This is a genomic window from Arthrobacter sp. PAMC25564 (genome assembly GCF_004798705.1).
In the GTDB taxonomy this organism is placed as follows: Bacteria; Actinomycetota; Actinomycetes; order Actinomycetales; family Micrococcaceae; genus Arthrobacter.
This window is the reverse complement of sequence record NZ_CP039290.1, coordinates 1,095,205-1,320,045: the sequence shown is the minus strand read 5'-3', so window position 1 is coordinate 1,320,045 and position 224,841 is coordinate 1,095,205. Positions and strand designations below refer to the sequence as shown.

At 67.6% G+C, this 224,841-nt stretch carries 216 protein-coding genes, 1 tRNA gene and 5 pseudogenes (1 of these 222 only partly in view); 101 read left to right on the top strand and 121 right to left on the bottom strand.

From position 1 onward, the window contains the following. On the bottom strand, positions 1-807 hold the 5' end (the start) of the coding sequence (locus E5206_RS06005) for an NAD(P)/FAD-dependent oxidoreductase (protein WP_136321698.1). Its footprint begins 864 nt before the window's first position; only the first 807 of its 1,671 coding nucleotides appear in the window; its start codon is at positions 805-807; its stop codon lies beyond the left edge, outside the window. A 196-nt stretch (positions 808-1,003) separates the two neighbouring features. Here E5206_RS06005 and E5206_RS06000 point away from each other — a divergent pair, with 196 nt between their 5' ends. Beyond that, positions 1,004-3,346, top strand: coding sequence for a LuxR C-terminal-related transcriptional regulator (locus E5206_RS06000; protein ID WP_205760016.1), 2,343 nt, complete (start codon positions 1,004-1,006; stop codon positions 3,344-3,346). Positions 3,347-3,434: 88 nt separating this feature from the next. On the opposite strand, the gene E5206_RS19190 is transcribed toward E5206_RS06000, so the two are convergent. The 4 genes from E5206_RS19190 to pta all read right to left on the bottom strand — a co-directional run bounded on the left by E5206_RS19190 (position 3,435) and on the right by pta (position 7,990). Further along, the gene (locus E5206_RS19190; protein ID WP_168709271.1) at positions 3,435-3,578 is read right to left on the bottom strand and encodes a hypothetical protein; all 144 of its coding nucleotides are present in this window, start codon (positions 3,576-3,578) and stop codon (positions 3,435-3,437) included. A gap of 423 nt (positions 3,579-4,001) precedes the next feature. Beyond that, the gene (locus E5206_RS05995) at positions 4,002-4,574 is read right to left on the bottom strand and encodes a GNAT family protein (RefSeq protein WP_136321697.1); all 573 of its coding nucleotides are present in this window, start codon (positions 4,572-4,574) and stop codon (positions 4,002-4,004) included. A gap of 90 nt (positions 4,575-4,664) precedes the next feature. Continuing rightward, complete coding sequence (locus E5206_RS05990; RefSeq protein ID WP_136321696.1) at positions 4,665-5,837, bottom strand: acetate kinase; 1,173 nt, start codon at positions 5,835-5,837, stop codon at positions 4,665-4,667. Positions 5,838-5,845: 8 nt separating this feature from the next. Next, complete coding sequence (pta, locus tag E5206_RS05985) at positions 5,846-7,990, bottom strand: phosphate acetyltransferase (RefSeq protein ID WP_136321695.1); 2,145 nt, start codon at positions 7,988-7,990, stop codon at positions 5,846-5,848. A 191-nt stretch (positions 7,991-8,181) separates the two neighbouring features. Between pta and E5206_RS05980 the strand changes: the two genes are divergently transcribed. The 4 genes from E5206_RS05980 (at position 8,182) to E5206_RS05965 (ending at position 11,867) form a co-directional block, all read left to right on the top strand. Further along, positions 8,182-8,715 (top strand): hotdog fold thioesterase, encoded by a 534-nt coding sequence (locus tag E5206_RS05980; RefSeq protein WP_136321694.1) that lies wholly within the window; start codon positions 8,182-8,184, stop codon positions 8,713-8,715. A 15-nt stretch (positions 8,716-8,730) separates the two neighbouring features. Then, a complete protein-coding gene (gene paaK, locus E5206_RS05975) occupies positions 8,731-10,059 on the top strand; it encodes a phenylacetate--CoA ligase PaaK (protein ID WP_136321693.1) in 1,329 nt (442 codons plus the stop codon). An 84-nt stretch (positions 10,060-10,143) separates the two neighbouring features. Further along, positions 10,144-10,749, top strand: a complete 606-nt coding sequence (locus E5206_RS05970; RefSeq protein ID WP_136321692.1) for a TetR/AcrR family transcriptional regulator — start codon at positions 10,144-10,146, stop codon at positions 10,747-10,749. Positions 10,750-10,949: 200 nt separating this feature from the next. Next, positions 10,950-11,867 carry a DUF427 domain-containing protein gene (locus E5206_RS05965; RefSeq protein WP_136321691.1) on the top strand — a complete coding sequence of 306 codons (918 nt, stop codon included), beginning with the start codon at positions 10,950-10,952 and terminating at the stop codon, positions 11,865-11,867. Between the two features lie 60 nt (positions 11,868-11,927). Here the strand turns inward: E5206_RS05965 and E5206_RS05960 are convergent, their stop codons facing one another. Continuing rightward, the gene (locus E5206_RS05960; protein WP_136321690.1) at positions 11,928-12,335 is read right to left on the bottom strand and encodes a VOC family protein; all 408 of its coding nucleotides are present in this window, start codon (positions 12,333-12,335) and stop codon (positions 11,928-11,930) included. A 221-nt stretch (positions 12,336-12,556) separates the two neighbouring features. After that, positions 12,557-14,668 (bottom strand): phenylacetic acid degradation bifunctional protein PaaZ, encoded by a 2,112-nt coding sequence (gene paaZ / locus E5206_RS05955; RefSeq protein WP_136321689.1) that lies wholly within the window; start codon positions 14,666-14,668, stop codon positions 12,557-12,559. 161 nt (positions 14,669-14,829) lie between these two features. Here paaZ and E5206_RS05950 point away from each other — a divergent pair, with 161 nt between their 5' ends. Then, positions 14,830-15,246: a hotdog fold thioesterase gene (locus E5206_RS05950; RefSeq protein WP_136321688.1), complete on the top strand. Its 417-nt coding sequence runs from the start codon at positions 14,830-14,832 to the stop codon at positions 15,244-15,246. A 143-nt stretch (positions 15,247-15,389) separates the two neighbouring features. After that, positions 15,390-16,598, top strand: a complete 1,209-nt coding sequence (locus tag E5206_RS05945) for a globin domain-containing protein (protein ID WP_136321687.1) — start codon at positions 15,390-15,392, stop codon at positions 16,596-16,598. A gap of 47 nt (positions 16,599-16,645) precedes the next feature. Here E5206_RS05945 and E5206_RS05940 read toward each other — a convergent pair whose 3' ends face one another. Further along, positions 16,646-19,261: a S1 family peptidase gene (locus E5206_RS05940; RefSeq protein WP_136321686.1), complete on the bottom strand. Its 2,616-nt coding sequence runs from the start codon at positions 19,259-19,261 to the stop codon at positions 16,646-16,648. Positions 19,262-19,265: 4 nt separating this feature from the next. After that, a complete protein-coding gene (locus E5206_RS05935; protein ID WP_240689990.1) occupies positions 19,266-19,973 on the bottom strand; it encodes a tyrosine-protein phosphatase in 708 nt (235 codons plus the stop codon). 269 nt (positions 19,974-20,242) lie between these two features. Between E5206_RS05935 and E5206_RS05930 the strand changes: the two genes are divergently transcribed. From E5206_RS05930 to E5206_RS05915, 4 genes are all read left to right on the top strand, one after another. Continuing rightward, positions 20,243-20,977 (top strand): DUF5058 family protein, encoded by a 735-nt coding sequence (locus tag E5206_RS05930; RefSeq protein ID WP_136321685.1) that lies wholly within the window; start codon positions 20,243-20,245, stop codon positions 20,975-20,977. A gap of 22 nt (positions 20,978-20,999) precedes the next feature. Further along, positions 21,000-21,731: a hypothetical protein gene (locus tag E5206_RS05925; RefSeq protein WP_136321684.1), complete on the top strand. Its 732-nt coding sequence runs from the start codon at positions 21,000-21,002 to the stop codon at positions 21,729-21,731. A 118-nt stretch (positions 21,732-21,849) separates the two neighbouring features. Continuing rightward, positions 21,850-23,019, top strand: coding sequence for an amidohydrolase (locus tag E5206_RS05920; RefSeq protein WP_240690137.1), 1,170 nt, complete (start codon positions 21,850-21,852; stop codon positions 23,017-23,019). 85 nt (positions 23,020-23,104) lie between these two features. Further along, a complete protein-coding gene (locus E5206_RS05915; protein ID WP_168709270.1) occupies positions 23,105-24,136 on the top strand; it encodes an Lrp/AsnC family transcriptional regulator in 1,032 nt (343 codons plus the stop codon). A 26-nt stretch (positions 24,137-24,162) separates the two neighbouring features. Here E5206_RS05915 and E5206_RS05910 read toward each other — a convergent pair whose 3' ends face one another. From E5206_RS05910 to E5206_RS05890, 5 genes are all read right to left on the bottom strand, one after another. Next, complete coding sequence (locus E5206_RS05910; protein WP_136321681.1) at positions 24,163-25,035, bottom strand: 3-hydroxyacyl-CoA dehydrogenase family protein; 873 nt, start codon at positions 25,033-25,035, stop codon at positions 24,163-24,165. 2 nt (positions 25,036-25,037) lie between these two features. Continuing rightward, positions 25,038-25,859 (bottom strand): enoyl-CoA hydratase/isomerase family protein, encoded by an 822-nt coding sequence (locus tag E5206_RS05905; RefSeq protein ID WP_136321680.1) that lies wholly within the window; start codon positions 25,857-25,859, stop codon positions 25,038-25,040. Further along, positions 25,859-27,088 (bottom strand): thiolase family protein, encoded by a 1,230-nt coding sequence (locus E5206_RS05900; RefSeq protein WP_136321679.1) that lies wholly within the window; start codon positions 27,086-27,088, stop codon positions 25,859-25,861. The genes E5206_RS05905 and E5206_RS05900 overlap by 1 nt, the downstream gene beginning before the upstream one ends. A 140-nt stretch (positions 27,089-27,228) precedes the next feature. Next, positions 27,229-27,915 (bottom strand): pentapeptide repeat-containing protein, encoded by a 687-nt coding sequence (locus E5206_RS05895; protein ID WP_136321678.1) that lies wholly within the window; start codon positions 27,913-27,915, stop codon positions 27,229-27,231. Then, the gene (locus E5206_RS05890; RefSeq protein ID WP_136321677.1) at positions 27,915-28,415 is read right to left on the bottom strand and encodes an SRPBCC family protein; all 501 of its coding nucleotides are present in this window, start codon (positions 28,413-28,415) and stop codon (positions 27,915-27,917) included. Before E5206_RS05890 ends, E5206_RS05895 begins: the two co-directional genes overlap by 1 nt. 174 nt (positions 28,416-28,589) lie before the next feature. Between E5206_RS05890 and E5206_RS05885 the strand changes: the two genes are divergently transcribed. After that, on the top strand, positions 28,590-28,766 hold the full coding sequence (locus E5206_RS05885) for a CsbD family protein (protein WP_136321676.1): 177 nt from the start codon (positions 28,590-28,592) through the stop codon (positions 28,764-28,766). A 372-nt stretch (positions 28,767-29,138) separates the two neighbouring features. After that, positions 29,139-29,855 (top strand): dienelactone hydrolase family protein, encoded by a 717-nt coding sequence (locus tag E5206_RS05880; RefSeq protein WP_136321675.1) that lies wholly within the window; start codon positions 29,139-29,141, stop codon positions 29,853-29,855. Positions 29,856-29,939: 84 nt separating this feature from the next. On the opposite strand, the gene E5206_RS05875 is transcribed toward E5206_RS05880, so the two are convergent. Further along, positions 29,940-31,406 carry an amino acid permease gene (locus E5206_RS05875; RefSeq protein ID WP_136321674.1) on the bottom strand — a complete coding sequence of 489 codons (1,467 nt, stop codon included), beginning with the start codon at positions 31,404-31,406 and terminating at the stop codon, positions 29,940-29,942. 251 nt (positions 31,407-31,657) lie between these two features. Here E5206_RS05875 and E5206_RS05870 point away from each other — a divergent pair, with 251 nt between their 5' ends. The 5 genes from E5206_RS05870 (at position 31,658) to E5206_RS05850 (ending at position 36,132) form a co-directional block, all read left to right on the top strand. Further along, the gene (locus tag E5206_RS05870; RefSeq protein WP_136321673.1) at positions 31,658-32,419 is read left to right on the top strand and encodes a CPBP family intramembrane glutamic endopeptidase; all 762 of its coding nucleotides are present in this window, start codon (positions 31,658-31,660) and stop codon (positions 32,417-32,419) included. 173 nt (positions 32,420-32,592) lie between these two features. After that, a complete protein-coding gene (locus tag E5206_RS05865) occupies positions 32,593-33,033 on the top strand; it encodes a VOC family protein (RefSeq protein WP_136321672.1) in 441 nt (146 codons plus the stop codon). A gap of 21 nt (positions 33,034-33,054) precedes the next feature. After that, on the top strand, positions 33,055-34,008 hold the full coding sequence (locus E5206_RS05860; protein WP_136321671.1) for a 1,4-dihydroxy-2-naphthoyl-CoA synthase: 954 nt from the start codon (positions 33,055-33,057) through the stop codon (positions 34,006-34,008). Positions 34,009-34,033: 25 nt separating this feature from the next. Continuing rightward, on the top strand, positions 34,034-35,200 hold the full coding sequence (locus E5206_RS05855; protein WP_240689988.1) for an AMP-binding protein: 1,167 nt from the start codon (positions 34,034-34,036) through the stop codon (positions 35,198-35,200). Positions 35,201-35,250: 50 nt separating this feature from the next. Beyond that, positions 35,251-36,132: a 1,4-dihydroxy-2-naphthoate polyprenyltransferase gene (locus E5206_RS05850; RefSeq protein ID WP_136321670.1), complete on the top strand. Its 882-nt coding sequence runs from the start codon at positions 35,251-35,253 to the stop codon at positions 36,130-36,132. Between the two features lie 60 nt (positions 36,133-36,192). Here the strand turns inward: E5206_RS05850 and E5206_RS05845 are convergent, their stop codons facing one another. Next, a complete protein-coding gene (locus E5206_RS05845; RefSeq protein ID WP_136321669.1) occupies positions 36,193-36,501 on the bottom strand; it encodes a DUF4229 domain-containing protein in 309 nt (102 codons plus the stop codon). Positions 36,502-36,640: 139 nt separating this feature from the next. Here E5206_RS05845 and E5206_RS05840 point away from each other — a divergent pair, with 139 nt between their 5' ends. Then, positions 36,641-37,066, top strand: coding sequence for a PLD nuclease N-terminal domain-containing protein (locus E5206_RS05840; RefSeq protein WP_136321668.1), 426 nt, complete (start codon positions 36,641-36,643; stop codon positions 37,064-37,066). 859 nt (positions 37,067-37,925) lie between these two features. Beyond that, complete coding sequence (locus tag E5206_RS05835) at positions 37,926-38,477, top strand: endonuclease domain-containing protein (protein ID WP_240689986.1); 552 nt, start codon at positions 37,926-37,928, stop codon at positions 38,475-38,477. Between the two features lie 61 nt (positions 38,478-38,538). Here E5206_RS05835 and ccsB read toward each other — a convergent pair whose 3' ends face one another. From ccsB to E5206_RS05810, 5 genes are read right to left on the bottom strand one after another with little or no spacing between them, the layout of a single operon-like run. After that, complete coding sequence (gene ccsB, locus E5206_RS05830; protein ID WP_136321667.1) at positions 38,539-39,660, bottom strand: c-type cytochrome biogenesis protein CcsB; 1,122 nt, start codon at positions 39,658-39,660, stop codon at positions 38,539-38,541. After that, entirely contained in the window at positions 39,660-41,510 is a 1,851-nt protein-coding gene (locus E5206_RS05825; RefSeq protein WP_240689984.1) for a cytochrome c biogenesis protein ResB, read from the bottom strand. The genes ccsB and E5206_RS05825 overlap by 1 nt, the downstream gene beginning before the upstream one ends. Continuing rightward, complete coding sequence (locus E5206_RS05820; protein ID WP_136321666.1) at positions 41,510-42,265, bottom strand: cytochrome c biogenesis protein CcdA; 756 nt, start codon at positions 42,263-42,265, stop codon at positions 41,510-41,512. The genes E5206_RS05825 and E5206_RS05820 overlap by 1 nt, the downstream gene beginning before the upstream one ends. Positions 42,266-42,278: 13 nt before the next feature. After that, positions 42,279-42,899, bottom strand: coding sequence for a TlpA disulfide reductase family protein (locus tag E5206_RS05815; RefSeq protein WP_136321665.1), 621 nt, complete (start codon positions 42,897-42,899; stop codon positions 42,279-42,281). Positions 42,900-42,901: 2 nt separating this feature from the next. Next, a complete protein-coding gene (locus E5206_RS05810) occupies positions 42,902-43,567 on the bottom strand; it encodes a histidine phosphatase family protein (RefSeq protein WP_136321664.1) in 666 nt (221 codons plus the stop codon). A 213-nt stretch (positions 43,568-43,780) separates the two neighbouring features. On the opposite strand from E5206_RS05810, the gene E5206_RS05805 reads away from it, so the two are divergent. The 3 genes from E5206_RS05805 to E5206_RS05795 all read left to right on the top strand — a co-directional run bounded on the left by E5206_RS05805 (position 43,781) and on the right by E5206_RS05795 (position 45,927). Next, on the top strand, positions 43,781-44,329 hold the full coding sequence (locus E5206_RS05805) for a YceI family protein (RefSeq protein ID WP_136321663.1): 549 nt from the start codon (positions 43,781-43,783) through the stop codon (positions 44,327-44,329). A gap of 192 nt (positions 44,330-44,521) precedes the next feature. Next, entirely contained in the window at positions 44,522-45,082 is a 561-nt protein-coding gene (locus E5206_RS05800) for a hypothetical protein (RefSeq protein WP_240689982.1), read from the top strand. 95 nt (positions 45,083-45,177) lie between these two features. Next, positions 45,178-45,927, top strand: a complete 750-nt coding sequence (locus E5206_RS05795; protein ID WP_136321662.1) for a hypothetical protein — start codon at positions 45,178-45,180, stop codon at positions 45,925-45,927. A gap of 49 nt (positions 45,928-45,976) precedes the next feature. Here the strand turns inward: E5206_RS05795 and E5206_RS05790 are convergent, their stop codons facing one another. Beyond that, a complete protein-coding gene (locus E5206_RS05790) occupies positions 45,977-46,672 on the bottom strand; it encodes a redox-sensing transcriptional repressor Rex (RefSeq protein ID WP_136321661.1) in 696 nt (231 codons plus the stop codon). 75 nt (positions 46,673-46,747) lie between these two features. Then, a complete protein-coding gene (locus tag E5206_RS05785) occupies positions 46,748-47,020 on the bottom strand; it encodes a glutaredoxin family protein (protein ID WP_136321660.1) in 273 nt (90 codons plus the stop codon). Between the two features lie 120 nt (positions 47,021-47,140). Between E5206_RS05785 and E5206_RS05780 the strand changes: the two genes are divergently transcribed. Next, entirely contained in the window at positions 47,141-47,959 is an 819-nt protein-coding gene (locus E5206_RS05780; protein ID WP_136321659.1) for an HAD-IB family hydrolase, read from the top strand. Between the two features lie 227 nt (positions 47,960-48,186). Here the strand turns inward: E5206_RS05780 and E5206_RS05775 are convergent, their stop codons facing one another. From E5206_RS05775 to E5206_RS05765, 3 genes are all read right to left on the bottom strand, one after another. Further along, positions 48,187-48,285, bottom strand: a complete 99-nt coding sequence (locus E5206_RS05775; protein WP_003792170.1) for an AURKAIP1/COX24 domain-containing protein — start codon at positions 48,283-48,285, stop codon at positions 48,187-48,189. Between the two features lie 217 nt (positions 48,286-48,502). After that, positions 48,503-48,715 (bottom strand): helix-turn-helix domain-containing protein, encoded by a 213-nt coding sequence (locus E5206_RS05770; RefSeq protein ID WP_136321658.1) that lies wholly within the window; start codon positions 48,713-48,715, stop codon positions 48,503-48,505. A 240-nt stretch (positions 48,716-48,955) separates the two neighbouring features. Beyond that, a complete protein-coding gene (locus tag E5206_RS05765; RefSeq protein ID WP_136321657.1) occupies positions 48,956-50,068 on the bottom strand; it encodes a 3-deoxy-7-phosphoheptulonate synthase in 1,113 nt (370 codons plus the stop codon). Positions 50,069-50,447: 379 nt separating this feature from the next. Here E5206_RS05765 and E5206_RS05760 point away from each other — a divergent pair, with 379 nt between their 5' ends. Beyond that, a complete protein-coding gene (locus tag E5206_RS05760) occupies positions 50,448-51,773 on the top strand; it encodes an alpha-hydroxy acid oxidase (RefSeq protein WP_136321656.1) in 1,326 nt (441 codons plus the stop codon). 31 nt (positions 51,774-51,804) lie between these two features. Here the strand turns inward: E5206_RS05760 and gdhA are convergent, their stop codons facing one another. The 3 genes from gdhA to E5206_RS05745 form a co-directional block, all read right to left on the bottom strand. Continuing rightward, a complete protein-coding gene (gdhA, locus tag E5206_RS05755) occupies positions 51,805-53,142 on the bottom strand; it encodes an NADP-specific glutamate dehydrogenase (RefSeq protein WP_136321655.1) in 1,338 nt (445 codons plus the stop codon). Between the two features lie 149 nt (positions 53,143-53,291). Further along, complete coding sequence (locus E5206_RS05750) at positions 53,292-53,846, bottom strand: metalloregulator ArsR/SmtB family transcription factor (protein ID WP_136323981.1); 555 nt, start codon at positions 53,844-53,846, stop codon at positions 53,292-53,294. Positions 53,847-53,893: 47 nt separating this feature from the next. Beyond that, on the bottom strand, positions 53,894-55,117 hold the full coding sequence (locus E5206_RS05745; protein WP_136321654.1) for an acetoin utilization protein AcuC: 1,224 nt from the start codon (positions 55,115-55,117) through the stop codon (positions 53,894-53,896). Between the two features lie 102 nt (positions 55,118-55,219). Here E5206_RS05745 and E5206_RS05740 point away from each other — a divergent pair, with 102 nt between their 5' ends. Further along, on the top strand, positions 55,220-56,653 hold the full coding sequence (locus E5206_RS05740) for a potassium transporter TrkG (protein ID WP_136321653.1): 1,434 nt from the start codon (positions 55,220-55,222) through the stop codon (positions 56,651-56,653). Beyond that, on the top strand, positions 56,646-57,332 hold the full coding sequence (locus tag E5206_RS05735) for a TrkA family potassium uptake protein (RefSeq protein WP_136321652.1): 687 nt from the start codon (positions 56,646-56,648) through the stop codon (positions 57,330-57,332). Before E5206_RS05740 ends, E5206_RS05735 begins: the two co-directional genes overlap by 8 nt. A gap of 37 nt (positions 57,333-57,369) precedes the next feature. Here E5206_RS05735 and proC read toward each other — a convergent pair whose 3' ends face one another. The 8 genes from proC to E5206_RS05695 all read right to left on the bottom strand — a co-directional run bounded on the left by proC (position 57,370) and on the right by E5206_RS05695 (position 66,913). After that, the gene (gene proC, locus E5206_RS05730; RefSeq protein WP_136321651.1) at positions 57,370-58,203 is read right to left on the bottom strand and encodes a pyrroline-5-carboxylate reductase; all 834 of its coding nucleotides are present in this window, start codon (positions 58,201-58,203) and stop codon (positions 57,370-57,372) included. Positions 58,204-58,628: 425 nt separating this feature from the next. Continuing rightward, positions 58,629-58,988: a YciI family protein gene (locus E5206_RS05725; RefSeq protein ID WP_136321650.1), complete on the bottom strand. Its 360-nt coding sequence runs from the start codon at positions 58,986-58,988 to the stop codon at positions 58,629-58,631. Beyond that, the gene (locus E5206_RS05720) at positions 58,969-60,075 is read right to left on the bottom strand and encodes a Ppx/GppA family phosphatase (protein WP_240689980.1); all 1,107 of its coding nucleotides are present in this window, start codon (positions 60,073-60,075) and stop codon (positions 58,969-58,971) included. Before E5206_RS05720 ends, E5206_RS05725 begins: the two co-directional genes overlap by 20 nt. A gap of 87 nt (positions 60,076-60,162) precedes the next feature. After that, the gene (locus tag E5206_RS05715) at positions 60,163-60,627 is read right to left on the bottom strand and encodes an SseB family protein (protein WP_136321649.1); all 465 of its coding nucleotides are present in this window, start codon (positions 60,625-60,627) and stop codon (positions 60,163-60,165) included. A gap of 118 nt (positions 60,628-60,745) precedes the next feature. Beyond that, complete coding sequence (gene topA / locus E5206_RS05710; RefSeq protein ID WP_136321648.1) at positions 60,746-63,484, bottom strand: type I DNA topoisomerase; 2,739 nt, start codon at positions 63,482-63,484, stop codon at positions 60,746-60,748. Positions 63,485-63,643: 159 nt separating this feature from the next. Further along, on the bottom strand, positions 63,644-64,339 hold the full coding sequence (locus E5206_RS05705) for a winged helix-turn-helix domain-containing protein (protein WP_136321647.1): 696 nt from the start codon (positions 64,337-64,339) through the stop codon (positions 63,644-63,646). Between the two features lie 130 nt (positions 64,340-64,469). After that, a complete protein-coding gene (locus tag E5206_RS05700) occupies positions 64,470-66,107 on the bottom strand; it encodes a methyltransferase (protein WP_136321646.1) in 1,638 nt (545 codons plus the stop codon). After that, complete coding sequence (locus tag E5206_RS05695) at positions 66,104-66,913, bottom strand: MerR family transcriptional regulator (RefSeq protein WP_136321645.1); 810 nt, start codon at positions 66,911-66,913, stop codon at positions 66,104-66,106. Before E5206_RS05695 ends, E5206_RS05700 begins: the two co-directional genes overlap by 4 nt. Positions 66,914-67,094: 181 nt before the next feature. Here E5206_RS05695 and E5206_RS05690 point away from each other — a divergent pair, with 181 nt between their 5' ends. Then, complete coding sequence (locus tag E5206_RS05690) at positions 67,095-67,553, top strand: hypothetical protein (protein WP_136321644.1); 459 nt, start codon at positions 67,095-67,097, stop codon at positions 67,551-67,553. An 87-nt stretch (positions 67,554-67,640) separates the two neighbouring features. Continuing rightward, on the top strand, positions 67,641-68,186 hold the full coding sequence (locus E5206_RS05685) for a hypothetical protein (protein WP_136321643.1): 546 nt from the start codon (positions 67,641-67,643) through the stop codon (positions 68,184-68,186). Between the two features lie 61 nt (positions 68,187-68,247). On the opposite strand, the gene E5206_RS05680 is transcribed toward E5206_RS05685, so the two are convergent. Continuing rightward, positions 68,248-69,141, bottom strand: coding sequence for a rhodanese-related sulfurtransferase (locus E5206_RS05680; protein WP_136321642.1), 894 nt, complete (start codon positions 69,139-69,141; stop codon positions 68,248-68,250). Positions 69,142-69,327: 186 nt separating this feature from the next. On the opposite strand from E5206_RS05680, the gene E5206_RS05675 reads away from it, so the two are divergent. Beyond that, complete coding sequence (locus E5206_RS05675) at positions 69,328-70,020, top strand: GNAT family N-acetyltransferase (protein ID WP_136321641.1); 693 nt, start codon at positions 69,328-69,330, stop codon at positions 70,018-70,020. Between the two features lie 119 nt (positions 70,021-70,139). Then, the gene (locus E5206_RS05670) at positions 70,140-72,563 is read left to right on the top strand and encodes a DEAD/DEAH box helicase (protein ID WP_240689978.1); all 2,424 of its coding nucleotides are present in this window, start codon (positions 70,140-70,142) and stop codon (positions 72,561-72,563) included. A gap of 74 nt (positions 72,564-72,637) precedes the next feature. Here E5206_RS05670 and E5206_RS05665 read toward each other — a convergent pair whose 3' ends face one another. The 7 genes from E5206_RS05665 to ssd form a co-directional block, all read right to left on the bottom strand. Continuing rightward, on the bottom strand, positions 72,638-72,967 hold the full coding sequence (locus E5206_RS05665) for an Rv3654c family TadE-like protein (RefSeq protein WP_240689976.1): 330 nt from the start codon (positions 72,965-72,967) through the stop codon (positions 72,638-72,640). A gap of 50 nt (positions 72,968-73,017) precedes the next feature. After that, on the bottom strand, positions 73,018-73,431 hold the full coding sequence (locus E5206_RS05660; protein ID WP_136321639.1) for a TadE family type IV pilus minor pilin: 414 nt from the start codon (positions 73,429-73,431) through the stop codon (positions 73,018-73,020). A gap of 164 nt (positions 73,432-73,595) precedes the next feature. Then, positions 73,596-73,880: a DUF4244 domain-containing protein gene (locus tag E5206_RS05655; RefSeq protein WP_136321638.1), complete on the bottom strand. Its 285-nt coding sequence runs from the start codon at positions 73,878-73,880 to the stop codon at positions 73,596-73,598. A gap of 232 nt (positions 73,881-74,112) precedes the next feature. Beyond that, entirely contained in the window at positions 74,113-74,724 is a 612-nt protein-coding gene (locus E5206_RS05650) for a type II secretion system F family protein (protein ID WP_240689974.1), read from the bottom strand. After that, positions 74,721-75,584 (bottom strand): hypothetical protein, encoded by an 864-nt coding sequence (locus E5206_RS05645; RefSeq protein WP_136321637.1) that lies wholly within the window; start codon positions 75,582-75,584, stop codon positions 74,721-74,723. The genes E5206_RS05650 and E5206_RS05645 overlap by 4 nt, the downstream gene beginning before the upstream one ends. Continuing rightward, the gene (locus E5206_RS05640; RefSeq protein WP_136321636.1) at positions 75,581-76,891 is read right to left on the bottom strand and encodes a TadA family conjugal transfer-associated ATPase; all 1,311 of its coding nucleotides are present in this window, start codon (positions 76,889-76,891) and stop codon (positions 75,581-75,583) included. Before E5206_RS05640 ends, E5206_RS05645 begins: the two co-directional genes overlap by 4 nt. Next, the gene (ssd, locus tag E5206_RS05635) at positions 76,891-77,877 is read right to left on the bottom strand and encodes a septum site-determining protein Ssd (protein WP_240689972.1); all 987 of its coding nucleotides are present in this window, start codon (positions 77,875-77,877) and stop codon (positions 76,891-76,893) included. Before ssd ends, E5206_RS05640 begins: the two co-directional genes overlap by 1 nt. Positions 77,878-78,166: 289 nt before the next feature. Between ssd and E5206_RS05630 the strand changes: the two genes are divergently transcribed. Together E5206_RS05630 and E5206_RS05625 are read left to right on the top strand one after the other, a co-directional pair. Then, positions 78,167-79,891, top strand: a complete 1,725-nt coding sequence (locus E5206_RS05630) for a bifunctional 3'-5' exonuclease/DNA polymerase (RefSeq protein WP_136321634.1) — start codon at positions 78,167-78,169, stop codon at positions 79,889-79,891. 140 nt (positions 79,892-80,031) lie between these two features. Then, positions 80,032-80,292 (top strand): YegP family protein, encoded by a 261-nt coding sequence (locus E5206_RS05625; RefSeq protein WP_136321633.1) that lies wholly within the window; start codon positions 80,032-80,034, stop codon positions 80,290-80,292. Positions 80,293-80,298: 6 nt separating this feature from the next. Here E5206_RS05625 and E5206_RS05620 read toward each other — a convergent pair whose 3' ends face one another. The 3 genes from E5206_RS05620 to E5206_RS05610 form a co-directional block, all read right to left on the bottom strand. Further along, on the bottom strand, positions 80,299-80,979 hold the full coding sequence (locus E5206_RS05620) for a CoA pyrophosphatase (RefSeq protein ID WP_136321632.1): 681 nt from the start codon (positions 80,977-80,979) through the stop codon (positions 80,299-80,301). Further along, complete coding sequence (gene nth, locus E5206_RS05615; RefSeq protein ID WP_136323978.1) at positions 80,976-81,746, bottom strand: endonuclease III; 771 nt, start codon at positions 81,744-81,746, stop codon at positions 80,976-80,978. Before nth ends, E5206_RS05620 begins: the two co-directional genes overlap by 4 nt. Before the next feature lie 127 nt (positions 81,747-81,873). Further along, on the bottom strand, positions 81,874-83,262 hold the full coding sequence (locus E5206_RS05610; RefSeq protein WP_136321631.1) for a hypothetical protein: 1,389 nt from the start codon (positions 83,260-83,262) through the stop codon (positions 81,874-81,876). 480 nt (positions 83,263-83,742) lie between these two features. On the opposite strand from E5206_RS05610, the gene acs reads away from it, so the two are divergent. Continuing rightward, positions 83,743-85,788, top strand: coding sequence for an acetate--CoA ligase (acs, locus tag E5206_RS05605; RefSeq protein WP_136321630.1), 2,046 nt, complete (start codon positions 83,743-83,745; stop codon positions 85,786-85,788). Between the two features lie 127 nt (positions 85,789-85,915). Here the strand turns inward: acs and E5206_RS05600 are convergent, their stop codons facing one another. After that, positions 85,916-86,893 (bottom strand): SMP-30/gluconolactonase/LRE family protein, encoded by a 978-nt coding sequence (locus tag E5206_RS05600; protein WP_136321629.1) that lies wholly within the window; start codon positions 86,891-86,893, stop codon positions 85,916-85,918. Positions 86,894-87,055: 162 nt separating this feature from the next. Here E5206_RS05600 and aroQ point away from each other — a divergent pair, with 162 nt between their 5' ends. Continuing rightward, positions 87,056-87,514: a type II 3-dehydroquinate dehydratase gene (aroQ, locus tag E5206_RS05595; RefSeq protein ID WP_136321628.1), complete on the top strand. Its 459-nt coding sequence runs from the start codon at positions 87,056-87,058 to the stop codon at positions 87,512-87,514. 63 nt (positions 87,515-87,577) lie between these two features. Here aroQ and E5206_RS05590 read toward each other — a convergent pair whose 3' ends face one another. Further along, positions 87,578-88,762: a MarP family serine protease gene (locus E5206_RS05590; protein WP_136321627.1), complete on the bottom strand. Its 1,185-nt coding sequence runs from the start codon at positions 88,760-88,762 to the stop codon at positions 87,578-87,580. A 203-nt stretch (positions 88,763-88,965) separates the two neighbouring features. Between E5206_RS05590 and E5206_RS05585 the strand changes: the two genes are divergently transcribed. Beyond that, on the top strand, positions 88,966-89,643 hold the full coding sequence (locus E5206_RS05585; protein ID WP_011693220.1) for a Crp/Fnr family transcriptional regulator: 678 nt from the start codon (positions 88,966-88,968) through the stop codon (positions 89,641-89,643). 141 nt (positions 89,644-89,784) lie between these two features. On the opposite strand, the gene E5206_RS05580 is transcribed toward E5206_RS05585, so the two are convergent. From E5206_RS05580 to E5206_RS05570, 3 genes are read right to left on the bottom strand one after another with little or no spacing between them, the layout of a single operon-like run. Beyond that, on the bottom strand, positions 89,785-90,696 hold the full coding sequence (locus E5206_RS05580) for an NUDIX hydrolase (protein WP_136321626.1): 912 nt from the start codon (positions 90,694-90,696) through the stop codon (positions 89,785-89,787). A gap of 17 nt (positions 90,697-90,713) precedes the next feature. Beyond that, positions 90,714-91,283: a RidA family protein gene (locus E5206_RS05575; RefSeq protein WP_136321625.1), complete on the bottom strand. Its 570-nt coding sequence runs from the start codon at positions 91,281-91,283 to the stop codon at positions 90,714-90,716. A 2-nt stretch (positions 91,284-91,285) separates the two neighbouring features. Then, positions 91,286-91,441 (bottom strand): DUF4177 domain-containing protein, encoded by a 156-nt coding sequence (locus tag E5206_RS05570; protein ID WP_009359196.1) that lies wholly within the window; start codon positions 91,439-91,441, stop codon positions 91,286-91,288. Between the two features lie 37 nt (positions 91,442-91,478). Here E5206_RS05570 and E5206_RS05565 point away from each other — a divergent pair, with 37 nt between their 5' ends. The 5 genes from E5206_RS05565 to E5206_RS05545 all read left to right on the top strand — a co-directional run bounded on the left by E5206_RS05565 (position 91,479) and on the right by E5206_RS05545 (position 98,632). Next, positions 91,479-93,773, top strand: a complete 2,295-nt coding sequence (locus tag E5206_RS05565; RefSeq protein ID WP_136321624.1) for a transglycosylase domain-containing protein — start codon at positions 91,479-91,481, stop codon at positions 93,771-93,773. Positions 93,774-93,776: 3 nt separating this feature from the next. Beyond that, positions 93,777-94,724, top strand: coding sequence for a metallophosphoesterase (locus E5206_RS05560; protein ID WP_136321623.1), 948 nt, complete (start codon positions 93,777-93,779; stop codon positions 94,722-94,724). A 90-nt stretch (positions 94,725-94,814) separates the two neighbouring features. Beyond that, complete coding sequence (locus E5206_RS05555; protein WP_136321622.1) at positions 94,815-96,632, top strand: ABC transporter ATP-binding protein; 1,818 nt, start codon at positions 94,815-94,817, stop codon at positions 96,630-96,632. Then, a complete protein-coding gene (locus E5206_RS05550) occupies positions 96,629-98,461 on the top strand; it encodes an ABC transporter ATP-binding protein (RefSeq protein ID WP_136321621.1) in 1,833 nt (610 codons plus the stop codon). The genes E5206_RS05555 and E5206_RS05550 overlap by 4 nt, the downstream gene beginning before the upstream one ends. Before the next feature lie 94 nt (positions 98,462-98,555). After that, positions 98,556-98,632, top strand: a tRNA-Pro gene (locus tag E5206_RS05545). 153 nt (positions 98,633-98,785) lie between these two features. On the opposite strand, the gene E5206_RS05540 is transcribed toward E5206_RS05545, so the two are convergent. Then, complete coding sequence (locus tag E5206_RS05540; protein ID WP_136321620.1) at positions 98,786-98,995, bottom strand: hypothetical protein; 210 nt, start codon at positions 98,993-98,995, stop codon at positions 98,786-98,788. A 130-nt stretch (positions 98,996-99,125) separates the two neighbouring features. Here E5206_RS05540 and E5206_RS05535 point away from each other — a divergent pair, with 130 nt between their 5' ends. After that, positions 99,126-100,394 (top strand): helix-turn-helix transcriptional regulator, encoded by a 1,269-nt coding sequence (locus tag E5206_RS05535; RefSeq protein ID WP_136321619.1) that lies wholly within the window; start codon positions 99,126-99,128, stop codon positions 100,392-100,394. Between the two features lie 12 nt (positions 100,395-100,406). On the opposite strand, the gene E5206_RS05530 is transcribed toward E5206_RS05535, so the two are convergent. Continuing rightward, on the bottom strand, positions 100,407-101,354 hold the full coding sequence (locus E5206_RS05530) for a phosphoribosylaminoimidazolesuccinocarboxamide synthase (protein WP_136321618.1): 948 nt from the start codon (positions 101,352-101,354) through the stop codon (positions 100,407-100,409). Between the two features lie 2 nt (positions 101,355-101,356). Beyond that, positions 101,357-102,667 carry a phosphoribosylamine--glycine ligase gene (gene purD, locus E5206_RS05525; protein WP_136323977.1) on the bottom strand — a complete coding sequence of 437 codons (1,311 nt, stop codon included), beginning with the start codon at positions 102,665-102,667 and terminating at the stop codon, positions 101,357-101,359. Positions 102,668-102,849: 182 nt separating this feature from the next. Between purD and E5206_RS05520 the strand changes: the two genes are divergently transcribed. The 4 genes and pseudogenes from E5206_RS05520 to E5206_RS05505 all read left to right on the top strand — a co-directional run bounded on the left by E5206_RS05520 (position 102,850) and on the right by E5206_RS05505 (position 106,881). Then, positions 102,850-104,448, top strand: coding sequence for a molybdopterin-dependent oxidoreductase (locus E5206_RS05520; protein ID WP_136321617.1), 1,599 nt, complete (start codon positions 102,850-102,852; stop codon positions 104,446-104,448). A gap of 54 nt (positions 104,449-104,502) precedes the next feature. Further along, positions 104,503-105,534: an asparaginase gene (locus E5206_RS05515; RefSeq protein WP_136321616.1), complete on the top strand. Its 1,032-nt coding sequence runs from the start codon at positions 104,503-104,505 to the stop codon at positions 105,532-105,534. 21 nt (positions 105,535-105,555) lie between these two features. Next, positions 105,556-105,960 carry a sterol carrier family protein gene (locus tag E5206_RS05510; protein WP_136321615.1) on the top strand — a complete coding sequence of 135 codons (405 nt, stop codon included), beginning with the start codon at positions 105,556-105,558 and terminating at the stop codon, positions 105,958-105,960. Between the two features lie 55 nt (positions 105,961-106,015). After that, positions 106,016-106,881: pseudogene (locus E5206_RS05505) on the top strand (IS5 family transposase). Between the two features lie 45 nt (positions 106,882-106,926). Here E5206_RS05505 and E5206_RS05500 read toward each other — a convergent pair. From E5206_RS05500 to E5206_RS05490, 3 genes are all read right to left on the bottom strand, one after another. Next, a complete protein-coding gene (locus tag E5206_RS05500) occupies positions 106,927-107,688 on the bottom strand; it encodes an SDR family oxidoreductase (protein WP_136321614.1) in 762 nt (253 codons plus the stop codon). A 95-nt stretch (positions 107,689-107,783) separates the two neighbouring features. Continuing rightward, a complete protein-coding gene (locus E5206_RS05495) occupies positions 107,784-108,092 on the bottom strand; it encodes a hypothetical protein (RefSeq protein ID WP_136321613.1) in 309 nt (102 codons plus the stop codon). Positions 108,093-108,213: 121 nt separating this feature from the next. Next, positions 108,214-110,007, bottom strand: coding sequence for a glycoside hydrolase family 15 protein (locus E5206_RS05490; protein WP_136321612.1), 1,794 nt, complete (start codon positions 110,005-110,007; stop codon positions 108,214-108,216). An 89-nt stretch (positions 110,008-110,096) separates the two neighbouring features. Between E5206_RS05490 and E5206_RS05485 the strand changes: the two genes are divergently transcribed. Together E5206_RS05485 and E5206_RS05480 are read left to right on the top strand one after the other, a co-directional pair. Continuing rightward, positions 110,097-110,834, top strand: coding sequence for a DUF72 domain-containing protein (locus tag E5206_RS05485; RefSeq protein WP_136321611.1), 738 nt, complete (start codon positions 110,097-110,099; stop codon positions 110,832-110,834). Positions 110,835-110,893: 59 nt separating this feature from the next. Next, positions 110,894-111,964, top strand: a complete 1,071-nt coding sequence (locus E5206_RS05480) for a phosphatase domain-containing protein (protein WP_136321610.1) — start codon at positions 110,894-110,896, stop codon at positions 111,962-111,964. A 27-nt stretch (positions 111,965-111,991) separates the two neighbouring features. On the opposite strand, the gene E5206_RS05475 is transcribed toward E5206_RS05480, so the two are convergent. The 4 genes from E5206_RS05475 to E5206_RS05460 all read right to left on the bottom strand — a co-directional run bounded on the left by E5206_RS05475 (position 111,992) and on the right by E5206_RS05460 (position 115,013). Further along, positions 111,992-113,539 carry a family 1 glycosylhydrolase gene (locus E5206_RS05475; protein ID WP_136321609.1) on the bottom strand — a complete coding sequence of 516 codons (1,548 nt, stop codon included), beginning with the start codon at positions 113,537-113,539 and terminating at the stop codon, positions 111,992-111,994. A gap of 105 nt (positions 113,540-113,644) precedes the next feature. Beyond that, positions 113,645-114,025: a hypothetical protein gene (locus E5206_RS05470; RefSeq protein ID WP_136321608.1), complete on the bottom strand. Its 381-nt coding sequence runs from the start codon at positions 114,023-114,025 to the stop codon at positions 113,645-113,647. An 82-nt stretch (positions 114,026-114,107) separates the two neighbouring features. Beyond that, positions 114,108-114,452, bottom strand: coding sequence for a J domain-containing protein (locus E5206_RS05465; protein WP_136321607.1), 345 nt, complete (start codon positions 114,450-114,452; stop codon positions 114,108-114,110). 135 nt (positions 114,453-114,587) lie between these two features. After that, positions 114,588-115,013: an Hsp20 family protein gene (locus E5206_RS05460; protein WP_136323976.1), complete on the bottom strand. Its 426-nt coding sequence runs from the start codon at positions 115,011-115,013 to the stop codon at positions 114,588-114,590. Positions 115,014-115,156: 143 nt separating this feature from the next. Between E5206_RS05460 and E5206_RS05455 the strand changes: the two genes are divergently transcribed. Next, a complete protein-coding gene (locus E5206_RS05455; RefSeq protein WP_136321606.1) occupies positions 115,157-115,444 on the top strand; it encodes a MerR family transcriptional regulator in 288 nt (95 codons plus the stop codon). 31 nt (positions 115,445-115,475) lie between these two features. Here E5206_RS05455 and E5206_RS05450 read toward each other — a convergent pair whose 3' ends face one another. Next, a complete protein-coding gene (locus E5206_RS05450) occupies positions 115,476-116,258 on the bottom strand; it encodes a phosphatase PAP2 family protein (RefSeq protein WP_136321605.1) in 783 nt (260 codons plus the stop codon). A gap of 141 nt (positions 116,259-116,399) precedes the next feature. On the opposite strand from E5206_RS05450, the gene E5206_RS05445 reads away from it, so the two are divergent. Both E5206_RS05445 and E5206_RS05440 read left to right on the top strand, forming a co-directional pair. Continuing rightward, positions 116,400-117,497, top strand: coding sequence for a DNA alkylation repair protein (locus E5206_RS05445; RefSeq protein ID WP_136321604.1), 1,098 nt, complete (start codon positions 116,400-116,402; stop codon positions 117,495-117,497). Positions 117,498-117,589: 92 nt separating this feature from the next. Further along, positions 117,590-117,799 carry a hypothetical protein gene (locus E5206_RS05440; protein ID WP_136321603.1) on the top strand — a complete coding sequence of 70 codons (210 nt, stop codon included), beginning with the start codon at positions 117,590-117,592 and terminating at the stop codon, positions 117,797-117,799. An 81-nt stretch (positions 117,800-117,880) separates the two neighbouring features. Here the strand turns inward: E5206_RS05440 and E5206_RS05435 are convergent, their stop codons facing one another. Continuing rightward, positions 117,881-118,753 carry an NAD(P)-dependent oxidoreductase gene (locus E5206_RS05435; RefSeq protein ID WP_136321602.1) on the bottom strand — a complete coding sequence of 291 codons (873 nt, stop codon included), beginning with the start codon at positions 118,751-118,753 and terminating at the stop codon, positions 117,881-117,883. Between the two features lie 118 nt (positions 118,754-118,871). On the opposite strand from E5206_RS05435, the gene E5206_RS05430 reads away from it, so the two are divergent. The 4 genes from E5206_RS05430 to E5206_RS05415 are packed head-to-tail and all read left to right on the top strand — an operon-like array spanning position 118,872 to position 121,706. Continuing rightward, the gene (locus tag E5206_RS05430; RefSeq protein WP_136321601.1) at positions 118,872-119,345 is read left to right on the top strand and encodes a universal stress protein; all 474 of its coding nucleotides are present in this window, start codon (positions 118,872-118,874) and stop codon (positions 119,343-119,345) included. Beyond that, positions 119,342-120,190, top strand: coding sequence for a hypothetical protein (locus E5206_RS05425; protein ID WP_205760015.1), 849 nt, complete (start codon positions 119,342-119,344; stop codon positions 120,188-120,190). Before E5206_RS05430 ends, E5206_RS05425 begins: the two co-directional genes overlap by 4 nt. 5 nt (positions 120,191-120,195) lie before the next feature. Next, positions 120,196-120,918 carry an SRPBCC family protein gene (locus E5206_RS05420; RefSeq protein WP_240689969.1) on the top strand — a complete coding sequence of 241 codons (723 nt, stop codon included), beginning with the start codon at positions 120,196-120,198 and terminating at the stop codon, positions 120,916-120,918. Then, positions 120,915-121,706 carry a hypothetical protein gene (locus tag E5206_RS05415; RefSeq protein WP_136321600.1) on the top strand — a complete coding sequence of 264 codons (792 nt, stop codon included), beginning with the start codon at positions 120,915-120,917 and terminating at the stop codon, positions 121,704-121,706. Before E5206_RS05420 ends, E5206_RS05415 begins: the two co-directional genes overlap by 4 nt. 350 nt (positions 121,707-122,056) lie before the next feature. Here the strand turns inward: E5206_RS05415 and E5206_RS05410 are convergent, their stop codons facing one another. The 3 genes from E5206_RS05410 to mgtA all read right to left on the bottom strand — a co-directional run bounded on the left by E5206_RS05410 (position 122,057) and on the right by mgtA (position 126,682). Beyond that, positions 122,057-122,479, bottom strand: coding sequence for a DUF302 domain-containing protein (locus tag E5206_RS05410; RefSeq protein ID WP_136321599.1), 423 nt, complete (start codon positions 122,477-122,479; stop codon positions 122,057-122,059). Positions 122,480-122,482: 3 nt separating this feature from the next. Continuing rightward, entirely contained in the window at positions 122,483-123,838 is a 1,356-nt protein-coding gene (locus E5206_RS05405) for a phosphoribosyltransferase (RefSeq protein WP_136321598.1), read from the bottom strand. Between the two features lie 108 nt (positions 123,839-123,946). Further along, the gene (gene mgtA / locus E5206_RS05400; RefSeq protein WP_136321597.1) at positions 123,947-126,682 is read right to left on the bottom strand and encodes a magnesium-translocating P-type ATPase; all 2,736 of its coding nucleotides are present in this window, start codon (positions 126,680-126,682) and stop codon (positions 123,947-123,949) included. 132 nt (positions 126,683-126,814) lie between these two features. On the opposite strand from mgtA, the gene E5206_RS05395 reads away from it, so the two are divergent. Beyond that, a complete protein-coding gene (locus E5206_RS05395) occupies positions 126,815-129,295 on the top strand; it encodes an HAD-IC family P-type ATPase (protein WP_136321596.1) in 2,481 nt (826 codons plus the stop codon). A gap of 36 nt (positions 129,296-129,331) precedes the next feature. On the opposite strand, the gene E5206_RS05390 is transcribed toward E5206_RS05395, so the two are convergent. The 10 genes from E5206_RS05390 to E5206_RS05345 all read right to left on the bottom strand — a co-directional run bounded on the left by E5206_RS05390 (position 129,332) and on the right by E5206_RS05345 (position 140,440). After that, positions 129,332-130,171 (bottom strand): alpha/beta fold hydrolase, encoded by an 840-nt coding sequence (locus E5206_RS05390; RefSeq protein ID WP_136321595.1) that lies wholly within the window; start codon positions 130,169-130,171, stop codon positions 129,332-129,334. 117 nt (positions 130,172-130,288) lie between these two features. Beyond that, positions 130,289-130,498: a hypothetical protein gene (locus E5206_RS05385; protein WP_136321594.1), complete on the bottom strand. Its 210-nt coding sequence runs from the start codon at positions 130,496-130,498 to the stop codon at positions 130,289-130,291. A gap of 153 nt (positions 130,499-130,651) precedes the next feature. Further along, on the bottom strand, positions 130,652-131,065 hold the full coding sequence (locus E5206_RS05380; protein WP_136321593.1) for a VOC family protein: 414 nt from the start codon (positions 131,063-131,065) through the stop codon (positions 130,652-130,654). 96 nt (positions 131,066-131,161) lie between these two features. Next, positions 131,162-132,964 (bottom strand): FAD-dependent oxidoreductase, encoded by a 1,803-nt coding sequence (locus E5206_RS05375; RefSeq protein ID WP_240689967.1) that lies wholly within the window; start codon positions 132,962-132,964, stop codon positions 131,162-131,164. A 65-nt stretch (positions 132,965-133,029) separates the two neighbouring features. Beyond that, positions 133,030-133,872, bottom strand: a complete 843-nt coding sequence (locus E5206_RS05370) for an aldo/keto reductase (RefSeq protein ID WP_136321592.1) — start codon at positions 133,870-133,872, stop codon at positions 133,030-133,032. Further along, positions 133,869-134,702, bottom strand: coding sequence for a TIM barrel protein (locus tag E5206_RS05365; RefSeq protein ID WP_136321591.1), 834 nt, complete (start codon positions 134,700-134,702; stop codon positions 133,869-133,871). The genes E5206_RS05370 and E5206_RS05365 overlap by 4 nt, the downstream gene beginning before the upstream one ends. Continuing rightward, positions 134,699-136,780 carry an FAD-dependent oxidoreductase gene (locus E5206_RS05360; RefSeq protein ID WP_136321590.1) on the bottom strand — a complete coding sequence of 694 codons (2,082 nt, stop codon included), beginning with the start codon at positions 136,778-136,780 and terminating at the stop codon, positions 134,699-134,701. Before E5206_RS05360 ends, E5206_RS05365 begins: the two co-directional genes overlap by 4 nt. 11 nt (positions 136,781-136,791) lie before the next feature. Next, a complete protein-coding gene (locus E5206_RS05355; RefSeq protein WP_240689966.1) occupies positions 136,792-137,973 on the bottom strand; it encodes a Gfo/Idh/MocA family oxidoreductase in 1,182 nt (393 codons plus the stop codon). A 46-nt stretch (positions 137,974-138,019) separates the two neighbouring features. After that, complete coding sequence (locus E5206_RS05350; RefSeq protein ID WP_136321589.1) at positions 138,020-139,414, bottom strand: MFS transporter; 1,395 nt, start codon at positions 139,412-139,414, stop codon at positions 138,020-138,022. A 213-nt stretch (positions 139,415-139,627) separates the two neighbouring features. After that, positions 139,628-140,440 (bottom strand): IclR family transcriptional regulator, encoded by an 813-nt coding sequence (locus E5206_RS05345; RefSeq protein ID WP_136321588.1) that lies wholly within the window; start codon positions 140,438-140,440, stop codon positions 139,628-139,630. Between the two features lie 113 nt (positions 140,441-140,553). Between E5206_RS05345 and E5206_RS19425 the strand changes: the two genes are divergently transcribed. The 5 genes from E5206_RS19425 to E5206_RS05325 all read left to right on the top strand — a co-directional run bounded on the left by E5206_RS19425 (position 140,554) and on the right by E5206_RS05325 (position 144,669). Then, positions 140,554-140,856 carry a LysR family transcriptional regulator gene (locus tag E5206_RS19425; RefSeq protein ID WP_205760014.1) on the top strand — a complete coding sequence of 101 codons (303 nt, stop codon included), beginning with the start codon at positions 140,554-140,556 and terminating at the stop codon, positions 140,854-140,856. A gap of 32 nt (positions 140,857-140,888) precedes the next feature. Further along, a complete protein-coding gene (locus E5206_RS19420; RefSeq protein ID WP_205760013.1) occupies positions 140,889-141,449 on the top strand; it encodes a LysR family substrate-binding domain-containing protein in 561 nt (186 codons plus the stop codon). 158 nt (positions 141,450-141,607) lie between these two features. Then, positions 141,608-141,898 carry a YciI family protein gene (locus E5206_RS05335; protein WP_136321587.1) on the top strand — a complete coding sequence of 97 codons (291 nt, stop codon included), beginning with the start codon at positions 141,608-141,610 and terminating at the stop codon, positions 141,896-141,898. A 12-nt stretch (positions 141,899-141,910) separates the two neighbouring features. After that, positions 141,911-143,005, top strand: coding sequence for an alcohol dehydrogenase catalytic domain-containing protein (locus tag E5206_RS05330; protein ID WP_136321586.1), 1,095 nt, complete (start codon positions 141,911-141,913; stop codon positions 143,003-143,005). Continuing rightward, positions 143,002-144,669, top strand: a complete 1,668-nt coding sequence (locus tag E5206_RS05325) for an FAD-dependent oxidoreductase (RefSeq protein ID WP_136321585.1) — start codon at positions 143,002-143,004, stop codon at positions 144,667-144,669. The genes E5206_RS05330 and E5206_RS05325 overlap by 4 nt, the downstream gene beginning before the upstream one ends. Here E5206_RS05325 and E5206_RS05320 read toward each other — a convergent pair. From E5206_RS05320 to mdlC, 3 genes are all read right to left on the bottom strand, one after another. Beyond that, positions 144,666-145,232, bottom strand: a complete 567-nt coding sequence (locus E5206_RS05320; RefSeq protein ID WP_136321584.1) for a type 1 glutamine amidotransferase domain-containing protein — start codon at positions 145,230-145,232, stop codon at positions 144,666-144,668. The genes E5206_RS05325 and E5206_RS05320 overlap by 4 nt on opposite strands. A gap of 190 nt (positions 145,233-145,422) precedes the next feature. Beyond that, positions 145,423-146,904, bottom strand: coding sequence for a benzaldehyde dehydrogenase (locus tag E5206_RS05315; RefSeq protein WP_136321583.1), 1,482 nt, complete (start codon positions 146,902-146,904; stop codon positions 145,423-145,425). 23 nt (positions 146,905-146,927) lie between these two features. After that, on the bottom strand, positions 146,928-148,526 hold the full coding sequence (mdlC, locus tag E5206_RS05310; RefSeq protein ID WP_136321582.1) for a benzoylformate decarboxylase: 1,599 nt from the start codon (positions 148,524-148,526) through the stop codon (positions 146,928-146,930). A gap of 113 nt (positions 148,527-148,639) precedes the next feature. Here mdlC and E5206_RS05305 point away from each other — a divergent pair, with 113 nt between their 5' ends. Then, entirely contained in the window at positions 148,640-149,536 is an 897-nt protein-coding gene (locus tag E5206_RS05305; RefSeq protein ID WP_136321581.1) for a LysR family transcriptional regulator, read from the top strand. An 89-nt stretch (positions 149,537-149,625) separates the two neighbouring features. Here the strand turns inward: E5206_RS05305 and E5206_RS05300 are convergent, their stop codons facing one another. After that, positions 149,626-150,882, bottom strand: coding sequence for an aromatic acid/H+ symport family MFS transporter (locus E5206_RS05300; protein WP_136321580.1), 1,257 nt, complete (start codon positions 150,880-150,882; stop codon positions 149,626-149,628). A gap of 229 nt (positions 150,883-151,111) precedes the next feature. Between E5206_RS05300 and E5206_RS05295 the strand changes: the two genes are divergently transcribed. The 4 genes from E5206_RS05295 to E5206_RS05280 all read left to right on the top strand — a co-directional run bounded on the left by E5206_RS05295 (position 151,112) and on the right by E5206_RS05280 (position 154,745). Then, positions 151,112-152,986 (top strand): Na+/H+ antiporter, encoded by a 1,875-nt coding sequence (locus E5206_RS05295; protein ID WP_136321579.1) that lies wholly within the window; start codon positions 151,112-151,114, stop codon positions 152,984-152,986. Positions 152,987-153,074: 88 nt separating this feature from the next. Beyond that, complete coding sequence (locus tag E5206_RS05290) at positions 153,075-153,329, top strand: DUF2630 family protein (RefSeq protein ID WP_136321578.1); 255 nt, start codon at positions 153,075-153,077, stop codon at positions 153,327-153,329. Positions 153,330-153,475: 146 nt separating this feature from the next. Continuing rightward, complete coding sequence (locus E5206_RS05285; protein ID WP_240689965.1) at positions 153,476-153,712, top strand: hypothetical protein; 237 nt, start codon at positions 153,476-153,478, stop codon at positions 153,710-153,712. A gap of 55 nt (positions 153,713-153,767) precedes the next feature. Then, positions 153,768-154,745 carry a CapA family protein gene (locus E5206_RS05280; RefSeq protein WP_136321577.1) on the top strand — a complete coding sequence of 326 codons (978 nt, stop codon included), beginning with the start codon at positions 153,768-153,770 and terminating at the stop codon, positions 154,743-154,745. Here E5206_RS05280 and E5206_RS05275 read toward each other — a convergent pair. The 3 genes from E5206_RS05275 to E5206_RS05265 all read right to left on the bottom strand — a co-directional run bounded on the left by E5206_RS05275 (position 154,742) and on the right by E5206_RS05265 (position 157,967). Continuing rightward, on the bottom strand, positions 154,742-155,782 hold the full coding sequence (locus E5206_RS05275) for an LLM class flavin-dependent oxidoreductase (RefSeq protein WP_136321576.1): 1,041 nt from the start codon (positions 155,780-155,782) through the stop codon (positions 154,742-154,744). The two genes, E5206_RS05280 and E5206_RS05275, sit on opposite strands and share 4 nt — an antisense overlap. Positions 155,783-155,946: 164 nt before the next feature. Then, positions 155,947-157,629, bottom strand: a complete 1,683-nt coding sequence (locus tag E5206_RS05270; protein ID WP_276605956.1) for a sodium:solute symporter — start codon at positions 157,627-157,629, stop codon at positions 155,947-155,949. A gap of 23 nt (positions 157,630-157,652) precedes the next feature. Further along, on the bottom strand, positions 157,653-157,967 hold the full coding sequence (locus E5206_RS05265) for a DUF3311 domain-containing protein (protein WP_240689963.1): 315 nt from the start codon (positions 157,965-157,967) through the stop codon (positions 157,653-157,655). A gap of 418 nt (positions 157,968-158,385) precedes the next feature. Between E5206_RS05265 and E5206_RS05260 the strand changes: the two genes are divergently transcribed. Next, entirely contained in the window at positions 158,386-159,705 is a 1,320-nt protein-coding gene (locus E5206_RS05260) for an ammonium transporter (protein WP_240689961.1), read from the top strand. Positions 159,706-159,764: 59 nt separating this feature from the next. On the opposite strand, the gene E5206_RS05255 is transcribed toward E5206_RS05260, so the two are convergent. The 4 genes from E5206_RS05255 to E5206_RS05240 form a co-directional block, all read right to left on the bottom strand. Beyond that, complete coding sequence (locus E5206_RS05255; protein WP_240689960.1) at positions 159,765-160,217, bottom strand: VOC family protein; 453 nt, start codon at positions 160,215-160,217, stop codon at positions 159,765-159,767. Positions 160,218-160,310: 93 nt separating this feature from the next. Further along, complete coding sequence (locus E5206_RS05250) at positions 160,311-161,234, bottom strand: DUF6282 family protein (protein WP_136321571.1); 924 nt, start codon at positions 161,232-161,234, stop codon at positions 160,311-160,313. Between the two features lie 35 nt (positions 161,235-161,269). After that, positions 161,270-162,658, bottom strand: coding sequence for an MFS transporter (locus tag E5206_RS05245; protein ID WP_136321570.1), 1,389 nt, complete (start codon positions 162,656-162,658; stop codon positions 161,270-161,272). 50 nt (positions 162,659-162,708) lie between these two features. Beyond that, complete coding sequence (locus E5206_RS05240) at positions 162,709-163,524, bottom strand: helix-turn-helix domain-containing protein (RefSeq protein ID WP_136321569.1); 816 nt, start codon at positions 163,522-163,524, stop codon at positions 162,709-162,711. A gap of 217 nt (positions 163,525-163,741) precedes the next feature. On the opposite strand from E5206_RS05240, the gene E5206_RS05235 reads away from it, so the two are divergent. The 3 genes from E5206_RS05235 (at position 163,742) to E5206_RS05225 (ending at position 165,850) form a co-directional block, all read left to right on the top strand. Further along, positions 163,742-164,644: a hypothetical protein gene (locus tag E5206_RS05235; protein WP_136321568.1), complete on the top strand. Its 903-nt coding sequence runs from the start codon at positions 163,742-163,744 to the stop codon at positions 164,642-164,644. A 62-nt stretch (positions 164,645-164,706) separates the two neighbouring features. Further along, entirely contained in the window at positions 164,707-165,456 is a 750-nt protein-coding gene (locus E5206_RS05230; RefSeq protein ID WP_136321567.1) for an aldolase/citrate lyase family protein, read from the top strand. A 79-nt stretch (positions 165,457-165,535) separates the two neighbouring features. Then, the gene (locus tag E5206_RS05225) at positions 165,536-165,850 is read left to right on the top strand and encodes a DUF6221 family protein (protein WP_136321566.1); all 315 of its coding nucleotides are present in this window, start codon (positions 165,536-165,538) and stop codon (positions 165,848-165,850) included. Between the two features lie 45 nt (positions 165,851-165,895). Here the strand turns inward: E5206_RS05225 and E5206_RS05220 are convergent, their stop codons facing one another. Then, complete coding sequence (locus E5206_RS05220) at positions 165,896-166,246, bottom strand: DUF3846 domain-containing protein (protein ID WP_136321565.1); 351 nt, start codon at positions 166,244-166,246, stop codon at positions 165,896-165,898. Between the two features lie 150 nt (positions 166,247-166,396). Here E5206_RS05220 and E5206_RS05215 point away from each other — a divergent pair, with 150 nt between their 5' ends. The 4 genes from E5206_RS05215 to E5206_RS05200 all read left to right on the top strand — a co-directional run bounded on the left by E5206_RS05215 (position 166,397) and on the right by E5206_RS05200 (position 170,554). After that, entirely contained in the window at positions 166,397-167,038 is a 642-nt protein-coding gene (locus E5206_RS05215) for an NAD(P)-binding domain-containing protein (protein ID WP_136321564.1), read from the top strand. Between the two features lie 110 nt (positions 167,039-167,148). After that, on the top strand, positions 167,149-168,600 hold the full coding sequence (locus E5206_RS05210; protein WP_240689959.1) for a S8 family serine peptidase: 1,452 nt from the start codon (positions 167,149-167,151) through the stop codon (positions 168,598-168,600). Between the two features lie 90 nt (positions 168,601-168,690). Then, the gene (locus E5206_RS05205; protein WP_205760012.1) at positions 168,691-169,131 is read left to right on the top strand and encodes a MarR family transcriptional regulator; all 441 of its coding nucleotides are present in this window, start codon (positions 168,691-168,693) and stop codon (positions 169,129-169,131) included. After that, the gene (locus E5206_RS05200) at positions 169,124-170,554 is read left to right on the top strand and encodes an MFS transporter (RefSeq protein WP_240689956.1); all 1,431 of its coding nucleotides are present in this window, start codon (positions 169,124-169,126) and stop codon (positions 170,552-170,554) included. The genes E5206_RS05205 and E5206_RS05200 overlap by 8 nt, the downstream gene beginning before the upstream one ends. A 62-nt stretch (positions 170,555-170,616) precedes the next feature. Here E5206_RS05200 and E5206_RS05195 read toward each other — a convergent pair whose 3' ends face one another. The 3 genes from E5206_RS05195 to E5206_RS05185 form a co-directional block, all read right to left on the bottom strand. After that, positions 170,617-172,305 (bottom strand): long-chain-fatty-acid--CoA ligase, encoded by a 1,689-nt coding sequence (locus tag E5206_RS05195; protein ID WP_136321563.1) that lies wholly within the window; start codon positions 172,303-172,305, stop codon positions 170,617-170,619. 80 nt (positions 172,306-172,385) lie between these two features. Next, positions 172,386-172,631, bottom strand: a complete 246-nt coding sequence (locus E5206_RS05190; RefSeq protein WP_205760011.1) for a hypothetical protein — start codon at positions 172,629-172,631, stop codon at positions 172,386-172,388. Between the two features lie 191 nt (positions 172,632-172,822). Further along, entirely contained in the window at positions 172,823-173,290 is a 468-nt protein-coding gene (locus E5206_RS05185) for a MarR family transcriptional regulator (RefSeq protein ID WP_136321562.1), read from the bottom strand. Positions 173,291-173,380: 90 nt separating this feature from the next. Between E5206_RS05185 and E5206_RS05180 the strand changes: the two genes are divergently transcribed. Both E5206_RS05180 and E5206_RS19535 read left to right on the top strand, forming a co-directional pair. Then, positions 173,381-174,646, top strand: a complete 1,266-nt coding sequence (locus E5206_RS05180; RefSeq protein WP_136321561.1) for a multidrug effflux MFS transporter — start codon at positions 173,381-173,383, stop codon at positions 174,644-174,646. Positions 174,647-174,652: 6 nt separating this feature from the next. Beyond that, a pseudogene (locus tag E5206_RS19535) lies at positions 174,653-174,853 on the top strand (hypothetical protein); the annotation flags it as partial. Here the strand turns inward: E5206_RS19535 and E5206_RS05170 are convergent. Together E5206_RS05170 and E5206_RS05165 are read right to left on the bottom strand one after the other, a co-directional pair. Further along, positions 174,804-176,762: an ATP-binding protein gene (locus E5206_RS05170; protein ID WP_136321560.1), complete on the bottom strand. Its 1,959-nt coding sequence runs from the start codon at positions 176,760-176,762 to the stop codon at positions 174,804-174,806. The pseudogene E5206_RS19535 and the gene E5206_RS05170 sit on opposite strands and share 50 nt — an antisense overlap. Positions 176,763-176,921: 159 nt before the next feature. After that, the gene (locus E5206_RS05165) at positions 176,922-177,638 is read right to left on the bottom strand and encodes an SDR family NAD(P)-dependent oxidoreductase (protein WP_136321559.1); all 717 of its coding nucleotides are present in this window, start codon (positions 177,636-177,638) and stop codon (positions 176,922-176,924) included. Between the two features lie 29 nt (positions 177,639-177,667). Between E5206_RS05165 and E5206_RS05160 the strand changes: the two genes are divergently transcribed. Then, positions 177,668-178,222: a TetR/AcrR family transcriptional regulator gene (locus E5206_RS05160; protein ID WP_136321558.1), complete on the top strand. Its 555-nt coding sequence runs from the start codon at positions 177,668-177,670 to the stop codon at positions 178,220-178,222. Positions 178,223-178,237: 15 nt separating this feature from the next. Here the strand turns inward: E5206_RS05160 and galT are convergent, their stop codons facing one another. Then, positions 178,238-179,344 (bottom strand): galactose-1-phosphate uridylyltransferase, encoded by a 1,107-nt coding sequence (gene galT / locus E5206_RS05155; RefSeq protein ID WP_136321557.1) that lies wholly within the window; start codon positions 179,342-179,344, stop codon positions 178,238-178,240. A 141-nt stretch (positions 179,345-179,485) separates the two neighbouring features. Between galT and E5206_RS05150 the strand changes: the two genes are divergently transcribed. Together E5206_RS05150 and E5206_RS05145 are read left to right on the top strand one after the other, a co-directional pair. Further along, positions 179,486-180,709: an amidohydrolase gene (locus E5206_RS05150; RefSeq protein ID WP_136321556.1), complete on the top strand. Its 1,224-nt coding sequence runs from the start codon at positions 179,486-179,488 to the stop codon at positions 180,707-180,709. A gap of 115 nt (positions 180,710-180,824) precedes the next feature. Then, the gene (locus tag E5206_RS05145) at positions 180,825-181,817 is read left to right on the top strand and encodes an Lrp/AsnC family transcriptional regulator (RefSeq protein ID WP_136321555.1); all 993 of its coding nucleotides are present in this window, start codon (positions 180,825-180,827) and stop codon (positions 181,815-181,817) included. A gap of 8 nt (positions 181,818-181,825) precedes the next feature. Here E5206_RS05145 and E5206_RS19185 read toward each other — a convergent pair whose 3' ends face one another. Further along, positions 181,826-181,999, bottom strand: a complete 174-nt coding sequence (locus E5206_RS19185) for a hypothetical protein (protein WP_168709269.1) — start codon at positions 181,997-181,999, stop codon at positions 181,826-181,828. Positions 182,000-182,083: 84 nt separating this feature from the next. On the opposite strand from E5206_RS19185, the pseudogene E5206_RS05140 reads away from it, so the two are divergent. Both E5206_RS05140 and E5206_RS05135 read left to right on the top strand, forming a co-directional pair. Then, positions 182,084-182,187 (top strand): annotated as a pseudogene (locus E5206_RS05140) (GntR family transcriptional regulator); the annotation flags it as partial. Positions 182,188-182,554: 367 nt separating this feature from the next. After that, positions 182,555-182,758 carry a hypothetical protein gene (locus E5206_RS05135; RefSeq protein ID WP_136321554.1) on the top strand — a complete coding sequence of 68 codons (204 nt, stop codon included), beginning with the start codon at positions 182,555-182,557 and terminating at the stop codon, positions 182,756-182,758. Positions 182,759-182,821: 63 nt separating this feature from the next. On the opposite strand, the gene E5206_RS05130 is transcribed toward E5206_RS05135, so the two are convergent. From E5206_RS05130 to E5206_RS05110, 5 genes are read right to left on the bottom strand one after another with little or no spacing between them, the layout of a single operon-like run. Beyond that, entirely contained in the window at positions 182,822-183,820 is a 999-nt protein-coding gene (locus E5206_RS05130; protein WP_136321553.1) for a carbohydrate kinase, read from the bottom strand. A gap of 54 nt (positions 183,821-183,874) precedes the next feature. Further along, positions 183,875-184,933 (bottom strand): NAD(P)-dependent alcohol dehydrogenase, encoded by a 1,059-nt coding sequence (locus E5206_RS05125; RefSeq protein WP_136321552.1) that lies wholly within the window; start codon positions 184,931-184,933, stop codon positions 183,875-183,877. Between the two features lie 47 nt (positions 184,934-184,980). Beyond that, positions 184,981-185,898 carry a carbohydrate ABC transporter permease gene (locus tag E5206_RS05120; protein WP_136321551.1) on the bottom strand — a complete coding sequence of 306 codons (918 nt, stop codon included), beginning with the start codon at positions 185,896-185,898 and terminating at the stop codon, positions 184,981-184,983. Beyond that, positions 185,895-186,863 carry a sugar ABC transporter permease gene (locus E5206_RS05115; RefSeq protein ID WP_136321550.1) on the bottom strand — a complete coding sequence of 323 codons (969 nt, stop codon included), beginning with the start codon at positions 186,861-186,863 and terminating at the stop codon, positions 185,895-185,897. The genes E5206_RS05120 and E5206_RS05115 overlap by 4 nt, the downstream gene beginning before the upstream one ends. A gap of 23 nt (positions 186,864-186,886) precedes the next feature. After that, positions 186,887-188,236 carry a sugar ABC transporter substrate-binding protein gene (locus E5206_RS05110; protein WP_136321549.1) on the bottom strand — a complete coding sequence of 450 codons (1,350 nt, stop codon included), beginning with the start codon at positions 188,234-188,236 and terminating at the stop codon, positions 186,887-186,889. Positions 188,237-188,583: 347 nt separating this feature from the next. Here E5206_RS05110 and E5206_RS05105 point away from each other — a divergent pair, with 347 nt between their 5' ends. After that, positions 188,584-189,447, top strand: a complete 864-nt coding sequence (locus E5206_RS05105) for an AraC family transcriptional regulator (protein ID WP_240689954.1) — start codon at positions 188,584-188,586, stop codon at positions 189,445-189,447. Positions 189,448-189,549: 102 nt separating this feature from the next. Here E5206_RS05105 and arfB read toward each other — a convergent pair whose 3' ends face one another. Continuing rightward, entirely contained in the window at positions 189,550-189,972 is a 423-nt protein-coding gene (gene arfB / locus E5206_RS05100; protein ID WP_136321547.1) for an alternative ribosome rescue aminoacyl-tRNA hydrolase ArfB, read from the bottom strand. Between the two features lie 90 nt (positions 189,973-190,062). Here arfB and E5206_RS05095 point away from each other — a divergent pair, with 90 nt between their 5' ends. From E5206_RS05095 to E5206_RS05080, 4 genes are all read left to right on the top strand, one after another. Then, positions 190,063-190,467 carry a VOC family protein gene (locus tag E5206_RS05095; RefSeq protein ID WP_136321546.1) on the top strand — a complete coding sequence of 135 codons (405 nt, stop codon included), beginning with the start codon at positions 190,063-190,065 and terminating at the stop codon, positions 190,465-190,467. Between the two features lie 116 nt (positions 190,468-190,583). Continuing rightward, positions 190,584-191,843 carry an NYN domain-containing protein gene (locus tag E5206_RS05090; protein WP_136321545.1) on the top strand — a complete coding sequence of 420 codons (1,260 nt, stop codon included), beginning with the start codon at positions 190,584-190,586 and terminating at the stop codon, positions 191,841-191,843. 352 nt (positions 191,844-192,195) lie between these two features. Beyond that, complete coding sequence (locus tag E5206_RS05085; RefSeq protein WP_136321544.1) at positions 192,196-192,420, top strand: hypothetical protein; 225 nt, start codon at positions 192,196-192,198, stop codon at positions 192,418-192,420. Positions 192,421-192,513: 93 nt separating this feature from the next. Beyond that, positions 192,514-193,086: an MOSC domain-containing protein gene (locus E5206_RS05080; RefSeq protein WP_136321543.1), complete on the top strand. Its 573-nt coding sequence runs from the start codon at positions 192,514-192,516 to the stop codon at positions 193,084-193,086. Positions 193,087-193,131: 45 nt separating this feature from the next. On the opposite strand, the gene E5206_RS19415 is transcribed toward E5206_RS05080, so the two are convergent. Together E5206_RS19415 and E5206_RS05075 are read right to left on the bottom strand one after the other, a co-directional pair. Continuing rightward, a complete protein-coding gene (locus E5206_RS19415) occupies positions 193,132-193,305 on the bottom strand; it encodes a UTRA domain-containing protein (RefSeq protein ID WP_205760010.1) in 174 nt (57 codons plus the stop codon). Beyond that, positions 193,277-193,573 (bottom strand): GntR family transcriptional regulator, encoded by a 297-nt coding sequence (locus E5206_RS05075; protein ID WP_205760009.1) that lies wholly within the window; start codon positions 193,571-193,573, stop codon positions 193,277-193,279. Before E5206_RS05075 ends, E5206_RS19415 begins: the two co-directional genes overlap by 29 nt. 155 nt (positions 193,574-193,728) lie before the next feature. On the opposite strand from E5206_RS05075, the gene E5206_RS05070 reads away from it, so the two are divergent. Continuing rightward, positions 193,729-194,199: a hypothetical protein gene (locus tag E5206_RS05070; protein WP_136321542.1), complete on the top strand. Its 471-nt coding sequence runs from the start codon at positions 193,729-193,731 to the stop codon at positions 194,197-194,199. Positions 194,200-194,810: 611 nt separating this feature from the next. After that, positions 194,811-195,338, top strand: a pseudogene (locus E5206_RS05065) (restriction endonuclease); the annotation flags it as partial. Between the two features lie 135 nt (positions 195,339-195,473). Here the strand turns inward: E5206_RS05065 and E5206_RS05060 are convergent. Both E5206_RS05060 and E5206_RS05055 read right to left on the bottom strand, forming a co-directional pair. Further along, the gene (locus E5206_RS05060; RefSeq protein ID WP_136321541.1) at positions 195,474-197,495 is read right to left on the bottom strand and encodes an ABC transporter ATP-binding protein; all 2,022 of its coding nucleotides are present in this window, start codon (positions 197,493-197,495) and stop codon (positions 195,474-195,476) included. Next, complete coding sequence (locus E5206_RS05055; RefSeq protein ID WP_136321540.1) at positions 197,492-199,234, bottom strand: ABC transporter ATP-binding protein; 1,743 nt, start codon at positions 199,232-199,234, stop codon at positions 197,492-197,494. Before E5206_RS05055 ends, E5206_RS05060 begins: the two co-directional genes overlap by 4 nt. Before the next feature lie 229 nt (positions 199,235-199,463). On the opposite strand from E5206_RS05055, the gene E5206_RS05050 reads away from it, so the two are divergent. Together E5206_RS05050 and E5206_RS05045 are read left to right on the top strand one after the other, a co-directional pair. Continuing rightward, positions 199,464-200,381, top strand: a complete 918-nt coding sequence (locus E5206_RS05050; protein WP_136321539.1) for a serine hydrolase — start codon at positions 199,464-199,466, stop codon at positions 200,379-200,381. 110 nt (positions 200,382-200,491) lie between these two features. Next, positions 200,492-201,328: an alpha/beta hydrolase gene (locus tag E5206_RS05045; protein WP_136321538.1), complete on the top strand. Its 837-nt coding sequence runs from the start codon at positions 200,492-200,494 to the stop codon at positions 201,326-201,328. Between the two features lie 16 nt (positions 201,329-201,344). Here the strand turns inward: E5206_RS05045 and E5206_RS05040 are convergent, their stop codons facing one another. Further along, positions 201,345-202,205: a serine hydrolase gene (locus E5206_RS05040; RefSeq protein WP_276605955.1), complete on the bottom strand. Its 861-nt coding sequence runs from the start codon at positions 202,203-202,205 to the stop codon at positions 201,345-201,347. A gap of 212 nt (positions 202,206-202,417) precedes the next feature. Here E5206_RS05040 and E5206_RS05035 point away from each other — a divergent pair, with 212 nt between their 5' ends. Then, positions 202,418-203,209: a TIM barrel protein gene (locus E5206_RS05035; RefSeq protein ID WP_136321536.1), complete on the top strand. Its 792-nt coding sequence runs from the start codon at positions 202,418-202,420 to the stop codon at positions 203,207-203,209. A 114-nt stretch (positions 203,210-203,323) separates the two neighbouring features. Then, positions 203,324-203,803, top strand: a complete 480-nt coding sequence (bcp, locus tag E5206_RS05030; protein ID WP_136321535.1) for a thioredoxin-dependent thiol peroxidase — start codon at positions 203,324-203,326, stop codon at positions 203,801-203,803. 18 nt (positions 203,804-203,821) lie between these two features. Here the strand turns inward: bcp and E5206_RS05025 are convergent, their stop codons facing one another. Next, positions 203,822-204,670: a methyltransferase domain-containing protein gene (locus tag E5206_RS05025; RefSeq protein ID WP_136321534.1), complete on the bottom strand. Its 849-nt coding sequence runs from the start codon at positions 204,668-204,670 to the stop codon at positions 203,822-203,824. A gap of 138 nt (positions 204,671-204,808) precedes the next feature. On the opposite strand from E5206_RS05025, the gene E5206_RS05020 reads away from it, so the two are divergent. The 3 genes from E5206_RS05020 to purM all read left to right on the top strand — a co-directional run bounded on the left by E5206_RS05020 (position 204,809) and on the right by purM (position 208,104). Beyond that, complete coding sequence (locus E5206_RS05020) at positions 204,809-205,186, top strand: hypothetical protein (RefSeq protein ID WP_240689950.1); 378 nt, start codon at positions 204,809-204,811, stop codon at positions 205,184-205,186. Positions 205,187-205,252: 66 nt separating this feature from the next. Beyond that, positions 205,253-206,935 (top strand): amidophosphoribosyltransferase, encoded by a 1,683-nt coding sequence (purF, locus tag E5206_RS05015; protein ID WP_136321533.1) that lies wholly within the window; start codon positions 205,253-205,255, stop codon positions 206,933-206,935. After that, the gene (purM, locus tag E5206_RS05010) at positions 206,932-208,104 is read left to right on the top strand and encodes a phosphoribosylformylglycinamidine cyclo-ligase (protein WP_136321532.1); all 1,173 of its coding nucleotides are present in this window, start codon (positions 206,932-206,934) and stop codon (positions 208,102-208,104) included. Before purF ends, purM begins: the two co-directional genes overlap by 4 nt. An 88-nt stretch (positions 208,105-208,192) precedes the next feature. Here the strand turns inward: purM and E5206_RS05005 are convergent, their stop codons facing one another. Next, positions 208,193-208,969, bottom strand: coding sequence for a VOC family protein (locus tag E5206_RS05005; protein WP_136321531.1), 777 nt, complete (start codon positions 208,967-208,969; stop codon positions 208,193-208,195). Between the two features lie 148 nt (positions 208,970-209,117). Continuing rightward, on the bottom strand, positions 209,118-209,351 hold the full coding sequence (locus tag E5206_RS05000) for a DUF3073 domain-containing protein (protein WP_136323968.1): 234 nt from the start codon (positions 209,349-209,351) through the stop codon (positions 209,118-209,120). Positions 209,352-209,639: 288 nt separating this feature from the next. Between E5206_RS05000 and E5206_RS04995 the strand changes: the two genes are divergently transcribed. Then, positions 209,640-210,278, top strand: coding sequence for a septum formation family protein (locus E5206_RS04995; protein ID WP_136321530.1), 639 nt, complete (start codon positions 209,640-209,642; stop codon positions 210,276-210,278). A 70-nt stretch (positions 210,279-210,348) separates the two neighbouring features. On the opposite strand, the gene clpB is transcribed toward E5206_RS04995, so the two are convergent. Beyond that, entirely contained in the window at positions 210,349-213,018 is a 2,670-nt protein-coding gene (gene clpB / locus E5206_RS04990) for an ATP-dependent chaperone ClpB (RefSeq protein WP_136321529.1), read from the bottom strand. Between the two features lie 413 nt (positions 213,019-213,431). Here clpB and E5206_RS04985 point away from each other — a divergent pair, with 413 nt between their 5' ends. Continuing rightward, positions 213,432-213,923, top strand: a complete 492-nt coding sequence (locus E5206_RS04985) for a carboxymuconolactone decarboxylase family protein (protein WP_136321528.1) — start codon at positions 213,432-213,434, stop codon at positions 213,921-213,923. A 10-nt stretch (positions 213,924-213,933) separates the two neighbouring features. Here the strand turns inward: E5206_RS04985 and E5206_RS04980 are convergent, their stop codons facing one another. The 4 genes from E5206_RS04980 to E5206_RS04965 all read right to left on the bottom strand — a co-directional run bounded on the left by E5206_RS04980 (position 213,934) and on the right by E5206_RS04965 (position 217,091). Then, complete coding sequence (locus tag E5206_RS04980; RefSeq protein WP_136321527.1) at positions 213,934-214,983, bottom strand: ABC transporter ATP-binding protein; 1,050 nt, start codon at positions 214,981-214,983, stop codon at positions 213,934-213,936. Next, entirely contained in the window at positions 214,980-215,765 is a 786-nt protein-coding gene (locus tag E5206_RS04975) for an ABC transporter permease (RefSeq protein WP_240690129.1), read from the bottom strand. Before E5206_RS04975 ends, E5206_RS04980 begins: the two co-directional genes overlap by 4 nt. A gap of 97 nt (positions 215,766-215,862) precedes the next feature. Then, the gene (gene modA, locus E5206_RS04970) at positions 215,863-216,684 is read right to left on the bottom strand and encodes a molybdate ABC transporter substrate-binding protein (RefSeq protein ID WP_136321525.1); all 822 of its coding nucleotides are present in this window, start codon (positions 216,682-216,684) and stop codon (positions 215,863-215,865) included. Further along, positions 216,681-217,091, bottom strand: a complete 411-nt coding sequence (locus E5206_RS04965; protein ID WP_136321524.1) for a TOBE domain-containing protein — start codon at positions 217,089-217,091, stop codon at positions 216,681-216,683. Before E5206_RS04965 ends, modA begins: the two co-directional genes overlap by 4 nt. A gap of 114 nt (positions 217,092-217,205) precedes the next feature. Between E5206_RS04965 and E5206_RS04960 the strand changes: the two genes are divergently transcribed. After that, complete coding sequence (locus E5206_RS04960) at positions 217,206-218,075, top strand: DUF4031 domain-containing protein (protein ID WP_136321523.1); 870 nt, start codon at positions 217,206-217,208, stop codon at positions 218,073-218,075. A gap of 9 nt (positions 218,076-218,084) precedes the next feature. Here the strand turns inward: E5206_RS04960 and E5206_RS04955 are convergent, their stop codons facing one another. The 4 genes from E5206_RS04955 to E5206_RS04940 all read right to left on the bottom strand — a co-directional run bounded on the left by E5206_RS04955 (position 218,085) and on the right by E5206_RS04940 (position 220,316). After that, positions 218,085-218,558, bottom strand: coding sequence for an SRPBCC domain-containing protein (locus E5206_RS04955; RefSeq protein WP_136321522.1), 474 nt, complete (start codon positions 218,556-218,558; stop codon positions 218,085-218,087). Between the two features lie 11 nt (positions 218,559-218,569). After that, positions 218,570-218,977 carry a YccF domain-containing protein gene (locus tag E5206_RS04950; protein WP_136321521.1) on the bottom strand — a complete coding sequence of 136 codons (408 nt, stop codon included), beginning with the start codon at positions 218,975-218,977 and terminating at the stop codon, positions 218,570-218,572. Positions 218,978-219,051: 74 nt separating this feature from the next. Beyond that, on the bottom strand, positions 219,052-219,600 hold the full coding sequence (locus E5206_RS04945; protein WP_136321520.1) for a YceI family protein: 549 nt from the start codon (positions 219,598-219,600) through the stop codon (positions 219,052-219,054). A 116-nt stretch (positions 219,601-219,716) separates the two neighbouring features. After that, positions 219,717-220,316, bottom strand: a complete 600-nt coding sequence (locus tag E5206_RS04940; protein ID WP_136321519.1) for a phosphoribosylanthranilate isomerase — start codon at positions 220,314-220,316, stop codon at positions 219,717-219,719. A gap of 95 nt (positions 220,317-220,411) precedes the next feature. On the opposite strand from E5206_RS04940, the gene E5206_RS04935 reads away from it, so the two are divergent. The 3 genes and pseudogenes from E5206_RS04935 to E5206_RS04925 all read left to right on the top strand — a co-directional run bounded on the left by E5206_RS04935 (position 220,412) and on the right by E5206_RS04925 (position 222,534). Further along, positions 220,412-220,999, top strand: coding sequence for a HutD family protein (locus E5206_RS04935; protein ID WP_136321518.1), 588 nt, complete (start codon positions 220,412-220,414; stop codon positions 220,997-220,999). Between the two features lie 151 nt (positions 221,000-221,150). Further along, positions 221,151-221,851: pseudogene (locus E5206_RS04930) on the top strand (aldo/keto reductase); the annotation flags it as partial. A gap of 32 nt (positions 221,852-221,883) precedes the next feature. Beyond that, positions 221,884-222,534 carry an MBL fold metallo-hydrolase gene (locus E5206_RS04925; RefSeq protein WP_136321517.1) on the top strand — a complete coding sequence of 217 codons (651 nt, stop codon included), beginning with the start codon at positions 221,884-221,886 and terminating at the stop codon, positions 222,532-222,534. Positions 222,535-222,623: 89 nt separating this feature from the next. On the opposite strand, the gene E5206_RS04920 is transcribed toward E5206_RS04925, so the two are convergent. Continuing rightward, positions 222,624-224,564 carry a DEAD/DEAH box helicase gene (locus tag E5206_RS04920; RefSeq protein ID WP_136321516.1) on the bottom strand — a complete coding sequence of 647 codons (1,941 nt, stop codon included), beginning with the start codon at positions 224,562-224,564 and terminating at the stop codon, positions 222,624-222,626. Positions 224,565-224,841: the final 277 nt, after the last annotated feature.

The following is a 224,841-nucleotide window of genomic DNA, read 5'->3' as shown; positions in this document are numbered from 1 at the left end:
GGCGGAGGGCTGGACATCGGTGTAGGGAACGCCGAGGAAGTGGTTGCGGCAGGCGTCGCGGATAGACCTGTAGTTGGCCTTGACGTCGCTGACCTCCGCCGGAACGGCCGGGCCGTTGCCGATGGGGGTGGCGTAGTTCGGCGTGCGCTGGAAAACGGTGAGCTGCGCGGCGTCCTTCGCGATCTCGGAGATCGCCTGGATGCCGGTGGAGCCGGTTCCGATGATGCCGACCCGTTTGCCCGTGAAGTCCACGGTCCCGTGCGGCCAGTTGCCGGTCAGGTAGACCTCGCCCTTGAAGTCTTCGACGCCGGGGAAATCAGGCTCCTTCGGCACGGACAAGTTGCCGGCCCCCGAGATGATGAACGAGGCCTTGACGGTGCTGCCGTCGGCGAAGCCCACGTTCCACTGCGACGCCTGGCCGTCCCACACCATGGAGGTGATGCGGGTGTTGAACTGGATGTCCTTGCGGAGGTCGAACCGGTCCGAGACATGGTTCAGGTAGCGCAGGATTTCAGGCTGGGCGGCGAACTTTTCGCTCCACTCCCATTCCTGCTGCAGCTCGTCGGAGAAGGAATATGAGTAGTGGATGCTTTCGATGTCACAGCGTGCGCCCGGGTAGCGGTTCCAGTACCAGGTGCCGCCGACGTCGGAAGCGACATCGAATGCGCGGGCACTCAGGCCCATTTGGTCACGTACCTTGTGCAGCGCATAGAGGCCGGCGAAACCTGCGCCGACAATGAGGACGTCAAGGACGAGGTCCCCGGTCTGACCGGCAGTGGTTCCGTCGGTTTTTGTTTGATTCTTCATTGAATCCGCCATGGAGTGCTCCTGCTGTAACTTGCTGGAATCTGGTTTCTGGTGCTGATTCAGCATGGTCCGGGGTGCGGGACAGGACATGGGGGAGATCACCCCCTTAGCTACCTGTATTGTGTTTTGTGTCACGCACAGCCGCGTTTTTCCGGCACTGTCATGACGGGCCGACTGATGAAGTGGATGCTGTTGAATGACTAAGGGCTTGATGAGACGCGGCGCCGGCGGCGCGTCGGCCATGACGAGCTTCGTGGGCAGGCGACGGGAGCTTTCCGAGGCGAAGACGCGGATGGCCGAGTCCCGGCTCGTCACGCTGACCGGCCCCGGCGGAGTGGGAAAAACCCGACTGTCCCTGGAACTGGCCGACCGGTCCCGCAAGGCGTTCCGCGACGGCGTTTGGGTCGTTGAGCTGGCCAGCCTGGAGGAAGAAATCAGCCTGCCGTCGGCCGTGCTGTCGGCGCTTTCCGTGCCCGATCAGTCGACCCGTCCGGCGATGGAAAAACTGGTGGACTATCTCCGCGAGCGGCAAATCCTGGTTGTCCTGGACAACTGCGAGCATCTGCTTCAGGCCGTGGCAGTGCTGGCTGCGGAACTACTTCAGGAGGCCCCCGGGCTACGGATCCTCGCCACCAGCAGGGAACCACTCGGAATCGCCGGCGAGCGCAGCTGCCTGATCCCTCCGCTGGCGACCCCGTCCCCGCTTGAGCCCCACACCGCAGAGAGCCTGGGCCAGTTTGAGGCGGTGAGCCTGCTCATTGACCGGGCGCGGAGCATCGTCCCTGATTTCGCGGTCACGGCAGAAAACAGCGAGGCCGTTGTGCAGCTGTGCAACAGCCTCGACGGGATACCGCTGGCCATTGAACTGGCGGCGGTCAGGCTGCGCTCCCTGTCCGTGACACAGATCGTGGAACGCCTGGAAAGACGGTTCCAGCTGCTCACGGGCGGCGACCGCACCGGGCTGCCCCGGCAGCAGACCCTGCGCGCGCTCATCGACTGGAGCTGCGAACTCTGCACGCCCGCCGAGCAGCTGCTCTGGGCACGGCTCTCCGTGTTTCCCGGAACCTTGGACCTCGAAAGCGCCGAGAATGTCTGCGGCTTCGGGGGCCTGGACCCCCTGCAGATCATCGACCTGATGGACCGGCTGGTGGCGAAGTCTGTCATCTTCACCGAACGCTCCGGGGAGCAGGTCCGGTACCGGCAGCTGATGACCATGCGTGAGTATGGGGCCGAGCTGTTGTCCGCACACGACGACGGATACGCCACGCTCAAGCGCCGGCAGCGCGACCACTATCTCCGGCGGGCCGCGGACATGGTCGCCAACTGGTGCGGCCCGGGTCAAACCGAGGCCCTCACCGCGATGAAGAACGACCATTCCAACCTGGTCTCCGCCCTGGAGTGGTCCCTTCACACCCCCGGGGAGCTGCGCGCGGCGGCCGAACTGGCTTCCCTGCTGCGCTACCACTGGATTTCCGGAGGCTTCCTCAGCGCCGGACGCCGTCGGCTGGACCGCATCCTTGAACAGCCCGGCGAACCCAGCCGCGAGCGGGGGGACGCCCTGTGGGTGGCTGCCTGGGTGTCGCTGATCCAGGGCGACCGGGAGGCTGCCGCCCGGTACCTTGACGAATGCCAGGAGACCGCCAATGTGCTCAACGACCCCCTGCTGGCGGCCCACGCCTCGCACTGGCGCGGCCTGCACCAGTTCTTCAGCGGCAATCTCAGCGAGGCGATCACCCTGTATGAGTCCGCGATCGCCGCCCACAAGAAAGCCGGAGACACCGCTTCCGCCCTCACGGCGCTCTTTCAGTTGGCCCTTGCACAGAGCTGCAACGGTGACGTCAACCTGGCGCTCAGCACCTGCCGGGAGTCCCTGGAGCTCAGCAGCCGGCATGGTGAACGCTGGACCCATGCCTTTTCGCTGTGGGTCTCGGCGCTGTGCCACTGGCGCTTGGGCGACAACGCCCAAGCCAGGCAGGCAGCAATGGCAGCCCTCGAAATCCAGCAGGAATTCAAAGACGCCATTTGCGCGGCCCTGACCATCGAACTGCTGTCATGGATCGCGGCCTCCGAGTCCCGGTTCGAAACTGCCGCGGAACTGGCCAATGCGGCCACCTCCGTATGGAAAGGCCTCGGAACCACAATCGACGCCTTCGGGCCGCATCTGAAGGCCGACTCGGCGCAATCCGCCGAGACCGTTCTGAATCACCTGAGCCCCCGGCGGATGGCGGAGTTGTCGGCCAAGCAGCCGCGACTCACCAAGGAGGAGGCCATCGCGATGGCACTCGGCGTCACGTCTCCGGTTCCGCCTGTGTCTGCTGTGGGCGGCGCCAGCGCGGCGAAGTCGCCGCTGACGCCCCGGGAACGTGAGATAGCGCGGCTCGTGGCCGAGGGGCTCAGCAACCGCTCCATAGCCCAGACTTTGGTGATCTCGCCCCGGACAGTGGATGGTCACGTCGAAAATATCCTGGGCAAACTGGGCTTCGGGTCACGGGCCCAAATTGCCGCCTGGGTGGCCCAGCAGGCCATCCCGGCTCCGTGAAGTGGCTGCGCGGGGCCGCGTTTCGATGAAGTGGCTGCGCGGGGCGCCCTGACGGCAATCCTCGCCGATCCGGCCGTGCTTGTTTCCCCTAGGCGGCGGAGACCGCACCTTCCAGCGCGGGCTCTTCGTAGTACCACCCGGCCCATGCCGTATGGACCAGCACTGTCAAGCGGCCCTCCGGTGATGGCGATGTGGCGTGGTCTGGGAGGTCGTTGTGGCTGGCTGCCGTCATGATGCGTCCTTCAGAGGGGCCCGGACCGGCTTCCCCAAATAAGGCGGCACGGGCAGATGGTGGTGGGTTAGTTGCGTTTGAGGATCCGGCCGACGTCGTCGTTGCTCATGACGTCCGCGGCGACCTGGCCGTCGAGGGCGTAATCCGCCAGGCGCCGGTCCGAGTAGCGGATGGTGTCCTACACAAGCTGCTTACGGTGTGTTGAACATCACAAAATGGTGTTGTTTCAACGGTAGGGTCCCCATTGCCCGATGGGAAATACCTATTTCGGGCTCATTGAATAGCTTTTGCATATCAGTGTCGCGGTCTCCCCGACAACGCAAGGGTGTTTGGCCAGCCGGGCGCCGGATTGCGGGCACCGTTTGCCAAAGATGGCCGCTATGGAACCTCCCATGGCGGCCATCTTTGGCGAACCGCTGAGTCCTAAACGGGCTGCCGGGACTTCCATTCCTCGGCAAGGAGGGCGTAGACGACTTCCGTGGCCCACCGTCCCTTGTAGTGCCACTTGTCCACCTGCGTTGACTCCAGCCGCATGCCGAGGCGTTCACACAGCGCGGCGGAGGCCGTGTTCAGCGCGTCCAGCTTGGCGTCGATCCGGTGGAAGCCGAGTTCCTCGAAGCCCAGCTTCAACATGACTCCGGCGGCCTCAGCCGCGATGCCCTTTCCGCGGGCTGCCGGGGCGAGGCTCCAGCCGATCTCGGCCTGCCCGCGGCCCGGCAGCCACTTCAGCACCACTTCGCCGAGCAGCCCGGGTGCGTCCGCGGCCTCGATGGCCAGGCAGATCCAGTCGCCCTCCTTGTCGAAGGCGAAGTTGGCGTAGCGGCCCACCATCGCCATGGACTGCGTGTAGCTCTTCGCCTCCCCGGGCAGGAACCGGGCAGTCTCCGGCAGGGATTGGTACGCGTGGTAGGCGGCCAGGTCCCCGGCCTCGAAACGGCGCAGCACAAGCCGGTCCGTGCGGATGGGCAGCGGAGGGAGGGGCGTGGGTTCCGTCATGCCCCCAACGCTACCCTTGGCCCAACTGACTCGCAGTTGGGGCCGTTCTGGGCGCTCAAAACGACAACAACTGCGAGCTAGTTGGGGCCGCTACGGCGCAACCGCTGACCGATTGACCGCTGAACGATTGACCGCTGAACGGCTGACGACGTCGGCGGTGGCCTCCGCGATGGCGCGCTCCTCGTCGGTGGGCACCACCAGGACGGGGATGGCCGAATCCGCGGTGGAAATCACCCGCGGCTCCGAAGACCGCACGCGGTTCAGACGGGCGTCGAGCCCGACGCCCAGGGCGCCCAGCCGGTCCACCACGAGGGCGCGGAAGGCCTGGGAGTTCTCGCCGATGCCGCCCGTGAACGCGATGGCCTTCGCCCCGTTGACGGCCACGTGATAGCCGCCGATGTATTTGGCCAGCCGGTAGGAGGCCACATCCAGCGCCATCGCGGCCCGTTCGTTCCCGGCCTCGGCGGCTTCCACCACGGAGCGCATGTCATTGTTGCCGGCCAGGGCCTTGAGCCCGGATTTGCGGTTGAGCATGTCATCCAGCCGGTCCGTCGACCAGCCCGCCCGGCCCAGGAACACCAGGATGGACGGATCCAGGTCCCCCGAGCGGGTCCCCATCACCAGGCCCTCCAGGGGGGTGAAGCCCATGGAGGTGTCCACGGACCTGCCGCCCTGGATGGCCGTGACGGAGGCGCCGTTGCCCAGGTGGGCGATCACGCCGTCGAACTCCTCCAGCGGCAGATCCAGCAGCGCCGCCGTGCGGTGCGCCACGTACTCGTGCGAGGTGCCGTGGAAGCCGTAGCGGCGGATCCCGTGGCGCGCGTACAGCTCGTGCGGGACGGCGTACCGCCAGGCACGCTCGGGCATGGTGCGGTGGAAGGCGGTGTCGAACACGGCCACCTGCGGCAGCTCCGGCCACTTCTTGAGGATCGCCCGGATGCCCAGCACGTGTGCCGGGTTGTGCAGCGGCGCGAGCGGGCTGAGCTGCTCGATGGCGCGGGTGATCTCGAAGTCCACCAGGATCGGCTCGCCGAAGCGCTCGCCGCCGTGCACCACCCGGTGTCCGACGGCGTCGAGCTTCCGCGCCCCCAGCACCTCGTGGATGGCGGCGGCCACCAGCTCCAGCGCCTCGGCATGGTCTGCGGGCCCTCCCCCGGTGCCGATCTTCTCGATCAGCCCCCCGGTGAGCACGTTTCCGGCCGCGACGTCGCGGACCTGGTACTTGAGCGAGGATGAACCGGAATTGATCACGAGCACGAGCATGGGGCCTCCTATGCCTTGGCTTCTGCGGCCCGCGCCGCCGCTGCGGCCGGTACAGCCTGAATTTCCAGCGACTCCGACGCCGGCGTCGTCTGCGCCTGGATGGCGGTGATCGCCACCGTGTTCACGATGTCCTCCACCGTGCAGCCCCGGGAGAGGTCGTTGACGGGCTTGCGCAGGCCCTGCAGCACGGGCCCGACGGCGACCGCGCCGGAGGACTGCTGGACCGCCTTGTAGGTGTTGTTGCCGGTGTTCAGGTCGGGGAAGATGAACACCGTCGCCTGCCCGGCCACGGACGAGCCGGGCATCTTGGACTCGGCGATGGCGGCGTCGACGGCGGCGTCGTACTGGATGGGGCCCTCCACCGCGAGGTCCGGGCGCCGGGCCCGCACCAGCTCGGTCGCCTGCCGGACCGCGTCCACGGCCTCGCCGGAGCCGGAGCCGCCGGTCGAGTAGGAGAGCATCGCAACCCGCGGCTCCACGCCGAACTGCACCGCTGTTTCGGCCGAGGCGAGGGCGATGTCCGCCAGCTGCTCCACGTTGGGCTCGGGGTTGACTGCGCAATCGCCGTAGACCAGCACCCGGTCCGGCATCAGCATGAGGAACACGGAGGAAACGATCTTGACGCCCGGCCGGGTCTTCACGAACTCCAGCGCCGGCCGGATCGTGTGGGCCGTGGTGTGGGCGGCGCCGGAGACCATTCCGTCCACGACGCCGAGCTGGACCATCATGGTGCCGAAGTAGCTCTCGTCCTGCATCACCTCGAGGGCCTTGGCCAGGTCCACCCCCTTGTGCGCCCGCAGCTCCGCGTACTTCTGCGCGAAGCCCATGCGCAGCTCCGAGGTGGCCGGGTCCACGATGTTGATGCCGGACAGGTCGATCCCCTGGGTGGACGCGGCCTCGCGGACGTCGGCCTCGCGGCCCAGCAGCGTGAGCTCGCAGACGTCGCGGCGGTGCAGGATTTCCGCGGCCCGCAGGATCCGGATGTCCTTGCCCTCCGGGAGCACGATGTGCCGGCGCTGCGAGCGGGCCCGCTCGATCAGGTCATGCAGGAAGCGCAGCGGCGTCATCCGTTCCGGCAGCGGCAGGTGCAGCCGTTCCAGCAGCTCCGCCTCGTCCACCCGCTTGGACCACAGGCCCAGGGCCGAGGCCACCTTCCGCCGGTGCCCGGACCAGATCTCGCTGCGTACCTCGGAGACGCGCTTGGCCGTGACGTAGGTGTCGTCCGGGGACGTGAAGACCGGGAAGGGTGCCTGGGCCAGCAGCGAATAGATGTTGGCTTCGGGGGCGAGGCCGCCGGTGAGGATCAGCGCCGAGGGCACCGGGAACTCCGGCGACCATGATGAGGCCAGGCAGGCGACCAGCACGTCCGCACGGTCACCGGGGACTATCACGAGCGCGCCGTCGTCGAGCACGCGCAGGAAGTTGGCGACGCTCATGGCGGCCACCCTGACGGAGCGCACGTCACGTTCCAGGTCCGGCAGGCCGGCCACCAGGCCCAGGCCGAGGGCCGCGGCCACCTCCCCGGTGGTGGGCCGCGCGATCTCCTCCAGCTCCGGGAAAACGTAGACCGGCCGGTTCGTCGCGCCGGGCCGGATGGCCGCGGCGATGCCCTCAAGGTCCTCCGGGTCGGCACGGTTGACCATCATGGCCAGGAGCGTGCAGCGTTCGGCGAGGAGCTCCTTGCGGGCCACCTCGACGGCGTCGGCGGCCTCCGCGACGGTCCGCCCCCTCGCCCCGACGACGGCGATGACGGGCACCGCCAGGTTGTTCGCCAGCCGGGCGTTGAGGTCGAACTCGACGGCGGCGTCCTGGCCGGTGAGGTCGGTCCCCTCAACGATCACGACGTCGCAGTTCCTGGCGATGTCGGCGAAGATCTCCACGCAGCGGGAGTCGATTTCCTCGCGCTTTCCCTCGGCCAGCAGCCCGCGGACCTCGGCATAGGTCAGCCCGCCGCGGCAGCGGTCGTCGTCGAGGCCGAAGCGCGCCTTCATCACGGCCACCATGGGGTCCGAGGCGGCATCGTGGCCGGCCACCACCGGCTTGAAGAAGCCGATCCGGTCCGCGTGCCGGTGGAGCATGTCCGCCAGGCCCAAGGCGATCAGCGACTTGCCGGAGCCCGGCGTCGTCGCGCTGACATAAATTCCCATGGCCATAGTTCGCCCTTTGCTGTGCAGTGCATCCGCTGGTGGTGAAACCGACGAGCCGCAGATCGTTGTTTTACCGCCAGATATCCGGCCGGACAGGTCCGGTCCTGTGTCCCACCATACTTTCTCCCCTTGACAGAAGGCACCTAAATGGGATTACCTAATGAACATTCGGTAAATAAAGCTGGAGGCAACGACGCATGGCTGAAGTGAGCATTTCCGGTGACACCCATCCCATCCTGCAGGACGACTATGCCTCCGAATGGATGGGCATCGAAGTGCTGGCACTGGACGACGGGCACGCCACGATCCGTATGACGCTCCGGCAGGAAATGCTGAACGGCTTCGGCATGGCGCACGGCGGCATGATCTTCGCCTTCGGTGACACGGCCTTCGCCCTTGCCTGCAACCCGGCGGACCCACAAGCCGGCGCGGCCGATTCCATCACCGTCGCGTCCGGCGTCGACATCAACTTCCTGAAGCCGGCTTTCCGCGGCCAGGTGCTGACCGCCGTCGCCAACCGCCGCGCGAGCACGGGGCGCAGCGGGCTGTACGACGTCCAGATCTACGCCGCCGATCCCGGCGCCGTGCCGGACTCCACGGCATCCCCCGCGGGCGGGGCTCCGACGGAAACCATCCCCGGCCAACTCCCCGCAGACATCGCCGGAACTCCCCTTCAGGGTGAACTCATCGCCGAGTTCCGCGGCCGCAGCCGAACCATCTCCAAGAAATAGAAACAGGGAACCCAGATGACGCAAGAAACCGTCGCCGCCACCACTGATGCAGTCCTGGACCGCGAGGAAACCATGTCCCGCGACGAGCTGGAGGCGCTGCAGCTCAGCCGCCTGCAGCACACCGTGGCCTACGCCTATGACCGAGTTCCCCTGTACAAGCGCAAGTTTGACGAGACCGGGGTGCACCCCACGGACCTCCGCGAGCTCTCCGACCTTGGCAAGTTCCCCTTCACCACCAAGGAAGACCTCCGCCTGGAGTACCCCTTCGGCATGTTCGCCGTGCCCCAGCACGAGGTGGCCCGCATCCACGCCAGCTCCGGCACCACCGGCCGCGCCACCGTGGTGGGCTACACCAAGAAGGACCTCGCCGACTGGGCCAAGCTCGTGGCACGCTGCCTGCGCATGGCCGGCGTCCGCCCGGGCATGAAGGTCCACAACGCCTACGGCTACGGTCTGTTCACCGGCGGCATGGGCGCCCACGCCGGCGCGGAGGCCCTGGGCTGCACCGTCATCCCGATCTCCGGCGGCCAGACCGAACGCCAGATCACGCTGATCCAGGACTTCAAGCCCGACGCCATCCTGGCCACCCCCACCTACCTGCTGACCATCGCCGACGCCATGGCCAAGCAGGGCATCGACCCGGCCTCCACCTCGCTGAAGTACGCCGTCCTGGGTGCCGAGCCGTGGACCGAGGAAATGCGCCACGAGCTCGAAGTGATGATGAACATCAAGGCGTGTGACATCTACGGGCTCTCCGAGGTCATGGGCCCGGGCGTGGCCGGCGAAGCCGTGGAAACGCAGGACGGCAGCCACATCTGGGAGGACCACTTCCGCCCCGAGATCATCGACGCCTTCGACTCCTCCATCGTCCTGGGCGACGGCGAACCCGGCGAACTGGTCTTCACCTCCCTCACCAAGGAGGCGCTGCCGATCATCCGGTACCGCACCAAGGACCTGAGCCGGCTGCTGCCCGGCACCGCACGCCCCGCGCACCGCCGGATGGGCCGCATCACCGGCCGCAGCGATGACATGATCATCCTGCGCGGCGTGAACCTGTTCCCCTCCCAGATCGAGGAAATCGCGCTGCGCATCCCGGAGCTGAGCCCGCACTTCCAGCTCGAGCTTTCCCGCCCTGAGGGCCAGCGGATGGACCAGTTGACGGTCAAGATCGAGCGCCGCGAGTCCGTCACCGTCGAGGGAAGCGCGGCGGCAGCCCGGACCCTGCAGCAGCAGATCAAGATCCACGTCGGGTCCTCCTGCACGGTCGACGTCGTCGATCCGGGGTCGCTCGAGCGGTCCAACGGCAAGCTGCGCCGGATCTACGACATGCGTCCCAAGGCCTAGGCCGTTTTCCCGGTCGGCCCGGCCGCTGCCCTTAACAGGGCAGGCTGGCCGGGCTGACCGGCCGTTCATGAGAAACTAGCGAGCATGCCCAGCACAGCAATCCCCACCAAGCGCGGCCGTCCAGGCTATGACCAGGAGTCCGTGCTGAACATCGCCGTCGACGTCTTCAACCGGCACGGCTATGACGCCACGTCGATGGGCATCCTTGCCGAGCACCTGGGCATCTCCAAATCCGCCATCTACCACCATGTTCCGTCAAAGGGCGATCTCCTGCGGCTTGCCCTGGAACAGGCCCTCGGCGGCCTGGAGGCCGTCCTGGAGCAGCCCCAGGCCCTCACCGGAACCGCCGAAGCCCGGCTGGAGTTCGTGCTCCGTCAAACCATCGCGGTCCTGGTCGAGCGGCTGCCGTTCGTGACGCTGCTGCTGCGCCTGCGCGGCAATACGGAGATCGAGCGAAACGCGATGGAGCGCCGGCGCACCTTCGACCACAAGGTCGCGGCGCTGATCTCCGCGGCCCGCGATGAGGGCTCGCTGCGCCAGGACATCGACCCCCGCACCGTCACGCGGCTGCTGTTCGGCACCATCAACTCGATCGTGGAGTGGTACAAGCCCGGCGGTTCGCTGTCCCCGGAGAAGCTGGCCGACGACGTCATCACCATGGCGTTCAACGGCCTGCACATCCCCCGCTGACCGCCCTCACCGACGCTCCCTCACATCCCTGCGCATCCCCTCCTCCCCCACGGGACATGCCCTCCGGTTCCCCCGACCGATGGGCATGATGGTGATATGTCCCCTCGCCACGGCCAGCGTTGGACATGTCCCGCGGATCCAGGGACCGCCCGGGCAGGGAGGTCATTGACGTCGCACGGGCGGGCGCCCACCCTTGGGATATGGCCACGAAACTATCCAAGGTGATCCTCGGAGCCTTTCCCCAGCTGCGCTACGAACCCACGGCCAAACGGGTCCGGGCGAGCCTTGGCGGGAACGCCGTCGTCGACACCCTGCACGCGTACCTGGTCTGGGAGCCGCGGCGCATCACCCCCATCTATGCCGTGCCGGAAACGGAACTGCTCGCCGGGCTCAGCACACCGGCCGGCTCGGGCGCCGACGTCTCCGAACATGGGTTCACGCTGTCCTCCGATGCGCCGCCGTTGCTGGATCCCCGGACGGGATTCGGCCGGCACACCGCCCCCGGCGAACAGCTCGACGTCGTGACGGCAACCGCGACGGCGCCCGGCGCCGCGTTCCGTCCGGACGATCCTGACCTGGCCGGGTTTGTGGTCCTGGATTTCGGTGCCTTCGACTGGCGGGAAGATGACGAGGAGATCATCGGCCACCCCCGCGACCCGTTCCACCGCGTGGACATCCGGGCCTCCTCCGTCAAGGTGGAGCTGGCTCTCGACGGCGTCACGCTCGCCAGCACGAACGGCGCCCAGCTCCTGTACGAGACGTTGCTCCCGGTCCGCTACTACATCCCGCCCGGGGACGTGCGCCTGGATCTGATGCAGGAGAGTCCCAAACGGACTGTCTGCCCGTACAAGGGCGAAGCCAGCTACTGGACGTACCCCGGCCCGGAGAGCGGGAGGGACGTCGCCTGGAGCTATGACCGGCGCTTCCGGGACGCCGCCCAGATCCACGGCCTCATCAGCTTCTTCAATGAGCGGGCCGACCTGACGGTCGGCGGCGTGCTCCAGCCCCGGCCCGTGACGCCCTGGTCCCGGCCACAAGACTCCCGGCCGGGGAGCCCTTCAGTGGCCACTCCTTCAGCGGACAGCCCTGCGCCGGACAGCGGGAAGGCGCCCCGCTGAGCCGGGACGCCTCAATACGGCTAATATTTCCCGCCGACCAGGTTCCGGAACAGATCCGGATCAGAGCTGATAGTCAGCCGGCGAGGTGATGTTCTCATGGACGCACAGGACGTTGTGCTCCGAATCCATGAACCAGGCGCACTTCTCCGAATCCGTAGTACAGATGTGGTTCTCCGTCTTGAGATCCGGGAGGTCGTAGTCCTGAAACGTGACGCCCCTGGCCTCCATCTCCTTGACGGTCTCTTCCAATCCGCTGACCTCGAAACTCAGGGCCGTGTGGTCGGAATGCTTCCCGTCTGTGACCGGCATGAGCTGCAGCATAGGGCCGCCGTCGCTGCCGAATAAATCGCTTCCATCACTTGCTGTTCCACGGTGTGGGAGCCCCAACATGTCCGCATAGAAGCTGTGGGCACGCGCTACATCATCGACTGGCAGGACGGTTGTGGCTTTGTTCAGTACTAGTGTCATCTTGCCACCTCCTACGATGACGATTTTACGCCGGTGCCGGGCAGAAAGAGCCTGCGATTTGGTTGCCGACGGCGCTGCCGCGGCGGGCCGCGGCCCCCGACGCTCCCTCAGCTTCCGCGCTTAAACCGCGGACGCTCCCCCACCAGGTGAGGGAGCGTCCGCGCGAAACGTACGGACCTGAGGGAGGATCCGGCTGGAACGTGCGGAACGTGCGGGAGGGTCTACTTTTCGACGAGGGTGAGGACGTCGTAGGTGGCCACGATTTCGTCGTTCTGGTTGGTCAGGACGGCATCCCAGGCAACCTCGCCGTACTCGTCGGTCTCGCGCGGGGTGATCTTCTTGGCCGTCAGCGTGACCCGGATGGAGTCGCCTGCGGCCACGGGGGTGATGAAGCGCAGGCTCTCCAGGCCGTAGTTGGCCAGTACCGGGCCCGGAGCGGGCTCCACGAACAGGCCCGCGCCCCAGGCCAGCAGCAGGTAGCCGTGGGCCACGATACCCGGGAAGAACGGGTTGGCCGCAGCGGCCTCCTGATTGGTGTGCGCGTAGAAGGTGTCACCGGTGGAGTTGGCGAACTTGGTGATCTCCTCCAGCGTCACTTCGCGGAGCCCGGAGCGGATGGCGTCGCCGATGTGCAGCGTGCTCAGGTGCTTCCGGAACGGGTGCTGGCCCTCGGTGTCCAGCGTGAAGTTGCGGTCGGCCCCGGTGTGCCAGATGCCCGTGACCGCGGTCAGCATGTTGGGTGAGCCCTGGATGGCGGTGCGCTGCATGTGGTGCATGACCGAGCGGATGCCGCCGAGTTCCTCGCCGCCGCCGGCGCGGCCGGGTCCGCCGTGGACCAGGTGCGGGACCGGCGAGCCGTGGCCGGTGGAGCTGCGGGCATCCTCGCGGTTGAGCATCAGGACACGGCCGTGGTGGGCCGCGATGCCGGTGACCAGCTCGCGGGCCACGGCAGGATCGTTGGTGCAGACCGTGGCCACGAGCGAGCCGCCACCGCGGGCGGCGAGGCGGACGGCGTCGGCCAGGTCCGTGTAGCCAATCACCGAGGACACCGGGCCGAACGCCTCGAGCGAGTGGACTTCCTCGGCTTCCGGATCGGCCCAGCTCAGCAGCACGGGGGACATAAAGGCGCCCTCTTCGACGACGCCGACGGTCCCGTCCGCGCTGGTCACCCGGGGCGAATCGAGGGTTCCGTAGGCGAGCTCGCCGCCGGCGTCGAGCATGGTCTGGACGGCGGCGCGGACGTCGGCGAGCTGCTCCCGGGAGGCCAGGGCGCCCATGTTGACGCCCTCGGCGCGGGGGTCACCGAGCACGATGCGCTCCTTGATCCGGTCCCCCACGGCGGTCACGACGTCGGACACCAGCGTCTGCGGCACGATCGCGCGGCGGATCGAGGTGCACTTCTGGCCGGCCTTGGCGGTCATTTCGGTGACGACGGACTTGATGAAGGCGTCGAACTCCGGCGTGCCCTTGACGGCGTCCGGGCCCAGGATCGCGGCGTTGAGGGAGTCGGTTTCCGAGGTAAAGCGGACGCCGCCCTCGACCACGTTGCGGTGGGACTTCAGGGTGTTGGCCGTCGAGGCGGATCCGGTGAAGGACACGAAGTCGCGGTAGTCGAGGTGGTCCAGCAGGGTGCGGACCGAGCCGGAAATCAGCTGCAGCGAGCCCTTGGGCAGGATGCCGGATTCGATGATCGCCTTGACCACGGCCGCCGCCACATAGCCGGTGGGCGTGGCGGGCTTGACGATGGTGGGGACGCCGGCAATGAAGGCCGGGGCGAGCTTCTCGAGCATGCCCCATACCGGGAAGTTGAAGGCGTTGATCTGCACGGCCACGCCGGGGATGCGGGTGAAGATGTGTTCACCGGCGAACGAGCCGTCCTTGGACAGCACCTCCATGGGTCCGTCGACGACCACCTGGGAGTTGGGAAGTTCGCGGCGGCCCTTGGAACCGAAGGTGAAAAGCACGCCGATGCCGCCGTCGATGTCGATCATCGAGTCGATCTTGGTGGCGCCGGTCTGCGCCGAGACGGCGTAGAACTCGTCGCGGCGGCCGTTGAGGTACTGCGCCAGCTCCTTGAGCTTGAGGGCTCGCTGGTGGAAGGTCAGCTTGCCCAGTTCCGCCTGCCCGGTGGTGCGCCCGTAATCCACGACGGCGCCGAGGTCCAGGCCCGCGGTGCTCACCCTGGCCAGGAGCTCGCCGGTGCTGGCATCGAGGACGGGGACCGCGCCGGCTGCGGAGCCGGCCTCGGGGGTCCACCAGGAATCCCGGATGAAGCTGGGAACGATCCCTACAGTGTCTACTGTGGGTTCCGGAGCTGTTGCAGTGGTGGTCATCGTTGACGGGTCCTTCCAACGGGGGCAAGATCAACACGGCCAGCGCATTACTGACCGTCCGTTCGGTAATATGTCTACAGTACATGAATGATGCCTGCCGCACACTAGCCGCGGCACCGATCGGCCTGAGCCCCTGAATTTCCGGCCACAGAGGAGACGCTATGACGCCAGAGCCCGGCAGTACAGAACTGTGGAAAATCACGCTTGGCGAGCTTGACGAAAAGATGGGCGTGAAAATCGTCGAGGAATCCGTGGAGCGCGTTGTGGCGACCATGCCGGTGGAAGGCAACCGGCAGTCCTTCGGGCTGCTGCACGGCGGCGCGTCGCTCGCCGTCGGCGAGGCCGTGGGCTCCTGGGCCGCCGTGATCCATGCCAGCACCCTGGGGAAGACGGCGGTGGGCGTTGACGTGTCCGCGACCCATCACAAGTCGGCCCGCGAGGGGACCATCACGATCACGGCCACCCCCATCCACCTCGGCGGGACGCTCACGACCCACGAGGTCCTGATCACCAACGACGCCGGCCAGCGGCTGTGCACCCTGCGGATCACCAACCTGCTGCTGGACCGCAAGGCCTGACAGGGCGGGAGCCCCCTACACCGATCTGCCCCGGTGATCTAGGGCCGACGGACCCGGAAGGCCCATGCCCCGGACTGTTAGATTGGCAGTGCTGCGCCACCTGAACCGCTGGGTATGACCGGTCACACCGGAAGGGATCCACCATGCTCTCAGACACCTCGCTTCCTGTCATCAAGGCAACGCTGCCCGTCGTGGGCGAGCATATCCAGGAGATCGCCAAGCGTTTCTACCAACATATGTTCGAGGCCCGGCCGGACCTCCTTGACGGGCTCTTCAACCGGGGGAACCAGGCCGACGGCCGCCAGCAGCAGGCACTCGCCGGATCCATCGCGGCGTTCGCCGGCATGCTGGTGGACCACCCGGACCAGGTGCCGGACCATCTCCTCTCCCGGGTGGCGCACAAACACGTCTCGCTGGGGCTGAGCCCGGACCAGTACCAGATTGTCCATGACCACCTGATGTGGGCCATCGTGGACGTGCTCGGGGACGCCGTCACTCCCGAGGTCGCCGCAGCCTGGGACGAGGTCTACTGGCTGATGGGGAACATGCTCATCAACAAGGAACGCGGGCTGTACACCGCCGTGCACCTCGCCCCCGACACGATCTGGCGGACGTGGCGGGTGGTCCAGCGGATCCAGGAGACCGACGACGTCGTCACGTTCGTCGTCGAACGGACCGACGAACGCGACGTCAAGCCTTCCCTGCCTGGCCAGTATGTGACCATCAAGATGACCATGGCCGACGGCGTGCACCAGCCCAGGCAATACAGCCTGACCAAGGCCGACGACGGGCAGCACCGGCAGTTCGCGGTGAAGCGGGTCCATGGGCTGGCTACTCCCGACGGCGAGATGTCCACGCTGCTCCACAACAATGTCCAGGTGGGCGACGAGGTGGTGCTCTCGGCGCCCTTCGGCGACGTGGTGCTGGAGTACACCGACCGCCCCTTGGTCCTGGCCAGCGCCGGAATCGGCATCACCCCGATGGCCGGGATGATTTCGCACCTGGTCAAGTCCGGCTCCCAGCGCCGGGTGATGCTCCTGCATGCCGATGACAGCGAGGCGTCGTTCCCGCTCCGGGCGCAGGTCAGGGAGGACCTCGCAAAGCTGGCGGACGGCACCCTGACCACGTGGTTCCTCAATCCGGCCGAGGGCGCAGAGACGTCCGGATCCGGGTTCTCGGGTTTCATGGACGTCGGCGCGGTGGAACTCCCGGACGACGCCGAGTACTACCTCTGCGGTCCGCTGCCGTTCCTGAAGTCGGTCCGGGGCGCCCTGATTTCCGCCGGCGTCCCAGGCAAGGACATCCAGTATGAAGTCTTCGGCCCGGACCTCTGGCTGGCGGACTTCCAGTAACCGCGGCGCTCAAGGGTGGGGCTCCCCGAGGGAGCCCCACCCTGCTGTCAGCTTCGGACCCGGCGCCGGCCCAGGAGCAGCAGGGCTGCGCCGAGCGCCAGGGCTCCCGCTGCCAGTCCGGCTGCGGGCTGCAGGGCTCCGGCCCCGGTGTTGGGTAACTGCCCGGAACCGCTGCCGGTGTCGCCCGCTGGATGCGCTGTGGCCGGAGGTGCGTCCGCCGGGTGGACTGCCGCCGGGTCGATGGTGAACGTCGAGTCAAGCGGGGCGGATTCAACGCCGTCGACCGATTGGGTGACCGTGAGCCTATGCGGGCCTAAGGCCAGGCCCGCCGGGAACGGCAGGCTCCAGCGTCCGCCGGCCACGAGGACCTGCGGCATCAGCGCGCGCACCACGGCCCGGGCCCCGACGCCGGCTCCGCCACCGGGCTGCGTGACACGGGCCGGCACCCCATCGATCAATACCGTCACCTCGGCGCCCTCGACGCCGTTTCCGGAGATCGTCGAGGGAAGTGCGTCCTGGTTGAAGTGCAGCCCGTCCGGAATCGTTGTTTCTCCCGGGGCTGGCGGAATGACCGTGAAGGTACCGGTGGCGGAGGGGCTGTCCGCAATGCCGGGGGACGAAAGCGTGGCAGTCACCGTCACTTTGCCGAAGGCCGCCCGGCCGTCCACCGGAACCGCCCAATGTCCATCCAATGCCACCGTCCCGGTCCCGGAAACGTCACCGGACAGCGTCACGACGGCGCCGGGCATTCCGGTGCCATCGATGCTGCCCACGGCCGGCAGGGAGGCGTCCGTCGGCGTCGTCATCCCGGGCACCGGCAGCGCCGACGGCGCGACGTCCACGGTGAAGGTCTCCGCACCGGAATGGCTGAATCCGTTTACGGTCTCGGCCGTAAAGGTCAACGGGCCGGCGGGCAGCGGGGCCCGGAAAGACCAGTTCCCGGTGGAGTCCACCGGTACGTCGAGTTTTTGAGTCCCGACGGTGATGCGGACCTTGGAATTCGCTGCCACCGCTGAAGCAGGAGCCGCCAGAACGCGTCCTGTGATGGGCTCCCCAGCCGTTACCGGAGTCCCGTTCGCGGGGGCCGCGAGTTCGGGCTTGTTCAGGAAGAGCTGCAGCTGAACGCCGCCGGGGATGTGGGTGATGGAGTCCTCGAGCGTCGTGGCGATGGCAAAATTCTGGGCGGATCCCGCGGCGTCCCCGGCACTGTGGGTGCCGACTGCGTAGTTGCCGCTGACCCAGGGCCCACCTGAGTCCCCGCCGCTGGATTGGACGTCGTAGGAGAGGAAGCCGCGGAATGCCCGGAGATCGGCAACGTTGGTAGTAGCGCCGCCCACCACGTAGATCCCCAGCTCGTTCACCGTGCCGCAGGACCAGCCGGTAGTCCGCCCGGACCGGCAGACCGCCTGGCCCTGAAACGGTGAAACCATACCGATGATCTTCACGGCCGTCGCACCCGGGGTGGCGACGTTGTCCCACTTTGTCGCGGCAGGCTGGATGTTGACTCCGGACCGGAGGAGCTCGATGACGGCGATGTCGGTGCCCACGTTGCCGGGGCTGGCCTCGGTACCCGTAATCCATGAGTTGTTCAGGCCACCGAACTGGCTGAACCCGAAGGTTCCCAGCGGCGCGAGCGGGCGCGCCAGCGGTGTTATCGCTCCGCCTGCGGTGGAGGCAGTGGGAGGCTCGAGGTCGGCGGCCTTCTTGGCCGGTCCGTCTCCGGCGCAGTGTCCGGCTGTCAGCACCTCGGGCAGGCCGGCGGGGCTGAAGGCGCCGAAGCCGGCCGAGCAGATGGCCATCTGGTCGATGACGTAGCCCTGCCCGCCGTACAGGTCCTCTTCCGTCTTGATCGGATCACCTTTTTCCAAATGGACGTTGGCATAGCGGGCCACGAATTCCGCGGGCGAGATCTTGCCCGGCAGAGTGGGTGTGGCAGCCGCCGGGGGCGTTGGAGGCGCCGCCGCTGGCGTCGGCGGATGCCGCGGGTCCAGCACCGCCGGAAGCCCTGTCTCCGCCCTATTGATTCCGCCGGTGCGGATGACGAAGTGGCCGTCGGCGTAGGCAACGGCCTGCAGCCCGGCGGGGCCTACGTCCCGGACGTAGGCCTGGAACAACTGCTCCGTGCTGGAGGCCACCAGCTCGGCAGCCGTGGGAGCCGCCGAGGCTGCCGCCGAGGGCACGGCCGAAGCTGCCGGCGCGGAGGGAGCTGAGGGCGCGGCGGCAGGGGGCACCAGCACGAAATCAGCCGGATTGGCCTGGTTCAGTTGATCCACGCGCGCCTGCAGTTCGGTGCCGCTGCCGGTGACAACGATCTTGCCACCCTTCAAGGTGATCCCCCCATAGCCGGGGAGGACACGCAGGGAGGGCACGGCGTCGGCGGCGCGCTTGGCCTGCTCGCCTGCTGCGTCGAATTCCTCCAGTGTCATGCCCAGGTCCCGCCGGATGGCCTCCGCCAGCCCGGCGTCGCTGACCGCGGGCGCGGCGGGCGCAGGGTCCGGCGCGACGGGCGACGCTGAGGCGGTGGGAGTCGCTGAGGCGGTGGGCGACGGCGTGGGGCCCGCCGCGGCCTCGGCCAGCGCGGGAACCGAGGAGAACGAACCGGCAAGCGCAATGGCTGCGGCCGCGGCACCCCGCACCACAAGCTGGAACTTCGAAGTCTTCACCCGGCTACTGTAGCCGCCCCAGTTTGCCGAGGATGGCAGTGAGCTCCGGGTCCGTCACCCCGTGGCGTCGGAGGTAATCCCGGGTCTTCAGCGAGCGGACGAACTTCAGCAGGCTTCCGCCGCGGAATTCCAGCAGCGGAAGCAGGACGTCGTCGGGCAGGTACCGCTCATGCGGATGCGGGACCGTCGCGAGCCGTCGGTACTCGTTGATGCCCCGCATCGAGCGCTGGTAGCCCTGCACTATGGCGTCGTCGGTGTCTCCGGCGAGGTCCTGGAGCATCGCCGCCACCATTCCGCTGCGGTCCCGGCCGGCGGAGCAATGGATCACGACGCCGCCCCGCGCCGCCGCAACCGCCTTGAAGACGGCGGCGAGCTTCTCCGGGAAGATCCGGGCGTTGTCCGCGTAGGACGCCGGGTTGTTCAGGTATGGCCGGCAGAGGGCGCGGAACTCGCTGTTGCCGGGGTCTTCCGTGGGCGCCAGCACGACGTCGAACGCCGCCATCACCTCGGCGCCCACCGCCGGGTCGGTCTCCCGGCGCTGCCGCTCGTCATCGTTGCGCAGGTCGACGACGGTCCGGATGCCGCTGGCGTAGGCCTGCTTCCAGCCGGCCGCGGTGAGCCATTCCCGGCGTCCCATCCGGTAGACGTCGCCGGCGACTTGCCAGGCGTTGACCGCCCCGTCCCAGCCCACGGCTTTCCCCTGCTCGTCCACTCCGCCAGCTAAGCACACGCCCGCGCCGCGCGCACCCGAAACCCCGCAAAGTCGGGGCCATGGGCCCGGGGCCCGCCCAATACATTGGTGTGATGGTGGCCTTCGCCGAGCACAGGGCTCATTCGTCGTTATCGACAGAAACGCGGCAAACCACTTGACTTTTGGACATCCTATGCCGTTCCATGGTGGAAATAGGTAATGATGTAGATCACAGCCATGTTAGATCGGCATCACACCTGAGCCACCACATGAAACCCAAAGGAGTGCGGATGCACCGCTTCGCCGTCGACCCGGGTTCGACCGACATCAGCCCCGTGTCTTTCCACCCCGTCCTCTGGATCTGCGCGGCAGCCGTGTTCGCGGTCATCGTGCTCCAGTCCGTCATCTACCTGCGTGCGATCCGCAAGGCCGCCGGCTCGGCCAACCTCACCGACAAGCAGGTCATGGGCTCGGTCCGTCGCGGCGGCATCGCCGCGATCGGCCCCTCGCTCGCCGTCGCCCTCGTCGCGATCTCGCTCCTGCCGCTCTTCAGCACGCCGGCTGTGCTGACCCGCATCGGCCTTGTCGGTTCCGCGGCGTTCGACGTCGCCGCGGCGGGCCTCGCGGCCCAGTCGCAGGGTGCGCAGCTCGGCGGCCCCACCTACACCCAGAAGGTCTTTGCGATCGGCTTCGCCGCGATGACCCTCGGTGGCCTCGTGTGGATGCTCACGGCGCTCATCCTCACCCCCATCCTGTCCAAGGGCGACAAGACGCTGCGCAAGGTCAACCCGGCCGTCATGACCGTGGTCCCGGCGGCCGCGATCCTCGCCGCGTTCATCACGCTCGCCTTCACCGAGACCACCAAATCGGGGGTCCACGTCCTCACGTTGGTCGTTTCCGCGGCCGTGATGGGCCTGTGCATCGCCGGCGCGAAGTACCTCAAGAAGCCCTGGCTGCGTGAGTGGGGCCTCGGCATCGCGATCTTCGTGGCCCTCGCCGCCGCCTTCCTTGTCACCGCCAAGTAGCACGAGCCCAGGAGAACCGCTCATGTCCTCTAAGACTGCATCCCTCGACGGGCTCGCCCAGTTCGACCGCACCACGTCCATCTGGGGCCCCATCACCCTTGGCCTCGGCTTCCTCGTCTCCCTCGGCGCCGCGCTCTTCGCGGCGTTCGGCACGGGCCTGGGCATCACGGGCCAGGAGGTGTGGACCGCGTTCGGCATCGTCTTCGCGACGTTCGGCATCATCGCCGTCGTCGAGCCGATCTCGTACTACCCGATCCTCGGACGCTCCGCGATGTACCAGGCGTTCATGATCGGCAACATCGCCAACAAGCTGCTCCCGTCCGCGCTCATCGCCCAGACCGATCTCGGCGAGAAGCCGGGCACGCGCAGGGCCGAACTCATCGCGGGCGCCGCGATCATCGGTGCGGCGTCCGTCCACATCCTCACGCTAATCATCCTCGTGGGCTTCCTCGGCACGTGGCTCCTGGGCCTCCTGCCGGCGGGACTCGTCGCGGTGGCCCGCCTCTACATCCTCTCGGCCGTCTTCGGCGCCGTGACGGTCCAGGCCGTCGTGTCGATGAGGAACGTGCGGACCACGATCATCGCCGCGGTGGTCTCGGCCATCGTCGTGTACGGCGTGATCCGGCTCGCGCCGGCGCTCACCAACTACGCGACGGCGATCTCGGTCGTCGCCGTAATCATCGTTGCGTGGTTTGCGCGGAAGCGCACCGACGAGCCTGCGGCCACCGACGCCCCGTCATCCATCGGACACTGAGCTCCGCGACCAGAACCGAACCTGACACACACGAAAGGCCCCCATGACTGACACCACCACCGTAGCCCTCGCCACGGGCATCGAGGTCCCCGCGGACTTCGTCGCCGAGCACGTCGAGATGTACAAGGGCTACCACCGCGCCCCGGAGCTGTCCTCGGTCGAGCACCGGACCGCCGAATCGATCGAGGCCCGGCTGGCCGGGCTGGGCATCGAGCACTTCCGCTCGGGCGGTACCGGCGTCGTCGGTCTCCTGACCAACGGCGAGGGCCCCGTGGTCGGCTTCCGCGCGGACACGGACGGCCTGCCCATCGCGGAGTCAACCGGTCTCGACTACGCGAGCACCGCAACCGGCACACTGCCCGACGGCAGCGAGGCGCCAACGATGCACGGCTGCGGCCACGACACCCACATCACCGCTGCCCTCGCCGCCGCGGGGTACCTCACGGCCAACCGCGACGCATGGCACGGGACCGTCGTGTTCCTCTTCCAGCCGGGAGAGGAGACGGCGTGGGGCGCCAAGGCGATGGTCGACGACGGACTGTGGGACCGCGCGCCGCGCCCCGAGGTGGTCCTCGCGCAGCACGTCATGCCCATCGAAGCAGGGAAGTTCTGGCTGCGCGCCGGGAACATGGCGAGCCTCGCCGACTCGTGGCGGATCACCGTCCGTGGCCGCCAGGCCCACGGGTCCCAGCCGGAGAAGTCCCTTGACCCGATCGTTGCAGCGGCCTCGATGGTCCTGCGCCTCCAGACGATCGTCTCGCGCGAACTCGCCCCGATCACCCCCGCCGTCGTGACGGTCGGCACGTTCCACGCGGGGCTGAAGGAGAACATCATCCCGGAGACCGCCGAGTTCTCCGTCAACGTACGCACGCCCGACGAGGACGTCCGCACCCACGTCCTGGGCTCGATCCGCCGCATCGTCGCCGCCGAGGCCGCCGCCTCCGGCATCGAGGAGCCCGCGATCGTGGAGATCAACAGGTTCCCGCGCCTCTTCAACGACGCCGAGCACACGTCGCGCGCCACGGCGGCACTTAAGGCCGGCTTCGGCCCCGACGCCGTCATCGAGGCGCCGCTCGGCATGGGATCGGAGGACGCCGGCTGGCTCGGCGACTCGATCGGCGTCCCGGTGGTCTTCTGGGCCTTCGGCGCGTTCCCCGCCGCTGCGTTCGCCGACGGCAAGGCCCCGGCCGGCAACCACTCGCCGTACTTCGCGCCCGACGCCGAGCTCGCTGTGGTCAACGGCACCGGCGCCGCGCTGACGGTGCTGCTCGAGTACCTGGGCAAATAGCCGAGGAACGACGGCGGGTTCCCACCCGCCGTCGTGACTCCGCCCTTAGGCGGGGAAGGGCGCCGGGAATGGAAGGATGATACGCATGCTCGACGACCTCGACCGCCAGATCGTGGCAGCCCTGATCCGCAATGGCCGGGCGCCGTGGAGGCTCATTGCCGCGGTGCTTGGGCAGCAGGAGCGCACCGTGGCCCGCCGGGGCAACAGGCTCCTCGCCTCCGGGGCGGTGCGGGTGCAGTCGTTCCCGAGCCCCGCGGCGCTCGCGCCAGTGGACCTCTACATGCTCCGCGTCACCGCCGCGCCTTCCTCCGTCACGGCGGTGGGGACGTGGCTCGCCGAGCGGCCCGAAACGCACTGGATCTGCGCGCTGTCCGGGGCGAGCGAGTGCATCGTTGAGCTCTTCCTCGAACGGGACGCTGTCGGCCCGTTCCTGTACGGCGAGCTCGCCGCGCTCGATGGCGTGCGGGACCTCTCGCTCGAGCCGATCTTCGAGTACTACCGCACGGTCTCGGGCTGGCGGCCGGACCTCCTCACCCTGGAGCAGTATGAGGCGCTCAGCCCCTCCGAGCTCCCGCATTTCGCCACGCGGTACGCGGAATTCGGGATGCCGCGCCTCGACGAGCCAAACCGCGCCCTCGCGGAGCTCCTGCGCGCCAACGGCCGCATCACAGTCGAGGAGCTGGCCACCGGCCTGGGAGTGTCCAAAGCGACCGCGAGCCGGAGGCTCGAGACACTCATCGCCAACGGTGCCGTGTACGTGCGCGCGGTCCTCGACCCGGCTTCGATCGGGTATCCCGTCGAGGGCCTCCTGACCGTACGCGCGCAGGCCCCCGCGCTGGACGCCGCCGGACGGTACATTGCGGACCTGCCGGCGACGCGCTGGGCCGCCAACATCGCGGGCCGCATCCTCGTCCAGACCGCGACCCGGAGCCTCGCGGAGCTGCGCGGGGTGATGGAGGGAATCGCGGCGCATCCCGGCGTGACCGGTGTGGACGTTTCGCTCTTCGCCGGGATCTTCAAACGCAGCACGGTTGCCTACCGCGACGGGAAGCTCCCGCATACTGGAGACGAAGATAGCAAGGAAGGGAAGCCACCAGTACGATCCCGGAAGGAGTGACGGATTCTGGCGCGATCGCTAGGGCGTCAGTCGGTCCAGTCGAAGAAGCCCTTGCCGGTCTTACGGCCCAGTTCGCCGCGGGCGACCTTGTCGCGCAGGATCTGCGGCGGGGCGAAGCGCTCGCCCAGGGTGGAGGCGAGGTACTCGGCGATGCCCAGGCGCACGTCCAGGCCGACGATGTCGGTGGTCCGCAGCGGGCCGGTCGGGTGCTTGTAGCCAAGCACCATGGCGTTGTCGATGTCCGCGGCGGAGGCCACGCCCTCTTCCACCATGCGCATCGCCTCGAGGGCGATCGCCACGCCGAGGCGTGAGGACGCGAACCCGGGGGCGTCGTTGACGACGACGGCGGTCTTGCCGAGCGCCTCGACCCAGCCGCGGGCGGCCTGGACCAGTGGTTCGGAGGACTGCTCGCCGACGACGACCTCGATCAGGGTGGACGCGGGTACCGGGTTGAAGAAGTGCAGGCCCAGGAAGTTCTGCGGGCGCTTCAGCTCGCGGGCCAGGGCGTTGACGGAGATGGAGGAAGTGTTGGAGGCGAGGTAGGCGTCGGCCGCGAGGCGGTCCTCGATCCCCTTCAGCGAGGCCACCTTCAGGTCCCAGTCTTCCGGGACGGCCTCGATGACCAGCTGGCGGTCCTTGAAGTCGTCGTAATCCACCGTGACCGAGAGCCGGGACACCATCTCGTCCAAGTTGCCGTCGATGGCGCCGCGCTCGATGCTTTTGGCGGCCGCGGACTCGACCCGTTCGCGCGCGGCCTCGGCCGATTCCTCGTCACGCTCGACGACGAGGACATCTGCGCCGTTGATCAGGAAGGCGTGCGCGATACCGGCGCCCATGCGCCCGCCGCCGAGAACCCCGACGGTGGCCGGAAGATTGGTGGGGAGTACGGAGTTGCTCATGTCTACTTCTTCTTCCGGTCTGATTGCTTGTCCGATTTCTTGTCTGACTTCCTGTCAAGGAAGGCCTGCATGCGGTCGAACTTGGCCTGGGATTCAAAAAGGATTCCCTGCGCCAGCTGGTCGATCAGGGGGTGCGCCTCGGCCGGGGCGTGGAACACGGACTTGGTGATCCGCACGGCCAGGGGATCCTGGCGCCCGATCCGGTCCGCCAGCGCATGGGCCGCGTCCATCAGTTCGTCGGCCTCGTGGATCTCGGTGATGAGGTGGATGGCGAGGGCCTGGTCGGCACGGAGCACGAGCCCGGCGAGCAGGATTTCCTTCGCCACCGGCTCCCCCACCAGCTCCTTGAGGCGCCAGCTGGCGCCGGCCGCGGCGAGGATGCCCAGGCCGGTCTCCGGGTTGCCGATCCGCACGCCGGGCGTGCCGATCCGGAAGTCGGCGGCGTACGCCAGTTCGGCGCCGCCGCCCAGGCAAAAGCCGTCCAGGGCGGCGATGACCGGCATCGGCAGCTTGGCGATCCGGACGAAGATGCCGGAGTTGATGCCCGCCAGGGCGTCGTCGCGGCGGCGTTCGCGCAGCTGGGCGATGTCCGCGCCGGAGGCGAAGACCCCCTCGGTTCCGGCGATGATGAGCACCTTGGGGTTCTGTTCCAGGGCGGCGCAGACCAGGTGGAGCTCGTCCACCATCTGCTGGTCGATGGCGTTGCGGACCTCGGGGCGGTTCAGCAGCACCACCACCCGGTCCCCGCGCTCCTCGATTTTCAGCGTGCTGAAATCCTCCGGGTTAAGCGTTGCGGTGTTGGCTCCCGACGCTGCGGCGGCCACTAGACACGCTCCAGCAGCATCGCGGTGCCCTGGCCGACGCCGATGCACATGGTGGCGAGGCCGATCGACGCGTCTTCGCGCTCCATCCGGCCCAACAGGGTGATCGCGAGCCGTGAGCCGGACGACCCCAGCGGGTGGCCCAGGGAGATCGCGCCGCCGTCGCGGTTGACGATCTCCGGATCCAGGCCGAGCCGGCGCATGCAGGCGAGGGACTGGGTGGCGAACGCTTCGTTAAGTTCGACGGCGCCGAGGTCACCGACACTAATGCCGGTCCGGGACAGCACCTTCTGGGTTGCGGGGACCGGGCCGATGCCCATGATCTCGGGCTCGCAACCGGCGGAGGCGCCGTCGATGATGCGGGCGCGCGGGGTCAGGCCGAGCCTCTTGATCGCGGCTTCGGAGGCCACGATGATCGCGGACGCGCCGTCGTTGAGGGTGGAGGAGTTGCCCGCGGTGACCACCGAGCCGCCGGCGACGACGGGGCGGAGCCCGGCGAGCACGTCCATGGTGGTGCCGGCGCGGGGGCCCTCGTCGGTGTCCACGACCGTCTCGCCCTTGCGGGATTTGACGGTCACGGGGACGATTTCATCGGCGAAGCGGCCGGCGGCGATGGCCGCGAGGGAACGCGCGTGCGAGCGGACGGCGAACGCGTCGGCGTCCTCGCGGGAGATGCCGTCCACGCGGGCGACTTCCTCGGCCGTTTCCGGCATGGAGTACGTCATTTTGCCGTCCCGGGACAGCGCACCCTTCGTGAACAGCGGGTTGGCGAAGCGCCAGCCGATGGAGGTATCGAAGATTTCGCCCGGCTTGGCGAACGCGGTCCGGGGCTTTTCCTGCACCCAGGGGGCGCGGCTCATGGATTCGACGCCGCCGGCGATCACGATGTCCGCCGCACCGGACTTGATCATCTGGCTGGCCATGATGATGGCGCTCAGGCCGGAGGCGCAGAGCCGGTTCACGGTGATGCCGGGGATGTGGAGGGGAAGGCCGGCCAGGATCGTGGCCATCCGGGCAACGTTGCGGTTCTCCTCGCCGGCGCCGTTGGCGTTGCCCAGGATCACCTCATCGATGCTGTCCGGATCCAGGCCGGCGCGGGCCACGGCTTCGCGGACCACCAGGGCGGCCAGGTCATCAGGACGGACTGCGGAGAGGGCACCGCCGTAACGGCCCACCGCGGTCCGGGCACCGCCTACGAGAAATGCCTGTGGTCCTGCAACTGCTGATGCCATGGGTACACCCTTCACGCGATAAACGGCACTGTTGTCCGCGTCGGCAACGAAATTTGGCCAGAAAACGCCAATTTATTACCGACCGTTCGTTCTATAAAGATTACACGCCAGGGCAAGCGGGTCAACCGGTTCCCGCAGGATTACGCGACCACAATACCGAGCTGGGCCGCCAGCAGCGGTGCCAGCAGGGTGAGCTGGTAGTCGTCGATCACGAGGCCTGACAGGCTGTCGAGTCCACTGATCGTGCGGAAATCGGTGCCGCGGAGATCAAAATCCAACAGCCTGGCGCCGCTGAGGTCCAGCGCGCCGATGGTGCAGTTCTTGAGCGCCACCCGGGTTGCCGTGCAGGAACCGAGGTCCAGCTCGCCGATAATGCAGTCGCTGATCTGCACATCCGTCAGCTTGGAGCCGCGCAGGTTGAGGTAGTCCAGCTTGCCGCCGTCGATCCGCACCGACTGCCAGCCGCTCTCGTAGAGCTCAGCGGATCCCAGCCGCGGATTGCCGAGCTCCACGTCCCGCAGGGCCGTCCGGGCCGCCATGAACACGGGGGCATACAGCTCCGAGATGATGCAGTCGCGGAACGTGGCGCCCCGCAGCTGCGTCTCGTTGAAGGAGACGCCGGCGAACTCACACTCGGCGAAGTCCGTGGCGCTGAGGTCCAGCCCGTCGGCGGAGGCGCGGCTGTACCGGACGCCGTCGTACCGCTCGCCGCGCTGGAAATCCGGGAACGGATCATCCCGCAGCTCCTCCAACCGGACGGCGGCCAGCCGAGGGGGCGTGACCTTGGGGGCCTTGTCTGCCCTGATGGGATGCCCGCCTCGTGCCATCAGAGGGACTCGGCCTTGGCCGCGATCTCTGCCAGGTCCTTGGCCAGGGCCTTGCGGGTGATGCGCATCCCGATCGGGCCGAACATGGCCATCATGATCTTGCTGAGCCGGGTGGGGTTGACCAGCTCGGCGCCGAAGGTGAGGGTCAGGTCCGTCCCGCCGTCGCGCTCTGCGAGGGCGAAGCGCGAGGTGTAGTCGGCGCCGCCCTGGAGGGCCTTGACCGTGGTGCTGCCGCCACGCGCGCCGCCGCCGGCACTGCCGCCGTGTGCCGGGACGGGCGGCTCGCACTGGGTGACCCACATCTCCACCGTTTCGGACCGCCCCATCATGGTGCGGCTCTCCTTCCAGCGGGTGCCCTCGCCGTACGGTCCCTGGGTGAGCATCTGGATGGAATCGACGCCGGAGAGTGTTGCGGCCGAACCCGGGATGTCCGAGATGACCGCCCACACCTTGTCCGCCGGGGCCTTGATGTGCTGCGTGAGGCTGGTTTTGTGGTCCATGGCTTCGAGCCTAGCCCGGCACAGCGGAATTTTTCATCCTCCCGTCGGGCCTGCAACACGCAAGGCCTGCCACCCGCAGGATTAATTCCCGCAGACCCTTGAAATAGTAAGCATGCTTTGTGTTATCGTGAATGTGCGTTGAATTACAACCGGAAACGAAAGGTGGTTCCCACCATGGGTATCGGAGACAAGATTCAGAACGAAGCGGAGCACCTGGGCGGCAAAGCCAAGGAAGCCACCGGAAATGCGACGGGCAATGACAGCCTCAAGGCCGAGGGCCAGAAGGACCAGGTCGTAGCGGACGCCAAGAAGGTCGGCGAAAACGTCAAGGATGCCTTCAAGAAGGATTGATCCTTCCCTATCTTCACCCGCGTGCTTCATCCGCGTGCGGCGTCGGACTTTCTTTTGGGGGGTGTCCGGCGCCGCATTTTTATGCCCGGTCTTGTGCCCGGGATTCTTGTGCCCGGGCGGACACATCCTCCCAAGCGCGGGGGCGCTTGCCGCCGTCGTGCCGCCGATTCGCCACAGATGGCCGCTATCCCACCCCGGATAGCGGCCATCTTCGCCCATTGGATGCGACCTTGGCGCATCGAGGGCACCCGGGGCACGTCCGGCGCCGGGCAATGGGTCCGCCGCACGGGACATCGCGGCGGGCCGCCCTTGGTGCCCGCCGCGTTTGTGAGACGCTCGGGTGAAAGCATCCGCCGACGGAAGGTCCGCACCATGACGTTCATCGACCTCACTGCGGCCGGCACCGGATCGCCAAACCTGCGCGGCTACCTCGCGGAACCGGAGGGACCGGGGCCGTTTCCCGCGGTCCTGATGATCCACGAGATGTTCGGCGTCAACGACATCACGGTCCGCCAGGCGGACCGGATGGCCGCTGCGGGATACCTGACCCTGGCGGTGGACCTGTTCAGCGACGGCGGAGCCCGCCGCTGCCTCGTCTCGACGATGCGCTCACTCGTGTCCGGCTCGGGCAAGGCCTTCACAGATCTGGCCGTTGCACAGGCCTGGCTGGAGCAGTCCGGGCGTAGCAACGGCAAGATCGGCGTCATCGGCTTTTGCATGGGCGGCGGCTTCGCCCTGCTGATCGCCAGGGACGGCTTCGATGCGGCGGCCGTGAACTACGGCAGGCTGCCCAAGAACCCGGATGAAGCCCTGTTGGGCGCGTGTCCTGTGGTGGGCAACTTCGGCAAGGCGGACCGCACCCTGCCCGGAGCCGCGGCGAAACTCGAAGCTGCCCTGGACAGGCTGGGCATCGAGAACGACATCAAGGAATTCGACGGTGCCGGCCATGCCTTCATGGACGACGCCGAGGCAGGCCCGCGTCCGCTCCGGCCCCTCTTCCGTGTGATGGGCATCAAGCCGGACCCCGACGCGGCAGCCGAAGCCTGGCAGCGGATCGAAGACCACTTCGCCAAGCACCTTAAGGCTTAAGCCCCATCGATTGCTCCGCAACGGCCCTTTTGCGGCCCCATAACGGCGGTTACGGAGCAATCGACGTGGATTTTGCGAAGGCGGCTAGCTGAAGAGCTCGCTCTTGGGTTCGTTGTTCCTGACCTTCTGCCAGCCGAGCCACAGCACGAGGGCGAAGAACGGGATGGTGGCGAGGGTCCAGAGACCCAGCAGGAAGACTTCGCCGGTCGCCTTGTCGGTCATGGTGTCGAAACCGATCAGCACGGTGATGGCCAGCAGCGCGAGCAGGCCGGCCCAGCTGGTCCACGGCGCCCCCGGCATGGGCAGCGAGGAGACCTTGCCCTTCTTCTTCCGCAGCGCGATCTGGCTGGCGAAGATGGAGCCCCAGGTGAAGATCACGCCGATGGACGCGGAGTTCAGCGCCAGGTCGAAGGCGTGCGAACCGCCCAGCCAGACGTTCAGCAGGATTCCCACGAGGTAGACGCTGGCGATCGCCAGGATGGCCGCGTACGGCACGTAGCGGCTGGACATCCGGGTGAGCCACTGCGGGGCATGCCCGTTGTTGGCCATGGTGCGGAAGATCCGGCCGATCGAGTAGAGCCCCGAATTGCTGGAGGACAGGGCTGCGGTGATGACGATCATGTTCATCACGTCGCCCATCCAGGGCAGGCCCATCTGGCCGAACACGGTGACGAACGGCGACTCGCCGGCCCTGTACTGGTCCGAGGGCAGCAGCATGGCGAGCAGCATGACGGAGCCGACATAGAACACCACGATGCGGAACACAACGGCGCGGATCGCCTTGGGGACTTCCCGCTCCGGGTTCTCCATTTCGCCGGCGGTGATGCCGACGAGCTCGATCGCGTTGTAGGCGAAGATCACCGCGTTCAGCACGAGGATCATGACCAGCGCGCCCTTGGGGAACATGCCGCCGTCCGCGGCGAAGAGGTTGCCGACGGAGGCATGGCCGGCGCCGACCTTGGCGTTGGTGACCACCATGAAGGTGCCCACGGCCAGGAAGATCACAATCGCGGCGACCTTCAGGCAGGAGGCCCAGAATTCGAATTCGCCGAAGGCCTTCACGCTCAGCAGGTTCACGGCAACCAGCAGCACGAGCGCGGCGATGGCGGAAAGTTCCACGGGGACGTTGGGGAAGAAGAACTGGAAGTACAGGCCGATCGCGATCAGCTCGGCGATTCCGGTCATGGCCCAGTTGATGAAGTACATCCAGCCGGAGATGTAGGCGCCCTTCTTGCCGAACATCTCGCCGGCGTAGCTGACGAAGGAGCCGGAGGTCTGGCGGTACATGATGAGCTCGCCGAGGGCCCGCATCAGCAGGTAGGCGATGACTCCGGCAATGGCGTAGGAGAAGACCAGCGCCGGCCCGGTCGAGGCCAGGCGGCCGCCGGCACCCATGAAGAGGCCGACGCCGATTGCGCCACCCATCGAGATCATGGTGACGTGGCGGCGCCCGAGGGTCTTCTTGTAGCCCTCGGCGCTGAGGGTCGGGTCGACGACGACGGCGGGTTGCGCCGGCGCGCTCTTAAGATCGGTGGAAGTAATTTGTGGCACAACTGTTCCTTGTGGGTCGGGGAATGGCCGGGACCTGACACGGAGTCCAGATACACATAATTCGGGTTTATCCCGCGTATGGGGGAATTATCTGTACCGAAACGACCAAGGTGTCGAAGGTTCGCGCGGCTTTTTTATCTTACTAGCTTTTCCGGCCGGACCGTGACGCGGACAACATCCAAGGCCCTGGATGGTCCCTCCGGGGGCCGCCGGTCATCCCTCCGGGGGCTCCACAACGCTAGGCTGGTGGCATGGGCACAGCTCTCCGCACTCCACCCGCGCCGCGGCCGGAACTCTACCGGTTCTCCGGGCTCGATCTCACCACCGCCGGGCTCTATCTGGCCGTGGCCGCATTCATTACCGTGGCCGGCGACCTGCTGGCGCCGTTGCTGCTGCAGCTGTCGCCGAACCCGGCCGTGGCGTCCTACTCCGTAAACCTCATCTTCTACGGGACCATCGGCCTGCTGGCCCTGGCCGCCGCCCGGCACGTCGCCGCGCGCGACCTCCGGGTCCTGGCCACCCGGCCATGGTTCACCTTGCTTATGGTCCCGCTGGCGGTGGTGGTGATGATGATCCTCACCGCGATCCTGGTGGCACTCAGCGGCCCGGTGCAGACATCCGCCAACCAGGCCGGCCTGCAGGCGCTCATGCAGCAGGTCCCGGCCTGGCTGATGGTGCCCCTGCTGGTGATCGTGGGCCCCTTCGTGGAGGAGTACATCTTCCGCCACCTGCTGATCGGCAAGCTGGGCCGCCGGGTCAACATCTGGGTCTGCTGCGCATTGTCCGTGGTGCTGTTCGCGGCGCTGCACATTGTGGGCCAGGAGCAAATGACCCTGCAGGTGCTGATGCCCTACCTCGCCATGGGTGCCGTCCTGGTGTTCGTCTATGTCTGGACCGGCAGGAACGTGATGTTCTCCTACTTCGTCCATGCCTCGAAGAACCTGCTGGCGGTCATCTTCATCTATGCGATCCCGCCCGAAGTCCTCGAACAGCTGCAGCGGCTCCAGGGCTAGAAGCAACGCGGGGTCAGCTACGGCCCATCCCGGGGCCCCGGATGGGCGCCAAGTGACCCCGCGTTGCATGAGGGCGTTGCATGAGGGCGTTGCATGAGGGCGTTGCAGGAGGGCGGAGGGGATCTCTCCGGATGCCCCTTCCGGGCGGGACCCCGACGTCGTAGTTTCATTCCATGACACTGACCATCCAGATCGCCGTCGACTGCCGGGACCCGCATGAGCTCGCCGACTGGTGGGCCGAAACGCTGGACTGGGCCGTGGAGCCGCAGGACGAGGGCTTCATCCGGTCCATGATCGGGCAGGGCTTCGCGACGGAGTCGGAAACGAAGCTGCACCACGGCAGGCTCGTGTGGCGCGAGGGCGCCGCGATCCGGCCGCCCGAGGAGCTCGACGCCAGGACGCCCGCCCGCCGCATCCTCTTCCAGTCCGTGCCGGAGGAAAAGACCGTCAAGAACCGGGTCCACTGGGACGTGAGGCTGGACGGCCGGGACAAGGACGAGGTCCGCGCGGCCCTCGAAGCCCGGGGCGCCACGCTCCTCTGGACGGCCAGCCAGGGGCCCCATTCCTGGCACACCATGGCGGACCCGGAGGGCAACGAGTTCTGCATCGGCTGACGCGATTACTAGACTCGGACTGTGAGCAACGAAATCCCCGCCAAGGTATCCGACGTCTTTGACCCCACCCGCTGGCGCACCGTGTCCGGTTTTGACGACTTCCAGGACATGACCTACCACCGGCAGGTGGAGCGCTCCGCGGACGGCTCGTTCGTCCGGGACCTGCCCACGGTGCGGATCGCCTTCAACCGGCCCGAGGTCCGCAACGCCTTCCGCCCCGGCACCGTGGACGAGTTGTACCGCGCCATGGACCACGCCCGGATGACCCCGGATGTGGCCACCGTGCTCCTCACGGGCAACGGCCCCTCCCCCAAGGACGGCGGCCACTCATTCTGCTCGGGCGGGGACCAGCGGATCCGTGGACGCGACGGCTACCGCTACGCCGAAGGGGAAACCCCGGAAACCATCGATCCCGCCCGGGCCGGCCGGCTGCACATCCTGGAAGTCCAGCGGCTGATGCGCACGATGCCCAAGGTGGTCATCGCCGTCGTCAACGGCTGGGCGGCCGGCGGCGGGCACTCCCTGCACGTCGTCTCGGACCTCACCATCGCCTCCCGGCAGCACGGCAAGTTCAAGCAGACCGATGCCACGGTGGGCAGTTTCGACGCCGGCTACGGCTCCGCGCTGCTGGCCCGCCAGATCGGGCAGAAGGCCGCCCGTGAAATCTTCTTCCTGGCCCGCGAATACTCGGCCGAGGACATGGTCCGGCTGGGCGCCGTCAACGAGGCCGTGGACCACGACCGGCTCGAGGACGTGGCGCTGGAGTACGCCGCGGACATCGCCCGGCAGTCCCCGCAGGCCATCCGCATGCTCAAGTTCGCCTTCAACCTGGCCGACGACGGCCTGGCCGGCCAGCAGGTGTTCGCCGGCGAGGCCACCCGGCTGGCCTACATGACGGACGAGGCCGTGGAGGGCAAGGAAGCCTTCCTCGAGAAGCGAGACCCGGACTGGTCCAAGTTTCCGTACTACTTCTGATCCGTTGACTTCGAAGGCAGGACCTGTGACTTCCGGAGCTGTGAACATCGAGCCCGCCAACCTCGACTTTGCCCTGCGGGCCCTGGCCGCCGCCCTCCACGGCGAGGGCCCCGCCGTCGAACTTTCCGCCGGGACGGACGGCACGATTGTGGTGTCCGCCGTCGACACCGGGGTTGCGGACGCCGCCGCCGTGGTGCGGACGTCCGGCTCCACCGGGACGCCCAAGGCCACGGTCCTGACCGTGGACGCGCTGGCCGCCTCCTCGATGGCCACCGCCCTGGCGCTGAAGGGCGAAGGGCAGTGGCTGCTGGCGCTGCCCGTACAGTTCGTTGCCGGGCTGCAGGTGCTGGTCCGCTCGCTCTTCGCGGGCACCCGGCCGTGGGCCATGGACCTCAGCGTCGGTTTCACGCCCGAAGCCTTCACCGCCGCGGCCCGCGAGCTCACGGACAAGCTCCGCTTCACCTCGCTCGTCCCCACGCAGCTGCAGCGGCTGCTGGACTCCCCCTCCGCGGACACCCTCGCGGTGCTCCGGCGCTTCGACGCGATCCTCCTCGGTGGCGCCCCGGCCTCGCCGGAACTCCTCGCCGCGGCGCGCGCGGCCGGGATCCGGGTGGTGACCACCTACGGCTCTGCCGAGACCTGCGGCGGCTGCGTCTACGACGGCGTTCCGCTGGACGAAGTCGAGGTGAAACTGGGCGACGACGGGCGCATCCTGCTGGGCGGGTCCACCATAGCCGCGGGGTATCTGGACGCACCCCGGCTCACGGACAGGACGTTCGTCAAGGAGGGCGGCGTCCGCTGGTACCGCACCAACGATCTCGGCGAACTGGACCAGGACGGGCGGCTCACCGTGCTGGGCCGCGCGGACGACGTCATCATCACCGGAGGCGTCAAGGTCTCCGCCGCGCATGTGCAGTCAGAGCTGGAGAAGCTCGACGGCGTGCTGGCCGCTTTCGTCGCCGGCGTCCCCTCCGCGGAGTGGGGCCAGGCCCTCGCCGCCTTCGTGGCCGTCGCCGACAGCTCCCCGGAAGGGATCGCCGGTTTCACTGCTGGCACTTCCTGGGCGCCGGTCCTGGGCAAGCTGGCGCCGAAGACTGTCCTGGCCGCCGCTGAACTGCTGATGCTGCCCAACGGCAAACCGGACCGGCTGGGCATGACCGTCCGGCTGGACGCCCTGCATCAGGGAAAATAGACACTGCTGTTCCAAACCAAGCTTCACCGAATCAACACGAGGTACTACACGTGGCCACTGCCGCACAATGGATTCAAGGCGCCCGACTGCGCACCCTGCCGGCCGCGATCGCGCCGGTCCTGATCGGCACCGCGGCCGCCTACGAGATGGACGCGTTCCGCCCCGTCAACGCCCTCCTCGCCGCGTTGGTCGCCCTCCTGCTGCAGATCGGGGTGAACTACGCCAACGACTATTCGGACGGCATCCGCGGCACTGACGAGGACCGTGTGGGTCCGCTGCGGCTCGTCGGATCCGGTGCGGCGCGGCCCGACCACGTCAAATGGGCCGCCTTCGCCGCCTTCGGGACCGCAATGGTCTTCGGCCTGGCCCTCGTGATCCTGACGCAGGCATGGTGGCTCATCCTCGTCGGCATCGGCTGTGTCCTGGCGGCGTGGGGCTACACGGGAGGCAAGAACCCGTACGGATACCTGGGCCTGGGCGACGTGTTCGTGTTCGTCTTCTTCGGGCTCGTGGCCACCCTCGGCACCACGTATACCCAGGCCGGGCAGCTCAGCCTCGCCGCCATCATCGGCGCGATCGGCACGGGCCTGATTGCCTGCGCCCTGCTCATGGCCAACAATGTCCGCGATATCCCCACCGACCGGGCGGCCGGGAAGAAGACACTGGCCGTGCGGCTCGGGGACAAACACGCCCGCGAAAGCTACGTGCTGATGCTCGCCGTCGCGATCCTGCTGGTGATTGTGCTCGCGCCGGGGCGGCCCTGGATGCTCATTGTCCTGCTGCTGATTCCCGCGAGCCTGATGCCGTCCTGGCTGATGATCGCCGGCCGGCGGCGCAAGAGCCTGATCCCGGTGCTCAAGCAGACCGGGCTGATCAACCTCGGTTACGCCGTGTTGTTCTCACTCGGCCTGGCGCTGAGCCACGGGTTCTGAGGGCGCGGGTGCGGCGTTGTGGGTGCGGCGTTGTGGGTGCGGGCCCGGAACACCGGGTTTCTAGGAGTCCTTGGGCCGGCTGTCCGTGCGGACAACGACGTCCGGGTGTTCGTCCACCAGACGGTCTTCGGCGTCGGCGTCTTCCACCTCCCCGGCGCTGCGCAATGGCTTGGCCTTGCCCGAGAAGCGCTGGTGGAGGCTGGCGGTAGCCGCGTCCCGCTGCTTCTGGAAGAAGAGGAAGCTGATGGCGAAGGACATCATGCCGGCGCAGAGGATGGCGAGCAGCCATCCCAGCTGCAGGTAGAGGAACAGCGCGAATAATGGCGCGAAGAGCGCCAGCCGGATCAGGGTGTATTTCAGGAATGCCACACTCCAAGTTTAGCCGTCGGGCGGCGCCTTCGGCTCTCAGGCATTGTCCGGGGCCCGGCCGTGCCTGCCGGGGGCGGCCGCCGGGGCCGTGGGAGAACCCAGCCAACGCCGGGACGGGCCCGAAGGCTAGACTGAAGGTATGCTTCGTGTCGTGGTCCCAATCGTCGTTCTCGTCGTGTTTGTCTACGGACTGGTCGATGTGATCCGCACCGACGCACGCCTGACCAAGGGCATTTCCAAGCCGGCATGGATCGTCGTGCAGATCGTGCTTCCGGTGGTCGGCGCCGTCCTCTGGTTCATCATCGGCCGCCCTCGCGGCACAGTTGCCGCCCCGGCCAGCTACAGCCACCCCATCGCACCGGACGATGACCCGGAATTCCTCCGTAACCTCGAAATCCGCCGCCGCCAACAAGCCGAAGCTGAGCGGCTCAGGAAGCTGAAGGAAGATCTGGACGCCAAGGAACGCAAGCTCGACGGCGGCCGCGGCGAAGCCCACGGCACCGGTTCCGGTGATCCCCATGGCTCCGGCGATGCCGGCGCCCAGGGCACCGACGAGGTTAAGTAAGCCCGGCCCACGGGAGTGGGCTCGTCCCTTGGCGGCCACTCCCGTGAGGGCATTGCGTGGCGGCCACCCGCCGGACCTGCAGTGAACGTGGGGCCCGCCCGTTTGCCCCATTTGACCGGAATACCAGGCTCATAGCGGCCATCTTCGGCAAATCGCCGCCGTGCGCTGTCCTCGACCGTGCCCGCAGCGCCCACTGCGGCCCTGGGTCAGGCCGCGAACGGCCGCGCCTGTGGTCCACGGAGCCACATCTGACGCCCGTTTGCCACAGATGGCCGGAATCCCACGCTCATAGCGGCCATCTTCGGCGAACCGATCCCCGCGAACGGCCCTATTCGCGTCTAGAATCCCCGCGCACTACTCCCCCACATCCGGCTCCTGCTGTGGATAACAGTCCCACGCCCTCCCAGCGGCCGCACAATGCACTTATGCGCCGACCGAGCGAGCTGCGATGGCATCTCCGGAAACAACCCTTTACCGTGGCCGAGGCCCGCACTGCGGGGGTGAGCCGGCGTCGGGTCCGGGCCGGTGATCTGGTCAGTCCGTGCCACGGGGTGCGGACCGCGGCAGCAACCGAGGACAGCCTGCACGAACGACTCCGCGCCCTGGCGGCTGTCACCGGTGCTATCGTGAGCCACACTTCGGCTGCTGTGCTGTGGGGATTCCCGCTGCCGGCTGCCCTTGAACGTCTGGCCATCCATCTGACGAGCCCGCCGGGCACACGGTCCGTGCGTCGCAAGGGGTCGTCGGCCACCAGCAGGCCCTGGAGCCGGAGGAGATCACCGCCGGGCGCCGGCTGGTCTGCACCTCGCCGCTGCGGACGTGGTTCGACCTTGCCGGGATTCTTGGCCTCGACGACCTGGTGATTGCCGGCGACTTCCTGCTCCGGCGGAGGAACCCGCTGGCCACGATCGACGCACTGGACGCATTCCTCACCGGAAAACGAGGCAAACCGGGCTACCGGCGCGCTACGTGTGCCCGGAGACTGATGCGCGCCAACACCGATTCCCCCAAGGAGACCGAGCTCCGGCTGCTCCTGCTCCGCCATGGCCTCCCCGAACCCGGAATCAACGTCCCGATATTCGACGAGACGGGCGGCTGGATCCAGGACCCGGACATGTCCTACGAGGAGCAGAAGATCGCGATCCAGTACGACGGCGCGCATCATGCCGATCCGGTGCAGCGTCGCAACGACATCTTCCGGGATGAGAGTGCCCGGGACGCCGGGTGGCGCGTGGTCGTCTTGACCCAGCGGGATCTGACGCCGACCGGCCCTGGAATGGAGCCGGCTGCAGTTACCCGCGTGCGCGCTGCGCTGACTCAGCGCGGCTGGAGTCCTGCCTCCGGATTGCGGCTGCGGCAACGTCAAAGAACCCGCCCCACTGCCCACCCATCCGACGCAAAGGGCCGCTAAGCGGGGCGGCTTAGCGGCCATCTGTGCCGAATCGATGGAGCCAGGGCCAGCGGGTGCGTGCCTACAGCCCCGAGTAGGAGTGCAAGCCGTTGAAGAACTGGTTCACGATCGTGAAGTTGAAGACCACGCACAGGTAGCCCACGATGGACAGCCAGGCGGCGCGGGTCCCGGTCCAGCCGCGGGTGGCGCGGGCGTGCAGGTAGCCGGCGTAGACCACCCAGATCACGAAGGTCCACACTTCCTTGGTGTCCCAGCCCCAGAACCGGCCCCAGGCCTTCTCGGCCCAGATGGCGCCGAACATGAGCGTGAAGGTCCAGCCGATGAAAGCGATCGCGTTGATCCGGTAGGACAGGTTTTCCAGGCTGAGGGCCGACGGCACCAGGCGCATGAAGCCCAGCTTGTCGCCGCCGCCGGCAGCCACGACCCTCTGCCGGTGGGACTGCAGCAGCTGCAGCGCCGACATGGCGAAGGTCAGGGTGAACAGCGCGGAGGACATCACGGCGATGGACACGTGGATGATCAGCCAGTAGCTCTGCAGGGCAGGCACCAGATGGCCGACCGGCGTCCAGAACGCCACGGACGCCGCCACCAGCATGATGATGGCCAGGCCGATCACGAAGGTGCCCAGGAAGCGCAGGTCGCGGCGGATCAGCACCAGCAGGAACACCGCGACGGCCACAAACGCACCCGTGGTGAGGAATTCGTACATGTTGCCCCATGGCACCCGGCCTGCGCCGAGGGCCCGCGTGATGACGCCGGCCGCATGGATCGCGGCGCCCAGCACGGTCAGGGCTACGGCGACCCGGGCAGGGACGCGGCGCTCGGCACCGTAGCGCATGCCGCCGTCGGCCGTCTGGCCGATGCCGGCGCTGCTGCCCGGCGCGCTGCCCGAGACCGACGACGTCGGGCGCTCGGCCCGGCCGACCGGTCCTGCCACGTCCGAGTCGGCGCGGTCAACGGTTCCGGCGGCAGAGCCCGCTCCAACGCCGGCCCCGACGGGCACCTTCACGCTCCCGGCCGTGGTCCCGGCGACGGCTGCCGCCTTGAGGTCCACGGCGCGCAGCATCTTGCTGCTCTTGGCCAGGTCCCAGGCGAACGCGATGAACGCCACCGTGTAGGTGCCGGCCGCGAGCAACATGAACAGCTCGCTGTACTGGCCCATGGTTTCGTTGATGGGGAACATTACTGATCCTTCTCTGACTCAGGCGAGCCGGCTGTTGACTGGATGAAGTCTGTTTCGGGATGTTCCGGGGATGCCTGCCCGGCACCGGGCGCGTCGGCATCCGCCCGGTCATTATCCGTTGTCCTGCTGGGAGCGGGCTGGGAAATGGACGTGCCCTCCTCGCCGAGCAGCCATTGGCCGGCCAGCAGGGATCGGATGGCCTTGGCCTCGCCGGCGAGCCGGTGGTCTTCGCCGCGGGCCAGGAGCCCGTATTCCACCATGGTCCGGCCGTCCTCATGGGTTCCGGTCCGGACCCATACCCGGCGGCGGTTCACGTACAGCGAGGTGACCAGGCCGGCGACGGCCAGGAGCGCGAAGATCAGCGCGTAGAGCTGGCCCGGGTTGTGGTGGATATCCACTCCGACGTAGCGCTTCACACCGTCGAAGCTGATGGAGCCCTTGCCGTCCGGCAGGGTGTAGCTGGCGCCGGGCGTCAGGACGATGCCCTTGGTCGGAAGGTTGCGTGCGTTGAGCGGCGTCAGCTTCTTCACGTCGAGTTCGAAAACGTTCTGCGGGGTGCCGCTGTCCAGTCCGAGGTCGCCGTAGTACGAGTTCAGGGTCAGCTGGGGGTTGATCAGCTCGGGATCGCCGCTGAAGGACACGCCCTGGTCGGTGACGAAGGCCGTCGGCAGGAAGAAGCCGGCGAAGGCAAGCTGCTCGGGCTTGGCATCGGGGACCTTGATGACGACCGAGGAGTAGTAGTTCTCGCCCTGCAGTTTGGCCACAACAGGACCCTGCATCGCGACGTTGCCGTTGGCGTCGCGGACGGTGACCATGGGGGCATAGCCGTTGCCGGTGAGGTAGATGCTGGTGCCGCCCAGGCTCAGCGGGTCATTGACCTTGAGCACGTCTTTCCTGGCGGGGGCGTCCGGGGATTCCTTGGTGGTCACGTCTGCTGTGAAGTCGATGGGCTGGCCGAACTTGCCCTTGGATTCGCGGTCGAAGGTGATCTGGAACTTGTCCAGCTGGACCGAGTACGGCTGGAGCTGGCTGCTCTGGAAGTTGGTTCCCGGGGTGAACTGGTCGTAGCCGACGAGGGTGTTGACGAAGGTGTCACCCTCCACCAGGATCCGCTGTCCGCTGTAGCCGAACAGGCCGCCGCCCGCCACAGAGATCAGGACACCGATCAGGGCGGTGTGGAAGAGGAGGTTGCCGACTTCGCGCAGGAAGCCGCGCTCCGCCCCCAGGGACGGCCGCGCGCCGTCGCGGTCCCGGATGTCCACGCGGTAGCCGCGCTTCTTCAGCAGGCCGGCGGCGTCGGTGATGGCCGCCGACGCCGGGATCCCGGCGTCGGCGGGGATCACGAGCGTGCCGTATTCGGGCAGCCGGGACAGGCGGGCCGGGGTGCGCGGCGGCTGGGAGCGCATCGCCTTGTAGTGCGCGATGGCCCGGGGTATCACGCAGCCGATCAGCGAGATGAACAGCAGGATGTAGATGGCCGAGAACCACGCTGAGGAATACACGTCGTAGAGCTGCACCGAGTCCAGCAGCTTGCCGTAGTCCGGGTGGTCCTTGATGTACTGCGTGACGATCGAGGGATTGGCCGGGCGCTGCGGGAACAACGAGCCCGGCACCGCTGCCACCGCGAGCATCAGCAGCAGGAACAGCGCCGTGCGCATGCTGGTCAGCTGCGTCCAGGCCCAGCGGAGCATGCCCAGCGGTCCGAGCGTCGGCAGGACAACCTCAGCCTTTACGGCCGCAACCGGATTGGCATCCGGATTGGCGCCCGGCGTGGTGCCGTCAGGCTTGGGGGCACCCGGTGTGGAGCCGGGGGCCGGGGATTTCTTCTTTACGTTCACTCGCTCGCTCATCAGATCGGCAATTTCACATCGGTTTGGAACCAGTACTGCAACCCGGAGACCCAGGTCCCCCACACCCCGCTGGCCATCAGCAGCCCAAGAACTATCAGGATGCCGCCGCCGGTGCGCTGGATGGCGAGCCGGTGCTTGCGGAAGAAGGACATCACGCCGATGCCGCGGCGCACGGCCAGGGCGATCAGCAGGAACGGTATACCCAGGCCAAGGCTATACACGAATGCGAGGAAAGCCCCTTTGGCCGCCGATGATCCGCCGGAGAGGCTCAGGAGCTGCACGGCGGAATAGGTGGGTCCGATACACGGTGCCCAGCCCAGGCCGAAGGTGATGCCCAGCAGCGGCGCGCCCCACAGCCCGGCGGGCGGCTTGGCGTGGATTTTGGCGTCGCGCTGCAGCCAGCCGAAGCCGCCCATGAAGACGACGCCCATAATGATCACCAGGATGCCCAGCAGCTGGGTGATCCATTTGTTCTGCGAGCCGGTGATCAGGGTCCCGAGCTGGCCGAATGCCCCGCCCAGCAGCACGAAGATGACCGAGAAGCCCAGGACGAAGAGCCCGATGCCGGCCAGCATGCGGCCGCGCTTCTGCTTCTGGAGGTCGACGCCGGTCAGCCCGGTCACGTACCCCAGGTAGCCGGGCACGAGCGGCAGCACGCAGGGTGAGAGGAAGGAGACGACGCCGGCCAGCAGCGCCACGGGCACGGCCAGCAGGAGCGATCCGTTCAGGATGGCTTCAGCGAAGGGGCTGTTCACGATGGCGCCGCCGCTACTCGGCCACTGCTGCGGCGATGAGGGTCTTAAGGGTGCCCTTCTGGATCTCGCCGAGGACCCGGGACGCGACGCGGCCCTGCTTGTCCAGCACGAGCGTGGTGGGGACGGCTCCCGGCGGCACCAGGCCGGAGACGGCCAGCAGCACGGCACCGTCCTTGTCATTGAAGCTCGGGTACGTCAGGTTAAACGTTTTGTCGAACGCGTCGGCGGTGGCCTTCTCGTCGCGGAGGTTCACGCCGAAGAACTGCACGCCCTGGCTCTTGAAGTCCTGGTTCAGGGCTTCCAGGGAGGGCGCCTCGACCCGGCAGGGGGCACAGGCGGCAAACCAGAAGTTGAGCACCGTGACCTTCCCGAGGAAGTCCGCGGGGGCCACGACGGTGCCGTCGAACAGCGTCCCCTTGATATCAACCGGGGTCTTGCGGTCCGCGACGGCGAACTCGGTCACCGAGCCGTCACCGGCGACGTAGTTCTTGTTGTCCCCGGCCTTGGCCTGCTTGGCCAGCGGATCCTCCTGCGCGCAGCCGGAGAGACCCAGTACGACGGCGAGGGCCGCGCCACCCGCCGTCAGGACGCTGCGGCGGGACAGCGGCGCCGGCTTTCCCTTGTTGCCGTTCATGCTCAGGCCCCCGGGGTGCTGGAGGCACCCGGCAGGAGGGCGGCCGCAGGCTCGCTGTACTCGACCCGCAGGAGGTTCCCGGCGTCGTCGAACACCAGGGATGTCAGGGACGTCAGCGTGCACTCGCGCTTGCGCGGATCATGCCATAACGGCTTGCCCTCGGCGCTGAGCCTCGTCGCCCAGATGGGCAGCTGGTGGCTGACGAGGATGGCCTCCGCGCCGTCGCCGCCGAGTTCGACGGCGCGCACCCGGGCATCCCGGACGGCCGCGATGACGCGGGCCGCCTGGTCTTTATAGGGCTCGCCCCAGGAGGGACGGAACGGGTTGATCAGCATGGGCCAGTGCTTCGGCTTGAGGAGCTCGGCCTTCGAGACCTGGATCCCCTCGAAGTAGTTGGCGGCCTCGATGATCCGCGCGTCCGTGGTGATCTCGAGGTTGAGCGCCTCGGCGATGGGCAGGGCCGTCTCCTGGGCGCGGGTCAGCGGGGATGCGGCGAGATGGACGATTTTCGCCCCCTGGGCGGCACGTTCACTGAAGTGGTCCGCCAGCACCCGGGCCATCTGCCGGCCGAGCTCGGAGAGGTGGAACTCCGGCAGCCTGCCGTAGAGGACACCATCGGGATTGTGGACCTCGCCGTGGCGGAGCAAATGAACAGTGGCTTGGGGCATGTGTACCAGTTTCTCAAAGGGCAGGGTCAATGACGAAATCTTCTACGGGAGGTAGAACTGAAGAGTTTGGCGAAATGTTCCCCGGAGTTGGAATAAAAGATGCAAATGCATGTTTATACTGGGTGAAGCAGTTGGTTGAGACTTCAATGAATGAGGATTCAACTGACGATCAGACGAACTGAAGCACGACCACCCGACTCAAGGAGAACCACCATGGCACTTCCCGCCAACGTCACCACCGGCATCTGGACCCTCGACAACTCGCACAGCGAAATCGGCTTCACCGTGCGCCACGCAGGCATCAGCAAGGTCCGTGGCCAGTTCAAGGACGCCGAAGCCACCCTGGACCTGGCCGAGAATGTCGCGGACTCCAAGGTCAACGCCACCATCAAGACCGCCAGCTTCGACTCCGGCGACGCCAACCGCGACGGCCACGTCCGCGGCGAAGACTTCTTCGACGTCGAGAAGTTCCCGGAAATCTCCTTCGTCTCCAACACCATCGTCCCCAAGGGCGACGCCTACGAGCTCCAGGGCGAGCTGACCATCAAGGGTGTTACCCGCCCGGTGGCACTGGAGACCGAGTTCAATGGCGTTGCCGTTGACCCGTTCGGCAACACGCGCGCCGGCCTGACCGCCGAAACCACCATCAGCCGCAAGGACTTCGGCCTGACCTGGAACGCAATCCTGGACGCCGGTGGAGTGCTCGTCAGCGACAAGGTTGCCGTCAACCTCGAACTGGCCTTCATCGCCCCCGCAGCCTAGCCACCACCCGTCAGGACGGCCCGGCCTGGCGCCGGCGCCCGCCCGCAGGGCTTAAACACGGCACCCCGCTCCATCCACGAGATGGAGCGGGGTGCCGTGTTTAAATCCGGGGCCGGGCTTTTCAAGCGGCGGCGGCGTGACAGGCGGCAGCTTGCCTAGATAACGGCGGAAGCGCCGTCTACAGTGAGAGCCATGAGCAACCCCAGTGATGTGCCGCCGCAGCAGCCGGGTGCCCAACCCCCGCAGACCAAAAATTTCCCGCCGGCAAAGTTCAGGATGCCAAGCGACCGCCCCAGGAACTTCAACGATGTACTGCCCCAGGGCGGCTTCTCCGGCATGTTCACCGCCACCGGGATGCCGACCGAGCTGACGGTCTCCTATTGGATCTGGCTCATCACCGGCCTGCTGGGCCTGCTCGGCGGGGTCATCGGCCTCTTCGGATCCTTTGTCTTCCTGGCCATCCTTCCGGGCCTTGGCATCGTGGTGCTGCTGTTGGTGCTCGTGGCGCTTGTCCTGGCCGCAGCCCAGGTCATCCTGGCAATGAAGATGAAGGAGGGCCGCGAATGGGCCCGCTACGCCCTGACGATTGTTGCCGGCATCTCCTTGCTCCTGGCGCTCATCAATGCCGGTGCCGTTGACGGCCGGGGCGGCGGCAACTTTCCCAGCTTCGTCGTCAGCCTCGCGGCCACCGTGCTCATGTGGCTGCCCAACCCGCAGGCCTGGTTTGCCGGGTTCCGGGGCAGCGGCCAGTAGCCGCCCACGGTACGGTGGAGCTTAACCATGCTGGGGGCAGGGCAGGATCACTGGTCCCGGAATCCGAGCCGAAATCGACACGCAAAGGACCGCCCATGAGCAATCCGCCAGTCCCCCCTTCAAACCCGGAAGGCTCCGAGCCGGGCCGGCCGGCGCCCCAGCCTCCGGTCTACGGCCAGCAGCCGCCGTCGGCCCCGCAATACGGCCAGAACGCCCCCCAGGTGCCGCAGTACGGCCAGCAGCCGCCGTCGGCCCCGCAATACGGCCAGAACGCGCCGCAGGTTCCGCAGTACGGCCAGGTATCCCCCCAGTTCGGGAATCCTCCTTACGGACAGTCCCCGTACGCCCAGTATCCGTCCGAACAGCCCCAAGGCCAGGGACCCGCAGCAGTGCCCAGGCTCGTCACCATTGGCTTCTGGCTGATTGTCGGCTCGGGTGTGGTGTGGCTGCTCTCCGTCCTGCTCACGCTCGGCCTCCTGGACACGCCCGAGCTCCGGCGGCAGTTCGAAGACCAGATGGCCGCCAGCGGCACCCGGGTTGACTTCAACTCAATCAAGGGCGTCATCGCCGGGACCATTGTGGTGGTCGCGGTGATCGGTGCCGTCCTCTACGCCCTCGTCGCCTTCAACGTCCGCAAGGGCAAGAACTGGGCACGGATCCTCGGCACGGTCTTCGCCGCGCTTTCGGTCTTCAGCCTCATTCCGCTGGGCGCCGGAACCCTCGCGGCCCTCGCCGGCATTGCGGGAATCGTCCTTCTGTACCTGCCGGAGGCAGCGCCGTACTTCCAGAAGCGGCAGCAGTTCGCCAACCCGTACGGGCGGCCGGGCGCGCCCTTCGGAAAGTAGTCCACAGCCGCACCCGCCCAGGGCGCGGGACCGGACGGGCCGACTGAACCTAGTCGGCGCCCTCCGGGTCCTGCGCCCTTTGTGCGTGGTAGGCCAGGATCTGCAGTTCGGTCGCCATGTCCACCTTGCGGAGGTTGACCCCCGGCGGCACCTGCAGCACGACCGGCGCGAAACTGAGGATGCTCCGCACGCCGGCGGCAACAACCCGGTCGCAGACGCTTTGTGCCACCGCGGCCGGCAGGGCCAGGACCACCATGTTCGCGCCGGTGCGTTGCAGCACGGGTTCGAGGTCTGCCGCGTCGCTGACCCGCAACCAGCCCACTTCGCTGCCCACCACCATCTGGTCGGCGTCGAAGATCGCGACGATGTCGAAGCCCCGGGATTCAAACCCGCCATACCGGGCCAGGGCCTTGCCCAGGTTGCCGGCACCGACGATGGCGACCTTCCAGTCGTGGGTCAGGCCGAGGGCAGCGGCAATGTTCCGGGTAAGGTACTGCACTTCGTAGCCCACGCCGCGCGTTCCGTAGGAGCCGACATGGGACAGATCCTTGCGGAGGGTGGACGAGCTGACGCCCGAGGCCTCGGCGAGTGATTCAGAGGAGACCCGGTCCACGCCTTGGGCCCGCAACGCGGTCAGGGCACGCAAGTAGATGGTCAGCCGGGCCACGGCCGCAGGCGGAATCTGTTTGGCGGCGGTCCCGGATCCTCCGGGCACAGCCTCGGGAGATGAATCCAGCGAAGTCACTATCTGCTCCATTGCGTCGCGTTGTGCCTTCCACTCTAGATCCCCGGCGGTTCACGCCACAAAAGCGGGCACCCTTCAGGGTTGCTGGTCCAGGGCCCGCCGCAGGGTCCGCGCCAGCCGGGTTTCGTCAATTTTCCAGAAATCCCGCTGGACTCCGTCCACCAGCACCACGGGGATCTCCTCGGCGAAGCGCTCGCGTAACACGGCGTCGTCGTCGACCGACCGCTCCGTCCAGGCGATCCCGAGAGCCGCCGTGACACGTCCGACGGCGGCGCGCGCCTCGGCGCAGAGGTGGCAGTCAGCCTTGGTGATCAAAACGACATCGGGGAGGGGTGCGGGCTCGGGCATGGTTCCACGGTAGCCCGGCGGCGCGTCCGCCGTCGACGTGGGGCAGGCCCAGGGAGCCTCGGGCGGCCACGGACGGGCCACGGAACGGGGGCAAGGCCGCGCATTGACTAGACTCGAGGCATGCCTGAGGAGAAGCACGTCGCCGTGGCCAATGCGCCTGTTGCAGCATCGCAGCACGGCGAGGCCGCGTTCTTCGACGTCGACAACACCCTCATGAAGGGCGCCAGCCTGTTCCATGTGGCCCGCAAATTGCACCAGCGGGGAGCCTTCACCATCCGCCAGGCCGCCGGGTTCGCCTGGAAGCAGTTCATGTTCGTGCTGCGCGGGGAAAATATGGATGACGTCCATGCCGTCCGCGATTCCGCCCTCACCCTCGCCGCCGGCATTACGGTGGAAGACGTCGAGGCGCTCGGCGAAGAAGTCTACGACGAAATGATCGAATCCCGGATCTGGCCCGGGGCCAAGGCCTTGGCCGAGCAGCATCTCCGGGTGGGCCGCAAGGTCTGGCTCGTGACCGCGACGCCGATCGAGGTGGCCACCGTGATTTCAACCCGGCTGGGCCTCACCGGCGCCCTCGGCACGGTGGGCGAGATCCTCGACGGGTCCTACACGGGCCGGCTCGTTGGCGACATCCTGCACGGGCCTGCCAAGGCCATAGCCGTCCGTGGGATCGCCGAGGCCGAGGGCCTGGACCTCAGCCGATGCTGGGCCTACAGCGACTCACACAACGACATCCCGCTGCTGAGCATGGTGGGCCACCCCGTGGCCATCAACCCGGACGCCAGGCTCCGCCGCCACGCCCGCGAAAACAACTGGCCGGTCTACGACTTCCGGTCCGGACGCCGCGCGGCCACCCTGGGCCTGAAGGCAGCGACGGCCGGAGGGGTCATCTACGGCCTCTGGCGGGGCTTTTCCCGCTTCCGCAGCCCCACGTCCTAGGCACCCGCACGCACCCTGCGACACTTCCTGGCGACACGGTTTTTTCCCCGCGCCCAGGGTCGTTCCGCACGATTCGGGCATTCCCGCATCGAGCGGCCATTCGCGCGTCGCCAGCCCACCGTTCCCGCGTGCCGGCGTCCGACGCCGCGCACTCCGGAGGAGCCGCCGCAAAGAAAATGCCCGCTGTCTGGAAGGACAACGGGCATTTCACGCAGTGCGAAGTATTACTACTTCTTGTTGCGGCGCTGGTGGCGCGTCTTACGAAGCAACTTGCGGTGCTTCTTCTTGGCCATACGCTTGCGACGCTTCTTAATAACTGAACCCACGAAAGATCCTTACCGGCTAGATGCAGTGCCTGCCCGTTGGAAAGCGTCCGCGGGCTAAGCAGCAGACTATACAACTGACAGGTTCTTACAATGACGTAAAACGTTCCTTAACAGGGTACCGCCTAACGGGGGCACCCCATGACCGCTGGCCCTCCCCCTGGGCCGCGGCTGCTGAGTCCGTCCGCAAAAAGACTCCGACCGGGAGGCGGCGGACGGCTCAGCCTGTTTCGGTATGGCCGTCAACGACAGCACCCTTGAGGTACTGTTCTACGGCGTTTTCCGGCACGCGGTAGGAACGTCCGAAGCGCACAGCCGGCATCTCGCCGGAGTGCACCAGACGGTAAACGGTCATCTTTGACACCCGCATGACCTCCGCGACTTCAGCCACGGTCAAAAAGCGTGCGCTGGAGAAATTGGCCTCCGAAGACATTTCCTTATGTTCCTTTGCTCAACCCAACGGCAGCCACATCTGAATGACATGGCGGTGTGCCGATGCTGAGCCATCAGACAACCACGTGTTAGTAACTCTAGTGGCTCATGGTGCCTATGTGAATGGTTTCGTCCCGAATCACTCCACACCTTCCGGAGGAATCCGGAAATAGGCCCGGCCCCGCGGATCCCCGGCCCGGGCGCACAGCTGTGGGCCCGGCCCGGACCCCCGGCCCGCGGCTCAGCCGCGCGTCCGGCGCGTGCGGGCGGAGGCCGCAAGCTGGCCCAGCACCGCCGCGGTCACGTCCCAGTCCATGCACGCGTCGGTGACACTCTGTCCGTACACGAGTTCCTCCGTGCCGGCGGCGTGTTCGGAGACGTCCAGGTTCTGGGCCCCGCCCACCAGGAAGCTCTCCAGCATGACGCCGGCGATGGCACCGGCTGCGGCTCCGCCATCTTCAAGCTGGGCACCGATTTCGAGTGCCACTTCGGCCTGCCGGTGGTGGCTCTTGCCGCTGTTGGCGTGGCTGGCGTCCACGATCAGCCGCGGGTTCAGCCCTTTGACGGCCAGCTTGGCTGAGGTGGCCTGGACGTCGGCTGCCGAGTAGTTGGGGCCCTTGCGGCCGCCACGAAGGATGATGTGGGTGTCCGGGTTGCCGGCGGTGGCTACCAGCGCGGCCCGGCCCTCGCCGTCGATCCCGAGGAATGCCTGGGCCGCTGCGGCGGCGCTGCACGCGTCGAGCGCGACCTGGAGGTCGCCGTCGGTCCCGTTCTTGAATCCAATCGGCATCGACAGCCCGGACGCCAACTGGCGGTGGATCTGGCTTTCGGTGGTGCGGGCCCCGATGGCACCCCAGGAGACCAGGTCCGCCATGTACTGGGGGCTGATCGGTTCGAGGAATTCGGTGGCCGCGGGCAGCCCCAGCGCGGTGACCTGGCGCAGGAACTGGCGGGCAGCGCGCAGCCCGGCCGCGATATCGTGGCTGCCGTCAAGCCGGGGGTCGTTGATGAGGCCCTTCCAGCCCACCGTGGTGCGCGGCTTCTCGAAGTACGTCCGCATCACGATCAGCAGGTCTTCGCGGTGCTTCTCGGCCTGGCTGACCAGCCGGCGGGCGTATTCCAGCCCCGCCTTGGGATCGTGGATGGAGCAGGGGCCCACGATCACCAGGAGGCGGTCGTCGACGCCGTCCATGATGGCGCGCACCTCGTCCCGACCACGCCCGACGACGTCGGCCATCCGGGGGTCCAGCGGCAGTTCCGCGATCATGTCCTGCGGGGTGGGCAACGCGGTGAACTCGCTGACGCGCAGGTTCGAGGTGGACTGCCGGGATTCGGGGGCTGCTTCGATGCTCATGTGTGGGGTCCTGTTCCGGTGCGGAGCGGGCCCTGGTCAGAACCCGCCGGGAAATGGCGAAGGGCAGAGAATGGTCTCTGCCCTGTTGGCTCTGAAGGAAAGTTGGATGCGTGTCAGTTCGACGCGGGCCCCTCCAGAGCCAACGAAAAATACGCATACCAACGGTTAGTCATATTGGGACCATAGCCCCGGGGCGGCTTTCGGGCAAAACCTGGTGCGTAACATTTCCTGCCCCGGCGGGATGGCAGGTCGCGGCAATGATTCATGCCAACACTGCCGTTAGCTGCCGTCCCGGGGCCGGCGGAACCCGCAGTGCACCGCCCCCCGCTACAGTGTTGTGGAACACACGCGCTGAAAACGAGCAGACCCGGAGGCAGCCATGACGCAAACTTTTCCGCCCGTGAACCCGGAGGCCGCCCGGGCGCCGGCGGACACCGGGGGCGGGCGCTCCGCCGCCGGCACGCCGGCGGCGGGTCCCGCCGCGCTCCGGCGCAGGGTGCCGAAGTATTCGGACCTCGCCCCGCTGATGCAGTTCAAGAAACCCGAATTCAACCGCGGCGCCAGGCTCAAGCGGGCCAGCACCATCTGGGAGCTGCGGGACCTGGCCAGGCGCCGCACACCCCGCGCTCCGTTCGACTACACCGACGGCGCGGCAGAAGCCGAGATCACGCTGCGCCGGGCCCGGCAGGCGTTCCTGGACATCGAGTTCCGTCCCGGCATCCTGCGGGACGTCTCCAGCATCGACCTCAGCACCGATATTCTGGGCAAAACGTCAAGCCTCCCGGTGGGCATCGCTCCCACAGGCTTCACCCGGATGATGCAGTCCGAGGGCGAGTACGCCGGGTCCCAGGCGGCCGCGGCCGCCGGCATCCCGTACACGCTCTCCACCATGGGCACGGCCTCCATCGAAGACGTGGCCGCCTCCGCGCCCGACGGCCGGAACTGGTTCCAGCTGTACCTCTGGACAGACCGGGACCGCTCGCTGGAACTCATCGAACGCGCGGCCAAGGCAGGGAATGACACGCTCATGGTCACGGTGGACACCGCCGTCGCCGGGGCCCGCCTGCGGGATGTCCGCAACGGCATGACCATCCCGCCGGCCCTGACGCTCAAGACCGTGCTGGACGCGTCCTACCGCCCGGCGTGGTGGTTCAACTTCCTCACGCACGAGCCACTGACGTTCGCCTCGCTCTCGCGCTACTCGGGCACCGTTGCGGAGCTGATCAACTCGATGTTCGACCCCACCCTGACGTTCGAGGACCTCGACTGGCTGCGCCAAACCTGGAAGGGCAAGCTGGTGGTCAAGGGCATCCAGACCGTCGCGGACGCCCGCAGGGCCGTCGACCACGGTGCCGATGGCATCGTGGTGTCCAACCACGGCGGACGCCAGCTCGACCGGGCTCCGATCCCGTTCCATCTGCTCCCCGAGGTCTCTGCCGCCCTGAAAGCGGACAACAGCGACGCCGCCGTCATCCTGGACACCGGGATCATGAGCGGCGCGGACATCATCGCCGCCCTGGCCAGTGGCGCGGACTTCACGCTGATCGGCCGCGCCTACCTTTACGGGCTGATGGCGGGCGGACGGGCGGGTGTGGACCGGGCACTCGAGATCCTGGCCACGGATATGCGGCGCACCATGGCCCTGCTCGGAGTCAGCCGGATCTCCGAGCTGAGCCCGGACCATGTGCGTATCCTGTCCCGGTAGCCCGGAGCGGGGCGCCCACGCCATCCAACGCCTAGATGAGGCCCTGGGCGAGCATCGCGTCGGCCACCTTGACGAAGCCCCCGATGTTGGCGCCCAGGACGTAGTTGCCAGGGTCCCCATACTCGTCGGCGGTGGCTGCGCAGCGGTCGTGGATTCCGACCATGATCTCGGTGAGCCGCTGTTCGGTGTGCGCGAAGGACCAGGAGTCCCGGCTCGCGTTCTGCTGCATCTCCAGCGCCGACGTCGCGACACCGCCGGCGTTGGCCGCCTTGCCCGGGCCGAACAGCACCCGGGCGTCCTGGAACACCGCGACGGCGTCGCGGGTGGAGGGCATATTGGCGCCTTCACCGATGGCGAGCAGTCCGTTGCGGACCAGCCGGGCGGCAGCGTCGCCGTCGAGTTCGTTCTGCGTGGCGCAGGGCAAGGCCACGGTGGCGTTGACGTCCCAGACGGAGCCGCCGTCCACGTAGGAGACGGCGGAGCGGCGGGCCTCGTAGTCCTTGAGCCGTCCGCGCTCGACTTCCTTGATCTGGCGCAGCAGGCCGACGTCGATCCCGGCCTCGTCCACGATGTAGCCGGAGGAATCCGAGCAGGCCACCACGGTGGCCCCGAGCGACTGGGCCTTGGCGATCGCGTTGATGGCGACGTTGCCGGACCCGGAGACCACCACGCGCTGGCCGTCGAAGGATGCGCCGCGGGTCTTGAGCATTTCCTGGGTGAAGATCACGGTGCCGTAGCCGGTCGCTTCGGGCCGGACGAGGGAACCGCCCCATGAGATGCCCTTGCCGGTGAGGACGCCGGATTCGTAGCGGTTGGTGATGCGCTTGTACTGGCCGAAGAGGTAGCCGATTTCGCGCCCACCGACGCCGATGTCGCCGGCCGGGACGTCGGTGTATTCGCCGATGTGGCGGTACAGCTCGGTCATGAAGGACTGGCAGAAGCGCATCACCTCGGCGTCCGAGCGGCCCCGCGGGTCGAAGTCGGAACCGCCCTTGCCGCCGCCGATCGGCATGCCGGTCAGGGCATTCTTGAAGATCTGCTCGAAGCCCAGGAACTTCACGATGCCCAGGTACACCGAGGGGTGGAACCGCAGGCCGCCCTTGTACGGGCCGAGGGCCGAGTTGAACTCGACCCGGAAGCCGCGGTTAATCCGGACACGCCCGGCGTCGTCCGTCCAGGGCACGCGGAAGATGATCTGCCGCTCCGGCTCGCAGAGCCGTTCCAGGATGGCGGCTTCGAGGAATTCGGGGTGGCGGTCGTGCACCGGCCCCAGGCTGTCAAAGACTTCGGTCACCGCCTGGTGGAATTCGCCTTCACCGGGATTCCGCGCCAGGACCGTGTCCCGGATGGCCTCAAGCCGTGCGTCCATTGCAACTCCCTAAACCTTGGCGCCTGTCTTTGGGCGCAACAACCAAACCTTTCCATACTGGCACCGGGCCGGAAGCGATCTCTACTTGAGTGCGGCAGGCCACACCTGGGTGATGCCGGCGGGATGCGCCGGGACCCGGCAGGGCCGGGCTACTTCTTGCGGCCGAATTTCGGCAGGTTGGCCAGCAGGTCGGCAGCCTTGGTGGCGGCCCGGCCGACCGTCCGGCCGATCTGCTGCGGCCGCTTGCCCTCGCCTGCCGGTCCCAGCGGGATGACGACGGCGGGGCTCAGCGGGCCGCCAGCCGGGCGGTCGGCGAGCCCTGCGGCCGGACGTTGTGAAGCGGCCGGGACAGGATCCGTGGCAGCGGCGGCCAGGGTGTCCGGGGTGGCCTGGGGCCGGGTGTCCGGCAGCCGCGCCGGCGACGCCTCGGCCCGGGCCGCCGGGCCGACGTCGAACGTCTCCAGCCAGCTGGCGATCCCGGCCAGCGGCTTGGGATTCAGCGCGTAGTAGCGCTTCTGGCCCTGGGCGCGCATACTCACGAGGTCCGCTTCCCGGAGCACCTTGAGATGTTTGGAAATGGTGGGCTGGCTTGCCTCAAGCTCCTGGACCAGTTCCCCCACTGCCTTGTCCCCCTTGCGGAGGGACACCAGAATGTCACGCCGGGTTGCCTCAGCAATGACGGCAAATACGTCGTCTGTCACCATGCCCTCCACACTATCGACATATACGCCGGATGGCATCCACTATTTCCTCAGTCGAACCAGGGGTCCAGGCCGTAAAGCGGGAAGACTTCCTTGCGCGTTGCCATCACCGTACGGTCCACTTCGTCGTTGGGATCGAAGCCCACTTCCCAGGAACGCCACCACAGGTCCACGTCGTCCCCCATGAAGTGCGGCGCCTCGACACCGTACTTGGCAAAATAGTGTTCCTTGACATACGTGCGCCAGTCTTCCGGGACCGGGGTGCGGAGCGGGACCGGCCGTCCGGCCGCGATCCCGATCAGGTGGGACCACGAGCGCGGCACCACGGTGATGACGTTGTACCCGCCGCCGCCGGTGGAGATCCAGCGGTTGTCACAGTAGCGCGCGGCGAGGTTGCCGATCGCGGTGGCGGCCTCGCGCTGGCCGTCCACGCTGATGTTCAGGTGCGTGAGCGGATCCAGCCGGTGCGAGTCGCAGCCGTGCTGGCTGACAATGACCTCCGGCTCGAAGGCGCCGATGAGCTGCGGCACGACGGCGTGGAACGCCCGGAGCCAGCCGGAATCCCCCGTGCCGGCGGGGAGCGCCACGTTCACGGCGGTACCCTGAGCGTTCGGGCCGCCGATCTCGTTGGCGTACCCGGTACCGGGGAACAGGGTCAGCCCGGTCTCATGCAGCGAAATCGTCAGCACCCGCGGATCGTCCCAGAAGATGCTTTGTGTGCCGTCGCCGTGGTGGGCGTCGACGTCGACATACGCCACGCGCTGCAGGCCACCGTCGAGCAGCTTCTGGATGGCCAGGGCGGCGTCGTTGTAGATGCAGAAGCCGCTCGCGCGCTCGCGCGCGGCGTGGTGCATGCCTCCGCCGAAGTTCACCGCGCGGACCGCGCTGCCGTCCAGGATTGCGGCGGCCGCCAGCAGGGAGCCGCCGGCCAGCCGGGCGCTGGCCTCGTGCATGCCGGCGAAGGCCGGGTCGTCCTCGGTCCCCAGCCCGCGCTTCAAGTCGGGGGTGTCCGGGTCCGCGCTGACGCGGCGGACTGCAGCGACATATTCCACGCTGTGCACAGTACCCAGTTCCTCGTCGCTGGCCACTTCGGGGGCCGCCACCGTGACGTGGTCCAGATCCAGCAGTCCCAGGCTCCGTGCCAGCCGGGCCGTGAGCTCCATGCGCTCCGGTGCCATCGGGTGGGAGTGGCCGAAGTTGTACGCGGTCATGGCCGGATCCCACACCACCATCGTTGGCAATGCGGTCTGAGCGGGTCCGGGCAGGAATGTCATCCATCACAGGCTACCCGAGCGTGGTGCACCGATCCCCGTCATTGCACGGGGTTTAGTGGTTTACTACTGAAGGAAGCAGTTTCAACCGAGGATAAGCCACACATGACGCAAAGCCAGTCGAGGTCCAAGAGCCCCTCCAGCTGGCACCCCGGCATGCCGGAGCAGGGCGACCTGTGGATTTTCACACGCCTGCGAGACTTCATTGACAACATCGCGAACACCTCGCCGGCCCGCCTCGCGCTGACGACGTTCGGTGTCGTGATCCTGATCTTCACAACCCTCCTCTCGCTCCCGGCGGCCTCCGCGACCGGCCAGCCGACGCCGCTGCACCAGGCCCTGTTCACGGCTGTGTCCGCAGTCTGCGTCACCGGCCTGACCGTCGTCTCCACCGCCGTGTACTGGTCCTTCTTCGGCCAGCTCGTCATCCTGGTCGGCATCTTCGTCGGCGGCCTGGGCACCCTGACCCTGGCGTCGCTGCTGGCCCTGATGGTCAGCAAGAAACTGGGTGTCCGCGGCAAGCTGATCGCCCAGGAGGCCATGAACAATGCCGGGCGGCTGGGCGAGGTGGGTACCCTGCTGCGGATTGTCATCGTCACGTCCGTTGTCATCGAGGGCGTCCTTGCCCTAGCCCTGGTCTCCCGGTTCCTGACGCTTGGGGAAAGCTTCGGCCAGTCCGTATGGCACGGTGTTTTCTACGCGATTTCGGCGTTCAACAACGCCGGTTTCACGCCCCATTCGGACGGCATCGTCCCGTACGAGACGGACCTGTGGATCCTCATCCCCCTGATGGTCGGCGTCTTCCTCGGCAGCCTGGGCTTCCCCGTGGTCATGGTGCTGCAGCAGAACGGCCTCCGGTGGAAGAAATGGAACCTGCACACCAAGCTGACCATCCAGGTTTCCCTCATCCTCCTCGCCGCCGGCGCGGTGCTCTGGGGCCTGATGGAGTGGGAGAACACACGCACCATCGGCACCATGAGCCTCGGCGACAAGATCGTCCACTCGCTTTTCGCCTCGGTGATGACCCGGTCCGGCGGCTTCAACCTGGTGGACCAGAACCATATGGATTCCACCACCATGCTGCTCTCCGACGCCCTCATGTTTGCCGGCGGCGGTTCGGCGTCCACGGCCGGCGGCATCAAGGTGACAACCATCGCCGTGATGTTCCTCGCGATCGTGGCCGAAGCCCGCGGCGACTCCGATGTGAAGATCTACGGGCGCACCATCCCCGAGGGGACCATGCGGGTGGCCATCTCGGTAATCGTTGCCGGTGCCACGCTCGTCTCCGTCTCGGCCTTCCTGCTCCTGCAGATCAGCGGGGCGTCCCTGGACCGGGTCCTCTTTGAAACCATTTCAGCCTTCGCCACGGTGGGCCTCAGCACCAACCTCAGTGCCGAGCTGCCGCCGTCGGGGGTCTATGTCCTCACCGTCCTGATGTTCGCCGGGCGCGTCGGGACCGTCACCCTTGCCGCCGCCCTGGCCCTGCGCCAGCGCAGCCAGCTGTACCACTACCCGGAAGAGAGACCGATCATTGGCTAGTTCCTCAGGCGCCGTCAACCGGCCCGCCCACAACGCCCCCGTGCTGGTGATCGGGCTGGGCCGCTTTGGCGCGTCCACCGCCGAACAGCTGGTCAAGCAGGGCCGCGAAGTGCTCGCCATCGAACGCGACCGGAGCCTGGTGCAGAAATGGGCCAGCGTCCTGACGCACGTCGTGGAGGCGGACGCCACCAACATCGATGCCCTCCGCCAGCTCGGCGCCCAGGAGTTCAGCTCCGCCGTCTGCGGGGTGGGCACCTCGATCGAGTCCTCCGTCCTGATCACGGTGAACCTCGTGGACCTCGGGATCGAACACCTCTGGGTCAAGGCCATCACGCCCTCGCACGGCAAGATCCTGACCCGGATCGGCGCCAACCATGTGATCTACCCGGAGGCCGACGCCGGCGTCCGCGCCGCCCACCTCGTGTCCGGGCGGATGCTGGACTTCATCGAGTTCGACGACGACTTCGCGATCGTCAAGATGTACCCGCCGCGCGAGACCGTGGGCTTCACCCTGGAGGAGTCCAAGGTCCGTTCCAAGTACGGGGTCACGATCGTGGGCGTGAAGTCCCCGGGCGAGGATTTCACCTACGCCCGGCCCGAGACCAAGGTCTCCGCACGGGACATGCTCATCGTTTCGGGCCACGTGGACCTGCTGGAGCGGTTCGCCGCCCGGCCGTAGCGCCCCCGGCACAGTCCCGGGCGTCTCCCCCGCTCCGCTACGCGAGCTGCGTCGTGATCTCCGCGGCGCGGGCCGCGGCGGCGCGGGCGCCGTCGGCGATGATCGCCGGCAGGCCGCGCTCATCGAAGGTGGCAATCGCGCGTTCGGTGGTGCCGTTCGGGCTCGTGACCGCCTTGCGCAGCGCGGCCGGGTCCGCGCCGGGCTCGGTCAGCATGAGGCCGGCTCCGGCGACGGTTTCGCGGGCCAGCAGCATCGACAGCTCCGGGTCCAGGCCCAGTTCGACGCCGGCGGCCGCCATCGCCTCGGCCAGGTAGAACGTGTATGCCGGGCCCGAGCCGCTGATGGCGGACAGCGCGTCCACCTGGGCTTCGGGGACTTCAACGACAGTGCCGACGGCGGACAGGATGTCCTTGGCACGCTGCAGCTGCGCGGCCGAGCAGCTGGTCCCGGGCGAAACTGAGACGACGCCGCGGCCGAGCCTGGCCGGGGTGTTGGGCATGGTGCGGATCACTGGCTGGCCGGCCGGAAGTGCCGCCTCGAGCTGCGCCAGCGACACGGCCGCGGCAACGCTGATGACGATCGTGTCCGGCGAGAGCGAACCGCTGATTTCGCGGGCAAGGTCCGCGATTCCGACGGGCTTGACGCCCAGGATCACGACGTTGGCGCCGGTGGCTGCGTCCTTATTGTTTTCCGGCTCTTCGGCGCCGGCGATGGCGGTGATGCCGTGGTGCCGCTGGGCAAGCTCGGCGGCCCGTTCGGCGCGGCGGACGGTGGCGACAATATCCGCCGGATCGGTGCCCCCGGCGATCAGGCCGCCCAGAATTGCCTCGTTCATTGACCCACAGCCCAGGAATGCGATTCGGTTGCTCATGCCCCCATCATTGCAGTCCGGCCCGATTCACAGCCAGTTCCCATCCTCAGCGCAGCTTCCTCACAAGCTCCGTGGCTAACTTGGAGTTACCTCATTGAGGGTGCGAGTGATACGGCAGTCATGCGGATGGCTGCCCGGCACCGGTGGTCTGCAGCGGGTTTCCCCCCATTTTCCCGCAGCGGGCCGCCGGTGCCTTTGCCGTTTAACGACACACCCGGCGGGAGCGGGCGGGCCGACAGACAGCTTGCCCAAGCCATTGCCAGCCTATGCACAGAAAAAACTCCCCGTATCCCCAAGCCCGGCGTCTAGTTTTGGAAGTGCCTCAACTGGGTGCGAGTGATGAGGGCCGGTTCTTGCGGACCGGCGTGGCGCCGGGCGGTTGCGGAAGGAATTCCCCCAATTCCCTCCGCGGGGCCGCCCGGCGCTTACCCGTTCGAAGCCTCCGTGCCCTGGAGGGGGCGCACCTCGACGGGAAGGGTGGTGGCCCGGGCCAGCTTTCCGGCCCAGGCGAGCGCGGCGTCGAGGTCCTCCGCGTTGATGACGGTGAAGCCACCGAGGTGCTCCTTGCCCTCCGCGAACGGGCCGTCCGTGACCAATACCCCGGTTCCCTGCGGCCGCACGACGGTGGCGGAGTCCGTGGGGTGGAGCCCGGCCGTAAACACCCACGCCCCTGCGGCCTTCATTTCGCGGTTCACGGCATCGACGTCACGCATGATGGGTTCCAGGACTTCCGGAGCGGGGGCGGGACCGGCCGGCTGGTAGATGCTAAGCAGGTACTGCGCCATTCTGGTTTCCTCCTTGGGGATCCGGCCACGGCGCCGGGGTGGCGGAGTGGCCGCGGGACGGGGCAACCCGCGGCCGCACACCGGGCGCCGGGCTTCCGGGTGACTGCAGCTCCGGCGGAGGGGCCTGGAGCACGTGCGGCGCCGGCTCCAGCGGGCCGTCGAAGACCAGTTGGTCCAGCCGGCGGAGAATAAGCCCCTCACGCAGGGCCCAGGGGCAGATTTCCAGGCTCGGGAACCCGAACAGCTCCAGCGCGGCCTCCGCCACCAGGGCTCCTGCCAACAGCTGGGGTCCGCGGGCCTCCGAGACGCCGGGAAGGTGCAGCCGGTCCTCGACCTCCATGGCCGAGATGCGCTGGGCCCATAGCCCCAGGTCAGTGGCGAAGAGCTCCCGCTTGACGTACGGGCCGGCGCCGCTGGGGGCTGCGCCGGCAATCCGGGCCAGCGAGCGGAACGTCTTGGATGTGCCCGCGACGAGGTTGGCCCGGCCGAGCTTCTCGAAGCTGCGTACGGCGGGCTTGAGCGTCGCCCGGATGTAGCGGCGCAGCTCCTTCACGCTTCGGGCCGAGGGCGGATCCTGGGGAAGCCAGTCCCGGGTCAGCCGGCTCGCTCCGAGCGGGACGGACATCGCGAGTTCGGGGAGTTCGTCGTGTCCGTAGGCCATCTCGAAGGAGCCGCCGCCGATGTCGAGGTCCAGAATGGGCCCGGCGCCCCAGCCGTACCAGCGGCGGACGGCGAAGAACGTCATCGATGCCTCTTCGCTGCCGGTGAGCTCCCGGAGCGTGACGGTGGTTTCATGCTTCACCCGGGCGAGCACCGCCGGGCCGTTGGTGGCCTCACGGATGGCCGAGGTACAGAAGGCCAGGAGGTCATCGGCCTTGTGCTTGGCCGCGAATTCCCACGCCTCGAGGACGAATTCGATCAGCTCATGCTGGCCGGCGTCGTTGATGTTGCCGTCCGCGTCGAGGAACTGCACAAGGGACAGCGGGCGTTTGTGCGAGGCGAACGGCACCGGGCGCGCGCCGGGATGGGCGTCGACCAGCAGGAGGTGGACGGTGTTGGAACCGATGTCGAGGACGCCTAGACGCATGCTGTCATTATTCCCCTCAGGGAAGCGGCTGGCCTAACTGCGACGGCAGCCCGGCCCAGTTACGCGGCGGCCGGGCCGGGGCGTGACTCAGGCCTGGCCGCCGTCGTCCGCGGACGGCCCGCCCGGCAGCCCGGCGGAGTCTTCGGTCGGGTGGAAGTCCCGGCGGATGTTGGCTACGCCTTCCGGATCAATTTCGAAGCCGAAGGCGGCACCCGGGTTGATGACCATCCCCAGTTCATCCCCGAGGCTGCCGATGATCGCGGCACCCTGGGTGCCCAGCACGTTGGGGGCGGTCGCCAGGTACTGCCCGGCGACGCGGCTCGGGTGCGAGAACACCGCCAGGACCGGCTGTCCGGAGGAGTTCGCGAGCACCAGCGGTTCGACCTGGGCGTCGGGGCCTTCGAGCACATCGGAGCTGAGCACGTAGACCTCGTTGTTGAGGAAGGCGAGGATGACATCCACCGGGTTGGCATCCGGCTGCTCACCCCGGGCGAGCTTCTCTTCGAGGTCGTTCAGCGGCTGGAGGTCCTTGGGAGCGGGCTGTTCAGTCATGGTCCTACTCGATCACGACCCTGCCCGGGTCCGCAAACGCGAAGTCGCCGGAAGCGTGCGAAGTCGCCGGAAACTCCCGGCGAACCCGCACTCTCCCGGCGACTTCGGTGTGGCTGGACTACTTCTTGGCGGCGGCTTTGCGGACCGGGGCCTTGCGGGCCGTCGTGGTGCGCTTGACCGGGCCCCTCGCGCGCTTCTCGGCGAGGAGTTCGACGGCCTGTTCGCGGGTCAGCTCCTCCAGGGCGGTGCTGCGGGGCACGGTGATGTTGGTGATGCCGTCGGTGATGTACGGGCCGAAGCGGCCTTCCTTCACCACGATGTTCTTCTCCGAGACCGGGTCCGGACCGAACTCGGCCAGCGGCGGCACCGCTGCCCGGGCCCCGCGCTGCTTGGGCTGGGAGTAGATCTCCAGCGCCGCCTCCAGCGTGATGGTGAAGATTTCCTCTTCCGAGCCGATGGACCGGGAATCCGTGCCCTTCTTCAGGTACGGGCCGAACCGGCCGTTCTGTACCGTGATGGGGTTGCCTTCAGCGTCCTGGCCGAGGACCCGGGGCAGGCTCATCAGCTGCAGCGCTTCGTCCAGGGTGATGGTCTCCACGCTCATCGAGGCGAACAGGGACCCGGTCCGCGGCTTGGCTTTGACTGGTTTTTTCGGCGGCTTGGGCTTGCCGTTCTTGTAGTACTCGACCGGCTGGTTGGCGAGCTGTTCCTCGGTCATCTCGGGGATGACCTCGGTGACATAGGCGCCATAGCGGCCGTTCTTGGCGACGACCGTGTGCCCGGTGTGCGGATCGGCGCCGAGCACACGCTCCTCGGGGGCCGCGGTTTCCATCAGCTCGACCGCCTTGGCCGCGGTGAGCTCGTCCGGGGCCAGGTCCTCGGGAACGTTGGCGCGGGCGGATTCAACGAGCTCGCCGGTCTTGGGATCCACCGTCGGGACGGAGCTTTCCAGGTACGGCCCGAATTTGCCGACGCGCAGCGTGATGCCCTCGGTGATGGGAATCGAGTTGATTTCTCGGGCGTCGATCTCGCCAAGGTTGTTGACGATGCTCAGCAGGCCGGGCTCGGAATCCCCGCCGAAGTAGAAGTGCTTGAGCCAGGCGGGTCCGGCAGCCTGGCCGTTGGCGATCTTGTCCAGGTCCGCTTCCATGTCGGCCGTGAACTCATAGTCCACGTAGTCCTTGAAGTGCTGCTCGAGCAGCCGGACCACGGAGAACGCGATCCAGCTGGGGACCAGCGCGGAGCCCTGCTTCCGGACGTAGCCGCGGTCCTGGATCGTGGAGATGGTGGAGGCGTAGGTCGACGGGCGGCCGATGCCCTTCTTTTCGAGTTCCGCGGTCAGCGAGGCTTCGGTGAAGCGCGGCGGCGGGGAGGTCTCGTGCCCGACGGCGACGATCTCCGAGGCGGTCAGCGCGTCGTCCTTGGCGACGTTCGGGAGCCGGCGTGCTTCCTCGGACTCGTCGTCGCCCCGGCTCTCGTCCTTGCCTTCTTCGTAGGCGGCGAGGAAGCCGGGGAAGGTGATGACGGTGCCGGAGGCCGAGAATTCGGCGTCCCGGCCATCGGCCGCCCCGCCTGCGGCCACGGCGCCGAGGCGGATGGTGGCGGTGGATCCCTTGGCATCGGCCATCTGCGAGGCGACGGTCCGCTTCCAGATCAGCTCGTAGAGCCGGAATTCGTCGCCGGAGAGCTGCTTGGCCACCTGGGCCGGGGTGCGGAAGGAGTCACCGGCGGGGCGGATGGCCTCGTGGGCTTCCTGCGCGTTGGCCGCCTTGCCGGTGTAAACCCGCGGCGACGCCGGGACGTACTCGGGGCCGTACAGCTCGGAGGCCTGGCGGCGCGCGGCCGTCACGGCTTCGTTGCTCAGCGCGGAGGAGTCCGTACGCATATAGGTGATGTAGCCGTTTTCGTAGAGCCGCTGGGCCACCTGCATCGTGCTCTTGGAGGTGAAGCGCAGCTTGCGGCCTGCCTCCTGCTGCAGCGTGGAGGTCGTGAACGGTGCTGCCGGGCGGCGGGTGTACGGCTTGGTGTCAACCGAGCGGACGCGGAAATCGGCGTCCTGCAGCCCTGCCGCCAGTGCAGTGGCGAGTTCCTCGTTGACGTGCACAACATTGCGTGAGGTGAGCTCGCCGTTGTCATTGAAGTCGCGGCCGCTGGCCACCTTGGCGCCGTCGACGGCCGCGAGCTTGGCTTTGAAGGAAGCAGTGCCGGCGCCGAACTGGCCCGTGAGGTCCCAGTAGGAGGCGGCCTTGAACGCCATGCGCTCACGCTCGCGGTCGACCACCATGCGGGTCACGACGGACTGGACGCGGCCGGCGGACAGGCCGCGTGCCACCTTGCGCCAGAGCACCGGGGAAATCTCGTAGCCATAGAGCCGGTCCAGCACGCGGCGGGTTTCCTGCGCGTCGACGAGGTCCTGGTCCACATCGCGCAGGTTGTCCATGGCGCGGTGGATGGCTTCCTTGGTGATTTCGCCGAAGGTCATCCGGTAGACCGGGACCTTGGGCTTGAGGACCTCCAGCAGGTGCCACGCGATGGCCTCGCCCTCGCGGTCCCCATCGGTTGCGAGGTAAAGAGCGTCAGCATCCTTGAGCTGGGCCTTGAGCTCGGCGACCTTCTTCTTCTTGTCCGCGGACACCACGTAATAGGGCTTGAAGTCGTTGTCGATGTCGACGGCGAACTTGCCGACCGAGGACTTCTTCAGTTCCGCGGGGAGCTCCGAGGGCTGCGGCAGGTCGCGGATGTGACCGATGGAGGCCTCGACGATGAAGCCCTCGCCGAGGTACTTGGCGATGGTCTTGCTCTTGGCGGGAGACTCTACGATCACGAGTTTCTTGCCGGTTTTGGCCTTGCTTGGCACGGTGCTCCTACAGAAAAAGGTTGCTCGGGCAGATGCGCCCATACCCGCCTAGTTCACCATATTTTGCGGGCTCCCGCGTATTCGGGTGGAAAACCCGCCCCCGCCGCCGTGACGCCCGGAGGTAATGAAACGGGGCATCCTGAGGTCCCGGGGGACGTTTCAGGTGCTGCCGCCGTCGCTCCCCGAAGGGCCGGAAGAGGGGCCGGCGGAGGTGTTGCCGCGGTCATCCGGAATCATCGACCACATGGTCGCCATGCGCTGCGCACCCTCGGGAATGTGGCCGGGGTCCTCGAGCTCATACCCGCGCAACAGCGCGAACAGTTTCTCCGTCAGCTCGGCCCGCTGCTCCGCTGTCAGGTACAGCAGATTGCTGGCCAGCACCACGGAGGACGGGTCCGCCGGTTCACCGCGCTGGCGCCGCCCGCGCTGTTCATCGCGGGACCTGGCGTAGGCCTTGACGCGGCGGCGGAAGGCGTCGAGTTCAAGATCGAGGACCGCGAATTCCGGGCTGGCCACTCCCCCGCCGGAGTTAATGCTGAAGTCCGTGCCGGCGGCTTTCCAGCGCCGTTCGCGGGCGTCCCCCGCGGTGGCCGCGGGCACCACGATGCCCCATTTCTGCAGGGCCCTCAGGTGGTAGCTCATGGCACTGGGAGTCAGCCCGGTCTGGGCGGCGAGTTCGGTGGCGGTCCGGCTGGCCTGGGTGGAATACAGCTCGGAGATGACCTCCAGCCGGGCGGCGTGGGCCAGCGCCCGGATCGCCTTCGGGTCGGTGATTTCCACTTTTTCTTCCGGGCGCTGCCTGCGTTTGGCGGCCGGGGGAACCGGGGGCTCCGCCAGTGGGGATTCTGCATTCACCCCAACAGTCTACCGAGCCGCGCCATACTCTGAAAGAAATGCTTGATACCTGGGATCCGGCTGGCTCTCGGCAGCGCGTGCTGCCGGCCCGGGGGCGGAAGTCAGGGGGCGGAAGTCAGGCGGGCAGCAGTCAGGCGGGCAGCAGGAAGCCGTCGCGGACCAGGTTCCCCACCGCACGCAGGAGCGTGCCCCGGAAAGCCTCCCCGTCGAAGTCCTCGCCGCCGCCGAGCAGCGACTCGAGGGCACCGATGATCTGCCCGGCGGACAGCTCGCCGTCGCACGCCGAGACAAAGCCGGCCAGTTCGGTGCTCAGCAGGTTGGTGCGGCGCAGCCCGGCGCCCTGGCGCAGCAGTATGACGCCGGGGTGCTCGGCTCCGGGCCGCTGGTGCCGCTCCTCGGTAACATCGTCGGCGACGAGCAGGTGCGTGGCCTCGAGATCGTGGCCGGCCAGCCAGTCGGCGCGTTCGACGGCGGCCCCCAGATGCGGTCCCACGGGCTGCTCGATCGGATACGTGATCTCCTCGAAGCGGGAGATCACCGGGCCCTTTCCTGATATTGGGCGCCGCAGCCAGATCATGCCGAAGCCGATGGCCTCGACACCCCGGGAGGCGAAGTCGTCCAGGTAGGCGGCGTAGGAGTCCTGGTAGAGACGGCGGTCGCGGGCCTCGGAGGCGTCCTGCAGCCAGGTCTCGGCGTATTGTTCCGGCCCTACCTGCTCGCGCTGGATGAACCACACATCGATGTCGGGACCCACCCAGCTTTGCGGCCGTTCGGCCCAGCCCGCCCCCGCCGGGATCTCCCAGTTGCCCAGGAGCTGTGCTGTTCCGCCCGGGGCCAGGACCGAGGGCAGCGCCCGGACCAGCGAGGCGACAATGTCGTCCCCCGGGAGGCCGCCGTCGCGGTAGGTGAACTGGTCCGTGGCTGCCTCGCCGGCGCTGCGGGGCGTGATCACGAACGGCGGGTTGGAAACGACGAGTTCGAACTCCTCGCCCGCGACCGGTTCCAGCAGGGACCCCAGCCGCAGGCTCACCCGGCTGTCCAGGTCGGCCGGGTCCAGGTCCAGGGCGGCGGCGTTGAGGGCCAGGTTGAACCGGGTGAAGGCCAGTGCGCGTTCGGAGATGTCCGTTGCCGTCACGTGGTCGGCATGGTGCAGCAGGTGGAAGGTCTGGATGCCGCAGCCGGTGCCTAGATCGAGGGCCCGGGCCACGTGCCGGCGGGCGGTGACCTGCACCAGGGTGGTGGACGCCTGCCCGATGCCCAGCACGTGGTCGTGGCGGAGGACGCCGGGGCGCTGGTGGGCGGCGAGATCGCTGGCCACCCACAGATCCGCGCCGCCGCTGCCGGCTCCGGCTTCCCCTGCGGCCTCTTCCCAGCCGTACGGCCGTAGGTCCGCCTTCGCCTGGACCAGGCCCTCCCCGGCCGGCTCCACGAGGCCCAGGTCCAGCAGGCCTTCGGTGCGGATGCCTGGCAGGGCGGCGTCGAGAGTCTCGTCCCGCTGCGGTTCGGCCAGCAGCCACAGGCGTACGACGGCGGCGAGCGCCGCCGTCGCCGCCTCACCCTTTCGGGCATGCCCGGTGACTATCAGCGCGGGGATGAGCTGGTCCCGGCTGAGGGCGGAGTGGGCGGCGTCACCGAGCAGCTCCGCTACTCCGTCCACCGTGTAGCCGATGGCGTGCAGGTCCGTGGCCAGTGCCCCGAGCAGCCCGGGAAGGTCGCTGCGGGGAGCGTCGGGGGTGTTGCCGGCCGTGAAGTGCGTTGAGGGAGTCACCGGGTAAGTTTAGTCTCCGCATGCTCAGGGTCCGGCTGGAGGTGCTTCTCCGCGTAGATCCGAAGGGCATCGCGGACGAAGGCAGCCCCGGCCTCGCCGCCGTAGTTCGCGCTGAAGCGGGGATCGGCCACGTACATCTCGCCGAGGCCGGTCACGTACCCTTTGATATCGCTGTTGCTGCCTGTGGCGTGGGCCGCGGCCGGAGTCCCCGGAATGCCGGTGAGCCATTCGACCTGCCGCCTGGCCAGCTCCTGTGCCTCGTCGCTGTCCGCCGCGGCGCCGGATTCGGCCGCCGCGGTCCAGTCGCTCCCCAGCTGCCGGCTGCGCTGCTTCCAGGCGTCTTTCTCCCCGGGGCCCATTCCACGCCACCAGGCGTCACTCCTGGCATACGCGTCCTTGCCCCAGCGGCCCTCCACCTCCGCCCGGTAGCGGGTGTGGTCAAAGCCATCAAACATCTTCTCCGCCATGATTCCTCCGCCTTCTTTCACTGCCTCAAGGGTCCGCCGGACCGAGTCGATCTGCCGGGCCAGCCGGTCCTGTTCCTGCCTCAGCCACTCGAGGTGGCGGCCCAGCGCCTTTGCCGCATCCGGTTCGTCGCCGAGGGCCCGGGCGATGGCCGGCAAGCCCAGCCCGAGTTCACGAAGGAGCAGGATCCGCTGCAAACGCACCAAGGCTGCCTGGTCGTAGTGGCGGTAGCCGTTGTCACCGGTGCGGCTAGGCTTGAGCAGCCCAATGTCGTCATAGTGGCGCAGGGTCCGGCTCGTGGTGCCGGCGATCTTCGCGATCTGCTGCACGGACCAGTCCACGGTTCCTCCCTCACGTCTTGCTTGCCGGGGTCTGCCATTGCCTGCCCCGTACTCCGACTTTAAAGGTTGACGCCGCGTCAAGGTCAAGGGATGCCGGATACCGGGTCCCCCGGGCCGGCGGTCCCGTCCGTACGTGCCCCGGCGGGGCCGGCGGTCTCTCCTGACGCGGTAAGTTGGAGGAATGCTTCTTCTTTCCTCCGGTCCGCTGGGCCCACGTGCTCTGCGGCGGCTTCTCGCCGGCGCGACGGCCGGTGCCGCCGTCATCCTGGCCGCAACGGCGTGTTCTCCGGCAGGGTCCATTGAATCCGCCGACGTCCCGGCCTGGAAGGCCACCGCGCTGCCCTCCGCGAGCGGCGTTGTGCTGGAGGATGCTGGCAGGATCCTCAACCGGGATCCGATCGTCAAGGACGCGTCCGGCGTGCCGGCCGGCAGTTACACCCTGACCGTAAGCTGTGACGGCGGCGGCAAGATGTTCTTCACCGTCTCCCTTGACGGCCGGCGGCTGACCGAGGCTGGGGCGGCCTGCAACAGCAGCCGCGAAACGGCCAGGGTCACCGTTCCCACGACGGGCACGGTCCGGATCAGCGCCGAGAGCGTGGACCCGCCGCTGATCTACGCCTACCATCTGGCCTCCCAATAGTGCTGTCCCCATTCCTGCTTGGCGCCCGGGCCGTCGCCCGGATCCGGGCCTCTGGCCTTTCGCACGGGGCGGGCTTAAAGTCGGGGTATGCCCCCTGGGCCGGTAACGAAGGTGCCGCGGCAACGCACCGCGGCGTCCGCCGTCGTGCTTTCCGTTGCACTGTTTCTGGCCTCGGTCCTGAGCGGCTGCGAGTATCAGTACCCGGACGGCCACTGGAACGATGACACGCCGACTGCGTCGGTGCCGCCTGCCACGGATGCGGCCCTGCCGCAGGATCCCGGGCTGCGCCGGCCCGTTACCGGAGCGGAGCTGGACGCATGGGCCAGGCAGGTCCTGCCCGAGGCCCAGGGGCAGGTGTTCCACACGGGCTACGGCTCACTGGATCCCGGCGTCCCCCGGAGCGAGACCACCACCCCGCTGCCCCAGGGCAGCTATTCCCTGACACTGGCGTGCCGGAGCAGCACGAGCGTGTCCTTCATCGTCAGCGACATCGAGAACGATCTGGTGGACCTGAGCCTGCGGTGCGGGACTTCGCGGGTGAACGTGATCTATCTGTCCGCCGATGCGGTCCTCACCGTCACGGTCAACGCGGATGCGCCGGCAAACTTCGCCTACCGGGTGACCCGGATCTGACACCGGTCCGGCCAGGCTGGCGCCGCGGTTCAGGCCGTGGCGGTTTAGCCAGCGACGGGAATCAGGCCGCGCAGCCTTCCGGGCAGCGCAGCGTCTCCGGGCTGGCGGCGCACTCCGCGCAGTAGAGCGTCAGGGTCCGGCAGCTGGGGTTGGAGCAGTTCTCGAACTTGCTGGTGGGGGCCGTGCAGCGGACGCATTCGCCGATGGTCCTTGCGTCCTCGCTGAATTCGAGGTGCATGCGCTTGTCGAAGACGTAGAGCGACCCCTCCCACAGCCCCTGGTCCTTGAAGGCCTCGCCGTAGCGGACAATGCCGCCGTCGAGCTGGTAGACCTCCTTGAAGCCGCGGTTCACCATCAGGCTGGAGAGCACTTCGCAGCGGATGCCGCCGGTGCAGTACGTGACAACCGGCTTGTCTTTGAGCGAGTCGTACTTGCCGGAGTCGAGCTCCTTGATGAAGTCGTGGGTGGTGGCGACGTCGGGGACGATCGCGTCCTTGAACTTCCCGATCTGGGCCTCGAAGCCGTTGCGTCCGTCGAAGAACACGACCTCGTCGCCGGCTTCCCTTTTGGCCTCCACGAGGCGGTGAAGTTCCTCGGGCTTGAGATGCGTGCCGCCGCCCACGACACCGTTGCCGTCCACCCTGAGCTCGCCCGGGGCGCCGAAGGACACGATCTCGTCGCGGACCTTGACACTCAGCCGGGGGAAGTCCTCCGCACCGCCGTCGGACCACTTCACGTCGATGCCGTGGAAGCCCTTGTATTCACGTGTGGTCTTGACGTACTGCTTGACGGCCTTGATCTCGCCGCCGACGGTCGCGTTGATGCCGTCCTTGGAGATGAGGATGCGGCCGGTCAGCCCGAGTTTCTCGCACAGGGCGCGCTGCCAGAGCCGGACGGCGTCCGGGTCCGGGAGAGGAGTAAAGCCGTAGAAGAGCACAATCCGATTCAAAGCCACGTATTTAAGGGTACTTGGTGCAGCGGCGACGGGCTTCTTCCGGGTGCGTCGCCCAGCACCGACCGGTCCTGGCTGGCTTCCCGGGCCTCGGGGCCGGCCGGCCGCAACAGTCACAATTCCGTAAGCAAGCAAGGATCCCGGACCCGCCCCCTGTTGCTTGTGGCGGGGCTGGAATACGCTCATCACATGAGTCTTGAGGCCATGGTTGAGGACACCGCCCACCTGCTGGAAGTCTGGGTTGCCGGCTGGGCCGGTTGCCGGGGCTATGAGACGCGCAAGGAGGGCCGATTCCCTGCGGCGCTGCGCGCAGACACAACCCATGACTGGGAATATTTCGCCCATGACCCCTCCGATGCCGAGTTTGCGGAGCTGGCGGCGAAGACGGCCGAGGTGCCGGCCAGGATCCTCACGGTCCTCACCAACGACGTGGCGCGATACACGTTCCTGGCGCAGAAACACGGGCTGAACGTCACCTCGGCGTCCCAGACCATGATGATCGTGGACATGGAGACCCAGGATTCCGAAGACCCCTGGCTTTCCGATGAGAGCCTGAACCTGGTGACCTCCAAAGTCAACGGCGTCCACCACGCCGTCGTCCAGGCCGGCGAGGAGCTGGCCGCCAGCGGCCAGGTTTTTGTGGCGGACCACACGGCCATCTTTGACAAGATCGTGACGGAGCCCGACTACCAGCGCCGCGGACTGGGCAGCTTCATCATGAAGGCACTCGCGGCCCTGGCCTTCGAGCACGACGTCGAAACCGGGCTGCTGCTGGCCTCGCTGGACGGTCAGAAGCTGTACTCGCATCTGGGTTGGAGCACGGTGTGCCATGTGCTGATGCTGACCGCCTCGGACGAAGGCACCGATCTGTCGGTGGGCTGACGTCTGCCCCGCTCCGGGACTCTGTTGCACGGGCAGCGCTTGCATGGGCCGTGCCCGGACGGTGTTTGCCCTGTCCCTGTTTGCCCGGGCGGTTTGGGGCCGGGTGAAACAATGTACAAGTGAACCCACATGAATCCCTGATTCCGTTGCTGGGCCGCGGCCCGGACCCGGAACAGCTGCGACATGTGCGCACCATCCCGGCCCGGGAGGCCCTGCACGCGCCGTGGCCCGAGTGGGCCCACCCCGATCTGGTGAACGCTTACGGCTCGCTCGGCATCCACGAGCCGTACCGACACCAGATCCGGGCCGCCGAGCTGGCCCACGCCGGGGAGAACGTGGTGATCGCCACCGGGACTGCCTCCGGCAAGTCACTGGCCTACCAGCTGCCCGCGCTGGATGCGATCCACCGTTCCGAACTCCGGGTCCTGGCCGAGCCGGGCAAGATCCACGACGACGGTGCCGTGACCCTCTACTTGTCCCCCACCAAGGCTCTGGCGGCCGACCAGCTGGCCGCCATCCGGGCGCTCAAGCTGCCCACCGTCCGGGCCGAAACCTACGATGGCGATACCGACCCCGCATCCCGCCGCTGGATCCGGGATCACGCGAACTTCATCCTGGCCAACCCTGACATGCTGCACTTTGGGATCCTCCCCAACCACGCCTGGTGGGCCCGGTTCTTCCGGCGGCTCCGCTATGTGATCGTGGACGAAGCCCACAGTTATCGTGGCGTTTTCGGATCCCATGTGGCGAACCTGATGCGCCGGCTGCGCCGGATCTGCGCCTACTACAGCCCCGGCACCTCCCATCCCGGGCCCGTGTTCATCGCGGCGTCCGCCACGGCATCCGAGCCGGGGGCCTCTTTCGGCCGGCTCATCGGGGCCCCGGTCCGTGCGGTGTCCGAGGATTCCTCGCCGCACGGCTCCACGACGGTCGCCTTCTGGGAGCCGGCGCTGACGGAGCTGCGGGGTGAGAACGGCGCCAGAGAGCGCCGGACCGCCGTGGCCGAAACAGCGGACCTGCTGGCCAATCTGGTGTCCTCTCGGGTCCGGACCATAGCCTTCATCAAATCCCGCCGCGGGGCCGAGACGATTTCTTCCATCGCCAAGCGCCTCCTGGACGAAGTGGACCCGAGCCTGCCCCAGCGCGTGGCGGCCTACCGCTCCGGCTACCTGCCGGAGGAGCGGCGGGCTTTGGAGAAATCGTTGCGCTCCGGCGAACTGCTGGGCGTGTCCAGCACCTCCGCCCTGGAACTCGGCATCGATATCTCCGGGCTGGACGCCGTGCTGGTCGCCGGCTGGCCGGGCACCCGCGCATCGTTGTTCCAGCAGATCGGCCGCGCGGGCCGCGCCGGCCAGGATGCCATCGCCGCCTTCGTGGCGAGCGATGACCCGTTGGACACCTACCTGGTGAACCACCCGGAGGCCATCTTCGATGTCTCAGTGGAGGCCACGGTCTTCGATCCCTCCAATCCCTATGTGCTGGGCCCGCACCTCTGCGCCGCCGCCGCGGAACTGCCGCTGGGGTACGCGGAACTTGGGCTGTTCGGCGGCACTGCCGAGAAGCTGCTGGGCCAACTGGTGGCGCAGGGCTACCTCCGAAAGCGTCCAGCCGGGTGGTTCTGGACGCACCCGCAAAGCGCCGCAGCCATGGTGAACCTGAGGGCCGACGGCGGCGGCCCGGTGAGCATCGTCGATGCCGACACCGGCTCCCTGCTCGGCACCATGGATTCGCCCCAGACGCACTATCAGGCCCACACCGGCGCCATCTATGTCCATCAAGGGGACAGCTACGTCGTGGAGGATCTGAACGAGGATGACCACTGCGTCGTGGTGCGCCGGGCCAATCCGGATTACTACACGACCGCCCGGGACGTGACCCAGATCGAGGTGCTGGACACCCAGCGCACCACCCGGTGGGGCGACGTCGCCGTGCATTTCGGGGACGTGAAGGTGACGACACAGGTGGTCTCCTTCCAGCGCAAGGCACTGATCTCAAATGAGATTCTGGGAGAAGAACCGCTGCAACTGGGAGCCAGGGAGCTGTTCACCAAGGCCGTCTGGTTCGTGATGGACAACCGTACGCTGACGGGCGCCGGGCTGATCGAGGCGCAGTTCCCCGGCGCCCTGCACGCGGCCGAGCACGCGGCCATCGGTCTGCTGCCGCTCGTGGCCTCCAGCGACCGCTGGGACATCGGCGGAGTATCCACGGCCATCCACGCCGACACCGGAGTGCCGACCATCTTCGTGTACGACGGCCATCCCGGCGGCGCCGGCTTCGCCGAACGAGGCTATGACAAGGCCCGGGTCTGGCTGTCCGCCACCCGCGACGCGATCAAGGCCTGCGAATGCGAGTCCGGCTGCCCATCCTGTGTGCAGTCACCCAAGTGCGGCAACAAGAACAACCCGCTGGACAAGGGCGCCGCCGTCACTCTGATCGACGTGCTGCTCAGGGATGCCACCGAACTGATGGGTGCCGGCCCGGGTGAGGCCGGGCCGAACGACCTGGACCACCCCGCTCACGCCCGCCCCACGCTCCAGGCCTGAGCCGGCACCCAACTAAGGCACTCAGGACCAGGAAATCAATGCCAGGAATGTGGGGCCGGACAGACGTGGCGCGCCTACGGGTACGGCCCCGTGGCTTGGTCCGGCGGGGGGCCTGCCCTCGCCTGCCCCGTGGCCGTCCCGAGGATGGTCCCCGCGCTGAGTTCGGTACGGACCAGTACCGTGCCGTCTGGACCTTCCACGCAGCTCAGGATCCGCGCGGCGTTCCGGCGCGCAACCTCCTCCGCAACGACGCACGGCTCGCCTACGGTGATTCCCCGGGCCGCGTCCGCAGCCGCCAGCGCTGCCAGATCAGCGGCTGCCGCTGCCCGGGATGCCATCACGGCAGATTGCGACAGGAGTACGGTCGCTGCCGTCGCCATGAGGACAACCAGGCCAAGCGCCATAGCCAGCACTGTGCCCGATCCGAGCTCTGAGCCGCGCCGCGGCCGAAGGTTCATGCGGGCCACCCCAGAGTTCGCGAGTAAAACCCGTCTATGAGGACGAGCGCGGGCGAGTCAGACGACTCTCCGCGCGCCCATGCCCGGGCGGACAAGGTCCAGGGAATCAGCGAACCCACAGCCCCGGCCACCCTGCCGGAGACCCTGACGGCGAGCCATTCCCCATCGGATTCCACAGCCGACGTGGCCGACCCGCCGGCGAGCCGCCGGACAATCCCGTCAACGGCGGCAGCGTCGTCGCCCCTGGCCAAGGCCCTCGCACCTGCCCGGGCCGCCTCCTCCAGGCGGAGCTGCGTCACGCCCGCTGCCGAGCCCGCGAGCAACAGTGCAAGCAGCAACAGCACAGCAGGTAACGCCACGGCGAACTCGGCCGTTACCGCGCCTCGGCATGATTCGTTTCGATGGCACATCCGGGCCCAGGCACGGGTGGGCACCGGTGGGGCTGCCGATCCGGGGGAGGCCCGTCGGGTAGCCCCAAGGCTCCGGCCGGAAATGGTCTCAGCCGCGGCGCATCGGAGGAAGTGCCCTTTGCGTGGCCCGCGGCCTCCACCCTCTGCTTCCCTCCACCCGCACCTCACGGCAATGCCAGCGCCGCGCGGATGAGGTTCAGCAGGAATCCGCGGACCTCGTCACTGCGCAGGATGAATACGAGGATTCCGGCGAAGCCGACGGCGGCCAGCGTAGCTATCGCGTACTCTGCGGTCGCCATCCCCGTCTCGGAACCATGGCGTCTTTTCCGGCTGAGGGGCTGGATGGGGCCGGCAGCGGAAGCGCCGGGATAGATTTCGCGGACCTCCGCGGATCCGGAGAATTCCGGCGCCACGCGGGCTTTGCCGGATACGTCCTGATCGATTGACATGTGCTTTCCTTTCACGATGATCCGGCGGAATTGCCGGCTGCTTTGACTCTCCCGGTTCCCGCAGGGGGAGGTAAGCACTCAAAGCGGCCAAGTGGATAACGCCTTGTCCCGCAAGGGTGTGGAGGAGCACTCAAACATCGTCATCGCCGCGACGCGGGAGGGCCGGCTGAGGGTGGTCCGGTCCCGGCAGGGCCCCGCATGAGCCCGCTGCGCCACCCCCGGGCCGGCATGATCAGGCCGGCAGCATGGCCAGCAGCACCGGAACGACGCCAAGGCATACGAAGGCTGGCAAGGAACAGAGGCCCAAGGGGATCACCAGCTTCACGCCCAGGGCTGCGGCCCGTTTCTCGGCGGTCCTGAACCGCGCGCGCCGCATGCGTGCTGCCTGCGCGTACAGGATGGCCGCGGACGGCGCCCCGGTCAGGGCGGCGAACCCGAGGGCATCCCGCAGGGCACAGAGTTCCGGCGACCGGACTTCGGAACTGCGCCAGGCCGTGTCCCAGTCGGCGCCGATGGCAAGCGCTGACACAACGGGCCTCAACGGACGGCTGAGCTCGGGCGAGGCGAGCGTAGCAACCAACTCCAAGGATCGGCCGAGCCCGGCTCCGGCATCGAGCATTGCTCCGATCAGTTCCAGCATCATGGCAGTGTCCCGAAGACCGCCTTGATCTGTCCTCCGGTCCCCCTCGGCCTCTGCCCCGGAGAGCCGGCGCTCCGCCCCCTCCTGCCGGCCCGGGCTTCGGCGCCTGAGCCACCGTCCTATCCTGCCGCCATCGGCGAGCGCCAGAACGGCTGCGCCGGCCAGGCAAACCGCGACCACCACGCTGGTCAGCACTCCGTTCACGGCGGCCCTGCCGCCGCCCGGACAAGCCTGGCTGACCAGATCCGCCCGACCATGGTGAGGGCACTGCCCGTGGCGAGCGCCGCCATCCCGAACGGGGTCCCGAGCAGGATCCTGACCGGGTCCACGCCCAGTATCATGCCCAGTCCGAGTCCCAGCAAAGGCAGCCAGCCCAGCAGCCGGACCGTTGCCCTCGGACCGGCCAGTGCCGTCTGGCGGGCGGCTTCGGAGTCATCCTCCGCTTCGAGTTGCGCGGCGAACCGCGTCAGCACGTCCGCCAGCGGGCAGCCGCTGGCCTCCGCGATGTCGAAGCACGCGGCGAGTTCGCCCCATACCCTCTGCTCCCGGCCCACCGCCGGGTTGGCCGCGCGGCCGATCGCGCTGGCGGCCCTTCCGGCGCCGCTGGCACTCCCAGCGAGGAACGCGCCCGCCGCAGTACTGCGGATGGCTGCCGCCACAGGCGACCCGCGCAGCGCTGCCGCCCGGGCCGCCGCCAGCATGGCCCCGGATACCGGGGCCAGCTGGGGCCCCCGGCCCTGGCCCCACCGTCCGTCCGGCGAGGTGCTCCCGGCATAGAGCAGCCAAAGTTCATCCCACAGCCGGGCGGGCGCACGGCCCCCCGTTAGCAGCGCCGCCAGTTGCTGGACCACCACGGTCATCGGGACGTACGCGGCTTCTCCTCGCGCAGGTCCGGGCAGGATTCTGCCGAGTAGGGCCCGGCCAGGGAACGGTCCTGCCGGAGCCTGGCTTGCCCCCACCACAGTCCCGGGGAGCACCGTCCGCCTGCGGTGTGCCGGGGAATCCGGCGGCGCGAACACCAGCCATGAAGCGATCGCCAGCACGCCGAGCAGGATGGGACTCATTGCGGGATCCTGCCGGCCGCGGGGCTGCCCTCTCCGAATGGAAATAAAGTCCCGGGAGGAAGAGACGGGCCGGGAGCGTCGGAGCGATCCAGGCCGAGGCGGGCGGCCAGTTGCGGCCAGGCGGGCCCGGGGCTCACGTGGTCCTCAACGACGTCCAGTGCGACGCTGACGGCGAGGCCTGTGTGGTCTTCTTCCATCACGCCGATGCAGGCCACCCGTCGCCCGTGCCGGGACCGTGCCACGTGGACGACCGCGTCGATGGCACTGGCCACCTGCAGGCGCACGGCGTCCTGGCCCATCCCAGCGAGGGACCCCAGGGCCGTCAACCGTGCCGGTACCGCCGCCGCGGTGTTGGCATGGATTGTTCCTCCGCCACCGGTGTGGCCCGTGTTCATGGCGGTCAGCAGTTCCCGGACCTCCCCTCCCCGGCATTCGCCCACAATGAGACGGTCCGGGCGCATCCTCAGGGACTGGCGGACGAGTTCTGCCAGGTCTACGGCGCCGCCTCCCTCGAGGTTGCCGTGCCGGGATTCCAGCGAGACGACGTGCGGATGGACGGGGTTTAGCTCCGAGGCGTCTTCAATCAGGACGAGCCTTTCTCCCGGATGGCACAGGCCCAGAAGTGTGGCGAGCAGGGTCGTCTTCCCCGAGCCGGTGGCACCGCTGATCAGGAAACTCAACCGGCGCTCCACCAGCCGTTCCAAGACCTCCTGGACCAAGCTGCCGAACATGCCGTTCTCCCGCAGCTCGGCCATCGTGAAGACGGTTTCATGCCGGATCCTCACGCTCAGGAGAGTCCCGGCCGTTGAAATCGGGGGCAGCACCGCGTGGACCCGGTAGCCGCCGTCGAGCCGGACATCCACGCACGGTGAGCTGTCATCAAGCCGGCGGCCGCCGGCTGCCACCAACCGCGCCGCGAGGGCACGGATCTGCGCCTCGCCGGAGAAGACGACTGGCGTCTTTTCCAGCCCGTTGCCGCGGTCCAGCCAGACCGAATCCGGCCCGTTGACGAAGATATCCGTCACGGACGGATCCCGGGCGAGCGTCTGCAGCGGGCCTAGTCCGTTCAGCTCTGCACTGATGCTTTCGACGGCGGCCAGCGCACCGGCGGTGCCGAGCAGCTTCCCGGTGGCCTGAACGGCGGCGGCAACCCGGGAGGGCGTCACCGGCCCGGCATCAGCCATGATGCTCTCGCGCACCGATTCCAGCAGACGCTGGTCCACGACGCTGCGCCCGGCCCGGTTCCCCGGACCGAGCGGGCTTCTCCGGCCCAGCACCGGTGGCCCCGCGGCCGAGTGGGCGCTCATCAGCGGTCTTTCCTGCTCAGGTCCAGGACTTCGGCGGCGAACCGGCGGACGTTGCGTTGCCGGCCGGTTTCCAGGAGGCGCCCGTTTTCCGTCGCAACGGTGACACCTCTGATCTCCGGCATGATCCCTTGCAAGGGCAGCCCTATCGATTCCGCGATGAGGGATCCGTCCAATCCGGCTCCGGTTTTTCCCCGGATCACCAAGGCGGTTTCCACCGGGGGGAGCTCGTGCAGCAGCCGGGCCGAGGCCACGGCCGCGCGCAGCTGGGCGGGCGCAACGACGGCGATCCTGTCACAGTCCCAGGCAAAGGTCCGCAAGGGCTCGCGTCCCCGTCCGATGTCCAGCACCACCAGCTCGTAGCCGCGCCGGGCTGCATCGAGAACCCCGGCCACGGCCGCCGCATCCACGGCCGCCGGCCGGTCCCGGCTGCCGGGCCAGGACAGGAAGGAGAATCCGCCGGCCACCGGCAGGGCATCGAGGAGCTGGCCCGGGTCGATGCTGCCGCTCGCTTCGGCGAGGTCGGGCCAGCGCAGTCCCGGTGCATCCTCCGCGGCGAGGGCCAGTTCCAGCCCGCCGCCCCAGGGATCGCCGTCCACCAGGAGGACCCGCGCGCCAAGCCGCGCCGCGGCCTGGGCAATCCACGCGGAAGCCGTGCTGGCGCCCGCGCCGCCACATCCACCGGTGATGCCGAGCACGAGTCCCCCGGCCTCCGGCGCGCGGGAGCGGTTCAGGTATTCGGCAAGCCATGACGCGGCATCGGGCAGCACGGCCACCCGCTCCGCTCCGATGGCCGCAGCGAGGTGCCAGAGGCTGTCCCCGTCACCGTCCAGGCCGACCAATACCGCCGGCGCCCGTCTCCGGGGTGGCAGCTCGCGGATGTCGCTGCCGAGCAGTACGACTGCGGCCGCGTCCCAGAAGGGTGCGGCCTCCACAATGTCCGGCACGGTCCGGAGCTGGCCCCCGGCCGCCGCGACGATGCGCTCCACTTCCCCACGGACAAGCTCGGACCCGGTGACCAGCAGCGTCTCCGGCGACTCATCGGGAACCCACGGCCCCGCTGCCCGCGGAGAATCTGCCCGCCGAGCATCTGACCGCGCAGAATCTGACCGCGCAGGATCTGACCGCGGACTGGATCGCTGATGCCTGCTCATGGTGTCACTGTGCCCGACACCGGGACGCGCCGTAACGTCCGGCCTGCGCTATGTGGACAAGCCGCGGGCAATCAGTGGACAAGCCGCGGGCAACCCGCCCCGCCAGGCAGGGCAGAATTGAGCTATGTATCTGCTGCTCGCCGCCCATGCCGACGGGGCAGCCCTCCAGGAGCTCACCGCGGCCGGCGCCCCGGGCCCGGCCGGCCCGGAACCGCGCGTGATCAGCGCCGCCGAGCTGCCCGGCGTCGTCCTCGATCTCGAGAAGCGGCGTCCGCGCTGGATCTGGCACCGCACCCAGGACTGGTACCCGGCCCTGCTGGCTGCCGGGGTGGAGCTGGAACGCTGTTACGACCTCACGCTGTGCGGCGCCATCCTGGCGCACTCGGAGTTCACCGCCCATACCGCGTATGCCCTCAGTGCGGAAAAGCTGACACAGGACGATGACATCGTGCAGCCGCCGCGGGCCCTGCAGCCGCCTCCCCCGCCGGCTGAGCAGGGCGCGCTGTTTGACGATCCCGGCCTGCGGCGGGCGCCGCGGCATTCGCCCGAGGACCTCCGCGCCGAATATGCCGCCCAGCAGGAAGCGCTCAGCCAAGCGGGAGGGCCCGGCGTCGGACGCGACAGCGACAACCGAAGGCAGCGCCTCCAACTGCTGCTCGCCGCCGAATCCGCGGGCGCCATGATCGCCGCGGAAATGCAGCACACCGGAGTCCCCTGGCGCGAGGAACTGCATGAGCAGATCCTGGCCGGCTTCCTCGGCCCGCGCCCGTCACCGGGGCACCGGCCGGCAAAACTTGAGGCCCTCACCGCCGAGCTGCGGCAGCTGCTGAATTCCCCCGCACTGAACCCGGACTCCCCACAGGAGCTCATGCGTGCCCTGCACCGGAACGGCATCGAGGTGAAGACCACCCGGCAGTGGGAGCTGAAGGAATCCGCCCACCCGGCGATAGAGCCGCTGCTGGCCTTCAAGAAGCTCTCCCGGCTGCACACCGCCAACGGCTGGACCTGGCTTGACGCCTGGGTGAAGAACGGCCGCTTCCAGCCCGAATATGTGGTGGGCGGCGTGGTCTCCGGCCGCTGGGCCTCGCGCGGCGGCGGGGCGCTGCAGATCCCACGCCAGATCCGCGGCGCGGTGCATGCCGATCCCGGCCACAAGCTGATCGTCGCCGACGCCTCGCAGCTTGAGCCGCGGGTGCTGGTGGCGCTAGCCCAGGACACCCGGATGGCCGACGCCGCACGGGACAAGGACCTCTACGCGGGGATCGCAGCGCAGGGATTCGGCGGCGACCGGGCCAAGGCAAAGGTGGCGCTGCTCGGCGCGATCTACGGCGCCACGACGGGCGAGTCCGGGCGACTGATGCCCCAACTGGCCCGCACGTATCCCCGCGCCGTCGGATTTGTCGAGCAGGCGGCCCGCGAGGGCGAGGCAGGCAGGACCGTCACGTCGCGCCTCGGCCGCAGCAGCCCGCCGCCGTCGGACCGCTGGCTGCAAAGCCAGCAATCCACGACAGCCGAGGAACAGCGCCGGGCGGATTCCCTCGCCCGCTCGCGCGGCAGGTTCACCCGGAACTTCGTCGTGCAGGGTTCGGCGGCCGACTGGGCGGCCTGCTGGCTGGCGGAACTACGACGCCGGCTGCGCACCCTGCGGGCGGACGGCGCCCCAGCCGGGGAACTCGTCTTCTTCCTGCACGATGAGGTGATGGTCCACTGCCCTGATGCGGCCGTCCCGGACTGCGTCCGGGCCATCGAGGAGGCCGCGAATGCTGCCAAGGAGCTGCTGTTCGGCAGGATTCCGGTGGAATTCCCGGTGAGCGTCGCCGTCGTGGACTCCTATGACAAGGCCAAATAGGAGCCTTTCTGAAACTCCGGGTAACGTACCCGCCGGTACGTTTTGCCCTGTCGGTTCCCCCCGCTAGGGTTGGACAGGCCGGTGATCAACAACACACCACCGGCCAATGCAATGAGGCATGGATATTGGGGAGGCACAGTTTGGCTGGAGTTTTTGAGATCGCCGAAGCTGGAGAAGAGGCGTACTTCTTCAAGCTGACGGCAGCGGATGGAACGGTACTTGCCGTTTCACCATTGTTTAGCACCATCAAGGGCGCAGCTGCGGGCATCCACGCCGTACGCGAGAACGCCGCGACCGGCCTGGTCGTGGACCACTCCCGCCGCGGGAGCCGTCCTTCCACCAGCGCGCCGACGGCGCGGCCGCACATTCCCCGGGCCGCCAAACAGCTGACATCCGGCTAGCCGTCCTCAGACCTCGAGCACGTGGCGGCGGGTGCGGTCCCAGGGAACTGCCCAGCCCAGCTGGTCAAAGAGCTGGCTGAGGATCATCCCGGTAAAGCCCCACACCACCAGCCCGTTCACGGTGAAGGCGGGGCTTTCGAAAGTCTCTCCGGCGCGGCTTACGGTAGCCGTGACCCGGTTGTCCGGGTCCAGCAGGTCCCGGACCGGGACCCGGAAGACCTGGGCGGATTCGCCGTAGTCCACGACTCGGACCGGTGACTGGGCGGCCCACCAGGCCAGGACGGGCTTGACCAGGAAGTTGCCGCGCGGCAGCGCCAGTTCCGGCATGATGCCGAGGACCTCGACGCCGGCGGGATTCAGCCCGGTTTCCTCTTCCCCCTCGCGCAGCGCTGCTTCGATGACGGATTCACCCGGGTCGATCCCTCCGCCGGGGAATGCAACCAGTCCGGGGTGGTCATCCAGGGTCTGCGCGCGCTGCAGCAGGAGAACGTCCAGATCGGCCGGCGCCAGCAGCTTGACGGAGGCGGCCGGAACGTTGTCGAGCGCCCCGAAGAGCATCAGAATGGCTGCCCTGCGGATGCGTTCGCCGGGCGCGACGTCGAGCTCGCGCCAGCGCGGATCCGGTGCGGGCGCCGTACCCGCTTCCATGGCGGCCACGAGGTCAATCAGGTCCTGGCGTGCAGTCATCGGTGCTTCCTCTGCGATTCCATCCGGATTTCGGCGGCCCGGTGCGTTTCAGCCAGCAATTGCGCCAGCAGCGCCTCCTGTCCCGGGGCCAGCTCATACTTCAGCAGTTTCTTCGCCTTCTCCGGGTCCGTCTCGCCGGCACCATAACTCGGGCACCAGTTGGCCACCGCGCAGGCCCCGCAGGCCGGCTTGCGCGAATGGCAGACCCGGCGTCCGTGGAACACGACGCGGTGCGAGAGCATGGTCCAGTCTTTCGGTGCGAACAATTCGGCGACGTCGGCCTCGATGCGCACCGGATCGTCCGAACCGGTCCACCCGAAGCGCCTGGCCAGCCGGCCGAAGTGGGTGTCCACCGTGATGCCGGGGATGCCAAAGGCATTTCCCAACACAACGTTGGCGGTCTTCCGTCCGACGCCGGGCAGGGTCACCAGGTCTTCCAGCCGTCCCGGCACCTCGCCGTCGTACTCGTCCACGAGCCGGTTGCACAGCGCCATCAGGTTCCTGGCCTTGGCGCGGAAGAACCCGGTGGGTTTGATGATCGCTTCCAGCTCGGCCGGGTCTGCCTCGGCCATGCTCCGCGCGTCCGGATAGCGGGCGAACAGCAAGGGCGTGATCTGGTTGACCAGCACATCCGTGGTCTGGGCCGAGAGCACGGTGGCCACCACCAGTTCGAACGGGCTGCGGAAATCCAGCTCCGCATGAGCGTACGGATACTGTTCGGCGAGCGCCTTGTTGATCCTGCGGGCACGGCGCTTGAGCCCCAGCAACGACTCCCCCGATGCCCGGACCGTGACAGGCTTCCGGGCGGCGGGCTTCCGGGTAACAGGCTTCCGGGCGGCGGGGTTGACGATGCCGGATTCAGGGGTGCCGGGCTGGGTGGCCACCGGGGTCAGGCTAACCGCGTTCGATGCTGCTGAGGTCGCGCAGCACGCCCACGCGGCCGTCGGTGTGCTGGACCAGGAATTCGTGGCCACGGTCCTCAAGCGCAAGCACCCAGCCGCCGGGCTCAATGACGAAAGCCGGTACGCCGGTGTGCTCGTCGACGGCTGTGCGGGGCTGGGCCACGGCGAACCAGAAGGCCTCGTGGACCGGCTGGACCTCGTCGGCCACGGGCCGGCTCGCCGGGTCGACGGTGGCGCCGATCGGCTCCTGCAAGCGCACCTGCGGGTTGACGGTCGTGGGAGCGTAGCTGCCGGAACCGGACGGAAGATCCGCAGCACGGGTTTCTTCAACCGCGGAAGGCACCGCTGGCGCTTCCGGTGCTGAAGTGGCGCCGGCTGCGGAAGCAGAAGGCACCTCGACGCCGGCAGCCAGGGTCGGCGCTTCGGCGGACGGGGTGCCGGACGGGACCGTCGACGGCGTCGCGGACGGCTCGGCAGCAAGGGTCGGCTCGACAGGAGCATGCGCGGCAGCAGCAAGCGGGGTGGCAGACGCAGCGCCCGTTACGACGTCGGAAGCATGGGTTTCCGGCGCACTGGAGGCCGGCACGGAAGTCTGTTCTTCGCCCGCTGCCGCAGCCGGGACTGCCGCAGCCGGGACCGCGCCACTGGGCGCGCTGCCGTTGGACCCGTATCCGCGCGGGGCCGCTCCGGGGGCAGCCGCCGGGCTGCCCGGCTTGAGCCGCTTGGCCCAGCCCGCAATCGGGCTCGATGCCGCGTCCTTGGGCCCGGCTTCCGTGCCGGCCGCCGGAGCCTTGGGTGCTCGAGGTTTGCGGACCGGCACGGCAGCCTCACGCGCCACCACATGGGCCGGGGTTTCCCCGCGGCCCAGGAAATCGCCGGCGAAGTACGGAATCAGGCGAGCCAGCACGGTGGCGGCGAAGAGTCCCAATGCGCCGACGAGTGCCACCAGCATGCTCGGCGCGAACGCACCGGCGACTGCCAGGAAGAAGAAGGCGAGGGAGAAGGCAGCCACCACGGAAGCGAACTGGTCCACGGACAGCGAACCGATCCGGATCCTTGTTCCCGGGCTGACCCGGCGCGCCACGAAAAGCGCGGAAACGATCAGTGGCAGCACGATCCCCAGGCCCAGGAAGAAGAGGCTGCCCAGGTTCCACAGGTTGTAACGGACGCCAAACATCGGAATCAGCGAGGCAACAAAAAGAATCAGCGTGGAGCCGAACACGGTGAGGTCGCGGATCGTGAAGGGTCCCAGAACGGCCTCGTTCTTCTTGCCGGACTGCCGGTCCACCGTGAAACGCGGCTCTTCGCCAAACCCGGCCGGACCGATGTTTCCCTGCTTCTGGACGGGCGGGTGCAGTTGCCCGTTTGCTGGCTGGTTCATTCTGGTTCTCCTTAGCGTGGCGGCGCCCTGGACAGCACCGCCTAACGGCAGGCAGGATCAAGACCGCAAGCGGTCCCGGCGCCTCCATTGGTTGTCACAACTTCATCTCAGCCTAGCCAAGTGCATGGCCGATCACTAGCTGACAAGCCGTGGGCAGACGCGCAAAATACTTGCCGGCACGAGCCGCCGCCGGTCCTCGCAGGGCCGTCCCATGGGCCGCCGGCCCGGACATCCGGCCGGGGCCGCGGCTGTTCCGGGGAGTCCCGCCAGGGCCATACCACTCGGCGCTTAACACACACCGCTCACGGCACCCTTTGTGACGGGGGACACGTCGGACCCGGCCGAGGTATTAGTGTTTAGTGCGGAACAGCTCTTTGCGGTACGTCCGTGATCAGCCGCTGCCCGACGTCGCGCCTGCGGCCCGGCGTGGCGGAGATCCGGGGCCCGCGCAGCACGGATCGATGAATGATGAGGTTCACCATGTCCCAGCAGACACCCGGCTCTACGGCCACGCAGCCGTCCGGCACCCAGCCCACCGACCCGCAGCATCAGGGCGACGCCTTTGAAAACCTCTCCCAGGAGGACCGCAAGTTCGCCCCCTCGGCAGAGTTTGCCGCCAACGCCGTGGTCACTGCCGCAGATTACGCCGAGGCCGACGCCGACCGGCCCGCGTTCTGGGCGAAGCAGGCCCGCGGGCTGCTGACCTGGAGCAAGGACTTCGACCAGGCCCTGGACTGGTCCAAGCCGCCGTTCGCCAAATGGTTCGTCGGGGGCGAGATCAACGCGTCCTACAACGCCCTGGACCGGCACGTTGAGGCCGGCAACGGTGACCGGGTCGCCATCTATTTCGAGGGCGAACCGGGCGACACCCGCACCTACACCTACGCGCAGCTCACCGAAGAGGTCAAGAAGGCCGCCAACGCCTTCGAATCCCTCGGCGTGGCCAAGGGCGACCGGGTCGCCGTCTACCTCCCCATGATTCCCGAGGCCGTCATCACCCTGCTGGCCTGCGCCCGGATCGGCGCCATCCACTCGGTGGTCTTCGGCGGCTTCTCCGCCGAGGCGCTCCGGTCCCGGATCGACGACGCCGAAGCCAAGCTCGTGGTCACCGCCGACGGCACCTACCGCCGCGGCAAGCCCAGCTCGCTCAAACACGCCGTCGACGAGGCCCTGGCCCACGACGGGCACACTGTCCAGAACGTCGTGGTGGTCAAGCGCAACGGGGCGGAGGTCGACTGGCACGAGGGCCGGGACCACTGGTGGGCCGACACCGTCGGGGCCGCGTCCGCCGAGCACACCGCCGTCGGCCACGACTCCGAGCACCCGCTGTTCATCCTCTACACCTCCGGCACCACGGGCAAGCCCAAGGGCATCCTGCACACCACCGGCGGCTACCTCACCCAGGGCGCCTACACCCACAAGGCCGTCTTCGACCTGCACCCGGAGACGGATGTCTACTGGTGCACGGCCGACGTCGGCTGGATCACCGGGCACTCCTACGTCGCCTACGCGCCGCTGATCAACGGCGCCACCCAGGTCATCTACGAGGGCACCCCGGATTCCCCGCACCAGGGCCGCTGGTGGGAGATCGTGGAGAAGTACAAGGTCTCCATCCTCTACACCGCCCCCACCGCGATCCGGACCTTCATGAAGTGGGGCAAGGAGATCCCGGCCAAATCCGACCTCTCCTCGATCCGGGTCCTGGGCTCCGTGGGCGAACCCATCAACCCGGAAGCATGGATGTGGTACCGGGACGTCATCGGCGCCAACGCCGGCAAGAACGGCGAGAAGAAGGAACACCCGGCACCGATCGTGGACACCTGGTGGCAGACCGAGACCGGCGCGCAGATGATCGCCCCGCTGCCCGGGGTGACCGCCACGAAGCCCGGCTCCGCCCAGGTCCCGCTGCCGGGCATCGCCGTGGACGTCGTGGACGAGGCCGGCGAGTCCGTGCCCAACGGCTCCGGCGGCTACCTCGTGATCCGCGAGCCGTGGCCGGCGATGCTGCGCGGCATCTGGGGCGACCCGGAACGGTTCAAGGAAACCTACTGGTCCCGCTTCGAGACCATGTACTTCGCCGGCGACGGCGCCAAGAAGGACGAGGACGGCGACATCTGGCTGCTGGGCCGGGTCGATGACGTCATGAACATCTCCGGCCACCGGCTCTCCACCGCGGAAATCGAATCGGCCCTCGTCTCCCACCCCGCGGTCGCCGAGGCCGCCGTGGTCGGCGCCGCGGATGCGACCACCGGCCAGGCCATCGTCGCGTTCGTGATCCTCCGCGGGGACGCCGTGGATTCCGGCGACGCCATCGTCCAGGAACTCCGGAACCATGTGGGCAAGGAGATCGGCCCGATCGCCAAACCAAAGACCATCCTCGTGGTCCCGGAACTGCCCAAGACCCGCTCCGGCAAGATCATGCGCCGCCTGCTCAAGGACGTCGCCGAAGGCCGCGAAGTCGGCGACTCCACCACCCTGGCGGACAACACCGTCATGGCCCAGATCGCCCAGTCCCTGAAGAAGTAACTGCTCCCGCAGGTTCGGCCCGCACGGGGTGAACCTGCCGGGTCGACGGCGGCGCTGCCCACTTTGGGGCGGCGCCGCCGCCGTTTGCGGTCCACTGCGGCGTGGACCCCGCCGGGCAGCCCCAGGGTCAGTGCCCCGGGCGGGCGTCAACGAGGACCGCCTCAAACGTCGTGGCGGCGGGGTTCGTGAACTTGGAGTTGACCAGGATGAGGGTGCCACCGAAGAGCGCCGCCGTCGTCGGGACATCGAAGTGCGGGCTCGTGATGACCTCCTGCACCTCGCCGGCGGACAGCCCCCGGTCCAGCCGGATGCGGCTGACCTGGTTGGACACGTTCTGGACCGCCCAGAGGGTGTCTCCCCTGACGATGATGCCGTCGACGTTCGGCACGCCAAGGGCTGCCCCGGCATGGTCGGTGAGGGTGATCGGTGCGCTGGATCCGGTGTCCGGGTCCACGGTGTACAGGGCGCCCCGGACGGTGTGCGCGACGATCAGCGTGTCTCCGTCCCGCACGGCCGCGATCCCGTTGAGGTTGAACCCCTGTTCAAGTTCTCCGGCCGGTCCCTTCAGGGGCAGCATCCGGGCGTCCCCCGGATCACCGTGGCGGTCCACCGGGACAAAATACAGTTCACCGGCCTGCGAGTTGGTGAACCAGGCACCGTCCTCGGTCAGCGTGACATCGTTGATGAAACTTGTGCCGGCCGCGGCCAGCTGGTAGACGGCCACCGTTTCCCTCGTTTCGAGGCTGTAGACGTAGGCCTGCCCGGTGGCGCCTCCGGCCACGAACAGCAGCCCGTTGTCCAGATCGGCCTTCATGCCGAGGGCTGCCCTGCCGCCCGGGGCCTCGATGAACCGTTTGGCGGTGCCTTTGTCGACGTCGCCGCGGTAGATGTCCCCGTTGAGCCGGTCCCCAGCGAAGAACGTGGTGCCTTCTCCCGCGGCGATGCCCTCGGCGCCGGTGGCACCGGGGAGGGTGATCACGGACGGCCCGTCGGTTCCTGCCGGGCCCGCGGCGGCCAAGGGCGCCGGCAGGGAGAATGCCGCCAAGGCGAACAGGGCGACAACTGCCCGACGGATGATCGTTCCTGAAACGTATATGTTGCGCATGATGACGCTCCCAGATCGGGCTTTTCCGCGCGATGGTCCCTCCAGTCTAGGCAGCAGGGCGGGGGCGGGCCAGAGCCGCAGCCTTTCCCACCGCCCGTGCCCGCGGCATTCCCGGTGCGGAGGAGCGCGCGGTCGGGCACGCAACGCGATACATTGGCAGGCATGAGCGAAGCCATCCCCGCCGGCCGCGGCACCGTCCTGGTCCTCAACGGACCCAACCTGAACCTGCTCGGCACCCGTGAACCCGAGAAATACGGCACCGCAACGCTGGCCGACGTCGAACGGCTCGCCCAAGATGCCGGCGCCGCCCACGGGCTGGACGTCGAGTGCTTCCAGTCCAATCATGAGGGCGCCCTCGTCGACGCCATCCATGCCGCCCGCGGCAAGGCGGTCGGCATCGTCATCAACGCCGGAGCCTACACACACACCTCGGTCGCAATCCGGGATGCCATCTCCGCGGTGCAGCTGCCAGCCGTCGAAGTCCACATCACCAATGTCCATGCCCGGGAGGAATTCCGGCACCACTCGTATCTTTCCGACATCAGCAAGGCCGTGATTGCCGGCGCCGGGATCATGGGTTACCGCTTCGCCGTGGAGTACCTCGCGGGTCTGCAGGACTGAACCTGCCGCCCGTGGACCCGCCGCGGCGGCGGCAATGTCCGGGGCAACGGCGGCTCCGGCCGGCTATTTCTTGATGCACTGCCCCGGTGAGACGTCGTTGCTCAGGCCGGCCGCCTGCCCGACGACCGGGCCCAGATCAGTCATGGTGATCGCGAACCCCAGGCCGGACTCGGTCGTGGCCTTGGCAAAGACCACCCCGGCCACCTGGCCGTCGGTGGTCAGCAAGGGCCCGCCGGAGTTGCCCGGCTGGACGTCACCGGCGAGGCGGTAGACGTCTTCGGGTGCGGGGTTGTTGCCGTAAATATCCGGGACCAGCACCGTGGCGATGCCCTGCACCGTGGCCGGCTTGGACTGGAACGGGCCGCCGTGCGGATAGCCGGCGAACGCGGCGGGGCTGCCGGCCGGAAGGCCGGAGCTGAGCGGAACCGGGGCGGCACGCAGCCCGTCCACGGCCAGGACGGCAAGGTCGTGCTGGTTGTCGAAGTACACGATGCGTCCGGGCAGGACGCCCCCGCCGGGAATCTCCACCACCGGTTCCGGCACGCCGGCGACCACGTGGGCGTTGGTCACGACGCGCCCCGGCGACACCACAAAGCCGGTCCCGGTCTGGTTCTGCCCGCACTGGTATGCGGTTCCGGCGATCTTCAGCACCGAGGCGGCGGCCTTGTTCAAGGCGGGGGTATCCGTGCTGGTGTCGGGCACGGCAACGGGCTGGTTCTGGCCGAGGCCGTCCAGCAGGGTCGGGATGCCCTCGCCGATCACGGCGGACCGCAGCTGCGCCATGGATGTCTTCACCGGGGTGGGCGTCATGCCGTCGATGAACCGGATCACCCTGGACTCGGCAATCTGCTGGGACACAAAGGGCACGCCCAGCGCCCCGACGCTAAAGGCCAACATCGACATCACGAGGGCGGACACCACCACGTTCACGCCGCCGCCGACCGCACGGTCTGCCGCCCGGAGCGGGCGGATCCGCACCACACCACGGATTTTCCGCCCGATCATGGTACCGAGCCCGTGGCCCAGAATCATCAGGAGGACGGCTGTGGCCACGATTGCCGTGAGCCGCCAGCCGCTGTCTTTCACCAGGTCGTTGACAATGGGCACGGAGACGAACGCGGCCACGGCGCCCGCCGCGAAGCCGGCGATGCCGCCGAGCGTCACCAGGAAGCCGTTGCGCAGGCCTTGGATCAGGTAGGACAGGAGCGTCAGAACCAACGCCAGGTCCAGGATGGTCAAGCCGAACACCGGTGCTCCTCACAGACAGGTAAGCCCCAATTCTACCGGCGAAGGCTGACAGTTTGCCGACCTCCTGACGCCGCCCGCAGGCTGGCCCGGGTCTCCCTGTGCCGCCGCGTCGGGCGTTTCGGTGCCAACTACGTCACAGGGACGCCAAAATTCTGAAACAATGGCTGAAGCGTCCCAGCCGACACAGTTAGTCAGGAGATTTCATGGATATCGAGGTATTGCGCCGCGCACCCCTTTTCGCCACGCTCGACGACGAGGCGTTCCGCCTGTTGACGGACGAACTCACCGAGGTGGACCTCTCACGCGGAGCCTCGGTATTCCGGGAAGGCGACCAGGGTGACCAGCTGTACTTCATCGTCTCCGGCAAGGTGAAGCTCGGCCGCACGTCACCGGACGGCCGCGAGTCACTGCTGGCCATCCTCGGCCCGGGCGAGCTCTTCGGCGAGATGGCCCTGTTCGACCCGAGCCCGCGCACCGCTACGGCAACCGCCGTCTCGGAAACCCGCCTGGCCGGGCTGAAGAACGAGAGCCTCAATGCCCTGCTGCGGACCCGTCCCGAGGTGTCCGCGCAGCTGCTGCAGGCGCTCGCCCGCCGCCTGCGCCGCACCAACGATTCCCTCTCCGACCTCGTCTTCTCCGACGTCCCGGGCCGTGTGGCCAAGGCGCTGCTGGATCTGGCCGACCGTTTTGGCCGACCCGCGACCGACGGTGTCCTCGTGGCCCATGAGCTGACCCAGGAAGAACTGGCCCAGCTGGTCGGCGCTTCCCGCGAAACCGTCAACAAGGCCCTCGCCGAGTTCGTCCAGCGCGGCTGGCTGCGCCTGGAAGCCCGCGCCGTCGTCATCCTCGACATGCAGCGGCTCCGCCAGCGCTCACGCTAGGCGTCACAACACCCTTACAGCGCATGAAGAAGGCCGGCCCGTATGAACGGAGCCGGCCTTCTGCACGCTCACGGACCGGGGTGTGGCATCCGGCAGCGTGCGTCTAAGCGAGCACGCAGGGGATGTCAGACCCCGGGACGGCTACCGTTCGCGCTGGGGTTCGCCGGCTACCGTTTTCGCCGCCTCGACTTCGAGCATGAGCCTGCCCTCTTCCTCCACGAGCTTGGGCTGGTAGACGTGCGCCTTGCGCTTGTAGCTGAGGTACGCGATGCAGCCGTTGGCGGCGGCCATCTTCTCGAGCATGATCTCCGAGCCGGGCACCAGGAGCTCGCCGAGGGTCCGGCCGACGGTGTTCGGCTGGCCCACCTCGTCGCCGAGCGCCGTGGTGTCGCGCTCGCCGACTACCTTGCGCACGCAGACCCAACGCCCCCATACACCCTTGCTGGCCAGCAACGAGGGCTGCTGGTTCACGGGCACGGTGGCGGCGAAGTAGCGGGTGTTGAACCGCCGGTGCGCGAAGTCGGGGCTGAGCCAGTTGACCAGGGGTTTCAGCAGGTCCGTCCGCACCGAAAGCCCGCGTTTGGCGAGCACATCCGTGAAGGACTTCTCCTGGTCCGCCACCGCCTCGCGGGCGCGCATCCATTCTGCCTTCGATATGCCCTCCACTGTCGTGGACAGGTCCGTCCCGGCGAGCAGGATGCCGGTCTCCTCGAACAGTTCGCGGATGGCGCCCACCACATGGCGGCGCGCCAGCCCGACGTCGGAGGTTCCCATCTGCTCGGCCCAATGCTGGGGCGGCGGCCCCAGCCAGCCGACGGCGTCGTCGTCAGAGGCCTCCAGCGAGCCACCGGGGAAGGCGAGCACGCCCAGCGGCGAAGAGCCGGGCCGGTAACCCAGCCAGGTCTCCAGGCCCGTGGGCGAATCGCGCAGCAGGATAACGGATGAGGCGAAGCGGGCCGCACGGGGCGTCCGTTCGCCGTGTTCAAGCCAGCTGCGGGCTGCCCCCTCAAGATCCGGGGGAAGGGCAAACAGGCGTCGGGCTAAGTGAGGCAAGGGAAGTGACCGGCCCTCTAGACGAATTCGGCGATGAGTTCGACCTCAACCGGAGAGTCGAGCGGCAGGACGGCTACGCCTACGGCGGAACGCGCATGCTGGCCGGCGTCGCCGAGGACCCTGCCGAGGAGCTCGGAGGCGCCGTTGACGACACCGGGCTGACCGGTGAAGGACGGATCGGAGGAGACGAAGCCGACCACCTTGACGATCCTGGTGATGCGGTCCAGATCGCCGATGACGCTCTTGACCGCGGCCAGGGCGTTGACGGCGCAGACGGCAGCGTAGTGCTTCGCGGCTTCCGGGGACACCGTGGACTCATCCGCGGCGCCCTCCGTGCCAGCGGACACCTTGCCCGTGGCCTCGAGCTTGCCGTTGATGAACGGCAGCTGCCCGGAGGTGTAGACGTGGTTGCCCGAAATCACGGCGGGGACGTAGGCGGCCACGGGTGCCGCAACGTCCGGAAGGGTCAGGCCGAGCTCGGCCAGACGCTGTTCGACGGCGGACGGCGCGCCCGCACCTGCGGTGTTGCCTGCCGTGTTGGCGCCTGCGGCGGAGGCTGCCGGCGTGGCTGCTGCTGGGGTGCTCATGGCTACTGCTTCTCCCTCTTCAGGTAGGCGACCAGTCCGTTTCCGTCAGGGCCCGGAACAACCTGGACAAGCTCCCAGCCGTCCTCGCCCCACTGGTCCAGGATCTGCTTGGTGGCATGGATGATGAGCGGAATCGTGGCGTACTCCCATTTGGTCATGAGGGAAAGCCTAGCCGTTGCCGCTAAAGTGGAAAACATGGCGACTGGTAAGAACCCTTTATTCGACACGGCCACCACCCTCGGAAAGATCTTTCTTTTCCTGGGCGTGAGCGCCATTTGTGGTGTCCTGGTGGCGGGGCTCCTGGTCCCCGCGGCCGCTGTTTCCGGCAGCGCCGCCAGCGGGTCGATCCAGTTCTTCGACACCCTCCCCGCCGAGCTCAAGGTGGATCCGCCGAGCCAGTCGACGACCGTCCTCGCCTCGGACGGCAGCGTGATCGCCACCCTTTACGCGGAAAACCGCACGCGTGTCTCGCTGGACCAGATGTCCCCCTATATCAAGGACGCGGTCATCGCGATCGAGGACAGCCGGTTCTATGAGCACGGCGGCGTGGACACCACAGGCATCCTGCGCGCGCTCGTCAGCACCGCGCGCGGCAACAAGCAGGGCGCGTCGACTATCACGCAGCAGTACGTCAACAACGTCATCAACTCCTCCCTTGAGGCCGAGGGCAAGGGCGACCAGGTCCTGCTCAACGGCGTTAACAAGGGCGTGGGAGACAAGCTCCGCGAGATGAAGCTGGCCATCGCACTGGAGAAGAAGTTCACCAAGGAGCAGATCCTTGAGGGCTACCTGAACATTGTGTTCTTCAACCGGGACGCCTACGGCATCGAAGCCGCCGCCAAGTTCTTCTTCAGCACCAGCGCTAAGGACTTGACCCTTCCGCAGGCCGCCCTGCTGGCCGGCGTCGTGAACAGCCCGTCCTTCTACGACCCGACCATCCACCCGGACAACGCCAAAGTCCGCCGCGATCTGGTGCTGCATGCCATGCTCAGCCAGGGCAAGATCAAGCAGGCCGACTACGACGCCGCCGTGGCGACGCCGGTGACAACCAAGGTCACCCAGCCCCGCCAGGGCTGCGCGTACGCGACGACGGCACCGTACTTCTGCGACTACGTGCTCCACCTGCTGCTGAACAACCCGGCCTACGGTGCCGACACGGCAGAGCGTGAACGCAAGATCTTCCGCGGCGGCCTGACCATCAAGACCACCCTGGACCCGAAAGCCCAGGCCGTTGCCCAGGCCCAGGTTGATGCCTCAGCCGGCGCGAACCCCGACAAGTGGGGCGCCGCGCTGGTGTCGGTGCAGCCCGGATCGGGCAAGATCGTTTCCATGGCCCAGAACACCGTCTGGTTCCCCGCCGACGGCAAGTTCGACCAGACCCAGAACTTCAACGTGGACAGCCAGGACGCGAAAGGCCAGGACCTGAACGGGCTGGGCGGTTTCCAGCCCGGCTCCACGATGAAACCCTTCACGTTCGCGGAGTGGCTGAACGAGGGCAAGTCCATGAGCACCCAGCTCAACGGTGCCGTGCGGCGCTACCCGCAGAACTTCCCCTGGCGGAACACCTGCCCGGCGCCCACGGTGGGCTGGTATGACAGCACCAACGGCACCAAGGACCTGCAGAACGCCGAAGACGGCTACTACAGGTACATGTCCGTGCTGGACGGTCTGGCGAACTCCATCAACACGATGACCTTCGCCTCGGCGTCCCAGGTGGACCTGTGCGGCATCCAGAAGATCGTCGACGCCGTGGGCATCCACGGCGGCCTGCCGACAGCCGACGATCCTAACCCCAAGGTGCCGATGACCACGCTGGGCAACCTGATCGGTTCCACCCAGACGGCGCCCCTGACCATGGCCAGCGCCTTCGCCACCTTCGCGAACGACGGCAAGTACTGCGAGCCGATCGCAATCGCCTCGGTGACGGACCAGAGCGGCGCCCAGTTGCCCGCCCAGGCCACCAACTGCCGTGATGCCATCAAGCCGGAGGTGGCCCGCGGCGTCGCGTACGCCATGCAGGAAGTGCTCAACCGTGGCTCCGGCTCGCTCATCCAGCCAAGGATTTCCACCCGGACCAGCTTCCCGGTTGCCGCCAAGACCGGTACGAATGACACGAACGGTTCCACCTGGGTGGTGGGCTACACCACCGGCCTGGCGACGGCCACGTGGTTCGGCGATCCCTTGGGCAACCAGGGCCGGCCCGGGCAGAACCTCACGATCAACGGCAAGTTCTACAAGGGCATCGACGGCTACATGATCGCCGGTCCGCAGTTCTCCAACTACATGGCCCAGGTGGCGCCGGCCTACGGCACCAACCCGTTCCCGGCCCCGCCGTCGAGCATGCTGGGCACCACGGTGGTGCCGCGCCCGACGGTCCCGTCCGCCCCTGCTTCGGCGCCCGCGCCGGCTCCGACGACGCAAGGCTCGAGCCCGGCAGCGGCCCCGGCCGCCGCCGCGTCGCCGGCACCATCGACTGCCGCCGCGCCCTAGCCGATGACCGCCACGAACGCACTGGCAAGCCGCGCCCGAAGCCTCGGCCGCGGCTTTGCCGTCACGGCCGCGCTCGGCGCCGCGGCGGGATCCGCCCTGGCGGGCTACGGCCTGTGGGAGAAGAACCAGTTCGTCCTGCGCGAGGAAACCCTGCCCATCCTGCCGCCCGGCTTCGGCCCGCTGCGGGTGCTGCACCTGTCCGACATCCACTTCGTGCCGGGCCAGCGCCGGAAGGCCGAGTGGCTGGCCTCGCTGGCGGAGCTGAAACCGGACCTCGTAGTGAACACCGGGGACAACCTCAGCCACGCCAAGGCGGTGGATCCCCTGCTCAGGGCGCTTGGCCCCCTGCTGGAGTTCCCCGGGGTCTTTGTCCCCGGCTCCAACGATTATTTCGGCCCCCGGTTCAAGAACCCGGCCTCGTATTTCCTCGGGCCCTCTTCCCGGCCGAAGGTCCAGGAGAAACTGGACTGGCCGCGGCTGCGTTCCGGCTTCGGCATGTCAGGCTGGGTGGACCTGACCAACCGCTGCCAGTCGCTCGTGATCAAGGGACTGCGCCTTGACTTCTCCGGCGTGGACGACCCGCATCTGGGCCTCGAGCGGTATGCCGGCTGGCCCCGCGGCACGAGGGGCCGGGACACCGACCCGCACCTGCGCGTCGCCGTGGCGCATGCCCCGTACCAGCGCGTGCTCGACCACTTCACCGGGGACGGCGCCGAACTGCTGCTCGCCGGGCACACCCACGGCGGCCAGATCTGCCTCCCGGGCTACGGCGCCCTCGTCGCCAACTGCGACCTCCCCACCTGGCGCGCCAAGGGCCTGAACACCTGGGACAGCAACGGGCACACGACGCCGGTGAACGTCTCCGCCGGGATCGGCACCTCACGCTTTGCCCCGGTCCGCATCGCCTGCAAACCCGAGGCCGTACTGCTTACGCTCACCGCCCGCAACTGAGCCTGTGAACCGGGTCACCCCGTGGCCTAGGGTAGTTGCTACAGGAAACTACATCCGGTGCGTCCCAAGAATGCGCCTTAAGAAGCAGGCATGGCCAAGCAGACTCCGTTTTTCTCTTCAATCAGCCGCCTCTATCCCCATGTGAAGCCGATCTTGCCGCGGCTCTTTATGGGGCTGCTCTGTGCCTTGCTGGCGAGCATGGTCGCCCTGGCGATCCCCCAGGTGCTGCGCGTGCTCATCAACGGGTCCCTGCAGCCCGGCGGAAGCACCCAGGCGCTGTGGACCGCGTCGCTGGTGATCCTGGGCCTGGGCGCCGCCGAGGCCGGCCTCGTGGCGCTGCGCCGCCAGTTCGTCATCAACCCCGCCACCACCGTGGAGACCCGGATGCGGGTCTCGCTCTACGGCCATCTGCAGGACCTCACGGTCTCCTTCCACGACCGCTGGGGCTCCGGGCAGCTGCTCTCGCGCGCCATGACGGACCTGAACTTCCTCCGCCGCTGGATGGCGTTCGGCGCGATCATGCTCGTGGTCACCACCCTGACCGTGGCGATCGGCGTCGTCGTGATGTTCTCGATGAGCTGGCAGCTGGCCCTGATCTTCCTGGCCGCGGCCGTGCCGATCATGGTCTACGGCTTCCGGTTCCGGACCCGCTACAGCAAGGTGGCCCGGCGCAGCCAGGACCAGGCCGGAGACCTTGCCACCACGGTCGAGGAGTCGGTCCACGGCATCCGCGTGCTCAAGGCCTTCGGCCGCAGCCGGGAGGCCCTGGCGAACTTCAACGAACAAGCCGAGGAGCTCCGGCAGACCGAGATCGCCAAGGCCAGGCACCTGGCCACCTTCAGCCTGGTCGTGACGCTGCTGCCCGAACTCGCCCTCGGCGCCGGGCTCGTCGTCGGCGTCGTACTGGCTTCCCGCGGCGAGCTGAGCATCGGCTCCCTGGTCGCATTCTTCGCCACCGCAGCCGTCATTGCTGCCCCGGTGGAGTTCAGCGGCACCCTGCTGGCCATGGCCCTCACCGCGAAGACCGCCGTGGACCGGCACTTCGAGGTCATGGACTCGGTCAACACCATCACCAGCCCGGAGAACCCGCGCCGGCCCGAAGAACTCAAGGGCGCGCTCAGCTTCAACCACGCCGGCTTCGCCTTCGAAGACGCCCCGGACAAGCCGGTCCTCCAGGACATCACGCTGGAGATCCGGCCCGGCGAAACCATGGCCCTGGTCGGCATCACCGGAAGCGGCAAAAGCACCCTGCTCCAGCTGGTCCCGCGCCTCTATGAGGTCACGGCGGGATCCATCACCATCGACGGCGTGGACCTGCGCGACTTCGGCGTCGAGGAGCTCCGCACGGTCGTCGCTGTCGCCTTCGAGGACACCACGCTGTTCTCCAGTTCGGTGCGGGACAACGTCCTGCTCGGCGCGCCCGACGCCGGATCGGAGGAAGACCGCGACGCGGCCCTGGCGGAAGCCCTTGAAGTCGCCCAGGCGCACTTCGCCTACTCCCTGCCCGACGGCGTGGACACCCTCATCGGCGAGGAGGGCCTGAGCCTGTCCGGCGGGCAGCGGCAGCGGATCGCGCTGGCCCGTGCCATCGCCGCCAGGCCCCGGGTGCTGGTCCTCGATGACCCGCTCTCGGCGCTGGACGTCAACACCGAGGAACGCGTCGAAGCCCGGCTGCGCGAGGTCCTCACCGACACCACCACCCTCATTGTGGCCCACCGGCCGTCCACGGTGGCCCTGGCGGACCGGGTGGCGCTGCTGGAGGACGGCCGGATCACGGCCGTCGGAACGCACGCCCGGCTGCTCGCGGAGAACAGCCACTACCGCTACGTGATCGCGAGCCTGTCGAAGGAACCACGGGACCTGGACTCGGAACTGTCAGCCTTCGAGGCCGAGGAGATCTCCCGATGAGCAGCACCACCTTCGGCACCGCCAACGAGGACAACGCGCACCTCACCAGGAGCGAGAGCAAAACCGTGCAGCGGCGTTCCCTGGCGCTGCTGGGCTCCCTGATCCGCCCCGTCCGGCGCCGGTTCTGGCTGACCATCGCCGCCGTCGTCCTCTCCCAGGCCGCGCGGGTGGCCGGGCCGGCGCTCATCGCCTTCGGGATCGACCGCGCACTGCCGGCGCTGCGCGCGGGCGACAACCTGCCGCTGGTCCTGACCGGCGCCGCGTACCTCGTCGCGGCCCTCGCCACGGCGGGCCTGACGGCCCTCTACGTGACCTCGACGGCGAAACTCAGCCAGGCGATGCTGCTGGACCTCCGCGTCCGGGTTTTCCGGCACACCCAGCGGCTGAGCCTGGAATTCCACGAAAAGTACACCTCCGGGCGCATCATCGCCCGGCAGACCTCGGACCTGGAGGCCCTGCGTGAACTCCTCGACTCCGGCGTGAGCTCGCTGGCCTCCGGGATGCTGTTCATGGCATTCACGGCAGCCACGGTGTTCGCCCTCGACTGGCGGAGCGGGCTGCTGGTGCTGGGCGCCGGCGTGCCGATGTTCTTCCTGGCCCGCTGGTACCAGAAACACTCGCAGATCGCCTTCCGGCAGTCCCGCGTCGTCTCGGCCCGGCTGATCGTGCACTTCGTGGAGACCATGACGGGCATCCGCGCGGTCAAGGCCTTCCGCAAGGAACGCGGGAACGCCGCCCGCTATGGTGGACTTTCGGAGGACTACCGCAGGGCGACCGTGCGGTCGATCAACCTCAACGGAATCTTCCAGCCCGGCCTGGTGCTGATCGGGAACGTCTGCGTCGCCGTCGTCCTGCTGTCCGGCGGCTTCCGCGTGCTCAGCGGGGAACTCGCGGTGGGGGTGCTGCTCGCCCTGATCCTCTCCACCAAGCGCTTCTTCCAGCCGGTGGACCAGATGGCCATGTTCTACAACTCGTTCCAGAGCGCGCAGGCGGCGCTGGAGAAGGTTTCCGGCCTGTTGGAGGAGGTGCCGACCGTCCGCCCGCCGGTGGACCCCGTGCCCCTGCACGATGCGAAGGGCAGCATCGACTTCAACGGCGTCGAGTTCCGCTACGGCGACGGGCCGGTCATTATCCCCGCGATGGACCTGCACATCCCCGCCGGCCAGACCGTGGCGCTGGTGGGCCAGACCGGCGCGGGCAAGTCCACACTGGCCAAGCTGATCGCCCGCTTCTACGATGCCACCTCCGGCTCGATCACCCTCGACGGCGTGGACCTGCGGGAGCTCACGACGGCGGACCTGCGGCGGAACGTCGTTATGGTCACCCAGGAAGCCTTCCTGTTCAGCGGGTCCGTGGCGGACAACATCGCGCTGGGGCGTCCGGAAGCCTCCCGGCAGGAAATCGAGGACGCGGCCAGGGCGGTGGGTGCCCACGGGTTCATCATGGCCCTCCCGGAAGGCTACGACACCGACGTCAACAAGCGCGGTGGACGCGTCTCCGCCGGGCAGCGGCAGCTCATCAGCTTCGCCCGCGCCTTCCTGGCCCGGCCGGCGGTCCTGATCCTGGACGAGGCGACATCCTCGCTGGACGTCCCATCCGAGCGGCTCGTGCAGGCCGGCCTCGCGGGGCTGCTGCAGGGCGGCCGGGAGAACGGCGCCGGCCGCACCGCGCTGATCATTGCGCACCGGCTGTCCACGGTGGAGACGGCGGACCGGGTCCTGGTGGTCCACGACGGACGCATCGTCGAGGACGGCACCCCGGACCAGCTGATCGGCGGCGGCGGGCGCTTCGCGCAACTGCACGGCGCCTGGAAAGACTCGCTGGCCTGAGACTGCCCGGCGCGGCCGGCAGGCGTGCCCGCACCCCGATTTCACATCCGGGCCGTTCATCAGCTATCCTTGTGAAGTTGCTTTTGCAGCGGATCGGGATGTGGCGCAGCTTGGTAGCGCGCGTCGTTCGGGACGACGAGGTCGCAGGTTCAAATCCTGTCATCCCGACCAATCGAAAGAGGGTCTTCCATTTGGGAGGCCCTCTTTTTGTGTCTGCCGTGTGACAGCCGGGGGCACCGCGGGTCCAAGGCACCACAGGCATAAAAAAGCTCCGGGACATGGTTCGCGCACGTCCCGGAGCGGTGAGGCGGAAGCCTGGTGTGGCTACATCGGGTCGGGCCAGTTGCCGACGAATGCCATCGGATCGGGCCAGTTCCCGACCGCGTTGGGCGCGCCCATCGGATCAGGCCAGTTCCCGACCGCAGTGACGCTCGGGGTGTCAGTGTTTGAACTGGCGGACAGGACGGCTGGGGCCGCGGCGGAGAATGCCAGTGCGGCCGCCAGAGCGGCGCCAGCTGCGATCTTCTTCAACATGGAGATCCTCAATATGGGTCGGGGTCCTGATCCAAGTCAGCATTACTCTTGTTGACATACATTGTAAAATGGTTTCCACAGAGCCTGTCAAGCATTTAGTACAAGGATTGTCCGGAATCAGGAGGCATCCGTGGGGAACGGATTCGGGGAAAAGCTCCGCGCGGAACGGCTTGAACGCGGCCTGACACAGGCGGAGCTGGGCCGGGACCTGTACTCCCCCAGCTATATCTCGCTGCTCGAAACCGGCCGCCGCGAACCGACCGCTGATGTCATCGAAGAACTGGCCCGGCGGCTGGAGCTGGCCCCCAAAGCACTGGAGGCCTGGAGCCAGCCGGTCTCCGTCAGCGACGCCGAATATGTGCTCGCCGGACTCTACGCCCGCCAGGCCTGGGATCTGCGGGACTACCCGGTGGCCGCCACCCACGCCGCCACCGCAGCCCGGATTGCCCTGGAGGCGAAGAACACCTCGGCCTGGTGGAACATGACCTATATGCAGGCCGAATGCCTGATCAAACAGGGCCTGTGGCAGGAGTGCAAGGACATCGTCCAGCACCTGCTCGAACACCCCATGGCCGCCGAGTCGGCCGGCCTGGGCGTAAGGGCCCGCCAGATGCTGGCGGCCGCGTCCCAGGGCCAGGGTCAGCTGACCGCCGCCGTCGACCAGGCACAGGAGGCGGTGAAGCTGTGCGCTGAACTGCCGCAGGGCTCCACCCTGGTCATCGGCGCGCTGCGGGCGCTGATCGGGGCGCTGGCCGAAAGCGGGCGGCTGGACGAGGCCTGGGAGTACTGCCAGGCCATGAACGGGCAGATGGATGACCATTCCATGTCCCAGCTCGCCGGCGAGGTCGCCTGGGTCATCGGCAATGTCGCCTTCATGCGCCATGACTACCCGGAGGGGATCAAGTACCACGAGCGCGCCGCCAAGCTGCTCTCCCCCGCGAATGACATCGACCTCTGGGCCCGTTTCAACAAGGCCTCCGCCGCCGTCCGGCTCTCCTCCGGGATCGTGGAACCTGAGACCCTCTCCTCGATCGAACGCGCCGAACTGGCCCTCTCGATCGTGGGCGGGAACAAGACGGACGAGCTCGAGGTCGCCTTCATCAGGGCACGGTGGCTCTACCTCACCGGGGACATCGTGGCGGCGGTCCAGAAGCTGCGCGAGATCCACGCCGACAAGGATTCCCTGGCCCGGCACACGGCCGGCGAAGTATCCCTGCTGCTCGGGAAGGCACTCAAGGCCGCCGGGCAGGCCGACGAGGCCCTGGTGTACCTCGAGGAGGCCCAGAAGGAATTCACCGCGGCAGGCGCCTCGGACCGGGTCCAGCAGGCCATGGATGCCGTGCTGGAGATCCGGCTGGCCCAGCGCCGCGCCGAGGCCGCTGCCTCGGCGGAGAGCTAGGCCGGCGGAGAGCTACGCGAACGTCCTGCCGGTGAGCTTTTCGTAGGCCTCCACATAGCGGCTGCGGGTGCGGTCCACGACGTCGGCCGGCAGGGCCGGCGGCGGCGCGTCGGAGGACTTGTCCCAGCCCGACTCGGCCGAGGTCAGCCAGTCGCGGACGTACTGCTTGTCATAGGAGGGCTGGGCCTGGCCCGGCTTGTAGGTCGTGGCGTCCCAGAACCGTGAGGAGTCCGGCGTCAGGACCTCATCGCCCAGCGTGATGACGCCGGTGGCGGCGTCGACGCCGAACTCCACCTTGGTGTCGGCCAGGATGATGCCGCGGCCGCGGGCGATGCCCTCGGCCTTGGTGTAGATCTCGAGGGTCAGCTCGCGCAGCCGGTGGGCCACATCGGCGCCCACCAGGCCGACGACGGCGTCATAGGTAATGTTCTCGTCGTGTTCGCCCACCTCGGCCTTGGCCGACGGCGTGAAGATGGCCTCGTCAAGGCGGGATCCGTCCACGAGCCCGTCCGGGAGCGGGATGCTGCACACGGTGCGGGACTGTTTGTACTCGGCCAGCCCGGACCCCGTGAGGTAGCCGCGGGCGATGCATTCCACCGGAAACATGTCCAGTTTCTTGCAGATCATGGCGCGGCCTTCCACCGCGGCGGGAACACCGCCGTCGACGGTGGACGAGAGCACGTGGTGCTGGACCCCGAGCTGCTCGAACCACCATAGGCTCAGCTGGGTCAGGATGCGTCCCTTGTCCGGGATCTCGCTGGCCAGGACGTGGTCGTAGGCGCTGATCCGGTCGCTGGCCACGACCAGGACGCAGTCCTGGCCGACGCGCTCCGTGATGGACCCGTCCGCGGGGACATAAAGGTCGCGGACCTTGCCGGAATAGATATGCTGCCAGCCCGGCAGTTCCAGCGTTTCCGTGTCCAGGCCGCCCTTGGGGCTGGCGGAATTATTCTCGGCCATGGTCACGCCTTCGCTTTCGTGGCGGCAGGGGCGCCGGGCGTCGTGACATGGATTTCGCCGCGGGCCGCCTTGCGTCCGATGTCGGTGCGGAACTGGCCGCCGTCCAGCTGGACCAGCCCGACGGCGTCGTACGCCCGTTCACGGGCCTCCACCAGGTCGATTCCCAGGGCCACGACGGCGAGGACGCGTCCGCCGGCGGACACCACCTTGCCCTCGTGGTCGAACTTCGTGCCCGCGTGGATCACGTGGACCCCTTCGAGGGCTTCGGCCTTCCGGAGACCTCGGATCCGGTCCCCCGTCCGCGGAGTGCCGGGGTAGTTGTCGGCGGCCACGACGACGGCGACGGCGGTCTCCCGGGACCAGCGCAGCGGCTGGACCTTGTCCAGTCCGCCCTTGGCTGCCGCCATCAGCAGGCCGCCGAGTGGCGTCTTGAGCCGGGCGAGGACGGCCTGGGTTTCCGGGTCGCCGAAGCGGACGTTGAATTCGATCACGCGGGTGCCGCGGGAGGTCAGGGCCAGGCCGACGAACAATACGCCGACGAACGGCGTGCCACGGTGCGCCATCTGGTTGACCGTGGGCTGGGCGACCCTGTCAATGACTTCCTGGACGAGGCCTTCGGGGGCCCATTCCAGCGGGGTGTAGGCGCCCATGCCGCCGGTGTTGGGGCCTTCGTCGTTGTCGAAGATCCGCTTGAAGTCCTGGGCCGGGGAGAGCGCCACGGTGTTGCGGCCGTCGCAGAGGACGAACACGGAGACCTCGGGGCCATCCAGGAATTCCTCGATCACCACGGTGCCGCCGGCGTCGAAACAGCTCTGCGCGTGCGCGAGGGCCTCGTCGCGGTCATTGGTGACCACGACGCCCTTGCCGGCCGCCAGGCCGTCGTCCTTCACCACGTACGGGGCGCCGAATGCGTCGAGCGCGTCGGCGGCTTCCTCGGCGTTGCCGGCCACCCGGGCCATCGCTGTGGGCACGCCGGCCTCAGCCATGACCTCCTTCGCGAAGGCCTTGGAGGCCTCGAGTTGGGCAGCAGCCTTGCTGGGGCCGAAGACCGCGATGCCGGCGGCGCGGACGGCGTCGGACACACCCGCGGCGAGGGGCGCCTCGGGACCGACCACCACCAGATCGACCGACAGCTTCGTGGCCAGTGCCGCGACGGCGTCGGGGTCGTTCGCGTCGATGGCGTAGGTGGGGACCAGCTTGCTGATGCCGGCGTTGCCCGGGGCCGCGTGGACCTCGGAAACGTTGGGGTCTGCGAGCAAGGATCGGACAATGGCGTGTTCGCGGCCGCCGGGGCCGATGACAAGTACCTTCACAGTTTCCAAGGGTACTTTGTGCACGCCGCTGGCTCCTAAGCTGTGTCTGCCACTGGACATGCCCAGTCCTGGCCGCGGCCAAGGGACACAACGCCACCATGTCCATCCCTTGCCGCTCGCGGAGGGCATGTCCCGTGGGGCGGGCGGACAATCCGCGGGCTGGCCGGCTACGAATTGCCGGTATGGACAATCCCAGCGCCCAGAAGCCCAGCACGCAGCAGCCCTCGAGGCGGCTGACCGGCCCCGCAGCCCTGGCCGGGGTGGCCGCGGCCGCCGTCGTCCTGTCCGTCGCGGAACTGACCGGGGCCTTCTTCACGGCGCGGGCGACGCCGGTGATCGCCCTCGGCTCGACATTCATCGACTTCACCCCGCCCTGGATGAAGGACTTCGCGGTCACCGCCTTCGGCACCAATGACAAGGCCGCACTGTTCGTGGGCATGGGGGTGACCATCCTGGTCCTCGCCTGTGTGCTGGGTGTGGTGGCCTACCGGAAATGGCTGCTCGGCGTGGCCGGGGTGCTGCTGATGGGCGCCGTGATCGTCGCCTGCGTCGTGACCCGCGCCGGCGTGAAACCTCTGGATGCGATTCCTTCACTGATCGGCACCGTGGCCGGGCTCGCGGTGCTGCGGCTCCTGGTCACGCGGCTGTGGCGGATGCGGGAATGGCCGGAGGTGGCGTCGGACCTCGGCGCCGAGGAGCCGGACCGCCCCGCCACCAGCCGCCGCGCCTTCTTCACCACGACCGGTCTCACCGCGGTGTCCGCCGCCGCCGCCGCAACGGGCGGCCGGCTGCTTAGCGCCGCCCGCAGCAACGTGGCGCAGGCCCGCGAAGCCCTGAAGCTGCCCGCCCCCGTCAAAGCTGCCGCCGCCGTGCCGGCCGGCGTCCAGTCCAGGGCGCCGGGGGTCACCCCGTGGCTGACGCCGAACAAGGACTTCTACCGGATCGACACCGCCCTCAGCGTGCCGGAAATCAACGCCCAGGACTGGGAACTCCGGGTCCACGGCCTCGTCGAGCAGGAAGTGCGCCTCAGCTTCCAGGACCTGCTGGACGCCCGGCTCATCGAATCCCATGTCTCCCTGACGTGCGTCTCCAACCCGGTGGGCGGAAACCTGGCCGGCAACGCCAAGTGGCTGGGCATGCCCATCCGTGACGTGCTCAAGATGGCCCGGCCCAGGGACGGCGCCGACATGGTGCTCTCCACCTCCGTGGACGGCTTCAGCGCCTCCACGCCACTGGAGGTCCTGCAGGATGGCCGCGACGCGATGCTGGCGATCGGCATGAACGGTGAAGCGCTGCCGCTGGAACACGGTTACCCGGTGCGCATGGTGGTCCCCGGGCTGTACGGCTTCGTCTCGGCCACCAAATGGGTGGTCGACCTCGAAGTGACGCGATTTGCAGACAACAAGGCCTACTGGACGCAGCGCGGCTGGTCCGAACGCGGCCCGATCAAGACCATGGCCCGGGTGGAGGTCCCCAAGTCCTTCGCCAGGGTCGCTGCCGGCAGGATGGCCATCGGCGGCACGGCCTGGGCCCAGACCCGGGGTATCACCAAGGTCGAGGTGCAGATCGACAATGGCCCCTGGACCGAGGCGGTGCTCTCCGCCGAAGCCTCCGTCGCCACCTGGCGCCAGTGGTCCTTCGACTGGGACGCCACCCCGGGACCGCACTACATCAAGGCCCGGGCCACCGACGGGACGGGCGAGCTGCAGACGGAGAAGCGGGCCGACCCGGTGCCCGACGGTGCCTCCGGCTGGCAGTCGGTCATGGTCACGGTCGAATAAACGGTGATCGTGGAATAACCGGTGTACGGCACCCGGGCACCATACACTTGCACCATGCCCCTGAATTTGCATGCCACCTTCACCGTCGACGCCGCCGTCGAACTGGCAGTTATCGAGCGCAGCGGCTTCGTCGAATCCCGTCACATCGGATCCGCCGTTGTGATGGCGGCGGACGGCACGGTGGTCACCGAACTCGGCGACATCACCACCCCGATCCTCGCCCGGTCGACCCTCAAGCCGCTGCAGGCGCTCGCCTCCATGCAGTCAGGCGTCCCCCTGCGCGGAGCCCAGGTGGCGATCGCGTGCGGCAGCCATGTCGCCTCGCTCGATCACATGGACGTCGTCGAGGGCATGCTCAAGGCCGCCGGGGTCACCGAAGAACAGCTGCAGTGCCCGCCCGATTGGCCCCAGGACGAGACGGCCCGGAACTGGCTGGTCCGCTCGGGGCGTGGCAAGTCAAAGCTGGCCTTCAACTGCTCGGGCAAGCATGCCGCGTTCCTCTGGGCCTGCACCGAGAACGGCTGGGACACCCGCAGCTACCTTGAACCCAACCACCCCCTGCAGCAGCGCATCCGCTCCGTGATCGAGGAATACTGCGGCGAGGGCATCGCCCACCTCGGGATCGACGGCTGCGGCGCCCCCGTCGCCGCCGTCTCGCTGACGGGCCTGGCCCGGGCGTATTCAAAGCTGGCCAAGGCCCCCGGGGACAAGAACTCCAACGCCCGCGCGGCCACGGTAGCCACGTCCATGTTGGACTATCCGTGGGCCGTGCAGGGCCGCGGCGAGTCCAACACGATCGTCATGGATGAACTGGGCATCCTGGCCAAGGTCGGCGCCGAAGGCGTGCTGGTGATGGCCACCCGCCAGGGTGCGTCCGTTGCCGTCAAGGTCCTCGACGGCAACGTCCGGGCCACGACGCTGGTCGGGCTGACCATGCTTGCAGCCGCGGGCGCCGTCGAGGTTCCCGAGGTGTCCAGTGTGCTGGAGAAGGTCGTCGATTCCGTCCTGGGCGGCGGCCGGCCGGTGGGCAAGATCCGGCTCGGCCGCGCCGTATCGGCGCTCCTGGACCAGACCCTCGCAAAGTAGGCATCGGCAGGAGGCAGGCTGATGGTTGTTCCGCGACGCCGGATCGCTCCCGACGAAGGCCGTGCGGCGCTGGCCGCATGGCTTGAGGCCACCGCCCCGGCAGGGAAGGAACCGGCGTCCTTCCCCGGCGGGGTTCCCGCCGTGTCCCGCAACGCGCTCGCGACGGCGGTGCGCTACACCCTGGAGGAAGTCACCGCGCGGGCACCGGGAAACTCCGTGGAGGTGCGTGTCCCGCCGTTCGGCGTGACACAGTGCGTGGAAGGCCCGCGCCATACCCGCGGCACTCCCCCGAACGTCATAGAGTGCGACGCCGCCACCTGGCTGGCAATGGTCAGCGGCCGGTTAAGCTGGGCCGACGCCGTCGCCGCCGGCAAGGTGGCCGCCTCCGGGCTGCGCGCGGACCTGTCCGGGCTGCTGCCGCTCTAGGGCCTGTCCTGCGAATCATTTGAGCCGCCGGGCGGGGTTGTGTTAATCCTGTTGTGTGGTTGGCAGAGGTGAACTGACTGATAAGGCGTGGGCGAGGATCGAGCCGTTGCTGCCGGCGTCCGGGCGCGGCGGGCAGTGGCGGGACCACCGGCAGGTGATCAACGCGATCCTGTTCAAATTGCGTACCGGCGCGCCGTGGCGGGACTTGCCGGAGCGGTACGGGCCGTGGAAGACCGCGCACGAGAGGCTGCGGAGGTGGACGATGGATGGCACCTGGGAGAAGATCCTGGAGGAGGCGGTCGTGAAGGACGATGCCGTCGGGGAGGTCGAGTGGATCATCAGTGTCGATTCGACCGTTGTCCGGGCCCACCAGCATGCTGCCGGGGCCCGGAAAAAGGGGGCTGTCAGCCCGCGATCGAGGCCATCGCAGTGGACGGAGAAGGGATTGGGCGCTCCCGGGGCGGGTTGAGCAGCAAGATCCATCTGGCGGTGGACGGGAGGGGAATGCCGATGAGTATCATCCTTACTCCCGGCCAGGACGGGGACAATCCCCAGCTGCTGCCCCTGCTGGACGGGATCAGTGTCCGCCGGGAACAGGGCGGACGGCCGCGCTCCCGGCCCTAAGCGGTTCTGGCCGACAAGGCCTACTCCCATCCTTCGACCCGGCAGGCCCTGCGGAAACGCAGGATCCGCTTCACCAGCCCCGAACGGTCCGACCAGAAATCCCGCCGGAATGCCAAAGGCAGCAACGGAGGCCGGCCTCCGGCGTTCGATCCTGAGGAATACAAGAGGCGCAACGTCGTCGAGCGTTGCTTCAACCGGCTCAAGCAGTTCCGTGACCTCGCCACCCGCTACGCCAAACGCGCCGCCTATTACCGTTCCGAACTGATCATCGCAGCCACCATCCTGTGGCTGCGATGATTCACAGGACAGGCCCTAGGCCGGCCGGCCAGGCGGCTGCCCGGGCTACCCTCGTCCGATGAACGGCATCCCGGCGGCGATGATCATGAGGGACCCGACGCTGGCGGAGGCCGGCATCCCGGCCATGAGCAGCACGGCACGGGCGGCGTCGTCGACCGGGAACGTCGGCTCGACCTTGCGGCTGCCGTCGGCCTGGACCGCGCCGGAGCCGGCGCCGATCGTGTCCATCAGTTCCGTGGCCGTGTTGCCGATGTCGATCTGCCCGCAGGTGATGCCGAAGCCGCGCCCGTCCAGCTCGATGCTCTTGGTCAGCCCGGTCATGGCGTGCTTGGTGACCGTGTAGGCCACCGTCCGGGGCCGGGGCGAATGTGCGGCGATGGAGCCGTTGTTGATGATCCTGCCGCCCTGCGGCTGCTGGGCCTTCATGGCCCGGACCGCGGCCGCGGCGCACAGCATGGAGCCGGTCAGGTTCACGGCCAGCGTCGCATCCCAGTCCGCCAGGCTGATCTCGTCCACCGAGGCGGCGGGGCCAAAGACGCCGGCGTTGTTGAACAACACGTCCACCCGGCCCCAGCGGCGGACCACCGCGGCGAAGAGCCGCTCGACGTCGTCGGGCACGGTGACGTCGCACGGTACGGCGAGCGCCTGCGCATGGCCGGCCGCGGTCTCCAGCAGCTGCGTTTCGCGACGGCCGGCCAGCGCCACCCGGTACCCGTCGGCCAGCATTAGCCGGGCAACGGCCCGGCCGATCCCGGAGCCTGCGCCGGTGACGACGGCGACGCGGCCGGGCTGGTGCTGTCGTGTCATGCGGTGCTCCTCGACGGTTCGGTGATGCCGGATTCCAGCCAAGCGTATGCCCGGCAGGGACCTCGCGTCAGTGTCCCGCGCCCGGACTGCCCGACTCAGTGGTGTGCACGCGCTCTCTTTCCCGTTGCGGACGAGCCTCCGGTCAGCGCGGTGCCGCGGCCGGCGCCACCCACTGTCCTCCGGACCGTTCGGGGGAGCTGCCCCGCCAGCGCGGACTGGCCGTCGGCGCTGCGGTCCCGGATCAGGCCGGTTCCGGCAATTTCCCGGGCCTGGGCCACGCCCGCCACCGCGGCCCTCTTGGTGGGGAACGTGACTGAAACCGCCATCAGGCTTCCTGCTCCGTCCAGCATCCGAATGCGGTAGCCGCCGTCGGCCGCGTCAACGAGCTCGAAATATCCAGCCATTGCACACTCCTTCTATCCTTATTACCCACACCGGGATATTAGTAAGTGTACTTACTTATCCTCCGGCTGGCACCCCTCAATAGATCCACCGACCGGGCAGCCGGTTCCCGAAAACCCCGGGTCAGCTCCCCAGGAGCGGAGTGTCGCTGCGGTGCACGGCATCTTCAGACAGTTCCAGGGCACTCAACACCAGGGCGAAGTGGCTGAACGCCTGTGGCGTATTGCCCAACTGCCGGCCGGTCTCCACGTCCCATTCCTCGCTGAGGAGCCCGACGTCGTTGCGCAGCGACAGCAGGCGCTCGAACAGTTCCTTGGCTTCATGACGGCGGCCGGCCCCCAGCAGGGCTTGGACCAGCCAGAAGGAGCAGGCCAGGAAGACGCCCTCCCCGCCGGGCAGTCCATCATCGCTTTCCGCCGGCTTGTACCGGAGGAGGAAGCCGTCATGCGTCAGTTCGCGCTGGACTGCGTCAATGGTTCCGACCACCCGCGGGTCGTCCGACGGCAGGAAGCCAACCCGCGGGATCAGCAGCAGGCTCGCATCCAGCTCGGGCCGCCCGTAGGACTGTACGAAGGTGTTGCGTTCGGCGTCGAAGCCCTTCGCCATGACCTCGGCGTGGATGGTGTCCCGGAGTTCCTCCCAGCGGTCCGCGGGACCCGTCAGCCCGAAGTCCCGCACCCCTTTGACCATGCGGTCCGCCGCCACCCAGGCCATCACCTTCGAGTGGGTGAAGTGGCGTTGCGGTCCCCGCATTTCCCAGAGCCCGTTGTCCGGTTGGCGCCACGCCGTCTCAAGATGTTCCATCAAGGCCACCTGGACGTCCCAGGCGTCGTCGGTGTGCTTCAGGAGGGAGTTCCGCGTCAGGGACAGGCAGTCGAGCACCTCGCCCCAGACGTCGAGCTGCAACTGCCCCGCCGCGCCGTTCCCGGTCCGCACCGGCGCGGACTTCTCATAACCCCGCAGCCAGGGCAGCTCCAGCTCCGGCAGCCGGCGTTCGCCATGAAGCCCGTACATGATCTGCAGGTCCGCGGGGTCGCCGGCGACGGCACGCAGCAGCCAGTCCCGCCACGCACCTGCCTCCTCCGTGTAGCCCGCGGCGAGCATCGCCTGGAGGGTCAGGGTCGCGTCGCGGAGCCAGCAGAACCGGTAGTCCCAGTTCCGGGTGCCGCCGATTTCCTCGGGCAGCGACGTGGTCACCGCGGCGACGATGCCGCCGGTGGGGCCGTAGGTCAGGGCTTTCAGGGTAATGAGGGACCGCTCGACCGCGTCACGGTACGGGCCGGTGATCCTGCATTTGGCGGTCCAGTTCTGCCAGAAGTGCTCGGTGGACACCAGGACCGCCTCCGGATCCACGGACCGCGGCCGGTAGAGATGGCTGGGAGACCAGGTCAGCACGAAGGGCACACGCTCGCCGGCGGTGACGGTGAAATCACTGATCGTCTGCATCCGCTCCCCGCGCAGGGGCGCCTTCGTCACCAGGTAGGCCGCGTCCGGACCGGCAACCGCGTGGATCCCGTGCTCGTCATGGCGGACCCAGGGAACGATATGGCCGTAGTCGAACCGCAAGGCCAGCTCGCCGCGCATCCTGACCGTGCCGCGCACCCCCACGACGATCCGCACGATGTCCGCCACGCTATCCCGGGGCGGCATGAAGTCGATGATCCTGACCGCGCCCTCCGCCGTTTCCCATTCGCTTTCCAGGATGAGCGTCCCGCGCCGGTACTGCCGCCGCGTGCATTCGCCGCCACCCGCCGGCGCCAGCAGCCAGCGGCCGGCCTGCGGCGTATCCAGCAGGGCACCGAAACAGGCCGGCGAGTCGAAGCGCGGCAGGCAGAGCCAGTCGATGGAGCCTTCGGTGCTGATCAGGGCGGCGGTGTGCAGGTCACCGACCATTGCGTAATCCTCGATGCGTGCCATGTCCCTTACAGTGCCACACCCCGATGGCCTGTACGAGGTCCGGGGGCATTGCTTGCGGCACTCCCTCTCCCCGGGAATAGGATCCATCCATGCTGACCACGCTGCATATCGGAACTTCGGGATGGAGCTATGACCACTGGGACAACGTGTTCTACCCGCCCGGGCTGCCGGCACGCCGCCGGCTGGAATACTATGCTGCCCACTTCGGCACTGTGGAACTCAACGCCAGCTTCTACCACTGGCCCAGGGAAACAAGCTTCGCGGACTGGCGCCGCCGCCTGCCGGAGGGATTTCTCCTCTCCGCCAAGGCCCCGCGGGGCTTGACCCACGCCAAGTTGCTCTACGCGCCGGAGGCCTGGGCGGAGAGGATTGCCCGGTGCTGGCATGAGCTCGGGGACAAACGCGGCGTACTCCTGGTGCAGCTGCCGCCGGGCTTCGGCCGCGACGATGCCCGGCTGGACTACTTCCTGGCCGCGTTGCCGGAGTGGATCAGGGTCAGCGTTGAGTTGCGCCACCCCAGCTGGGACCATCCTGAGGTCTACGCGCTGCTGGAGCGGCATGGGACCGCGTACTGCGTCATGAGCGGCGCAGGGCTCCCCTGTGTCCTGCGCGCGACGGCCGGGTTCGTCTACGTCAGGCTGCACGGACCGGACAATGAGCACTTGTATGGCGGCTCCTATTCGGATCAGGAGCTGGGCTGGTGGGCGGACCGGTTCCGCGAATGGGAGGCGGCCGGCAAGGAGGTCTTCGCGTATTTCAACAACGACGGCGGCGGCAACGCCGTGCGGAACGCCGCCACGCTGCGCCGGCTGGTGGGTGACGCCTGATCTTCCGCAGTACTTCGGCCCGATCCGGGGTGGGCGGGCCGCTGTGGGAGAGTGGAGGCATGGAATTGGCGTCGCAGCAATCACCGCAGCACCGGCCGGTGTCCGGGAACCGGGTGTTCCGGTTTGCCCATTGGACCTCGGACACGGTCAACCGCCTTCGGATGAAGACTGCCAGGCGCTCGAAGTTCGTCCCGCAGATCATCGCTTACCAGGGATACGGCTCCACCGAATGGGTCCGCGTGCTCGGCCGCGTGCTGCTCACGAGCAAGCTGGTTCCGGGCAGCCAGGCGGAACAGGCCGCCCAGAACGGCAACCAGAACGTCCGCGGCTGGCGCGCGTTCACTTCCGTGCCGATCCAGTTCGTTGACGTCGACATAGAGATCGGCGGCGTGACGACGCGGGTGCAGGCTGACCGCGGCGGCCTGGTGGACGTCGTCGTGCCGGTCTCGCTCACGCCAGGCTGGCACAAGGCCGTACTGCGGGCCGAGGGCACGGAGCCTGCCGAGGCCGCCATCTTCGTCATTTCCCCGGACACCCGGATGGGGATCGTTTCCGACATTGACGACACGATCATGGTGACGGCGCTCCCCCGGCCGTTCCTTGCCCTGTGGAACACCTTCGTGCTGAACGAACGCGCCCGGATGGCGACCCCCGGCATGGCCGTCCTGATGGACCGGCTGCTGGTGGAGCATCCGGACGCGCCGGTGATCTACCTGTCCACCGGCCCGTGGAATGCCGCCCCCACGCTGGCGCGCTTCCTGAGCCGCAATATGTACCCGTCCGGCGCCCTGCTGCTGACGGACTGGGGTTTGACCCCCGACCGCTGGTTCCGCAGCGGCCAGGAACACAAGCACCGGAACCTGGAACTGCTGGCCAGGGAGTTCCCGGACATGCGCTGGCTGCTGTTTGGGGACAACGGCCAGCACGATGAAGCGATCTACTCCGGGTTCACCAAGCAGTATGGTGACCGCGTGGCGGCCATCGGCATCCGGCAGCTCTCTGCCGGCGAGGCTGTGCTGGCCGGCGGCCATTCGGAAAACGGTGACCACACCGGCTCCGCCGTCCCGTGGATCTATTCGCCGGACGGCGCCGGGATGGCAAAAAGCCTGAAGGACCTCGGCCTCCTCTGATCCCTCCCCCGGACCCTTAGCCCGGATTCACCGGTCCGCCGTGGCGGGAGGTTCGACGTCGGCGTCCTCCACCGGTTCTCCGGTGCCGGGGACTTGGGCGCCGGGGGCGTGCGCGCCGGGAGCCTGCGGTGCCCGGCCGGTCCGGGCCGCGAGCAGTTCCTGGAGCCAGTAGTAGGAGGCTTTCGGCGTCCGCACCATGGTGCCACGGTCAACGTGCAACAGGCCGAACTGCTGCTTGTAGCCGGCGGACCACTCAAAATTGTCCATCAGTGACCAGATGTAGTAGCCGCGCAATTCAATCCCCTCGGCGGCACCCCCGGGCGACGTCGCTGCGATGGCGCTCTCGATGTGGTCCGCCAGGTACTGAACGCGGCGCTCATCCGGGATGATGAGCCGGTCCGCCGCCGGGTCCCGGATCTCCAGGTCCTCGAAGCTGGCTCCGCCTTCGGTGATGTAGACCGGCGGCAGGTCCGGGTACCGGTCGGCCATCTCGGCCAGGGCCACGGCCATGTAGTCCGGCTTGATCGGCCAGCCGTAGGCGGTCGTCTCGGTGTCGGGGAAGGCTTCAATGTGGAACGGCGCACCGGGAGTGCCGCCCAGGTCATCACCCATCGCCTCGGCCATACCCTCCGGCACGGCACCCTCGCCCGGGCCGGACGCCACCCTGGTGGGCATGTAGTAGTTCAGGCCGTAGAAGTCCAGCGGCTGCGAGATCAGCTCCATGTCCTCGCTGGACGGACTGAATGACGAGAAGAACGTGGCCGCGCGGATCACATCCGGGTACTTTCCCAGGAGGACCGGGTCGGCATAGAGCCGGTTCTGCGCCACGTCCATGAGCCCGGCACTGACCTTGTCCAGCGGGTTGGCGGAGGCCGGGACCATCGGGGAGTAGACATTGGTGATGCCGATCCCGCCGGCCACCTTCGCCGCCCGGAGCGCCTGCGTGGCCAGCCCATGGCCCAGCAACTGGTGGTGCACACTCGGCAGTGCCTTGAGCATAAGTGATTCACCCGGCGCGTGGACGCCCAGGACATAGCCGTTCGTGGTGACGGTGGCCGGTTCGTTGACGGTGACCCACCGGGCCACCCGGTCGCCGTAGGCGGCCGCCGCAATGGCGGCGAATTCCCCAAGCCGGTAGGCCGTGTCCCGGTTCATCCAGCCGCCGGCCTCGTCGAGGGGCAGCGGTGTCTCCCAGTGGTACAGCGTGGCCATGGGGGAAATCCCGTTGGCCAGCAGCAGATCGATCAGCCGGTCATAGAAGTCCAGTCCGGCGGGGTTGACCGGGCCGCTGCCGCCGGGCTGGATGCGGGACCAGGACAGCGAGAACCGGTAGGAATCGATCCCCAGTTCCTTCATCAGCGCCACGTCTTCGGGCATCCGGTGGTAGTGGTCGCAGGCGACGGCCGGGCTGTGGCCGTCGACGATCGCGCCTGGCTTGGCGGCGAAGACATCCCACCCGGACGGGCCGCGTCCGTCCTCGTCAAGCGCGCCTTCGATCTGGAAGGCGGCTGTCGCCACGCCCAAGGTGAAGTGTGGCGGGAGCCGGGCGGCCAGCTCTTTGGCGGAAGCAGTCATCGCTGGATTCCCTCTGTAGTTCTGCAGGCGGTTGACTGATTCTAGGCCGCGGCGGACCCTCACGCCACGACCGGCGCCGCCATGCCCCGGCGTAATACTCCGGCGTCAGTAGCCCACGGTCTCGGGCCCGAAGATGAACTCCCTGGCGTGCGCCACGGCCTTCTTGAACGCGTCGTTCCGCAGATGCTCCGCCTCGGCCGTCGAGGGTTCTAGGTAGTCCGTGAAGCCGGGCCGCAGCACCCAGATGTCGCCCGCCGGTGGCAGATAGAACACGCCGAAGGAGCGGCGCTGGCTGTCCTCGGCGGCCCAGATGGGGACCACCGCCAGGGCCGCACCGGTGTCAATATTGATCCACTGCGCCCGGGGAAGCGGCGCTTCGAGGGCCTCCGGGTCCAGGAAAGGGGCCGTACCCTTGCCCCACCGCCTCTCAAACCGCTCGTGGAATACCGGCATCAGGTGGGAATCGTAACGCCGCCATGCACTCATGGCTGCACTCCTTCTCTTGCGGTCCTACTCTTATGCACTGCTGCTGCTCCTCGTCGCCGCCCGGCCCGTCCCGTCGTGAGCGCTAGCGGGGACCGAGCCAGGGGCCGCGCTCCCAGCGGACCGGGGTGACACGCAACAGCGGCCCCCGGTGCCGGATGTGGCGCACCGGGATGTCCCGGGGACCGTCGGCCTGACCGCGCGGCCCGTCCGCGTGGCCCTCCGCGAGATCGTAGGCTGCCCGGGACTTCGGATCCCGCAGCACGGCGAAAGCCTCCAGGACGGGACGCACGTCGTCCGCGCCTGCTGGATTGCCGACGTCGGGATGGCGCACGCGCATCAATGCCCGGAAGGCGCGGCTGATCTCCTGCTGCGTCGCGTCGGGTGCCACCTGGAGTGCGGCGTAATAGCCGCGCGAGTCACCGTGCATGGTTCCAGCTCTCTCGGGACCGGGACGGGCAACAACGGGATCAGCGGGTCGTGGGCGGCGGCGGGCGAAGGGCCAGGCGGCCCCGGTTGCCGCCCCGGTTACCCGAGGCGGGGGGCCGCCCGCCGCTTCCCTCGGCTACTTGCCGATCTCCTGCATCGTGTCCTGTTTGTGGCTGATCTCGATCTTGCGGGGCTTGGCCTGTTCCAGCACCGGAATGCGGAGGGTCAGGACGCCGTCGGCGTAGTGCGCCTTGACCTTTCCTGTGTCGAGGGTCTCGCCAAGGATCAACTGCCGGCTGAAGACGCCCCGCGGACGTTCTGAGGCGACCAGTTCGACGTTGGGCTGGGTCGGATCCCGCCGTTCGGCCCGAACGGTCAGGACGTTGCGTTCAATATCGAGGTCAATCGAGTCGACATTGACCCCCGGCAGATCGAAGGCGACGACAAACTCGCCGTCCTCCTGCCAGGCATCCATCGGCATGGCCGCAGGCCGTGCCGGCGTTCCGAAGACCTGCTGGGCCAGCCGGTCGAATTCACGGAACGGGTCTGTACGCATCAACATCATTTCCCACTCCTTCAGCGCGAGTTCTGTGTTTCTCCTGTATCCACCTAGACCGATTATCTGTTGTGGTGGATATAGATTTTTTATAGCACCGGTGCAAGACTGTTGCAAGGGGAATCTGGCGGACGGCTTGAAGGAGGACCATGACGGAAGGTGCGCAGGAGATGGGACTCTACGCGATCTCCGTGGTGGCCCACCTGGTGGGCACCGGGCAGCAGAATATCCGCCTCTATGAGCGCAAGGGCCTGCTCACCCCGGACCGCACGGCGGGTGGCACCCGCCAGTACAGCGACGCGGATCTGGCGGTACTCCGGCGGATTAGCGAACTGCTGGATGAGGGGCTGAACCTGGCCGGAGTGGCCAAAGTGCTGGAACTGGAAGCCGCCAATGCCCGGCTGCAGGCCGCGCTGGAGCGAGCCCGGGGGCGCTGAGATGCGGGCGGCCGCCGATGCCGGCTCCTGCCTACTCCGGGCTGGTGTCGGCCTTCGAGAGCGTCCCGGTGACCCGTTCGCCCGGAATCCGGGCGGTCCGCCAGGTGTCCAGCGCGATCACGGCGCCCAGCACCACCAGCGAGATCGAGAACGATGCCAGGGCGTCGGTCAGCCAGTGGTAACCCAGGTACAGCCTGCTGGCCGCAGCGAAGAAAATACCGATTCCGGCCACGATGAAACCGACGACGGCGGCCCGGGGGCTGCTCCGCCGCGAGAAGACCAGGAACGTTGTGACGAGAAGGAAATCGCAGGCGCCCAGGACATGCCCGGACGGGAAGGAGAAGGTCGAGTCAGCCCCGAAGAGCATGAGGTCCACCGGAGGGCGGTGGCGGCCCACAAGGTGGCCGATGATCTGGGCCAGGATGACGCCGGTCAGCATGGCCCCCGCGAGCAGGATCGGCCGCCAGGCGTGCTTGGCCAGGAGACCCCAGGCCACGGTGACCACGAGGACGATGATCGGCAGGCCGACCGGACCGAAAACGATCGCGAGGATGATCATGATGGTCGTGGTGGGTTCGGCGCGCAGCGTCACGAGCCACGAGCGCACGGGTTCGTCGCCGGCGGAGACGCCGCCCTGCTGGAGGACGCCAGCCAGGATCACGACGAACATCACCGCGCCCAGGATCACCAGCGCGGCGGAGGTGCGGTAAAGATTCCTGCGCGCCGGCGCGCTCATGAAGCGTTCTTCGACCACGAACTTCTCGTGGAAGATCCGCCACCAGCCCGGCGATTTGCCTGTTCGATCCTCAGCCATTTTCCATCTCCGCCTCAGCGCCGTATGTGGACATTCTCCGGTGAAGATTACAGTGATTCCGGAATCTTTGGCGTTCCCGGGAGGCTGGTGGCCGGCCCTGCATATCCGGCTCCCGGCGGCAGGCACCGGTAGCCTGAGGGCATGGGCGTCATGAATGAACTGATCAATCAGGCCGTTGTCGGCTCGCTCGGGCGGATCCTCGCCGCAGCGTCACCGCACGCCGGCTGGACGCACCTGGCCAGGGCCGCCGGGAAACTGGATCAACTGAGCCTGCGGGAACGGACGGACCTCATCAGCCGTGCCCTCCTGGCGGATCTGCCGGAGGACTACACGACGGCGGCAGGAACCTTCCGCCTGGCACTCGCCGATCCGGACTTCACCGGCTGGATGATCTGGCCGGTGTCGGAAACAGCCGCCTCCCTGGCCCTGGCGTCTACGGACCCCGGCGGCGTCGAGGACTGCCTGCAGTTGCTCGCCGAACTCACGCCGCGGCTCACCGGAGAATTCGCGATCCGGCGACTCCTCGCCGCCGATCTGGACCGGGCGCTGGCAGCCATCCAGCCCTGGACGTCCCATCCTGACTGGCACGTCCGCCGCCTCGCCAGCGAGGGCACCCGCCCGTACCTGCCGTGGGCCATCCGCGTCCCCGAGATCACGGCCCGGCCGGCAGCCACCCTGCCGATCCTCAACGCCCTGTACCGGGACCAGCAGGCGGACGTCCGGCGCTCGGTGGCCAACCATCTGAATGACCTCGCCCGCCATGCTCCGGACGAAGCGGTGGCAGCGGCGGCCGGCTGGATGGCAGCGCCGGATCTGAACACGCCCCGGGTTGTCCGGCACGGGCTCCGGACCCTGCTGAAGAAGGCCCATCCCGGCGCACTCGCCCTGCTGGGATTCCCTCCGGCATCGCTCGGGGTGTCACCGCCCCGGCTGGACCGCACCGCCGTCGAACTCCCGGGCGAGTTGGGTTTTGAGTTTGAGATCACCAACAACGGCCCCGCAGAGGTCCGCCTCGCGGTCGACTATGCGGTGCACTACATGAAAGCGAAGGGGGATCTCTCGGAGAAGGTTTTCAAGCTGGGAACGCCGGTCCTCGGCCCCGGCGAGACCAGGACATTCTCGAAGCGGCATGCCTTCCGCCAGATGACCACCAGGGTCCACTATCCGGGTCCGCACGTACTCGAACTGCAGGTCAACGGCGTGCGCTACGTTCCGACCGGGTTTATGGTCCGAACCTAGGCCTGCCCTGGACTTGACGGCACTATAAATATCATTTAGTGTTCCTGAATCCATTGGGGCCGGTAAGAATGACCTCCAAGAAAGACATTGCAATGACCACAGCAACCGAATGCATCGAGATCCAAGTCGACAGCCGCCAGGTCCTGGACCAGCGTCTCGACGACGCCGTGAGCGGACTTCAGGAGCTCGCCATGGTCACGGGCACCCACGGCATCCTGCTCACGCGGCTCAAGCCCGGGCACTACACCGCGGCGCTTTCGGATCAGGTTCCCTTCGGCATGACCCGGGAACTCATTCACTGAGCCGGATTGACCGGACCGTGTAGTGGACCCCGGGTCCCGTGCGGACGCGCGAAGACTCGGCGCCCGGGACCTTGCCGGCCCTCAGTCTTCGGTGGGAGTGGTGCGGTTCGAGTGGTAGTGCCGCCAGCTGTGCTCGGGCGAATAGCCCAGGAGTCGCTTGGCCTTGCCGATCGAAAGCATGGTCTCGTGCTCTCCCAGTTCCTTGACCACCGGGACGTTCGGGAACACCTCCGCAGCCAGGCTGGCGCTGGAGCGGCCCATCACGGTGTCTTCGTTGGCGATGATGAACGCCTCGAACCCGGGCTGGCCGTGCTCCAGGGCACGGGCCACCGCCTGGGCGCCGTCGCGCCCGTCGATGTAGCCCCAGAGGTTCCACTTCCGTAGCGTCGCATCGGCGTCGAAGGAGGGGAACTCCTCATAGTCGGCCGGATCCATCACGTTGGAGAACCGCAGCCCTGTGATGCTCAAATCCGGGTCCCAGCGGGTGAGCTGGATCGCCATCTGCTCCTCGAGGTGCTTGACCAGGGAGTATGTGCTTTCCGGCCGGGCCGGGTATTCCTCGTCCACCGGGATGTAGGGAGGGTCGACGTCGAACGGCAGCCCCAGCACTGTCTCACTGGAGGCATAAACGATTTTCTTGATTCCGGCCCGGCGGGCCGCCTGGAACACGTTGTAGCTGGACTGCATGTTGTTCTCGAACGTTGCGGCGTCCGGCGCATGCCCGGGGGCCGGGATCGCGGCCAGGTGCACGACGGCGTCGAAGCCGGCGTGCCGGTCCTCCAGGCCCAGGAAAACGTCCACCACCTGGCCGTAGTTGCGCAGATCGACCTGGGTGGAGCCGGGCCCGCGTTCGCCGGTGCGGTCCAGATTGGTCACCTGGTGACCGTCCTCGATGAGCCGGCGGACAACGCTCCGGCCCAGCTTTCCACTTCCTCCGGTGACTGCAATTATCATCAGGATCTCCTCTGCTGGTCGTGGTTCCACCCTAGGGCCGCAGGCGTTGCCGCACAGCCCCCGCGGCCCGTGACTTTTGGCCCTAGGCAGCATCGGCCGCCAGGGGCAGGCTGGGGCCATGAACGCTGATCAGCGCATAGTCGTGGGCGTGGACGGATCCGAGTTTTCAACGACGGCCCTCCGGCTTGCCGGTCGGCTGGCCACCAGCTTGAATGCGCCGCTGGCGGTTGTCACCTGCCTGGGCACTTCGGATTTCTTTCTGGCATCCCACCTCCCGCCGGAGAGCACCCCCACCCCTTCCCAGCTGGAGGAGGCGGCTAAGCGCCTCGTGGACCAGGCACTGGAACGGGCCTTCGGCGACGCACGGCCGGAAGGACTCACCCGGGAAGTGAAGTTCGGGCCGCCAGCCAAGGTCCTTATCGATGAGAGCCGGGACGCCCAGCTGCTGGTGGTTGGCCGGCGTGGGCACGGCGGCTTCCTCGCCCAGGTCATGGGCTCGGTCAGCGGGGCCTGTGCAGCGCACGCCCATTGCCCGGTGCTGGTGGTCGGCCAGGAGGCCGCGGAGCAGCAGGGCTCCCAGGCAGCGGGATGAGCCCCGGCCGGTGGCCGCTCCGGGCACTCACCGGCGTTCTGACCGTTATCGCGGCCGCCACGGGGCTGTTGTTCCCCGATATTTACGCGCGCGTCGTGCGCCCCGATCTGGTTCCCGGCGCCCTCTCGCAGGATCTGATTTCCGCCATCGCCGGGTTTTCCTTGCTCGTACTGGCCTTCCTTGCCCGCGGCGGCCGCCCCAAGCTACAGATCTCCGCCCTGGGAATCCTCGGCTACCTGTTCTACGCCTACGGGATCTACGTGATCGAGCGGACCTACAACGGCTTCTGTCTCGTGTACATGGCCGTCTTCACCCTGACCTTCTGGGGGTTGGTCTACGGCGCATTGAAGCTGCGCGCGGAGCGGCCGGAACGGGCGAGGCTGCTGAAAGGTGTCAGGGTGCTCTCGGCGTCGGGCGCGTTGCTGCAGCCGCTCATCTTCTATCCGTTGTGGATCGCGATGCTGCTGCCGCTTATGCAGTCCGGCGAGCAGATCGACTCGCTTTATTCTGTCTTCATCCTGGACCTGTGCTTCGTTATGCCCGCGTTCCTGATCCTGTCCGTCCTGACCTTCAGGGGACGCTGGCCCGGGCTCGTCTATGCGCCCGCCCTGTACCTGCTCGGCTTCGCCCTGATCTTCTCCCTCGCTTTGGGCGAGCTGTTCAAGCCGTTCTTCAGCGTCGCCGTGTCGGCGGTGTCACTCTGCTCTTCGCTGGCGCTGTCCGCGTTCTTCCTGGTGTTGGGCGCCCTGCATCTGGGGAAGCTGGAGCTGGGCGTGATGCGGCGCAACGAGACGCACCGCCCGCACACCGGCAGTGCCGGGGCCTTGGCCGGGACGGAAAGGTAGGAGCCATGGCCACGTTCTTGCGTCCCGGAAAGAATCCCACGACAAGGCCCGCACGGCTGCGCGGACCGCTGGCTGCGTTGACGGCGGCGGCCGCCGCGGCAGCCTATGTCCTGGCCGTCCGGCCCCGGCTGCTGCGCTGGGGCGCGACCCCGCAGGAAGCCGCGGGTCCGCTTCCCGGTGACGAGTTTGTCCGGACGCCGCGGATGCAATCCACCCGTGCGGTCACCATCGCTGCCCCGGCGGCCCGTGTGTGGCCGTGGCTTGTCCAGCTGGGTGCCGGCCGCGGCGGCATGTACAGCTACGATGCGCTGGAAAATGCTGCGGGCCTGGGGATACACAGCGCGGACCGGATCCTGCCCGAATTCCAGCACCTGGCCGTCGGGGACATCATCCCGCTGTCCCCCGACGGCGGGATTCCGGTCCGGCGGCTGGAGGTCGAGGCGGTGCTGGGCCTTGGCGGCACCATGGATCCCCGCAGCGGGATGATCGCACTGCCGGGCGTCCCCGGGACCGGCCCCCGGCTGGACCTCGGCTGGACCTTTGTGCTGCAGCCGGTGGACGCCCACACCACCCGGCTCCTGTCCCGGACCCGGTATGACTATTCGCCTGTGGCGCTGGGGCTTGTGCTCCGTCCGGTGCTGGAACCGCTGCAGTTCCTGATGGAGCGGCGGATGCTGCTGGGCATCCGGTCCCGGGCGGAGGGCCGGGTCCGGGGAGGCAAACGGTGAAACCGGCAAGAACGAGCATCATTGCAGGCGTTGTATTGATGCTGGCCGGAATCCTGATGCTGATGGACCTGCTCGGAATCATGAACAGCGCCGTGCTGGTATGGCCGCTGATCTTCGGCGTGGCCGGGGCCGCGTTCCTCACTTTGTTCTTCCGCCGCAGGGACCACTGGTGGGCCGCGATTCCCGGCTCCGTGTTCCTGGGCGTGGCGGCGGTCATCCTGACCGCCCAGCTCTGGCCCGGTCCTGCCGCGGACCGTGCTGGGTCCTTACTGTTCCTGTTCATGGGGGCCGGGTTCGGCGCAGTGTTCCTGCGCGGGCACGGCAACTGGTGGGCGCTAATTCCTTGCGGCGTGATGCTCACGCTGGCGCTGATCGTGGCGCTCCCCGGCGAGCTCCAGGGCATGCCGGTGGCGGCCGTACTGTTCCTCGGCCTGGCCGCCACCTTCGGCGCGCTGTCCCTGGTTCCGGTCCATACCGCCCACCATCCGGGCGCGGCGGCCGTGCAAGGGGCCGCGGTGCCAGGACCGCCGGTCCCAGAACTGCCGTTGTCATCAACCGCCGTCGCACCGGAACTGTCCCGTCCTCGCGAAACAGCGCGGATGAAATGGCCCCTGCTCCCGGCCGGGGTCCTTGCCGCCCTGGGCCTGATTTTCGCGCTGCAGGCCACTGTGCTCCTCACAACGATGGACTTTGTGATTCCGGCGGTCATGGTGCTGGCCGGCCTGGCCCTGCTGACGTATGCCTTGCGCACCCGCCATGGTGGCGGCCGGAAGGCGCACGGCTCCTAGACCGGGACAGCGCGGCCAGTGGGCCTTGTCATTAGTGCGTCGGGTGTCAGGCGGCGGGGTCGGCCAGGACCTGGCCGCAGGCGGTGTCGGGCAGATGCCGTGACGTTGCTCCCCGGTTGCTTCAGCGCCCGGCACAGACGGGCCGCCGAAATCGGGGCTTTTCCGGGACCCGCAGGCGGTCCGGCGGCAAGCAACCGGGAAGGAGCGCGCCCGCTGATCCGGGCATGCCCCACTCAGGGGTCAGCGAGTGGATATATTCCGGTTATGCCCGGTCCCGGGCGCGAAGACTGGGCATGTCCTCCCGCCGCGAAGAGGACCGTGGGTCTGCGAGGGGTACGGGGGTAATACCGCTAAACCGCAGCAGCCGTCCCCGCGAGGTCCGCCATGACCGCGCGGAGCCGGGTCCCGGCGTCGTCCGCTACTTCACGAACCGCCGGGCTGTCACTGAGCTGCACCATGGTCTGCGGATCGACGGCATGGACGATGGTCTCCGTAGCCCCGGTTCCGCGCCGCACCACAACGTTGCACGGCAGTAGCGCCCCCATTTCCGGCTCGGCGGCCAGGGCGCGCCGTGCGAGCTGCGGGTTGCAGGCGCCGAGGATGATGTAGTCGCCCAGTTCCTCTGCCGCGTCCTCGCCGAGCTTGGCCGCGAAGGTGGCCCGCACGTTGATTTCCGAAAGGATGCCGAAGCCCTCGGCGGCGAGCGCTGCACGCGTCTTCTCCAGTGCGTTCTCCCAGCTCAGAGGAACGACGGCGGTGTAGGTATAGCTCATGGATTACTCCTGGGGATTAGATTCAGCCGAAGGCAACAGATAGCTGACAAACCAGTCCCTCGCGAGGATGGCCGCCGCCGCCAGCGTACCGGGTTCCTCGAACAGATGGGTGGCGCCTTGGACCACGGCCAGCTGGTTGGGGCAGCGGAGCATGGCCTTGGCCTGGCGGTTGAGCTCCAGGACCTCGTGGTCGAGGCTGCCAACGATCAGCAGCGTCGGCGCGGTAACGGCCGAAAGCCGGGGACCAGCCAGATCCGGACGGCCCCCGCGCGAGACGACGGCGCCGATCCGCGCCGAGGGTTCGGACGCCGCCCACAGCGCAGCCCCGGCACCCGTGCTGGCACCGAAGTAGCCGACCCTGCAGGAGGCGGTGTCGCCCCGGGTCGCGAGCCAATCGGTTGCCGAGGACAGCCGGCGCGCAAGGAGCTCGATGTCGAAGACGTTGGCGCGGTTACGTTCCTCACCGGGGGTCAGCAGGTCCAGCAGCAGGGTGCCCAGTCCCGCCTTCTGCAGGACCGAAGCCACGAACCGGTTCCGCGGGCTGTGGCGGCTGCTGCCGCTTCCGTGCGCGAAAATCACCACGCCTGTGGCCGGGACCGGCAGGTGGAGCTGGCCCTGGAGCCGGACGCCCCGCGACGGGATCTCCACTTCCTCATCGAGGTCGACGGGGTCGCTGGCCTCGGCTGCCGCCGCATTGCGCGAATCGGGCGGCGAATCCTGCAGCCGCTTGGCTGCGAGGTCGAGCAGCTGCACCACCTCCTCGTCGTCGGTCGGCGAGAAATCACGGTAGTGGTAGCCGACTGCGGTGAACTGCCGCGGCGTTGCCAGGCAGACCACCTCGTCCGGTTCAGTCAGGGCCGCGAGGGTGTCTGCCGGCGCCACGGGCACGGCCAGGATCACCCTAGCGGCCCCCAGCTTCCGGGCTATCCTGCAGGCCACCCGTGCGGAGGAGCCGGTGGCGATCCCGTCGTCGACGATCACCGCGATGCGGCCGGTGAGGTCCGCCCGGGTCCGGCCCTTCCGGAACTGCAGCACCCGCTTCTCCAGCACGGCGCGCTCACGCTCTTCGACGGCCTGCAGTTCCTGGTCCGATACCCTGGCCTGGGCCAGCACATGCTCTTCCAGCACCCGCGCCCCGCCCTCCCCGATGGCACCCATGGCGAGCTCGGGCTGATAGGGAAGTCCGAGCTTCCGCACCACGATCACATCCAACGGTGCGTCCAGGGCGGCGGCAACTTCGAAGGCTACCGGGACGCCGCCGCGGGGAAGCCCCAGGACCACGATGTCCTGGCCCCGCAGTTCCGCCAGCCGCCTTCCCAATTGCCGGCCCGCGTCAACCCTGTCCCTAAAAATGCTCATCGCCGTGGCTCCCCGTCGAGACGTCGGCCGTTGGCCTCATCGGCACCGCGGTCGCCAACTGGCGAATTCCGCAGGCTCGGGAATGGACCCGGTGGCCGCTCCCTTCAACTATCCGCCGGACACCGTGGCCGGGCGAGGGCCTTTGTGCCCGGTTTTGCGCCTTCGACGCTGCCCCGGGCCCCGGTTGGTGAGCAACGGGCCGGCGGCCGGGATACTGAAGCGTGCGGCCCGGCGGGCGATGTGGTGGGTCCTGCCGCGGCGCCGCACCACAGGAGGCTTCGGAACGGCAGGCTGCTGCGCCGCCCGGGAGAAGAACCAGCGCTTGGCGGTTTCCACCAGGACCAGGTACACCACGGTCATGCCCAGCAGGGCAAGGAAGAACGGGACGGGAAGCGGATCGAAACCCAGCACCCCGGCCAGCGGCGAGAGTGGGAGGAAGATCCCGAGTGCCACCACCCCGAGGGAAGCGCCGGCCAGGCCCAAGGACGGCCTGCTGCGGAAGAACGGCACGCGCCGGGTCCGGATGGCGAAGATGATCAGCGTCTGCGTCGCGATGGATTCGATGAACCAGCCGGCGCGGAATTCCCCGGGGACCGCGTCGAAGACGAAGAGCATCAGGGCGAACGTCGCAAAGTCGAAGAGGGAGCTGATCGGTCCGAACAGGAACATAAAGCGCCTGATGAACCCGATGTTCCAGTGCGAGGGGGCCAGCAACTGTTCTTTGTCGACACGGTCGCCCGGAATGGCCAGCTGGCCGGTGTCGTAGAGCAGGTTGTTCAGCAGGATCTGCCCCGGAAGCATCGGCAGGAAGCTCAGCACCACGGAGGCGGTGGCCGCGCTGAACATGTTGCCGAAGTTGCTCGAGGTCCCCATCAGCACGTACTTGATGGTGTTGGCGAAGATCCGCCGGCCTTCCATCACTCCTTCGGCGAGGACCCCCAGGTCCTTGTCCAGCAGCACGACGTCGGCTGCGTCCTTGGCGACATCGGTGGCGCTGTCCACGGAAATGCCGATGTCCGCTTCGTGCAGGGCAAGCGCATCGTTCACGCCGTCGCCCATAAAACCGACGGCACCGCCGCTCTTGCGCAGCAGCCGGATGATCCGGGCCTTCTGTTCGGGCGAGACACGCGCGAAGATGCTTGCCTCCCGTGCCGCTGCGCCCAGTTCGGCGTCGGACATGGCTTCCACCTCGGTGCCGGTGAGCGTCCCGCCCGAGAGCACACCGAGCTCGTCACAGACCTTTTCGGCGACCTTGGCGTTGTCACCGGTGGCGATCTTGACCGTGATGCCGAGCGCCGCAAGCTGGTCCAGGGAGGCCCGGGCGTTGGCCTTGGGCCGGTCCAGGAAGATGAGGAAGCCGGCCAGGACCAGGTCCTTCTCGTCGGCCGGCGTCATGTCCTCCAGACCGGCGGCCGGGCGGGTGGCCACCGCCACCACGCGGGATCCGGCGTCGAACTGCTCATCCAGCAGGGCCTGCACGCTCGCCGGGGTATCGACGCACAACGCAAGGACGTCTTCCGGGGACCCCTTGGTGATCATCCGGGCGGGGCCGCCGGCGTCGCGGACCAGCACGCTGGTCCGGCGCCGCTGATGGTCAAAATCGATCACGTCCAGGCGCTCGTAGCGTGCCGGATCGAAGGCTGCGGCCTGCGCTGACGCCCACAGTGCGGCGTCCAGCGGGTTCAGGCCCACGGCGGACGCCTTCGCCTCGGAATACTCGGCTTCGGTGGCGAGCAGCCCCAGGGTGAGGAGATCGCCGTCGGAGATCCCCGGGGTGGCGGGCAGTGCCCCAGTGAAGCTGATCCGTCCTTCCGTCAGCGTGCCGGTCTTGTCCGTGACCAGAATGTCCATGTCGCCGAGGTCTTCGATGCAGACCAGGCGCTTGACCAGGACCTTTCGCCTGGCCAGCTGGCGGGTGCCGGTGGCCAGGCTGGTGCTGACGACGGCGGGCAGCAGCTGCGGGGTGATCCCGACGGCGATCGCCAGCGAGAACAGCAGCGATTCGATCACGGGCCGGTGCAGCAGCAGGTTCGCGATGAAGATCAGCGAGGTGAGGGCGATCGCCACCTGCAGCAGCAGGTAGGAGAAGCGCTTGAGGCCCAGCTGGAACTCGGTCTGGGGCTGCCGCTGGCCCAGGCCCAGGGCGATCCGGCCGAATTCGGCCCGGCCGCCGGTGGCGACCACCACGCCCGTGCAGTTGCCCGACTGGATCACGGTTCCCATAAAAAGGCAGGATGTCAGGTCGCCCAGCGCCGCGCCGCCGGGCACCGGTGCCGGGTCCTTGCCGGCCGGCAGCGATTCCCCGGTCAGGATGCTTTCATCGCACAGCAGGTCCTTGGCCGTCAGCACCCGCATGTCGGCCGGGATGATCGCACCGATCCCCAAATGAACGACGTCGCCCGGCACCAGGGCGGTGACGTCAACGTCGCCGGCCGACCCGTCGCGGACGACAACGGCGCGGTGCGTGACGCGCGAATGCAATGCCTCGGCGGCGCGTTCGGCCCGGAATTCGTTGCTGAATCCCAGCCCCACGCTGACCAGCAGGATCACACCGATGACGATGGAATTCGTGGCATCCCCCAGGAAGAGCGAGAGCCCGGCGGTGATGAGCAACAGGATCAGGATGGGGCTGCCGAACTGCCGGCCAAGGACAGCCCAGCCGCTGGCCCGGTGGGTCCGGACCGCGTTCGGACCCACCTCCGCGAAGCGCTTGGCGGCCTCGGCGCCGCTCAGCCCGTCCACGCTGGAGCCCAGCTGTTCCAGGACCTCGTTCAGGGGGAGTCTGGCGGCGTCGGCGATGGTTACCGGCGGGGAGTGCGACTCCTGTACGTCGAGCTCTGGCATGCGGAATCCATTCGACAAGTTCAAGTTACCGCTCAGGGTACGTCCTCAAGCTGAATGGGCGCCAAAGCCATGCCACACTGAAAGCGTCGGGCTCCAGCTTGGAGCACCCAGGACCACCGAAGATTGGCGCATATGGCTCAGCGAGGCACCCAGGACGTGGCCGGCCACCGGAGTCCGGCCCGGCACTCCCTGAAGGCGCTGACCCGTCGTGGGCTGACTGCCAACGACGTCGCTGACCGCGTCCGCGACGGCCGGAGCAACGCCGTTCCCAACAACACGAGCCGGAGCCTGTGGCACATCTTCCAGGCCAACGTGCTGACGCTCTTCAACGGGATCGTGGGCGCCAGCTTCCTGCTCCTGCTGTTCCTGGGCCAATGGAAAGATGCGCTCTTCGGTTTCGCCGCCGTCGGAAACGCGATCATCGGCGTGGTCCAGGAGTTCCGGGCCAAGATTCAGCTGGACCGGCTGGCTGTCCTCAATTCGCCCACCGCGCGTGTCCTGCGGGACGGCGCCGTCCAGGTGATCGGGCCTGCGGACGTGGTCCAAGACGACATCCTTGAGCTTCAGACCGGCGACCAGGTCCCCGCGGACGCCGCCGTCCTCGACGAGGACGGCCTTGAGCTGGATGAATCGTTGCTCACCGGGGAATCCCGGCCGGTGGGCAAGAACGCGGGCATGGAGGTCCTGTCCGGCTCCAGCGTGGTCGCCGGCCACGGCAGGGCCCGCGTGATCCGGGTGGGCGCCGACTCCTATGCCGGCCGGCTGACCGCGCAGGCGAAGCTCTTTTCCCTGGTCCATTCGGAGATCCGGGACAGCCTCAACCGGATCCTGCGATGGATCACCTTCGCGCTCCTGCCCATCATGGCCATCGTCGTCAACGGCCAGATGCAGGCCCTGGGCGGCTGGGAGGAAGCCTTCCGCACCGGAAGCTGGCCGACCGGGGCGGTAGGGTCGGTGGCGGCCGTCATCGCCATGATCCCGCTGGGCCTGGTGCTGATGACCAGCGTCGCCTTCGCCGTCGGCGGGCTCCGCCTGGCCCAAGGGAAAGTCCTCATCCAGGAACTGGCCGCCGTGGAGGGCCTTGCCCGGGTCGATGTCCTGTGCCTGGACAAGACGGGCACACTCACCGAGGGCCGGATCATTTTCGACGCCGTCCACCCCGCCGGCGGCACCCCGCCCGAAGGATGGAAACTGGCGCTCGGGTGGTTCGGCGCCGACCCCCAGGCCAATGCCACTGCCCGGTGCGTGGCCCCGCATTTTCCCCATCCTGAGGCCCTCGTCCCGGTCTCCACCGTCGCGTTCTCGTCGGCGACAAAATGGAGCGCGGTCAGCTTCGGCTCTGCCCCTGCCGGCGCGGACGTGTCCACGGGGTCCGGCGGCGCCGGCAGCGAGGACGCCGCGGGCACGTGGGTGCTCGGGGCGCCGGACATAGTGCTTGACGGCGGGGCGGAAACCGAAGCCGCCCTGGGGACGGCATCGGACCTTGCCGCCTCAGGCCTCCGCACCCTCGTGCTGGCCCACGCTGCGGGCACCCTGAAGGTCCCCGACGCCGGAACCCCGTCGCTGCCGGATGGGCTGGTTCCGGCTGCGCTCCTGACCTTCCGGGAGAAGATCCGCCCGGATGCGGCACGGACCCTGGCCTATTTCCGGGAGCAAGGTGTCGGGCTCCGCGTCATTTCCGGCGACGACCCCCGGACCGTGGCAGCGGTGGCCCGCGAGGTCGGGCTCGAGTCCGACGGCGGCTACGATGCCAGGCAGCTCCCCCGGGATCCTGACGAACTGGCAACTGTGATGGAGCAGCACACAGTGTTCGGCCGGGTGACACCTTCGCAGAAGAAAGACATGGTCCTTGCGCTCCGCCGCTCCGGCCATGTTGTTGCCATGACCGGTGACGGTGTCAACGATGCGCTGGCCCTCAAGGAGGCGGATATCGGCATCGCCATGGATTCGGCCGCGGCCGCCACGAAGGCGGTATCCCGGCTGATCCTGCTGGACGGCCGCTTCGACCGCCTGCCGGGCGTGGTGGCGGAGGGACGCCGGGTCATCGCGAACATTGAGCGCGTGTCCATGCTGTTCCTCGCCAAGACCGCTTATGCCGTCGGATTGTCCGTCGTCTTCGGCGCCCTGTTGTGGGGGTTTCCGTTCCTCCCCCGGCAACTGTCGGCGACCGACGGACTGACTATCGGCATCCCGGCGTTTTTCCTCGCGCTGATGCCGAACTTGCGCCGGTACCGCCCGGGATTCCTCCGGCGGTCCCTGTCCTTCGCCGTGCCGGCCGGACTGATCGTCACCGCCACGATTCTTGCCATCTCGCTTTACGCCCGGGTCAGCGGAGGCTTTACCGAAGACGCGGTGCGGACGGCGTCAGTGCTGGCGTTGTCGCTGACGGGGCTGTGGATTCTTTCGGTCCTGTCCCGGCCGTTCGATCTGCGCCGCCTGGGCATTATTGGCGCCATGTACGCCGCGCTGGCTTTCGTGCTGGGAGTCCCGGCCGTGGCTGACTTCCTCGGTATCGAATGGCCGCCTGCTCCGCTGCTAATGGCAACGCTTGTTGCCTCCTTTGCCGCCAGCGTCGCCGTCGAGGTCCTGGGCCGGATCCGGGCCCGCGACTGATTCCGCTCCGCACCGGGCCGGCGCCGGGGGCCCCGCTCAGGCCATGAACTCCCGGGGATTCCCGCTGCCGGCCGGAAGGCCGGCGAAGGATGTGATGGCCCCGGCGACCTCAACGGCCCGGTTGTGCTGCACCACGTGGCCGGCGCCCTGGATTTCCAGCAACTGTCCGGCTGCGGCCCGCCCGGCCAGCCGGCGGGACCAGTCCGAGGTGGCCACCGGATCGTTGGCGCCGCGCACCACCAGGACCGGCGCCGTCACCCCGGTAATCCGCTCCTCCGTGGGGTAGTCCATCATGACCTGGAGGGTCTTGAGGTACCAGGACGGACCGCAGCGCAGATAGTCGGTGAAGACGAGGAAGTTTGAGGACGGGCTCTCGAAAAACAGGCAATCCTTGCCCAGCGACAGGGCCTGCTGCGCCACCGTGCGGCGCCTGGAATCCACCACCGGCCCCATCAGCACCACGGATGGAATCCGCGCCGACTGCTGGAGCGCGGCCTCGACGGCGAACTGGGTCCCCATCGAGTGCCCCACAATCACGAACTGCGGTACGCCGAGCTGTTCCATGGCGCCGAGGATGTAGCGGGCGTGGTCCGCGACCGACAGGGTGCGCCCGGGCCGGGGCGTGGCGCCGAAGCCCGGCAGGTCGATCGAATACGTATCGATGGACCCGGCGAGCAGCCCGTGTAGCCTGCGCAGGTAACGGTGCGACGCACCGATCCCGTGGAGGAGGACGACGGCGGATCCGGCGTCGGTACCAGGCCCGCCGTCGGGGCCTGACGTCCGGGTGTCCGGAAGGCCGGCCGAGGGCCGCCGTGAGGCAAACACGTGGCCGAGGTGTCCCCCGGCCTCGATCTCCAAGCGGACGGGGCTGCTCATGGGGAACTCGTTTCTGCAGCGTTGTGGCTCAGCGTCTCTGGCGAGCTGCTCCTGGTTCACCCATTGTAGTAAGCATGCTGAGCTGCACGCTCCGCTCCGACAACGCCGCCGCGCAGGCTAGTCGTCGCGTTTGTCCCGCTCGCTGAATTCCTCATCGAGGTCATAGTGCCGGAACTCGGTTTCCGGATTGGGTTCGCCCTCGGCAACGTATTCGTAGTCAAGCTGGCGCTGGACCTGGCTGTCGAGGACCTGCAGTTCCTTGTCCTCGATCTTGCTCAGGTCTTCGGGGAATTCGTCTTCCGGTGTGAGGTGCAACTTCTCGGTCATGGCACGCCTTTCTGGGCCGGAAAGAAAGGACTCGATCATGCGGTGTCCTGACAGGTTCAGGATAGCCGCGGGCGGGCGGCTTGAGAACGCCATTTCGACGGTTCCCTGCGCCGACGCCGGTGGGAACGTGGTGTGCGCAGGGAACCGCCGCGCCTAGCCTGCGGCCGGCGCGATGTTGACCAGCCAGTCCACCCCGAACTTGTCCTTGCACATGCCGAAGGTATCGCCCCACGGCGCCTTCGCCAGCGGTACGGCGATGGTGCCGCCGTCGGCCAGTTTGTCGAAGTAGCCGCGCAGTTCGGCCTCGTCGGAGCCGCTGAGGGACACGGAAAAATTGTTTCCCGGCGTGTAGTCCATGCTGTTGGGGGTGTCCGCCCCCATCAGCACCATGCCGTTTTCCGTGGTCAGCATGCCGTGCATGATCTTGTCCTGCTCGGCCGGGTCCTCGCTGGCGTGGTACTCGGCAAAGCTGCTCATATTCAGCTCACCCCCGAAGACCGCCTGGTAGAAAGTCATGGCTTCCTTCGCGTTGTCGCGGAAGCCGAGGTAGGGGTTCAGCGTGGTCATCTATGGACTCCTTGCAGCGGGACGGTGCCTGTTTACGGTGCTTATCCTGCCCCAAAAACGACGGGGCCGGTAGGTTTCGCCAGGAGGCCCCGGCGCTCAGGCCGCGGAGCCGGACGGTTCCGGGACGGCGTCCGGCAGGGTGCCGTCATCCTCATACGCTGCCGCACCGGCGAGGTCGCGGCCGGCGATGTAGCCGAAGGTCAGCGCGGGGCCGAGGTTGATGCCGCCGGCCGGGTAGTGCCCGCCCATCACATTGGCCTGGTCGTTGCCGGCGACGTAGAGTCCGGCAATCGGCTCACCGTTGTGGTCCAGCACCCGGGAGCGGGCGTCCGCATCCAGGCCGGCGAAGGTGCCGAAACTGCCGGGCACCACGCGCACGGCGTAGAACGGGCCCTGCTCGATCGGCCCCAGGGACGGGTTCGGCTGGGTCCTGGCGTCCCCGCCGTAGCGGTTGAACGCGGTCTCGCCGCGGCCGAAGTCCGGATCCACGCCACGGCGGGCGTTCTCGTTGAACTCCGCAACCGTCTGCTGCAGTGCCGCGGGATCGATCCCGCAGTTCGCGGCGAGTTCCTCGATGGTGCGGCCCTTCTTGAGGTAGCCGGAGCGCAGGTAGGGGAAGAGCGGCACGGGCAGCGGCTTGGCCATGCCGAGCGGGAACCGGCGCACGAAGCGGCTGTCGGCGATCTGCCAGGACTCCGCCGTCGCGCCCTCCGGGGTGGCCTCCAGCATCGCGGCGACATAGTCGTAGTAGCCGTTGGCCTCGTTGACAAAGCGCTTCCCGGTGCGCAGCACACCGATGCTGCCGGGCTTCGCCCGGTCCATGATGTGCGGGAAGGTGCCGGTGCGGCCGTTGCGGTACGGGACCAGGGAGACGGGGCACCAGGCGGCCGCGGACTTCACATCGGTCTTGAAGCGGGCGCCCACGGACTGGCCCAGGCTGATGCCGTCGCCGTTGGTCTCCTTGGGCGCCAGCGTCCAGTGCTCCCGGCCGGTGGGTGTATTGGGGAACAGCTCCTTGCGGCGCTGCACGTCGTTCGGGAAGCCGCCGGCCGCCAGCACCACGCCGCGGGAGGCGTTGATCTGCAGCCCCCCTTCGGGTGAATCGACGACGGCGCCGGTCACCTTGCCGGCGGCATCGGTCAGCAGGCGCCGGGCCGGGGTGGAGACGCGGAGGTCCACGCCGAGATCGTCGGCAGACTTCATCAGCCGGCCGGTCAGGGCGGTGCCGTTGACGAGCTGCATGTTCCGGCGGTGCGTGACCAGGTCCAGGAGGTGGAAGGCGGAGCGCCAGCCGGCATGGAACAGGCCCTGGAGGTTGCCCTGAGAGGCGGAGAGGAACTTGCCCAGGTCGGGGCCGGCCATGATTCCCATGCCCAGGAAGGACGTTTCGTACAGCTGGTGGCGCATCTTGGCACGCAGTTCCGGCCGGATCCTGCGGGCGTTGATGGGCTCGGGGCCCACCGAGCGGTTCCCGGTGCCGGCGCCGGGGGTGTTGCCGTAGACGTCGTTGATCCTGGCGCCGGGCACGAACTGCAGGCTGGTCTTGTCCTGGAAGAAGCCCACCATGTGCGGGACGGCCTCGAGGAAAGCATCCACCTTGTCCGCCTGGTACTGCCCGCCCAGGCGGTGCCGCAGGTAGGTGCGGAAGGTTTCCTTGTCCTCGTTGACGCCGGCGGCCCTGGCCAGCGGGTTGCCCGGGGTCCAGGCCCAGCCGCCTGACCAGGACGTGGCGCCGCCGCAGACTTCGGCCTTTTCCACCACGATGACCTTGAGCCCATGGTAGGCCGCGGTCACGGCGGCCGAGAGTCCTCCGGCACCCGATCCGATCACCAGGACGTCACAGTCGAGGGTACGGCGTTGGGATGACGCAGTTGCCATGCGGTCTGCGGGTTCGTTCATCGGGTTCTCCATGGTTGTTCTTGGTGGTTGGCAGCGGTCAGTGGCTGGTTTTTATTGGCCTGCCGTCAGTGTCCGAATTCGTCTGAGTCCAGGCGCGGTCCGGCGCCGGTGTCCAGCGCGTCAATGGCGGCCAGCTGCCCGGCTGTCAGGGCGAAGCCGAAGATGTCCAGGTTTTCGCGCTGGCGGGCGTCGTTCGCGGATTTGGGGATGGCGACGCGGCCCGACTGGACCTGCCAGCGGAGCACGATCTGGCCCGGTGTCTTGCCGTACTGCTGCGCCGGCCCGGTGACGGCCGGAGCTGACATGAAGCCGCCGTTTCGGCCCAGCGGGCTGTAGGCGGCGGTGAGGATGCCGTGCTCTCGGTGGAAGGCCAGTTGTTCGGCCTGGGCGTGCTCGGGATCAATCTGGACCTGGTTGATGGGCGCCGCGAGTCCTGCTTCCTCCAGTTTCCGCAGGTGCACAGGCTTGAAATTGGATACTCCCCAAGACCTGATCAGGCCCTCGTCCGCCAGTTCCTTCAGGGCCTCCGCCGCCTCGACGAACCGGCCCTGGGAAGGGTTCGGCCAGTGGATGAGAAACAGGTCCAGGTACTCCGTGCCGAGCCGCTTGCTCGCGTTGCCGAACGCCTGGCGAACGCCGTCACGGCTGTGCCATTCCTTGTTGAACTTGGTGGTCAGGAAGATCTCGCCGCGATCGATGCCACTGCGGCGGATTCCCTCCCCCACGGCTTCCTCGTTGGCGTAGTTCTCTGCCGTGTCGAGGTGGCGGTAGCCGTTCCCGATGGCACGGGCCACGGCGTCCGTGGCTTCCTCCCCGGTCATTGGCCAGGTCCCCAGCCCGATCAGGGGAATGGAGACGCCGGGGGCCAGCTCCGCCGTCGTGCTTGCTGTGCCGTGCGATGAAGTCATGCTTTTCCGACCTTCTCCAGTTTGTCCGCCGCCGCCAGGACGGCGTCGGCAGCAGCCTTCAGCCGCCGTGCCCAGCCTAGTTCTCCGAACTGGGCGACCCGCCGGTCCGACGGCGACTCCACACTCACGGGAAGGCCCGCCGGGAAGGCCGCCACAAGCCCCGCGAGGTCGAATTCGCCCTCGCCGGGGATCCCGCGTTCCGAGCGGGATTCGGCGACGAGGCCGTCGCGGCCCTCCGGGCGGCGGAACGGTCCGTCGCACAGCTGCAGCAGCGGCACCAGGTCCAGGTTGGCCTCGAGCTGGTCCACAGTCCCGCCGAAGCGGTTCAGGTGCAGCGCGTCCACGACGATCCGGCAGCCTGCCTTCCGGGCAAGATCCGCGGCGGCCGGGATGGAGTCAACCACCTGGTAGGAGATCGGTTCGAGGGTGGGCGTGATCCCGAAGCCGCGGCCGTCCTCGGTCATGCGCGCGAGGTTGTCGGCAAAGCGGGCGGTGTCCGGATCGGCGCAGGCAATGGTCACCGAGCTCGCGCCGAGGGCATGGCCGGCTTCCATCATCTGCAGCCAAGCCTCGCGCTGCCCGCTGCCGTCCAGCAGCAGGAATTCGATGTCCCGCACGGTCACGCCGGTATCCCGCATCCGCGCCAGGGTCTCCTTCAGCATGGCCGAGCCCGGCTGCATGTCATAGCGGCGTTCGGTCGCGGTTACGGGGCGCACGCGGGCACCGATGAAGTCGAAGCCGGCCTGCGCGGCGATCGTCACCAGCTCCGGCGGGGCCGTATTCACAAGGGAGAGCTGGGCGAGGCCCAGCAGGCGCTTCGGGGTGGTCATGATGGCGCTCCGTTCAGGGTCAGTTCGAAGCCTTCGCGGCTGGCTGCGCCTGCCGCGCCGGCCAGCAGGAAGGCGACGCGCTGGGCGGCATCATAACCGCTCTTGACCGCGTTTGACGCGATCGCGGCAGTCTGGTCGACGACGGTTCCGGCAAGGGTCACCGGAATTCCGGCCGCCTGGCTGAGACTGGCGTCCCGCTCCCGGGCCGGCACGGAACCGTCCAGCGGCACAACCGAGCGGGAGACCAGGAGGGCGCCTGGGGCGTCCAGCCATTCGCCGCCGGGCGGAAGGCCCGGACCGGTGATCCGGATCCGGGCGCCGTCGTATTCCTCGATGCCGGCACCGAGCCGGATCCGGACCCGGGGGTTGGCCTGCAGCCGGGGAACGGCCAGGATCTTGGCCCGGCGGCCCGCCTCGGGGGCGAGGACTTCCTGAGGTCCGACGAGCAGCACGGCGGTGCCACGGTCCGCGAGGGTGTCGGCCACGCTCATGGCCACGGAATCCGCGCCCCAGATGGTCACCGCGTCCGGCACGTCCCCACTCGCGTTGGCAGCAGCGAGCGCCTCGGGGTGGGCCGCGAGCCACTGCCGCACGTCGACGACGTTGGGCGAATCGCCGCCGGTGAAGACGGCTCCCGGACGGAGCCCGCCGGTGGCCAGCACGACGGCATCGGCACCGGTTTCGCGGGCCAAGGCGGCGACGTCCTCGGTATCCATGTGCGTGCCGAGGCGGACCTCGATGCCCAGCCGGGCGTTTTCCCCGGCGGACCATTCGGCGAAGCGGTGGAAGTCCGGGGTGGACTTCATCCGTTCGGCCATGGCGAACTGGCCGCCGGGGCGGGCGCCGTCGTCGAACACGGTCACCTTCGCCCCTGCTTCGGCGAGTTCGCGGGCGGCAGTGAGGCCGGCGGGTCCGGCACCCACCACCACCACCACGCGGGAGCCCGCCCGGACGGCGGGTGTCGGGACGGGGACGCGGGAGCGGCCCACGGCCGGGTTGACCGTGCAGGTGACCTGGCCGAGGCCCAGGTTGTCGATGCAGACGTTGCAGGCGATGCAGGACCGGTAGCGCTCATCGCGCAGCACGGCCCCGGTGAAGGCGGGATCGGCGTGGATGGCGCGGGCCAGGCTGACGAAGTCGCAGGTCCCCGTGCGGAGCACTTCCTCGATGATCGCCGGGGAGTTCAGCCGGCCGGCCATGCCCAGGGGAAGCCCGAACTGCCGGTAGGCCTTGGCGTAGTCGGCCAGGATGCCCGGCTTCCATTCACCGGACTGGACGATCCATTCGCCGGCCTCGTAGCTGCCGGCGGAGATGTCCAAAAAGTCGAGGTGCTCCAGGTGCGCCTTCGCGATGATGGCCACCTGCTGTTCGGCGGAGATGCCGTCCGCCGGCCCCTCCACCACGGAGACGCGCATGCCCACAATGGTGTCCGGGACCGCCGCCCGCACAGCATCGATCACCAGATTCATAAAACGTTCGGGGGCGGCGAACTCGTCCGTCCGGTGGTTGGAGAGGGGCGACATGAACTGGTGGATCAGGTAGCCGTGGGCGCCGTGGATATTGATGACGTCGAAGCCTGCCTCGACGGCGCGGCGGGCGGCCTGGGCGTAGGCTTCCACCAGCTCATGGCACTCCTGGACGGTGAGTTCCCGCGGGACCTCGCCGCCGGCCACTTCGCATGCTACCGGTGAGGGCGCCAGGTTTTTGAACCCGGATACCGCAGCCTGCGCGGTGCGGCCGCCGTGGTTGATTTCGACGGCGGCCAGCGCGCCTTCGGCGTGCAGCGCGTCGGTGAGCCGGCGTAGCCCGGGGATCATGCCGTCCGTGTGCAGGCCGAGCTGGTGGGTGCGGCCCTTGCCGTCGGCGCGGACATAGGTGGCCTCGGTGGTGACCAGGCCGAGGCCGGCCCTGGCACGGGTGACGAGGTAATCGATGTACTGCTCAGTGATAGAGCCGTCGGTGGCGCCGTAGTTGCGCTCCATCGGGGCGGCGGCCAGGCGGTTCCGGAGGGTCCGGGGGGTCCGGCCGTTACGGCCAAGGGCCAGCGGACGGGCGGCGTAGCGTTCTCTGGCGGCCATGGTCTTGTTCCTTAGCCTGCAACCGGAGTGAGGCTGTTGCTGAAGACGCCGGGTCCGGCGGCGGGCGCCGCGGGAGGGTGCTCCTGCCCGGTGATGCGGAATTGGTCCACCGCTGCGAACCGGACCGGGACCCCGGTCCGGGAGGATTCGTACACGGCCAGCAGGATCCGCAGGGCCTTCGTGGCGTCCTCGCCGGTGATCGCCGGTTCGGTGCCGTTCTCCAGCGCCGCCACGAAGTCGCGGACCTGGCTGGTGTGGTGCGGGATGAGCTGGCCGTTGATGCTGGCGAGGTCCACGTTGGGCTCGATTCCCGCCGGGTGGACGGGTTCCGTCGTGATTTCCCGGCCCACGGCCCACAGGTCCACGCGCCCGTCGCTGCCTTCCGGGAATTCGCTCAGTGAGGCCGAGGCCCCGGTCTCCCCGGTGATCCGGATCTGCACGCCCAGGCTGGGTGAGACCGCCGTCGATGCTTCCAGGGTTGCCATCGCGCCGGAGGTGAAGGTCAGGACCGCCGTGGCGGAGTCTTCCACCTCGATGTTGGCGCCGTGCTTGTAGCTGTTGATCTTGCCGTAGACCTCGGCGATGTCGCCCATGAACCACTGGAGGAGGTCGATGTAGTGGATGGCCTGGGTCATCAGCACCCCGCCGCCGTCGTTCGCCCAGGTCCCGCGCCAGGCGTCCTTGGAGTAGTACTCCGGCTCGCGGTGCAGCATGACCGAGCACTGGCCCATGATCGGCCGGCCCAGCGTGCCGTCGTCGATCGCCGCACGGATGCGCTGCGCACCGGGCCAGAAGCGGCGCTGGAACAGCACGCCCAGCTTTACCCCGGCGTCGGCGCAGGCTGCAGCCATCCGCTCGGCCGAGGGAAGGTCCGTGGAGATCGGCTTCTCGCAGAGGACGTGGACGCCGGCGGCAGCCGCCTGCAGCACCACCGCTTCGTGGGTGGGGTGCGGGGTGCAGACGGAGACGATATCCACGCCGAGGTCCAGGAGCTCGGCGACGGTGTTCACGGCGTTGGGGACGTCCCAGGCCTCGGCGGTGGTGCGGGCCCGGTCCAGGTCGATATCGCAGACGCCGACGATCCGGACGTTCTCCAAGGCGCCGAAGGCCTCGAGATGGTTGCCGGAGATGGCGCCGCAGCCTACGATTCCGACGCGGAAGGTACGGGTGCTGACGGATGCTGATGAGGTCATGGGAGGAGCAACTTTCTGATACTGGGGGTTCCGGTGCCTGGGGCTGCTAGTCGGCGCGGCGGGTGGTCTGCCTGGTCCCCTTGGAGCGCGGCAGGCCGAGCTCTTCGAGCGGGGTTTTGTGGGTTTCGCGGGCCGTGGCAATGGCGATCGCGGACAGACCCATGCAGATCACCGTGAACCAGGCCACCGGCATCCATCCGTCGGGGCCGGGCTGTGCAAGCAAGGTGGCGATGGCGGGGGCGAAGCCGGTGAGGATCAGGCCGACCTGGCTGCCGATGGCCATGCCCGAGTACCGGACCGGGGCCGGGAACATCTCGGGGAAGAACACCGTCCAGACGCCGTTCCAGCAGGAGTAGAAGAGGGACATGTTCAGGAAGCCGAAGAGGAAGATCATCGGAATGTTGTGTTCGCTGATCGCCCAGAAGTAGCCGAAGGAGGACACCGCGCAGCCGGCAGCACCCACCAGGAGCACCTTTTTGCGGCCGATCCTGTCCGAGACCAGCCCGGCCACGGGGATGGTGAACATGGACAATCCAACCGTGATCGCGTTGACGGAGAGCATCAGGGTCCGGTCCAGCCCGATTCCCTTGCCGGTGGCGTACGCCAGGGCGTAGACGGTGAAGGTGGTCTGCATGACGGAGAAGAGCATCACCACGCTGACGCGCAGGACGTCTCGCCACTGGGTCTTCAGGACCCGGGCAGCCGGGGCGGAATAGGCTACGTCGGCGGCTTTGACCTCTTCGAAGACAGGCGTTTCATCCAGCCGGGTGCGGATCCAGTAGGCGACCAGCAGCACCACGGCGGACATCCAGAACGGAACGCGCCAGCCCCAGCTGAGCAGTTGGTCTTCCGGGAGTGCGGCAAGCGGGATAAACACGATGGTTGACAGGACCATGCCGGAGGCGTAACCGGTCATCACGAAGCTCGTGAAGAACCCGCGGCGGCCCTCCGGGGAGTGCTCCATGGTCAGCGTGGAAGCGCCGGCGGCCTCGGCGCCGGCGGAGAAGCCCTGGGCCAGGCGCCCCACGAGCAGCAGCGCGGTGGCCCAGTAGCCGATCTGCCCGTAGGTGGGCAGGAAGCCAATGCCGATGGACGCCACGCCCATGATCACCAGGGTGATCATCAGGGCCTGCTTGCGTCCCAGCTTGTCGCCAAAGTGGCTCATGACGATGCCGCCGAGGGGACGTGCCAGATATCCGACGCCGAAGGTGGCCATCGCGCCGAGCAGGGCGACGACGGGGTCGCCGCCGGGGAAGAAGATCTTCGGGAAGATGAGGGCGGCGGCGGTGCCGTAGATGAAGAAGTCGTAGTACTCCAGGGTGGATCCCAGGAAGGAGGCAAGGGCTGCCTTCTTCGGGGTCTTGGCCGGAAGGTTCTGCGCCCGCTCCAGGATGGTGGTCGGCTCGGCGCCCGCGCTTGGGGGCTGCTGAACAAGTCCCATGGTGTCTCCTCGTTGAGTGTCACGCTGGTCGTGAGTGGTGGTGTCCGGAAGCCGCCGCCGGGGCCGCTTGCGTGAAGTTTCGGTCGAGTCCCGCGTGGTGTGCTCGGTGTCACAGGCGTTTGGAGCTCTGAGAAAAAACTGTAGGACCGCCGTCATAGCATCAGGAGGAACTTCCCGTTCAATGGGATACGCCCGGTGGTGTTACCGGTGGTGTCAAGCGGGCCGGGGGCCGTGCCCCTCGAGCCAGGGCCTCGTGCCGTAGGGGCGGCGCTCTGCTCCCATCGTCCGTGAGAGGCCGCGGCCGGCCGCCACCAGGACGGGCAGGATGAGGTCGCGCTGCTCTTCGGCGGCGGGGACGACGACGGCGACCGCCCCGATCACGGTGTTTCCCGCGCCGAACACGGGGACGGCGTAGGCGGTGTTCTCCGGCACCAGGATCCCGGCCATTCGGACGTAGCCGCGTTCCCGGATCAGGGCCAGGTGGGCGCGGATGCGCACCGGATCTGTTTCCGTACCGGGGGTGGTTTTCTCCAATGGGCGTGCCAGGAAACGGTCCTGGACCCAGCCCGGCATGTAGGCCATCATCGCCATGCCCGAGGACGTCGTGTGGATATCCAGCCGGCCGGCGACGTCGCCAAGATTGAGCACCGATCCATGCTGGTCCAGCCGCTCCACGTACAGCACGCTGCCGGTTTCGACGTCGGGGATGGACAGGGAGACGTTCTGCCGGACGGCGGCGTGCACGCCTTCCAGGAACGGCAGGCCCCGGCGGCGGAGATCCTCCAGGGGGTTGCTCCGTGCCGCGAGCTCCCACATCTTCATGCCGACGCCGTAATCCCCTCCGGGGCCGCGTTCCAGCAGGCCGCTGCCCACGAGGTCGTTGGCCAGCCGGTGCGCTGTGCTGCTGGACATGCCGGTGGCGCGGACCAGGTCACTGAGCGTCAGCCGCGGCCGTCCCTTGGAGAACGCGTCGAGGATCCTGACGACGCGCTGGATGACGGACTCTCCCGAGGCCGAGTTCGCCATCCGTTCCTCCCGCCCCCATCACGGCCCGCGGTCGGGGCCTTTCTGCCAATATAGCGCGGAGCCATCGCCCGCAGCCGGGAAGTAACCTTGGGACCAACAGAAGGAGGGGCAGCATGGAACTGCGGCAGATCGAGTCGTTCCTTGCCGTGGCCGAGGAACTGCACTTCGGCCGGGCCGCGCACCGCCTCCGGATGGCGCAGTCCCCTTTGAGCCAGACGATCAAGAAGCTGGAGAAGGACCTCGGCACGGAGCTGTTCGAGCGCAACACCCGGGCCGTTTCCCTGACCACAGCAGGCTTCGCCTTCCTCCCGCATGCCCGGAAGATCCTCGAGGAGCTGGACCTCGCCCGGCGTGCGGCCACCACGGACAGCGGCGCCTTCTACGGACGCCTCAGCATCGGTTTTCCGGCGCGCTGAACCACCGGACGCTCCCGCCGCTGACCCGGGCGTTGCGGCACCGCTATCCGGAGCTGGCCCTGGCCCTGCACGGCGGGCTCCTCACCCAGGACGCGGTGGACCGGCTGCGCAACGGGGCGCTGGACCTCGCCTTCATCGGGCTGCCCGTGGACGCACCATCCCTGGCCACCCGGCGGATCGCCGTGGAGCCGCTCGGCGCCACCCTTCCGGTGGATCACCCTCTCGCCGCCCGACCGTCGGTCGCCTTGATTGAACTGGCCGGGGACGGCTTCGTGACCATGCCGGAGGCGCAGGGCTCCACCCTGCGGGAAGTCACTTTCTCTGCCTGCACGGCCGCGGGCTTCCGCACCCGGGTGGTCCAGGAAGTGTCCGATCCCTACACAGCCTTGTCCCTCGTGGCCGGCGGAGTGGGAGTCAGCCTCATGCCGGACTCGGTCGCAGGCATTATGCCGGGCGGGACCGTCTACGTCCCGCTCTCCGGAACGGCCCCGATGCTGGTCTCGGGGATCGCCTGGCATCCGGACCTCGTTTCCCCGGCCTTGCAACTGGCGCTCGACGTGGCGGAGGAGGTCCTGCCGACCCCGGCGCGCTGAGCCCGGACCCAGCCAACTATGTACTTTGAACACATAGTCAATGACTGAGTAAGTATTGGACAAGTCACAATCGGATCCCCATCATGGAGGAACACCAAGGATGTGACCGGCCCCAGGCGGCCCGTTCCCCGCGCTCACTCAATGAAGAGGATCTACCAATGGCAACTTTCGCCGTCACCTACGACTACTCTCCCGCCACCTCCGTGGACCGGGACCAGCACCGCCCCAGCCACGTGGAATTCCTGAAAACCCAGTTCGACGGCGGCCGGCTGGTCAAGAGCGGACCGTTCGGTCCCGACGAGAATCCGGGCGCCCTGCTGATCATCACGGGCGAGTCGAAAGAAGAGGTTGAAGCCCTCATGGACCAGGACCCGTTCTTCCGGAACAACCTCATCGAAGAGCGGAACATCCGGCAGTGGAACATCTTCTTCGGCGCCGAGTCTAACTAAGCGGCCCGGACCATGCTCACGGCACGCACCGTCGCCAAGGAAACCATCCGCTATGAAGAGGTTGCAGAACCGGTGCCGGAACCGGGCCGCGCCCTGGTCCGCGTCCACAACGTCACCCTCTGCGGCACCGATCTTCACATCTGGGAGGACGATTACCCCACCGATCTGCCGATCGTCCAGGGCCACGAGTTCTCCGGCGTCATCGAGGCGATCGGCGGGAATGCCGCCGGCCTCCGGGCCGGAGACCGGGTTGCCGTCAGCCCCGTGAGCTATTGCGGCACGTGCCGGCCCTGCCAGCTGGGCCGCCACAACGTCTGCCACAACATCGGCTGCATCGGCTGTTATTCCGACGGCGCCCTCGTGGAACTGCTCAGCGTCCCGGCTGACAAGCTGTCCAGAGTCCCGGAAGGACTGGCCCTGGACCTGGCAGCCATGGGCGAGCCGGCTTCCATCGCGATGCAGGCAGTGAACCGCGGCCGACCATCCGCCGGGGAGACCGCCCTGGTCCTGGGCAGCGGCCCGATCGGGCTGCTCGCCACGCTGTACCTGACCGATCTCGGAGTGACGGTCATCTCCGCCGATACCGAAGCGGAACGGCTGGAACTTGCCCGGACGTTCGGCGCGGCCGAGACGCTGCTGGTGGATCCGGCCGCCAGCTTTCCCGACGCCGTCCAGGCCGCCCGGCTGGACGAACTGACCGACGGCTACGGCCCGATCCTCGTGATCGAAGCCTCCGGCGTTCCCTCCTCGCTCGAAAACGCCATCCGGCTCGTGGCCAGCGCCGGCCGGATCGTCCAGGTGGGCATCTCGGCCCGCGTGGCCACCCTTTCCATGAAGGCCATCCCGTTCAAGGAGTTGGACCTGATGGGCAGCCGCAACAGCCTGGACCTGATCCCCGACGGGCTGGCCCTGCTGGCCCGGCATCAGGACCAGGCCCGCAGCCTGGTGACCCACCGCTTCGGCTTCGAAAACCTGCAGCAGGCCTACGAACTCATGCGCAACCGCACCGGGAAGGTCGGCAAGATCCTCATCGAAATGCCCGCAGCCCAGGCCGCCGCCCGCGGCGCGTCCGCCCGCGAGGCAATCCCTGCCGGAGCATTGGCATGAGCGCGGACGCGGGTGCAGGACACAACGCTGTCCTGACCTCGCCGGAGCAACTGGCCGCCCGGTACGACGTCGTCGTCGTCGGCAGCGGGGCCGCGGGGCTGGTGGCTGCGGTCCGCGCGGCGGACGCCGGGCTGAGCGTGCTTGTCGCGGAGAAGGCAGCCAGGCTGGGTGGCACCACGGCCGCCGGCGGGGGTGTGATGTGGGCGCCCAACAACCGTCTGGCCCGCGACGCCGGTTTCAGTGACAGCCATGAAGACGCCGTCGCGTATCTCACCGAGGCCGCCGGGCATGTGCTGACCGCGGAGGAAATCCAGTGGTACGTCAGCACTGCTTCCCGCGCCGTCGAATACCTCAACACCGGCACCCGGGTGTCCATGGTCCCCATCGCCCGCCCGGATTACCACATGGAATGGGCCGGTTCGGCCGACGGCGGCCGGGGCCTGGACAACAACGCCTTTGATCCCGCCGGCTACCCGGGCCTGGCGGACGCCATCCGCCCGTCGTCCTATTTTCCGCTGCTGACCATGACCGAACGCGACCAACTCAACGGCCGGGCCGCGGATCCGGAACTGCTCTCCCGCCGCGCGGCCACCGGCGTGCGGACCATGGGCGGCGCCCTCGTGGGCAGCCTGCTCGCCAGCGCGCTGGACCTCGGCGTGCAACTCACCGCGTCCTCCCCCGCAGAGGACCTGAAACGGAGCGGGAACGGCTGGAGCCTCACGCTCGGCGGAGCCGCCGGCGGCAGAACCGTCCAGGCGGCCGCCGTCGTCCTGGCCTCCGGCGGCTTCGAATGGAACCCCCGGCTGCGCAAGGCGTTCCTGCCCTTCCCTGTCACGCCGGTCAGTGCGCCGTCGAACGAGGGCGACGGGCTCGAACTCGGGCTGCAGGCCGGCGCCGCGGTGGCGGACATGACCGCCATCTGGGGCGTCCCGGTCATCGCCACCCCGGCGCACCGCTACGACGGGCTTCCCTCCGGCCGGATGGGCAATGTCGAGATGACCCTGCCGGGCTCCATCACCGTCAACTCCGCCGGGAAGCGGTTCGTCAACGAGGCGCTGAACTACCATGATGCCTGCCGTGTGTTCGCCTCGGTGGACCCGCATACCGGGCGCCAGCAGAACAACCCGGCCTGGCTCGTCTGCGATTCCGGGTACCTGGCCAAATACCCGGTTGCCGGTTCCACCCCGGGAAGGGCGCCCGAATGGATGACCACGGCGGAGACCCTCGGGGAACTGGCGGCGAATCTCGGCATCGATCCGGCCGGCCTCGCCGCGACCGTGGCGAAGTTCAACACGGACGCTGCCGCCGGCGTCGATACCGAATTCCACCGGGGCTCCACGCCCCAGGACCGCTTCCTGGGCGACTCAAACAACACCCCTAACCCCTGCCTGGCGCCGCTGGCCACCGGGCCGTTCTACGCGGTGCCGATCTCGGCCGGCGTGCTCGGCACCTCCGGCGGACTGGACACCGACTTTGACGGCCGTGTGCTCGACCGCCACCGGCGGCCGATCGCCGGGCTCTACGCTGCGGGCAACGTGTCCGCGGGCGTGTTCCGCAACAACTACCCCGGCGGCGGGGCCACGCTGGGCTCTGCCATCACTCGGGCCTTCGCCGTGGGCGAGCACCTGGCGCACGGCCTGGCAGCGGTGCCAGCAGCGGGCTAGTCCGTCCGGCCCGGGTGCCCGCCTTCTTCGATCTCTTCCAGCAGCTTGTCATTGAAGGCCGGAAGGTCGTGCGGGTTCCGGCTGGTCACGAGGCCGTGGTCCACCACCACTTCCTGGTCCGTCCAGTTGGCTCCCGCGTTCCTCAGGTCCGTCTGGAGCGTGGGGTACGAGGTCACGTTCCGGCCCTGGACCACGCCGGCGTCGATCAGCAGCCACGGTCCGTGGCAGATCGAGGCAACCGGCTTGTGCTGTTCAAAGAATCCCCGGGCAAACGCCTGGGCGCCCTTGTCCACCCGCAGATGGTCGGCATTGACGACGCCGCCGGGGATGACCAGGGCGTGAAAGTCTGCCGGGTTTGCCTCGGCGACCGTGAGGTCGACGGCGAACGTCTGGCCCTTCTCGGTGCCGTGGTAGCCCTGCAGCATTCCGCTCTTGGGGGACACCAGGACGGGTTCTCCGCCGGCTTCCTTAACGGCGCTCCACGGGCTGGTCAGTTCGACCTGTTCCACGCCATCCGTTAACAGGAACGCGATCCTCTTGCCGGCTATATTGTGCTCGGACATCTGTCCTCCTCGGTGCCGGGGTATGGGCCGATGCGGCGTGGTAGCGGCGGCCCCGCCGGGGTCCAAGCCCCGCCCGGGCCGCCTACCCCGGCTTCAACCGCATCATTGCGTAACCACACCGCCGTGGTACCTCTACACATACCCATGATCAGACCGGCCAAGAAGGGCCGTAGGACCTAGTTGGCCCTTGCTAGAAGGGGTACGGCGCGATCTCCGGCCGCATCGTGAGCCACTGGATCTCGGTGAAGGCCTCGATGTTCGCCGTCGCCCCGCCGAACCGGGATCCGGTCCCGGACGCCCCCACCCCGCCAAAGGGTGCGTTGGCCTCGTCCGAGATGGTCTGTTCGTTGATGTGCACCTTGCCGGAGTTGATCCTGTCGGCGATCTGCATGGCTTCGCCCACCTCGCCCAGGATCCCGACGGAAAGGCCGTACTCGTTGGCGTTGACCAGTTCCACGGCCTCGTCAGTGGTGGAGAACCTGATCACCGGGGCAACAGGGCCGAAGATTTCCTCAGCGAAGGCCGGGTTGTCCGGGCCCAGGTCCGCCAGCACAGTGGGCCGGTAGAACAACCCGTCGTGGGTGCCGCCGGCCGCAAGCCTGGCGCCTGCCTGGACGGCGTCCTCGACGATCGAGTGGATGCGCTTGAGCTGTGGCTCATCGATGATCGGCCCCAAGGCCACTGTGCCGCCGGCCGGATCGCCCACCGGCAGGCGGCCTGCTTTCTCGCTGAGTGCGGCGACGTAGGCGTCGTAGACGGACTCGTGGACCAGGTGTCGGCCGGTGGTCATGCAGATTTGTCCCTGGTGCATAAAGGAGCCGAAGGCGCCCGCGGAGGCGGCCTTCGCCACGTCCGCGCCCGGCAGCACGATCAGCGCGTTGTTGCCGCCGAGTTCCAGATGGGCGCGCTTGAGGTGCCGGGCCGCTGCCTCGCCGACCTTACGGCCGGCCGCAGTCGAGCCGGTGAAGGACACCACGCGGACCTCCGGGGCCTCGACGACGGCGGCGCCCGTCTCGGCGCCGCCGGGCAGGAGCGCCAGAACGCCGGCCGGCAGGCCGGCCTCCTCGAAGACACGCATGAGGGCGACGCCGCCGCAGACCGCGGTGCGGGGGTCCGGCTTCAGCAGCACGGCATTGCCCAAGGCCAGGGCCGGGGCAACGGAACGGATGGACAGGATGAGCGGGAAGTTGAACGGTGCGATCACGGAGACAACGCCGGCCGGGCGGCGCCGGGCGAAGGACCAGCGGGGCTCGTTGGAGGTCAGCACTTCGCCGGCCGGGTGCGAGGGCAGCGCCGCCGCCTCGTAGCACTCGTTGGCCGCGATGTGCGTCTCCAAGGCGGCTTTGGCGGGGATGCCGCCGCTTTCGCGGATGATCCAGCCCTGGATTTCCTCGGCGTGCTCTTCCCAGAGCCGGCCGGCGCGGCGCAGGACGGCGGCGCGTTCCTCCGGGCGTCTGGCGGCCCAGTCACGTTGGGCTTCGGCGGCCACGGTGGCGGCGCGGCGCGCGTCGGCCGCGGTGGCGACGCCAAAGCGGCCCAGCACCGCGCCGGTGGCCGGTTCGATTACGCTTTGGCTGCCACCGGAGCCTTCGGTCCAGCCGGCAATGTTGATCTTTCCGTCCCAGCGGGCCGTATCGAGGAACGTGTCGTGGGAAGTAGCGGAGTCAGTCATGGTGTCCCTTTCATTGGGATGGGTCAGAACGGGGAGACAGTGGTGATGGGGACTTCGATGAGGGTGGGGCCGGAGGAGGCAAGCGCCTTGGAGAAGCAGTCGCGCAGCTTTTCCAGCGAATCGGCGCGGTCCGCGTCCACGCCGTACCCTGCCGCGAGCGAGACAAAGTTGATGCCGGGCACGTCCAGGCCTGGTGCGTCGAGGGCATTGAGTTTGGCCGCGAAGCCGCGCAGGGCGCCATAGGTGCCGTTGTTGAGGATCACGAACACCACGGGGATTCCGTACCGCGCCGCGGTCCACAGCGCCGTGATCCCGTAGTTTGCGGACCCGTCGCCGATGAAGGCCACGACGCGGCGCTCCGGTTCCGCCAACTGGACCCCGACGGCGGCCGGCATCCCGAAGCCGAGGCCGCCGGACGCCGGGAAGTAGTAGCTCCCGGGCTGACGCATGTCCATCCGGTCCCAGAAGGCACCCACCGTCGATGTCGTCTCATTGACGTAGACGGCATCCTCGGGGGCAAGCTCGTTGATGAGCTCGAAGACGGCTTCCGGGGCCAGCGGGATTCCCGCTGCCTCTGTTGCCTGAGATGTCAGAGCCGGCTTCGCACGGCGCAACTGCTGCACGCCGCGCGGCGCTACCGCCGCGGCCAGGCGGCGCAGCGCCGGACCGATCGAAGCCACCACTGCCCGCCCCATCGGAGCCCGGGCGGCCTCTCCCGGGTCGCAGCTGATCTGCAGCAGGGAGGCGCCTTCCGGCAGATAGTTCCCGGGCTCGTACTGGTGGTAGCGGAACACCGGGGCGCCGACCACCAGGATCAGGTCATGCCCTGCCAGCAAGCCGGTGATGCCGTCCACGGAGGCGGGCAGCACGCCGCGGAACGAGGCGTGCGTGGTGGGGAAGGGGCAGCGGGCGGCAGACGGCGCCACCCAGACCGGGGCGCCGAGCCTCTCGGCCAGCGTGACGGCGTCGGCGTTCCCCCGCGCGGAGTCGACGTCCGGCCCCAGGACCAGCACGGGGTTCCCAGCCGCGTCGAGCGCTGCCACAAGGTCCGCGAGCTGGCCGTCGGAGAGATCGCCGGCGTGTTCGACGGCGCGCGCGGCCAGGTGCTCCTCTTCCGGCCCAGTCTCCTGCGCCCAGTCGTCGTACGGGATGGAGACGTAGACGGGTCCGCAGGGTTCGAGGGCCGCGGTGTGGATGGCCTGGCCGATGGTACGGACGACGTCGCGAGGTGAGGCGGGTTCGGCGCTCCACTTCACCAGCGGGCGGGGCAGCGAGACCGCGTCCACGTTGGAGAGCATGACCTCCTGGCCGATCGTGGCCCGGACCTGCTGCCCGGCGGTGATGACGAGCGGGGTGTGTGAGTACCAGGCGTTGGTGAGCGCCCCCATGGCGTTGCCCGAACCCGAGGCCGCGTGCAGGTTGACCATGGCCGGACGCCGTGTGGCTTGGGCATAGCCGTCCGCCATACCTGCCACCACGCCTTCGTGAAGGCCCAGGATGTAGCGGAAGTCCTCCGGCATGGCCGCCAGGAAGGGCAGTTCGTTGGAGCCCGGGTTGCCGAAGATGGTGGTCAGTCCGTGCCGGCGAAGGAGCTGGTACGTGGCGTCGTTGACAGTGGTCATGGTGGTGCGTTCCTATCCGGGAGCTGCTGTTCCTAACCACGCTAGGATCCGCACCTCATGCTGACAAATAAATAAATACATAGAGATGCATAGATATTGTCTATGATGGCGAAGTGAGCCTTGACCTGAACCTGATCCGGACCTTCCTGAGCATTTATGACCACCGCTCGGTGACCCGCGCCGCACAGGATCTGTCCCTGACGCAGCCGACGGTGAGCCATGCCCTCGGGAGGCTGCGGCGCGCCCTGCGTGACCCGCTGTTCGTCCGCGGACCGGTCGGCTACGAACCGACCGCCCGGGCATCGGAACTAGCGGCGGTGTTCCGTAAGGCGGTGGTCGCCGTCGACGACGCCGTGGACGCGGACCGGGCCTTCGATCCTTCTTCCACGGACAGGACGTTCCGGTTGTGCCTCTCGGACATCGGTGAGCATGCATTCCTGCCGCGGATCATGAAGCGGTTCGTGGTGCAGGCACCCGGTGCGAGCCTTGAAGTAGTCCCGATGCAGATCTCCCAGGTCCAGGGGTGGCTGGCCCATGGCGAGATCGACGGCGCCATCGCGAGCGTCCCGCTGGACGTTTCAGGGCGCCGGACCATCGTGGCCGACGACCATTACGTGTGTGTGCTGCCGCGTGAGGCGGCGTCGCCGGGGCCTCGCATCTCATGGCAGGACTTCCTGGCCCTGAAGCATGTGGCCATGGACCCGGCAGCGGGCCATGACCAGGTGGAGCGGGCCGTCCGGGCGCAGCAGGTGGAGCGGGAGATCGCGCTCCGGGTCCCGCACTTCTCCGCCTTGGCCGAAGTGGTGGCGGGCTGCGGCATGGCCGCCATCGTGCCGCTGCAGATGGCAACGAGGATGGCGGAGCGCTGGCCCGTGGCCATCCGCGAACTGCCCTTCGATACGCCCGAGTTCGAGGTGACACTGTACTGGGACGCCGCGATTTCCTCGCTGGGCGCCGCCGCCTGGTTCCTGGACCTCGTGGCCGAGGCCCTGGGCGGGCCGGGCGACTAGGCGGACGGCGACGGCGCCCGCACCGCTTCCGCGGAACGGGCGCCGTCGCCGTGATGCCGGACAGTGTCCGGGGTCCTGGCGGGTCGGCTTTAAGCGCCGGCCACAGCCTTGTGGGGCTTGACGGGGGTTTCGTCCGTGACCTCGCGGGTGCCGCGCTCGGCCTTCGGGATGACGGCCACAGCCGCGACGCCCAGCAGGGCCGCTGCCGCGAAGACATAGAAGCCGAAGGGGTATGCGATGCCGGCGACGACGAGCAGACCGGTGATCCATGGGCCGGTGATCGCACCGAGGCGGCCGACGGCAGAGACAAAGCCCATGCCGGAGGCGACGATATGGCGGGGGTACAGGTAGCCAACGAAACCGTAGACGAGCACCTGGGCGCAGAAGACGAAGATGCCGGTGACGAAGACGACACCGTTGAGCACGAGCTGGTTGTCCATCTTGACGCTCAGCACGGCCAGCAGCACGGCGGCGGCGGCAAACCAGAACATGGTGGTGCCCTTGACGCCGCGGCGGTCGGCAATCCTGCCGCCGACCAGCAGGCCGCCGATGGCGCCGACATTGAGGACCAGCAGCAGGACCAGGGAATCGGCGACGTTGTAGCCGGCACCGCGCATCAGCTGCGGCAGCCAGGTGTTCAGGCCGTAGACCAGCAGCAGGCCCATGAACGCGGCGACCCAGAGGCCGATGGTGATGTGCAGGTACGGCGGGCGGAGGAGGTCGCCGATGCGGACCTTCGGGGCAGCCTGGACGTCAGCCGAATCAGCCTTCCGGGCTTCGGCCACGGGGGACGTTTCCGGCAGCTTGGCCCACATGAGCGGGATGGCGAGGAGTCCGAGGACGCCGCCGGCGTAGAACAGCCATTCCCACTGGCGCCCGACCAGGAGGGCGATCAGGGACGCGGCGACGGCGCCGACATGGTATCCGGTCATGGTCAGGGTGCTGGAGTGCGCCTTGCCGTCGTTCGGGGCGGCTTCCTGCATCGCGGTCACGGCGACGGGCATGCAGCCGCCCAGGCCGAGGCCGGCAAGCAGCCGGAGGACGCCCATCATGGCCACGTTCGGCATCAACGGGAAGAGCAGGGTGAAGATGGAGAAGAGAAGCACGCAGACGATCAACGGCAGCCGGCGTCCGAAGCGGTCCGAGATCGGACCGATCAGGGCTGCGCCGACGCCAACGCCAACGAGCGAGATGGTGGCGACGAAGGTCGCGCCGGCGGGGTCAAATCCGGCGTGCTTCGTGTCCAACAGGGTGGGAATGGAGGCCCCGAGGGCCACAAGGTCGAATCCTTCGAAGACTACGGTGAGCCAGCAGAGAATGACGATCCATTTTCGTCGTGAATTCATGGTGTGAGCGTCCTTGGTCTACACAGCCGGAGCACCCAGGTGTCCGGCGAAAGTTTTATCACCCCAAGTGTGGTTAGACGCCGTCCACAAGTCCAATAGATAAAGGTGACGCGCTTCATAGATGTGGTCTATGGCACCTGCGGCTGCCGAGGTGAGGCCAGGACGCCGGACCGGCGTACGGAATCCGCTCCCAGGAGCGTAGGCCAGCGGCACCTGAGAGAATGGCCCTATGGACGTCGCTCTGGGAGTCCTGGCCCTCGTGGCGATCGTGTGCGCGGGAAGCGCGCTGGGCCGGAAGATCAATGTCTCGGTGCCGCTGCTGCTGGTGCTGGCCGGCGTCGTGTGTTCCTTCCTGCCGTTCGTCCCCAAGATCGAGCTGAACCCTGAACTGGTCCTCATCGGACTTCTGCCCCCACTGCTCTATGCCGCGGCACTGCAGACCTCGCTGTTCGACTTCCGCTCCAACCGGCGCGCCATCGGACTGCTCTCCGTCGGCTACGTCATCTTCGGCACGGTCACCGTCGGCTTTGTTGTCTGGTGGCTGTTTCCTGAAATACCGCTGGCTGCCGCGATGGCGCTCGGGGCCGTCGTCGCGCCGCCGGATGCCGTGGCGGCGACGGCGATCGCGCGGAAAGTGGGCATGCCCCGCCGGATCGTCAGCATTCTGGAAGGCGAATCGCTGGTAAACGATGCCACCGCGCTGGTCTGCCTCCGGGCCGCCATCGCCGCCATCGCCGGAACAGTCTCGGCCGCCGAGATCGGCGGCGGATTCCTGCTGGCCGCGGGAGGCGGCCTGGCGGTCGGTATTGCCGCAGCCTTCGTGCTCACCGGGCTCCGCCAACGGATCCGCAGTGTCGCGATCAACACCTCCACGTCCCTGGTAGCTCCGCTCGTCGCGTACCTGCCGGCCGAGGCAATCCACGCCTCGGGAGTCCTGGCCGTCGTGGTGACCGGCCTGATCATGGGCACCAAGGCGCCGTCGATGCCCAACGGGGCCGCACGGCTCAGCCAGCGCAGCAACTGGTACACGGTCCAGTTCCTGCTGGAGAATTCCGTGTTCCTCCTGATCGGGCTGCAGGTCCGCACCATCATCGAGGGCGTCCAGGATGACTCGCTGGGGGCGGCCCGGATCTGGCTGGGCTGCGCGGGGGTGCTGCTGGCGGTGCTGCTCCTGCGTCCGGTCTGGGTCTTTCCGGCAACCTATCTCCCCCGGCTGATCCCGGGCGTCCGCCGGAAGGACCCGGCACCGCCCTGGCAGTTTGCCGCGATCGTTTCCTGGGCCGGCATGCGCGGCGTGGTGACGCTCGCTGCCGTGCTGGTCCTGCCGGCGAAGCTGGAACACCGCTCCGTCCTGGTCCTTGCCGCCCTGGTCGTGGTGGCGGGTACCCTCGTGCTGCAGGGCTTCACCCTTCCGGCCCTGGTCCGGCTGCTGCGGGTCAAGGGTCCGGACCAGCGCGAGGACGCCCTGAACCAGGCCTCGCTCATGCAGTTGGCCACCGCCGCCGGGGTGCAGCGACTGCAGGAGCTCCGCACGGACAACGACCCGCCGGAGGTCGTGGCCATGCTGAAGCGGCGGACCCAGGAACGCGGGCTGGCGGCGTGGGAGCGGCTCGGCCGGCCTGCGTCAGAGGCCGCCACACCCAGCCAGCGCTACGCGCAACTGCGGCTGGCCATGCTTGAGGCCGAGCGGGCCAAGGTCCTGGAACTGCGGCGCGGCGGCGAGTTCGCCCATGAGGTCCTCAGCGAGGTGCTCGACAGGCTCGACGTCGAGGAATCCATGCTCGATGCCAGCATGGAAGAGCTGGACCTCTCCGCCAGTGGCCGCGGCGAGGGGATTGCCCGGCCGGGCGGAGTCTGCGAACACCTCCAGTCAGCTCCGGACCCTGTGGTTCCACTCGACGCCGCCTGCGGTGGCTGCCTTCGGGAAGGCACGACGACGGTGCACCTCAGAATGTGCGTGGCGTGCGGCTCCGTGGGGTGCTGCGACTCATCGCCCGGGACCCATGCCTTCAGGCACTTCGAGGCAAGCGGCCACCCGGTCATGCGGAGCATCGAACCTGGAGAAGACTGGCGCTGGTGCTACCCGGACCAACTGCTGGGCTGAACCCCTTGGACGGGCCGGACTCTGGCCATGGCCGGATCCTGTCCGTACGCTGGTGAGGGAACCAACGCCGGACGAGAAAGAGGAAACAGTGGACAACCAGGACATTCTGGAACGCATCAAGGCGCTGGTGGCCGAAGAGCACGACCTCCGTGAAAAGGCCGAGGTCTCCAACGAGGTCGAGGCCGGACAGGTTCCCAGCCCGCTCAGGCTCCAGCAGTTGGAGGAACAGCTGGACCAGTGCTGGGATCTCCTTCGGCAGCGGCGGGCCAAGAAGGATTACGGCGAGAACCCGGACGAAGCGCAGACCCGCCCCGTCAGCGAGGTCGAGAACTACAACGGCTGAACCCGGGCGGCGGCGAAGGCCGCAGCACCCCGTTCTTGCGCCGCGTTAACTCCGCCTTAACACGGCGGGGCGAGACTTGAAGGTCAGGGCCATCGAAGGGTCCTGGATTGTTACACCACCGGCACGTCAAGGGGAGCCAGGCCGAAATGACCAATCACGATTCGAACAGTCATGAGAACACCTCGGTGAATGCCGAGGCGCACGACCACAGCGGGGACCGCCCCGATCTGAGCAGTCTTCACGTCCGTGAGGACGTCGCCGCGGCAGGCCGCTGCGGCAATGTGCACCTCGCCACGGGGCGGACCTGCACGCTTCCCGAGCGCCATCCGGGTTCATGCAATTTCGTCGGGCCTGCAGACGCCGAGGACGTGGCAGTCCATTAGGCGGCCGCCGAGCCGCAGCAAAGCTGTCGACGGAGCGTAGACGGACAGGGACGCCATGCAGATCGCATTGCTGGGCGACGTTATGCTGGGCCGGCTCGTGAACCAACAGCTGAAGGCGAGCGGCCCGGCCTATCCCTGGGGAGACACCGTCCCAGTTCTGCGGCGGGCCGATATCAGGGTGGCCAACCTCGAATGCGTCCTCGCCGACGGCGGAACACCCGAGCCCGGCAAGGTCTTTCACTTCCGCTCCGATCTCAGGAACGTGGAGACCCTCCGGTACGCGGGGATCGACGTGGTGTCGCTGGCCAACAACCATGTGCTGGACTTCGGCGCCGGGGCATTCGGTGAGACCCTCCCGGCGCTCGACAGGGCCGGGATCCTGCATGCCGGGGCCGGCCTGGACCGGGAAACGGCCAGCCGGCCCGCGGTGCGGCGGGTGGGCGGCACCGCCCTCGGCTTTATTGCCTTCACCGACAACCAACGCGGCTGGGAAGCGACGGGGACGTCACCCGGGGTGTACTACGTCCCCGTAGCCGACGCCGGGCGCCGGATGGCGGGCCTGCTGGAACTGGTCGGGCGGACCAAGGCGCGGGTCGAACTGCTGATCGTCTCCGCGCACTGGGGACCGAACTGGGGTTCGGCGGCCCCCCGCGAGCATCAGGAGCTGGCGCGGGCGCTGATTGATGCCGGCGCCGACGTCGTGTTCGGGCACTCACCGCACATCTTCCGCGGCGTCGGGCTCTACCGCAACCGTCCGATCCTCTACAGTGCCGGGGACTTCGTGGACGACTACGCCGTTGACCCCGAGGAACGCAACGACCAGTCCTTCATCTTCATGCTGGAAACCCGCGCCGGCGCGCCCCACACGCTGCGGCTGTACCCGACCATCATCACCGATTTCCAGGTCCGCCTGGCGCGGGATGCCTCCCGGGAGATCGCCGGGCGGATGGCGCGGTTGAGCCGGGACCTCGGCACCCGGAGCAACTGGAATGACACCGGCGGGTTCCTTGGGATCCCGGTCGATCAGAGTTAGTCCGCCCCGGGCGCACCGATTTCGCGGTTCACGGCGGGCATGATTTCGGTGGCCAGCAGCTCGATGGACCGTGCCGTCTCGGCAAAGGGCAGTCCGCCGAGACCGATCTGGGCCATATAACGGGTGTTGCCGAGGGTCTCGTGGATTTCCAGCAGCTTCTCGATGACCTGCTGGGGGCTTCCCACCAGGAGCCCGCCGCCGGGCTCGGTCCAGTCGTCGAAGGTGGAGCGGGGGAAGTGGTCCACCGGGCGCGGCATGTTCTGCTCGAAGTAGGCCCGGTAGTAGGGGTAGAACGTGTCGCGGGCCTGTTGCGAGGTGGGTGCAACATAGAAGTGGCCGCCCGCCCCGACTTGCAGCGCTTGGGCGTCGTGGCCGGCCTGGGCGGCGCTCTGCCGGTAAAGCTCCACGAGGCGGCGGAAGCGGGCTGGCCCGGACAGCAGTGCCACGAACAGCGGCAGCCCCAGCCGCCCGGCCCGGGCAAAGCTCGCCGGGGTGCCGCCCACGCCCACCCAGACGGGCAGCTTGTCCTGCACGGGACGGGGTGCAATCTCCATGCCGGGGATGCTCTGCGTCAGCCGACCGTGCCAAGTCACGACGGCATTGTCCCGCAGTTCCAGCAGCATCCGCAGCTTCTCGTCGAAGAGGGCGTCGTAGTCCTCCAGCTTGTGGCCGAACAGCGGGTAGGACTCGACGAAGGCGCCCCGGCCGGCGATGATCTCGGCGCGCCCGTCCGAGATCAGGTCAAGCGTGGCGAACTGCTCGAAGAGCCGAACCGGGTCCTGGGTGGAGAGCACCGTGACGGCGGTGCTGAGGCGCAGGTTTTTGGTTTCCCGGGCGATCGCGGCCAGCACGATTTCCGGGGCAGAGAGGGCGAAGTCGTGCCGGTGGTGCTCACCGAGGCCCAGGAAGCCGAGGCCGCCCTGGTCGGCCAGCTTCGCCAGCTCGATGACCTCCTTCAGCCGCTGCTGCGGGGACAGCGCACTGCCGGTGTTGATGTTGCGGGAAAGTTCGCCAAAGGTAAAGATGCCAAAGTCCATGTTTATTGAACATTCAAGTATCCAGTTTCATTCCGGGCCTCTGCCAACGCTAACTCTTTGAGTGCCTTCAGAGTGCTGTCCCGGGTAAGGGCGCCAGGCGTGCCCGAGCACTGACCGACCGCGGATGCGGCCCTCCCCGGCGGGGCTGGACGGAGCGTCCCGGCTCAGGCTATCGGGGTCCGCGGCCATTCCGTTGACACTTTGATGACCTTCGGATTGTCCTCATTGGCGCCGTAGTCCGAGCTATGGGTGATGTCTTCGCCGTCCGCCAGCTTCATGGCACGGAAGATCAACGTCAGCAGTACGGCGACGATCAGGTTGAGTGCGAAGGCAACCACCGCGATGTACACCTGCACATCCGTCCCCGGGATCGCCGCAATCGAACCACCAAAATGCTGCCTCGTCACGGGGTTGACCACGTTGTATGCTGCGGCGGTCCCGTAGATGATCCCCGCAGCCCAGCCGCCCAGCAGGGCCCAGCGGTGGAACCAGCGCGTGTACAGGCCCGCCACGATGGACGGGAAGGTCTGCAGGATCCAGATGCCACCCAGCAACTGCATGTTGATGGCGGCGGACTGGTCCATCGCGATAACAAAGACCAGCGCCCCGAGCTTCACCACCAATGACGCTATCTTGGAAACCTTCGCCTCCTTCCTGGGCGTGACCTCGGCATGGAAGATGTCCCGGTAGATGTTCCGGGTGAAAAGGTTCGCGGCCGCTATGGACATAATGGCGGCCGGCACCAGGGCGCCGACGGCGATGGCGGCCAGCGCGACCCCTGCGAACCAGGACGGGAAGTTGTCCAGGAACAGCTGGGGAACGACCAGTTGCGGATTGATCGTTGTTCCATCCAGTTCAGTCGGCTTGGTCCCCGCCGCGATTGCCACGTAGCCGAGTAACGCCAGGAAGCCTAGGACCAGCGAATAGAGCGGCAGCAAGGCTGCGTTCTTGCGGATGGTGTTCCGGCTCTTGGTGGCCAGCACGCCGGTGACCGAATGCGGGTACATGAACAAGGCCAGCGCCGAGCCCAGTGCCAGCGTCCAGTAGGCGGAGTAGCTGGCCGCCCCGGGAATGACGGAGCCAATGGGCTTGCCGGTGGCCGGGCTGACCGCGGTGAGCTTGGCCTGGGCGGCGTCGAAGATGGGCCCCCAGCCGCCGAACTTCGCTGGCAGGTAGATGATGGCCACAATGACGGCCAGGTAGATCAGCACATCCTTGACCACGGCGATCATGGCCGGGGCCCGCAAGCCGGAGGTGTAGGTGTAGGCCGCGAGCACCACGAAAGCGATGATCAAGGGCAGATCATTGAGCAGCGGGTTCCCGGGGCTGCCCACGCCCAGCACTGTCAGGACAGCCTTGATGCCGACCAGCTGAAGGGCAATGTAGGGCATGGTGGCCACGATGCCGGTGACCGCGATGGCGATGGAGAGAGGCTTGCAGCCGTAACGGCCGCCCACGAAGTCTGCCGTGGTGACGAAGCCGTGGCGGTGCGAGACGGACCAGAGCCGGCTCATCAGGATGAAAACGATGGGGTACAGCACAACGGTGTACGGCACCGCGAAGAAGCCGCTCACCGCACCCGTGGCCCACATCGCCGCAGGCACTGCCACAAACGTGTACGCCGTGTACAGGTCCCCACCCAGCAGGAACCAGGTGACCCAGGAGCCAAACTTCCGCCCTCCCAGGCCCCATTCGTCCAGCGAGTGCAGGCCGTCCTTGCCTCCGCCGCGCCACCGGGCTGCGTAGAATCCCAGCACCCCCACGAGGATGAAAAGAACCACGACGACGACGAAGGGCACGACGTTGATGCTCCTCGGGGCGTCGGCCGCCACTACCGCCGAGGACACGACAGCAGATCCCGGAACCATGGTCATCGCCGCTCACCGCCGCCACTCGTTGCCGGCGGTCCTTGAGCGGAAATATCCTTCTTCAGGACGTCTCTGCGGCGCTGGTCTTCCCGTGTCACCAGCAGGTAGCAGATGCCGATGACGGCGGCTTCGATCGGCACCAACAGCATCTGGTACCAGTAGAAGAAAGGCAAGCCGCCCAGACGCGGCTCCATGCTGGCATACATCGGCACGATCAGAGGCAGAACAATTCCCGTCACCAGCAGGACCCCGCTGACGATATAGGGTGTGGGTCTCGCCGGCCCGCGGGTGCGCATATCGCGGGGGTCAGTCGCCATTGACACGTAGGGCTCCTTGGATAGAGCAGCCTTCATTGAGGTGGTTTCAGAATACTTCTTCTGGCCCCTCCCTCCTATAGCTCCACGGGGCCCGCGTCCGCTGCCGGAGCGCAAGAATTTGCGTCGAGGTGTCCTTCCATCGGCACCTCACCGTCGCTGGCCTCCCGGCACCTGCCAACCCCCCGCTATTCCAAGGATCCGGCTCTTTCCAAAAGTGGCCGGCTTCCCGGGCCTATAGCCGCCGTTAACATTCCAGAAACAAAACTGATACGCGGTCTTTACGCAAAGGCCGTTCCTGTAACCTCCCCGCAATCTACCGCCCCACTTTCGGAAACACCGTTCCGGAAGGATTGATCAAGAACGGGGGCCGGCCGCGATGCGTCCCGGTACGGCAGATCTGATGGGAAGGGACGCACACGTGGTACTCACTGCGGGAAACGTCTGGATGATGTTCTCGGCGGCGCTTGTGTTGCTGATGACTCCGGCACTGGGCCTGTTTTATGGCGGCATGACCCGGGCCAAGGCCTCGCTCAACATGATGATGATGAGCTTCATCTCAGTCGGCATCGTCGGCGTTGTCTGGGTCCTCTGGGGCTACTCGATGAGCACCGGCAAGGGCATTCTGGGCATTTTCGGTGACCCGTTCGCCAGCTTCGGACTGAGCAACATCATCGGTTCGCCTGACCTGATCAAGGCCGGCTACAGTGCGACGTTCGCCATCATCACCGTGGCCCTGATCAGCGGCGCCATCGCGGACCGGGCCAAGTTCATGTCCTGGGCCCTCTTCGTGCCCATCTGGATCACCCTCGTCTACTGCCCGCTTGACTTCATGGTCTGGGGCGGCGGACTGATGAGCGCGGGTGGGGCCGTGAGTTCCATCTTCGGCCCGGTGATCGACTTCGCCGGCGGCACCGTCGTCGAGATCAGCTCCGGTACCGCCGCTCTGGTCCTGGTCCTGATCCTGGGCAACCGCCACGGCTTCAGCAAGGACCCGAACCACCGCCCCCACAACATCCCCTTCGTTATGCTCGGCGCCGGCATCCTGTGGTTCGGCTGGTTCGGCTTCAACGCCGGCGCTGCCACCACGGCGGAACAGGCCGGCCTCATCTGGGTCAACACCCTGGCAGCCCCCGCCGCGGCGATGATCAGCTGGCTGGTGACCGAGAAGATCCGCCACGGCCACCCCACCTCGCTCGGCGCAGCCTCCGGCGCCGTCGCCGGCCTGGTCGCAATCACCCCGTCCTGCGCGAACATCAGCCCGCTCGCCGCCCTGGGACTGGGCCTGCTGGCAGGCGCAGCCTGCGCCGTGTTCGTGGACCTCAAGTACAAGTTCGGCTTTGATGACTCGCTCGACGTCGTAGGAGTCCACCTTGGCGGCGGCCTGATCGGCACCCTGGCGCTGGGTTTCATCGCCCTGCCGGTCAACGGCAACGGCGGCGGCCTCTTCTACGGAGGCGGATTCCACCAGCTCATCGCCCAGACGGTTGCCGTACTGATCACCGTCACGCTGTCCGGCCTCGCGACCGCCATCATCGGCATCACCATCCACAAGACCCTTGGCTTCCGGGTCAGCCACGAAGACGAGATCGCCGGTGTGGACCGCTCCGAACACGCCGAGACCGCCTACTTCTTCGCCGAACTGGGCCTCAGCCGGTTCAGCCCGTTCCACCACGTGCACGCCGCGCAGGCCGCGCACACCGTCCAGCGGCAGCATGCACAGGAAGACAGCCTCGTTTAGGGCATTCCCCCGGACGCAAGAGGACGACGGCGGAACCTCCCGCCGTCGTCCTCTTTACGTCACCGCGGAGGCGCCTCCTGGTCGCGGTGGCCGGCCGCGGGCCGGGCACTGTCCACAACATACACCTGCCCTTCCGGCGCTTGCTTGTGCGATTCCGTAGTGTAGAAGCGGATCTCATGTCCGTCCGGGTCCGAGAGTCCGGCAAGTATCCACCCGAGAGGCGATCCGCACTCCGGAATGGGCCTCCCCAGTTCGGTGAGCCGGGCGGAGAGGGCATCAATCGCTGCCTTGGTCGGAGCGCCGATGGAAAAGTAATCGAATCCGGAAGAGGCGGCTGCCTTGTCCGGATTCAGTCGCAGGGCCAGTCTGGGGCCGCCATCCGGGTGGCTTAGCGCAATGCCCATGACTCTGCCGTCTTCGCGGAACTCCATCGCCAGGATGTAGCCGAGCCGGCTCTGGAACCACTCACGGCTACGGTCGAGATCGCGGACCGGAAGCTTGAGGTGATGCACGCCATCGAGCTGGGGAACCCGTCTGACAGTGCAAAGGACGACGGCGGAACTTCCCGCCGTCGTCCTTTGCACGCTGTGAAGTTACCCGGCTGGCTACCCGTCCAGGACGCGGCCGGTGTTGACGGCGACGAGCTTTCGGATGTCTGCCCGGCTGACTCCGGCGTCCAGCAGTTGCCCCAGGACGCGCTCGTAGGAATCGACGGGGAAGGGATTGTTCTTCTGGCCCAGATCGGAGCCGATGATGGTGTTGTCGACGCCCACTGCGTCGATGAAGCTCAGCATGGTGTCCACCTGCCACTGGAAGAACGTGGTGCGGTCGTCGTACTGGACGAGGCCGTGCTCGACGACGGCTCCGAGGTCGACCCACTCCCTGGCCTGGGCCGGGTTGGCCTCGATGACGAAGTTCGGGTGGTTTACCACCAACCGGCGGAGGCCCATCTTGTTGGCGGCCCGAAGGACGGCCGTGATCTCAGGCGGTGACATGTGCCCGGTGGAGAGGATGGCGTCGGCGTCCTTGACCAACTGCAGGACTTCCACGGTTTCCGGAAGCAGGTTTCCCGCCTCGTCGAGCACGGGGATGGGTGTAGTCTTCCGCAGCTTGATGCTGGTGGACGGGAACTTCAGGTGCTCTTCGCGTTCGTGGACGCAGATGTGCTGCTCGGAGGACACCGTGGGCATCCACACCATCCGGCCGCCCATCTGGAGGCTGAGTTCCACCGCGTACGGGTTGATGCCGCCCACGTAGTTGTTCAGTGCCACACCGCTGTAGACCGGGATCGGGAGGCCGCCGATGGCGTCGTCGACGGCGGCAATATCCGTGACCATGCTGTGGTGGTGGGACTTGACCAGGATGGCCCGGAAACCCGCCGCATGGGCCTGATCGGCAACGCCGCGGATGCCGATGTTGCGCGGGAACGGTGATGGTGCGGGGTGGACGTGAAGGTCCACGGCTCCGACGAGGAGTTCGGGGATCCTGCCGTCGGTGAAGACGTGTTCGTCAGCTGCGAGGATAGTCATTTGTTTCTCCTTGGAAGCGGATCAGGGTTCGTGGCCTAGGCCGGAGTGCCGGCCGGCTCAACGGCGGAAGGGCCCATGTCCACGTCGCGGGTTTCCGGGCCGAGGTAGGCGCCGGCCGCCAGCAGCAGGCCTCCGACGACGATGAGGACGACGGGGGTGTAGCCCATCGGCATGAAGGCGGTGAGGCCGCTCAGGTAGAAGGCGTAAAACGCCGGGATGATCAGGGCGAAGCTGTAGCCGATGCCGTAGCCGCTTGCCCGGATCGCCGCCGGGAACCGCTCGGTGAGGTACGCGGCGACGGGTCCGAAGGCTGAGATGGTGAAGACATCGATCACGATGGCCAGGGCGGTGACCGCAACGAGGTTATCCGCCGGAGTGTTCAGGAGCACGAGGAATGCCGCCGATGCGACGATCACCGAGGTGATGCCGAAGCCGATGTAGAAGCGCCGGCGTCCGAGTTTCTGCGAGAGGGCGGCAGCCCCCAGGAACCCGCCGACGGTGACGACCGAGGCAATCAGCATGATCACGCTGACGGTCTTGTCGGGCACACCCACGGCGTTTTTCAGGGTGGCGGGCAGGATGGCCGCTGCGACGTTGGTGAGGAACCACAGCCCGGTCATGAGGATGAAGACCTGCATGAGGCTGCGGCGGTGGCGGCCCAGGAAGAGCGCCCTTACCGGTGATTCCTTGGCCGTCGAGGCTTCGAAATCCGGGGCCTCCTCCACGTTGCGGACGTAGTAGATGAACACGACGGCGGCCAGCAGTCCGCCGATCACGAACGGGATGCGCCAGCCCCACTGGACGTACGGGGAACTCACGCTTCCGGCCGGAAGGAGCATGAGCAGCACAAAGGTCAGGACCGCGATGGTGGCGTTGGCCAGGGGGTTGGTGGCGGTGATCAGGCCGCTGGCCAGCCCACGGCGCTTCTTGGGCGTCCATTCCATGGCCAGCGGTACGGCTGTGGAGTATTCGCCGCCGAGGAAAACGCCACCGAGGAAGCGGAGGAGCACCAGCAGAATGATTGAGAGGGTACCGACCGTCTCATAGCCGGGCAGGAAGGCGATTCCAAAGGTCGCCAGGCCGAAGCCGGCGAGGGCCACGAGTGTGAGTTTGTGGCGCCCGAACTTGTCCGCGAAGTGCCCGAAGATGGCCGAGCCCAGCGGTCGTGCGACGAGGGTGGACGCGAAGACGAGGGAGGCGATGGTTGCGGCGGTCCCCTTGTCCATTTCAGGTGGCTGGAAGTAGATCATGGCCGGTGCCAGGGTGATGATCGGCAGGTAGATGTCGAACTGGTCGGCGTAGTAGCCGAAGATTCCGCCCTTGAGCGCTGAACGCCCCGGGTTGGTGTTCCCGCCGCGGTTTCGTCCGGCGGGTTTTGTCCGGGCGGGTTTCGCGGGGGCTTGCAGGGTGCTGTGTGCGGACATCGTCGTCCTCCGTTGATTGTTGGTGGAATTCATGACGGTGGGGCTGGTTCTCAGTTGCGCTGGGCGTGTTGGGCGACGACGTCGGCCGACCGGCCGGTGGTCTGGTTTCGCTGGGTTCCGCCGCCGAGGGCGGCGGACAGTTCTGCCGCCGCCGTGGCCACATCCCAGGCAGCCTGCGATTCGCGGTCCAGGTTCAGGACGTGGTTGGTGGCGACGAGGGCGAGCGTGGCACAGATTCCGTGCTCGTCGAAGATCGGCGCCGCAACGGCGTTGACACCCCCGAGGTCCGGGCTGGTGGCCACCCCCATCTCCCGCGTGAGCTCGATTTCGGCGCGGAGCGCGTCCTGCTGTTCCGGCGGGAAGGCCGAGAGCATTCGTTCGGCGCGCAGCGGGTCCGGGGTGAAAGCAAGGAAGACCTTGGCCTGGGCCGAGGTGAGTGGCAGTTGCGAGCCGACCCGCACGGAGACGACCACATTGCGGCTGGTGTCTTCCTCCACCCGTGACACCACGGGTCCTCCCGAACCCCACAGGCTCAGGACGGCCGTCATGTGGGCTCCAAGACTCAGGTCCCGCATGACGGCCGGAGCGAGGTCCAGGACCTTGCGCTGGCTCATGGCGAAGGCCCCGAGCTGAAGGAGAAGGCCGCCCGGCACAAAGGACCCGATGGCGTGGCCGCGTTCCAGCAGTCCTGCGGCCACCAGCGAGTTGCAGTACCGGTACACGGTGGACCGGTTCAGGTTCAACAGATCCGAGGCTTCCGCAGCCGTCAGTTGCGGCCGGTTGGGACCGAACAACTGCAGGATCTGGGCGGCGCGGGTGACGGCCTGGATGTCCGACGCGGAACCGGTGGAGTTTTCTTCAGACATGGGAGCCTCTTTGTTCGCAATCTGTTCGTATCGCGATTTGCATGTTCGCAATGCGGAACTATTTGTTGCTACTCTAAGTGAAATGGGACACACTGGCAAGTGGAAGAGTCCTTTACCGCCAAGCCAGCCACCGGATTTTGTTCAGAATACGAAATACACATGTTCATAACGAACAAGCGTGTGGAACTGAACCCCGTCCTCGAAGGAGAGACCCGCCATGTTTGATAAGTCCGATCCCCGCGCCGGCCTGGGCCGCAGCACTCCCCCGGCCGCAGCAGACGCCGCCATTGCGGCCCCCCATTACACGGAGTTCGACGGCGAGCCAAGCGAGGTCAGCGCGTTGGGCAGCCGGACCTGGATCACCCGCGGCCAGAACTTCGTCGTGGCGTACTCGAGGGTGGTGGCCGGGGATGAACTGCGCCGCCCGGCCGGACAGGACGAATACGTCGCCATCCTGCACCAGGATGACGCCGTGGTCACCGTCCATGCCGGGGACGAACAGCTAACCGCGAAGGGTCAAAGCCTTGTGGTGGTTCCGCCAGGCGAATCCGTGATCGTGGCCGATCAGCCCACGGAGGTGGTCCGCGTTTTTGACATCCGTACCGGGGATCTCGCGGCCCTGGCTGCCAACGCCGCGGACTATCGTGAAGCCCACCCGCGGGTCGCAGCGCTGGAGAGCTGGCCGGAGCCTGCCGACGGTGACAGACTGCGTGTCTACCCGCTGGAGACCATCACCCCCGAGCCTGGCCGGTTCGGACGCATCTTCCGCACGCGCACCCTGATGATCAACTACATGTACCCCACCGAGGGACCCCGCGACATCAGCAAGCTCTCGCCCCACCATCACGACGACTTCGAACAAGGTTCCCTGGCCGTACGCGGCGATTTCATCCACCATATCCGGACGCCGTGGACCCCCGACATGAACCAGTGGAGGGACGACGAGCATACCCCCGTCGGCAGTCCGTCGCTGGCCATCATCCCGCCGCCCACGGTGCACACCACCAGGGCAACCGGGGCCGGCAGCAACATCCTGATCGACATCTTCAGCCCGCCGCGTGAGGACTTCTCCGATCAGCCCGGCTGGGTGCTCAACGCGGCCGAATATCCCCGCAAGTAACGCGGCACGCCCGCCCCGACGTCCGCCCGCTCATCCGGTCTCCAAGAAAAAGAAGGTTTCCAGTGTCCATCCTTAACACGCCAGGGGCAGTCGGCACCTGGGTCAAACTTCCTACCATCGAATCGGTCCAGATCCTGGCGCACGCCGGCTACGACTTCGTCGTCATCGACCAGGAACATGCCCCGATCGACATCCGCACCGCCTACCAGCTGGTGAACACAGCCACCTCCGAGGGCCTGCTGGCCTTGGTCCGGGTGGACGAGCTGCGGCCGGCCTCCATCCAGCGGATCCTGGATGCCGGCGCCGGCGGCGTGCTGATCCCCCATATCGACACCCCCGAACAGGCGGAACTGGCGGCCAGATCGGTCCGCTTCCCGCCGCTCGGCATCCGGGGCGCCGGCGGCACCAGCCGCGCCGGCCGCTGGGGAACTCTCCCGACAGCCGACTATCTGGCGTCCGGTAACGACACGGCGCTGTGCATCCCCCAGCTTGAAAGCAAGCTGGCCATCGACAACGTGGAGAAGATCGCGGCCGTGGCGGGCGTGGACGCGCTGTTCGTCGGCGTCGCCGACCTCAGCATGGACATGGGGACCACACCGTCAGACCCCGAGGTCGTCCGGCTCTACCTCCATGCCCTGAAGGTCGCCCACCAGGCGGGCAAGCCGTGCGGCTTCGCCTCGGGGACAGCGGCCGGCGCCCGTGCCGCACTGGACCAGGGCTTCGACTTCGTCATGGCCAGCAGCGATACGGCCATGTTCGTCGCCGAGGCATCGAGTGTTGTGGGAGCCGTCCGGAACACCGCACGCTCCTGACTCCCCCGGGCCGCCGCCCCCGCTTGCTGAAACTTTTCCTCTCTTATCCACGGGGCGGCGGGACGCGTAATCTCGGTTTGTGGACATAGTTGAATTCCTGTCCGAGCGCATCAGGGAGGATGAGGCGGCCGCCCGAAAGCTCCTCAGCGACAGGTCCGTCTCCGAGTCGGGCAAATGGTACGAACGCCGCCTGCTGCTGGAGTGCGAGGCGAAGAAAAGGCTGATCAGCGTCGTGGAAACGGCAAGGCAGTCCGCTCTGGCATCGATGGTCAGCGACCCGCACGGGGACGGGCGATGGGTTCCGCAGGCCATCGGCTGGATGGCGGACTCGCTGAATGCACTCGCGCTGCCCTACTACGACCATCCGGACTTCGAGCAGGGCTGGCTGCCGTGATGCCACGGCTCCCGCCGGTCGGTTTCCAGCCCAGGTGCAATACGCCTACGCCGCCAGTGGCGTGCCGAACAGCTCCGTTGCCCGGCGGACCAGGTGGGCTGGCACATCAGCCTCGGCGCCGTGCTCAGCCTGGCCCAGGAACACGGCGGTGCCACGGGCCGCGTCGGCCAGGTCGAGCCCGCACTCGTGCGTCAATTGGCTGGCCCGCAGATTGGGCGGCAGGTTGCTGATCTTGCCGACAGAATTGAAATAGACGTGCCAGTCACCGCGGGCCACGGACTCCACGTCTCCGCCGACCAGCAGCTGGAGGTTCTCCAGGCTCGGCTCAAGCGACTCCACCCGGACCGGCCGGTTGAGCTGGTCCGGAACTATCAGTGCAATACAAGTTGTGCTCATCGTACTTTCCTCTTAACTGAGTAACTGAGCACGGGCGGAATCTGTTCCCCGGGGACCGTGGATTCTTCGAGGACGACGGCGGGACGCTTCCGGCGCCGTCCTTCGGGGCAACCACGAAATATCCCGGCCCGTCACGGTGTTGGCGCCACCATGACAACTATCGGAATCATCGGTGCAGGACACATTGGAAGCCAACTTGCCCGCAAGGCGGTGCAGTTGGGCTACGACGTGGTGATCAGCAATTCCCGGGGACCGGAAACGCTCAAGGAGCTCGCCGCGGAGCTGGGACCGCATGCCCGGGCCGCGACGGCCGCCGAAGCGGCAGCGGCAGGCGACTTCGCCGTCGTGACCGTCCCGCTCAAGAGCATCTGGGACATCCCCGTGGAGCCGCTGGCGGGCAGGATCGTGATCGATACCAACAACTACTACTGGGAACGCGACGGCCACTTCCCGGCCCTCGACAACGGTGAGACCACCACCTCCGGGCTGCTGCAGGAGCACCTGCCCGCGTCCAAGGTGGCCAAGGGCTTCAACCACATCATGTACACCCAGATCACCACCGACGGCACCCCCGCCGGGACGCCCAACCGGCGAGCGCTTGCCACCGCCAGCGACTACCCCGAGGCGGCCGGCATGGTGACCAGGCTTTACGACGAGTTCGGCTTCGACGCTGTCAACATCGGCCCGCTGTCCGAGAGTTGGCGCGTGGAGCGGGACCGTCCCGCGTACGTCGTCCGGCAGAACGCGGCTGAACTCACCGAAAACCTGGCCCGCGCCCCGCGCACGATCTGACGGCTGAACCGATCCCAAGTTTTTCCCAAGGGCCGGGCTTAACATGCGGGCGGAGGCTTAAGATGGGGCGGGGGGCACTCGCTAGCGAAGACGCTTAATGGGAGGCCACGATGTTCAGCCAATTCCGCCGTCAGTCACCAGCATCGGAGCCAGCATCCGTCGCCCCGGGGCCGCGCAGCCACCGGCGGCGGAAACCCGTCCACCGTTGGGGCAGACCATGGGCCCGGCGGATCCTGGGCGGACTGGCCGCAGCCGTGCTGACCATTGGCGGCGGGATGGCGGCCGCCGGTCCCTCAGCCGCCGCCGAAGCGAAGCAAGGCTACATTGTTGTTTTCAAGGACACCGTCGTGGACCCGGCCGCCACCGCTGCTGCCCACCAAAGAACGTACGGGGTCTCCCCATCGGGGATCTACCGGGATGCCGTGGGAGGCTACGCCGCCACCATGACGGCGTCGGAGGCTCAGCGCGTCCAGGCTGATCCCGGCGTCGAGTTCGTCACGATGAGCCGGAAATTCGACAAACCGCGGGACCCTGAGCCGCCCAGCACCCAGGTGGCCCCACTGTGGCGGCAACGTATCGCCGGCCCCCGGTCCGACGCCGGCAATACCAGGGCCGGTGACAGCGAGCACCCTGTCGACGTCAACGTGGCGGTGATCGACAGCGGCATCGACGCCACCCATCCGGACCTGAATGTACGCGGCGGCATCGACTGCACGTCAGGCTCGCCCGTCTCCGTGACCCCCATTGATGTCCTGGGCCACGGCACCTTCGTAGCGGGCGTGATCGGCGCCAAGAACAACAACTTCGGCGTGATCGGCACGGCGCCGGGCACCCCGCTGTGGTCCGTCCGGGTTGTCGATGGCGTCGGTGGAATCTCCGAGCAGAGCATGATCTGTGCGATCGACTGGGTGACGTCGACGCGCAAGGACAAGGATCCCAACAATGACATCCAGGTGGCCAACATCAGCATCGCCGGTGCCGGCACCGACTCGGAGAACTGCGGCAAGGGCACGGACGCGATGCACTACGCGATTTGCCGCTCGGTCAAGGCCGGGGTGGCCTACACCGTCGCGGCGGGCAACGCGAGCGTCGATTTCGCCGGAACCATACCGGCGACCTATGACCAGGTGCTGACCGCGACGGCGATGGCGGACTTCGATGGGCAGCCGGGCGGACTGGCCGCCCCCGTCTGCGGGACTCTTGACTGGACCGCCTTCGGGCAGAAGGATGACCAGCCGGCGTTCTTCTCCAACTTCGCCACCCTGCCGGCGGACAAGGCCCACACCGTCGCCGGACCGGGTGTGTGCATGCTCTCCACGGCGCCGGGAGGCTACGCCGTCAACCACGGGACCAGCTTCTCCAGCCCAGCGGTGGCAGGATCGGTGGCCCTGTGCATCAGCCGCGGGGAATGCGAGGGCTCGGGCCAGGACGTGATGGAGCAGTTCCTGGCCGTGACCAAGGCCTACAACAAGGACCATCGCGGCTTCGGTTTCGGCGGTGATCCGATCCGTCCGATCAGCGGGCGGTATTACGGGTACCTGACCGGGGTCGCCGATTTCTGACACGCCAGAGGACGACGGCGGGAGGTCCCGCCGTCAGGGTGCACCCCTCATATACAAGCAACTTGATCAAGTTGCTTGTATAGTTGAAGGATGACCGACGAACCAATGACCGGCCAGTTACTGACCCGCTCCTTCTTCGAAACGCTTCATCCGCTGCTGAGGCGGCTGAATGCGAAACGGACGCTTTCCCCAGGCAAGCTGGGTGTGCTCCGGCATTTGGCGGAACAGGGGCGCGCGACTACCTCGGAACTGGCCACCGTCGTTCAAGTCAGCCCCCAGGCCATTTCGCTTGCCGCCCGTGAGCTGGAACATTTGCGGTTCGTCGTGCGCGTCCCCGATGCCGAGGACCGGCGCCGGATCTGGATCGAGCTCACCGGCGAGGGACGGCAGAAGCTGGCCCAGGAGTTGGCGGCCGGTCATGGCTGGCTTGACCGGGCCATTATGGAGCGGCTGACGCCGGAGGAGCGGAAGACACTCGAAGCGGTCATCCCCATCCTCCGGAAGCTGGGATCGGAGGCATCCGTTGACTGAACCGGACGCACGCTCAGGCCTCGTGCCGGCGCTGGTCTACGCCGCGCTCTCCACGGCGATCGTGAGCTCACTGGGCATGCTGTTGGTGCCGACCATCTCCCGCGAGATGGATATTTCGGTCAGCACGGCCCAGTGGATGCTCACTATCAACCTTCTGGTCGGTGCAGTCGCAACCCCGGTGATGGGCCGGCTCAGCGACGGACCGCACAAGAAGCGGCTCCTGCTGTGGTCGCTGTCGATCATCCTCGCCGGGTCTGTCATCGCCGCGGCGGCGCCAAACTTCACGGTTTTCCTTGCCGGACGGGCACTCCAGGGCCTGAGCTACGGGATCGTTCCGGTGACGATCGCCCTCGCCCGCCGCTACGTCGCTGCCGAGAAGGTGCGGTTCTCCATCTCAAGCCTGTCGGTGACCGTAGCAACCGGCCTAGGGGTCGGCTACCCGCTGACCGGAATCATCGCGGGACTCTTCGACTTCCGGTTCGCGTTCTGGTTTGCCGCGTTGTTCGTCGTCACGGCCATCATTGTGGTCTTCCGCATCGTCCCGGCAGGACCCGACGAACAGGCCCCACGGGTGCCGTTCGACTACCCCGGCGCTGGTCTGCTCGGTCTCGGTCTCGGCATTCTGCTCCTGGGCGTCAGTGAAGGGCCGAACTGGGGGTGGAGCTCACCGTGGACCAACGGTGCCTTCATCGTCGCTGCAGCCGTCCTGACGGCCTGGATCAGGACTGAACTGCGGAGCCGGCACCCGCTGGTCAACCTTCGGGTCCTCAGGAACGGGGAAGTGCTGCTGGCCAACGGCACGGCAGTCGGACTGGGCGCCGCGATGTACATCGGCCTTTCGATTTCCAGCCTTATCGCCCAGGCCCCGGCCGCCACCGGCTACGGCATCGCACTGCCCGTCTTCTGGGCCGGATTCGTGATGTTCCCGCTCTCGGTGGGAAGCTTCAGCGCGAACCGACTCGTGCGCCGCCTGTCGCACCGGATCCGTCTGGCGACTCTGCTGCCGATCGGCGCCGGCATGATGGCGGCAGCCGGAATGCTGCTCTGGGCTGCCCATACCGAACTCTGGGAGATCCTCACCGGGATGCTGGTCTTAGGTCTGGGAATGGGAACGAGCTATGCCGCCATGCCGGCACTGATCGCCCGCAGCGTGGCCACTGAAGAGCTGGGCAGTTCCGTGAGCTTCAACCAGGTCCTGCGCACCGTCGGCAGCTCCTTCGGCACCGCCGTCTCGGGCGCCGTGCTCGCAGCGCACATGGCGCCTGACCTTCACCCGACCGGTGCCGGAATCAGCACGACGCTCGCGATCGGCGCGCTCCTCTGCGCTGTGGTGTTCGGCTTCCTGCTCGCCCACACCTTGATCACGCGTTCCCGCCGGGCAGCTGACGGTCGGCCTGAGGCCCGGGCAGGCGGAAAACGGTAGCCGGCCGCACACGACGGGTGCCCCAGGTTCCGATGGGGACGCGGGGCTGCGCTTTGCCGCCGTCAGAGCGTCGGCAGGACCTGTTCGCGCACCTGCTTGCGGAGGATCTTACCGAGCATCGAGCGCGGCATGTCCGGAATGGCGACGATCCGCTTCGGCACCTTGTAGCCGGCGAGGTGCTCGCGGCAGTGCTCCCGCAGGGCATCCTCGTCGAGCGTGCTGCCCGGCTCAAGTTCGACGGCGGCGACCACCATCTCCCCGCCGCGTTCGAGCGGTTTGCCGACCACGGCCGCGTCGACCACATCCGTGTGCAGCCGCAGGACCGTCTCCACCTCGGTAGGCGAGACGTTGAATCCACCGGTGATGATGAGTTCCTTGGCCCGGTCCACGATCGTGGTGAAGCCGTCCTCGTCCACGGTCACGACGTCGCCGGTGCGCAGCCAGCCGTCGGGCGTGAGGGCCTTCGCGGTTTCCTCCGGGTTGTTCCAGTATCCGCGGAAGACCTGCGGGCCCTTGAGCAGCAGTTCCCCCGGCTGTCCCTGCGGCACCTCGCTGGCAGGATCGTGCAGGTCGACGACCTTCATCCGGGTCGAGGGGAACGGCACGCCGATGGTGCCGGTCCGGCGGGTGGGATGGAACGGGTTGCCGAGGGCGACCGGGGAGCATTCGGTCATGCCGTAGCCCTCGACGAGAAGCCCGCCGGACACGGACTCCCAGAGTTCCACAACGTGGTACGGCAGGTTCATCGCGCCGGAGATGCAGAACCTGCACGACCGCAGCGAGATGCCTTTCTCCTTCGCGGCCATGGCGGTGCGCTCGTAGATTGGCGGGACCGCGCAGTAGACCGTCGCGGGCGACTTCTTCATCGCCGCCAGTACCAGATCCGGATCGAACTTGGGGAACAGCACCAGCAGGCCCTGTTTGAGGATGCCGTAGGTCAGGTAGAGCGTCATACCGAAGGCATGGAACATCGGCAGGATCGCGTAGAAGACCTCCTTGCGGTACTCCGCCCCCTCCATCCAGGCCTCGCCCTGGAGGGCGTTGGAGTACAGGTTGAAGTGGCTGAGCTTGGCGCCCTTGGGCTGGCCTGTGGTGCCGGAGGTGTATTGGATGGCGGCGAGGTCGCCCACCGAGGGGCGGGGGTGTCCGGGGTCGATCGGACCGTGGCCCAGGAGCTGCTTCCACGGGATGGTTCCCGGCGCGGGGCCGGTCAGCGCCTCGCGGGTCTCGCGGAGTTTCTTGACCGGCAGGTGCAGGGCGAGGCGCTTGACGGCGGGGAACGCCTCGAGCAGGCTGACGGAGACGACGTGGTCAATCTCGATGTCGGACGGGAACTCGCGGATGGCGTCCGCTGCCTTGTCCCAGGTGATTACGATCCGGGCCTGGTGGTTCTCGAACTGGTGGCGGAGTTCCCGGGAGGTGTACAGCGGGTTGTGTTCGACGACGACGGCGCCCAGGCGCAGCACCGCGTAGAAGGCGACGACGTGCTGCGGGCAGTTGGGCAGGATGAGGGCCACCCGGTCCCCCGCGCGCACGCCCAGCCGGCGCAGGCCTTCGGCGGCCCGGTCGACCTGCCCGCCAAGCTCGGTGTAGCTGGTGCGGCGTCCGAAGAATTCCAGCGCGGGGGCGCTGCCGGCTTCGGCCACGGAACGCTCCAACATCGCGACAAGCGACTCCGTGGGCAGTTCGATTTCGGCCGGGACCCCCGGTTGGTAGTTCTTCACCCAGGGCTGCTGGTCACTATGCTCCATGCCCACATCTTGCCGTGAAGTTCTGGCCGGGGGCGAATCATGCGGGCGGCGGCCGGCAGCAGGCAGGACCTCACCCACCTTCATCCGGCGCGCAGAGCCTTCATCCGCCAGGCACTGATGAGGAGCCAAATAGTCCAGACGACGATCAGGACGATCCCGCCCAGCGTCGACACGGAATTCGCAGCCGAGAAGCCTTCGGTCCCGATGATCCAGCCCTGCACGATGTAGGCCAGCCCGGACAATCCCATGAGGTAGCCGATGATCCGGGAGACCCGCCGCGTGGCCGCGATGACACAGGGCCTCGTCGTCGACCTCGAAAGCAACAATGCCTGCCCACCTGGCGGAGTCAGCGGAGGTCAAAATCTGCCTCACTTACAAGGGGTGGAAGTCCCCGGTCCGGAGCACCACGGATCTGCTGGGACATACCGCAGCACCTCCTCCGGAGTGTCGGCGTCCGCGGCAGGTAGCCTGCCGACGCTTCAATGCTGGACTGAGTCTCCGGGGGCGCCCATCCGTGTCACGGCGCGGTCGTCAGTCCGGCCCGAAGTTGCTCTTCGAGGGCCGCGAGGGCCTTTGCTGCACCAAGGATCGCGTTCACCTGATCTGCCGGAAGCCGCATCATGGCCGCACAGATGGAACCGGACCAGGCTTCCTCCAGTAACCTCTTGTTCTTCAGCGCAGCCTCGGTGGGATGCAGCAAGGCCAACCTGCGGTCAGACGGACTGGATTTCCGGTGGACCAGGCCTCGGTCGACCAGCGCCCTGACGGCCGCACTGGCATTGCTTTGACGCAACCCCAACGCAGTGGTGAGCTCCGAAACGGTCATCCCGGGTTCAGCAATGACGCGTTTCAACACGGCCAACTCGGACGTGGGCAGGGGGTCGAGACCGGCAGCTGAGGGCAGAACACGGTGGATCGTCCACGAGAGAGTATGGAGTTGGGAGCCCAAGGCCTGCAATCGAAGGTCGCCGGTGGTCGATGTCATACTTCCAGCTTAACCCATATGTTGACATATATATAGTTTCATAAGTACAGTGCTTGCGGACCACCACCCCCTCCTGGATAGGAACCACCTGTGACCACAACATCCCCGCGGGGCGCCGCCCAGCTGCCGGGCCTGGTGATCGCGGTCCTGGCGTTGCTGACCGCGGTGAGCCCGCTGTCCACCGACATGTATCTGCCTGCCTTCCCGCAGATGGCGACCGATCTCGGCGCCTCGGCCACCGGCATCCAGCTGACGCTCACGACTTTTCTCGTCGGACTGGCGTTCGGCCAACTGGTCATCGGTCCTCTGTCGGACGGCACGGGACGGCGCAGGCCGCTGATCGTCGGCGCCGCGATCTGCCTCCTGGCGAGCGTCGCCACTGCCCTTGCGCCCACCATTGAATTCCTCATCGTGGCGCGCTTCATCCAGGGCTTGAGCGGCGCTGCCGGCGTGGTCCTCTCCCGTGCCATCATCGCCGACTCGGCAAAGGGCGTCCGCGGGGCCAGGCTGCTGGGCCTGATGATGATCATCGGCGGCATCGCCCCGGTGCTGGCCCCGGTGGCCGGGGGCGCCATCATCACCGGGCTGGGCTGGCGCGGCGTCTTCTGGGTCCTCGCGTTCATGGTCGCTTTGATGTTCCTCGCCGTGATGTTCTTCATCAAGGAATCCCTCCCGGTATCCGGGCGGCAGGCCGGCGGTGTGAAGGCCATGTTCCGCAGCGGCAGGACCGTACTCTCGAACCGGAACTATGTGGGCTACCTGATCACGTTCTGTTGCGCTTTCGCTGCGATGTTCGCCTACATCTCGGCGTCGCCGTTCGTCCTGCAAAACATCGTGGGCTTGTCCCCCGGCATGTACTCGCTGGTCTTCGGCGTCAATTCCCTGGCCATCATGATCTCCGCCATCATCGCCACCCGCCTCGCGGGCCGCGTCGCTTACCGCAAGATGCTCGGCGGCGGCGTCATCGCGCTTCTCCTCGCTTCGGTGGCGCTGCTGGCGGTCGCCGTTACCGGTGTACCCATGATCCCGACCCTCATACTGCTCTTCATCTTCCAGGGCTCGCTGGGGTTCATCTACGGCAATGCCACGACCCTCGCGCTGGGGGAAGCCAGCCACCACGCGGGAACCGGTTCGGCCTTCCTCGGAGCCCTGCAATTCGTTTTGGGCGCTGCCGTCTCGCCGCTCGTCGGCCTGGCCGGCGACCACGACGCCCGCCCCATGGGCGTCGCCATGACCGTTGCCGCCGCCATCTCCGCCGCGGCGTTCTTCCTGTTGACCCGCAACCGTTCCGCCATTGCAGCCGGAACGGACGGGCAGCCCGCACAGATCGAAGCAGTAGAAGCGGCTGCACACTGACATCTGCCGCCACGCGTCGTCCAGCGCGACGCGAAATCCTACTTCGCTGTGTTGCGCGACGACAACAACCGCAAGCCGATTGCACGGCTTCACTTCAATGGCAAGCAGAAATACATCGGGCTGTTCGGCGCCCAGAAGGAAGAAACCCGGGCACCCCTCAGCTGGTCAGAAACGACAAGTGGATGTCGCTGCCGTAGCGGCGGATGATGTCCCGCTTGGCGCGGTGGAAGGCGTCGAGGTCACCACCATGCCCGTGCTGCCCGATCCGGCGCCGGGCCAGCTCATCTGAAATCACGTCCATGAAGAGCTCGGCCAGCAGGAGCCTGGCGGAGTCACGGAAGCGTCCGCGGCCGTCGACATAGAGCTGCACCGTCGGCGCGCCGGTGTTGATGATGACCTTTCTCTCTTCGGCGCTGTAGACGGCCCGGTCCGCGCTGTCCTGCAGCTTGCGGAACTCGTAGCCAACGAACATGTCCTCGCCGTGGTCCCGGGAGACCCGGTGCGCCACCGGGTGGTCGGCGGCGTGCAGCGCGGCGTGGTGGGCTGGCTGTCCGTCGGCACGGTGTGAAGCGTGCTCGGCTACGACGATCTCGCACCAGGCCCAGTAGGCGCCGGCCCGGACCGTGATCTCGCCCCGCTCCCCGGCCGTATTCCCCGTGACCGTCCACTCGAACCGCTGGGTGCCGCGCAACGAGCCGACCGGAACGGAAGCAGGCGCCGGCTCAATCCGCATCGAGCCGGGCAGCTCGACGTCGAAGGTGAGCAGTCCGCCGTCGGGCAACTGGCCCGGATCGATCAGCAGGGCGACGTGGAAGGGGTGCCCCGGGCGCCTGTAGTAGAAGGGCGTGGTGAAACGCAGTGCGGCGGGCGGTTCTCCCCCGCCAATGAAACCTTCAACGCCGCCTTCAGCGGAGCCGCCCCCGGGCCGATGCACCGGGAGCGCGCTGATGCCCAGGTCAATCACGGCCGCCTCGCTCATGTGGTGCAGCAGCCGCTCGATCATTTCGGCGGTGCGGCCGGAGGTGGTCGCCCGCTCCAGATGCGTGAGCTTCTGCTTCTCGGCCAGCACGTAGCCGGAGATCATGCCGCTGACGGCGTCGGAGAAGGCCTCGACGAAGGGATCCTTGGGGTTCAGGCCCTCTCGCTCGTCGCTGATGATCGCTTGGCCCCGCCCCAGCAGTTCGGTCAGTCCGGCACAGCGCACCGCACCGAAGAGGTATTCCGTTCCCACCTGGTTCTCGAACTCGAACAGCGTGCAGTCCAGCGCCGCCATCCCGGACAGGACGACGAGGCCGTTGGTGCGTTCGTCCCCTTTGAGCGTCAGTTCCACATCCTTCGCACGCTTGAGCGTGACTGTGAACGGATGGTCCCGCCCGTCGTAACTGAAGCTGCCCGGTTGCTCCGGACCGAGGAGCAGGATGGACGCCGGCGCCTCGAAACGGACCTGCTCACTGTGGTGCTCCTCTGTCCCGGGCCGGCCCGTCGCGAGCACCACGTTCCGCCGGTCCAGCACATCCCGCAGGTAGAAGTTGTCCGACAAGGACTGCAGCAGGGTTGTGTAGTGCGGAATCGTGACGTGGGGATTGTCGACCACGATGGTCACCCGGGTGCCGCTCTCCGCGGCTCCGGATGCCATACCGAGGCGGGTGTAGTCCGCCGGAAAGGCCTTGCGGTCCGCCCCGTCGTCGTCGTAAAGGTAGCCGCCGTTCTCGCCGCGGAAGATGTCGATGCGCGTGAAGCGACCGTCCTGGATGGTCTCGATCCAGCCGTGGCCCAGCCCGAAGATGGCTTGCTTCAGCCCCCGGCCGAAGTACCCCCGGCCGTTGCCCTCGCCGCGGGAGAGCGGACTATGCGCGCCTCCGTAACTCAGGATGCGGGCGGCCTGCTCAAAGGACATGCCTTCCGCCTGGTCGCTGACTGTCAGGATGGCGCCCGTATGGTGCGGCTCGTAGCCAAGCTGTATTCCGCCGGTCACCGGCGAGCCGGCCTTCTCCAGCCGGGCGTAGCTGTCGTCGCTGTTGGTGATCAGCTCGACCAGCGCCTTCTCGACAGAGGCAAAGCGGCGGGAGTCGATCCCGATCACACGCTGGTCGACTTGGATTTCGGCAACCGTCATAGTGTTTCCCTCACTCGCAACTCCGCTGTCACGCCCCGCCTGAGCGGCAGATTTTGAGCGTAGCAGTTCCGCCCATGACTCCGGGCGGCGATGCTGCCGTGACGCGCGGGCGACGGCGGAACCTCCCGCCGTCGCCCGCCCGCGCGAGGTGCCGCTCCCCTACAGCGCGGACCAGCCGCCGTCGGAGGCGAGGATCGCGCCGTTGACGTTGGTGCCGTCGTCGCTGAGCAGGAACGTGATCGAGGCGGCCAACTGCGCCGCGGTGGCGGGTGCCGGGATATTGGCGCCCATCAGCGGCCCAAGCCGTTCGGCGGCCAGCTGGGATCCCCAGTTGGCCTCGATGTTGGTGATGGTGGCTCCGGGTGCCACAGCATTGAAGCGCAGGCCCTTGGGTCCGTACATCACCGCGGAGTTCTTGGTCAAGCCGACGACGGCGTGCTTGGACGCGGTGTAGGCGGCGCCGGCGGCGGAACCGCGGAGGCCTGCCTCGGAGGCGACGTTGACCACGGAACCGAAACCGGCCTCAAGCATCAGCGGCACCACGGCGCGGGTCAGGCGCATCAGGGCGGTGACGTTGATCCGGAAGACCCGCTCCCAGGTGGCGTCGTCGACCTCGTGGATCGGGGCGAAGTTATCCATGATCCCGGCGACGTTGGCGAGGGCGTCGACCCGGGCGCCGGCGGCGACGACGACAGCGTCGACGGTCTCTTCGGTGGAGATGTCGCCGGGCACGGGGACCAGGTCCAGGCCGGCGTTCTCGGCCACCAGGGCATCGAGGCGTTCTTTGCTGATGTCGGCGGCGATGACGCGGCCGCCTTCCTTGGCGACGCGCAGGGCCGTCGCCTTGCCGATGCCCGAGCCCGCACCCGTGACGATGACGGTCTTGCCGGCAAACCGGGCGGCCTGTGACCATTGATCCGGACGCCGTCGCCGCCATTGCCTTGCGCGTCTTCGCCGAACGCGGCTACGAACAGACCTCGATGGAGGACATCGCGCGCGAGGCAGGTATCGGGCGGAAAAGCCTCTACCGCTACTTCGCCAGCAAGGCCGACCTCATCTGGGGCGGCATCGAGCCGGTGATCGAGGTTTCCGGGCGGGTGCTGAATGAGGCCAGGGAAAACCATGCATCCGACGGCGACGTGCTTGCGGGGTTGCGGGCCGCGGCCATCGCCGGAGTGGCAGTGATCCCGGACCTGTCCGTAACCCGCGGACGCCTGCGCCTGATCGCCGGGCACCCCGAACTGGCCAGCCGCGGCCGCTGGGCACTGGCCCCCCAGCGCCAATGGGCCATGCTCTACCTCGTTGCGTCCGGCGTCCGCGAGGACGACGCCCGTTACCTGTGCGCCGCCTACGTCGGAGTCACCTTTGAGGCGTGGATCCAATGGGCCGCGGGCACGGGCCCTGATCCGGTGCCGTACCTGATGGCTGCCATGGAAGTCCTGCGCCTGCCCGCCGGCTGATGAATCCAGCGGCCATTAGCCGCCCGACGGCCCCACACTGCGCAGCCGGGCCGCGACGGATTCCGGGGTGGTGTCGTTGATGAAGGCACCCATGGCCGCTTCGGAGCCGGCCAGGTACTTGAGCTTGTCGGCGGCCCGGCGGGGCGAAGTCAACTGCAGATGCAGCTGTCCGGCCCGGCGCATCCCCGGCTCCAGCGGTGCCTGATACCAGGCCGCGATGTAGGGGGTCGGCGTCGGGTACAGGGCATCGAAGCGCTTCAGGAGCTCCGGGTAGAGCTTCGCCAGTTCGTCGCGCTCCGGCCCGGACAGGGCGGCGAGGTCCGGAACCTGGCGGTGCGGGACCAGATGGACTTCCAGCGGCCAGCGGGCGGCGAAGGGCACATAGGCGCTGAAGTGTTCGCCTTCCAGGACCATGCGGCTGCCGTCGTTGCGCTCGGCCCGCAGCAGGGATGAAGTAAGCGTCTCCGTGCCGCCGGTGGTGTTGAAGTATTCGCCGGCCGCGGCGGCCAGGACGGCGGCGCGGGGCGTCACGTAGGGGTAGGCGTAGATCTGCCCGTGCGGATGGTGCAGGGTGACGCCGATCTCTGCGCCGCGGTTTTCGAATGGGAAGACCTGCCGGATGCCGGGCAGGGCACTGAGGGCTTCCGTGCGGTGTGCCCAGGCGTCAATCACCGTGCGGGTGCGGCGCCAGCCCAGTCCGGCGAAGGACCCGGTGTGCTGCGGGGTGAAAGCCACCACTTCGCAGCGGCCGACGGCGGGGGCTGCGGTCCCCCAGCCCGGCGCCGCGGGGATCTCGTATGTGTCCGGGCCCAGCGAGGGGAAGCGGTTTTCAAAGACGGCGACGTCGTAGTCCGGCGCCGGAATCTCGGTCCGGTTGGCCGGCGTCGTCGGGCAGAGGGGGCACTGGTCCGCCGGCGGCAGGTGGGTGCGGTGCTGCCGGTGCGCGGCGACGGCGACCCATTCGCGGCTGAGCGCGTCAAAGCGCAGCTGCCCGGGTTCGGGGCGGGCGGGCAGGTCACGGTGGTCCGTGAGGGATTCCGCCGGGCGCCCGGGGGAACCGGCGTCGTCGAAGTAGAGGATTTCCCGGCCGTCGGCCAGCCTGGCCATCGTGGTTCGCGTCATGCACACATCTTGACACCGCCGGCAACGGCCCGCCTGGCGGGCACCGGGATTTAGGATTCCGCGCCACGGCTGACACGTACCGGAAATCTGGAAAGTATGTACTTATGGCAACCACGTGCACTAGGACTGAAGGAACCACAGATGACTACCACCACGGGCGTCCGCCTGACCGCCGCCGTCGAGGTTCCTGAATCGTTTGTGGACGACTACGTCGCCGTCTACAAGCACCTGCACGCCCACCCCGAGCTCTCAGCCCAGGAATTCGAGACTGCCGCGAACATCGAAGCCCATCCGGCAGGCCTGGGGATTGAATCCTTCCGCTGCGGTGTCACCGGGGTGGTGGGCGTCCTGAAGAACGGCGACGGACCCGTCGTCGGCTTCCGGGCGGACACCGACGGCCTGGACTACTCCAGCGGGGCCACGGGCACGCTGCCGGACGGGGCCACCGCCCCGGTGATGCACGGCTGCGGACACGACACCCATATCGCCTCCGCCCTGGCGCTCGCCTCGCTACTCTCGGAGCGCCGCGGCCTTTGGCCCGGGTCCCTGGTCCTGATCTTCCAGCCCGGCAAGGAGACGGCGTACGGCGCGAGGGCAATGATCGACGACGGCCTGTGGGACCGGGCGCCCAAACCCGAGGCGGTGCTGGCCCAACACGTTATGCCCGTGGGTCAGGGCAAGCTCGTCATCCGGGACGGGCACATGGCCAGCCCGGCTGACTCCTGGAAGATCACGGTCCACGGCCAGCAAGCACACGGCTCGCAGCCGGAGAAATCCATCGACCCGATCGTTGCCGCTACCGCGATGGTCCTTCGACTCCAGACCATCGTCTCCCGCGAACTGGCACCGTCGACGCCTGCCGCCATCACCGTGGGCACCTTCCACGCGGGCCTGAAGGAGAACATAATCCCCGAGTCCGCGGAGTTCTCGGTCAACGTCCGGACCCCGGATGAAGACACCTGCGCCACCGTGCTCGGAGCAATCCGGCGCATCATCTCCGCCGAAGCCGCTGCCTCGGCGGCGCCCGAACCCACCATCACGGAGCTGAACAACTTCCCCCGTTGCTACAACGGCCCCGCGGCCACCCGCCGCGTCGTCGCAGCGTTCACGGCGGACTTCGGCGCGGATGCACTGACTGCGGCTCCGCTCGGGATGGGCTCGGAAGACGCGGGGTGGCTCAGCGACGCCATTGGTGTTCCTGATGTCATCTGGGCCTTTGGCGCCTTCGCCCCGGAACTTTTCGAAGACGGTGCTTCGCCGGCCGTCAATCATTCGCCATTCTTCGCGCCGGAGGCACGCGCCGCCGTCGTCGGAGGAACAGCTGCGGCACTTTCCGGAGTGCTAGCCTATCTGGGCCGGAACTGAGACGGCACGGGGCGGCAGGCTTGCCTGCCGCCCCGTGCCGTTAAGGTCCCGTGCCGTTCAGGCATCGACGCCAGCCGGTGTCGAAGCTGGGAGGCAACAGTGAAAGGACCCCGACATGGAGCAACTTGATACGCTCGACCGGCAGATCATGGCCGCACTCGTGCGCAATGGCCGCGCCCCGTGGCGGCTGATCGCCGAGGTCCTGGGCCAACAGGAACGGACCGTGGCACGCCGCGGCAACAAACTGCTCGAATCCGGTGCCGTACGCATCAACGCCTTCATCAACCCGGCGGCGGTCAGTTCCCGGGCCGCCTTCCTCCTCCGCGTGACGGCGGCCCCCCGTGAGCTGCGCCAGGTCTGTTCGTGGCTCGCCGACCAGGACGAGTCCTCTTGGGTCAGCGCCCTGTCCGGATCCAACGAGGGGGTGGCGGAAATGTTCCTCGCTCCCGATGAGCTCGCAGAGCTGCTGTACCACCGTCTCGCGAAGGTGGAGGGTGTGCAGTCGTTCGCCATGATGCCGCTGTTCGAGTACTTCCGGACCCCCTCCGGCTGGACGCCGGACGTCCTGGATCGTAAGCAATATGCCGCACTGCACCCCGATGAGGATGGCCACCTGCCCGGGACGGCAACCGGCCACACACCGCTCGATGACACCAGCCTGCTGCTGGCCCGGCTCATGCACCGCAACGGCCGGGCAACCGTGGATGAGCTCGCTTCTGACCTGGCCGTCTCCAAGGCAACGGTCAGCCGCCGGTTTGACACGATGACCAGCTCTGGTGCCTTGTTCATCAGGGCGGTGGTGGACCTGGCGTCATTGGGATTCCCGATCGAATCCCTGATCACGATCACCGGCGAAGGCGCATCGACACGCACGCTGGGGGAATACGTGGCCGGCCTCCCTGTCACGCGCTGGGCCGCTGCCTCCGGCGAGCGGCTCATGGCACAGGTGGCGGTAGCCGGCCTGGAGGACCTTCGGCTGCTGCTGGCTGATCTCCAGAAATGGGAGGGCGTGGCCTCCGTCAGCTCCTCCATCTATGCGGAGGTGTTCAAGCGAAGCACCGTGCGGTACCACGATGGAATCCCGGCGATCCCCGCGGCGGTAGCCTGAGCCGTCCTCTATCGGGCTTGCTGGTTTGGGGAATCGGCGCCCAGGAGGGCGCGGGCCCGGCTGATGGCCTGTTCGACGTCGGCGTTGAGGCTTCCGGTGGGGAGGGTGCCGAGTTCGCCGCGGAGCAGTCCGACGTCCTTGAGGAGCAGGTCGTATTGGACGTCGATGAGGTTGTCGCTCATCCAGATGTGTCCGGTGGAGACTCCGATGACTTCAAGGAGGTCCTTGGCCGGGACCTGACCGCGGACCTCGCCGCCGATCTTCGCATGCGCACATAGTCGACGGCGTCATCCAGCCCGCCGACAAGCTCCCGAGCGAAGACACGCTGATCAGCGACTTCGGTGTCAGCCGGACGGTAGTCCGCGCAGCGAAGCGCCCGTCGCCGCCTCCTCGCAGCATCCCGCGAGCAACGAGGTTGACTTTCTGTCAGCGCAGCTGTGATAAGACTCACCCGCAAAAAATCGCCATCTGACTTGAGACGATTGCGCCGTCCTGTGCACTATGGAAAAGCACGGCTGGGAAGGAATCTTCCCCGCAACAGTCCTGACCTCCACTCCGAATGCCTAGCGCAGCAAGTGGAATAAAGGCAAGTTTTACCCATCCTGGTGGACGCAACGAGGCCAAACCGGTGAGCTCGCAGAGCCGCCTCAAGTCTCGGGCGTTCATGGATTGGTTATACCGCGGCTCCGCATCGGTGCGGCAGCCGGACCTCCGGATTCATGAATGGAAGCTCAACAATGACGTTTGAAACTGCCAACTCCGTAACCCACAAGCTCTGGGACCACTCCACCATGCACCACGAGCTCGATGCCCTGGTGCACGACCTCTCGGTCCAGCACAACACCGCCAAGAGCAACATCGCGGTCCACGCCAGCGGCCCCAACACCTTCACGCTCAGCCTGAACCACGGCGAAGCCAACCTCGAGACGGTCAACCTGTAGCAACACAAACGGGGACGTAACACCACGACGACGGCGGGAGTCTCCCGCCGTCGTCGACTCGTATCAGCTACCGGCGACGGAGCCGGTCAAGGAACCCAGTTCGGCCGACGTCGGCGGGCTGGCGCCTTGCCGGGAGCATGTGATGGCCGCGGCTCTGTTCGCATAAGCGGCCAGGGCGTGCAGTTCATTCGGGGTGATGTCCTGCAGGCGTGGTCTTGCGGCGGCTCCCAGAGCGTCCAGCTGCGCGAGTCCGGAGATCAGCGCCGCCATGAACGAGTCTCCCGCCCCCACCGTGTCGGCCACAGTGATGGCTTCCCCCGGCAGTTCCACGCGGCCCCGCCGCGTCAGGATGACGGACCCGTCCCCGCCGCGGGTCAGTGCCACCAATGACGGTCCGAGCTCCAGCCACGCTGCCATCGACCTGTCCAGTGCCCTGTCGGGGTAGAGCCATCGCAGGTCCTCCTCGCTGGCCATGACGATGTCGCTGGCGGCAACAAAGTCTTCGACCTGGTCCCGGGTCTCGGCCGCATCCCGGCTTATCGCGGGCCGACAGTTGGGATCAAAGCTGACGGTGGCGTGCGGGCGTGCCGCCTCGATAAGGAGCTTCACGGACTCGTTGCCCGGGGAAAGAACTGACGCGATCGATCCCGTATGGACATGGAGTGAGCTCTCCACCGCGGCCAGGGCGGGAATGGATGCCCCGTTGATGTCCCAGCTGATGGAGAACGTGTATTCAGCGGCCCCGGAGACGGTCAGGGTCGCCACCGCGGTCGAGGTCGGGCGGGAGCCACCGGTCGTAACATCGACACCGTTGCTGCGCAGATGTTCGGCGATCATCTGCCCGTGAGCGTCCTCGGCATGGTGGGTGATGAGTTTGGTCCGGAGGTCCAGACGGGAGCAGCCGACTGCAACGTTGAGGGGGCTGCCGCCCGGGTGCGTTTCGGGCGCGGTCGTTCCCCGTCGCGGGTCATCGATGATGTCAACGAGTGACTCGCCGATGACGGTGACCAAGGATCCGTCGTCGGAGCGGCCTGGCTGGGGGCCGTTCTCTTGTGCTGGCATGGCTGTCTCCTTGCAGGTGGGCGCTGAAGGTGGTTGCTGGTCGAGCAGCAGGGGCTAGCGGCCCGGGTAGACCACGGCTTTGAGCTGGCCGGCCTGCTTTCCCGCCTTGAGTGCCGCTTCGGAGTCGGCCAGGGCGAACCGGCCGGTGACCAGGATGTCCAGGTCCACCTTCCCGTCGGCGATCAGCTGGATGGCAAGCGGCCAGGTGTTGGTGTAGCGGAAGACGCCGGAGAGCCAGATTTCCCGGTTCTGGATGTAGGAGACGGGGAGTTCGACGTCGTCGGCCCCGAGTCCGACCAGGATGACCCGGCCGGCCGGTCCCACGGCTTTGATCCCGGACCGGACGGCTTGCGGTGCGCCGGAGGCGTCAATGAAGGCGTCGACGTCGAGGCCTTCGACGCTGTCCGTCCTGGCGTTGAGGGCATGGGTGGCGCCGTGCTTGAGGGCGAACGCCAGGCGGTCCTCGGCGATGTCCGAAATGTAGATCTCGGTGGCACCAAAAGCACGGGCGGCTTGGGCGGCGATGATGCCGATCGGGCCCGCGCCGGCGATCAGCACCCGGCTGCCGGGCCTGATCTCGGCGCGTTCGCAGGCCCAGAGTCCGACGGAGAGCGGTTCGATGAGGGCGGCCGCCTCGTCACTGACGTTGTCCGGGATGTCGTAGGCGAAGTCGCTCTGGATGGTCACGTATTCGGCGAAGGCGCCATCGATCGGCGGGGTTGCGTAGAACTCAATGTCGGGGCACAGGTTGTACCGCCCTGCCTTGCACTGCTTGCAGGTGCGGCAGGGCCGCTGGGGTTCGACGGCGACCCGCTTGCCGATGCGGGCGGGGTCCACGGCGCTTCCGACGGCGGCGATCCGTCCGGAGAGCTCGTGGCCAAGGATCAGCGGGTGGTCCACGACGTAGTCGCCGATCCGGCCGTGCTCGTAGTAGTGGACGTCGCTGCCGCAGACGCCGACGGCTGCGACCTGCACCAGGACCTGATCGGGGTCGAGCTGCGGGACGGACAGTGTTTCCATTACCATCTCGCCCTGGCTCTTGAGGATGGAGGCGCGCATCGTGGCGGGTACTTTCCTGCCGGTGGCGGCGGTATGGGTGGTTGATGTTGTCATCGAAGTATTCCTTTTTTTCCTGGACAGATCGAAGGGGCGGTGGCCGGCTATTTGACGGCGCCGAGGGAGAGGCCCTGGACGAGTTTGTCCTGGGCGGCGAAGCCGGCGAACAGCACTGGCAGGGAGACCACGACGGCGGCCGCGCAGACCTTGGCGAGGAACAGGCCCTGGCTGGAGACGAAGCCGGTGAGGAAGACGGGGGCGGTGCCGGCCACGACGCCGGTGAGGACCCGGGCGAGGAGGAGTTCGTTCCAGCTGAAGATGAAGCAGATCAGGGCGGTCGCGGCGATGCCGGGCATGGCCACGGGGGCGACGACCTTCCGGAGCGTCAGCAGCAGGCCCGCGCCGTCGATCTGGGCGGCTTCGAGCATTTCGACCGGCACTTCGTCGAGGAAGGAGCGCATCATCCACACGGCGATGGGCAGGTTCATCGACGTGTACATCAGGCCCAGGAACCAGATGTTATCCAGCGCGCCGGCGTTCTTGGCGAACAGGTAGAGCGGCAGGACCGCGGCAACCACGGGCATCATCTTGGTGGAGAGGAAGAAGAACATGACGTCGGTCCACTTCTTCACGGGCCGGATGGACAGCGCGTAGGCGGCCGGGATGGCCAGCAGCAGAACCAGCACGGTGGAGAAGATCGAGGCGGTGGCGGAGTTAATCAGCGACGGCCATGGGCTGACTCCGGAGCTCGCGCCGAAGAACTCTTTGTAGGCGTCCAGGTTGAGGTCGGCGGCGATGGAGGGCGGGTTCGTCGCGGCGTCCGTTTCCGAGTGGAACGATGTCAGGATCATCCACAGGACCGGTACTGCGAACAGCAGGGCCAGCAGCCAGGCTGCGATCCCGGCCGCCGTGTTGTTCCGGGTGGGGTCCATGCGCGACTTGCCTCGGCGCCGTGGACCGGTTGTGAGGGCGGTCCGGCCGGGAACGGATGCCCGGGGCTCGGTTGGGGTAAGGGTGCTCATCGTGCTGCCTCCTTCTTGAAGAGCGAGAATACGGTGCGGAGTGCGAAGGTCGCCACGATGATGGTGCCGATGACCACCACGACGCCGGCGGCCGACGCCAAGCCATATTCGTTGGCGAAGTAGAACGTCTCGTAGATGGCGTAGGGCAGGTTGGCCGTGCCCAGGCCCCCGGAAGTGAGGGTGAAAACAGCGTCGAAATTCTGCACGATGTAGATGGCTCCGAGCAGTCCGCCGAGTTCCAGGTACTGCCGCAGGTGCGGCAGGGTGAGGTGGCGGAAGATGTCCCAGGGAGTTGCGCCGTCCATTTGGGCGGCCTCCACTGTGTCCATGGGGCGGGACTGCAGACCGGCGAGCAGGATGAGCATCATGAACGGTGTCCATTGCCAGACCAGGGAGATGATGATGGCCATCAATGGCGCCTGGGACAGCAGATCAGTCTGGGGCGGGGTGTCGCTGCCGAAGAGCGACCAGACCCAGGTGAGGGTGCCGTTGATCAGGCCGTAGACGGGGTTCAGGATGGCATGCTTCCAGATGAGCGCCGCGGCCACCGGCACCACGAGGAACGGTGCGATCAGCAGGGTCCGCGCCAGTCCGCGGCCGATGAACTTCTTGTCCAGGAGCAGGGCCAGGCCAAGGCCCAGGACCAGGCTGGCCAGGACCACAGCGACGGTCTGGATGATGGTGGTGACGATCGCCTGCTGCATGTCGGGATCGGTGAGCACCTGGATGTAGTTCTCGAAGCCGGCGAATCCGGTCTTGTCCGGGCTCAGGCTGTTCCAGTTCAGGAACGAAATGATCAGGGTCACCACGAACGGAAGCTGGGTGACGATGATGAGGAAGATCAGGGCCGGCAGCAGCGGTGCACGCCGTACCCAGGCCAGAGCCCGTCCCCGCGATCTGGCGTTGCTGGAAGGTTGTGGTGCGCTGTGCCCGGGGCGGGAGATGCGCGCCGTTGCGTTAGTCATGATGTTCTCCTGCGGTTAGGTTGTTACTTCTTGTACTTATCGCCGATTTTTTGGGCGGCTTCCTGGCCCTTGGCCAGGGCGTCAGCAACGGATCCCTGGCCCGCGACGGCGGAGCTGACACCCTGGGACACCCTGGTGCCCAGCGCAGCGAACTCGGGGATGCCGACAAACTGGATGCCGTCAGCGGGCCGGGGTTGGACGCCGGGGTTCTTCGGGTCCGCGTTCTCGATGGCGGAGCGTTCGGCCTTGAAGAACGGAGCGGCCTTCTGGAACTCGGCGTTCTCGTAGGTGGAGATGCGCTTGCCGGACGGGACCTTGGCCCAGCCGAGCTTGGATGCCACGAGTTCCTCGTACTTCTTCGAACTGGCCCAGGCGATGAACTTCCCGGCGGCGTCCTGCTTCTTGGAAGCCGCCTGTACAGCCCAGGACCAGGTCCACAGCCAGCCCGAAGACTTGGTCTCCTTCACCGGAGCCTGGGCGTAGCCGATCTTTCCCTTCACCGGGGAGGCATCCGCTTCCAAAGCACCGGCCGCGGAGGTGGCGTCGTACCACATGGCCACCTTGCCCTGGCTCATGTTGTTCAGGCATTCGGTGAACCCTGCCTGGGCGGCGCCGGCCTCGCCGTGGGCACGGACCAGTTTGGTGTAGAAGTCGACGGCCTCGGTGAATTCCGGAGCGTTGACCTTCGCGTTCCAGTCCTTGTCAAACCAGGTTCCGCCGAAGGTGTTCACCACCGTGGTCAGCGGTGCGAAAACCTGGCCCCAGCCGGGCTGGCCGCGCAGGCAGATTCCCTTCATGCCAGGAGCGGCGCCGTCAGCCTGGGCAGCCAGGGCTGCGACCTCGTCCCAGGTCGGCTTGTCCGGCATCGTCAGTCCCTTGGCGTCGAGAATGTCTTTCCGGTACATCAGGAAGGAGGATTCTCCGTAAAACGGTTCGCCGTAGAGCTTGCCGTCCTTCCCCGTCAGCGATGCCGTGTAGGCCGGCAGGATGTCCGCCTGGTTGAACCCGGAATCCTTGGCCACTTTGTCCAGCGGTGCCAGCCACCCGTTGGCGGAGTAGAACGGGATCTCGTAGTTGGACAGCGACGCAATGTCGTACTGGCCGGCCTGGCTCGAAAACTCCTGGCTGATCTTGGCGCGGACGTCGTTTTCCGGCAGGACGGTGTAGTTGACCCTGATGCCGGTTTCCTTGGTGAAGTTATCCGCGGTGAGCCGCTGCAGGTCCTCCATCTGGGGGTTGTTCACCATCAGGACATTGATGCTGTTCGGGTCTCCTGCGGAATTGCCGCCGCCAGCACCTGCACAGGCTGAGGCGCTGAGCGCCACGCACAGGGCACCTGCGGCTAACGCGGCGACGCGTATTTTTGCGCGCATTCAAGGACTCCTTTGTTCTTCAGGGGGTGCAATGCGACCCGCACCCCGACTGCTGTGTCGGAGGTGTGGGGCGGAAAGCGGGACCGGGGCTGGAAGCCGGGGCGGCTCGCTGATGTTCCTCAAGATTAGGCCTGTGGGATAGGACACAACTAGCGCCGTGGTTGCCCGTTTCTGATACTAATTTTCCCGACCGGCGCCCGGCCGCGCGCTATCCTAGGAGAAGGCGACCAAAGATGCTGTCTATATTTCATGACCCCGGGAGAACCACGATGAGCGCGGCGGGCCCCAGCGACGGTGCAGGCATCATTGACAGCGCAGCCGCCCGGCTTGCAGAAAGACTGCTAGGCATGCGTGCCAACCGGGAGGTCATCCCGGAAGACCCGGACCATTCTGTCCGGTGGCACGAGCACGACTACCCCAGCCCGGTAGCACGCTGGAACTACCACCCCGAATACGAGCTGCACCTGATCCGGAAGGGCACCGGAAAGTTCATCGTGGGAGACCACATCGGCACGTTCGAGGCCGGACATGTGGCCCTGGTGGGTTCGGGGCTGCCGCACGACTGGGTCAGCGACCTCGAGCCCGGAGAGGTCCTCCTGGGCCGGGATGCCCTCATCCAGTTCGACGGAAAATGGGTTGAACAGGCTATGTCGATCATTCCGGAAATGGCCGAGGTCAAGCCCCTGCTGGAACAGTCCTCACGCGGGATCGAGTTCCTGGGACGGTCGGCCCAGTCTGCAGCCATATCCATCGATGCGATGGGCATATCGACTGGCTTGGAGCGGCTGCACCACCTTTTTGAGCTCCTCACGGTTCTGGCCCGTGCACCACAGGAGGAACGGCGCTACCTGGCCGACGAATGGTTCAGACCCCAGCTGGACGGCCAGGCCGCCGCCGTGGTGGACATCGTCCTCGAGTACGTCTTCAGCAACCACGCCGGCAGCGTCAAGATGTCCGAGGCGGCGGCGCTGGTAGGAATGTCAGAACCGACATTTTCGAAGTACTTCAAACGCGCCACCGGCCAGAACTTCAGTGACCTGGTCCGCAAACTTCGGCTCGCCCATGCGCGGCGCCTGCTGGAGCACAGCGACAAGGCCATCTCCGCCATTTGCTACGAAGTGGGCTTCTCGAACCTATCCAATTTCAACCGGCATTTCCTCAACGACGCCGGCGAAACCCCGCGGGACTACCGGCAACGGGCACAGGGGTGACCGACCCGATTCCAGCATTCAGACGCCGGGCGCGCCTATCGAAAAGATCAGGTTCTAAACGCTCCCGCTGCCCCGCGGCTGAAAATCGCGGGCTGGACGGCGTTACTCGGCGGACGGCCGCTTTCGTTGCCGTTTCGTCGCCGACCGCTGTTCCTTTGCGGCGAGGCGCCGACGGTTCGAGCCCCGGGTGGGTTTGGTCGCCCGGCGGCGGGCAGCTTCGGGAGCAAGACCCTCTGCCACGAGGTCGGAGAGCTTAGCCAGAGCGATCTCGCGATTGCGCAACTGGGAGCGCCGCTCGGAGGCGGTCACCGTGATCACCCCGGCGATCAGACGTCGTCCGAGACGCGTGAGGAGCATCAACCGCTGGTAATCAGAAAGCACTGCGGAGTCGGCGACATTCCACGAGAGTTCGACGCGGCTGTCCGAGGTGTTGACGTGTTGACCGCCCGGCCCGGACGAACGCGAGAACCGCCAGCCGAGTTCCGAAGCGGGAATCGTGAGCGCAGCCGACACCTCCAGATCCATGCAACCAGCGTTGCACAATATGGGCGCTGCCGACCGTTTGTGCCGGGTGTCGTCGCATCCTTGCGGTACGGCGGCGGTACTGTGGGCCGCATGGAGATGCGTCTTGAAGTTGTGCAAGTACCGGTAGCGGATGTCGACAGATCGAAGTCCTTTTATATTGATAAGCTGGGCTTTGTCCTTGACCACGATGTTGAGCACATCCCTGGGATGAGGGTCGTGCAGTTAACGCCGCGAGGCTCGGCTGCTTCGATCGTCATAGGTACCGGAATGACGGGCATGGCGCCTGGCAGCCTCGAGGGGCTGCAGCTCGTCGTGCCCGACATGGGCTCAGCGCGCGCCGAGCTCCTGCGCCGGGGTGCCGACATCAGCGAGGTCCAGGAGATGGGCGGAGTGCAGTTTGCCTACTTCGGGGACCCAGACGGCAACCGCTGGGTCATCCAGGGCGCAACGCCTTCTGACGTCAGGGATGCACACCTGGACCGGTCCACGTCCTAGCCGCGCGCGCCCCGACGGACGGTGTGCCGGAGGCACCGGCGCCGGGTGCGGACCCGTGCAACGCCGCAGAGGCATACATCTGGCACATGCCCTACTCCTGCTGGCACACTGAGCCGATGACGGAACCTCTTCATCAGTCCAGACGGCCTGGCATCCGCGCCGCGATGTTCGTTGACTTCGACAACGTCTACACCGGCTTGATGGTCCTGGACCCGGGCGCAGCCAAGCGCTTCGCTGAAGATCCCAAGCATTGGACGGAAGCGCTGGCCGGTGGCGTCACGGGCGAGGACTCCCGGCGCTTCCTGATCCGCAACTGTTATCTCAACCCCGTCATCTACTCCAAGTACAGGCCGTACTGGACCCGTGCCGGCTTCCGTGTGATCGATTGCCCGTCCCTCACCCAGCGGGGCAAGAGCAGCACCGACATCAACCTGGTGCTGGACGCGATGGATGCCCTGTCCGGGGCAGGACATATTGAGGAATTCTTCGTCGCATCGGCGGACGCGGATTTCACCTCGCTGGTCCAGCGGTTCCGGGCCGCCGACCGGATGACGACGGTCATCGCTACCGGCGCCGTAGCGTTCGCGTACCGGGAGATGGCAGACAGTGTGGTGGAGTCCCACGACTTCGTGGCAATCCTCAACGGGACCTCGGCCGACATCCCCCGGATGGTGACATCGGCCGGACTTGCCCCGCTCCGCACCGCACCCCCTGCGTCCGGGTCTGCGAGGACAGCCGCCGACGAGGTCCGCACCCTTGTGCAGGCGGCGCCGGGTCCGGTCACCGGAGCCGTTGCAGCGCACTGGGCGCTGACCGCGGACCCGTCGCTCAAGACCGATTGGGGCGGTTACGGCAAGTTCGGGGCCTGGATCGCCCAGATCGGACAAGGTGTTCAATACTCGTCCACGCCGTCGCCTGGCTGGGTGTGGGACGCGAAGCGCTTTTCGCCGGAGCTCTCCGTCCTGGCGCCGGAGGGCCGGCCGGCCATCGAGGAGCAGGTCAGCCGGGTAACAGACGTGCCAGCGCTTTCGCCCGAACAGTTCCGGCAGGTATTCCTGTCGCTGGAGTCAAAGTTGCGCGAGCATCCGGGCAACCGCAGTGAACTGGCTAGATCGGTCCGGGACGACTGCGTGACTGCCGGGCAGCCGGTGTCCCGTTCAGCCGTCAACTTCGTGATCCAGGGCGTGGTGTCCGCCGGGGGTTCCCTCACGGACGAGATGACGGCAGGAGAACTCGCTGCCGCGTGGACGAGAAATGTTGAAGAGCTGTGTCGGCTTGCCCTTATGGAGTTCGACGACGCCGAGAAGCTCGCGTTGAAGCGCTGGGCCGGCGGAGGGCTGCTGGAATCCGGCCCAGGCGGCCCGCACCTGCCCTGAACCGTAACCGCTGAGTTCGCCTTGGGGCTCTGGCACTTGCACCCAGCAGGGGCCGTTTCGGGCCAGGCAAGCGGTCGACGGCGGAACATCCCGCCGTCGACCTCTCGCGTGTTGTCAGGTTCCCGTGACTCCGTATTGCGCCGGGCCACCGATTCATGCACACTGACTACAGATCCGCAGGAACAAATGCTTCCGCCGATCCAGCCCGCCGGACACTTCGGCCGGCCGCCGCCCCATCAGAGAATGCCGGGCAACCCCTCTGAAACCACCGCTTTCCGCCTCCCCGGGTGCGCCCGGCCCCGGAAGCCTGTGCCACTCAGAGTCCCGGGATCCCGCCGAGAAAGAGACCACCATGATCAAGCGCCACTCGGACCTCGTCCTGGAAATCACAGCCCACGATCCTGACACCGTCGAAAACGACCTCAACACCGCCGTGGAAATGGCCCGCGAACACGCCATGCAGGAAAGCCGCCATGGCATCCTGGTCACACAACACAGCTACGCCAGCTACACCGTCACCGTCAGTCGAGACGTCCCCTACGGACAGACACACGAACGGCGGGAACAGCCCGCGTAGTCGCAGTAACGCAAGCGGACGACGGCGGAACTTCCCGCCGTCGTCCGCTTGCGTTTGGTGTGCCGGGCCGTGCCCAGGCGATAGTTTTGTGGGATGACGGCCAGCTACAGGTATGACGTGGAGGTCCTGCATCTGATCGTGTCACCGGCACACGCTTACTTCGGCCGCGCCCGCGAGGGCGCAGCCGACGTCCCCACCACAGATGCCGAGCACGTGGAGCTGCTTGCCGGCAAGGGCATCGTCGGTGATCGGTTCTTCGGCAAGGCCGCGCACATGGATGCCGCAGTCACCGCGTTCGCGATCGAGGCTCTCGAAGCCATCGCCGCGGAGCTGGGAACGGCACCCCTTGACCCGCTCCTGACACGTCGCAACGTGGTCCTCAGAGGAGCCCACCTGGCACCGCTGCTCGGACATGACTTCGCACTGGAATCCCGCGGGGACCTGGTGCGGCTCAAGGCCGGACGCCCTGCCCATCCTTGTGCCTGGATGGATGAGATGCTCGCCCCCGGTGCCCACCAATCCATGCGCGGGCGGGGCGGCGTGCGGTGCCAGGTGCTTTCCGACGGCGTCCTGCACCGCGGACCCGCCGTGCTGATCAGCCCCGTGCCGCTCGACCCCGGACGCGCAGGCGACGCGACCCTGTTGCGCCCGTCGCGGTTACCTTAGACGGGAGAGGTCCCCCGGTGGTTGAGCTTTTCGAAACCCAGCCGGCTACCGGCTGGACGCGAAGACGTACTTGAAGTCATCGGCGCGGTGGATAGCGCGGCGCCAGCCGCCCGGGCTGCCATCGCGGGTGAGCAGGAGAGTCTCGACCATAAGAATCGGTTCGCCCTCGCTCAGATCCAGGGCCGAAGCGTCATCGCCTTTCGCCCCGGACGCCCACACGCTTCAGCGTCGCGGGTCGTTGCACATTCAGGCCCTGCACCGGAAAGGTGCCTTTGGCCTGTTCGCGGTACACGTAGCCCTCGTCGACGAGTTCCTTGAGCGCCTGGCGCACGGGAGCACTGCTGACGTGGAAACGCTTGAGGAGCGCTTCCTCGGTCATCGCAAGGCCGTCGGTGCCCGCCCCGGCGCGCATCTCCCCGACCAGGATCTGTTTGATCTGGCGGTACAGCGGGACTCCGGATGTCCGATCGAGAGTCGCAGAAGTCATAAGCATTTACTTTAGCCCTTCACTACAACAAAGCCCCGGTGGAACGCCACCGGGGCCCGCGACGGGCGGCCTGCCACCGTCGTCCGTTTGTGTTGAGTGCCGCTGATCTACGGCGCCGACCAGCCCCCTGGCACGGCACATGGAAGTATTCAGGTATGAATATCGACAATGATGCTGCCAATACTCCGGCGCCAATGGACTCACACGGCACAGAAGCCTCGACCGAAGTCAGCCGTAGCTGGGACCACATCGGGGCCATCATTGTCGATGCCACGCTGCAGCGCCGACAGAACTACAACGAAACCGTCAAGCCGCGCGTTGTTGCTCTGGTTGAGGCATGGCCGGATGCCGCTACAACGAGTGGATTCCGGCGGCACCTCGATACAGGGCAGCTCTCGGAAGTTATCAGCTGGCCGTCGCCTGGCCGTCTGGCCCAGATAGAGGACATCACGGAAGTGTTCGAGCGTGAGGGCATCGAAACGGTAGTTGAACTCCGCGGCGCGCTCGGTGACCACGCCAAGGGTGCCGCACTTCGCGAAGCCCTTGCGCTTGTGCGGCATGTCAGTCCCAAAACGCTGGACTACATTGGCGTCCTGAGCGGGATCTCAACACCTCAACCAGGTTAGAAGCCGCCTGCTCACCGCCGCGAACCGAAGCTTGCAAAGCGACGAAAAGGTTTTTGGCAAGCGGTTGGCTCAGGGTCATTGAGTTCAGACAAGACCCTCCCGGATGGAACGGCTGAGGTCGACGCGTTCAGCATTTGGGAAGAACGTCGACCCTTCATGTTCCTCTCGACGCTTAAACCAGCCGAGAGATCGCGATTCGACCTCGCTCCGGCAGACCTGTATCGAACTCGCTCGCCGCGGCTACCGCTCCGGGGAGCCTGATGGGATGCCGCGAGAGACATCCCGAGTTTTCGGCATCGTATTTCCTGGACTACGACGGTCCAAGGGATGGGAGACCGAGGCAATGGCCCGGCAGTTGGGAGTTTGGCCCTCAGAGCTACATGGACTCACATTCGGGCAGGCACTGGCCGATCTGGAGTCCAACCAAGAGAGGGGTCGGTAACGTCGGAGGCATTTAGGAAAATCTTCGATTGATGAGGGCGGGCAACGACGAACGCCTCACCTCAGGAGTCACCAGCTTCCTCCTCAACCGCACCCTCGGTGCCGACCAAGCCTGTGGGAGTGAATACGCCATGGGTTGAACACTGATGATGGCGGGAACTTTAATAGCAATTGCAGTCGGGGCGGTGTACCAGTTCTTTACCGACCTCGACGCTCCGAACCGGATGGACGCCAAGCCCTTCCTGGTCCTGGACCTCACCGATATTGATGAATCCCTGATCCCTGAGCTGCAGAAGCTTTCCAAGGACGTCGTTGACCTCGACTCGATCATCAGCTCCGCCGGGGAATTGAAGTACATCGGCGAGTTGAAGCGGACACTGGCAGCGCAGTTCAAGGAACCGGAGGGCGAATGGATCAAGTTCCTCACCGGCCGCGTTTACCCCGGCCCGTACACGCAGAAGGTGCGTGAGCAGTTCACGGCACTGGTCTCCAAAGCGTCCAAGCAGTTCCTCAACGACCAGGTGAACGAGCGTCTGAAAAAGGCTCTCGGCGCCCCTGCTGGCTTCCCGCAGACTGATGACGCGGCCGCAACAGTCACCAGCACGCCGGTGGCCGAAGCCGACCTGGCCGAAGCCGACGCCCTTGAGACCACGCTTGAGGAGATCTACGAGCACACCGAGACCCTTCGCGCCAGCGTGAAGGGCTATCTGAGTGCGTCGCCCTCAATCAACTAAGAGCATGACGCAGTTTCAGTAATCAGGAGGGGCGGACGACGGCGGGATCACCCGCCGTCGTCCGCTTCTGTTTGATGCCGCGCCCCACGCGCAGCGCCGTTAAACCTCCGCCACCGGAGCCGCGAACTGCGCCGCATACAGCGCGGAATACGCCCCGCCGGCGGCCAGCAGCTCCGCATGGGTCCCCTGCTCCACGATCTGCCCGGCCTCCATCACCAGGATGAGGTCGGCGTCGCGGATGGTCGAGAGCCGGTGCGCGATCACGAAGCTGGTCCGGTCCGACCTCAGCGCGCTCATGGCCTTCTGCACCAGCACCTCCGTGCGGGTGTCCACCGAGCTCGTCGCCTCGTCCAGGATCAGCACGGACGGGCGGGCCAGGAACGCCCGCGCGATGGTCAGCAACTGCTTCTCGCCGGCACTCACGTTGCCGCCCTCGTCGTCGAGCACGGTGTCATAGCCCTCCGGCAGCGACCGCACGAACCGGTCCACGTACGTCGCCTTCGCGGCCTCCAGGATTTCGCCTTCCGAGGCAGACGGCCGGCCGTAGGCGATGTTGTCCCGGATGCTCCCGCCGAACAGCCAGGTGTCCTGCAGCACCATGCCCATCCGCGAGCGCAGTTCGTTGCGGGTCATGCCGGTGATGTCCACGCCGTCGAGCGTGATCCGCCCGCCGTCGAGCTCGTAGAAGCGCATCATCAGGTTCACCAGGGTGGTCTTGCCTGCCCCGGTGGGTCCCACGATCGCCACCGTCTGTCCCGGCTCGGCCACCAGGCTCAGATCAGAGATCAACGGCTTGTCCGGCGAGTAGGAGAACGAAACGTTTTCGAACACGAGCCGGCCCCGCACCGTCTCCGGAGAAAGGGCAGCGACAGGATCCGGGCTCTGCTCGTCGGTGTCCAGCAGCTCGAACACCCGCTCGGCCGACGCAACGCCGGACTGGAGCAGGTTCGCCATGGACCCGAGCTGGGCCAGCGGCTGGGTGAACTGCCGCGAGTACTGGATGAAGGCCTGCACGTCGCCGAGCTGCATCGCGCCGGAGGCCACCTGCAGGCCGCCCACCACGGCAATCCCCACGTAGACCAGGTTGCCGATGAACGTCATGGCGGGCATGATCAGGCCGGAAATGAACTGGGCGCCGAAGCTCGCCTGGTACAGCTCCACGTTCTTCTGCCGGAACCGCTCCTCCACCTCCTTCTGACGCCCGAACACCTTCACCAGGGCGTGCCCGGTGTAGGTCTCCTCGATCTGGCCGTTCAGCTCCCCGGTGTTCTTCCACTGCGCCACGAAGAGCTTCTGCGAGCGCTTCGCGATCACCGTGGTGGTCACCAGCGTCAGCGGCACCGTCACCAGCGCGATCACGGCGAGCGTCGGCGAGAGCAGGAACATCATCAGCAGCACCCCCACCACGGTCAGCAGCGATGTCACCGCCTGGCTGATCGACTGCTGCAGGCTCTGGGAAATATTGTCGACGTCGTTGGTCACCCGGCTGAGCAGCTCGCCGCGCTGCACCGAATCGAAGTAGCGCAGCGGAAGGCGGTTGATCTTCGCCTCGATCTGCTCGCGCAGCCGGTAGACGGTACGCTGCACGACACCGTTGAGCACGTACGCCTGCACCCAGCTGAACGCCGAGGCCAGCACATATAGCACCAGCGCCCAGAGGAGCACCGAGGACAGCGCCGCAAAGTCGATCCCGACGCCGGGGGTCAGCGCCATCCCGCTGAGCATGTCCGCCTTCTGCTTCTCCCCCGCGGCGCGCAGGCCTGCGATCAGCTGGTCCTTGCTCACCCCGGCCGGGAGCTGCTTGGACACGACGCCGGAGAAGATCAGGTTGGTGCCCGCTCCCAGCAGCCGCGGGCCGATCACCGAGAGGGTCACGCTGGTAATGGCCAGCACGAGCACCAGGACCAGCCACAGCCGTTCGGGGTGCAGGGTGCCCACCAGCCGCTTGGCGGAGGCACCGAAGTTCATCGCCTTTTCGGCCGGAATGTTCATCCCTGCGAACGGGCCGCCGCGGCCCGGTCCGCCCGCCGGGCGCGGGATGCGCACGACGGCGGGCGCCCCGGCAGGTGCGCCCGTGCCGGAAGCGGCGGCCGGCGTCGGCGCCTTGTCTGTCCGGCTCATACCGTCTCCTCCGCTGCCAGCTGCGAGTTCACAATCTCGCGATACGTTTCCGAGGTCCCCAGCAGTTCCCCGTGCGTTCCGTGCGCCACGATCCGGCCGTTGTCCAGGACCAGGATCTGGTCCGCGTCCACAATGCTGGAGACCCGCTGGGCGATGATCACCAGGGTGGCCCCTGCGGTGTTCTGTCTAAGCGCCTGCCGGAGCCGGGCGTCCGTGGCCGTGTCCAGCGAGGAGAACGAGTCGTCAAAGATGTACAGCTCCGGCTGCTTCACGAGCGCCCGGGCGATCGCGATCCGCTGCCGCTGCCCGCCCGAGACGTTGGTGCCGCCCTGCGAAATCGCCGCATCCAGGCCGCCCTCCATCTCCAGCACGAAGTCCTGGGCCTGGGCGATGGCCAGGGCCCGCCAGAGCTCGTCCTCGGTAGCGTCGGGTTTGCCGTAGAGCAGGTTGCTGCGGACCGTGCCGGAGAACAGGTAGGGCTTCTGCGGGACCAGCCCGATGTGCCCCCAGAGCAGGTCCGGGTGCAGTTCCTTCACGTCCACGCCGTCGATCCGCACCGAGCCGGACGTGGCGTCGAAAAGCCGGGGCATGAGGTTCACCAGGGTGGTCTTCCCCGATCCGGTGCTGCCGATGATCGCCGTCGTCTGCCCTGCCCGGGCGGTGAAGCTGATGTCGCCCAGGACGGGCTGCTCGGCACCGGGGTAGGCGAATCCGACGTCGCGCATTTCCAGCTCGCCGCGCCCGATCCGCCCGGCCGCAACGCTGACCGGGTGCTCCGGGGGCCGGACGCTGGATTCGGTGCCCAGCACCTGGCCGATACGGTCCGCGGAGACGGCGGCGCGCGGGATCATGATCGCCATGAACGTCGCCATCATGACGGACATCAGGATCTGCATCAGGTAGCTGAGGAAGGCGATCAGCGTGCCCACCTGCATGGAGCCGTCCTGGATGCGGAAGGAACCGAACCAGATCACGGCCACGCTGGAGACATTCAGGACCAGCATCACCGTGGGGAACGCGAGCGCCATCAGCCGCCCGGCGCGGAGGGCCGTGTCCGTGACGTCCTCGTTGGCCCTGGCGAAGCGTGCTGTTTCAATGTCCTCCCGGACGAAGGCGCGCACCACCCGGATCCCGGTGAGCTGTTCCCGGAGGACCCGGTTGACGGTGTCGATCCGGGTCTGCATCTTGCGGAACAGCGGAACCATCCGGGTCACGATCAGCCCGACGGCGATCAGCAGCACCGGCACGCTCACGGCGATCAGCCAGGACAGCTGCACATCCTGCCGGATGGCCATGATGACGCCGCCGATGCTGAGCATGGGGGCCGTGACCATAAGCGTGGCGGACATCAGCACGAGCTGCTGGACCTGCTGGACGTCGTTGGTGGAGCGGGTGATGAGGCTCGGCGCCCCGAAGCGGGTGACTTCCTGCTCGGAGAATTCGGCCACCCGGGTGAAGATCGCGCCGCGGAGGTCCCGGCCCAGGGCCATCGCCGCCTTGGCGCCGAAGTACACGGCCGTGATGGTGCAGACGATCTGGAGGAACGTGACAAGGAGCATCAGCCCGCCGGTGCCCAGGATGTAGTCGGTGTTGCCCTTCGCGACGCCTTCATCGATGATGTCCGCGTTCAGGGTGGGCAGGTACAGCGAGGCGATGGACGCCGCCAGCTGGAAAACGACGACGGCGAGCAGCAGCCGCCGCTGCGGCCTTAGGTATTCAACGAGCAGTTTCCAGAGCATCCAGTCTCCAAGCCACGCTTCATGCACAGTGATTCGAAGGCCAGTTTACGTCCGGATGCTGAGGGAATACCGGAGATTCCCACGCGGCGGAACGGCGCCCCCGTCGTCCGTTGCTGGGAGTTTGCCCCCAGCTTGCGGCCCTCCCCGCGCGGCCCGTGGACATGCTCCCGGCTGGGGCATACGTTTTTGGGGTAACCCCACCCCCGCTTGTATTGGAAGGTCCTGGCACATGAACACTTCAGGACCGGCTGATCCACGGCCCCAGCCCCCGGCCGCGGCGGGCGGAAGCAAGCGAAGGGCGCTGGCGTTGGTGTGGCTGGTCACGCTGCTCGTCATTCTGGCCACCGTCATCTTCGCCGCCGTCCGCACCGGGCCGGTGCCGAAGTCCGGCTTCCTCGTTGTATCCGCGCAGGAACGGGGCCCCGGTGGACCCGCAACGAACACCGCACCGGACGCGGCCGTCGCTCTCGGCGCCGAGATCCAAGGCATCCTGAGCGCGAACGGCGGGCACCGGATCGGCGTCGCCCTCGTGGACACCCGGAGCGGGAAGCTGCAGAGCTACGGCGATGTGTCCCCCTATCTGGCCGCCAGCACAGCGAAGATCATCACGGCCGCCGCCTACTACCATCTGGTGGAAACCGGCGAAAAGTCGCTGGACACTCCGCTGGGCGACTTCGACGCGGCGTTCCAGCTCAAGGCCATGGTCAACACCAGCAGCGACGACTCCTGGCTGCTGCTGATGCAGGACATCGGCTACCCCAAGCTGATCGAGTACGCCAGGAGCATCGGCATTGAATACGACCCGGAGAAGAACCTGCTCACGCCGCCGGAGATGGCACTGCTGCTGACGGCCCTCTCCACCGGGAAGCTGCTCAACGCCGAACACACGGAAGAACTGCTGGGCTACATGCAGGAGACCAACGACGAGGACCTCATTCCCGCCGCCGTGGCCCCTGGCATCACCGTGCACCACAAGTACGGCGTCGTGCAGGGGTATGTGCACGACGCCGCGATCCTGGGTTCCGGCGACCGCTCCTATGCGGTGGCGATCTACACCTGGGGCCCCGACGACGCCGACAGCGCGGACCGCCTCGGCATCATCCACGAGCTCACACGCGACATAACCGGGGCACTGTTCCGGGGGTAATGAAAGCCGGGAAAGCCCTGTCCGCGGGGCGCGTTCCTGCCTACAGTGGGAAGGTCGATCGCGACCGCTGCACCGTACTGACGTCACCCCGTACCGAGAGGACCGCTGGCATGGCTTACATCAAGGTTGGAACCGAGAACAGCACCGACATCGAGCTTTACTACGAGGACCATGGATCAGGCCAGGCCGTGGTCCTGATCCACGGCTACCCCCTGGACGGATCCTCCTGGGAGAAACAGACCGCAGCCCTCCTCGCCGCCGGCTACCGCGTCATCACCTACGACCGGCGCGGCTTCGGCCAGTCCAGCAAGCCCACGGAGGGCTACGACTACGACACCTTCGCCGCGGACCTCGACACCCTGATGACCTCACTGGACCTGAACGACGCGGTACTGGTGGGCTTCTCCATGGGCACCGGCGAAGTGGGCCGGTACCTCGGCAGCTACGGCTCGGCCCGGGTGGCGAAGGCGGTGTTCCTCGCCTCGCTCCAGCCCTATGTGCTGCAGGCAGAGGACAACCCCGAGGGCGTCCCGCAGCCGGTGTTCGATGGCCTGATGGAGGCCGTGACGGCCGACCGCTACGCCTTCTTCACCGGGTTCTTCAAGAACTTCTACAACAGCGACACGTTCCTGGGCACGCCGCGGCTCAGCGAGGAAGTCCTGCGGGCCGGCTGGAACCTCGCCACCGCGGGCGGCCCGACGGCCTCGGCGGCCGCGCAGCCCACGTGGCTGACCGACTTCCGCGGGGACATCCCCAAGATCGACGTCCCGGCGCTGATTGTCCACGGCACCGCGGACAACATCCTGCCGATCGACGTCTCGGGCCGGAGGTTCGCCAAGGCCCTTCCCCGCGCCGACTACCTGGAGATCGACGGCGCCCCGCACGGGATGATCTGGACCCATGCCGCCGAGGTCAACGAGGCGCTGCTGCGGTTCCTCGCGAAGTAGGGCCACCGCGCTTTTCCTAGAAGACGGCGTCGGTCACGGCCCGCGTCAGCTGGTGGATGACGTCGGTCCGCTGCGGGATGTCGTCCTCGCCGTCACCCTTGGTGTAGATGACGAGGGCGTAGGCGCTGCCGTCCCTGCTGAGGATTCCGGCGTCGTGCAACTCCCCGTCCAGCAGCCCGTATTTGTGGAAGACCGTCACGTCGGCCGGTGCCGCCGCGGGGATGAGGGTTTCATAGTTGGTGTCCTGCATATAGGACAGCAGCTGCGCGGTGTCGTCAGGGTCGAGCAGCTTTCCGGAGTACAGTGCGGCCATGATCCGGGCCATCTCGGCCGGGGTCAGCGTGTTGGATTCGGGGTCGTAGCTGACCCCGATCGATGCCGCGTAGTCGCTGAGCTCCTGGTGGCCGACGGCGTCCATGATCAGGGACCAGGAGTCGTTGTCGCTGTCCTGGATCATCTCCTTGAGCTGGAATCCGGCGGTCCAGTCCCCCATGGGCTCGTTGAGGGTCGCGCCGCCGGTTTCGACGAGGTGGTAGTAGGCCGCGGCGGCCAGGACCTTTGCGGTGCTGGCCGCCACGAACGCCTGCTGGACGCCGTATTCATGCACCGCGCCATCCGAGAGGTCGATCAGGGCCACGCCGATCTGGTACTCGCCGTTGGCATCGATGATGGCATTCATTTCGGCATCCAGGGCCGGGCCGACGGTTCCCGCGCCGGCTTTGGCTGGCACGGTCAGCCCGGCTGCCGTCTTTGACGGGGACGGCGACGCGCCGGCCGTCGCCGCCGCACCCGGGGCCGCCCTCGCGCTCGAGGCCACCGGATGTCCCGCCGCCGAGCGGGCCTCGCCGGAGGTGTAGACGGTGGCGGCCAATGCCACGGCCAGGACCGCCGCACACGCCGCCAACAGGAAGCGGCGGGGCGCCCGGCGGGAGCGCCGATCCCTGATGGGTCGGTGCCCGTGACGTGGCTGCGGCGTGCGTTCTTCCATAATGGTTACAAGCTAGCGGCGCAAGCTATGCCTTAGCTATGAAAAAGCTGTCAGCCCCCTCAACCGCCGACGATGCGGCGCATCCCGCAAGGACCATAACCATGAGCTACACCGTGAACTGTTCCATCCTGCTGACGGAACTGCCCCTCCTGGAGCGGGCCGCCGCGGCGAAGGCTGCCGGCTTTGACGCCGTTGAATTCTGGTGGCCGTTCGGGGCCTCCGTTCCCACCGATGCCGAAGCCACCGCCTTCGAACGGGCCATCACGGACGCCGGCGTCCAGCTCACCGGCCTGAACTTCAACGCCGGCAACATGCCCGCCGGGGACCGCGGCCTGGTGTCCTGGCCGGACCGCTCCGCCGAATTCCTGGACAACGTCGACGCCGTCGCGGGCATCGGCGAGCGCCTCGGCTGCAAGGCCTTCAACGCCCTCTACGGCAACCGTATCGAGGGCGAGCCGCCTCAGAAGCAGGACGAGCTGGCGGTGGCCAATCTGGCCGCCGCGGCAGCCGCCGTCGGGCGCTTCGGCGGAACGGTCCTCCTGGAGCCGGTCAGCGGCGCCCCTGGCTACCCGCTGCTTAAAGCCGACGACGCCCTCAAGGTGATCACCCGGGTCGGGGAAGAAACCGGGGCGGCCAACATCAGGCTCCTCGCGGATTTCTACCATCTGTCAGTCAACGGGGAGGACGTCGCCGCCCTGATCGAGAACCACGCCGGGGACTTCGGCCACATCCAGATCGCCGATGCCCCCGGCCGCGGGGCTCCCGGCACCGGGAACCTTCCGCTCGGAACCTGGCTCGCCCGCGCCCGCGACCTCGGCTACACGGGCTACATCTCCCTCGAGTACCAGGCGCCGGCGGAATCAGCGTTCACGTGGCTCACCCCTTCGTTTTAGCCCGACTGTGCCAGGAAAAATTCGGACCGCAGTGGAATACGGCATCTGACGCGGATGTTGTGCATCACAGTCCACGAAACAGTCCACGAAGTCCCCACGCCCCAAAGGATCCCCATGAGCGCCAACGTCACCGTCAAGCTCCAGCCCGGCACCCCGGCCCCGGACTTCACCCTGCCCGATGCGGAGGGCAGGCCGGTTTCCCTCGCCGATTACCGCGGCAAAAACGTCATCGTGTACTTCTACCCGAAGGCCGCGACGCCAGGCTGCACCACCGAGGCCTGCGATTTCCGCGACAACCTCGCCTCCCTGCAGGGTTCCGGCTACGAGGTCCTGGGCATCTCCCCGGACGGGCCGGATGCCCTCACCCACTTCACCGGCGACTTCGCCCTGACCTTCCCCCTGCTCTCCGACGAGGACCACGGCGTGGCCCTCGCCTACGGCGCGTGGGGCGAGAAGCTGGTCAACGGCGAGATCACCGAAGGCCTTGTCCGGTCCACCGTAGTGCTGGACACCGAGGGCAAGGTGAAGACGGCGCAGTACCAGGTCAAGGCCCAGGGCCATGTGGCCGCGTTGAGGCAGGAACTGGGCATCTGAACCAGGGCCGCGGACCTGCTATGCCTTGGTCCCGGCCACGATGTTGGCCGTGGACCGGAGCCGGATGGCGCCGTTGTGCTCGTAGCGGCGCAGCAGTTGGAAGACCTCGGTGCGGATAAGGTCCCGGGCCTCCTTGTCGGCCTTGGCCAGGCCCATGACCACCGGCGCCGCGATATCGGTCATGAACTCCCAATAGGCCTCGGGAGACTCGGGCATCATGTCCGTGCTGACCTTCCGCTCGGACACTTCGACCAGTCCGCCCTGAGTGAAGACGCTGCTCATGAAGCCCTGGGCGGCGCAGCGGAAGAGGCCGGGCGCACCGGCGGGCGGTGCGGTCAGTTCGGCGTGCCGGGCGATTGTGCCCAGAATCAGGCTTGCCCACGGGTTTTCCGCAGCCCTGCCCCAGACGGCGGCACTTATCCGCGCTCCCGGCCGGGCAGCGCGTCCCATCTCGGCCAGGGCAGCGGACATGTCGGGGAAGAACATGAAGCCGAAGCGGCAGATGACCGCGTCGAAGGTGCCGTCGTCGAACGGCAGGTCCGCGCCGTCGCTGACCATGGTGCGCACGTTTCGCAGCCCCTTGGCGTGGGCCCTCCCCTCCGCCACGAGGAGCATGGCCGCAGAAATATCGCTCAGGACCACACTGCCCTGCGGAACCAGGGCCGCCGCCGTGAGGCCGGGCTCACCCGTGCCGGCGGCGACGTCGAGCACCGCGGAGTCCGGGCGCAGGCGGGCCTCCTCGATCAGGGCATCCCCGAACGGTGCATGCCAGCCGAGTACTTCGGCGTCCCATTTCTTCCATCCGGCCGAGAACTGGTCCCAGATGGTTCGTTGCTGGTCCCGGATGTGGTCCGCTGCGGCTGACACGGTGTTCCTTAGCTCGTCAGTACCTGGCCCTCCCCCATCCTTAGTGTGCTCCCGGAGGACGGACCCGGCAATGAGGGCTTCCCCAGGCCCCTGGCAACTGTGCGTCACCGCCACAGCCGGGGCAGTAGGCTTAACGCCATGTCTTCCCAAGAATCCCCCGGCGCTGCAGGCAACCTTTCCCCGCGGGACGGCGTGCCAGCCGGCGCGCCCAAGCAGGCTCCGACGGAACCGGAGCGCCGCGGCGTCACGGTACGCCGGGCACCGAAATACGTGCCGTTCCTTGCCCTGGGCGCGCTGCTGGGCATTGCCGCGGCCGCTGTCGTCGCATTCGGGCTTCCGGGGGATGAGAGTTACGAGCCCGGGGCGGTGTTCGGCTTCTTCCTGGTCCTCTTCGGCATCGTCGGCGCCGTCCTCGGCGCCATTGCAGCGCTCGTGCTGGACCGTTTGAGCGTCCGCCGCGCCGAGCACGCCGTCGTCGAGTCCGTCCCCGAATCCGACGGCGAAGATCTCCCCTAGGCCAGGCGCCAGGTCATAAACCGGCCGCCGGAAAAGTCATAGCGTATCCCGTGAGATAATCAACCAGTGGCACGCGGCGATGGAAAACTTTCTCATGATCTTCTCCCTGGCGAAAAAGGCCCTCAGGACGCTTGTGGCGTCTTCGGGGTCTGGGCACCAGGTGAAGAAGTAGCAAAACTAACCTATTACGGGCTGTATGCATTGCAGCACCGTGGTCAGGAGTCGGCTGGCATAGCAACCAGTGACGGCAAGCGGATCAACGTCTACAAGGACATGGGGCTCGTATCCCAGGTCTTCGACGAGACGACGCTGAACACCCTGACCGGGCACCTGGCCGTCGGCCACTGCCGCTACTCCACTACCGGAGCCAGCCACTGGGCCAACGCCCAGCCCACCCTCGGCGCAACCGCCACGGGCACCGTGGCCCTGGCCCACAACGGCAACCTGACCAACACGGCCGAACTCAAGGCCATGATCATGGAACGCAATGGCGGCCACCTCACGGGCGAGATGAAGCAGGGCAACACCTCCGACACCGCCCTGGTCACCGCACTCCTCGAGGGCGAAGAGGGCAAGTCCCTCGAACAGACCGCCATGGAACTGCTGCCCAAGGTCAAGGGCGGCTTCTGCTTCGTCTTCATGGACGAGGGCACCCTCTACGCGGCCCGCGACACCTATGGCATCCGCCCGCTCTGCCTGGGCCGGCTGGAACGCGGCTGGGTTGTCGCCTCCGAACAGTCCGCCCTGGCCACCGTCGGTGCCAGCTTCATCCGCGAGATCGAACCCGGCGAATTCATCGCCATCGACGAGGACGGCGTCCGCTCCCAGCGCTTCGCCGAGCCCACGCCGGCAGGCTGCGTTTTCGAGTACGTGTACCTGGCCCGCCCGGACGCCGCCATCGCCGGCCGCTCGGTCTACGAATCCCGCGTGGAAATGGGCCGCCAGCTGGCCCGCGAAAACACCCAGGAAGCGGACATCGTCATTCCGGTCCCGGAATCCGGCACCCCCGCAGCCGTGGGCTACGCCGAGGAATCCGGCATCCCCTTCGCGCACGGCTTCGTCAAGAACGCCTATGTGGGCCGCACCTTCATCCAGCCCTCGCAGACCCTGCGGCAGCTCGGCATCCGGCTTAAACTCAACGCACTGGAATCCGTGATCCGCGGCAAGCGCGTTGTGGTGGTGGATGACTCGATCGTCCGCGGCAACACCCAGCGCGCGATTGTCCGGATGCTCCGCGAAGCCGGCGCCGCCTCCGTGCACGTCAAGATCTCCTCGCCGCCGGTCAAGTGGCCCTGCTTCTACGGCATCGACTTCGCCTCCCGCGCGGAACTGATTGCCAACGGCGCCACCATCGAGGAAATCTCCCAGGCCATCGGCGCCGATTCGCTGGCCTACATTTCCGAAGACGGCATGATCGAAGCCACCCGGCAGCCCCGCGAACGCCTCTGCACCGCCTGCTTCACCGGAAAGTACCCGATCGAGCTTCCGGGCGCCGACAAGCTGGGCAAGAACCTGCTGGAACGCACCGACCTCGGCGGCCTGCCCGCTTCCGCCGGCACGGTTGCGCCCCCGCCCCAGGCGGCCGGCGCCGAGCCCGGCACCTCACCGGAGGAGGACCCGGCAGAGAAGCCCGGTGCCACCGGCTGCGATCCCGGACCGGACGCCGAATTCGAAGAACTGCTCACCGACGCTGATCGCGTGATCTCCGCCGATCCTTCAATCGTTGCCGACAAGAAAGAGCCCGTATGACTTCCGCCTCCCCGGCCGCTGACATGAACGCCGCCCAGAACGCCGCCGGCATCACCTACGCCTCCGCCGGCGTCGACGTCGAAGCGGGAGACCGCGCCGTCGAACTGATGAAGGACGCCGTCAAGGCGACCCACAACTCGTCCGTGATCGGCGGGGTGGGCGGCTTCGCCGGCCTCTACGACGTCTCCCGGCTGCTCACCTACAAGCGCCCGCTGCTGGCCACCTCCACCGACGGAGTCGGCACCAAGGTGGCCATCGCCCAGGCCATGGACATCCACGACACCATCGGATTCGACCTGGTGGGTATGGTCGTCGATGACATCGTGGTGGTCGGCGCCGAGCCGCTGTACATGACCGACTACATCGCCTGCGGCAAGGTGGTCCCGGAACGCATCGCGGACATTGTCCGCGGCATCGCGGCCGCCTGCTCCGTCGCCGGCACCGCCCTGGTCGGCGGCGAAACCGCTGAGCACCCGGGCCTGCTGGGCGAGAACGAGTACGACGTCGCCGGTGCCGCCACCGGTGTTGTCGAGGCCTCCGAGCTGCTCGGCCCGGACCGCGTCCGCGCCGGCGACGTTGTGATCGGCATGGCCTCCTCCGGCCTGCACTCCAACGGCTACTCCCTGGTCCGCCGCGTGATCAACCACGCCGGCTGGGCCCTGGACCGCCAGGTCTCCGAACTGGGCCGCACCCTGGGCGAAGAGCTGCTCGAACCCACCCGCGTCTACGCCGCCGACTGCCTGGATCTGGCCCGCACCTTCCCGGTCAGCGGCTCCGCGGCCGGCCAGGCCGTGCACGGCTTCAGCCACGTCACCGGCGGCGGCCTCGCGGCGAACCTGGCCCGGGTCCTCCCGCAGGGCCTGCTGGCCACCGTGGACCGCGCCACCTGGGAACTGCCCGCCATCTTCAAGCTGGTCGCCGAGCTGGGCAACGTCCCGCTGGCCGACCTGGAGCGCACCCTGAACCTGGGCGTGGGCATGGTGGCGATCGTCTCGGCCGAGGCCGCCGACGCCGCTGTGAACCGCCTCAACGACCGCGGCCTGCCGTCCTGGATCATGGGCACTGTCGAGCAGAATTCCGACTCGGTCCTCAAGACCGGCCCGGATTACGTGCAGGGCGCCAAGGGTGTCGACGGCGGCGCCGTCCGCCTGGTCAACGCCTACGCCTGACCCTTTTTCCCATCGAGTGCTCCGTAACTGCCGTTTTGAGACCTGAAAACGGCAGTTAAGGAGCACTCGATGTGTTTAAGTCGCGGCCCTAGACCTCCACGAGGCTGAACACGCCGCCCTGCGGATCCTGCAGGGTGGCCAGGGCGCCGGCGTCCCCGGCGTCCTCCGGCGCCACCAGGACGACAGCGCCCGCGGCCACCGCAGCCTCCACCGCGTCCGCCACGTTCGGGACACCAAAGTAGACCTGCCACCCGGCCTGCCGGGTTCCGCCGTCATCAGCCGGAAGCGGGGCGATCCCGGCCACCTCCGTGCCGTTGACCGTGAGCGTGGTGTACGTGCCGCCGTCGTCCTGGGGGTATTCGGTCACCTCGTGCCCGAACAGCTGCTGGAAGCACCCGACGGCGGCCTGCGGCTCCGGGGTGAGCAGCTCGGCCCAGGCAAGGGCCCCGGGCTCCTGGATCCGCGCCGCGCCGAAGTGGCTTCCTGCCTGCCAGGCACCCGTGCTGCCGCCGCCGGGCGGGGCAAAGAAAACCATCACACCGGCACCTCCCACGGACTCCGGACCGGACTCCAGGGTCCCGGTGGAGTGCGCCAGTTCGGCGGCGAGTTCCCGGGCGTCATCGGTGGCAAAGTACACGTTCCAGCGGCCCGCAGCGGCTTCTTGCTGCGGCGGCTGCGGGGCTATGACGGTGACAAGCCCGTCACCCAGGAAGGCCTGGGCGTAGCTGCGGCCGTCGGGGGTGGGCAGGTCCTCGTAGCGCCAGCCGAAGACAGCGGCATAAAAAGCCTTGGCCGCGTCCACATCCCCGGTCTGGAGGTCCGTCCAGCAGACCTCTCCTTCGGTGAACCCAGTGCGCATGGTCATCGCAATCCCTCCGGAAGAAAGTTGGTGCGGGGAATCCGCGGGCAGCAGAAAACCCGCCGTCCACGCCCGTACTGGGAGTGGCCGGCGGGCCTGAAATCATGTGGTCGGCAATCCGCTAACGGAGGAGCATGCCGGAAAGAAGTGTCGACTAACCTATCCGACGGGAATCTACCTCGTCGTCGTCCTCTTCCACATCGTCCGCGTACTTATCCACGTAGGCCGAATAATCCGGCTCAACCGGCTCACTCGAGAAACGGTTCGGTGCACGAACCTCAGAGCTCTTGAGCTCACGCTGAAGCGCAGAATAGTCAGTGTTCGGGGAATAGTACTTAATGTCCCGAGCCTGCTTGGTAGCTTTTGCCTTTTGACGGCCGCGCCCCATGGCGTGACCCCCTTTTGTACTCGGACCGGAGGTGGTCACCATTGGCGTTAGTGAGGCCCCGGAATGTTTGGTCAATTTGTCGTACACCTAGATTACATGCTTTCAGCGGTAACTGCTCCCCGGGACGGCCTCTGTGGGCAGTGTCGCACGCGCCGCTGCCCCGGATGGCGCCCCCGCGGCGTGCAGCACACCCGGCATCTTGGATAGAGTTCCGTAGTGGACTCCCGGAAACGGGTCCCTCCGTCGGGCGCTCAGCCGCGGAATAATGCACGGAAGTGGTGAGTCTCAGTGACCGAAGAGAACGAGAGGCCCGGCAGCACCGGGCCGGCTGGGGTTTCTTCCGCGGATGGGCGCAGGGTGCTTTCCGAACGGGCCGCAGTACTGGGCGGCTGGCTCAAGCGGCTGGGCCCTCCGAAGATCGGTGTCGGCGTCGCCGCACTTGTGGTCCTGGGACTTGTAATCTGGTTGATAGCCTCCTCGCTCGGCGGCGGCACGGCTCCTTCCGCAGGGGACAGCTCCCCCGCTCCCGGAGCAGCGGCGTCGTCCGCCCCTGCCAGCCGCGGACCGCTGCCGCTGGAAGGTGTCAGCCCCCTGGACTTCCAGCTGGGCGACTGCTTCAAGGACTTCGACCCGAATGCGACGCAAGCCACCGTGGTCGCCTGCGAAACCGGCCACTCGGCCCAGCTGATCGCCACCGAGACGTACCCGGCCCCGGACAGTTACCCGGGCCGTGACCCGCTCAAGAAGAAAGCCCTGGACGCCTGCCAGGGCGCCCCGCTCACGGACAAGTCAGCCCAGTACGTCCTGAGCTACAAGCTTGCCTACCCGAGTTCCACCAGTTGGGACAAGGGTGACCGGCGGGTGGACTGCTTCGCCACGGCGGACACCGGCAACGTCATCATGGAGTCCCTGCTGTCCAAGCCGTAACACCCCGGCTTTGAACGCACTGGCAGCCGGGCCCTGACCCGGCTGCCATTGCGTTCCCGCCGGTCCTGGCTTAGGCCTTCCGCTGGACGGAGAGGCCGCCGCCGGTGGAGGCACCGCCGTCGGGCCGGTCCGAGGCCCGCGCGCCGCCCACGGTGAGTTCCTCGAGGTCCGGGGCGGTATCCACCAGTACGGTGTCGCCATCCGTGATCTCACCGGCGAGGATGGCCTTGGCCAGCCGGTCGCCGATTTCGCGCTGCACCAGCCGGCGCAGCGGCCGGGCACCATATGCCGGATCGAAGCCCGTCACCGCCAGCCAGGCACGGGCGCCGTCGGTGACTTCGAGGTTGAGCCGGCGGCCCTTCAGCCGTTCGCCGAGCTCCTTGACCTGCAGTTCCACGATCCGGGACAGTTCCTCAACGCTCAGCGGGTCAAAGAGCACCACCTCGTCCAGCCGGTTCAGGAACTCGGGCTTGAAGGACGCGTGCACGGTGGCCATGACGGCCTCGCGCTTGGCCGTGGCGTCCAGGGTCGGGTCGACGAGGAACTGGCTGCCCAGGTTCGAGGTCAGCACCAGGATCACGTTGCGGAAGTCCACGGTGCGGCCCTGGCCGTCGGTGAGGCGGCCGTCGTCGAGCACCTGAAGCAGGATGTCGAAGACTTCCGGGTGGGCCTTTTCGACTTCATCCAGCAGCAACACAGAATACGGACGACGCCGGACGGCCTCGGTCAGCTGGCCGCCTTCCTCGTACCCCACATAGCCCGGAGGCGCCCCGACGAGGCGGGCTACGGAGTGCTTCTCCGAGTACTCGGACATGTCAATCCGCACCATGGCGCGTTCGTCGTCGAACAGGAAGTCTGCCAGCGCCTTCGCCAGCTCGGTCTTGCCGACGCCGGTGGGGCCGAGGAACAGGAAGGAACCGGTGGGCCGGTTGGGGTCGCTGATCCCGGCCCGGGCGCGGCGGACAGCGTCCGAGACCGCGGTGACAGCCTTGGCCTGGCCGATCAGCCGCTCCCCGAGCACGTGCTCCATCTCGAGCAGCTTCTGGCTTTCGCCCTGCAGCATGCGGCCGGCCGGGATGCCGGTCCAGGCCGAAATCACTTCGGCGATGTCGTCCGCGGTGACCTCGTCGGCCACCATGAGGTCCTGTTTGGCGCCGCCGCCGGCCACCCGGGCGGTTTCCTCCTCGGCCGCCGCGTTCAGCTCCCGCTCCAGGGCCGGGAGTTCGCCGTAGAGGATGCGTGAGGCGGCTTCCAGGTCACCTTCGCGCTGGTATTTCTCCGCGGCGGAGCGCAGCTCGTCGATCCGGGCCTTGAGGTCGCCGACATGGTTCAGGCCGGCCTTCTCGGATTCCCAGCGCGCATTGAGCGCGGCGAGCTCTTCCTTCTTGTCCGCCATGTCCGCGCGCAGGGCGGCGAGCCGTTCCACGGACGCGGGGTCGGTCTCGCCGGCGAGGGCCAGTTCCTCCATGGTCAGGCGGTCGACGGCACGGCGCAGCTGGTCGATCTCCTCCGGGGCGGAATCGATTTCCATCCGCAGCCGGGAGGCGGCCTCGTCGACGAGGTCGATTGCCTTGTCGGGCAGCTGGCGGCCGGAAATGTAGCGGTTGGAGAGCGTGGCGGCAGCCACCAGGGCAGAGTCGGCGATGGCCACCTTGTGGTGTGCCTCGTAACGCTCCTTGAGGCCGCGCAGGATGCCGATGGTGTCATCCACGCTGGGCTCGCCGACAAACACCTGCTGGAAGCGGCGTTCCAGGGCCGGATCCTTTTCGATGTTTTCGCGGTACTCGTCCAGGGTCGTGGCGCCGATCAGGCGGAGCTCGCCGCGGGCCAGCATGGGCTTGAGCATGTTCCCGGCGTCCATGGAGCTGTCCCCGGACGCGCCGGCGCCGACCACCGTGTGGATCTCGTCAATGAAGGTGACGATCTGCCCTTCCGAGCCCTTGATTTCCTCCAGCACGGCCTTGAGCCGCTCCTCGAATTCACCGCGGTACTTCGCACCGGCCACCATGGACGCGAGGTCAAGGGCGATCAGGGTCTTGCCGCGCAGGCTTTCGGGCACGTCACCGGCCACGATCCGCTGGGCGAGGCCTTCGACGACGGCGGTCTTGCCGACGCCGGGCTCGCCGATGATCACGGGGTTGTTCTTGGTCCGGCGGCTCAGGACCTGGATGATGCGGCGGATTTCGGCGTCGCGGCCGATGACGGGATCAAGCTTGCCGGAGCGGGCGATGGCGGTCAGGTCGGTGCCGTACTTCTCCAGGGCCTCGAAGGTGTTCTCGGGGTCGGCGTTGTCCACCTTGCGGCCGCCGCGGACGCCGGGCAGGGCTGCCAGCAGCGCTTCGTGGGAGGCGCCGGCGTCGCGCATCAGCTTTCCAACAGCGTCACTGCCGGCGGAAAGACCCAGGAGCAGGTGTTCGGTGGACACGAAGCTGTCTCCGAGCCTTTCAGCTTCAGTCTGCGCATTCTTGATGGCCTGCATGGCGCTGCGGGACAGCTGGGCCTGCTGCACCGTTGTGCCGGACGTGGACGGGAGCGCCTTGATGGCGGTGCTCGCCTGGACGCTGACCGCATCAGGGTCGGTTCCGGTAGCACGGAGCAGCGCGACGGCGACGCCCTCGCGCTGGTCCATGAGGGCCTTGAGCAGGTGCGCGGGTTCGAGCTGGGGATTCCCTGCCGTCGAGGCGTTCATGGCTGCTGCCGAAAGAGCCTCCTGGCTCTTGGTGGTGAATTTGGCGTCCAAAGAGAGCTCCTTCCGGAATAAGCTGTTGTTGAAGTTGAGTCTATTCCGCTCAACTTTGCACGTAGTACCGCTGGGTCCATGTTTGCCGACAGCGAAACGGCTGTCTAGGGCCGGAGTGCTCCGGCTGCATCTGGTGCGCCCCAGGGGACATGCCCTCCGCACGCCCACGGCGCTGGACATGGTCCCTGGATGCCCGGGCCTCGGCTCCAGGAATGGGCATGTCCCCCGCGCGCCAACGCCGGAACGCTGGACATGCCCCGTTGCGGACGGATGGGGCGGGGCAGGGATTCGGTGGCCGGCTCCCCCAAGGAACCGGCCACCGGATCCGGGGCTTCCACATTTGGAGTCTGTCACATCTTTGACAATATTGTCACACAGCATGTGCAAAGTAACCGGTGGGTATTCTGGGAAGCATGGACGAGACAGCGGCAGCGCAGCACCCCATCACCCGGAGCGTTTTCCTTGACAAGGAAGACCCCGCAGTATGGAAGGCACTGAACGGGCTGAAGCTCAAGGCCCGGGAGGCCGCCGCGGAGGCCGGGCTCGACAGGACGCTGACGGAACTGCTGAATATCCGCATTTCCCAGATCAACGGCTGCGCCTACTGCCTGGACGTGCACGTCAGTGACGCGCTGGAGAATGGAGAATCCGTCCAACGGCTCGCGGTGCTGCCCGCCTGGCGCGAAACCAGGCTGTTCACGGCGAAGGAACGTGCGGCTCTCGCCTTGGCCGAGGCCGTCACCAACGTCAGCGATTTCGCTGCCCGCGAGCGGGACACCGGCTACGCCCGGCACCACCTCACAGTGGGCGAATTCTCTGCCATCAGCTGGCTGGCGATCACCATGAATTCCTTCAACCGTCTCTCCATCATCAGCGAACACCCCGTCCGGCGCCGGCAGGGATAGCCGCCGACCGCTACGCCGGGTAGATGGACACCGCGGCCGCCTTGACCACGAAATAGACAGCCATGCCGGGGGCCAGGCCAAGGTCTGCGGACGCTGCAGGCGTGACGTCCGCGGACAGCTCCCCGGCCCGGATCCGGATCTGGTCCCCGTGCGGCTCCAGGTCCGAGATGGTCACCCAAAACGCGTTCCGGGGGCTGCCGTGTGCCTCGGTCAGGAACACGGACACGGCCGACGGCGGGAACGCAGCCACGCCCGCTTCCCCGGGGGCGAGCGGGGCGTCATGCTGCCCCGCGAACTCGAGGCCCTCCGCAGTCCGGATCCCGGCGGCGGTCACGGACCCCGTGACCAGGTTCAGCCCGGCCAGTCCGGCGGCGAAGCTGCTGCGCGGCCTCCGGAGCACCTCACGGGTGGGGCCTTCCTCGGTGATCCGGCCGTCCTCCATCACGATCACACGGTCCGCGAGCATGTAGGCGTCCAGCACGTCGTGCGTGACGATGATGGCCCGCCGGCCGGCCAGGATCCGCTTGAGCAGCCTGCGCAGCAGCGGGGCAGCGTGGATGTCCAGGGCTGCCATGGGCTCGTCGAGCAGCAGGACATCCGGGTTCACCGCGAGGGCCCTCGCCACCGCGACGCGCTGCGCCTGGCCGCCGGAGAGTTCCCCGGGCCGCCGGGCGGCAAGGTCTTCAGCGTGGACCTCGGCCAGCCAGCGCCGGGCAGCCTCCCTGGCCGCCCGCTTGGGCACGCCCGCGCTCCGCGGCCCGAAGGCTACGTTTTCGAGCGCGCTCAGGTGCGGGAACAGCAGCGGTTCCTGGGCCAGCAGGGCGGTGCCGCGGCGATGCGGCGCGGTCCACGCCGTCGTGGGCGGGCCGAACCCGAACAGGATCCGGCCGTCCATCTCTGCCCGGCCCGTGTCCGGCCGGAGCAGGCCCGCGACCACCGCGAGCAGGGTCGATTTTCCGGCACCATTGGGCCCCAGCACGGCAAGGGTCTCGCCGTCTTCCAGGTGCAGGGCGACGTCGAAGCCCCTGGCGGCGATGGCGGCCTCGAAACGAAGGCTCATGCCGCATGCTCCGCCCGGGCGGCGCTCCGGGTCCTGGAAGGCGCCGGACGCCGGTAGGCGAGCCCGACGACGATCACCGCCACAGCGACCAGCAGCAGGGACAGCGCGACGGCGGCGTCGGCGTCGGTCTCGCGCTGCAGGTAGATTTCCAGCGGCAGGGTGCGGGTGACCCCCTGCAGGCTGCCCGCGAAGGTGAGGGTAGCCCCGAATTCGCCGAGGCTCCGGGCGAACGACAGCACGGCCCCGGAGGCGAGCCCGGGCAGCACCAGCGGCACCGTGACCCGGCGAAACACCGTGGTGGGGCGGGCGCCGAGAGTCGCGGCGACTGCCTCATACCGGCCACCGGCCGAACGGAGGGCCCCTTCGAGGCTCACCACCAGGAACGGCAGCGCGACGAAGGCCTGGGCGAGCACCACCGCCGTCGTCGAAAACGCGATCTGGATCCCCGCGACGTCCAAAGTCCGGCCCAGAAGGCCCTGCCGGCCGAAGGTATACAGCAGCGCGATGCCGCCCACCACGGGCGGCAGGACCAGCGGCAGCAGCACGAAGGAGCGCAGCAACGATTGCCCGCGGAAGTGACCGCGGGCCAGCACCATTGCCAGCGGCACCCCGAGCAGCACACACAGTACTGTGCTCGCCGCGGCCGTACGGAGGCTGAGCCCGAGGGCCGTGAAGGACGCGTCGGAGGTGACCAACGGAATGAACTGGGGCCAGTTGACCTTGGCCACCATGGCCGCCAGCGGCAGCAGGACGAACAACGCGCCGATGGCCGCCATCGCCATGATCCAGGCCGGAATGCCGCTGTACTCGTGGCCCGGGGCGCCGCCGGGTCTCTTCCTGGCGCCGTTTCCCCGGCGGCCTGACGGGCTCATCCGGCGCCTACGGGGCGCCGAAGCCGGCGTCGAGGAGGACTTTCCGGCCCTCGCTGCCAGTCACCGCGGCGATAAAGGCGGCGGCGAGACCCTTGTTCCTGCTGGTCCGCACCGCGGCGATCGGGTAGCTGTTGACGGCCTGGGCCGACTCGGGGAACGGGATTCCCTTGACCTTGTCCCCGGCGGCCTTGACGTCAGTGACATAGACGAGTCCGGCGTCGGCTTCACCGGAGGTGACCTTGCCCAGGACATCGGTGACCGAGGATTCCTCGCTGACCGGCTTCAGGGTGATGCCGCTTGCCTTCTGGACCGTCTGGGCCGCGGCGCCGCAGGGTACCTGGCTCGCGCAGGTCACGACCTTCACGCCCGGCCTGGCGAGGTCCGCAAACGAGCCGATCGAGGCGGGATTTGCCGGCGGCACAGCGATGGTCAGGACGTTTGTGGCGAAGTCTTGGGACGATCCTTCGACGAGCGACGCGTCCGAGAGCCTGGCCATGTTCCTGGTGTCGGCTGAGGCGAACACGTCTGCCGGGGCCCCCTGGGTGAGCTGGGTGACCAGATCGGAGGAACCGGCGAAGCTGAGCGTGACCTTGGTTCCCGGGTTCCTGGCCTCGAAATCGCTGGCCAGCCTGGTGAACGTGGGCTTCAGGGACGCCGCCGCGAAGACCGTGATGCTCCCGGAGAGTCCAGGGGCCCCGGAGCCGCCTGTTGCGGCGGGGGTGGAACTGCCTAGGGCGGAACTGCCTGGGGCGGCGGGGGTGCCCGAAGCACATCCGCCGAGGCAGGCAGCCAACACGGCAGAGAGAAGGAGGGCGGCTGAAAATCTCATAGGACGCTCTTGCCTTTGGACGTTTCGATGATGACGGTGGTGGCCTTGACGACGGCGGTGGCAACAGATCCGAGCTCAAGCCCAAGCTCGCGCACGGCCTCGCTGCTCATCAGCGACACCACACGGAAGGGCCCGCATTGCAGTTCCACCTGGGCCATCACCGTGTCCGCCGTGATGGCGGTGACCAGACCGACGAAGCGGTTCCGGGCCGAGCTGCCGACCTGGGCCGGGTCGTCCGGAAGCTGGGCCTGCTGCCGGGCCAGCCGCGCGAGCTCCAGCCCGTCCACGGCCAGCCGCCCGGCGCCGTCCTTCAGCGCGGACAGGCTCCCGTTCTCGATCCAGCGCCGGACGGTGTCATCACTGACGCCGAGGAACCGGGCTGCTTCGGAAACGCGGATATTGGGCATAGGGAAACTCTAACTCGCATCTGCGGTTCATAGGGAAGAATTTCTTCGCAAACAAGATCACCACACTGGCCTCCCCTGCCGACGCTCCCTCACGCCCCGCATTAGACTTCCTGCATGGCCATCTATGTTGATCCGCCGCTTTGGCCTGCCCATGGAACCCGCTTCTCGCACCTGATCTCGGACACCTCGATCCAGGAGCTGCACGACTTCGCAGCAGCCGCCGGTATTCCGGAACGGGCGTTCGACGGCGACCATTACGACGTCGCCGAAGCCCGCTACGGGGCACTCGTCGCGGCCGGGGCCGTCCCCGTGGAGGGCAGGACCCTGGTCCGCAAGCTGATCGCCAGCGGCCTGCGGATCCCCGCACGCCAGCGCAGCAAAGCCCTGAAGCTGCCCCTCCTGAACCGCTGGAACGACGCCCTGCCGGCCCACGATGCACTGTTCCTCGATCTCCTGGACCGCTGGGGCGAGGAGCACCGGAGATACCACGGCCGGACCCATCTGCTGGCGGTCCTGGAAGCCCTGGACCTGCTGACGCATCCTGCCGCCCCGCCGCGCCCGGTGCTGCTGGCGGCCTGGTTCCATGACGCCGTCTACCGCGGCATCGCAGGCGAGGACGAGGAAGAATCGGCCCGGCTGGCCGAGGACGCTCTCGCCCGGGCCGGGCTTCCCGACGCCGAGGTGGACGAGGTGGCCCGCCTGGTGCGGCTGACGGCCGACCACTGCCCCGGGCCCGACGACGACGCCGGCGCCCTGCTCAGCGACGCCGATCTCTCGGTCCTGGGCGGCGCCCCCGAAGCTTATGCCCGCTACCGGGCAGCGGTCAGGGAAGACTTTGCGCACATCGGCGACGACGACTTCGCCGCCGGGCGCGCCGCCGTCGTCCGCCAGCTCCTGCGGCTCGATCCGCTCTTCCACACGAGCCGCGGACGCGAACTGTGGCTGGAGGCAGCCCGCCGGAACCTGCGCGGCGAACTCATGTGAACGGGGCGCTCAGGCGTCGACGCCGAGGTGATTGGCCAGCCGCTCGAACGACTCGAGCCAGCCGGACCCGTGGGCGTCGCGGCTTTCCACGGACTCGAACGGCCCCTGGGTGAAGGTCATGAGGCTGCCGCCGTCGACCTCTTCCAGCCGGAACGCCACCTCCGTCTCAAAGCCCCGGGTCCCGTCCGGCTTGTCCCAGGCATGGGTAAACATCAACAGCCCGGGCGGCTCAATGTCGGTGTGGACACCGCTCCACCAGTGCTCTTCCCCGGTGTCGTCCTTGATCATGCAGGCCCGGTAGAGGCCGCCGACCTCCAAGTCCGTGTCGATGCTCTCGCGCGGAACATGGAAACCGTGCGGCCCCCACCAGTCCGGGGCCTGGTCCGGGTCTGTCAGCGCGGACCAGACCACGGCGATGGGGGCCCTGAACTCGCGGACGATGACCAGCATAAGGTCATCGCCCGCCGCAGATTCTTCAGACATCTTGATCTTCCTCAGCTCTTGCGGTAACCCGTCACAAAGGGCGAGTTGCTTGGGACTATCTGCTTGCCCAGCGGCATCAGGGACACCGGGATGAGCTTGAGGTTGGCGATCGCCAGCGGGATGCCGACAACCGTGAGCGCCATGGCGAACGCCGTGACGATATGTCCGATCGCGATCCAGATGCCCGCCACGAGCAACCAGATGACGTTTCCGAGCAGCGCGAACAGGCCCGTGCCGCCGGGCCGGTCCACCACCGTACGGCCGAAGGGCCAGAGCGCGTAGGAGGCGATGCGGAACGAGGCGAGCCCCCATGGAATGGTGACAACGAGCAGGCAGCAGACCACCCCCGCCACGAAGTATCCAAGCGCCAGCCAGAGACCGCCGAAGAGCAGCCAAATGAGGTTCAGGAGTGTCTTCATGGACCCATTCTCCCCCTCCACGAGCCGGCAAGGACCAGAGTTTGGCTCCGGACAGTCACCATTCCGGGAGGCCGCTAAGCTTCCTGCTTGACCAGGGCCGCTTCGACGTTGATCTTGACCTTGTCGCCGACGAGCAGGCCGCCCGCTGCCAGGGCGGCGTTCCAGGTCAGGCCGAATTCCTTGCGGCTGATTTCTGCCTCCGCACTGAAACCTGCCCGGGTGGCACCGAAGGGGTCCACCGCAACGCCGGTGAATTCGACCTCAAGGTCCACCGGCTTGGTGGTGTCGCGGATGGTGAGATCACCCGTCAGCACGTAGTCCTCGCCGTCGCCCCTGATTGCGGTGGCCCGGAAGGTCATATCGGGGTACTTCTCGACGTCGAAGAAGTCGGGGCCGCGGACGTGGCCGTCGCGGTTGGCGTCACCGGAATCGAAGCTGGCGGTCTTGATGGTCGCGTGCAGGCTGGCGTCGGCGAGGGAATCCCGGACCCGTGCCTCGGCGGTGGCCTCGTTGAACCGGCCGCGGACCTTGCTGATCCCGGCATGGCGGACACTGAATCCGACTTCGCTGTGGGACATGTCCAGCGTCCAGACGCCAGGGGTCAAACCTTCGGGCAGAGTCACAACGGTCTCCTTCGAGCAGCTGGCGGGCCGGACCCGCCTGGTCATCGGGGCATTCCCCCACAGAGCATGCTAACGATGAAGTCAGCCCCCGGCTAGTGCCCGAGGGCTTGCATGCTTCACGCGGATTTGGCTGCCGCCACGAAGGCTCTGATCTTGGCCAGGTCCTTGACCCCGCGGGATGATTCGACGCCGGAGGAGACATCCACGCCCCAGGCGCCGGCCTGCGCCGCCGCCTCGGCGACGTTGAGGGGGTCCAGGCCTCCCGCTAGCAGCCAGGACCGGCCCTTGAGCGGTTTGTCCCGGACGGAACCGTAGTCCCAGGCCTCTCCGGAACCGGGCACGGCGGCGTCGATCAGCAGCAGCTCCTCGCCCCAGCTGCCGAACGCTTCGGGAGGCGCCGACATCGTGACGGCGCGGATGACTTTCATGCCGGCGTCGTGCACCGCCTGCACATCCGCCGGGGTACGCCCTCCGTGCAGCTGGACCCAGGACAGCCCTGCCTCACGCGCCACCGCGACGGCGGCAACGGCCGTTTCATGCCGGAAGACCCCCACGGCGGGAAGCCCGGCCGGAACCTGGTCCAGGAGCTCCCGGACCTGCGCGGGCGTCACTTCCCGGGGACTAGCGGTCAGCACGAAACCGACGGCGTCCGCCCCGGACCCGACCGCAATGCGCACTGATTCGGGGGTGCTGAGCCCGCACACCTTGACGAACATTCCGGCTCCTTCTGCAGCAGTTTCTTCTTCTGACGTTAGCAAGACTGCGCGGCGGGTGCGGAGTTGCGCCCGGAGCCGGCGGCTAGGCTGGGGCCATGGAGATCATCCGCTATGCCGAGCTGAAAGCCCAACCCTGGCGAAATGGAGGCGGGGTGACCCGCGAACTGGCCCGCCATCCTGAGGCAGTTTCCCCGCGGGACAGCTGGGATTGGCGGGTGAGCATCGCCGAGGTGTCCAAGGCCGGCGGCTTCTCGGCCTTCCCCGGCATGGAGCGGGTGCTGACCGTGATCGACGGCGATCTGCTGCTGCTGAACGTCGACCGCGCCGAGCACCCGCTTGAGAAATACCGCCCGTTCCGGTTCTCCGGCGACGCGGACTCGGCCGGGGCGCTGCCCACCGGCGATATCCGGGACCTGAATGTCATCACCCGGAACGGCGCATTCAAGGGTTACACGTCCATTATCGAGCTCTCCAAGAAACGCGCCCACCCTGTGTTCGCCGGCCAGTGGGGGATCCTGCTGCAGGGCCAGGCCGCGGTCAGCCCCGGGTCCGCCGGCGGGTCCGCCGCACCGGTTGAACTGAACCGATATGACGCCGTCGTCGGCTCCGACACCGCGACGCCGGAAATCCTGGGCCGTGGTTTCCTGGCCGTCGTTTCCATCGACCGCGTTTCTGACGGCTGAGGCTCCCACCATGGAGGAGGGACGACGGCGGGTCCGGCGACATGCCGTCGTCCGCAGCTTTGCCGCCGTCAAAGGTGGGGAAACCCGGTGTGCCGGGCAGGAGCGCTGGAATAGCGGAGGCGGCCGGGGGTTCCGGGATAAAACGAACGGAGTGCATCATGAGGTGGAGCCGGCCGAGGCCCTGAGAACCCTGCACCACGCGGTGGATGCCGGCATCAGCTTCATCGACACGGCGGACATCTACGGCGGGGGCAGCAACTAGGAGCTGATCGCCCGGCTGCTCAGGAAGCGCCGGGACGAAGTCCAGCTCGCCACCAAGTTTGGCCTGGTGGGCACACCGCCAACCGGCTATTCGGACATCCGGGGCGACGCGGGCTACGTGTCGCAGGCCGTGGACCGCAGCCTGCAACGGCTGGGCACCGACACCATTGACCTGTACTACCTGCACCGCCGTGACCTCCGCGTTCCGATAGTGGAAACCGCGGGGGCCATGGCGGAGCTGGTGCAGCAAGGCAAGGTGCGGCATCTTGGCCTGTCCGAGGTGACGGCCGAGGAGCGGACGCCGCGGAGTCCAACCAGGGTGTGGTCGCGGCCGTCCAGGCGGTAGCCGCCGAACTGGAAGCAACTCCGGCCCAGGTGGCGCTTGCCTGGCTGCTTGCGCCGGGCAGGCAGCTGGGGCTGCCCGTTGTCCCCATCCCCGGCACGCGCAAGGCGCATCGGATCGGTGAAAACCTGGTCGCCCTGACGCTCACCTTCACCGCCGCGCAACTGCAGAAGCTCGACGCCGCGGCGGACGCCATCGTCGGCTCCGGGTCCGCGGACCCCCGCTGGGTCTCCGAGGGCCGCGAATAAGGCGGCCTGGACGGCGACCTAGACTAAGCCCCATGGACTCACTCATTCACTCACTTCGTGACATCACCATCCGCCGGATTTCGGTCAGCGAGATGGACAACAACGTATACCTGCTCACCGCCAAGCAATCCGGCGCGCAGCTCCTGATCGACGCGGCCGACGATCTGCCCGCCATCCAGGGGCTGCTGTCAGACGCGGCCGCCGATACCTCCGCGACGCCGGAGCTGGCGCTGATTGCCACCACCCACCAGCACTGGGACCATGTCCGGGCGCTGCCGGGCCTAGTGGAGGCCACCGGCGCGAAGACGGCGGCCGGTACGGAAGACGCCCCGGAGCTGCCGGTGCCGGTGGATGTCCTGCTGGGCCACGGGGATATCCGGAGCTTCGACGGCTTCAAGGTGACGGCAGTGCACCTGCGCGGGCACACTCCGGGATCGGTCGCGCTGGTGTACCAGGACCCGGAAGGCCCCACGCACATCTTCTCCGGCGATTCGCTGTTCCCGGGCGGCGTCGGCAACACCCAGAAGGACCCGGAGCGGTTCGCCCAGCTGATCACAGACGTGACCGAGCGGCTGTTTGCTGTCTACCCGGATGACACCGTGGTGCATCCGGGCCACGGCAAGCCCACCACCCTGGGTGCGGAGCGCCCGCACCTCGAGGAGTGGCGCGCCCGCGGCTGGTAAGGCCGGAAACCTCATCGAGTGCTCCAGAACTGCCGTTATGAACCTTCTAAACGGCCGTTACGGAGCACTCGATGGTGATTTAGGCGGGTTTAGCGGCTGCGGCGTTCGTTCGACGCCGGGGCTGAAGCGCGGCGCGGGCCGCCGCTGCGGGCCGGACGGCCTTCGCCGGAGCGTCCGTTGCCGCCACCTGCATACGATCCGCCCGAGGTTCCGCCGGTGTTCGACGACCAGACCGCGGTGTTTGCTCCGGTTTTGCTTCCGGCAGAGTTTGCCCCTGCGGCGGCACGCTGGCCGGTCGCCGGACGCCCGCCGCGCTGGCCGCCGCCTGCTGCACCCGTGCGGGGAGCACCCGTGCGGGGAGCACCCGTGCGGGGAGCACCCGAGCGGGGAGCACCCGAGCGGGGTGCGCCGGAGCGGGGGGCCGAAGCGCCGCGGGCATCGGCGCGTCCTTCGGAGGCGCGTCCGTCGGACCCACGGCCAGCCGCTGCGCGGCCGCCCGCTGCGGGTACATCGTTGCGGTGTGTGCCGTAGGACGTTGAGCGGCCGCGGGCGTTGCGGCGTTCGGCGCGCTCGGCTTCCATCCGGTCCTCGTTCTTCTCGATGACCCGCTCTGCAGCGTTGCGCGCTGCAGCCTGGCCTTCGTAGGCCACGGCGCGGCGCTCGGCACGGGGAAGATCGGTGCGGGGAGCCTCAGCTCCGACGCGACCGCGTCCGCCACGTCCGCCCCGGCCGCCTGCGGTGGGCGCCGCCTGGGTGGTGCGGCGGGCGCGCTTGCGCTCGGCGTTGGCTCCGGTGGAGGTGCCACCACCCTGGTTGGACTTGGCGGCCAGCAGTGCGGCGCGGGTGCGCGGATCAATCTTGTCGGCCATTTCGCCGACCAGTTCGGCCACCAGCGGTGAGCTCGCGGTGACGCGCTCGAAGTTGACCTCGACGCCTGCAGCCTTCATAAGCTTCTTGACGTCGGACTGCTGCTCGGGCAGGGTCAGCGTGACGACGGTGCCGTCCGAGCCTGCGCGGGCGGTGCGGCCTGAGCGGTGCAGGTAGGCCTTGTGCTCCGTGGGCGGATCCACATGGATGACCAGCTCGACGTCGTCGACGTGGACGCCGCGGGCGGCGACGTCGGTGGCGACCATGACGCGGACGTCACCGGAGGCGAACTCTGCGAGGTTGCGGTCACGGGCATTCTGCGAGAGGTTGCCGTGCAGGTCGACGGCGGGGATTCCGGCGTCGGTCAGGGTCTTGGCCAGTTTGCGGGCGTGGTGCTTGGTCCGCATGAACAGCATCCGGCGTCCGGCGCCCGAGGCGAGCTCGACAATGACCTGCTTCTTGACGGTCTGGTCATTGACGACGAGCACGTGGTGTTCCATGGTGGTCACCGCGGCCTGCGGATCGTCCACCGAGTGGGTCAGCGGGTTGGACAGGTAACGCTGGACGATCTTGTCAACGCCGTTGTCCAGGGTGGCGGAGAAGAGCAGGCGCTGGCCCTGGCTGGGGGTCATGTCCATGAGCTTCTTGACGACCGGCAGGAAGCCGAGGTCGGCCATGTGGTCAGCCTCGTCCAGGATGGTGATTTCAACGGCCTCAAGGGTCAGGACGCGCTGGCGGATCAGGTCTTCCAGGCGGCCCGGGCAGGCGATGACGATGTCGACGCCGGCACGCAGTGCCTTTTCCTGGCGGGCCTGGGAGATGCCGCCGTAGATCACGGTGGTGTTCAGGCCCATGGCCTTGGCCATCGGCTCGATGGTCGCGTTGATCTGGGTGGCCAGTTCACGGGTGGGTGCAAGGACCAGGCCCATGGGCCGGCCCGGCTTACGGAAGTGCTTGGCCTCCCGCTCGGCGAGTCGTGCCACAAGCGGAATGGCGAAGGCGATGGTCTTGCCGGAGCCGGTGCGGCCGCGGCCGAGGACGTCGCGTCCTGCCAGGGTATCGGGGAGGGTCTTGACCTGGATCGGGAACGGTTCCTCGATCCCCTGGGCGGTCAGGGTGTCGGCGAGAGCCTTGGGCGTGCCGAGGGCAGCAAAAGTAGTCATGTATTTCTAGGTCTTTCAGGCGGTATCCATGCGGATATCGGCCCCCGATGCCGGTTGGCCCAGGGGTTCGCCGAAGAAAAGTCAGGTGATCAACCGGGCTGCCACCAACCTTGCGGCAGTGGCGGCCGGGACCAAATAGAACGCGTTCATCGACGCAGGATGTGCCTCTCACATGAAAAAAACCCACTCCCTGCACTCGGATTCCGGGAGGAATCCAGCAGGGGAACCGGTTGATGAACCGGAACCGGTCAATCAAGACCAAAGTGGGCATCACTGC

Excerpts from the sequence above, each read along its gene's own strand:
- E5206_RS05510 (WP_136321615.1), top strand. The coding sequence starts at position 105,556 with ATGGTTGTTCCGCGACGCCGGATCGCTCCCGACGAAGGCCGTGCGGCG.
- E5206_RS04950 (WP_136321521.1), bottom strand. The coding sequence starts at position 218,977 with ATGAAGACACTCCTGAACCTCATTTGGCTGCTCTTCGGCGGTCTCTGG.
- E5206_RS05240 (WP_136321569.1), bottom strand. The coding sequence starts at position 163,524 with ATGTCTGAAGAAAACTCCACCGGTTCCGCGTCGGACATCCAGGCCGTC.
- proC (WP_136321651.1), bottom strand. The coding sequence starts at position 58,203 with ATGAGCAACCGAATCGCATTCCTGGGCTGTGGGTCAATGAACGAGGCA.
- E5206_RS05295 (WP_136321579.1), top strand. The coding sequence starts at position 151,112 with ATGGACGTCGCTCTGGGAGTCCTGGCCCTCGTGGCGATCGTGTGCGCG.
- modA (WP_136321525.1), bottom strand. The coding sequence starts at position 216,684 with ATGAGATTTTCAGCCGCCCTCCTTCTCTCTGCCGTGTTGGCTGCCTGC.
- E5206_RS05495 (WP_136321613.1), bottom strand. The coding sequence starts at position 108,092 with ATGGCTGGATATTTCGAGCTCGTTGACGCGGCCGACGGCGGCTACCGC.
- E5206_RS05890 (WP_136321677.1), bottom strand. The coding sequence starts at position 28,415 with ATGGACCACAAAACCAGCCTCACGCAGCACATCAAGGCCCCGGCGGAC.
- E5206_RS06000 (WP_205760016.1), top strand. The coding sequence starts at position 1,004 with ATGACTAAGGGCTTGATGAGACGCGGCGCCGGCGGCGCGTCGGCCATG.
- E5206_RS05075 (WP_205760009.1), bottom strand. The coding sequence starts at position 193,573 with ATGACTTCTGCGACTCTCGATCGGACATCCGGAGTCCCGCTGTACCGC.
- E5206_RS05945 (WP_136321687.1), top strand. The coding sequence starts at position 15,390 with ATGCTCTCAGACACCTCGCTTCCTGTCATCAAGGCAACGCTGCCCGTC.
- E5206_RS05325 (WP_136321585.1), top strand. The coding sequence starts at position 143,002 with ATGAGCGCGGACGCGGGTGCAGGACACAACGCTGTCCTGACCTCGCCG.
- E5206_RS05125 (WP_136321552.1), bottom strand. The coding sequence starts at position 184,933 with ATGACAACATCAACCACCCATACCGCCGCCACCGGCAGGAAAGTACCC.
- E5206_RS05430 (WP_136321601.1), top strand. The coding sequence starts at position 118,872 with ATGAACGCTGATCAGCGCATAGTCGTGGGCGTGGACGGATCCGAGTTT.
- E5206_RS05055 (WP_136321540.1), bottom strand. The coding sequence starts at position 199,234 with ATGCTCTGGAAACTGCTCGTTGAATACCTAAGGCCGCAGCGGCGGCTG.
- E5206_RS05020 (WP_240689950.1), top strand. The coding sequence starts at position 204,809 with ATGTCTTCCCAAGAATCCCCCGGCGCTGCAGGCAACCTTTCCCCGCGG.
- E5206_RS05770 (WP_136321658.1), bottom strand. The coding sequence starts at position 48,715 with ATGTCTTCGGAGGCCAATTTCTCCAGCGCACGCTTTTTGACCGTGGCT.
- E5206_RS05715 (WP_136321649.1), bottom strand. The coding sequence starts at position 60,627 with ATGACTGAACAGCCCGCTCCCAAGGACCTCCAGCCGCTGAACGACCTC.
- E5206_RS05470 (WP_136321608.1), bottom strand. The coding sequence starts at position 114,025 with ATGAGTGCATGGCGGCGTTACGATTCCCACCTGATGCCGGTATTCCAC.
- E5206_RS05395 (WP_136321596.1), top strand. The coding sequence starts at position 126,815 with ATGGCTCAGCGAGGCACCCAGGACGTGGCCGGCCACCGGAGTCCGGCC.
- E5206_RS19425 (WP_205760014.1), top strand. The coding sequence starts at position 140,554 with ATGGAACTGCGGCAGATCGAGTCGTTCCTTGCCGTGGCCGAGGAACTG.
- E5206_RS05740 (WP_136321653.1), top strand. The coding sequence starts at position 55,220 with ATGACGCAAAGCCAGTCGAGGTCCAAGAGCCCCTCCAGCTGGCACCCC.
- E5206_RS05825 (WP_240689984.1), bottom strand. The coding sequence starts at position 41,510 with ATGAGCGAGCGAGTGAACGTAAAGAAGAAATCCCCGGCCCCCGGCTCC.
- ccsB (WP_136321667.1), bottom strand. The coding sequence starts at position 39,660 with ATGTTCCCCATCAACGAAACCATGGGCCAGTACAGCGAGCTGTTCATG.
- E5206_RS05885 (WP_136321676.1), top strand. The coding sequence starts at position 28,590 with ATGGGTATCGGAGACAAGATTCAGAACGAAGCGGAGCACCTGGGCGGC.
- E5206_RS05090 (WP_136321545.1), top strand. The coding sequence starts at position 190,584 with ATGACGGAACCTCTTCATCAGTCCAGACGGCCTGGCATCCGCGCCGCG.
- E5206_RS05080 (WP_136321543.1), top strand. The coding sequence starts at position 192,514 with ATGACGGCCAGCTACAGGTATGACGTGGAGGTCCTGCATCTGATCGTG.
- E5206_RS04940 (WP_136321519.1), bottom strand. The coding sequence starts at position 220,316 with ATGTTCGTCAAGGTGTGCGGGCTCAGCACCCCCGAATCAGTGCGCATT.
- E5206_RS05900 (WP_136321679.1), bottom strand. The coding sequence starts at position 27,088 with ATGGCATCAGCAGTTGCAGGACCACAGGCATTTCTCGTAGGCGGTGCC.
- E5206_RS04985 (WP_136321528.1), top strand. The coding sequence starts at position 213,432 with ATGGACGAGACAGCGGCAGCGCAGCACCCCATCACCCGGAGCGTTTTC.
- E5206_RS04980 (WP_136321527.1), bottom strand. The coding sequence starts at position 214,983 with ATGAGCCTTCGTTTCGAGGCCGCCATCGCCGCCAGGGGCTTCGACGTC.
- E5206_RS05185 (WP_136321562.1), bottom strand. The coding sequence starts at position 173,290 with ATGACATCGACCACCGGCGACCTTCGATTGCAGGCCTTGGGCTCCCAA.
- E5206_RS05880 (WP_136321675.1), top strand. The coding sequence starts at position 29,139 with ATGACGTTCATCGACCTCACTGCGGCCGGCACCGGATCGCCAAACCTG.
- E5206_RS05530 (WP_136321618.1), bottom strand. The coding sequence starts at position 101,354 with ATGGCCGAGAATAATTCCGCCAGCCCCAAGGGCGGCCTGGACACGGAA.
- E5206_RS05490 (WP_136321612.1), bottom strand. The coding sequence starts at position 110,007 with ATGGCACGCATCGAGGATTACGCAATGGTCGGTGACCTGCACACCGCC.
- E5206_RS05455 (WP_136321606.1), top strand. The coding sequence starts at position 115,157 with ATGACGGAAGGTGCGCAGGAGATGGGACTCTACGCGATCTCCGTGGTG.
- E5206_RS19185 (WP_168709269.1), bottom strand. The coding sequence starts at position 181,999 with ATGAGCGACAACCTCATCGACGTCCAATACGACCTGCTCCTCAAGGAC.
- E5206_RS05785 (WP_136321660.1), bottom strand. The coding sequence starts at position 47,020 with ATGCCCGAGCCCGCACCCCTCCCCGATGTCGTTTTGATCACCAAGGCT.
- E5206_RS05965 (WP_136321691.1), top strand. The coding sequence starts at position 10,950 with ATGGCCACGAAACTATCCAAGGTGATCCTCGGAGCCTTTCCCCAGCTG.
- E5206_RS05120 (WP_136321551.1), bottom strand. The coding sequence starts at position 185,898 with ATGAGCACCCTTACCCCAACCGAGCCCCGGGCATCCGTTCCCGGCCGG.
- E5206_RS05500 (WP_136321614.1), bottom strand. The coding sequence starts at position 107,688 with ATGACACGACAGCACCAGCCCGGCCGCGTCGCCGTCGTCACCGGCGCA.
- E5206_RS05800 (WP_240689982.1), top strand. The coding sequence starts at position 44,522 with ATGAGCAACCCCAGTGATGTGCCGCCGCAGCAGCCGGGTGCCCAACCC.
- E5206_RS05895 (WP_136321678.1), bottom strand. The coding sequence starts at position 27,915 with ATGGCACGAGGCGGGCATCCCATCAGGGCAGACAAGGCCCCCAAGGTC.
- E5206_RS05410 (WP_136321599.1), bottom strand. The coding sequence starts at position 122,479 with ATGAGCTATACCTACACCGCCGTCGTTCCTCTGAGCTGGGAGAACGCA.
- E5206_RS05095 (WP_136321546.1), top strand. The coding sequence starts at position 190,063 with ATGGAGATGCGTCTTGAAGTTGTGCAAGTACCGGTAGCGGATGTCGAC.
- E5206_RS04935 (WP_136321518.1), top strand. The coding sequence starts at position 220,412 with ATGGAGATCATCCGCTATGCCGAGCTGAAAGCCCAACCCTGGCGAAAT.
- E5206_RS05915 (WP_168709270.1), top strand. The coding sequence starts at position 23,105 with ATGCTCGACGACCTCGACCGCCAGATCGTGGCAGCCCTGATCCGCAAT.
- E5206_RS19190 (WP_168709271.1), bottom strand. The coding sequence starts at position 3,578 with ATGACGGCAGCCAGCCACAACGACCTCCCAGACCACGCCACATCGCCA.
- E5206_RS05250 (WP_136321571.1), bottom strand. The coding sequence starts at position 161,234 with ATGACTATCCTCGCAGCTGACGAACACGTCTTCACCGACGGCAGGATC.
- E5206_RS05600 (WP_136321629.1), bottom strand. The coding sequence starts at position 86,893 with ATGCGCAACATATACGTTTCAGGAACGATCATCCGTCGGGCAGTTGTC.
- E5206_RS05810 (WP_136321664.1), bottom strand. The coding sequence starts at position 43,567 with ATGCCCCAAGCCACTGTTCATTTGCTCCGCCACGGCGAGGTCCACAAT.
- E5206_RS05445 (WP_136321604.1), top strand. The coding sequence starts at position 116,400 with ATGGGCGTCATGAATGAACTGATCAATCAGGCCGTTGTCGGCTCGCTC.
- E5206_RS05145 (WP_136321555.1), top strand. The coding sequence starts at position 180,825 with ATGGAGCAACTTGATACGCTCGACCGGCAGATCATGGCCGCACTCGTG.
- E5206_RS05560 (WP_136321623.1), top strand. The coding sequence starts at position 93,777 with ATGACCGCCACGAACGCACTGGCAAGCCGCGCCCGAAGCCTCGGCCGC.
- E5206_RS05435 (WP_136321602.1), bottom strand. The coding sequence starts at position 118,753 with ATGATAATTGCAGTCACCGGAGGAAGTGGAAAGCTGGGCCGGAGCGTT.
- E5206_RS05035 (WP_136321536.1), top strand. The coding sequence starts at position 202,418 with ATGAGCTACACCGTGAACTGTTCCATCCTGCTGACGGAACTGCCCCTC.
- E5206_RS05045 (WP_136321538.1), top strand. The coding sequence starts at position 200,492 with ATGGCTTACATCAAGGTTGGAACCGAGAACAGCACCGACATCGAGCTT.
- E5206_RS05070 (WP_136321542.1), top strand. The coding sequence starts at position 193,729 with ATGAATATCGACAATGATGCTGCCAATACTCCGGCGCCAATGGACTCA.
- mgtA (WP_136321597.1), bottom strand. The coding sequence starts at position 126,682 with ATGCCAGAGCTCGACGTACAGGAGTCGCACTCCCCGCCGGTAACCATC.
- E5206_RS05665 (WP_240689976.1), bottom strand. The coding sequence starts at position 72,967 with ATGGCGCTTGGCCTGGTTGTCCTCATGGCGACGGCAGCGACCGTACTC.
- E5206_RS05520 (WP_136321617.1), top strand. The coding sequence starts at position 102,850 with ATGGACAATCCCAGCGCCCAGAAGCCCAGCACGCAGCAGCCCTCGAGG.
- E5206_RS05925 (WP_136321684.1), top strand. The coding sequence starts at position 21,000 with ATGTCCTCTAAGACTGCATCCCTCGACGGGCTCGCCCAGTTCGACCGC.
- E5206_RS05920 (WP_240690137.1), top strand. The coding sequence starts at position 21,850 with ATGTACAAGGGCTACCACCGCGCCCCGGAGCTGTCCTCGGTCGAGCAC.
- E5206_RS04960 (WP_136321523.1), top strand. The coding sequence starts at position 217,206 with ATGGCCATCTATGTTGATCCGCCGCTTTGGCCTGCCCATGGAACCCGC.
- E5206_RS05960 (WP_136321690.1), bottom strand. The coding sequence starts at position 12,335 with ATGACACTAGTACTGAACAAAGCCACAACCGTCCTGCCAGTCGATGAT.
- E5206_RS05745 (WP_136321654.1), bottom strand. The coding sequence starts at position 55,117 with ATGACATTCCTGCCCGGACCCGCTCAGACCGCATTGCCAACGATGGTG.
- E5206_RS05130 (WP_136321553.1), bottom strand. The coding sequence starts at position 183,820 with ATGCCAGCACAAGAGAACGGCCCCCAGCCAGGCCGCTCCGACGACGGA.
- E5206_RS05300 (WP_136321580.1), bottom strand. The coding sequence starts at position 150,882 with ATGAATTCACGACGAAAATGGATCGTCATTCTCTGCTGGCTCACCGTA.
- E5206_RS04965 (WP_136321524.1), bottom strand. The coding sequence starts at position 217,091 with ATGCCCAATATCCGCGTTTCCGAAGCAGCCCGGTTCCTCGGCGTCAGT.
- E5206_RS05725 (WP_136321650.1), bottom strand. The coding sequence starts at position 58,988 with ATGGCGCAGTACCTGCTTAGCATCTACCAGCCGGCCGGTCCCGCCCCC.
- E5206_RS05345 (WP_136321588.1), bottom strand. The coding sequence starts at position 140,440 with ATGGCGAACTCGGCCTCGGGAGAGTCCGTCATCCAGCGCGTCGTCAGG.
- E5206_RS05000 (WP_136323968.1), bottom strand. The coding sequence starts at position 209,351 with ATGGGGCGCGGCCGTCAAAAGGCAAAAGCTACCAAGCAGGCTCGGGAC.
- mdlC (WP_136321582.1), bottom strand. The coding sequence starts at position 148,526 with ATGACCACTGTCAACGACGCCACGTACCAGCTCCTTCGCCGGCACGGA.
- E5206_RS05575 (WP_136321625.1), bottom strand. The coding sequence starts at position 91,283 with ATGAGCACCCCAGCAGCAGCCACGCCGGCAGCCTCCGCCGCAGGCGCC.
- E5206_RS05630 (WP_136321634.1), top strand. The coding sequence starts at position 78,167 with ATGTATCTGCTGCTCGCCGCCCATGCCGACGGGGCAGCCCTCCAGGAG.
- E5206_RS05980 (WP_136321694.1), top strand. The coding sequence starts at position 8,182 with ATGGCTGAAGTGAGCATTTCCGGTGACACCCATCCCATCCTGCAGGAC.
- paaZ (WP_136321689.1), bottom strand. The coding sequence starts at position 14,668 with ATGACCACCACTGCAACAGCTCCGGAACCCACAGTAGACACTGTAGGG.
- E5206_RS05990 (WP_136321696.1), bottom strand. The coding sequence starts at position 5,837 with ATGCTCGTGCTCGTGATCAATTCCGGTTCATCCTCGCTCAAGTACCAG.
- E5206_RS05685 (WP_136321643.1), top strand. The coding sequence starts at position 67,641 with ATGCCCCCTGGGCCGGTAACGAAGGTGCCGCGGCAACGCACCGCGGCG.
- E5206_RS05610 (WP_136321631.1), bottom strand. The coding sequence starts at position 83,262 with ATGAACCAGCCAGCAAACGGGCAACTGCACCCGCCCGTCCAGAAGCAG.
- E5206_RS05370 (WP_136321592.1), bottom strand. The coding sequence starts at position 133,872 with ATGACTTCATCGCACGGCACAGCAAGCACGACGGCGGAGCTGGCCCCC.
- E5206_RS05335 (WP_136321587.1), top strand. The coding sequence starts at position 141,608 with ATGGCAACTTTCGCCGTCACCTACGACTACTCTCCCGCCACCTCCGTG.
- E5206_RS05645 (WP_136321637.1), bottom strand. The coding sequence starts at position 75,584 with ATGAGTCCCATCCTGCTCGGCGTGCTGGCGATCGCTTCATGGCTGGTG.
- E5206_RS05280 (WP_136321577.1), top strand. The coding sequence starts at position 153,768 with ATGCAGATCGCATTGCTGGGCGACGTTATGCTGGGCCGGCTCGTGAAC.
- E5206_RS05360 (WP_136321590.1), bottom strand. The coding sequence starts at position 136,780 with ATGGCCGCCAGAGAACGCTACGCCGCCCGTCCGCTGGCCCTTGGCCGT.
- E5206_RS05440 (WP_136321603.1), top strand. The coding sequence starts at position 117,590 with ATGACCACAGCAACCGAATGCATCGAGATCCAAGTCGACAGCCGCCAG.
- E5206_RS05465 (WP_136321607.1), bottom strand. The coding sequence starts at position 114,452 with ATGCACGGTGACTCGCGCGGCTATTACGCCGCACTCCAGGTGGCACCC.
- E5206_RS05385 (WP_136321594.1), bottom strand. The coding sequence starts at position 130,498 with ATGACCGAGAAGTTGCACCTCACACCGGAAGACGAATTCCCCGAAGAC.
- purM (WP_136321532.1), top strand. The coding sequence starts at position 206,932 with ATGACTTCCGCCTCCCCGGCCGCTGACATGAACGCCGCCCAGAACGCC.
- arfB (WP_136321547.1), bottom strand. The coding sequence starts at position 189,972 with ATGGATCTGGAGGTGTCGGCTGCGCTCACGATTCCCGCTTCGGAACTC.
- E5206_RS05865 (WP_136321672.1), top strand. The coding sequence starts at position 32,593 with ATGACACTGACCATCCAGATCGCCGTCGACTGCCGGGACCCGCATGAG.
- pta (WP_136321695.1), bottom strand. The coding sequence starts at position 7,990 with ATGGCCATGGGAATTTATGTCAGCGCGACGACGCCGGGCTCCGGCAAG.
- E5206_RS05115 (WP_136321550.1), bottom strand. The coding sequence starts at position 186,863 with ATGACTAACGCAACGGCGCGCATCTCCCGCCCCGGGCACAGCGCACCA.
- E5206_RS05210 (WP_240689959.1), top strand. The coding sequence starts at position 167,149 with ATGTTCAGCCAATTCCGCCGTCAGTCACCAGCATCGGAGCCAGCATCC.
- E5206_RS04925 (WP_136321517.1), top strand. The coding sequence starts at position 221,884 with ATGGACTCACTCATTCACTCACTTCGTGACATCACCATCCGCCGGATT.
- E5206_RS05390 (WP_136321595.1), bottom strand. The coding sequence starts at position 130,171 with ATGAGCAGCCCCGTCCGCTTGGAGATCGAGGCCGGGGGACACCTCGGC.
- E5206_RS05970 (WP_136321692.1), top strand. The coding sequence starts at position 10,144 with ATGCCCAGCACAGCAATCCCCACCAAGCGCGGCCGTCCAGGCTATGAC.
- E5206_RS05475 (WP_136321609.1), bottom strand. The coding sequence starts at position 113,539 with ATGACTGCTTCCGCCAAAGAGCTGGCCGCCCGGCTCCCGCCACACTTC.
- E5206_RS05585 (WP_011693220.1), top strand. The coding sequence starts at position 88,966 with ATGGATATCGAGGTATTGCGCCGCGCACCCCTTTTCGCCACGCTCGAC.
- E5206_RS05355 (WP_240689966.1), bottom strand. The coding sequence starts at position 137,973 with ATGACCTCATCAGCATCCGTCAGCACCCGTACCTTCCGCGTCGGAATC.
- galT (WP_136321557.1), bottom strand. The coding sequence starts at position 179,344 with ATGACGCGAACCACGATGGCCAGGCTGGCCGACGGCCGGGAAATCCTC.
- E5206_RS05245 (WP_136321570.1), bottom strand. The coding sequence starts at position 162,658 with ATGTCCGCACACAGCACCCTGCAAGCCCCCGCGAAACCCGCCCGGACA.
- E5206_RS05110 (WP_136321549.1), bottom strand. The coding sequence starts at position 188,236 with ATGCGCGCAAAAATACGCGTCGCCGCGTTAGCCGCAGGTGCCCTGTGC.
- E5206_RS04975 (WP_240690129.1), bottom strand. The coding sequence starts at position 215,765 with ATGGCGATGGCGGCCATCGGCGCGTTGTTCGTCCTGCTGCCGCTGGCG.
- acs (WP_136321630.1), top strand. The coding sequence starts at position 83,743 with ATGTCCCAGCAGACACCCGGCTCTACGGCCACGCAGCCGTCCGGCACC.
- E5206_RS05170 (WP_136321560.1), bottom strand. The coding sequence starts at position 176,762 with ATGACGGTTGCCGAAATCCAAGTCGACCAGCGTGTGATCGGGATCGAC.
- E5206_RS05330 (WP_136321586.1), top strand. The coding sequence starts at position 141,911 with ATGCTCACGGCACGCACCGTCGCCAAGGAAACCATCCGCTATGAAGAG.
- E5206_RS05995 (WP_136321697.1), bottom strand. The coding sequence starts at position 4,574 with ATGACGGAACCCACGCCCCTCCCTCCGCTGCCCATCCGCACGGACCGG.
- E5206_RS05795 (WP_136321662.1), top strand. The coding sequence starts at position 45,178 with ATGAGCAATCCGCCAGTCCCCCCTTCAAACCCGGAAGGCTCCGAGCCG.
- E5206_RS05085 (WP_136321544.1), top strand. The coding sequence starts at position 192,196 with ATGATCAAGCGCCACTCGGACCTCGTCCTGGAAATCACAGCCCACGAT.
- E5206_RS05765 (WP_136321657.1), bottom strand. The coding sequence starts at position 50,068 with ATGAGCATCGAAGCAGCCCCCGAATCCCGGCAGTCCACCTCGAACCTG.
- E5206_RS05350 (WP_136321589.1), bottom strand. The coding sequence starts at position 139,414 with ATGGGACTTGTTCAGCAGCCCCCAAGCGCGGGCGCCGAGCCGACCACC.
- bcp (WP_136321535.1), top strand. The coding sequence starts at position 203,324 with ATGAGCGCCAACGTCACCGTCAAGCTCCAGCCCGGCACCCCGGCCCCG.
- gdhA (WP_136321655.1), bottom strand. The coding sequence starts at position 53,142 with ATGGACGCACGGCTTGAGGCCATCCGGGACACGGTCCTGGCGCGGAAT.
- E5206_RS05780 (WP_136321659.1), top strand. The coding sequence starts at position 47,141 with ATGCCTGAGGAGAAGCACGTCGCCGTGGCCAATGCGCCTGTTGCAGCA.
- E5206_RS04920 (WP_136321516.1), bottom strand. The coding sequence starts at position 224,564 with ATGACTACTTTTGCTGCCCTCGGCACGCCCAAGGCTCTCGCCGACACC.
- E5206_RS05565 (WP_136321624.1), top strand. The coding sequence starts at position 91,479 with ATGGCGACTGGTAAGAACCCTTTATTCGACACGGCCACCACCCTCGGA.
- E5206_RS05840 (WP_136321668.1), top strand. The coding sequence starts at position 36,641 with ATGCTTCGTGTCGTGGTCCCAATCGTCGTTCTCGTCGTGTTTGTCTAC.
- E5206_RS05870 (WP_136321673.1), top strand. The coding sequence starts at position 31,658 with ATGGGCACAGCTCTCCGCACTCCACCCGCGCCGCGGCCGGAACTCTAC.
- E5206_RS05050 (WP_136321539.1), top strand. The coding sequence starts at position 199,464 with ATGAACACTTCAGGACCGGCTGATCCACGGCCCCAGCCCCCGGCCGCG.
- paaK (WP_136321693.1), top strand. The coding sequence starts at position 8,731 with ATGACGCAAGAAACCGTCGCCGCCACCACTGATGCAGTCCTGGACCGC.
- E5206_RS05550 (WP_136321621.1), top strand. The coding sequence starts at position 96,629 with ATGAGCAGCACCACCTTCGGCACCGCCAACGAGGACAACGCGCACCTC.
- E5206_RS05910 (WP_136321681.1), bottom strand. The coding sequence starts at position 25,035 with ATGAGCAACTCCGTACTCCCCACCAATCTTCCGGCCACCGTCGGGGTT.
- E5206_RS05555 (WP_136321622.1), top strand. The coding sequence starts at position 94,815 with ATGGCCAAGCAGACTCCGTTTTTCTCTTCAATCAGCCGCCTCTATCCC.
- E5206_RS05235 (WP_136321568.1), top strand. The coding sequence starts at position 163,742 with ATGTTTGATAAGTCCGATCCCCGCGCCGGCCTGGGCCGCAGCACTCCC.
- E5206_RS05205 (WP_205760012.1), top strand. The coding sequence starts at position 168,691 with ATGACCGACGAACCAATGACCGGCCAGTTACTGACCCGCTCCTTCTTC.
- E5206_RS05640 (WP_136321636.1), bottom strand. The coding sequence starts at position 76,891 with ATGAGCGCCCACTCGGCCGCGGGGCCACCGGTGCTGGGCCGGAGAAGC.
- E5206_RS05105 (WP_240689954.1), top strand. The coding sequence starts at position 188,584 with ATGCGTGCCAACCGGGAGGTCATCCCGGAAGACCCGGACCATTCTGTC.
- E5206_RS05485 (WP_136321611.1), top strand. The coding sequence starts at position 110,097 with ATGCTGACCACGCTGCATATCGGAACTTCGGGATGGAGCTATGACCAC.
- E5206_RS05750 (WP_136323981.1), bottom strand. The coding sequence starts at position 53,846 with ATGGTGACAGACGACGTATTTGCCGTCATTGCTGAGGCAACCCGGCGT.
- E5206_RS05275 (WP_136321576.1), bottom strand. The coding sequence starts at position 155,782 with ATGGACTTTGGCATCTTTACCTTTGGCGAACTTTCCCGCAACATCAAC.
- E5206_RS05380 (WP_136321593.1), bottom strand. The coding sequence starts at position 131,065 with ATGACCACGCTGAACCCCTACCTCGGCTTCCGCGACAACGCGAAGGAA.
- E5206_RS05450 (WP_136321605.1), bottom strand. The coding sequence starts at position 116,258 with ATGGCTGAGGATCGAACAGGCAAATCGCCGGGCTGGTGGCGGATCTTC.
- E5206_RS05515 (WP_136321616.1), top strand. The coding sequence starts at position 104,503 with ATGCCCCTGAATTTGCATGCCACCTTCACCGTCGACGCCGCCGTCGAA.
- E5206_RS05950 (WP_136321688.1), top strand. The coding sequence starts at position 14,830 with ATGACGCCAGAGCCCGGCAGTACAGAACTGTGGAAAATCACGCTTGGC.
- E5206_RS05690 (WP_136321644.1), top strand. The coding sequence starts at position 67,095 with ATGCTTCTTCTTTCCTCCGGTCCGCTGGGCCCACGTGCTCTGCGGCGG.
- E5206_RS05675 (WP_136321641.1), top strand. The coding sequence starts at position 69,328 with ATGAGTCTTGAGGCCATGGTTGAGGACACCGCCCACCTGCTGGAAGTC.
- E5206_RS05805 (WP_136321663.1), top strand. The coding sequence starts at position 43,781 with ATGGCACTTCCCGCCAACGTCACCACCGGCATCTGGACCCTCGACAAC.
- E5206_RS05150 (WP_136321556.1), top strand. The coding sequence starts at position 179,486 with ATGACTACCACCACGGGCGTCCGCCTGACCGCCGCCGTCGAGGTTCCT.
- E5206_RS05660 (WP_136321639.1), bottom strand. The coding sequence starts at position 73,431 with ATGTGCCATCGAAACGAATCATGCCGAGGCGCGGTAACGGCCGAGTTC.
- E5206_RS05285 (WP_240689965.1), top strand. The coding sequence starts at position 153,476 with ATGACCAATCACGATTCGAACAGTCATGAGAACACCTCGGTGAATGCC.
- E5206_RS05720 (WP_240689980.1), bottom strand. The coding sequence starts at position 60,075 with ATGCGTCTAGGCGTCCTCGACATCGGTTCCAACACCGTCCACCTCCTG.
- E5206_RS05405 (WP_136321598.1), bottom strand. The coding sequence starts at position 123,838 with ATGAGCATTTTTAGGGACAGGGTTGACGCGGGCCGGCAATTGGGAAGG.
- E5206_RS05195 (WP_136321563.1), bottom strand. The coding sequence starts at position 172,305 with ATGGAGCATAGTGACCAGCAGCCCTGGGTGAAGAACTACCAACCGGGG.
- E5206_RS05460 (WP_136323976.1), bottom strand. The coding sequence starts at position 115,013 with ATGTTGATGCGTACAGACCCGTTCCGTGAATTCGACCGGCTGGCCCAG.
- E5206_RS05420 (WP_240689969.1), top strand. The coding sequence starts at position 120,196 with ATGGCCACGTTCTTGCGTCCCGGAAAGAATCCCACGACAAGGCCCGCA.
- E5206_RS05930 (WP_136321685.1), top strand. The coding sequence starts at position 20,243 with ATGCACCGCTTCGCCGTCGACCCGGGTTCGACCGACATCAGCCCCGTG.
- E5206_RS05365 (WP_136321591.1), bottom strand. The coding sequence starts at position 134,702 with ATGACCACCCCGAAGCGCCTGCTGGGCCTCGCCCAGCTCTCCCTTGTG.
- E5206_RS05655 (WP_136321638.1), bottom strand. The coding sequence starts at position 73,880 with ATGTCAATCGATCAGGACGTATCCGGCAAAGCCCGCGTGGCGCCGGAA.
- E5206_RS05060 (WP_136321541.1), bottom strand. The coding sequence starts at position 197,495 with ATGAGCCGGACAGACAAGGCGCCGACGCCGGCCGCCGCTTCCGGCACG.
- E5206_RS04955 (WP_136321522.1), bottom strand. The coding sequence starts at position 218,558 with ATGTCTGAAGAATCTGCGGCGGGCGATGACCTTATGCTGGTCATCGTC.
- aroQ (WP_136321628.1), top strand. The coding sequence starts at position 87,056 with ATGAGCGAAGCCATCCCCGCCGGCCGCGGCACCGTCCTGGTCCTCAAC.
- E5206_RS05375 (WP_240689967.1), bottom strand. The coding sequence starts at position 132,964 with ATGAACGAACCCGCAGACCGCATGGCAACTGCGTCATCCCAACGCCGT.
- E5206_RS05540 (WP_136321620.1), bottom strand. The coding sequence starts at position 98,995 with ATGTTGAAGAAGATCGCAGCTGGCGCCGCTCTGGCGGCCGCACTGGCA.
- E5206_RS05620 (WP_136321632.1), bottom strand. The coding sequence starts at position 80,979 with ATGACTGCACGCCAGGACCTGATTGACCTCGTGGCCGCCATGGAAGCG.
- E5206_RS05320 (WP_136321584.1), bottom strand. The coding sequence starts at position 145,232 with ATGTCCGAGCACAATATAGCCGGCAAGAGGATCGCGTTCCTGTTAACG.
- E5206_RS05265 (WP_240689963.1), bottom strand. The coding sequence starts at position 157,967 with ATGGCGACTGACCCCCGCGATATGCGCACCCGCGGGCCGGCGAGACCC.
- E5206_RS05220 (WP_136321565.1), bottom strand. The coding sequence starts at position 166,246 with ATGAGCACAACTTGTATTGCACTGATAGTTCCGGACCAGCTCAACCGG.
- E5206_RS05005 (WP_136321531.1), bottom strand. The coding sequence starts at position 208,969 with ATGACCATGCGCACTGGGTTCACCGAAGGAGAGGTCTGCTGGACGGAC.
- E5206_RS05315 (WP_136321583.1), bottom strand. The coding sequence starts at position 146,904 with ATGACTGACTCCGCTACTTCCCACGACACGTTCCTCGATACGGCCCGC.
- E5206_RS05215 (WP_136321564.1), top strand. The coding sequence starts at position 166,397 with ATGACAACTATCGGAATCATCGGTGCAGGACACATTGGAAGCCAACTT.
- E5206_RS05815 (WP_136321665.1), bottom strand. The coding sequence starts at position 42,899 with ATGAACGGCAACAAGGGAAAGCCGGCGCCGCTGTCCCGCCGCAGCGTC.
- E5206_RS05425 (WP_205760015.1), top strand. The coding sequence starts at position 119,342 with ATGAGCCCCGGCCGGTGGCCGCTCCGGGCACTCACCGGCGTTCTGACC.
- E5206_RS05480 (WP_136321610.1), top strand. The coding sequence starts at position 110,894 with ATGGAATTGGCGTCGCAGCAATCACCGCAGCACCGGCCGGTGTCCGGG.
- E5206_RS05760 (WP_136321656.1), top strand. The coding sequence starts at position 50,448 with ATGACGCAAACTTTTCCGCCCGTGAACCCGGAGGCCGCCCGGGCGCCG.
- E5206_RS05570 (WP_009359196.1), bottom strand. The coding sequence starts at position 91,441 with ATGACCAAATGGGAGTACGCCACGATTCCGCTCATCATCCATGCCACC.
- E5206_RS05135 (WP_136321554.1), top strand. The coding sequence starts at position 182,555 with ATGACGTTTGAAACTGCCAACTCCGTAACCCACAAGCTCTGGGACCAC.